Genomic DNA, 224,283 nt, shown 5'->3' with positions numbered 1-224,283 from the left:
CGATGGCGTTCTTGCCATCGGTACCCATCGCCAGCAGCCACTTGTGGGTGCCGTCGGCGGAGGGCTTGTCGAACACGATGTTCGGAACCAGCACCTCGGCATGCTGCTTGAGCTTGGCGCGCAGCGCCTTGCCGAGGTCGGTCATTTCATCGAAATCGGTGACGTAGTGATGGTGGATCCACTTCATCACCTGATGGGCACGGTAGCGCGCTTCGCCGAGTGTCTCGGCGAAGAAGCGCTCCAGACCCTCGCGATCGAGGTCGAGCAGGTTCTGCTTGGCCACAGCCGGGCCCGGAACGAGCACGGATGGGATGGCGGTTGGCTGTACGACCTCGTTCACGGCATCACTCTCAGCGCGAGACGACTTCAGTCGCGGCGAAGAAATAAGCGATTTCGATCGCGGCATTCTCAACCGAGTCCGAGCCGTGGGCGGCATTGGCATCGATGGATTCAGCGAAGTCGGCGCGGATGGTGCCTGCGGCGGCTTCCTTCGGGTTGGTGGCGCCCAGCAGGTCGCGGTGGGCCAGCACGGCGTTCTCGCCTTCCAGCGCCTGGATCATCACCGGGCCGGAGATCATGAACTCGACCAGCGCGTTGAAGAACGGACGCTCGCGGTGCACGGCGTAGAAGCCTTCGGCTTCACGGCGCGACAGCTGCTTGTACTTGGCGGCGACGACCTTCAGGCCGGCCTTTTCGAAGCGGGCGTAGATTTCACCGATGACGTTCTTGGCGACGGCGTCCGGCTTGATGATGGAAAGGGTGCGCTCCAGCGCCATGGGAATACTCCGTTGGGCGGGCCACTTGATCGGCCCGAGGTTAACATGAAAAAAACCCGCGTCAAAACGCGGGCTTAGCCTGATATACGTGCGCCAATTCTAACGTGTCCTCCCCATCTCCGGTAGTGCCACGCCATGCGTGGCAGGACTGCACCCACTGGGGTAGCTCACCCCCGTTCAGGCAATGACGACGTTGCCAGCCATGGACAGGCACGGCAACGCGCAGATGAACGAACCCCCCTTCCTGCTGCGCCGCACAATGCGGACGCGCAGCCACGGGTCTAATATCAAACAATCGTTTGATTGAACTGCCCTGCCCCATGGCCAAACCTGCCCACTTCTCCACCAAGGACCGCATTCTCGGCGCCGCCGAGGAACTGTTCGCCCTGCACGGGTTCGCGGGCACCTCGCTGCGCCAGGTCACCAGCCAGGCCGATGTGAACATCGCCGCGGTCAACTATCACTTCGGGTCCAAGGAGAACCTGGTCAACGAGGTGTTCCGCCGCCGCATGGATGAAATGACCTCGGCCCGGCTGAGCCAGCTGGACAGCGCCCGCCGCGAGCACCCCGGTGAACTGCGCCCGGTGCTGGCCGCCTTCGTGGAGCCGGCCCTGGCCATGGCCCAGGACCGCCAGACCGGCGGCGCCTTCGTGCGCGTCATCGCCCGCGCCTACGCGGAGAAGAACGACAACCTGCGCAAGTTCCTGTCCGACCATTACGGCCACGTCCTGCGCGACTTCGGCAAGGCGATCTCCGCCTGCGTGCCGGAGCTCAGCAAGGAAGAGCTGTACTGGCGCCTGGATTTCCTCGCCGGCTCGCTGACCTATGCCATGGCCGACTTCGGCCTGATCAAGCGACCCGCCGGTGTCACCGAAGCGGCGCATCGTGCCCATGCCGCCCAGGAACTGATTCATTTCGCCGAAGCCGGATTCCGCGCGAGCGCGGCCTCGAGCGCTTCGACGTCCTCCCTTTCCACCCCGTAGAGCCGGGCGCTGACCGGCTTCCAGACAACAAAGGCTTATCGACATGTCCAATTCCCTGCTAGTCCGCCGTGCCGCCGTGCTGGGTGCCGGTGTCATGGGCGCCCAGATCGCCGCCCACCTGACCAACGCCGGCGTCGACACGGTGCTGTTCGACCTGCCCGCCAAGGAAGGTCCGGCCGATGGCATCGTGCTCAAGGCGATTGCCAACCTGGGCAAGCTCAGCCCTGCCCCGCTTGCCAGCAAGTCCTACGCCGAGGCGATCACGCCGGCCAACTATGAGACCGGCCTGGAGCAATTGAAGGACTGCGACCTGATCATTGAAGCCATCGCCGAACGGATGGACTGGAAGCAGGACCTGTACAAGAAGATCGCCCCGTTCGTGGCCGATCACGCGGTGCTGGCCTCCAACACCTCGGGCCTTGGCATCAACAAGCTCGCCGACGTGCTGCCCGAGCAGCTGCGCCACCGCTTCTGCGGCGTGCACTTCTTCAACCCGCCGCGTTACATGCACCTGGCCGAGCTGATCCCGGCCACCACCACCGATGCCTCGGTGCTGGAAGGCCTGGAAGCCTTCCTGGTCACCACCCTGGGCAAGGGCGTGGTGTACGCCAAGGACACGCCGAACTTCATCGGCAACCGCATCGGCGTGTTCTCGATCCTGTCCACCATCCACCACACGCAGGAATTCGGCCTGGGCTTCGACGAAGTGGACGGCCTGACCGGCCCGCTGGTCGGCCGCCCGAAGTCGGCGACCTACCGCACCTCCGATGTGGTCGGCCTGGACACCATGGCGCACGTGATCAAGACCATGGGCGACACCCTGCCCAACGATCCGTGGCATGAATTCTTCAAATCGCCCAAGTGGCTGGACGCACTGATCGCCAAGGGCGCGCTGGGCCAGAAGACCGGTGCCGGCATCTTCCGCAAGGTCGGCAAGGACATCATGGTGCTGGACCTGGAGAAGCAGGACTACCGCCCTGCCGACCGAGCCGCCGCGCCGGAAGTGGTCGAGATCCTGAAGATCAAGAACCCGGCCGAGAAGTTCGCCAAGCTGCGCGAAAGCCAGCATCCGCAGGCGCAGTTCCTGTGGGCGACCTTCCGCGACCTGTTCCACTACAGCGCCTACCACCTGGCCGACATCGCCGAGACCGCGCGCGACGTGGACCTGGCCATCCGCTGGGGCTACGGCTGGTCGCTGGGCCCGTTCGAAACCTGGCAGGCCGCCGGCTGGAAGCAGGTCGCACAGTGGATCGCCGACGACATCGTCGCTGGCAAGAGCATGAGCAATGCGCCGCTGCCGGATTGGGTGTTCGATGGCCGCGATGGCGTGCACGCCGCCGAGGGCAGCTACAGCCCGTCGCGCAATGCCAAGCTGCCGCGCTCGGCGCTGCCGGTGTACCAGCGCCAGCGCTTCCCGGATCCGCTGCTGGGCGAGAACTTCAGCCCGGGCGAAACCGTGTTTGAAAACGACGGCGTGCGCATGTGGCACGACGGTGACGGCATCGCGGTGGTCAGCTTCAAAACCAAGATGAACACCGTGTCCGACCACGTGCTCAACGGCCTGCAGGAAGCGATCAAGCGCGCCGAGCAGGACTACAAGGGCCTGGTGATCTGGCAGCAGAAGGAACCCTTCTCCGCCGGTGCCGATCTGGCCGGCGCGCTCGGCCTGCTGCAGGCCGGCAAGGTCGATCAGTTCGAAGAGATGGTGCACAACTTCCAGCGCACCAGCCAGGCGATCAAGTATTCGCTGGTGCCGGTGGTGACCGCGGTGCGCGGCCTGGCCCTGGGCGGTGGCTGCGAGTTCCAGATGCACAGCGCCAAGAGCGTGGCCGCGCTGGAAAGCTACATCGGTCTGGTCGAGGCCGGCGTCGGCCTGCTGCCGGCCGGCGGTGGCCTGAAGGAACTGGCCGTGCGCGCCTCGCAGGCGGCCGGTCCGGGCGGTGATGTGTTCGCCGAGCTGAAGAAGACTTTTGAAACCGTCGCGATGGCCAAGGTTTCCAACTCCGCGGTCAACGCCAAGGAACTGGGCCTGATGCGCGCCACCGACAAGGTGGTGTTCAACAGCTTCGAGACGCTGCACATCGCCAAGGCCGAAGTGCTGGCGCTGGCCGAAGGTGGCTACCGTCCGCCGATGCCGGCCCGCCGCATCCAGGTCGCCGGCGACGTGGGCATCGCTACGTTCAAGATGATGCTGGTCAACATGCTGGAAGGCCGCTTCATCAGCCCGTACGACTACGAGATCGCCGTGCGCATCGCCACCGTGCTGTGCGGTGGCGAAGTGGATCGCGGCACGCTGGTGGACGAAGAGTGGCTGCTGACGCTGGAGCGCAAGCACTTCGTCGAACTGGCCCAGCAGGAAAAGACCCAGGCCCGCATCGCGCACATGCTCAAGACCGGCAAGCCGCTGCGGAACTGACGGAAGACATCGGTAGTGCCGGCCGCTGGCCGGCAACCTCTTCCAACCCCTATTCAAGAGATCACTGCAATGACCAAGCAAATCCAGGACGCCTACATCGTCGCCGCCACCCGCACCCCGGTGGGCAAGGCGCCCAAGGGCGTGTTCCGCAATACCCGCCCCGACGACATGCTCGCCCACGTGCTCCGCTCCGTGGTCGCGCAGGCGCCGGGCGTGGACGTCAACCGCATCGATGACGCGATCATCGGCTGCGCGATGCCCGAAGCCGAGCAGGGTATGAACGTGGCACGCATCGGCGTGCTGCTGGCCGGCCTGCCGGACACCATCGCCGCACAGACCGTCAACCGCTTCTGCTCCTCGGGCCTGCAGGCCGTGGCCATGGCTGCCGACCAGATCCGCCTCGGCAATTCGGACCTGATGCTGGCCGGTGGTACCGAGTCGATGTCGATGGTGCCGATGATGGGCAACAAGATCGCGATGGCCCCGAGCGTGTTCGACAATGACCACGTCGCCATCGCCTACGGCATGGGCATCACCGCCGAGAAGGTCGCCGAAGAATGGAAGGTCTCGCGTGAGGACCAGGACGCCTTTGCGCTGGCCTCGCACCAGAAGGCCATCGCCGCGATCCAGAACGGCGAGTTCAAGGACGAGATCAGCCCGTACGACGTGCGCACCCGCCAGCCGGACCTGGCCGACGGCCGCCGCATCATCACCCGCGACAAGATCGTGGATACCGACGAAGGCCCGCGCCTGGATTCGTCCGCCGAAGGCCTGGCCAAGCTGCGCCCGGTGTTCCGCAACGGCCAGTTCGGCGGCACGGTCACCGCCGGCAACTCCTCGCAGATGAGCGATGGCGCCGGTGCGGTGCTGCTGGCCTCCGAGCAGGCGATCAAGGACTACGGCCTGACCCCGCTGGCCCGCTTCGTCAGCTTCTCGGTGGCCGGCGTGCGCCCGGAAGTGATGGGCATCGGCCCGATCGCCGCGATCCCGAAGGCACTCAAGCAGGCTGGCCTGACCCAGGACCAGCTGGACTGGATCGAGCTCAACGAAGCCTTCGCCGCACAGTCGCTGGCCGTCATCCGCGATTGTGGCCTGGACCCGTCCAAGGTCAACCCGCTGGGCGGCGCGATCGCCCTGGGCCATCCGCTGGGCGCGACCGGCGCGATCCGTACCGCCACCCTGCTGCACGGCCTGCGCCGTCGCCAGCAGAAGTACGGCATGGTGACCATGTGCATCGGCACCGGCATGGGTGCGGCGGGCATCTTCGAATCGCTGTAAGGATTGATCGGTGCCGGCCTGCGGGTCGGCACCGAGGCAACGGGTATGACCGGCGTGACCGGCGGCAACATTGCAACGGGTCGCCGCCGACCGTTGGTCGGTGCAGGGCGGGAAACGAAAAGGGCAGCCTCGCGGCTGCCCTTTTCTGTTGTGACGGGAGCCGGCCAGCGGCCGGCACTACCGTTGCTGCTTGAGAGCCGGCCAGCGGCCGGCACTACCACCGCTGCATCGCGCGGGGGCAGCTCGTTCTCAGCCCTCTGCCAGCATCTTCTGCAGCACTTCGCGTGCAGGACCGGCCAGCTTCTCGTTGTCGAGGGCGAAGCGGATCGTGGCTTCGACCAGACCCAGGTGGGTACCGCAGTCGAAGCGGCGGCCCTCGAAGCGGTACGCGTCGACGCGCTCGCTCTTGAGCAGTTCGGCGATGGCGTCGGTCAGCTGGATCTCGCCACCTGCACCGGTCCCGGTCGCTTCGAGCAGCTCGAAGATCTTCGGGCTCAGCACGTAACGGCCGACCACGGCCAGGTCGCTCGGGGCGTCCTCGGGCTTGGGCTTTTCAACGATGGCGCTGATCTTGCCCTGGCGGCCGTCGAAGGCCTCGGTGGCCACGATGCCGTAGCTGCCGGTCTTGTCATGCGGCACGTCTTCAACGGCAATGATGCTGGCGCCGCTGGCTTCGTTGGCGTCGGCCATCTGCTTGAGCGCGCCGTTGCCACGGTTCCAGATCAGATCGTCGGGCAGCAGCACCGCGAACGGCTCGTCGCCCACGATCGCCTTGGCACACAGCACCGCATGGCCCAGGCCCAGCGCTTCGGCCTGGGTCACGAACACGGCGCGCACGCCATTGGGCAGCACATGGCGAACCAGTTCGAGCTGTTCCTGCTTGCCGGCGCGCTCGAGTTTCTGCTCCAGCTCGTAGGCCTTGTCGAAATAATCCGCGACCGCGTGCTTGTAACGGTTGGTGATGAAGATCAGCGTGTCACAGCCCGCCTCGATCGCCTCATCCACGGCATATTGGATCAACGGCCGATCAATGATCGGCAGCATTTCCTTCGGAACGGTTTTGGTGGCCGGCAGGAATCGCGTTCCCAACCCTGCGACAGGAAATACCGCCTTACGAATACGCTTGCTCATCAGAACCTAGTGGCCTCACGCGCCGGAAAGGCGAGCACTTTAGCAGAGCTGACGTGATCGTCCTGTTGCAAAGGAGAAAATTCGGGCATGGTCGCAAACAGAATGCTGTTGATCGCATCAGTATCGTAGCTGGCAATCGCCTCGCGCAGTTTCGGCACATTGGCCAATACCTGCTCACGCGCGAACGTGCGCACGCCTGCCTCGAGAATCTTCGGATGCGCGGTCGGACGATAATCTTCGTCGGAATAGAACAGCGTTTCGTGCAGTTTCTCGCCCGGCCGCAGGCCCGTATAGACGATGGCGATGTCCTTGTAGGGCTGCTTGCCGGCCAGGCGGATCATCTGCTCGGCCAGCACGCGGATCGGCACCGGCTCGCCCATGTCCAGCGTATAGATCGCCCCATGCGAGGCCGACGCGGCCGCCTGCAGGATCAGCTGGCAGGCCTCGGGAATGGTCATGAAGTAACGGGTGACTTCCGGGTCGGTCACGGTAACCGGACCGCCCTTGAGGATCTGCTCGCGGAACACCGGCACCACGCTGCCGGCCGAGGCCAGCACGTTGCCGAAGCGCACAGTCACGAAACGGGTGTGGCTGGTCTTCTGGTCCAGGCTCTGGCAGATCATCTCCGCGTAGCGCTTGCTGGCACCCAGCGCGTTGACCGGATCGACCGCCTTGTCGGTGGAGATGAAGACGAAATGCTCGATGCGCGCTTCGACGCAGGCGCGCGCCACCGTTTCGGTGGAGAGGATGTTGTTGCGCACCGCTTCGCGCAGCTGGCGCTCCAGCACCGGCACCTGCTTGTAGGCGGCGGCATGGAAGACCGAGTCCACCCGCGACAGCGACAGCGCATGGCGGATCACGGCGGGGTCACCGCAGTCGCCGAGCACCGCTTCCACCACCAGATCCGGGAAGCTGCGCTGCAGCTCGGCTTCGATGGTCAGCAGAAGCAGTTCACTCATCTCCACCAGGACGATGCGCCCTGCCCCGTGGCGCGCGCACTGGCGGCACAGCTCTGAACCGATCGAACCGCCCGCGCCGGTGACCAGCACGGTGCGCCCACCCAGCCAGCCGCGGATCAGCGCCCAGTCCGGCAGGATCGGCTTGCGGCCGAGCAGGTCCTCGATCGCCACTTCCTTGAGCTCACCCGGCAAGGAATGGCCCAGCAGGATGTCGTTGAGCTTGGGCACCATCCGGAACGGCACGCCGGTGCTTTCGCAGATGGCCACCACCCGCTGCATGCCCACGGCATCCAGCGACGGGATGGCGATCACCAGCAGCTTGGCGGCGGTCTCGCGGACCACGGCCGGGGCATCTTCCAGGGTGCCCAGGATCGGCAGGCCCTGCAGCTTGGCGCCCTGCAGATGCGGGGCGTCGTCGAGCAGGCCGACCGGCTCGAAATCACCGGAGCGGCGCAGGTCGCGGACCAGGGCCTCGGCCGCCTGGCCGGCACCCAGGATCAGCACACGGCGCGCGGTGACGTCGGACTGCAGCGCCTGATAGTCCTTCCATGCGCGGTACAGCAGGCGCGGCGCGCCCAGCAGCGCCGACAGCGCGAACGGGTAGATGACCAGCACGGACATCGGTACGCCTTCAAAGCGCTTGTACGCCAGGGCCACCACGATGGCGAGCAGGCCGATGAAGCTGGCTTTGAAAATGTTGAGCAGATCGGCAACGCTGGCAAAGCGCCACAGGCCGCGGTACAGACCCACCCGCCAGAACACCACTGCCTGGATGACCAGCACCAGCGAGGTGTCGATGTTCCAGAGCGGCAATGCCGGCGCGTCGGCCAGCATCGAGTAGCGTCCGGCATGCAGCAGCTGCCAGCACGCCCAGACCATGAACAGGTCGTGGGCCACGATGGCCGCGCGCGGCATCAAGCCGGTAAGTCGGTCCTGCCAAGGGGTCATAAACAACGTATTCCTTCTAGTTGCGCATTCCCTTGCGCAGGAGCAGCCAAAGGCCGTACGCGAAGATCAACCACGCGACGGCCACGGCAGCCTCCCACCTCGGCTGCAAATTCGTGCATGCATTAAACACTGCCGCACTGAATATTCCAAAAACAAGATACACCCCGGTGACGAAAGTGTGGCTTGCACCACTTTTCACCGCGCGCTGATAGAGATGCTGCGTGTGGGGTTCCATCCAGCGCTGTCCGGACAGGATGCGCGAAAGCAATGTGAAGCCTGCGTCCACAAGAAAGGCCGAAAGCGGCACCAGCAACAGCAACCAGTGGATATCGGTATGCACACTGGCCAGGCAGACCAGCGCCGCGATGGCATAGCCCAGCGCCCCGCTGCCGACATCGCCCATGAAGATGCGTGCCCGTGGGTAGTTGAACGGCAGGAACCCCAGGCAGGCCAGCCCCAGCACCACACCGGCCAGGCCGTAGGGCGGCGGCAGCACCAGCGCAAAGGCGAGACCGGCCAGGATCGCCTGGGTGGTGGCGATGCCGTTGATCCCATCCATGAAGTTCCAGATGTTGATCAGCGAGGTGGCGAACAACAGGGCCAGCAGCGCCTGCCAGGGGTTGCCGCTGGCATGCCAGACCAGCCCAGCCAGCAGCGCGGAGGCCAGCACATGGACCAGCAGGCGGCGGACCGCCGGCAGCGGCCGATGGTCGTCCCACCAGCCGATCCCGGCCACCAGTACCAGACCCAGCGCGAATACCGCCAGCGAGATTCCGGCCTTGGGCCAGATCACGGCGGCGACCGCGCAGGCCAGCAGCAGGGTCAGGACGATCGCGATACCACCGCCGCGAGGCGTCGCCACCCCATGGCTGCGGCGCTCGCCCGGCTGATCCAACAGATTGCGGCGGAGCGCGTACGCCCGTGCGGCCCAGGTCAGGCCCGCCGATACCGCCAGCACCGCCAGCAGCCCTGCCATCCAGCCCACCATCATGGTTCAGAGCACCGCGTAGTTGAGCAGCGGCTTGACGGTGCCCCATTCCTTGCAGCTCGGGCACTGCCAATGATGCGTGCGCGCGCCGAAGCCACAGCGGGTGCAGCGGTAGGCCGGGTTGCGGACCAGCAACTGGTCGGTGATGTGCTTGAGATCGTGCAGGGTGGCGGTGGAATCCGCGCCCTCGGCCAGGGTCAGGTCGATCAGCGCCGACTCGCCACGCACCGAGGGGCGGTCCTTGAGCTGGCGACCGAGATAGGCGCGCGCGGGGGCGACACCCTCCTGCTCTTCCATCAGCTGGGTCAGCGCCAGCACCGGGGCGATGCCGCGATAGTGCTCGGTCATCTCCGACAGGAACGCACGGGCACCACCGAGGTCACCGACCTTGCGGTAGTTCTGCATCAGCGCCTGCAGCACTTCGGGCAGATACTCCGGATCATTGCGGGCGGCACGCTCGAAGGCGCGCACGGCGGCTTCGGCATTGCCCGCATCGTTCTCCAGGCGCCCTTCGATGATGCCGGCACGGACCGACATCGCATCGGCCTGGTAGGCGCGTGCGATCGCAGCGCGGGCTTCGTCGATCTTGCCGGCACCACGGTAGCGCTCGGCCAGTTCGCATTCGAACTGCCCGATCAGCTTGCCCATCGGCTCGCCGGTGACTTCTTCGAAACGGCTGGCGTTGTCGATCGCCTTTTCCCAGTCGCGTTCGGCCTGGTAGATGCCGATCAGGTGCTTGAGTGCCTGCGGGGCGCGCTGGTCGATCTGGGCCAGTTCGGTGAACACCGTTTCAGCACGATCGAGCAGGCCGGACTTCATGTAGTCCTCGCCCAGGGCCAGCAAGGCCTGTACGCGCTGCTGATCGCTGAGATCGGCGCGGTTCACCAGGCCCTGGTGCAGGCGGATCGCACGATCGACCTCGCCACGGCGGCGGAACAGATGGCCCAGCGCGACCTGGGTCTCGAAGGTTTCCTTGTCCAGCTCGGCGATGTGCAGGAACAGCTCGATCGCCTTGTCCGGCTGCTCGTTGAGCAGATAGTTCAGGCCGCGGAAGTACGTGCTGGACAGATGGCTGACCTGGTTGTCGCCATGGCGCTGACCGCCACGACGCCCGATCACCCAGCCCGACAACGCGGCCAGGGGCAGGAACAGGAAAAACCAGAACCACTCGGAGACAAATTCCATCGGCGCTCAGCGTCCGTCGAATGTAGAAGAAGAAGGGGGTGCCACGACCACGGCAGGCGCGGCCTTCTGCGCACGGCGCAGTTTGGCGTACAGCGGGATCACCATGCTGGCGAGCACGAGGCCGCCGCCGATGAGGGCACCGGACAGCAGGGCGATGATGATCGCCACGCCGGTGGTGGAATTGATCTGGGTAAAGCCCAGGCTGATGATGATCGGCTGCGAGTTGAGCGCACCGATGATGAGACCCACCACCAGAACCGCCAGCAGGATCAGCAGACGTACGACGTTCATGCAGCAGCTCCAGTTCCGTAGGGCTCAAGAGTAGCGGACTAACACTCCGCTCTGCCAGCCGACTCCATGGAAATCATGCATCCGCCCCGTGGCGGATGACCCGTCAGGCAGGATCGCTTTCCAGCGGCACCACGGCGCTGACGCGCTCACGCAGTTCCTTGCCCGGCTTGAAGTGCGGGACATGCTTGCCCGGCAATGCGACCGATTCCCCGGTCTTGGGATTGCGCCCCAGCCGTGCCGGCCGGTAGTGCAACGAAAAACTGCCGAACCCGCGGATCTCGATGCGATCCCCGCCGGCCAGCGCCCCACCCATCATTTCCAGCAACGACTTCACCGCCAGATCGACATCGTCCGACTTCAAATGCGCCTGTCGGCGCGCCAGGATTTCGATCAGCTCGGATTTGGTCATTACGGGCTCTTGGGGAGGAACTCAGACCCTGAAACGGCCCGGACTGATGTCCGGGCCGTCCAGGAAACTACGACAGCGACAGACCGATTACTCGGACTTGTTGCCGTTCAGCTGTGCACGCAGCAGCGCGCCGAGCTGGGTGGTGCCGCTGGAAGCCGAAGAGGACTGGTATTCCTCCAGCACTTCGCGCATTTCCGCGTCGTCCTTGGCCTTGATCGACAGCTGCAGGGTACGACCCTTGCGATCCATGCCCACGAACTTGGCTTCCACCTTGTCGCCGACCTTCAGGAACTGGGTCGCGTCGTCCACGCGCTCGTTCGCAACATCGCGAGCGGCCACGTAGCCTTCGATGCCGTCAGCCAGTTCGATGGTAGCGCCCTTGGCGTCCACTTCCTTGACCACGCCTTCGACCTTGGAACCCTTCGGGTTGGCAGCCATGTACTGACCGAACGGATCCTGCTCCAGCTGCTTGACGCCCAGGCTGATGCGCTCGCGCTCCGGATCGACCGCCAGGACGACGGCGTCCAGGTTGTCGCCCTTCTTGAAGTTGCGGACCACGTCTTCGCCGGTGGTGTTCCAGCTGATGTCGGACAGGTGCACCAGGCCATCGATACCGCCGTCCAGGCCGATGAAGATGCCGAAGTCGGTGATCGACTTGATCTGGCCCGACACCTTGTCGCCCTTCTTGTGGATGGCAGCGAAGGTTTCCCACGGATTGGCGGCAACCTGCTTCATGCCCAGCGAGATGCGGCGACGCTCCTCGTCGACGTCCAGGACCATGACTTCAACTTCGTCACCGACCTGCACAACCTTGGACGGGTTGACGTTCTTGTTGGTCCAATCCATTTCGGACACGTGCACCAGACCTTCGACGCCCGGCTCGATCTCGACGAATGCGCCGTAATCGGTGACGTTGGAGACCTTGCCGAAGACGCGGCTGTTGGCCGGGTAACGACGGGCGATGTTGTCCCACGGATCCTCGCCCAGCTGCTTCAGACCCAGCGAAACGCGGTTGCGCTCGCGGTCGAACTTCAGCACGCGCACGTCCAGCTCGTCGCCGACGTTCACGACTTCGGACGGATGGCGCACGCGCTTCCAGGCCATGTCGGTGATGTGCAGCAGGCCGTCGATACCACCCAGGTCCACGAACGCGCCGTAATCGGTCAGGTTCTTGACGACACCCTTCAGGATCGCGCCTTCCTGCAGCTTGTCCATCAGCTGCTCGCGCTCTTCCGAGTGCTCGCTCTCGACGACTGCACGACGGGACACAACGACGTTGTTACGCTTGCGGTCCAGCTTGATGAGCTTGAATTCCAGCTCCTTGCCTTCCAGGTAGGCCGGGTCGCGCACGGGGCGCACATCCACCAGCGAACCGGGCAGGAACGCGCGGACATCCTTGATGTCCACGGTGAAACCACCCTTGACCTTGCCGCTGATGCGGCCGGTGATGGTTTCGTTCTTTTCCAACGCTTCTTCCAGCTCGTCCCACACCATCGCGCGCTTGGCTTTCTCACGCGACAGAACGGTTTCACCGAAGCCGTTCTCGATGGAATCGAGGGCAACCTTGACGACGTCGCCTTCAGCGACATCGATCTCGCCAGCGTCGTTACGGAACTGTTCGATCGGCACGATGCCTTCGGACTTCAGGCCGGCGTTGATCACCACGACATCGCCGCGGACTTCAACAACGACACCGCTGACGATCGAGCCCGGCTTCAGCTTGGCCAGATTGGCCTGACTGGCTTCGAACAGCTCTGCAAATGATTCGGTCATTAGATTTACTCTGTTGGACACATGGGCATTGGCCCCCGAAGGGAACCGCTTGATGCCCGCCTGTTGGTCGACCCCGGTAACGCAGGTCGTGTGTTAAGTAGGAAAACCGCCACGCATCATTGCGGGACGGAGCTTTTGTTGCCTTGCGATGGTGCGACACCGTCGATGGACTGACGGCCCTCCTTTACAACGGATCAGGCACCCGAAACCGGAAGCAGATCCAATACCTTGGCAACGACGGCGTCGATGCCAATACCACTGGTGTCGATGACGACGGCATCGTCTGCCGGCTTCAGGGGCGCCACTGTGCGCTGTGCATCACGGGCGTCGCGGGCCATGATCTCGCGCAGGAGGTCGTCAAAGTTAACCGAAACACCCTTGTCTTTCAACTGCTTATGCCGCCGCTCGGCCCGTTCTTCGGCGCTGGCGGTCAAAAACACCTTGAATGGGGCGTCCGGGAAGATCACCGTCCCCATGTCCCGACCGTCGGCCACCAGCCCCGGCTCCATCCTGAATGCGCGCTGGCGCTCTTTCAGCGCCGCCCGGACCTCCGGGATGGCCGCGATGGCCGAGGCCAGGGCGCCGGTGGTCTCCAGGCGCAGCTCGTCGGTGGCGTCGGTCTCGTTGACCAGCACCCGCAGCCCGCCATCGGCCGATTCCACGAAGCGCACGTGGGTGTCGAAGGTGCAGCGGACCAGCGCCGAGGCGTCGGAGGTATCGATATCAGCCCAGCTGGCGGCCACGCCCACCGCCCGGTACAGGGCGCCCGAATCCAGGTAATGCCAGCCCAACCGGCGTGCGACAATGCGGCTGACAGTCCCTTTGCCGGCCCCGGAGGGACCGTCGATGGTGAGCACGGAAGGAAGCTGATTCATGGGTTTCCCTGTAAAATTGACCGCCCATTCTAGCCCCTGCCCGGGGCCTCCCGAGACCTTTTTGGTGCAACCACTTGAAAGGATGGAAAAAAGCCCGGTAGAATGGCGGGCTTGAACGGGCGTCACCTGCCGATTGTCATCTGCATATCGCGGCCGCGCTCCAACCGAATCCAACGTTTACGCCGAGGTATGCAATGAAAGTCCTTTCTTCCCTGAAGTCGGCCAAGTCCCGTCACCGTGACTGCAAGGTCGTCCGTCGCCGCGGCAAGATCTTCGTGATCTGCAAGTCGAACCCGCGTTTCAAGGCTCGCCAGCGCTGAGCCGGCTGGCCTCACGGCCACCACCGGCCCCTCACCGGGCCGGGTGATGAACAAAAAGCCGCCTCCGGGCGGCTTTTTGCTGCCATTTTTGTTGTAATCGCCGGGTAGCCACGACCGCCGGTGTCAGACCTGTCGCCGCGGGACCTTCCACCTTCTTGACCACTGGGGAGTAGATCGAGATGAAGCGTTACCTGACCACCCTGCCGTTGCTGGCCGTACTGGCCATCTCCAGCGCCCACGCCGACACCCTGCTGATCGACCGCAGCCGCGAGAAGCCCGCCATCGCCCTGCCCGTCCGCGGCCAGAGCATGCAGCAGGTCCAGGCCCGGTTCGGCGACCCGGGCGAGCGCCTGGAACCGCGCGGCGGGCAGAAGCGCCAGTGGCCGACGATCAACCGTTGGGTCTACCCGCAGTTCACCGTCTACTTCGAGAAGCAGAAGGTGATCGACGTGGTCGCCAACCGCGCCGACGCCAACGAGATCGGGCCGAAACCGCCGATCCGCTGACCCCTTTCCCTTTGCCCGCCAGCCGGCGGGCCATCGCATCGAGATCATGAACGACACGCTCCGCTTTCCGGCCGAATGGGAATCCCAGTCCGCCATCCTGATCGCCTGGCCCCACGCCGACACCGACTGGGCCGACCGCCTGGGTGACGTCGAGGACACCTACATCGCGCTCGTCGCGGCCATCACCCGCTTCCAGCCGGTGGTGATCATCGTTGCCGATGACGACCTGGAGGCGTACGCCGATGCGCGCCTGCGCTCGAACCGGATCGATACGGACCGCGTGCGGTTCGTGACCGCCCAGTACGACGACACCTGGCTGCGCGATTCCGGCCCGATCACGCTCAAGCGCGCCGATGGTGGCTTCCGCCTGCTGGACTTCCGCTTCACCGGCTGGGGCGGCAAGTTCGACGCCAGCCTGGATGACCAGCTGGTCGGCGTGCTGCATGCCGCAGGCCTGTTCAACAATGCCGAGCTGCAGAGCATTCCGTTCGCCCTGGAAGGCGGCGGCATCGAGACCGACGGCGCCGGCACCCTGCTGACCACCTGGCAGTGCCTGCACGAGCGTCATCCGGACCGCAGCCGCGAATCGCTCAGCGCCGACCTGGCCACCTGGCTGGCCCAGGAGCGTGTGCTGTGGCTGGACCATGGCTATCTGGAAGGCGACGACACCGACGCCCACATCGATACCCTGGCGCGCTTCGCTTCGACCGACAGCATCGTCTACCAGGCCTGCGATGACGCCAGCGATTCGCATTACGCCGAACTGCAGGCGATGGGCGCCGAACTGGCGGCGCTGCGTACCGCCGACGGCCAGCCGTACCGCCTGTTCCCGCTGCCGTGGGCGCAGCCGGTGATCGACGAAGGTCGCCGCCTGGCGGCGTCCTACGCGAATTACCTGATCCTCAACGGTGCCGTGCTGATGCCGGCCTACGGGGATGTTGCCGACGAGGCCGCGCGTGCGGTACTGGCCCAGGCCTATCCGGACCGCGAGATCGTGCCGGTGCCGTGCCGCTCGCTGATCTGGCAGAACGGCAGCCTGCACTGCATCACGATGCAGCTGCCGGCGGGGTTGCTGGCTTAAGCGCCACGACCAACGGTCGTGGGCTACCGCTGTTTGCCAGACCACCGACGCACTGTCGAAGGGATGGCGGGTGTGGAGGTGCGGGACCGTCAGGGCGCCATGGATGGCGCCCACGAGCTCCCAGGGAAGGGTTTACGGCGCGTCCCGCACCTCCGCACCCGCCAGCCCAGCCGCCGCAGCCACGCGCTTGGGCTTGTCCCGATGCTGCTGCGGAGCCGGCCAGCGGCCGGCACTACCCGACGCGTGGGTGTCAGCCATTTAGCAGCCAGCACGCTGCGTGCACCCATCCGCGATAAACTGCGTTTTTCCCCTTGCAGGACCGTCTCCGGATGAGCTCACGCCACACCCTTTCCGTCGCCCTGATCCAGGAGCGCAACCACGGCGATGCCGGGGCCAATCTGGCCGTCATCGAAGCGCGCGTGGCTGAAGCGGCCGCGCAGGGTGCCAAGCTGATCCTGCTGCAGGAACTGCACAACGGTGCGTACTTCTGCCAGCACGAGTCGGTCGAGGAGTTCGATCTGGCCGAGCCGATCCCCGGCCCGAGCACCGAGCGCCTGGGCGCATTGGCCAGGAAGCACAGCGTGGTGATCGTCGGCTCGCTGTTCGAGCGGCGCGCGGCCGGGCTGTATCACAACACCGCAGTGGTCTTTGAAAAAGACGGCACGCTGCTGGGCAAGTACCGCAAGATGCACATCCCGGATGATCCGGGCTTCTACGAGAAGTTCTACTTCACCCCGGGCGATCTGGGCTTCACCCCGATCGACACGTCGGTGGGTCGCCTGGGCGTGCTCGTGTGCTGGGACCAGTGGTATCCGGAAGCGGCCCGCCTGATGGCGCTGGCCGGTGCCGAGCTGCTGCTCTACCCCACCGCGATCGGTTGGGACCCGGATGACCAGCGCGACGAACAGGGCCGCCAGCGCGATGCGTGGGTGCTCAGTCACCGCGGCCATGCCGTGGCCAATGGCGTGCCGGTGCTGAGCTGCAACCGCGTCGGCCATGAAGCGTCGCCGCTGGGCGCGTCGGGCATCCAGTTCTGGGGCAACAGCCATGTGCTCGGCCCGCAGGGTGAGTTCATCGCCGAAGCCGGTGGCGAGCCGACCGTCCTGGTCTGCGATGTGGACCTGCAGCGCAGCGAACACGTCCGCCGCATCTGGCCGTTCCTGCGTGATCGCCGCATCGATGCCTACGGCGATCTGCTCAAGCGCTACATCGACTGACCGACCAGGACACCCCACCGTGACCGTGCAGCTGCGCGACGCCACCGATGCCGATATCGCGGCCATCACCGCGATCTATGCGGTGGAAGTGACCGACTTCGTCAACACCTACGAGTACGAGATTCCGGAGGCGGCGGAAATGCGCCGCCGCATGCAGGACATCGTCGGCCGCGGTTTTCCGTACATCGTGGCCGAGGTCGATGGCCAGGTGGCCGGTTATGCCTACGCCAATACCTACCGCGGCCGGATCGCCTACCAGTGGACCGTGGAGAACTCGGTCTACGTGGATGCCGCCTTCCAGGGCCGCGGCGTCGGCACCGCGCTGATGCAGGGCCTGATCGATGCCTGCGTCGCACGCGGTTACCGGCAGATGGTGGCCGTCATCGGCGAGCCGACCAACACCGCCTCCATCAAACTGCACGAGCGTTTCGGTTTCCATACCGTCGGCGTTTTCCGCGGCCTCGGCCGCAAGCATGGCCGCTGGCTGGATACCGTCCAGATGCAGCGCGCGCTCGGCGATGGTGCCGACAGCGCCCCTTCGAATGAATGATGCAATGACAGATACCCTGATCGAGGCCGGCGACACCCTGTTCGCCGGTCAACCCGTGCGCGTGGTCGAGCGCGATGGCGTGCGCTACACCCTGCTGGGCACCGCGCACGTCTCGCAGGCCAGCGTGGAAGCGGTGGAACGTGCAATTGAAAGTGGCCGCTTCGATGCGGTCGCGGTCGAACTGGACGCGCAGCGCCTGCAGGCACTGACCAACCCGGACGCCCTGGCCAAGCTGGACCTGGTGGAGGTGATCCGCAAGGGGCGCGTCGCCCTGTTCGCGGCCAACCTCGCCCTGGCCGCCTACCAGCGCCGCCTGGCCGAGCAGCTGGAGATCGAGCCCGGCGCCGAACTCAAGCGCGCGGTGGTGATGGCCAACGAACGCAACCTGCCGGTGCACCTGATCGACCGTGAGGTCGGCCTGACCTTCAAGCGCGCCTCGCAGCGGCTGGGCTTCTTCGGCAAGATCAAGCTGGTGATGGGCCTGGGCGCCGGCCTGTTCGCCTCCGAGGAAGTCGGCGAAGACGAGATCGAGAAGCTCAAGCAGGGCGACATGCTCGAAGCCAGCTTCGGCGAGTTCGCCAGCGAGAGCCCGGCCCTGTACGAAACCATCATCGGCGAGCGCGACCGCTACATGGCTACGCGCCTGCGTGAAGTGCATGACCCGGCCCAGCGCGAAGTGCTGGCGGTGGTCGGCGCCGGTCATCTGGCCGGTCTGGCCAGATACCTGGAAACCGACACCGATGCGCCGGGCCCGCTGCGCGAGTCGCTGGAAGACGTGCCGAAGAAGCGCAACATTCCGTGGATCACGCTGGCAATCCTGGCCATCGTGCTGACCGGCATCGGCGTGGGCTTCTACCGTGGTGGCCTGGGGGTCGGCAGTGAACTGCTGGCGGTCTGGGCGATGTATACCGGCGGCCTGGCCGGACTGGGCTGCCTGTTGGCCGGCAGCCACCCGTTGAGCATCCTGACCGCGATCGTGGTGGCACCGTTCAAGCCGTTCCGCTTGAGCATCCCGACCGGCGCGTTCTCGGCCCTGGTGGAAGCGCGCCTGCGCAAGCCGGCCTACGAGGATTTCCTGAAGCTGCGCGACGACGCGCAGAGCGTCAAGGGCTGGTACCGCAACCGGGTGACCCGCGTGGTGCTGACCTTCATGCTGACCAACCTGGGCAGCATGCTCGGGTTGTGGCTGACCGGGTTCCAGGTGTGGGGCAAAGTCGCGGGGTGATTCCCGCGCCGGCTGTGAATCGAAAGGCCACGCAATGCGTGGCCTTTTTTGTGCACGAATGGGGAACCGCAGGTAGTGCCGGGCTACGTACCAGGGTGATGGCCGCCGTTTCCATTCGTATATGGACGCCATACGTGGGTGCGTTCCGAAAAAAAAGGAGGCCCGCCCAACGGGCCTCCATGCACCCTCAAACCGATTCTGCGCCGGGCTCGACCACCGGGGCCTCGACGCCGCGGCCACGCGCACGCCGGATGATCCGCGACACCGCCGTGCTCATGTCATCAAGCATCGCGTAGATGGTCGGCAGGAACAGCAGGCTGACCACCGTGGAGAACGCCAGGCCGCCGGCGATGGCGCGGGCCATCGGGTAGTACGGCGGGCCGTTGCCGAGCAGCTGGGTGTCGGTCATGGAGATCGGAATCATCGCCAGGATCGCGGTCCCCATCGTCATCATGATCGGGCGCAGGCGTTCGCGCGAGCCTTCCACCAGCGCCTGGGTCCGGCCCATGCCGCGGCGGCGCAGGTTGTTGATGTGCTCGATCATCACGATCCCGTTGTTCACCACCACGCCCATCAACACCAGGATGCCGATGAAGGACATGATCCCGAACGAGGTGCCGGTGATCCAGAACAGCCAGAACACCCCGAAGATCGAGAACAGCACGCCGCTCATGATCGCCGCCGGGAACAGCAACGACTCGAACACGGCTGCCATCACCACGTAGATCATCACCAGCGCGATCACCAGATTGAACATCATCTGCGCCATCGCTTCGTTGTCATCGCCGTAGTCGCCGCCGTCGAAGCTGAAGGTGTAGCCGGCCGGGAAGCTCATCGGCTTGAGCGTTTCCTCCATCGCCTTGCGCCCATCCGGCACTGTGACCTTCTCAGCCAGGTTGGCCTTGATGGTCAACGTGGTCTGCCGGTTGGTGCGGCCGATCTGCGTGGCCGACGGCTTGATCGCCACATCCACCAGGCTCAGCAGCGGCACGGAGCGACCGTCGCCGGTACGCACCGTATAGCTGGCCAGGTCTTCCGGGCTGCTCTGCTCGGCACCGGCAAAGCGCACCCAGACCGGCACTTCACTGTCACCGCGGCGGAACTCGCGCAGCGGCGCGCCCCGCAGGGCCAGGCCGACGAAGCTGGCCACCTGCTCGGCATTGAAGCCGAACGCGGCCGCGCGCTCGCGGTCAACGTGGATGGACAACTCGCTGCCCTTCTCGCCGTTGTCGATACGCACGTCACGCAGCTCCTTGCGCTGGGCCAGCAGCGGCACCACTTCCTCGCCGATCTCCGGCAGCATCTTGGTCGAGTCACCCACCAGCTGCACCTGCACCTGGTTGTTGCCGCCGCCACCGCCGTCGCCGGAGTTGCCGACCACGTAATCGGCACGCGCCGAACGCGGCAGGCCCTTGCGCAGGGCTTCCTGCACGGCGGGCATGTTCTTGGCGTGCTCGGTATCGAAGGTCACGATCGTGCTGCTGCCTTCCTGCTCGCTGTACCAGGAGTACACCTGGGTGATGTGCAGCTCCTCGCGGTGATCGTCCAGGTAGCGCTCCACGCGGGCGACTTCCTCGGACATCTGGCCGAAGGTATAGGCGCCCTTCCAGTTGTAGCCGATGAACACCTCGTGGCCACCCTCGCCACCGAACATGTCGATCTTGGTCAGCTTCATCGGCACCAGGCTGATCAGGATCACCATCACGATGCCGAACACACTCCAGCCACGGTGTTCCAGCGTCCACTGCAGCAAGGTGGCGTAGCGGCGCTGCAGGCGGGCGATCACGCCACTGTCCGAATGCACCAGTTTGGGGGTCTGCATGCGCGCGGACAGCATCGGGATCAGGCTCACCGCGACCAGCCAGGAGGCCAGCAGCGAGACCGAGATCGTGATCGCGATCTGCGACATGAAGATGCTGATGTTGTTGGTCTCGCCGAACAGGTTCGGCACGAACACGATGCAGTGGCACAGGGTGCCGGCGCTCAGCGCGATGGCCACGTTGCGGGTACCGATGATCGAGGCCAGACGCGGCTGGTCCGGCATCCGTTCGCGTTCCTGGTAGATGCTCTCCACCACCACCACGGCGTTGTCCACCAGCATTCCGACCGCCAGCAGCAGGCCCATCATGGTCAGGATGTTGAGGGTCACGCCGGCGAAGTACATGAAGCCCAGGGTGATCACGAAACAGATCGGGATCGCCAGGGTCACCATCAGCGTGGAGGGCCAGTGGCGCAGGAAGAAGAACAGCACCGTGATCGACAGCAGCAGCCCCACCGCGCCGGCCTCGGCCAGCTCCAGCAGCGAGGACGTCACCATCTTGCCCTGGTTGTCGATGACCTTGATCTGCACATCGCGCATGGAGGGCTGCTTGCGGATCGCCTCGACCTCGGCCAGGGCCGCGCGCGAAACCTCCACCAGGTTGGCGCTGCGCTCCTTGAAGATGTCCAGGCCCACGGCCGGGTTGCCATCCAGACGACGGCCATAGTTCATGCGGGTGGGCTTGAGCCGGATCTCGGCGATGTCACCCAGGCGCAGGCCCTTGTTGTCGATGACCAGATCGCGCAGTTCCTGAAGGTCGGTGATTTCACCCACCGGCTGGATGCGCACGCGCTGGCCGTTGTCGTCGATCTGTCCGGCCGAGATCGAGAAGTTCAGCGTGCGCAGGCGGTCACTGAGCTCGTTGATGCTCAGGTTATGCGCGGTCAGCCGGTCCGGGCTGATCGCGATCTCGACCTCATTCGGCGGGGCGCCGGAGATGTTGACCCGCGCCACACCGGGGATGCGTTCGATCCGCCGCTTGAACTCGCGGTCGAGCATGTCGTACGCGCCGGTCAGGTCGGTCGCACTGGCCAGGCGCACCTTCAGCACCGGGTCGTCACTGCTGGACCACTTGAACACGTTGTAGCGCTGCAGGTCGTCAGGCAGGTCGCTGCGGATCGCATCGATGCGCTCACGGGCATCAGAGGCCGCGATGGCGATGTCGCGGTCCCAGTCGGTGAACTCGATGAAGATGCTGGCGCCTTCGGAGGTGGCCGAGGAGCGCATGCGCTTGATCCCGGTCATCGTAGCCAGTGCTTCTTCGGTCGGCCGGATGATGTTGCGCTCGACCTCCTCTGGCGTGGAACCGGTGTACGGCACCTGCACGAACAGGAACGGTGCGGAGATGTCCGGCAGCGCTTCCAGCGGCAGCCGGAACGAGGCGATCAGGCCCACCACCGCCAACGACACGAAACACATGATCGTGGTGATGGGCCGGCGGATGGAGAACTCGGCAATGCTCATGCCGGCTCCTGTGCAGTGCCATGGCCGGTATCGGCAAGCGGCGGCTTGAGGTGGCGGCCGCGCTCGCGGTAGTAGGCATCGCCGCGACGGTCGAGCAGGTCGTACACCACCGGGATCACCACCAGCGTCAGCAGGGTGGAGACCAGCAACCCGCCGATCACGGTGATCGCCATCGGCGCGCGCACTTCGGCGCCCTCGCCCATCGCCACCGCCAGCGGCAGGAAGCCGAACAGCGTGCACAGCGTGGTCATGATGATCGGCCGCAGGCGCGAACGCGCCCCTTCCACCAGTGCCTCACGCTTGGGCACGCCCGCCTCGCGCAGCTGGTTGACCTTGTCGATCAGGATGATCGCGTTCTTGGTCACCAGGCCCACCAGCAGGATCAAGCCGATGAACACCACCACCGAGATCGGCTTGCCGGTCAGCATCAGGGCCAGGATCGCGCCGACCAGCGCCAGCGGAATGGTGAACAGGATGACGAACGGATGCAGCAGCGATTCGAACTGCGAGGCCATCACCAGGTACACCAGGAAGATGGCCAGGCCGAAGGCGAAGATCAGCGAGCGCGCCGAGTCGGCCAGCTCCTCACCCTGCCCGCCGATGTGCATGCCGACACCGGCCCCCAACGGCTGCTTGGCCACCATGTCCTGCACTTCGCGCACGGCGCCGCCCAGGTCGATGTCGCGCAGGTTGGCCGACACCACCGCCACGCGGGTCTGGTCGGCGCGATGGATCTCGCTCGGGCCGTTGGTGGCGACCACCTCGGCCACCGAATCCAGCGTCACCGGCCGGTTGCTGCCCGGATTGACGATCAGGCGGCGGATACTGTCCACGCTGGCCCGGTCACCTTCCTGGGCCCGCACCAGGACGTCGATCTTGCGGTCGCGGAAGCTGTAGCGCGTAGCCACGTCACCGCGCACCTTCTTGACCACCACATCGGCGATCTGCCGCGTGGTCAGGCCCAGGGCACCGGCGCGCTCCTGGTCGAAGCGGATCTGGATCTCCGGGAAGCCCTCTTCCACCGTGGATTTGACGTCGGCGTAATGCGGGTTGTTACGCAGCATCGCGGCCAGTGCCTTGCCGGCCGTTTCCAGCGTGGCCATGTCCTGACCACGCAGTTCCACTTCCAGCGGTGTGGAGAAGCTGAACAGCGCCGGGCGGGCGAAATCGACCTGCACGCCAGGGTGCTGCTGCATCGATTCGCGCAGCCGCTCGGTGATCGCCGCTTCGGTGCGCGCGTTGCCGCCCCCGGCCATCACCACGGTCAGCTTGCCGATGTTCTCGCCGCTTTCGGTCGGGCTGGCATCCAGACGGGTGCCGCTGCCACTGACGCCGTACAACGAGGCTATGCTGGCGTCCTTGGCGTGGGCCAGCTGCATCTCACGGACCAGCGCATCGGTCTGTTTCAGCGGCGTGCCGGCGGGCAGCTTGGCGGTCATTTCGAAGCGGTCCTGCGCCAGCTGCGGGATCAGGTCGGCCCCGAGCATCGGCACCAGCGCCATCGTGCCGACGAAGGCCAGCGCGGCCAGGCCCAGCACCTTGCCCGGGTGGTGCAGCGCGCCCGGCAGCAGCTTGAGGTAACCGCGCTCGGCACCGGCGTAGGGCTTCATCGCCACATCGCTGGCCTTGCGCATCACCGGCCCGACCACGGCCACCAGGCCGCGCCAGACGCGGATCACCGACCACGCGATACCGAAACAGATCCAGCGCACCAGCGTGCCCACGCCCCGGCGGCTGCCGGCGACCGGCTTCAGCCAGCGGCTGTCCGGCTGCCAGGGCTGGTGCGCCGGTTCTTCGGGGAAGGCCAGCGGCGGGCGGCCCTTGAGCGAGCTCAGCATCGGGATCAGGGTCATCGACACCAGCAGCGAGATCGCAATCGCGATCGCCACGGTCAGCGCCTGGTCGCGGAACAGCTGGCCGGCGATGCCATCGACGAACACCAGCGGCAGGAACACCGCGATGGTGGTCAGGGTCGAGGCGACCACGGCCATGCTCACTTCACGGGTGCCGGCGATGGCCGCCTGCAGGATGCTCAGGCCACGTTCGCGCGCCTTGGCGATGCTCTCCAGCACCACGATCGAGTCATCCACCACCAGGCCGGTGGCCAGGGCCAGACCGCCCAGCGACATCACGTTCAAGCTCAGGCCGAGCTGGCCCATGAAGAAGAACGTGGTGATGATCGAGACCGGCAGCGACAGGCTGATCACGAACGTGCTCCAGCCGTCGCGCAGGAACAGGAAGATGATCAGGATGGCGAGGATGCCGCCGATCACCGCGTCCTTCTTGACGTCGCTGATGGCGTGTTCGATGAAGCGTGACTGGTCTTCAATCGTGGTCAGTTCGGCATCGCCGGGCACCTGGCCCTTGATCTGCTCCAGGCGCGCGCGCAGCGCTTCGGCGGTCGAGACCGTGTTGGCATCGCCCTCTTTGTAGATCGCCAGCCCGACCGCTTCCTTGCCGCCCAGGCGGATGATCGCTTCGCGTTCCTTGTAGCCCTGGCGCACGGTGGCGACATCCTTCAGCCGCACCGGCACGCCGTTGGCGATGTTGGTGGAACTGCTGCTGGATGCGCTCTGCGCGGCAGAGGCAGCGGCAACGGCGGCATCCGAGCCGGTCGAGGCGGCGATCGCGAACATCTGCTGCATCGCTGCATCGGCAGCGCTGCCGTTGCTGCTCTGCGTGGTCACCAGCAGGTTGCGGATGTCCTCCAGATCGGCGAACTGGTTGACCGTGCGCACCAGGTAGCGCTGCGAGCCTTCCTCCAGGCGGCCGCCGGAGATGTTGATGTTCTCTTCCTTGAGCCGCTTGATGACGTTGTCGATCGGCAGATTGAGCTGGGCCAGCTTCTGCTGGTCGATGTCGACCTGGATTTCATCCTCCAGACCGCCGCCCACCTTCACCGCAGCCACGCCGGTCACCGGCTCCAGCTTCTTCTTCAGGTCTTCATCGGCATAGCGGCGCAGCTCGGTGAGCTGGCGCACGGCCTCGGCATCGCTGGAAGGATCGGTTTTGGCCGAGATGACCAGGCGTATGATCGGCTCGGTAGACGGATTGAAGCGCAGCAGCACCGGAGACTTCGCCTCCAGCGGCAGGTTCAGCGCTTCCATCTTGTCGCGCACCTCCAGGCTGGCCTGGTCCATGTTGGTGCCCCAGGCGAATTCGAGCACGACATCGCTCTGCCCGGTACGCGAAATCGATTTGAGCTTGCGCAGGTTCTTGACCACGCCCACGGCCTCTTCGACCGGCTCGGTGATCAGCGTTTCGATTTCCGCCGGGGCCGCACCGGTGTACTCGGTGCGCACGGTCAGGGTCGGATAGCTCAGGTCGGGCAGCAGGTTCACCTTGAGATTGCCCAGCGCGATGAAGCCGAACAGCATCAGGGTGACGGTGAACATCGCGATGGTGACGCGGCGGCGGGTGGCGAATTCCACCAGGCCGCCGCCGTGGGCACCGGGGCGATCGCCCTGGTGCGGATCATTGCCGTGGTCGTTGCCGGCCGCTGTCATTGACGGCTCTCCGCCTTGGCCGGTGCCGGCTTGGCAGCAGCGGTGGCGGCCGGCTTGGCGCCGATCACCTGCACCGCGGTGCCGTCGCGCAGGGCAACCTTGCCGGCAGTAACCACCTGATCGCCTGCGGCCAGACCCTCGCGGATCTCCACCCACGGGCCTTCGGCATAGCCGAGCTTGACCGGCACGCGCGCGGCCTTGCCATCGCGGACGCGGAACACCGCCGGCTCACCATCGTCGAGCAGCGCCAGGCGCGGCACCACCAAGGCATCGGCGCGCTGGTCATAGTCGATCCGGATGCGGCCGAACATGCCCGGCTGCAGGCCTTCAGCATCTTCGCCAAAGCCGCTGACCACGCGGAACGTGCCGCTGCCGGCATCGACCACCGGCGAGATGCGGTCCACCGTGCCCGGGAAGGTCTTGCCCGGCAGCGCATCGGCGAGCAGCGTCACCGGCTGGCCCGGACGCAGCGTGGCCAGCTCGCGCTCGGGCACGTTGAGCGTAGCTTCCAGGCGCGAGTTGTCGACGATGCGGAAGATCGGCGTGTTGATCTGCACGAAGTTGCCGGTCTTGATCGAGCGCGAGGCGATCACGCCCGAGATCGGCGCGATCACCGTGGTGTAGGACAGTTCCAGCGTGGCCAGCCGGTACTGCGCGCGGACGTTCTCCAGGTCGTACTTGATCTGGTCGACATCGGCGGCGCTGACCATCTGCTGGCCCACCAGTTTCTGGGCGCGCTGGTAGTTGTTCTCCAGCTTGCGCATCTGCGCTTCGCTCTGCGCCACGGCCAGGCGCGCACGGTCCGGATCCAGCCGCACCAGCGGCTGCCCGGCACGCACCTGCTGCCCCTCTTCGACCAGCACCGCCAGCGCGACGCCGGAGGTCTTGGCGACCACCTGCGACTCACCACGCGGCTCCAGTGCGGCCGTACCGGTGTAGCTGGCAGCGACGGCGCGACGGCTGGCCGCGACGGCTTCGACGGGGACCGCATCGACCTTCTTCTCGGCCTTGCCGTCCTTCTCGGCCGCGTTGGCTTCGGCCGGGCCGGCGCCACCGCAGCCGCTCAGCAGCAGGGTGGAGGTGATCAGCAGTGCAGCGGCACAGCGTCCGGTGCGGCCGAGCAGGAATGATTGTCGCGACATCGTCGTGTCCCTAAGGATGCGTGGGCAGGTGTGGTAGCAAAGTAATGCACCACGTCACGACCACACCATATCCCAAAGGTCATGGTGACCTGCGGCGATGGCCTCCCCCGGCCCGGTTTCAGCTAGATGAAATGGCAGGCTATACTCGGCCCAGTTCCGTACCCCACGCCGGAACGACCAGACCCGTTTATCGGAAAAGGACATCATGCGCCCGCAGCCGCTCGCCGCTTGTCTCGTTCTGGCCGTCCTCCTGCCCCTCGGGGCCGCCGCACAGGCCGCAACACCCGCTCCTGCAGTCCCTGCCACCCCCGCTCCGGCCGCCACCGCGCCGGCGCCTGCCGCCGTCACCGGCCGGTTCGACAATGGCCGGGTCCTGGCCTATACGTGCCAGGGGTGCCACGGCATCACCGGGTACAAGAACGCCTATCCCAGCTACAAAGTGCCCAAGATCGGCGGGCAGACCCGTGAGTACCTCAGCCAGGCGCTGACCGAGTACCGCCACGGCAAGCGCAAGCATCCGACGATGCAGGCGCAGTCGATGAGTTTCAGCGAACAGGAGATCGCCGATCTCGCTGTTTACCTGTCCACCGTCAAATAAGCGCGCTCATGTCGAAAGCCACGCCACTCCAGCGTTACGCCATCGCCCTGTCCGTTGCCCTGCTGATGACTGCGTGTTCGCAGTCTCAGGTGGAGAACAGCGCAGATTCCGCCGCCGATCCGGGCCACGCCAGTGGTGAACACGGGTCCGGCTCCTCCGCCGGCCTGCCGGCCGGCCGCATCGCCGCCGGTGAGGCGCGTGCCCAGGTCAAAGGCAAAGCCACCGGCCAGAGCTGCATCGACTGCCACGGCGCCGACGGCAACAAGCCGATCGACCCGACCTACCCGAAGCTGGGTGGGCAGTACGGGGATTACCTGGCGCACAGCCTGCAGGCCTACCGCGCGGGGGATCGCCAGCACGCGCTGATGACCCCGCAGGCGACCGACCTGAGCGACCAGGACATCGCCGACCTGGCCGCGTATTTCGGCTCACGCCCAACCCAGTTGCGGGATCTGCACGGCCTGAAATGACGACGGTAGCGCCGACCGTTGGTCGGCGGCCTTCCATCCGGCCCCACGAAGCCCTGACAGGCAGAGCCGACCGTTGGTCGGCTGCGCTTCGTTCGGGCGCCATGAACCACTGACGCCAGCCGACCAACGGTCGGCTCTACAGGTGAGGCGACCAACGGTCGGCGTTACGCGTGCGGCGGACCAGCGGTCGGTGCCATACGTCCCGTACCGTCAAGCCGACCAATGGTCGGCTCTACGTCGATCACCGGGTCAGGCGTCCAGTTCTTCCCAGCGCGCGTACGCGGCGTCCAGCTCAGCCTGGACCTTGGCAAGCTTCGCGTTGTGCGCGGCCATGTCCGCGGCGCTGCGCTGATAGAACGCCGGGTCGTTCATCGCGGCGGTGAGGCCTTCGACGTCCTTCTCCAGCGTTTCGATCTTCAGCGGCAGCTGTTCCAGCTCGCGCGCGTCCTTGTAGCTCAGCTTGCGCTTGGCCTCGGCCGGCGCGGCAGCGGCAGCCGCCGCAGCAACCGGCTTGGCCGCCACCACGGGCGCAGCGGCGGCCGCGGCGGCCACGCGTGCAGCGTGGCGCTGCCAATCGGTATAGCCGCCCACGTACTCGCCGACCACGCCGTCCCCTTCCATCACCATCGTGGAAGTGACCACGTTGTCCAGGAAGTCACGGTCATGGCTGACCAGCAGCAACGTGCCGGTGTAATCGCTCAGCAGCTCTTCCAGCAGCTCAAGCGTTTCCACGTCCAGGTCGTTGGTCGGTTCATCCATCACCAGCAGGTTGGACGGCTGCGCGAACAGCTTGGCCAGCAGCAGGCGGTTGCGCTCGCCACCGGACAAACGGGTGATCGGCGCGCGGGCGCGCTCGGGCGAGAACAGGAAGTCCTGCAGGTAGGCGTGCACATGCTTGCGCTTACCGTTGAACTCGATGAAATCGCGGCCTTCGGCCACGTTCTCGATCGCGGTCCAGTCTTCGCGCAGCACGGCACGGTACTGGTCGAAATACGCGATCTGCAGGTTGGTGCCGGCGCGCACTTCGCCGCTCTGCGGCTGCAGGTCCCCCAGCAGCAGCTTGAGCAGCGTGGTCTTGCCGCTGCCGTTCGGCCCGATCAGGCCGATGCGGTCGCCGCGCAGGATCACGGTGCTGAAGTCCTTGACCATCACACGCTCGCCGAAGGCGAACGAGATGTCCTTGACGTCGATGACCTTCTTGCCGGAGTTCTCCGCCTGCGCCGCTTCCATGCGCACGTTGCCGCCCAGTTCGCGGCGCTGCGAGCGATCGTTGCGCATCGCCTTGAGGCGGCGCACACGGCCTTCGTCGCGGGTGCGGCGGGCCTTGATGCCCTGGCGGATCCAGATTTCTTCCTGGGCCAGCAGTTTGTCGAAGCGCGCGTTTTCCTGCGCCTGCGCGTTCATGCGCTCTTCGCGGCGGCGCTCGTAGTTGGCCCAGTCGCCCGGCCAGCTGGTGACCTGGCCGCGGTCGATCTCGACGATGCGGGTGGCCAGTGCACGCAGGAAGCGACGGTCATGGGTGACGAACACCACGCTGCCGTTCCAGTTCTTGAGGAACATTTCGAGCCAGTCGATGGCTTCGATGTCCAGGTGGTTGGTCGGTTCGTCGAGCAGCAGCAGGTCCGGCGAGGACACCAGCGCGCGGCCCAGCAGCACGCGGCGCTTCATGCCGCCGGACAGGCGCGCGAATTCGGCATCGCCGTCCAGGTCGAGCTTGGTCAGGGTTTCGCTGACGCGCTGGTCCAGGCCCCAGCCGTTGGCGGCATCGATCTTGGCCTGCACGGCCGAGAGCGCATCGCCGTCGAAATCCTCGGCCATGCTCAGGTGATGGAACTCGGCCAGCCACTGGCCCAGCTCGCCCAGGCCATCGGCAACCACATCGAACACGCTGCCGGCGGCACCGTGCGGGACCTCCTGTTCCAGGCGGGTGATGCGCACCCCCTGCTGCACGCGGACTTCGCCGTCATCGGGCTTGTGATCGCCGGACAGCAGTTTGAGCAGGGTCGATTTGCCGGCGCCGTTGCGGCCGATCAGGGCGATACGCTCGCCCGGCTCGATCGACAGTTCGGCTTTTTCCAGCAACAGGGGGCCGCCGACGCTGAAGTCGACGTTTTGCAGAGTAATCAGAGGCATCCGACCATTGTACGGGCTGGCGGTGCGTAGCGTCGCTTACTCCTGACCGAACACGCCCGCAGGCAGCCCCAGCAGCGCCCACAGCGCCGGGGGCACCCGCTTGCCCGGATGGCGGACCACCCAGAGCTGGCGCGACATCGGCGGCAGCGGGGTATCGACGATGACCAGCGTACCCAGCGCGATCAGATCGGCTACAGCGTGCCGCGACAGGCATGCCAGGCCGAGCCCGGCGGCCGCCGCCTGTTTGATTGCTTCGGTGCTGCCCAGCTGCATGGCGCGGGCAAAGTGATGCAGGTGTGGCAGCAGCGCCTGCTCGACCGCCTCGCGGGTGCCCGAGCCCAGCTCGCGCAGGAGCCAGCGGGCCTGCGCCAACGCTGCGATTTCCATGCGCGCCGGGGTGGTCCCGCGCGCCGCCACGATGACCAGGTCGTCGCGTTGCCACGGCAGCACCTGCAGGCCACTTTCGTGGCAGGGCCCTTCAATCAGGCCCAGATCCACCTCCAGGCGCTGGACCGCCGCGACGACGTCGGCGCTGTTGCCGATCCGCAGGTCCACCTGGGCCTGGGGGTTGTCGGCCAGCAGCGTGGCGACGCGGGACGGCAGCAGGTAGTTGCCGATCGTGGTGCTTGCCCCGAGCCGCAGCAGCAGGCGCCGCGCACCGGACGCGACCTGCCCGACCCCGGCCAGCCGCTCCAGATCGGCCGCGGCCACCAGCAGCGCGCGGGCGGGATCCAGCAGCGCCCGACCCTGCGGGTTGAGGATCAGCCGGCGCCCGATGCGGTCGAACAGCGGGCTGGCCAGCTGGCTTTCCAGTTCATTGAGCGCTGCGCTCGTGGCCGATTGCGACAAGGCCAGCTGCGCCCCTGCCGCAGCCGTGGTGCCGGCGTCGGCGATCGCCACGAACACCTGCCATTGGCGGAGGGTGAGGTGCATGACGGCCATTAACGCACCAAACAGGTCGAAATAACAGAACCAATGCGTTTTACAGGTTTATGCGCGGGGCGCAGGCTATCGCTGTGATCTGACTGGAGCTACCCGTGAACACCCCTGCAGCCGCCCTGCCCTCACCCACTACCGCCCAGCGCTGGCGCGGCCGCCTTCCCGGGCTTCTGCTGACCGGCGCCGTGGCTGCAGCGGCCATGGGACTGGCGCCGCTGCCGTGGCTGCAGAGGCACGGCATCAGCGCGCTGACCCTGGCCATCGTGCTCGGCATCGCGCTGGGCAACACGCTTTACCCACGGCTGGCGGCTTCGGCCGGTGCCGGCGTTGGCTTCTCCAAGCACTGGCTGCTGCGTGCGGGCATCGTGCTGTACGGCCTGCGCCTGACCTTCCAGGATATCGGCCAGGTCGGTGTCGGCGGGGTGCTGACCGATGCGCTGGTGCTGACCAGTACCTTCGCGCTGGCGTGGTGGGCCGGCACGCGCTGGTTCCGCCTCGACAGGGAGAGCGCCCTGCTGATCGGTGCCGGCAGCTCGATCTGCGGTGCGGCCGCGGTGATGGCGGCCGAGCCGGTGGTGCGCGGGCGCGCGGACCAGGTGACCGAGGCGGTCTCCACCGTGGTGGTGTTCGGCACGCTGGCGATGTTCCTGTACCCGGCGCTGTACCAGCTCAACCTTGCCCACGGGTGGATCCCGATGGACACCCAGGCCTACGGCGTGTTCACCGGCTCGACCGTGCACGAAGTCGCCCAGGTGGTCGCCGCCGGCCGCGCGGTCAGCGAGGGGGCTGCCGACACCGCCGTGATCGCCAAGATGGTGCGGGTGATGATGCTGGCCCCGTTCCTGATCGGGCTGTCGATGCTGCTCGCACGCGGTGGCATGCCGGGTGCGTGCGGCCAGCGCACGAAGATCGTGGTGCCGTGGTTCGCGTTCGGCTTCGTCGCGGTGGCCGGGCTCAACTCGCTGCAGGTGCTGCCGGCCGCCATCGTCAGCGCGGCGATCGATCTGGACACCGTGATGCTGGCCATGGCCATGGCCGCGCTTGGCCTGACCACGCATGTGTCGGCCCTGCGCAAGGCCGGTATGAAGCCGCTGCTGCTGGCGCTGCTGCTGTTTGGTTGGCTGCTGGCGGGCGGGCTGGGGATCAACCTGGGCGTGCGCGCACTGCTGGGCTGAGGCACGCCGGGCGGACTTCTGCGACACTATCGCATGTCTGAATTCTCCTCCCTGCCGCTGAAACCAGCGCTGCTGCCCGGCATCGATGCCATGGGCTATACCTCGCTCACCCCCGTGCAGGCCCAGAGCCTGCCGGCCATCCTCGAGCGCCGCGATGTCATCGCACAGGCCCCGACCGGCAGCGGCAAGACCGCGGCCTTCGGGCTGGGCCTGCTGCAGGCGCTGGACCCGTCGGTGACCCGCGCCCAGGCGCTGGTGCTGTGCCCGACCCGCGAACTGGCCGATCAGGTCGGCAAGCAGATCCGCAAGCTGGCGACCGGCATTCCGAACCTCAAACTGCTGGTGCTGACCGGCGGCATGCCGCTGGGCCCGCAGCTGGCCTCGCTGGAAGCGCACGATCCGCAGGTCGTGGTCGGTACGCCCGGGCGCATCCAGGAACTGGGCCGCAAGCGCGTGCTGCACCTGGGCGGCGTGACCACCCTGGTGCTGGACGAAGCCGACCGCATGCTCGACATGGGCTTTGAGGAGCCGATCCGCGAGATCGCCGGGCGCACCAGCAAGGACCGCCAGACGCTGTTGTTCTCGGCCACCTTCCCCGATGAGATCCGCGAGATCGCCCGCGTGCTGCTGCACGACCCGGTGGAAGTGACCGTGGAAGGCGCCGACCATGCGCCGGCGATCCGCCATCTGTTCTGCGAGACCGAGCTTGCACTGAAGCAGAAGGCGCTGGCCGGCCTGCTGCTCAAGTACACGCCCGAATCGGCCGTGGTGTTCTGCAACACCCGCCGCGATGTCGACGATGTCGCCATTTCGCTGCAGCAGTTCGGCTTCTCCGCGCTGCCGCTCCACGGCGAGATGGAACAGCGCGACCGCGACGAAGTGCTGGTGCGCTTCGCCAACCGCAGCTGCAACGTGCTGGTCGCCAGCGACGTGGCCGCGCGCGGGCTGGATGTGCAGGACCTGGCGGCGGTGATCAATTACGAGCTGCCGACCGACATCGAAACCTATGAGCATCGCGTGGGCCGTACCGGTCGCGCCGGTGCGACCGGCTTGGCGATCAGCCTGGTGACGCATCGCGAGCGCAACCGCGCCGATGCGCTCGAAACCGCACAGGGCAAGCCGCTGGACTGGCAGAAGACGCCGCTGGCCACGGCCCGCCCGCCGGTGCTGCCGCAGGCGGCAATGACCACGCTGCGCATCGATGGTGGCAAGACCGACAAACTGCGCCCGGGCGACATCCTGGGGGCGCTGACCGGCGATGCCGGGCTGGCCGCCAAGTACATCGGCAAGATCGATATCTACGCCACGCGCTCGTATGTCGCCATTGCGCGCGAGCAGGCCGGCCGGGCGATCGCCCAGCTGGAGGCCGGCAAGATCAAGGGCCGCCGGTTCCGCGTACGCAAGATGGATGTCTGAGCGGTAGAGCCGACCGTTGGTCGGCTGCACTTGCGTTGGGGCGTTTGAGGTGCCGGCCAGCGGCCGGCACTACCAGTGCCGGCGCGCCCGCGCGGATTTCCGGCTCAATAGACCAGGTTGGCCAGCAGCGGGACGTCACTCGTCCAGCGCTCGCGGCCGCCAAGCCCGGCCAGTTCCACGAGCACGGCCGCACCGACCACCTCGACCTGCAGCTGGCGGGCCAGCGACAACGCCGCCAGCAGCGTGCCGCCCGTGGCCAGCACATCATCGACCACCAGCACGCGGGCGCCGGCCGGCAAGGCATCGGCGTGCACTTCAATGCTGTCGGTCCGGTATTCCAGGGTGTAATCCTGGCGCAGCACCTTGCCCGGCAGCTTGCCCGGCTTGCGCACCGGCACGAAGCCCACGCCCAGCACCCGCGCCATGGCCGCGCCGAGGATGAAGCCGCGCGACTCGATCCCCATCACCGCCTGCAGGTTGGCATCGCGCCAGGGCGCGACCATCGCATCGATGGCGGCCGCGAAATCCGGGCCGTCGGCGAGCAGCGGCATGATGTCCTTGAACAGGATGCCCGGCTTGGGGAAATCGGCGATGTCGCGCAGGCGGCCGGCCCAGGCGGGCGTGGCGGAAGACTCGGTCATGATCGGCACAGCACAAAGGGTGGCATAGGGTAACCGAGCGCCCTACGAGCTGCAGGACAGCATCGAGCAGCCGGCCTTCACACGCGCCCACTCGGGTCGCTTGGCCGCGAAGTGCTCGCGCCCGGGCTGTACCTCATACGGGCGTCGCAACACCTCCAGCAGCGTGTGCACACCGCTCGGATCGCCCTGCTCGGCCTGCTCGATCGCTTCCTGGGCCAGCCAGTTGCGCAGCACGTACACCGGGTTGGCGCGGCCCATCTGCTGCTCCCGCGCCTGCGTGCTCAGCCCATCGGCGCGCAGCCGCGCCGCGTACTGCTGCAGCCACGCCTGCAATGACGGCAGCACCGCTTCCCGGCGTGCCGGGCTGTAGAACGCGTCTTCCAGCACCGCCACCGACGGCGCGGCGGGATCGAGATCCATCAGGCCACGGAAGGCGATGGTCATGTCCATCTCCCCCTCGTGCAGGATCTCCAGCCACGCGCCCATCAGCGCCACATCGTCATCGCGGCAGGTGTCCAGGCCCAGCTTCGCGGCGATGTCGGCGCGCTCGCATTCGGCGTGCACCTGCTGGAAACGCGCCAGCCCGTCATGCAGCGGGGTGACATCCTCGAACAGCGGTGCCAATGCCTGCGCGAGCCGGGTGAGATTCCAGTACGCCACCTGCGGCTGCGTGCCGAAGCGATACCGCCGGCCCTGCGCATCGGTGGTGTTGGGGGTCCACTCCGGATCGTAGTCCTCTACCCAGCCATACGGGCCGTAATCGATGGTGAGACCCAGAATCGACAGGTTGTCGGTGTTCATCACGCCGTGCACGAACCCTACGCGCATCCAGTGCGCGACCAGGACGGCGGTGCGTTCGCAGATCTCGGCGAACCAGCGTGCATGGCGCGCCTGGCCGGCGTCGGCCAGCGCAGGGAAATCACGCGCGATGCAGACATCGGCCAGTTGCCGCAACAACGGGGTGTCGCCGCGCGAGGCCGGCAGTTCGAACGTGCCGAAACGGATGAAGGACGGCGCGACGCGGCAGACGATCGCGCCGGGTTCGGCCTGCGGATGACCGTCATAGAACATGTCACGCACGACCGCATCGCCGGTGCCGACCAGGCTTAACGCGCGCGTGGTCGGCACGCCGAGGTGATGCATCGCCTCGCTGCACAGGAACTCGCGGATCGACGAGCGCAGCACCGCACGCCCATCGGCACCGCGCGAGTAAGGCGTGCGCCCGGCGCCCTTCAACTGCAGTTCCCAGTGCGCCCCTTCCGGGGTGAGCAGTTCGCCCAGCGAGATCGCACGGCCATCGCCGAGCTGCCCCGCCCAGTGGCCGAACTGATGCCCACCGTAGTTGGCCGCCCACGGTGCCATCCCGGCATATAGCGCATTGCCGCCGAACACCCGTGCGAAGTCCTCGCTCTGGATCAGGTCCTCGCCCATGCCCAGCAGCGCGGCCACGTCCGGCGAGTACGCCAGCAGTTGTGGGGCGGCGATCGGGGTCGGCATCACCGAGGACCACGCGGCCTGGCGCACCTCGCGCACGCGCGGGCCGGTTTCCGGATCGCCGGGCAGGTCACGGATGAAGCGGTTATCGAAACGCAGGGGCTGGGTGCTCATCCGCATGAAATGGGGGCAGCCGGGCTGCCCCGCAAGCTCAGCGTGAACCGCCGCCGAGGTTCAACGGACCGCCCCGCTCCACTGCACGCTGGTAGGCCGGGCGCTGTTCGATCCGGGTCAGGTAGGACTGCAGCCGCGGATAGGCGGCCATATCGCCCCCTCTCGCGGCGGCGGCCTGGATCGGGAAACTCATCTGGATGTCCGCTGCGGTGAAGCGCTCACCGGCAAACCACGGCGACTGGCCCAGCTCGCGCTCCATCCAGTCCATGTGCAGCTTCACCTGCGGCCCCACGAACCCCTTCAGCGCCTTGTCGGCGATGGAGCGTGCGATCGGCTTGGCGAAGAACGGCATCGGCGCATTGCGCAGCCGCGAAAACACCAGCGTCATCACCAGCGGCGGCATCGCCGAGCCTTCGGCGTAGTGCAGCCAGTAGCGATAACGCACGCGTTCGGGCGCCTGGGCCGGCATCGGCTCGGGCGAGAGCTGGCGGCCGCTGTCATAGCGGTCGGCCAGGTATTCCAGGATCGCGCCGGATTCAGCCAATACCAGTGCATCGTCCTGCAGCACCGGGGACTTGCCCAGCGGATGCACGTCACGCAGCGCCTGCGGTGCCAGCCAGGTCTTGGGATCGCGCTGGTAGTTGACCACCTGATACGGCAGGCCCAGCTCTTCAAGCATCCACAGCACGCGCAGCGAGCGCGAGTGGTCCAGATGGTGCACCTTGATCATCGACGGTTCCGCAGGGGCAAAGCGGCATCGTAACCGGGTGGCTGACACGGTGACGTCTTCAACCTGCGCCGCGTCGACCAGGGCCAGGCATCGCCCAATAAAAAACGCCGGAAGCTTTCGCTTCCGGCGTTCAAGGCGACCTTACGGTTGCGGGGGGTCGATTAGACCGCCTGCACCTGGTCAGCCTGCATACCCTTCTGGCCCTGCACGGCGACGAAGGTCACCTTCTGGCCTTCCTGCAGCGACTTGAAGCCGGTGCCCTGGATCGCGCGGAAATGCACGAAGAGGTCCGGGCCGCTTTCCGGGGTGATGAAGCCGAAGCCCTTGGCGTCGTTGAACCACTTCACGGTGCCCTGCTGACGATCAGACATGTACTAACTCCTGAAACAATAGTTGAAATAATCGCGGCCGCCGCGTATCGGAGCCGAGACTGAGTTGCAGGCGTTGGTAAAGCGGATCGATGAGCAGATCGTGAGATCAACTGCACCAGGCCACGATTCACGGTGACCCTAGCAAACACAGTGTGGGTGACGATACTCGTGTTTTACCGAAAAAGCGATAGCTGGTTTATTCAGCCATCCTCCCCCTCCCGCCTGACAGGACAAGGGGTCGGGCGATCCTACACGAAACCGGAGCCCCTATTCAGATTTTTCCTACCTTAAGATCAGCCAAATGACCGATGCCCCGACCCCTAAAGTTCATATCTGGGTGGACGCCGATGCCTGCCCGGCCGTCATCAAGGAGATCCTGTTCCGCGCCGCCGAGCGGGCCGGGATCGAGATGACCCTGGTCGCGAACCACTGGCTGCGCACTCCCCCGTCCCGTTTCATCCGATCGGTACAGGTGCCGCCAGGCCTGGATGTGGCTGACAGCGTGATCGTCAAGCGGGTCCAGCCGGGCGACCTGGTCGTCACGCAGGACATCCCCTTGGCCGCCCTCGTCTTGGATAAAAAGGCCGTCGCGCTCAACCCGCGTGGCGAGCTGTACACGCCCGACAACATGGCCGAGCGCCTGTCCATGCGCAATTTCATGGAGGAACTGCGCGGCTCGGGCATCCAGACCGGCGGGCCGGCGCCCCTGCACGCGCGCGACAAACAGGCCTTCGCCGCACAGCTGGATCGTTGGCTGGCCAAGCGTTCAGTGTGATGAACCGCCAGCTGGATGAAGGTCCGGCGTGGCCCAGGACCGGTATCGGTAGTGCCGGCCGCTGGCCGGCTCCTCCTCAACACCTGCTGACGACAGGATCTACCCATGGCCCCCCGCAGCCGGCCAGCGGCCGGCCCTACAGGTGGAGCGACAGCCCGCTGGAGAACGTGCGCCGCTCTCCGGTGAACGGGTCATCGAACGCCAATTCCTTGGCCAGCAACTGCAGCGGCACCCCCGCCGGCGCATCCGCGAGCAGCTCCGGGTACAGATCGTCCCCGAGGATCGGCGCGCCCAGCCCCGCCATGTGCACGCGCAACTGGTGCTTGCGGCCACTCACCGGGTGCAGCCGGTAGCGCCAGACCGGCCCGGTGCGCTCGATCACCTCGATGCGGGTCCGGGCATTGGGCTCACCGGGCACCTCGGCCATGCGGAAGAACGGCTCGCCCGGGAGCAGACGGGTATGGCGCTCCAGCGGGAACGCCAGGCTGGGCAGTGCGGGCGCCAAGGCTTCGTAAGCCTTCTCGATACGGCGTTCGCGGAACAGGCGCTGGTAGGCGTCGCGGCTCGCTGGCCGGGTCGAGAACAGCACCAGCCCGGCGGTCAAGCGGTCCAGGCGGTGCAGCGGCACCAGGTCCGGGTTGCCGGTGCGCGCCACCAGCCGCGCCAGCAGGGTCTCGCGCACGTAGCCGCCCGCCGGGGTGACCGGCAGGAAGTGCGGCTTGTCGGCCACCAGCAGCTCCGCGTCCTGATGGACGATGGCCTCGGCGAAGGGAATCACCGGCTCATCGGCCACTTCACGGAAGTAGACGATCTCCAGCCCGACCTGCCAGGGATGATCCGGAGCGAGCGCCCTGCCCTGCGCATCCTGCACGCGCCCACGGGCGAAGCGGCCCACCCACTGCGCGCGGTCGATGCGCGGAAAGCGCGCACACAGCCCGTCCAGCAGGCTCGGCCAGTTGCCGGGCGGCAACTGCAGCCGACTGGGCGCGGGGGTGGCAAGGATCGGATCGGACGGACTCATGGCGAACCATTATCATGGCGCTCTTTGTTTCAGGTATCCCCATGGCCCTCACCGCCACCATCCGCAAGGCCGAACTGCAGATCAGCGACATGGACCGCGGCTACTACGCCAGCCATACGCTGACGCTGGCCCAGCATCCGTCCGAAACCGACGACCGCCTGATGGTGCGCCTGCTCACCTTCGCGCTGAACGCCGACGACCGGCTGGAATTCGGCCGCGGCCTGAGCGTGGATGACGAACCGGACCTGTGGCGCCGCGATTACACCGGCGACATCGAACTGTGGATCGAACTGGGCCAGCCGGACGAGTCGCGCCTGCGCAAGGCCGCCGGCCGCGCGCGTGCGGTGCAGCTGGTGACCTACGGCGGCCGCGCCGCCGACATCTGGTGGGACCGCAACGCTTCCGCGCTGAAGAAGCTCGCCACGCTGGAGGTGATGGACCTGCCGGGCGAGTTCGTCACCGAATGGGGCGCGCAGATCGAACGCACGATGCAGTGGGACGTGCAGATCCAGGACGGCGAAGTGCAGTTGACCTCCGACAAGGCCCAGCTCAGCGTCATCCCCACCTGGCGCAAGCAGAAGCCGCAGGCCTGAGCGCGCTGAGATGTCCGTGATCCGATGCGATGTACTGGTGATCGGCGCCGGCGCGGCCGGGCTGATGTGTGCGATGACCGCTGGCAGACGCGGGCGCATGGTGCAGGTGATCGACCATGCCAACAAGGTCGGCAAGAAGATCCTGATGTCCGGCGGCGGGCGCTGCAACTTCACCAACACCGGCACCACCGCCGCCAACTTCCTCTCGGCCAATCCGCACTTCTGCAAATCCGCGCTGGCCCGTTACACCCCCTGGCACTTCATCGAGATGGTGGAGCGGCACGGCATCGCGTATCACGAAAAAGAACTGGGCCAGCTGTTCTGCGACATCTCCTCCAAGCAGATCGTGAAGATGCTGGTGGACGAATGCCAGGCCGCCGGGGTGCAGATCCGCACCGACTGCGGGGTGCAGAAGGTCGAGCGCGGCGCGGACGGTTTCCACGTACACACCGCGCAGGGTCACTTCCACGCCGCCTCGCTGGTGGTCGCCACCGGTGGCTTGTCGATCCCGAGCATGGGCGCCACCGGCTTCGGCTATGAGCTGGCCCGCCAGTTTGGCCACGAGGTCCTGCCGACCCGGGCCGGGCTGGTGCCGCTGACCTTGAGCGGCAAGCACCAGGAGCGCTTCAACGAGCTCAGCGGCGTCGCCCTGCCGATCGAGGCACGCTGCAACGGGGTCGAGTTCCGCAATTCCATGCTGATCACCCACCGCGGCATCAGCGGCCCGGCGATCCTGCAGATCTCTTCGTACTGGCAGCCCGGCGATGAGCTGCGGCTGGACCTGCTGCCGGGCCAGGACGCGCTGGGCTGGCTGCGCCGGATGAAGGCCGAGCGCGGCGCTGCCGAGCTGCGCACGGTGCTGTCCGAGGTGCTGCCGCGGCGGCTCGCGCTGCGCCTGTGCGAGCACTGGCTGCCGGACCGGCTGGTGCGCCAGATCGACGAGCCGCAGCTGCGCGAGGCAGCCGATCTGCTCCAGAATTTCCCGCTGGTGGCCAGTGGCACCGAGGGCTACCGTACCGCCGAGGTGACGCTGGGCGGGGTCGACACCCGCAAGGTGTCCTCCAGTACCTTTGAATCGCAACTGGTTCCCGGCCTGCACTTCATCGGGGAGGTGCTGGACGTGACCGGCTGGCTGGGGGGCTACAACTTCCAGTGGGCCTGGGCCTGTGGCCATGCCGCGGGCAGCGTGGCCTGAGCCGGGACCCGCGTTCCGTGATCGGCTACGGTTTGCCGCATGGACGTAGTCACACGCATCGTGTATCAAGTTTGCAGTCCGGGGAGTACTGAATGCAGAACGCGAATGACATGACGGTCCGCCTGCTGATCGTGGACGACAGCGGCGAGAACGCCGAGACCATCGTCAGCACGCTGCGCAACAGCGGCATCGCGGTGCGCCCGACGCGCCCGCAGCACAGCGAGGAACTGGCCCACGTCCTGGGCACCCAGCCGATCGACCTGGTACTGGTCGCTGCCGCCCAGAGCATCCCGCTGCTGCAGGTCACCCAGCAGATCGCGGCCAGTGGCAAGGACATCCCCATGATCCTGCTGGCCGAGTCGATCAATGAAAACGAGTGGGTCGAGGCCGGTGCCAACGGCATCCGCGCCATCGCCCTGCGCCACCGCCCCGAGCACCTGCTGGCGGTGGTGCGCAATGAATGGACCGATCTGCACGCGCGCCGCGGGCTGCGCCGGATCGAGGCCCAGATGCGCGAGACCGAGCGCCGCTGCGACGCGCTGATCTCCTCCTCGCGCGACCCGATCGCCTATGTCCATGAAGGCATGCACATCCGCGCCAACGAGGCCTACCTGGAGATGTTCGGCTACGAGACCTTCGAGGATGTGGAGGGCATCTCGCTGCTGGACATGGTCGCCCCGCAGCACGTGGACGGCTTCAAGCAGCTGCTCAAGTCGATGAGCAAGGGCGATGCACCGCCGCCGCAGTACCAGGTGGACGCACGCAACCAGGACGGGGCGGTGTTCCCGGCCACGATGGAGTTCACCCAGGCCAGCTACGAAGGCGAATCCTGCCTGCAGGTGGTGTTCCGCCGCCGCATGGAGTTCGACCCGGAGCTGGCGCGCGAGGTCGAGGACCTGCGCCAGCGCGACCAGGTCACCGGCCTGCTCAACCGACCGACCTTCATGCTGCATGTCGAAAATGCCGTGGCCCAGGCCGGCCGCAGCGAGGGCCGGTTCGGCCTGCTGCTGGTCGAGCCCGACCACTATGCGCGCCTGCTGCCGGAGATCGGGCTGGACTCGGCCGACGCGCTGATCGGCGCCCTCGCCCGCGTGCTGGCCCAATCCGTTGGCGACGCTGCCCAGGTGGCCCGCTTCGGTGAACACAGCTTCGCCGTGCTGACCGAAGCACCCTACGCGCAGACCGTCGCCTTGGCCGACCAGATCCGGGCCGCCTTCGCCGCGCAGGTGTTCAGCATCGGCGAGCGCTCGGCCACGGTCACCGTCAGCGTCGGCGGCGTGCAGGTCGGCGAAAAGATCGCCAGCATCGGCCAGGTGCTGGCCCGCGCCACCGAGTGCACGCAGGCAGCCCTGGAACTGGGCAACACCACCCGGGTGTTCGACCCGGCGGCAGTGGACCGCGTGGAAGAAGAGCGCATCCAGCACTGGGTCGCACGCATCCGCCAGGCGCTGGACGGCGATGGCTTCCAGCTGCATTACCAGCCGGTGCTCAACCTGCAGGGCGAAGCGCTGGAGTTGTACGAGGCCTACCTGCGCCTGGAGCACAACGGCGAGCTGCTCAGCCCGACCGCGTTCCTGGGCATCGCCGAGGAACACGGCCTGCTGGCCGACATCAACCGCTGGGTGGTCACCCACGCGATCGGCATGCTCGCCGCACGCAGGCGCGAGGGCCACGTCACCCACCTGATGGTCAAGATCACCCCGGAGTCGTTCAACGACCCGCAGATGATCGTCACCCTGCGCCGCGAGCTGCAGGCCCAGGGCGTGCCGGGCGAACAGCTGTGGCTGCATGCCCCGGAGGCAAAGGTATTCACCCACCTGCGCAATGCGCAGCAGTTCCTGGCGGCGATCGCGCCGCTCGGCTGCCGGATCGGCCTGGAGCAGTTCGGCTCGGGGCTGGACTCGTTCCAGCTGCTGGCCCATTTCCAGCCGCAGTTCCTCAAGCTGGACCGCGACTTCACCTGCGACCTCGCCAGCACCCGCGAACACAGCGGGAAGATCAGCGAGATCACCGCGCGGGCGCAGGCCGCCAACATCCGCACCATCGCCGAGTTCGTCGCCGATGCCAACTCGATGAGCCTGCTTTTCAGTGCCGGGGTGGACTACGTGCAGGGCGACTTCGTCGGCCCGGCCGGCCCGGTGATGGATTTCGATTTCAGCTGATTGGGAGCGTCACGACCAACGGTCGTGACCTACCCTCTTCCGCGCATCAATGGGCGCAGCGCGCGTGCATCATTGGGCGCACCGCACGCGCATCGATGGGGTCACCGCGCGTGCATCGATGGCCGCACGGGTAGATGCCGACCGTTGGTCGGCATCCATCCTTCCGGTCAGGCCATCTCGACCAGGTTCGGGATCTTCACGTCGGTGGCGACATCGGCGTCGTAATCCACGCCTTCCACACCGAACCCGAACAGACGCAGGAAATCGGCCTTGTAGCCGGCCAGATCGCTGATCTCGTAGAGGTTCTCGTTGGTCACCTGCGGCCACAGCGCGACCACTTCGCCCTGCACCTCCGGCGCCATTTCCTTGTAGTCCGCGCGCAGACGGCCGGCGTCATCGATCAACTCGACCTTGCGGCCGCCATCGGTGACCAGGTCGTGGCGCAGGCGCTCGGTCGCGGTACCCGCGTCCTTGCCGCCGTAGAGGATGTCGTACAGGGTATCGAGCTGTTCGATGCAGCCCTCGTGGGTGCCCTTGGCCTTCATCACCTTGAACAGCAGCGACAGGTACAGCGGCATGGTCGGGATCGCCGAGCTGGCCTGGGTGACCACGGCCTTGAGCACCGATACGCGCGCATCGCCGCCGATCGGCGCCAGCTTCTGACGCAGGCCGACGACCTTCTCGTCCAGATCCTTCTTGGCCGCGCCGATGGAGCCGTTCCAGTAGATCGCCTGGGTAATTTCCTCACCGACGTAGGTGAAGGCCGTGGTGGTCGCGCCTTCGGCCAGCACACCGGCCTCGAGCAGCGCATCGATCCACATCTGCCAGTCTTCGCCGCCCATGACGGCGACGGTACCGGCGATCTCTTCCGGCGTGGCCGGCTCGATCGTGGTTTCGGTGATCACTTCCTTGTCGGTATCCAGGCCGCGCAGCGTGATCGGTGCGCCGATCGGCTTGAGCGTGGAGCTGATCACTTCACCGGTCCTGGGATGCTTGCGGCGCGGCGCGGCCAGGCTGTACACCACCTGGTCGACCTGGCCGAGATCCTGCTTGATCAGCTCGATGACCTTGGCCTTGACCTCGTCGGAGAAGGCATCGCCGTTGACGCTCTTGGCGTACAGACCGGCCTGCTCGGCGTACTTGTGGAACGCGGCGGTGTTGTACCAGCCGGCGGTGCCGGGCTTGGTCTCGGTACCCGGACGCTCGAAGAACACGCCCAGCGTGGCAGCATCACTGCCGAACGCTGCCGTGATGCGCGCAGCCAGGCCGTAGCCGGTGGAGGCACCGAGCACCAGCACCTTCTTCGGGCCGTTGGTGATCTTCGGCTTGGACTGGATGTACTCGATCTGCTGCTTGACGGCCGCATCGCAGCCGACGGGATGGGTGGTGACGCAGATGAAGCCGCGCACACGCGGTTTGATGACCATGTAAACCTCGAGGGGACTGGCGCAGGGCGGACCGGCGCGATGAAAAGGGAGGTCGCGCGCCACCTGGGCGGCTGCGCGGAACGCAAGGGATCGTAGTGCGCAGCGCCGCTGAGTACAACCGAAGGGGGTGTATGGGAGGTGACGGTCCCGCCCTGGCGCGCTCTCCGGGCAGTTCCAAAAGAAAGGCCGCGCAATGCGCGGCCTTCCGGATGTTGCCGGCCACCAGAAACCTTACGGACGACGCTCCAGCGCTTCCACGTCCTTGGCCTTCGGCAGCAGATCCTGCTTGGTCACCGCCAGTGCGCCCATCGTCAGCAGCGGGCAGGCGATGAAGATCGACGACAGCGTACCGATCACCGCACCGATCATCTGGCTCAGCGCCAGCCCTTCCAGCGAACCACCGCCGTACAGGTACAGCGCCAGCACCGACAGGAAGAACACCAGCGAGGTGATGATCGTGCGCGACAGCGTCTGGTTGATCGAACGGTTCATCACTTCCAGCGGCTCGACGCGCAGGCTGCGGAAGTTTTCACGCACGCGGTCGAACACCACGATGGTGTCGTTGATCGAGAAGCCCATCACCGACAGCAGGCCGGCCAGCACGGTCAGATCGAACTCGCGGCCACTCAGCGAGAAGTAGCCCGCCACCACCAGCACGTCGAACAGCGTGGTGATGATCGCCACCATCGCGAACTTCCACTCGAAGCGGAAACCGATGTAGATCAGGAAGCCGATCAACACGAACAGCGCCGCGTACAGGCCGTTCAGGGCCAGCTCTTTACCCACCTGCGGGCCGACGAACTCGGCGCCGACGATGGCGGCCTGGTTGCCCTCCATCGAGATCGCCTTCTGCACGGCTTCGGCGGTGCGGTTGTTGGCTTCACCGGCGTTCTCGCCTTCGGCCATTTCCTGCGGCTGCAGGCGGATCAGCAGGTTGCTGCCGCTGCCGAAGCTCTGCACCTGGGCACCGGCATAGCCGGCGCCTTCCAGATGCTCACGCACGGCATCGACGTCAGCCGGCTTGTCGAAGCGCACTTCGACCACGGTGCCGCCGGTGAAGTCCAGCGCGTAGTTGAAGCCCTTGAAGGCAATGCAGCCGATGGCGGCAATGAACACCAGGGCAGCCAGCGAGACAGCCACCCAACGGGTGCGCATGAAGTCGAACTTGGTGTCGTTCGGGATCAGATGCAACGGGAAAAGTTTCATGGTTTCTATTCGCTTCCCGTCAGATGGCCAGGGTCTTGAGCTTCTTGCGGCGGCTGTAAACCAGCACGGCAAGGGCACGCGAGACGGTGATTGCAGTGAACATGGAGGCCAGGATGCCGACGATCATGGTCACGGCGAAGCCCTTCAGCGGGCCGGTACCGAACGCATACAACGCCACACCCGCCAGGATGCCGGTGAGGTTGGCGTCCAGGATGGTCCCGGAAGCCTTCTCGTAACCGGCCACGATGGCCGCCTTGGGCGGCATGCCGGCCCGCAGCTCTTCACGGATACGTTCGTTGATCAGCACGTTGGCGTCGACCGACAGGCCGATCGACAGCGCCAGGCCGGCGAAGCCGGGCAGCGTCATCGTCGCACCGAACAGCGACATCACCGCCACCACGATCAGCAGGTTGAACAGCATCGCCACCGAGGTGATCACGCCGAACATCCGGTAGTACACGGTGAAGAAGACCAAGGTGAACAGGAACGCGAAGCCGACCGCGGTCACGCCGCGCTCGACGTTCTCCGCACCCAGGCTCGGGCCGACGATGCGTTCTTCAACAAAGTCCATCGGCGCGGCCAGCGAGCCGGATTTCAGCAGCTTGGCCAGGTTGTCCGCCTCGAGCTTGTCCAGGCCGGTGGTCTGGAAGTTCTTGCCGAACACGCCGTTGATGTTGGCGACCGAGATCACCTCTTCCTTGACGCGGAAGCTGCGCACTTCCTTGCCGTCGACCACGTTCACGGTCGGGATGCGCTCGGTGTAGACCACCGCCATCGGCTTGTTCACGTTGGCGCTGGTGAAGTCGAACATGCGCTGGCCGCCGACGTTGTTCAGCGTCACGCTCACTGCTGCCGAACCGTTCTGGTCGGTGGTGGCCTGCGCGGCGACCATCTGGTCACCGGTCACGATCACGCGCTTGTTGAGCAGGATCGGGCCGCGGTTGTCGCGCTGCTGGTAGACCTTGGCCTCCGGCGGGATGCGGCCGCTGGCGATCGCGTCCTGGGCGTTGCCTTCAACCACGGCGCGGTATTCCAGCGTCGCGGTGGCACCGATCATGCGCTTGGCTTCGGCGGTGTCCTGCACGCCGGGCAGCTGCACGACCACGCGGTCGGCACCCTGGCGCTGGATGATCGGCTCGGCCACGCCCAACTGGTTGACGCGGTTGCGCAGCGTGTTGACGTTCTGTTCGATGGCGCCATTGGCGATCGCGGTCAGCTCCGTCTCCGGCATGCTGACGGTGATGCGGTTGCCCGCCACCTCATAGCCCAGCGTCGGCTGCGCCTTGACCATGACCTCGCGGGCACGCGCGGCCGCATCGGCACCGGCAGACGGGCTGATGGTGGCCACGATGGTGTTGTCGCCACGACGTTCGACGGACTGGTAGGCGATGCGGGCATCGCGCAGGCTGGTGCGCACGTCTTCGGCGTAGGCGTCCAGACGCTTGTCCAGTGCCGCCTTCTGGTCGACCTGCAGCACGAAGTGGACGCCGCCCTGCAGATCCAGACCCAGCACCATCGGCTTGGCGCCCAGGTCGCTCAGCCAGTCCGGCACGGTGGAAGCCAGGTTCAGGGCAACCACGTAGTCCTCGCCCATCTCGTCGCGCAGGGCGTCGTTGGCGGCGGTCTGCGCCTGCAGCGTCGGCAGGCGCACGATCAGGCTGTCGCCTTCCTTGGCCACCGACAGCGGCTCCACGCCGGCCTGCTTGAGGTCACCCAGCACACGGTCGCGCAGGGCGTCGTCGATCTGCCCGCCACGGTTGGCGGTGATCTGCACGGCAGGGTCCTTCTGGTAGATGTTGGGCAGCGCGTACAACGCACTGACCGCCAGCACGATCAGGATGAGGAAATACTTCCAGCGTGGAAATTCGAGCATTGCTTGGGTCCCGCGCGGTGCCCGTCCCGGCACCGCGGTTGAACGGAAAGGAGGTGGATCAGTTGGCCGACTTCAGCGTGCCGGTCGGCAGCACATTGCCCACGGCGCCCTTCTGCACGCGGATGCGCACGTTCTCGGCCACTTCGATGGTGATGAAGTTGTCGCCGATGTCGGTGACCACGCCGGCAATGCCGCCGTTGGTCAGCACTTCGTCACCGCGCTTGACCTTCTCCAGCATGGCCTTGTGTTCCTTCTGGCGCTTCATCTGCGGGCGGATCATCAGGAAGTACATGATCGCGATCAGGATGATCGGGAACAGCAGGGTGGTCAGACCCATGCCCTGCGGCTGGCCACCGGCGGCCTGGGCGTTGGCGGTGGGGATCAGGAAGGCGAGCAGGTTCATAGTGTGTCCTTGGGTTGGGAGGCGCCCCGCCCCCTTGGAGGGTCAGGGTGTCGCCGCGAAACGGGGGTCAGCCTCGAAGTATGCCATGGCCCCGGGAGTTCGTCCTTGGGCCGTTTGGCAGGGTCCGCGCGCTGGATCGGCCGGCGGGGGTCACTTTACAGCGGGGGCGTCACCGCACCACGGGCCGCGTAGAAGGACTCGCGGAAGGCGGCAAAGGTTCCCGCCGCGATCGCCGCGCGCATGTCGGCCATCAACTTCTCGTAGTAGTAGAGGTTGTGGATGGTGCCCAGCATCGGCGCCAGCATCTCGTTGCAGCGGTCCAGGTGACGCAGGTAGGAGCGCGTATAGCCGCTGGTGCAGGCGTGGCAGCCGCAGCCCGGCTCGATGGTGTCCATGTCGCGCTCGTAGCGGGCGTTGCGGATGCGCACCGTGCCGAAGGAGGTGAAGTAGTGTCCGTTGCGGGCATTGCGGGTCGGCATCACGCAATCGAACATGTCCACTCCGCGGGCGACGCCTTCCACCAGATCTTCCGGGCGGCCGACGCCCATCAGGTAGCGCGGGCGGTCGGCCGGCAGGATCGGATGCATGTGGTCGAGCATGGCATTGCGCTCGTGCTCGGGCTCGCCCACGGCCAGGCCGCCGATGGCGTAGCCGTCGAAGCCGATCTGCTGCAGGCCCTCGGCCGAGCGGCTGCGCAGGTCGTGATGGACACCGCCCTGGACGATGCCGAACAGCGCCGCGTCATTGCCCAGTTCATCGTGGGCGTTGCGGCTGCGCTGCGCCCAGCGCAGGCTCAGCTCCATCGAGGTGCGCGCGACCGGCTCGGTGGCCGGGTATGGCGTGCACTCGTCGAAGATCATCACCACGTCCGAATCGAGCACCTTCTGGATGCGCATGCTCTCTTCCGGGCCCAGGAACACGCGGGCGCCGTCGGTCGGCGAGGAGAAGGTCACGCCCTGCTCGGTGATCTTGCGGCGGTGGGCCAGCGAGAACACCTGGAAGCCGCCGGAGTCGGTCAGGATCGGGCCGTTCCAGCGCGCGAAACCGTGCAGGCCGCCGTGGTCGGCGATCACGTCCAGGCCCGGGCGCAGGTACAGATGGAAGGTATTGCCGAGGATGATCTCCGCACCCAGCGCGCGGATCTGCTCCGGCAGGATGCCCTTCACCGAGCCATAGGTGCCCACCGGCATGAAGGCCGGGGTTTCCACGGTCCCGCGCGGGAAGGTCAGGCGGCCGCGGCGGGCGCGACCGTCGGTGGTCTGGAGCTGGAACTGGAGTCGGGACATGGAGCGGTCATTCGGGCAGATAGTCTGCCATTGTCGCCGAAAACGGCCGCGCCTGCCCCGCCCCAGTTATTCGCCCTGCGGGAACAGCAGCATCGCATCGCCATAGCTGAAGAAGCGGTACTTCTCCGCGATCGCCGCCTGATAGGCCTCGAATACGCGGTCCTTGCCGGCAAAGGCGGAAATCATCATCAGCAGCGTGCTTTCCGGCAGATGGAAGTTGGTCACCATCGCGTCCACGCTGCGGATCCGGTAGCCGGGGGTGATGAAGATCTGGGTTTCACCAGCGTACGGCAGCAGCTCGCCGTCGCGCATGGCGCTTTCCAGGGCCCGCACCACCGTGGTGCCGACGCCGATCACCCGGCCACCCGCGGCCCGGGTGCGGCGCACCTGCTGCACCAGTTCGGCGCCGACGTTCAGCCATTCGCGGTGCATCACGTGGTCGGTCAGATCGTCCACGCGGACCGGCTGGAAGGTGCCCGCGCCCACGTGCAGGGTCACATGGCCGAACTCCACGCCCTTTTCCTTCAACGTGGCCAGCAGGGCCTCATCGAAGTGCAGGCCGGCGGTCGGGGCCGCCACCGCGCCGATCTCGCGGGCAAAGACCGTCTGGTAACGCTCGCGGTCGTCCACGCCCGGCTCGCGCTGGATGTAAGGCGGCAACGGCAGCCGGCCGGCGTGCAGCAGCCACTGCTCCAGCGCCTCGGGCACGTGGAACTGCAGCACGTAGAACTCGCCGTCGCGCCCCAGCACTTCGGCCTCGCCACCGGCATCCAGGGCAATGCGGCTGCCCGGCTTGGGCGACTTGCTGGCGCCGACCTGGGCCCGCGCCTGCTGGCCACCGAGCAGGCGCTCGATCAGGATTTCGACACGGCCCCCGCTGGCCTTCTGGCCGAACAGGCGCGCCGGGATCACCCGGGTATCGTTGAACACCATCAGGTCGCCTTCCCGCAGCAGCTCGGGCAGGTCGCGCACCTGGCGGTGATCGAAGGCGGCCGGGGCCGGCGGCACCACCATCAGGCGGCTGGCCGAACGCTCGGCGAGCGGAGCCTGGGCAATCAGTTCAGGCGGCAGGTCGTAGTTGAAATCGGACTTCTTCAAGGGAGCGCACGGCAACGTGTAGGCAATGTCGGCCATTGTACGACTGGCTCCCGGTAGCAACCCAGCCTTGCGCGAACGTCGCGCAAAATGCTGCTCTGCAACAGTTTTTGGCGGGGTTATCGCGCGAAAAACCGCGTGCTAGCATCGAGCCGGAAGTCTGATGCACGAGCAGGAATGCCCGAAGCGCGCGCGAATAGACGCGCGTTTTGCTTTTCCGCCGTGCCGCCATCGTTTCAGGAGATCTGCAATGAGCTTCATCGAACGTCTTGCCCCACTCCGCGCCCAGCCGGGCACCCGCCTCACCACCGGCCTGGATGACGCCACCCTCGAACGCCTCGCCGCCGGCCACCCCGCGCTGGTCGCCGCCATCGACGCCGCCGCCACTGAGTTCGAGCGCGTGCGCGCCGATCTGGGCGACCTGCTGGCCCTGGACGAGCGCGCCCAGATCGATGCGATGCAGGACGGCTTCGTCAACTTCTATGCCGACGATGCGGTCACCCCGTACGTCGCCCTGGCCGCCCGTGGCGCATGGGTGGTCACGCTGAAGGGCGCGGTGCTGTACGACGCCGGCGGCTACGGCATGCTGGGCTTTGGCCACACCCCCGAAGCGGTGATGGACGCCATGGCGGCCCCGCAGGTGATGGCCAATGTGATGACCCCCAGCCTGTCCCAGCAGCGCTTCATCCAGGCCCTGCGCAAGGAGATCGGCCACCGCCGCGGTGGGTGCCCGTACAGCCACTTCATGTGCCTCAATTCCGGCTCCGAAGCGGTCGGCCTGGCCGCCCGCATCGCCGACGTCAACGCCAAGCTGCAGACCGATCCGGGGGCCCGCCACGCTGGCGCCAGGATCAAGCGCGTGGTGGTGAAGGGCAGCTTCCACGGCCGCACCGACCGCCCGGGCCTGTATTCCGATTCCAGCCGCAAGACCTACATGCAGCACCTGGCCAGCTACCGGGGCGAAGACAGCGTGATCGCGCTCGCGCCGTACGACGAAGACGCACTCAAGCGCGTGTTTGCCGAGGCCGAGCAGAACCATTGGTTCATCGAGGCGATCTTCCTGGAGCCGGTGATGGGCGAAGGCGACCCGGGCCGTTCGGTGCCGCCGTCGTTCTATGCGCTGGCCCGTGAGCTGACCCGCCAGCACGGCAGCCTGCTGCTGCTCGACTCGATCCAGGCCGGCCTGCGCGCGCACGGCGTGCTCTCGATCGTGGATTACCCGGGCTTCGAAGGCCTGGACGTGCCGGACATGGAGACCTATTCCAAGGCGCTCAATGCGGCCCAGTTCCCGCTCTCGGTACTGGCCGTGACCGAGCATGCGGCGCAGCTGTATCGCAAGGGCATCTACGGCAACACCATGACCTCCAACCCGCGGGCGCTGGACGTGGCCTGCGCCACGTTGTCGCTGTTGACCCCGCAGGTGCGCGAGAACATCCGCGTGCGTGGCGAGGAAGCGGTGCGCAAGCTGGAACAGCTCAAGACCGAGCTGGGCGGGCTGATCACCAAGGTCCAGGGCACCGGCCTGCTGTTCTCCTGCGAGCTGGCACCGCAGTTCAAGTGCTACGGCGCCGGCTCCACCGAGGAATGGCTGCGCAACCACGGCATCAACGTGATCCACGGCGGCGAGAACTCGCTGCGGTTCACCCCGCATTTCGGCATGGACGGCGAAGAGCTGGACCTGCTGGTCGGGCTGGTGGGCCGGGCGCTGAAGGAAGGCCCGCGCCGCGAGCAGTCGCAGGCGGCCTGAGGCCGGCGGTACGGACAACGGCAGCCGACCGTTGGTCGGCCGCCACGAACCCGGTAGAGCCGACCGTTGGTCGGCTCCCATCAACCCGGGTAGCGCCGACCGTTGGTCGGCTCCCACAAATCCGGCAGAGCGACCATTACCCAGCCACCATCCCCCGGCTCCGATTGGCCTCCCCGCCCATAACGCGCGATAATCACCGCCCGCATCCGCGGAACGACACCCCGTCACGAGACCGGAACACTGGTCATCGGCGGGGCTTTTTCGTTTCCGCCGCGTCAGTTTCTGAACACAGGAAGATCCAATGAAGTCGATTTGCGTTTACTGTGGTTCCAACCCCGGCAGCAAGCCGGTCTACACCGAGCGCGCCATCGCGCTGGGTGACCGGATCGCCCGGGATGGCCTGCGCCTGGTATACGGCGGCGGCAACGTCGGCCTGATGGGTACCGTGGCCAATGCCGTGCTTGCAGGTGGCGGCGAAGTCACCGGCGTGATCCCGCAGCAGCTGGCGGATTGGGAAGTGGCCCACCGCGGCCTGACCGAACTGGAAATCGTCGGTTCGATGCACGAGCGCAAGTCGCGCATGTTCGATCTGTCCGATGCGTTCGTGGCCCTGCCCGGTGGCTTCGGCACGATGGAAGAAATCTTCGAAATGCTGACCTGGCGTCAGCTGGGCATCGGCAACAAGCCCTGCGCGTTCCTGGATGTGGATGGCTTCTACGCCCCGCTGATCGGCATGATCAATCGCATGGTCGAAGAGCGCTTCCTGCACCCGGCCCAGCGCGCGGACCTGTGGTACGGCTCGGACATCGATGAAATGCTTGCCTGGATGCGCGCCTACGAGCCGGCGCAGGCCTCCAAGTGGATCGACGAGAAGCGGGCCAACGCGCTGCGTTGATCCCCGTGCTGCCGCGACGGTTCAGGCCGTCGCGGTGGTCGCCATCGGGGCCGGCCGGCCCAGCAGATAGCCCTGGCCGTAATCGCAGCCCAGCTGCAGCAACGTGTCGTGCTGGGCCTGGGTCTCGATCCCCTCGCCCACCGTTTCGATGCCCAGCGTGCGTGCCAGCGACAGCACGCCCTGCACCAGCGCGTGCGTGCTCTGCATGTCCTGCCCGTGCAGGCCGGCGATGAACGATTGATCGATCTTCAGCGTCGAGATCGGGAAGCGATGCAGGTAGGACAGCGCCGAGAAGCCGGTGCCGAAATCATCCAGCTGCACCAGCACGCCGCGCTCGCGCAGGGTCTGCAGGATGCGCAGCGTGCGCGGGCCGTCATCCAGCAGCGCCACCTCGGTGATCTCCAGCCGCAGCCGGTGCGGATCGGCGCCGGCCGCTTCGATCAGGCCGAACAGGCGCGTGCTGAAATCGGCCGAGCGGAAGTGCCGCGGGGACACATTGACGGACAGATACCCACGGCCGCCACGCGCAAGCTGGGTGATCACCTGCTCGTACAGCAGCCAGTCCACCTGTTCGATCAGGCCACTTTCTTCCCCCAGGTCCAGGAAGGCGCTGGGCAGCAGCAACCCGCGGCGCTCGTGCTGCCAGCGCAACAGCGCTTCGTGGCCGACCAGCTCACCATCGCTGAGCCGCACGATCGGCTGATAGAACGGCATGAAATCGCGGTTGATGATGGCCCGGCGCAGGTCCGCCTCCAGGTCCAAGCTGCGCAGGGCCTGCTCGCGCATCGCCTCATCGAACACCGCACAGCGATCATTGCCCTGCGCCTTGGCGCGGTACATCGCCGCATCCGCATCGCGCACCAGCTCTTCGCCGTTGCGGTAGCGGGGGTTCCACATGGCGATGCCGAGGCTGCCGGAGGGGAACAGTTCGCGCCCCTTCACCCACATCGATTCTTCCAGCGCCACCAGCATGCGCTGTGAGAACTCCAGCGCCGAGGCCAGGCCATCGCCGCACTGGAGCAGGATCGCGAACTCATCCCCGCCCAGCCGGGCGACCACATCCTGTGCGGAGATCATCGAGACGATGCGCTTGGCCACCTCGACCAGCATCTGATCACCCGCGGCATGGCCGATGCTGTCATTGACCAGCTTGAAGCGGTCCAGATCCAGGAACAGCACCGCAAAGCCCTGTCCCTCGCTGGCGCGCGCACGTGCGATCGCATCTTCCAGCCGGTCCAGCAGATGCAGGCGATTGGGCAGTCCGGTCAGCGCATCATGCATGGCCTGATGGGTGAGGCGCTGCTCAGCGCGCAGGCGCTCGCCGATCTGGCCCAGCAGCTTGTCGTTGACGTCGGCCAGCTCGCGGGTGCGCTCGTCCACGCGCCTTTCCAGATCAGCATGCGCATTGCGCAACCGCTCCTGGTCGCGCTGGCGCGCCAGCCCGTTGCCGATGTTCTGCGCCACGAAGGTCAGCAGCCGCTGATCGTGCACGGTGAACACCACCTCCGGCGAATAACTCTGCACCACGATCACGCCGACCACATCGTCATCGCTCAGCAACGGCACGCCCAGCCAGCAGTTCGAACGCGCGCCGAACTCGCGCACCACCCCACTCTCGCGCAGCGCATCGATGCGCTCGCGGGTGGCCAGCAGCGGCTGGCGGTTGCGCACGATGAATTCGGTCAAGCCATCACTGAAGGGCCGCGGTGCTCGCGACGGGTTGTACTCGTCCACCGAGTAGACGAACTCCAGCCCGTCACCTTTTTCGTTGACCAGGGCGATATAGAAATTGCGCGCATCCAGCAGCGTGCCGACGACGCCATGCACCTGGCCGTAGTACTGCGACAGCGACTCGGCGCTCATCGCCAGCTCGGCGATGTTGAACAGCGCCATCTGCAGTTTCTCAGCGCGGCGGCGTTCGACCACCTCCTCCTGCAGGTTGCGGTTGGCGCGCTGCAGCTCGACCGTGCGGCGCTCCACCTGCCGCTCCAGCTGTACCTGCGCCTGGCGCCGGTCCATCGCGGTCAGGATGTGCTGGGCGACATAGCCCAGCAGCGTGCGGTCGGCCTCGCCATAGCGCGCGCGATGCTCGTAGCTCTGCACCACGATCGCACCGCATACGCGCCCGTCGCGCAGCATCGGCACGCCCAGCCAGTCCAGGCTCTCGGGCCCACGCTCGGGGTCGTGTTCGTCATCGAGGATGGCCAGCAGCTCGCGCGAGGGCCCACTCAATGGCTCGCCATGCCGCAATAGCGCGAAGGTTAGGCTGCGCGGCATTTCGTGTTCTTCGTAGCTGCGGTCCGGGTCGGCGACGAAATCATCTTTCTGATCGGCGAAGTACAGGAAGCGGACCCGGTGGCGAACGTCGTCGTACTCAACGATGAAGCAGTTCTGCGCATACATCAGGGAATTGAGCACGCGGTGGAAGTGGCGCAGCATCTCGGCCATTTCCAGATCGGCACCGGCCAGATCGGCGATTTCATACAGTGCCTGCTGCAGGCGCTTGGAGTCTTCCAGCGAGGCGATCTCGCGCCGCTGCCGGGCCAGCAGCACGGTGCTCTGGAACAGGCAGCGCGCGGCCGTCCACCAGCTGTCCGGTGGCGGCGTATCGCCGGCCAGTGACACGTCCAGGGTCAGTTCCGAGCCGCCATGGTGCCAGCATTGCTGCAGGGCCAGCCGCGCCGATGCCGCCTGCTGCCGCGGAGCGGTGGGACCGGGCCCTGCGGCGCCGCCTTCCGGGTGGCCGTGGCGGCCCTCGCCCAGCACCGGGTCCGACCAGGCCAGGGCGACCGCTGCGCCCGCCGGCAACTGGGCGCACAACGCCGTGGCGACCGCGGCAGGAATCACCGCATCACCGTCGCGTTGCACTGAAGAGGTCACCATCTGGCTGGACACGTCGCTCATCTCTCGGGCGCCGGCTGCCCGGCACCTCCCCTGTCCTGCGAGCATAACGCGCGGACCGGGGGGCAATGGAAGCGTCTCAACCCCGTCCGGCGTTGCTGGACGTTCTTGATCCTGTGCCCCAGGTCATCGCCATGCCAACCCGTTCCGCCGCCCGGCGCCCCATCGACTATGCGAACACCCCCGCAGCGCTTACTCTGTCGGCCGTGGACGCCCTTGCCCTGCCGACTGATGAAGCGCTGATGCTGGCCTGGGCCGGCGGCGACCTGCGTGCGTTCGAGGCGCTGTATGGCCGTCATCGCAGCCGTCTGTACAGCTTCCTGCTGCGCCAGCTGCGCGATGGCGCGTTGGCCGATGAGATGTTCCAGGATGTCTGGCAGCGGGTGATCGCCGCGCGGGCCGGCTGGCAGCCCGAGGCCGCCTTTACCACCTGGCTATTCCGGATCGCCCACAACCGCCTCAATGACCACTGGCGTGCGGCCAGGCACCGGCCGTCGGCCCCGATCGACGCCGATGAGCGGGTCGCGGCGATCACCGATGCGCGCACCCCCGAATCCCAGCTGTCCGAATTCGAACAGCGCCGCCAACTGCAGCTGGCGATGGAGCAGTTGCCGCCCGAGCAGCGCGAGGTCCTGCAGTTGCGCCTGGAACAGGAACTGAGCCTGGAAGAGATTGCCGAGATCACCGGGGTCGGCCGCGAGACCGTCAAATCGCGGCTGCGCTATGCCATGGATAAACTCCGTGTGGGGTTGACCGTATGAACCGCCCGGATCCGCTGACCCCTGAAGAACGCGAACTGGCCCGGCTGCTGGGCCGGCCCAGTGCCACCGGGCCCGCGCCGGCGATCGACGAGGCCGTGCTGGCGGCCGCGCGCACCGCCGTGGAAGCACCGGCGGCCGATGCGGCCACCTGGAAGCTCCCGCCCGATGCGCCCCGCCGTTCGCGGCGCCCGCGCTCGCGGCTTCCGGCGGCGTTCGGGCTGGCCGCCTCGGTGATCTTCGCGGTGGGCATCGCGTGGCAGCTCAAGCCCGACGACCCGCCCGCGCCCCCTCTGGCCGAGCCGGTCGCTGCCCCGGCCTCGAGCGCCGCAGTCACCGACGCTGCACCGGCGATGGATGCCGCGCCGTCTCCGCCACCGCCTGACGCGGCACCGCCGGTGGTGCAGCAGCAGCGCGCGGCCAAGCCCCAGGCACAGGCCAAGGCACACCCCACACCTGCTCCAGCCGCCGCGCCGCCGGCACCCGAACGCGCACGGCGCGTCGCAGCGCCGCGCCCGGAAGCCATCGCCGCGCCTGTACCGCCCGCCCCGGCCCCGGTGCAGGCGCCGGCACCGATGATGTCGGCCCCGGCGCCCGAAGCGGCCACCTCCTATGCGATGGAGGCGGCAGAACCGGCGCTGGACCGTGTCGTGGTGACCGGCTCCACCCTCGAGCGCCAAGCGCCGCGCGCCGCCTCCACGAGCGCCGCACCGGCCAAGCCCGCGCCCAGCGCGCCCAGCGCGCCTGGCGTGATGCGTCGTGCGGCCGCGCCGATGGCGGTACCCGCCTCGGCAGACGACGCCGTGCGCGCCCTGCATCAGGCCGTCGCGGCCGACGCCGGCCTGCCGCGCAAACAGTGGCTCAAGCGCATCCGCGAGCGTCGCGATGCCGGTGACGTGGATACCGCGCGTGCCAGTCTGGAACGCTACCTCCAGCAATACCCGGAAGTGCGCATCCCGCGCGATCTGCGCCAGCTGCTCGAGAACTGACGCTGCGCGCACGGTGAACGGGCATCCCCACTAGAATGGTGGGAATGCCCGATACGCTCGCCACCACCGTCAGCCACAGCCTGGACATCAAGCACAGCCGCTTCATCGCCCATGCCGCGCCGATTCCACACGTGGCCGCCGCGCTGGAATTCCTGCAGCAGGTTGCCGTCGTGGATGCCACCCACAACTGCTGGGCCTATCGCTACGGCAACGACTACCGCTCCAGCGACGACGGCGAGCCCGCCGGCACGGCCGGCCGCCCGATCCTGGCGGCGATCGATGGCCAGGGCTTCGACCGGGTGATGGTCGTGGTCACACGCTGGTACGGCGGCATCAAGCTCGGCGCGGGCGGCCTGGTGCGCGCCTACGGCGGTACCGCCGCCGAGTGCCTGCGGGTCGCGCCACGGCTGCCTCTGATCGCCATGGCCGAACTGGATGTGCACGCCGGCTTCGAAGATCTGGGCCCGCTGCATGCCGCGCTGGGCGCGCATCTGGCCGAAAAAGTGGGCGAAGCCTTCACCGCCGACGGCGTGAACCTGCACCTGCGCTTGCCGGCCGATCAGGTCGAGCTGTTGAAAAACCGCCTCCGCGACGCCACTCGTGATCGTGTCCGTATTGAATCCCGCATCGAACCAGGCCCATCGAATGACTGACGCACCCGCTCCGCAAGACACGCCGATGCGCCGATTGGGCAGCTTGAACACGCTGTGGCCATTCGTGCGCCGGCATGTCGGGCTGTTCAGCGCCTGGCTGGTGGCCCTGGCCGTCTCGTCGGTGGCTACGCTGAGCCTGCCGGTCGCGGTCCGCCAGATGATCGACCACGGCTTCAACAGTGGGGGCCAGATCAACAAGGCCTTTGCCCTGCTGTTCCTGGTCGCGGTGGTGCTGGCGCTGGCCACGGCCGCTCGCTTTTTCTTCGTCTCCCTGCTGGGGGAAAAGGTGGTCGCCGATCTGCGCAGCCGCCTGTACGCGCACCTGATCACCCTGGGCGCCGGCTTCCATGACCGCAGCCGCAGCGGCGAGCTGGTCTCGCGCCTGACCGCCGACAGCGAACTGCTGCGCAGCGTGATCGGCTCGACCATGTCGGTGGCCCTGCGCAGCAGCGTCACCGTGATCGGCAGCCTGGTGATGCTGTTCGTGACCAGCCCGCACCTGGCGGCTTGGTCGCTGGTCGGCATTCCGCTGGCGGTGCTGCCGATCATCATCGGCGCCCGCCGCCTGCGCAGCATCGCGCGCGCCAGCCAGGACCGCATCGCCGATGCCAACAGCCTGGCCTCGGAGACCCTGGGTGCGGTACGCACCGTGCAGGCGCACGCGCGCGAGCCCTATGAACGTGGCCGCTTCAACGCCGCCCTCAGCGATGCCATCGGTGCCGCACGCCGGCGCATCCGCGCACAATCGATCGTCACCGCCAGCGCCATCGTGCTGGTGTTCGGCGCGATCGTCGGCGTGCTGTGGTTGGGCGCGCACGAGGTGATCGACGGCAACATGAGTGCCGGCACCCTGGGCCAGTTCGTGCTGTATGCGCTGATCGGCGGCGGCTCGGTCGGCGCACTGGCCGAAGTCTGGAACGAACTGCAGCGTGCCTCCGGTGGCATGGGCCGGATTGCCGAGCTGCTGCAGGAAGAGGTCGAGATCACCGCCCCCGCCAATCCAACCGGGTTGCCGCAGCCACTGCGCGGCGAGATCCGGTTCGAGGAGGTGGTGTTCCATTACCCGCAGCGCCCGGATACGGCCGCCCTGGATCATGTGGACCTGCACGTGCGACCGGGTGAAACGGTCGCGCTGGTCGGCCCCTCCGGCGCCGGCAAGAGCACCATCCTGTCGATGCTGCTGCGCTTCCACGATCCGGCTGCCGGCCGCATCCTCGTGGACGGCGTGGACCTGCGCCAGGTCGACCCCGCGCAGCTGCGCGAGCAGCTGGCACTGGTGCCGCAGCAGCCGACGCTGTTTGCCAGCAGCGCGTTCGAGAACATCCGCTACGGGCGCCTGGATGCGACCGATGAAGAGGTACAGCGCGCGGCCGAAGCGGCCGAGGCCGATGAGTTCCTGCGCGCACTGCCCGAGGGGTATGCCAGCGAGCTTGGCGAGCGCGGTGCGCGCCTGTCCGGCGGCCAGCAGCAGCGCATCGCGATCGCGCGCGCCCTGCTCAAGAACGCGCCGATCCTGTTGCTCGACGAAGCCACCAGCGCGCTGGATGCACAGAGCGAGCGCGCCGTGCAGCAGGCGCTGGAGCGCCTGATGGCCGGGCGCACCACGCTGGTGATCGCGCACCGCCTGGCCACCGTGCTCAAGGCCGACCGCATCGTGGTGATGGACCACGGTCGCATCGTGGCCCAGGGCACGCATGCCGAACTGCTGGCCGAAGGCGGTCTCTACGCCGAACTGGCGCGCCTGCAGTTCATCGATTGATGACGGGCCGGTAACACCGGACGTCGCATCCTGCAGCCCTCACTGGATGCGCTGCAGGAGGTGTTTCATGTCGTTCCGACAGTTTCCCGCCACCGATGCCAACGGCGACGACTACGTCATCATCGAGTTCAAGGACGAGCAGGTCGATGCGCCCGCCGGCAACAGCCAGGGGGCGCGCTATGAGTTGGCCGACGGCCGCCATCTGATCCGCGACGGTCGCCAGTTCCGGACCGCCGGTGGTGAGCTCACCCTCACCACCTGACGCCCGGCAAAAAAGTTGCACGGATGTTGGTCATTTTTTGACCAAGTATCTTGACAGCCTTTTGGCGCAAGGCGCGAACGCACTTATCCACACGCTTGTGCGCAGATCATCCACACCCCCTGTGGATGAATGTTGCACTGCACCGTGTCAGCGCACCAGCACGCGGCCGATCCCGGACGCATCGATCTCGATGGCGGCCGCCTGCAGTGCCAACGCGTCGCTGCCCGCCACGAACCCCACCCGGAAGTGCACCTCACCGGCGGGCGTGCGCGAGGAATGGATCGACGCCAGGCTGACCCGGTGCCGCTCGAACACGTGGAGCAGCTCGCGCAGGGAACCCGGCCGGTCTTCCGGCAGATGCACGCTGATCGCATTGCGCTCGGTCAGATCCGCGAGCAGGTACCCGACCCGCTCGAAGGTGTAGTTGCCATCGGCCAGCACCCCGGTTCCCAGGCTGTCACGATTATCCAGCAACAGCTGCTGTCGGAACGCTGCCCTTGCCGCGTCATCGCCCTGCTCCAGCTGCGCGCGAAGCTGCTGCAACTGGGCCAGCAAGCGGTCCAGCATCTGTGCGACGTGCGGATTGCCGAACTGGATGTCTTCGTAGATCGCCGGATTGAGCGACAGGATGCGCGCGATGATCGCGGTATCCAGTTCGAACGAGGCCGAACGGTACGGCATCAACGCCGGCAAGGCGCCCAGGATCGGCGCGTACTCGCGCAGTACGCCGGCCTGCGCCAGATGGGTGGCATGCACCATTGCCTGCACCAGCGCCATGACCTGGTCGTGGTGATCCGGCGTGGCGCGCACGCACTCGGCTTCCAGCGCGTCGCACAGCTGCTGCACGAACGGCTGCCACTGCGACAGGCGCGCCTCGCAGACCACCATCACCCGGCCCTTGAGCGTGGGTGCCTTGGGCGGTGCGGTCATCGGGTGCAGGCCCACCACCTCCGCCTGCGAGGCGAGCATCGCCTCCACCGGTGCGGATTTGACCGAGGTGACATCCAGCCACAACCGACCGGCTTCGCGACCGGCAGAGCGCGCCGCATAGTCGGCGATCAGCGCCGGCGTGTGCCGGATCGGTGCGGAGAAGATCAACACCTCCGCGCGGTCCAGCAGCGTCTCCGGGCTGTCCGATGCGGCATCGGCCGGGTCATGCCCGATGACCTCCAGCCCAAGACGTTGTTCCAGGAAGCGGCGCAGCCAGCGCCCGTAGGCACCGTCGCTGCCGACGATGCCCACCACCGGTGTCAGACTCACGCCAGACGCTCGGGAACGAAACGATCGGGCAGCGCCAGCGCCGCCGGCGCCGCGGCCAGCACATCGAACTCTTCGTGGCCGTTGGCCAGCGTGGTTTCCAGCGCGACATGCACGCCGGCGATGGCGCGCAAGATCGCCTGTTCGAAGGTTTCGCCACGCAGCAGGAAGGCGACCAGCAGCGACATCAGCACGTCGCCCGTCCCGGCCACGTCCACCGGCAGATGCGGCGAGGACCAGCGCCAGATGGCATCACGGCTGACCGCCAGCGTGACCAGCTGGCCCGGATCACCGCCGACGCTGTGCGCCAGCACCCATTCCGGACCGCGTGCGAGCAGGGCCTGCGAGGCGGCGATCGCATCGTCCTGGGCCAGGCTCGGCATCCCCGTGAGGCGGCCGAGTTCGAAGGCATTGGGCGTGACCAGCCAGGCGTGCGGAAGCAGACGCTCGGCGAACACTTTTTCCAGGCCCGGCTCTACGTAAGGGCCCGTATGGGTGTCGCCGATGACCGGGTCCAGGCAGTAGCGCAGCTGTGGCGAGGACGGCAACACCGCATCGAGCCAATCGGCGAAGGCCGCACCGTTGCCGACGCTGCCGAAGTAACCGGAAACCAGCATCCGCGCGCGTTGCGGCAGGCCGCGCTCGCCCGCACCCAGGAGCAGGTCGGCGAACCAGTCCGAGGGCAGCACGCGGCCACGCGTGGTCTCGTAGAACGGCGCGTTGCTGAGCAGCGTGGTGGGGATTTCGGCCACGCGCACGCCCAGCGCGCGCAGCGGCGGCACGGCAGCGCTGTTGCCGGCATAGCCGTAGACCAGCTGCGACTGGACCGAGATGACGTCGACCGGCGACGGACCGTCCGGGCGCTGGCGGCGGCCGTGGACCAGGTGGCTTTCGAGGGATTCGTTCATGCCGACATTTTACGCCCGGTGCCGCCCGGTAGAGCCACCCCATGGGTGGCTGTCGATCCACCCGGCACCGCGTGCAGCCACCCATGGGGTGGCTCTACCCCCGGTCTGCGCGCACAAAAAAGCCCCCTGCTTCCAGGGGGCCTTCGGTAGTTCACAGGAACCTGTGACGCTTACGACGTCATGCGATCCCAGAAGCCCTTCACGCCATCGATGAATGTCGCCGACTTGGGCGAATGCTTGCGCGCTTCCTCGCCGGTGAAGGTGGTCTCGAACTGCTCCAGCAGCTTGCGCTGCTCCGGGGTGAGGTTGACCGGGGTCTCCACCACCACGCGGCAGTACAGGTCGCCTTCGCTGCGGCTGCGCACCGAACGCACGCCCTTGCCACGCATGCGGAACAGCTTGCCGGTCTGGGTTTCGGCCGGAATGCGGATTTCCGCATAGCCGCCGAGGGTCGCCACGCGTACGGTATCGCCCAGCGCGGCCTGCGAGATGCGGATCGGCACTTCGCAGTGCAGGTCGTCGCCGTCGCGCTGGAAGATCGCGTGCTCGCGCACCCGCACTTCCACGTACAGATCGCCCGCCGGGGTGCCAGCCGGACCGGCCTCGCCTTCACCGGACAGACGGATGCGGTCGCCGGTATCGACGCCCGCAGGCACCTTGACCGACAACACCTTGTCTTCCTCGACACGGCCATTGCCGTGACAGGTCTTGCAGGGGTTCTGGATGATCTGGCCACGGCCGTTGCAGTGGTGGCAGGCCTGCTGCATCGCGAAGATGCCGCGCTGGATGCGCACCTGGCCCTGGCCACGGCAGACCGAGCAGGTCTCGACCTTGCCATCTTCCGAACCGCTGGCATTGCAGTCATCGCATTCGACCAGACTCGGAATCTCGATGCGGCGCTCCACGCCCATCACCGCCTCTTCCAGGTCCAGCTCCATCACGTAACCGATGTCGGCACCGCGGCGGGCCTGGCGCGGACCACCACCGCCGGCGCCACCGCCGAAGATGTTGCCGAAGATGTCCCCGAAGATATCGCCCATGTCCGGGCCACCCGGGCCGCCACCGCCGCCCATGCCGTGCTCGAACGCGGCGTGGCCGTGGGCGTCGTACATGCGGCGCTTGTTGCTGTCGGACAGGGTTTCGTAGGCTTCCTTGCATTCCTTGAAGGATGCTTCGGCCTCGCTGTCACCCGGATTGCGGTCCGGATGGTATTTCATCGCGCAACGGCGATAGGCCTTCTTCAGTTCTTCGTCGCTGGCGGTGCGGGACACGCTCAGCACTTCGTAGTAATCGCGCTTGCTCATAACTTGAATCGGGTTCCGGAAGTCGGGATTCGTCAAAGCGGAAGAGCGGCACCAGGTCCGCTCTTTCGCCGGGCGCCCCGACAGGCCGGGAAACGGCTGTCAGGACCAGAAGGGGGATATGACAACGGGACGCTGCCTGCGCAACGTCCCGTGTCGAGTCCGGATCAGGACTTCTTGTCGTCCTTGACTTCAGTGAACTCGGCGTCGACCACATCGTCGTGCGCGCCGTTGTTGGCACCGGCATCCGGGCCCGGCGCCGCGCCGCCCTGCTCTGCCGCTGCGGAGGCAGCAAACAGCGCCTGGCCGGCTTCTTCCAGCACCTTCGACTTGGCTTCGATCTGGGCCTTGTCGTCGCTCTTCATCGCGGTTTCCAGATCGGCCAGGGCCGACTCCACCTTGCCGATCACATCGCCGCCGACCTTGCTGCCGTGCTCGGTGATCGCGGTACGGGTACCGTGGATCAGCGCGTCAGCCTGGTTGCGAGCCTGGACCAGCTCGTGGAACTTCTTGTCTTCTTCGCGGTTGGCTTCCGCGTCGGCGACCATGCGTGCGATCTCGTCCTCGGACAGGCCCGAACCGGCCTTGATCTCGACCTTCTGTTCCTTGTTGGTCTTCTTGTCCTTGGCCGACACGTGCAGGATGCCGTTGGCGTCGATGTCGAAGGACACTTCCACCTGCGGCAGGCCGCGCGGCGACGGCTCGATGCCGGAGAGGTCGAACTTGGCCAGCGACTTGTTGAAGCGGGCCTGCTCGCGCTCACCCTGCAGCACGTGCACGGTCACGGCCGACTGGTTGTCCTCGGCGGTGGAGAACACCTGCGAGGCCTTGGTCGGGATGGTGGTGTTCTTCTCGATGATCTTGGTGAACACGCCACCCAGGGTTTCGATGCCCAGCGACAGCGGGGTCACGTCCAGCAGCAGCACGTCCTTGACGTCGCCGCCCAGCACGCCGCCCTGGATCGCAGCACCCAGTGCCACGGCCTCATCCGGGTTGACGTCCTTGCGCGGTTCCTTGCCGAAGAACTCGGTCACGGCCTGCTGCACCTTCGGCATGCGGGTCTGACCGCCGACCAGGATCACTTCACCGATGTCGCTCGAACGCAGGCCGGCATCGTTCAGCGCGATGCGGCACGGCTCGATCGACTTCTTGATCAGGTCTTCCACCAGCGCTTCCAGCTTGGCGCGGGTCAGCTTGATGTTCAGGTGCTTCGGGCCCGACGCGTCAGCGGTGACGTACGGCAGGTTCACTTCGGTCTGCTGGCTGGTGGACAGCTCGATCTTGGCGCGCTCGGCGGCGTCCTTCAGCCGCTGCAGGGCAAGCGGATCCTTGCGCAGGTCGATGCCCTGGTCCTTGTTGAACTCGTCGACGAGGTACTCGATGACGCGGTTGTCGAAATCTTCGCCGCCCAGGAAAGTGTCACCGTTGGTGGCCAGCACTTCGAACTGCTTCTCACCGTCCACGTTGGCGATCTCGATGATCGACACGTCGAAGGTGCCGCCGCCCAGATCGTACACAACGATCTTGCGGTCACGGCCGTCACCCTTGTCCAGGCCATAGGCCAAGGCAGCAGCGGTCGGCTCGTTGATGATGCGCTTGACTTCCAGACCGGCGATGCGGCCTGCGTCCTTGGTGGCCTGGCGCTGGCTGTCGTTGAAGTAGGCCGGCACGGTGATCACGGCCTCGGTGACGGTCTCACCCAGGAACGCTTCGGCGGTCTTCTTCATCTTCTCCAGCACGCGGGCGGAGATTTCCTGCGGGGCCATCTTCTTGCCGTCGCTGGTCTGCACCCAGGCGTCGCCGTTGTCATGGGCCAGGATGCCGTAGGGCACGTGCGCGATGTCCTTCTGGACTTCAGCGTCGGTGAACTTGCGGCCGATCAGGCGCTTGACAGCGTAGAAGGTGTTCTTGGGGTTGGTCACGGCCTGGCGCTTGGCCGAGGCGCCGACCAGGACTTCGCCGTCCTTGGTGTAGGCGACGATGGACGGCGTGGTGCGATCGCCTTCCGCGTTTTCGATGACGCGGGCCTTGCCGCCGTCCATGATCGCCACACACGAGTTGGTGGTGCCGAGGTCGATACCAATGATCTTGCCCATGAGGGAGACTCCTGAAAGTTCTGGGTACATCCGGCAGTTGCCGGGTTATGAATGGGATGTGTGGGACGCTGGGGACACTTTCAAGCCGTCCATCAAACACAGTGTTCGATGGCGACCCAACGCGTTCAGCGTCCGGTCGAGCAGCCGGGCAACGCCCGGCTCACCGGCCTGCGGATCAGTCGCGGGCCACCACGACCAGCGCCGGACGCAGCAGGCGGTCGTTGAGCAGGTAGCCCTTCTGGAACACCTGGACCACGCTGCCCGGCGCCGCGCCGGGCGCGTCGACCTGGCTGATGGCCTGGTGGTGGTCCGGGTTGAAGGTCTGCCCGGTCGGGTCGAGCAGGGTCAGGCCGTTGTCGGCGGCGACCTTGAGCAGCTGCTTGTAGGTCAGTTCGAGACCTTCGCGCAGCGGGCTCGGGTCACTGCCGGCGGCATTGAGGCCGGCATCGAGGCTGTCGAAGACCGGCAGCAGCTCGCCGAGCAGCTTTTCGTTGGCGAAGCGGCGCGCCTGCTCGACGTCGCGGGCCACGCGCTTGCGCTGGTTGTCCAGGTCGGCGCGCTCGCGCAGCGACTCCGAGCGCAGCAGCGCCAACTCGTTGTGCAGGCTGTCCAGCTGCTGCTGCAGGGACGGCTCCGCGGCCGGCTCGCCGGCGGGATTCTGGGATGCGATATCTGACTGATCTTGGTTCATTTCCGGATCCTTGGCGGTGACTCTCCGCCTCCACCCACCCCTATGTGGGCGCGGCTACGGGATTCAAGAGTCCAAGGCCGCTTTATGCGCGATCGCGGGACAATCCGCCGCCACCGGGCGAGCCCAGCGCAGCGCCCAGCACCTGGGCGGTGGCTTCCACCAGCGGAATCATCCGGTCGTAGGCCATCCGCTTGGGGCCGATCACCCCCAGCACGCCCAGCACCTGGCCATCGGCCGAATACGGGGCGGTGACCAGCGAGACGCTTTCCAGCGGCATCACCCCGGTCTCCTCGCCAATGAAGATGCGCACTCCCGGGGCCTGGATGGTGCGTTCGAGCAGCTGGAGGATCTCGCGCTTGCTGGCGAACACGTCGAACAGCTCGCGCAGGCGCTCCAGGTCGGACAGGTCCTGCACACCCATCAGCCGGGTCTGCCCGGCCAGCACCATGTCATCGGCCGGCGGCACCATGGCCTGCTCGGCCAGCTCGATGCTGTGCGCCAGCAGCTGCTCCATCTCCGACTGCGCATCGCGCAGCTCCAGCAGCAGCCGGGCCCGGATCTCGGCCAGCGGCCGCCCGGCGCAGTTGGCGTTGAGGTAGTTGGCGACCTGCTCCAGCTCGCCCGGATCGAAGCTGCGGCGCGGCTCGATCACCCGGTTCTGCACTTCGTTGTCGGCAAACACCAGGATCGCCAGCACCCGACGCGCGTCCAGCGCCACGAAGTCGATGTGCCGGAACGCGAACTGTTCCCGGCGCGGGGCGCTGACCACCCCGACGAAATGGCTCATCGCCGAGAGCAGCTCCGAGGCACTGCCGAGCAGGGCCTGGGTGCCGGTGCCGGTGGCCAGCTCGGTGCGCAGGCGGCTGAGCTCACCCTCCCCCGGCGGCTGCATCTTGACCAGGCTGTCCACGAACACCCGGTAACCGTGCGCGGTCGGCACGCGGCCGGCCGAGGTATGCGGCGAGCTGAGCAGGCCGAGGTCTTCCAGGTCGCCCAGGATGTTGCGGATGGTGGCCGGGCTGACATCCAGGCCGGCATGCCGGGCAAGCGTCTGCGAGCCGACCGGCTCGCCATCCTGGATGTGGCGCGCGATCAGCGTCCGCAGCAGATGGCGGGCACGCGGGGCGAGATGGGACGCGGAAGGGTGCATGGAATCAGCCTGTGAGACGCCCACTTAGATAATGGCTGCACGGGGCGTTGGCAAGTCATTGGAGACGCCCCCCGCCCATGCTAGCTTGCGCGGCTTGGAGACGCCCCTCGTGTACAACGTAGACCATGCTTAGACATCTATCGATCAAGGATTTCGCGGTCGTCCGCGCCACCGAGCTGGAATTCGGCGCCGGCATGACCGTGGTCTCGGGTGAAACCGGCGCGGGCAAGTCGCTGATGGTGGACGCGCTGGGCTTCCTGTCCGGGCTGCGCGCCGACAGCGGCGTGGTCCGCCACGGCGCCGCCCGCGCCGAGCTCTCGGCCGAATTCGCGCCGCCGGCCGATGCGCCGGCCCGCCAGTGGCTGCGCGACAACGAGCTGGACGACGAAGAACAGTGCCAACTGCGACGGGTGATCCGCGCCGATGGCGGTTCGCGCGCCTTCATCAACGGCCGCCCGGTGACGCTGACCCAGCTGACCGAGCTGGCCGGCATGCTGGTGGAGATCCACGGCCAGCACGAACAGCAGGCCCTGCTCTCGCGCCCCTCGCAACTCTCGCTGCTGGACGCCTTCGCCCGCAACGACGCCGAGCGCGCCCAGGTCCGCCAGACCGCGGCACGCTGGCAGGCGCTGGTGGACGAAGCCGAGGCGCTGTCGCGCCAGGGCGATGTCAGCGATCGGATCGGTTACCTGGAGCACCAGCTGAGCGAACTCAAGCGTGAGGATCTGGACCCGGCCTCGATCGCCACCCTGGGCAGCAGCCACCGCCGCCAGGCCCATGCCAGCGCGCTGATCGGCGCCTGCGACGTGGCCGTCAGCCGCCTCAACGGCGATGACGAGGTCTCGGTGCTGCAGCTGCTGCAGCAGACCCGGCATGATCTGGCCCGCGTGGCCGAGCACGACAGCCGGCTCGGCGAGGTCGATACCCTGCTCGACAGCGCCGCCATCCAGCTGGACGAAGCGCTGTCCCTGCTTGATCGCGTCCACGACGACCTGGATGCCGACCCCGAGCAGTTCGAGGACATCGAGCGACGCCTGGGCCGCCTGCACGACCTCGCCCGCAAGCACCGCGTGCCGATGGAAGCGCTGGGCGAGCACCGCGATGCCATGGAGGCCGAAGTCGAGCAGCTGCGGGGTGCCGACGAGCGCCTGCAGGCCCTGGCCGGCGAGATCGACCGTGCCGCCGGCCAGTGGAAGACCGTGGCCGAGGTGCTCAGCGCCAGCCGCCGGAAGGCTGCCAAGGCCCTGTCGGACACCACCACCACCCTGATCGGCGAGCTGGGCATGGGCGGCGGTCAGTTCCTGATCGATATCGAGCCGCAGAGCGTGGTCAAGCCGGACCCGAACGGGGCCGAGCGGGTCGAGTTTCTCGTTGCCGCCAACGCCGGCCAGCCGCCGCGCGCCCTGCGCAAGGTGGCCTCGGGCGGTGAACTGTCCCGCATCTCGCTGGCGATCGAAGTCGCCGCCTTGGGCCTGGATGCCGTGCCGACCATGGTCTTCGACGAAGTCGATTCAGGCATCGGCGGCGCCGTGGCCGACATCGTCGGGCAGAAGCTGCGCGCCTTGGGCGAGAAGCGTCAGGTGCTGTGCGTCACCCACCTGCCCCAGGTCGCCTCCAAGGGCCACGCCCACTACCGGGTCAGCAAGGCCCCGGTGGACGGCATGACCCAGAGTGCGGTCGAGAAGCTGGATACCAAGGCCCGCGAGGAAGAGCTGGCCAGGATGCTGGGCGGCGTGGAAGTCAGCAAGGAAGCCCGGGCTGCGGCGCGCAAGCTGCTGCAGGTCTGAGGGCCACGTGATGGGTAGTGCCGGCCGCTGGCCGGCTCCCCGCCGGATCCGGCGCCTGGCGCTGAAAGCAAAAACCCCGGGCATGCCCGGGGTTTTTTGATCGCATCCGGGCCGCCAGCGGCCCGTTACCGGCGCTTCTTGCGCACGTAGAGCACCAGCGAGTGCTCTTCCAGCTCGTAGCCATGGTCGGCCGCGATCTTGCGCTGCAGCTCTTCGATCTCGTGGCTTTCAAATTCGATGATCTTGCCGCTGTCCACATCGACCATGTGGTCGTGGTGACCACCGCGATCCAGCTCGTAGACGGCTTGGCCGCCTTCGAAATTGTGCTTCAGCACCAGGCCGGCGGCCTCGAACTGGGTCAGCACCCGGTACACCGTGGCCAGGCCGATCTCATCACCGTGCTCCAGCAGCTGGCGGTAGATGTCTTCGGCGGTCATGTGGTGGCTGGCATTGCGCTGCTCGAGCAGCGCCAGGATCCGCATACGCGGGTGGGTCACCTTGAGGCCGACTTTGCGCAGGTCGTGGGTTTCCATAGTTCTCCGTTCATTGGCGATTTAGCGCCAGCTGCCTCGGATTGGGTCGCGGCGACACGTCGGGAGTGTATCATCGACTCGATTTCCCCAAACGCCATTCCCCGATGCGCAATCTCCTGCTGGTCGCCGCCGTTGCCCTGTCCACCACGGGCTGCGGCATCATTTACAAGCAACCCATCTATCAGGGCAACCTGATCCGGGAGCAGGCCGTCGGTCAGCTGCAGGTGGGCCAGAGCAAGCAGCAGGTCAACGCCCTGCTTGGCACGCCCTCCATCCCGGACCCGTTCCATGCCCAGCGCTGGGATTACACCGCCAGCCAGCGCGTGAACCGGGTCGGCAAGACCGAAGTGAAGAACTTCACCGTCTACTTCGAAAACGACGCGGTCACCCGCTGGGACGGCGAGTACTTCGCCAGCGACGACGCCCAGCTGGCCCGCAGCACGCTGCGCCAGTTCGGCCGCAACCTGCCCAAGGACAAGAAGAAGCGCGGCCGCTGAGGCCCGCGTTCTTCACTCAGCTGCCGGCGCGGGCGCGTCGGCGGCGGTTGTCTTTCGGGTCGGCCAGCAGCGGACGCAGCAGCTCGACCCGGTCGCCCTCGCGCAGCACCTGATCCGGCTTGGCCAGCAGGCCATGCACGGCCATGGCCGGGCACTGGTCGCTGCCCTCGATGCTGGCCAGCGCGATGGCCTCGGCGACGGTGGTGCCCCCGGCGAGGGTCAGCACCTTCGAGGCGGCCCGATCGGGCCAGGCCAGCACCACCTCGACCGTGATCACGGCTCAGTCCTGGGCGTCGGCGACGCGGACGAAATCATTGACCATCCGGTCGGCCAGGCCCTGGAAGCCCAGCGCGAGAGCCGGACCGAGCAGACGTGAGGTCGGCTCGAACTCCAGCGTCAGCGTGACCTTGCAGGCATCTTCGGCCAGCGCGTGGAATTCCCAGCGACCGTGCAGGCGCTTGAACGGCCCGTCCTTGAGCTGCATATCGATGCTGTGCGGGCGTTGCAGCGTGTTCTCGGTCATGAACCAGGTGGAGAACGAACCGAAGCCCAGATCCAGGCGCGCGACCAGGCGGTCCGGGCCGGACTCCAGGATCTGCGAGGCCGAGCACCAGCGGAAGCGGCGCGGATAGGCGTCAATATCATTGACCAGGTCGAACATGCGGGCAGCCGAATGTTCGACCAGGGCACTACGGCGGATAGTTGGCATGCGATACAGATGTCTGATGAATCGACCGGGCGTGCCCGAATCGGAGACAATAGGGAAATGAGCAAGAACAGCGGCAAGGATAAAGCAAAGGGCGCGACGGCCAACAAAACCATCGCACTCAACAAGCGTGCCCGGCACGAGTACCACATCGAAGATCGCTTCGAAGCCGGCCTGGCCCTGCAGGGCTGGGAGGTCAAGTCGATCCGCGCCGGGCGCGGCAACATCATCGATGCTTACGCCTACGTGCGTGATGGCGAGATCTATCTGATCGGTGCGCAGATCACCCCGTTGATCCAAGCCTCCACCCACGTGGTGGCCAACGACCGCCGGGACCGCAAGCTGCTCCTGCATCGCAACGAGATCGACAAGCTGATCGGCAAGGTGCAGCGCGACGGCTACACGATCGTGCCCACCGCGATGTACTGGAGCAAGAACAAGATCAAGCTCGAGATCGCGCTGGCCAAGGGCAAGCAGACGCACGACAAGCGCGATGCCGAGAAGGACCGCGACTGGGCGCGCGAGAAGTCGCGCACCATGCGTCGGCACAACCGCGACGCGTGATGACGCGCACGGTGGCCGCACCGGGGATCCAGCCGGCCAGCACCGAGGACACCCGCGCGGTGTTCGCCGGCCTGTTGGCTTTCAACCAGGCCGCCAGTGGCGATGCGTTGGACGATCAGCCGGTCAACCGGGTGATCCACGATGCTACCGGCCGGGTGGTGGCCGGGATCGCCGCCGACGTCTGCGGTGGCTGGCTGATGGTGCATGCGCTGTGGGTGGACGCCAGCCAGCGTGGCCAAGGGTTGGGCCAGGCGCTGCTGGCCGATGCCGAGCAGCAGGCCCGCACGCTCGGCGCACACGCGGTGACGCTGGACACCTTCTCCTGGCAGGCCGAGGGCTTCTACCTCAAGCACGGCTATGAGGTGTTCGGCCGGCTGCAGGACTTCCCGCCCGGGCACCATCGCCTGTACCTGCGCAAGCGGCTCTAACGCCCTGCCCGGGCGCTGCCAGCGCCGCGTATCGCCAAGGCCGGCCTGACCCTGCGGCCCCGGCAGGACAGTGATCTTTCCCCGCCAGGCCCGCGCAGCTGTCAGAATCCCCGCATTGATACGGAAAGGATCCGCGCGTGACACTTGAAACTACCCCGGCACCCGCACTGGCGGCGGACGAACTGACCACCCTGCGCGCCGACGTGGCCGCGCTGGAGTTCATCTTTGACGAACTCGCCCGCGCGATGGACCCGGCCGCGCTGCTCAAGGTGCTGACCTACCTGATCCGCAACGCCAAGCGCGTTGCCTCGGAAACGCAGAGCTACGACACCCTGGAGCACCGCCGGCTGGTCGCCCAGGTGGAATCGCTGATGGCCCGGGTCGAGCCGCAGGCCAAGAAGCAGGCGATGGCCGTGCGCAACGAGCACAACCGCCTGAAGAAGGAAAAGGCCCGCCACAAGGCCGACAGCCGCCGCCAGCTGCAGAAGTAAGCGGCAGACAGGCAAGGTGACTGTTCAGCCGGATTGGAGTAGCATCCATTCCGTCAAGTAGACGTCCGGCGCTGTTTTCCGGATGAAGTGCGGTTCTTGAAGAAACCGGGGGTGCATTGGTTTCGACGGGGGTTGTGAAGTTACTTGGTGCATGCCGAGGGGGCAGCTTTCCTCGTTAATCCAGCAGCAAACTTTTAGTTGCCAACGACGACAACTACGGTTCGAACGACTTCGCAATCGCTGCCTAAAAACAGCTTTAGCGTTTAGTTCTACAGCCGCCTTAGGCGAACCCCCGAACCTACTTGTGCCCGTGCTCGTAGATGTAGGGTCATTATCACGGAACCGGTTGTGATGGCTGCCTGTCAGTCACGACTTAACTAAAGCAGGCTGGTCCTGGGGTGCGCTTTGCACACCGTGCTGCCACAGGATGAGATCCAACGGTGAGCTAAGCATGTAGTACCGGGGATGGAGTGCCTTCGGACGGCGGTTCAATTCCGCCCACCTCCACCAATGAGGGGTTCGAAAGAATCCCAAGAAGCCCGGGAACCCTTATACAACGGGGGTTCCCGGGCTTTTTTATTTCCGGCATCGTCAGGCCCCGTGCGTTGCAGCTCGTGAGACCGTGGGGGCGATGCCCCCGCTCACCCATCTTGCCTTGCGGCGCGCCAACCCGGCCGAGAAGACCCCGAACCTGTTCGACCGCGGCGGTCTCTACTTGGAGATCTCATCCTGTTGATGGTCGGTGGTGGCACCTGACCCTTCTGGACCTCGGCCTGCGCATGAGCCTCTACGGGCTGCTGCTGGCCTCGTGGCGCTGCGGCAGTTGCCGCGCTGTTCCAGACGGATCGCGGCGTACCGCCGCCTCCTCTTCGCCCTCGGAGGGCGGGATGTACCATTTCTGGACCGTGCCCGCGGGCAGGTTATAGACCCAATATGTCCCGCCAGCCTTCGTTACCGCTTCTTCGAGGATTGCGCGCTGGCGGAAGTCCTCATCGGTCACGCAGGTGGGGCAGTGCACCGGCTGAGCCGCAAAAGCAGGCGTTGCAACCGCCGCAGCCGTTAATGCAAGCATCGCACTGAAGAGCTTCACAATAGATCCTTTATTGAGAAATTGCCGATTTTTGCTCGGCGATTTGATCCTAGCACCGTGAAGCATGTGGCTGGGTTGCTGATCCTGCCGTGACCTCGCCAACGTGACCGCGTACGCGTCCGCAGTTGGGTTTGTCATGACCTTTGAAGCGGCGCGGGACTTCTCTGATTCAGGGCGTGGCTGGCTGCCGAGCGGGATGACGCGACGGCAATGCTGCTGGCCAGCGAGTGCAGACATCGAAGGTCCCCACCTTTTTGTGCCTCACGGCAAGGTAAATTTCCGCGCCATCCGCAGTGGCCAGACCGACGTGAACTGCGCGCCACCCACCAGCCGGTATGCTGCCGAAACACTGTGCAGCACGCCCATCGCCTCCAGCACATCCTTGGTCTTCCGGAACGTCGGCCGCGGATCCGCAGTGAACATGAAAAGGTTGATCTCTTTCGCGCTGACGTCATAGCCGTCCAGCGTCGCGGCCTTGCCGAGCGCGGCGGTCAGCTCGGCCTCCAGCGTCGCCAGGAATGCCTCATCGTCCAGCGACTTGCGCCAGAACTTGATCACAAGCTGGTAATCCATCAGGCGGCCCCGTCATTCAAGAAGTGAACCGCCAAGGTTACCCGCATGACGGAAATCACGCTGTGTTTGAAGCGGCGGCAATCATCTGCGCCAGCCGGTCGGCGATGGCCTGCCCCACCTCCGGCGGCAGGCGCGAGCGCGACAGCGCTTCGAACACCCACATGCCGTCGGCGGCGAGCTTGGCGATGAACAGGTCCAGCGCGGCCGGGTCGCTCAGGTCCTGCGGGGTCGGCGGCGACCAGCGCTCGGCCACGGTCGCCCAGGGCTGCACGTTCTCGTCCGTCGCCGCCGCGTCGAACATCAGCTGGAGTTCGGCGCGCGTAGCGGTCTGCGCACAGGTCAGTGCGTAGGCCTGGTAGCGCTCGGTGGCATCGGCGGCCTCGGCCGGCTTGCCGGCCACCTCGATCAAGCTCGCCTCCCACACGCCGGCCAGGTGCTGATGGATGCCCTGGAGCAGCGCGTCGCGCGAGGGGAAGTGGTACAGCAGCCCTCCCCTGGCGATGCCGGATTCGGTGGCGACCGCCTCGAAGGTGAGCGCGGTGATGCCGTCGCGTTCGATCACGCGGACGGCGGCATCAAGGATGTTGGTTCGGTTGCTCGGGCGCATGGAGTCAGTGGGCGTGGGAGACAGTGGTGGCGCTGCCGGAGCCGTGACGGCGCAGCAGAATGCCGGTGACGACGGTGCCGACCAGGAGCACGGCGGCGATCACATACAGTACCCAAACATAGCTGGCGTCGTAGGCGCTGGCGGCAGCACCGAGCCACCCTGCATCGGCACCGGGCTGCGCGGCCAGAGCGAACGCCTGCTGGATGCTCTCACCCGCAGCGGCGTCCACGCCGTCCGGAAGCGACACGGTTGCCGAGTACAGCGCGGCAATCAGGCTGCCCAGCAGCGAGACCGCGAACAGGCTGCCGAACTCGTAGGACACCTCCTCCACCGAGGACGCCATGCCGGCGCGGTGCGGCGGCACGTTGCCGATGATGGCCGTGGAAGCGACCGAAATGGTCGCGCCCATGCCGAGCCCGGTGAGCAGCAACCCGGTAATGGTCCAGCCCAGGTCGCTACCGAAGGTCACCGCGACCAGCAGCACGCCGGCGGTACCCACGCCGAGCCCACCGGTGATCAGCGGCAACAGCCCGACGCGGTGCAGGAACGCGCCGCCGAAGATCGCGCTGGGCAGGCAGCCGAGCGCGACCACCGACACCAGCAGACCGGCCTGCAGCGGTGTGTAATCGGCGACCAGCTGGAAGCGCTGGGTGGTCAGCAGCTGCAGGCCGGCGATGGCGAACATCGCGAAGGCCGCCGAGAGCACACCGGCCAGGAACGGCGCATTGCGGAAGATCGCCACGTCAAGCATGGGATACGGCAGGCGACGCTGGCGACGCAGGAACAGCACCAGACCCACGACGAAGACCAGCGCCGCGCCCGCGGCCAGTGGCCCGTTCGGCGGCGCATGCGCGATTTCCTTGATCGCCACCACCAGGCCGGACAACGCGACCAGACTCAACAGCGAGGAAATCAGGTCCCACGGCTTGCTCGCATCGGGCGTGCCGTGCGGCGCGAACAGCACGGCGCCAACCATCGCCAGCAGCACGATCGGCACGTTGATCAGGAACACCGAACCCCACCAGGAATGGGCCAGCAGCACGCCGCCGACGATCGGGCCGATCGCGCTGCCAATGATGGAAATGCAGCCCCAGACCGCGATCGCCAGATTGCGCTCGCGCTCATCCGCGAAGGTCAGGCTGATCAGCGCCAGGGTGGCCGGCATCATCGCCGCGGCACCCACCGCGAGCAGCGCGCGGGCGCCGATGAGCAGGTTGGCGTCCGGCGCGAACGCAGCCAGCAGCGAGGCGATGCCGAAGATCACCAGGCCGATCAGGAACATACGGCGGTGCCCCAGCCGGTCGCCGAGGGTGCCTGCGCCGAGCAGCAGGCCGGCCATGACCAGCGGATAGGCGTTGATGATCCACAGCCCCTGCAGCGACGTGGCGCCGAGTTCGGCGGTCAGGGTGGGCAAGGCGGTGTACAGCACCGAGTTGTCGAGCGTGATCAGCAGCAGGCCGGCGGCCACGGTGAGCAACAGGCTCCAGCGCTGGGTCTTGGTGGGGGTCATGGGGAGCGAACGTTTCGGGCGGGCAGTAACTATACAGGACGTCCTGTTTGGTTATGACGACGCACCCCCGGTGGGTTCAGCCTGCGGCAGGCACTGCCGTGCGCAACCGCGGGCGTGGCCGGTCTGCGTGGCGACTGGCGTTGGTCACATGGCAGGGGGGCTCACCCGCGCAGGTACGCCTGCCCGGTATGCACGGTGTCGGGGATCACTATGGACGGACAGAAAGAGGCATTTCGGCAGGCACACGCCGAGTTGGAGCAGTGCTGGACGCGCGGCCGGTCGGCGGCCGAGCGATGGGCGGTGTACGACGGTATCCACGACCGGCTGGTAGCGCAGTGGCCGGGCGATGCCACCCGCATCGTCGGCATGATGGTGATGTGGGTTACCGAAATACGCGGCAGCTGCCCGTCGCCCCATGGCGTTGCCGAGCCGGGACGAAGCGAGGTCCTCCGGCTGCGTGCCTCCCGGATCGATTCCTGAGCGCCGTGCCGGCTGGGTTACGGTGCGGTCGGCTGGAAAGGCGCGTTGCGCCCGGCCACTTCCATGTTGATCGCATTGATCAGGGCCGACACGGCCGTCGCCAGGCGGCGGCTGTCGGCGATGGAGCCGAAGAACAGGATCGAGGTGCCGTCCAGTTCGACCCCGGCCAGGCCGAGCTCGCCCTTGAGCGCGGCGACGCGTTCGTCGAACAGCTTCAACCAGTGGGCATCGGGGGCGACATCCAACATCGCCACGATCGCCTCGTCCGCACCATGGTCGACGATGGTCTGCAGGGTCGGGACGTCGAATCCCAGCAGGCGTGGCACGCTGCTGTCGGGAAGAGGAATGCTCATGCGGGCATGGTAGCCGGTAAGCCGCTGCGGTGCCCGACGGCGACTGGCGATGGCTGAAGCGTTGTGATTGCCCATGACGCACAAAGGCCCGGCCAGATCGGCCGGGCCCTCGGTGCGTCATGCCTGGCCTTATTCTTCCTGGTCGCTCTGCTGGCCCGACCGCTGGCCCTGCTGATCCTGCTGTTGCTGCTGCTTCTGGGCGTCACGGTCGCGCTGATCCTGCTGATCCTGCTGGCCCTGCTGCGGGGTGTTGCGCTGCGGATCGTTCTGACCCTGCTGCGGGTTCGGGGTGTTGGCCATTGCCGTATCTCCGGTGTTCGGCATCGAAGTGGTGCCGGTGAAACCACGCTAGGCCTGCCCGCGTTACCCATGTGTGCGTGGCGGGCGGCGCGCCCTGCACGCGCCGGGCACCTGCGTAAACAATTCAGAACGCACTGGAAAACGACACCGAGAGAGCACAGTGCGTTCACTGCCCGGTAGCGGTGATCTGCAGCGCATCGACAGTCCCTTGATGGGCGCGCGCTCATGCTCGCGACGAAAGGCCCTTGCCGGGCCCCCACCGAGGATGTGCCATGACGCCGCTCCGCTCGCTGCTGTTGACCGCCCTGCTCGCCCTGACGCCGATGCTGGCCACCGCGGCGGACAAGGTCACCACCACCCCCGTGCACTTCACCAAGGGCGCCAGCAGCGCCACTCTGCGTGGGACGTTGTCCGGTTATGACACCGTCCGCTACACGATCGCCGCGCGTGCCGGCCAGACCATGGCGGTCACGATCGACGGCAGCCCCAATGCCAATTTCAATGTATTCGCGCCCGGCGTAACGCCCGGCCACGGCGAGGCCCTGGGCAGCAACGACGAGACCCGGCGCTGGAGCGGCACCCTGCCGTCCACGGGCACCTATGTGGTGCAGGTCTACCAGATGCGTGCGCAGGCGCGCCGGGGTGAGAAGGCACCGCACAGCCTGACCGTCGCCATCCGCTGAGGCCAGCCCCGGGTATCCTCGGGGGTGTCGGTTTCGTCCACGCAAGGGGCCCGGGATGGACTTCCTCAAACTGCTGCGGTCGCTGGAAGAGTTTCTCTACGAGCTGTGCACCTGGTTTCTGTTCTTCCCGCGCACGCTGTACCGCGTGGTGGTGCATCCGCGGCGGATGGCCCAGTACGTGGATACCGAGCTGAAGGAAAAGCTGGACCGCCAGTTCGACGATGCGATCAGCCCGCCGATGTTCCTGATGCTGTCGGTGCTGGTCGCACACGGGGTGGAGCTGATGCTGCACCAGCAGGTGGTCGGCACCGGTGCGCTGTCGCGTTCGATTTTCGGCAACGAAGAAAGCCTGCTGCTGTACCGCTCGATCACCTTCGCCATCTGGCCGCTGGTGACCACGACGCACCTGCTGCGGCGCAAGCATGTGCCGATGACCCGGGAGTCGCTGCGCCGACCGTTTTTCATGCAGTGCTACCTGACCGCCCCGTTCGCGGTGACGTTGTCCACCAGCATGGTGTTCGTACGGCTGCCCGGCGAGCTGTCGACCGTGCTCGGCACTGCGGTGGGGGTGATCGCCGCGCTGTGGTATGCGGTGGTCCAGGCCGGATGGCTGAAGGTCGCGCTTCAACGCTCATGGTTGAATACGATCCTCTCCACGGTATGGGTGCTGGTGCTGGGATCGCTCATCAACATCACGATCGGGGTGATCCTGCTGTCGAATTGATCCGACCGGCGCTCCGCCCAACCGCCATGTCGCGCATATCCTTTCCCCGCCCTTCCATGCGACCCTTTGGGAACGTTTTCATGGAATGGAGGGATTCCACATGCTGTTTCGTTTCCACCGGCCCGCGCTGCTGGCCCTGATGATGTTTGCCGCCCCGCTGGGCAGCGCCTGGGCGCAGGCACCGGACGCGTTGAAAGTCATGTCGTTCAACGTGCGCACGCCGGCCGATACCGACCCCGGCAAGCGCTGGGAAGACCGCCGCGATGCGATGGTCACGCTGATCCGCGAACAGAAACCCGAGGTGATCGGCACCCAGGAGCTGGTGCGGAAACAGGGCGAGTACCTGGTCGCGCACCTGCCGGGCTACACCCTGTTCGGCAGGGACCGCCGCGGCGGCAACGCCGACGAACACATGGGCGTGCTGTACGACAGCGCGCGCTTGAAGGTGCTCGAATCGGGCGACTTCTGGCTCTCCGATACGCCGGATGTGCCGGGCAGCATCACCTGGGGCAACCTGTTCCCGCGCATGGTGACCTGGGCGCTGTTCCAGCGTCAGGCCGACGGCCAACGCTTCTACCTGTTCAACACCCACCTGCCCTACCGCGAGGAAGATGAGCCGCGCCGCGAGCTCGGTGCGAAGCTGATCGTCTCGCGGCTGGCGACGCTGCCCAAGGACATCCCGGTCGTGGTCACCGGCGATTTCAACAGTGAACCCGGCAGCGACACCTACAAGGCCTTCACTGCCGCGTTGGGCGATGCCCGCGAACTCGCCGGCAAGGTCGAAGGCCCGCGCCTGACCTTCCACGATTTCACCGGCAAACCGACGGTGGAACTGGACTGGATCCTGGTACGCGGTTTCAGCGTGGACCGTTTCAGCACGCTGGACCAGAAACCCGGTGGCGTGCTGCCTTCGGACCACTACCCGGTCCAGGCCGAGCTGCGGTTCCCCGCATCGACGCCGACGGTCCGGTAAGCAGATGCGCGATGGGCGGTCATAGCACCGTCCATCGGCTTGCGCATGGCCGCCCTGCGGCCCTGCGCTTTCCCGCCGCCGATCACGGCTGCCGCTCATCGATCTGCTGCAGCAGCTGGTAAAGCGCCTGATGCTGCTCGCGTGCCTGGCAGATCCGCGCGCCGATGGCGATGAACACACCGGTGGCGATCAGGCCGATCTCGAACAGGCCTTCGGTCAAGCGGGCGAATCCGATGGCGACCACGATGATCGCGGCGACCAGCAGCGCGATGACACCGCGCGAAAGCCCCGCGCCGGATCCCATGCCCGGCTCCTGCACACGCGGACGGACAGGACGCCACTGATTGGGTTGCATGCGGGCCACTCCAGAGAACAACCCACGCTTGTAGCATCGTGCATTGGCACCGTGCAGAGGCAAAGCCGTCAACCGCGACGCCCTGCGCAGCGGATGTGACGGCTGTTGCCATTCTTGCAGGGACGGCGCCTTCGCCGCCCCTGCGACCTGCGGCCGGTCAGCGCTGCGTCACCGCCACCGGGGTGTTGGCTGCATCCTGCTGCTGGCCCCAGCCACCCAAGGCCTTGTACACCCCCACCACACTGACGTTGACCGTGGATTCGGCCTCGGCCAGTGCATCGTCCGCGGCCAGCTGGGTGCGTTGTGCATCGAGCAGGGTCAGGAAGTCTTCCGACCCCTCGCGGAAGCGGATCTGCGCCAGTTCCTCCGCGCGACCCGCCGCCTGGGCCTGCTCGGCGACGATCGCCAGGCGGGCCTGCTGCTTGGCGTACCGCGTCAGCGCGTTCTCGGTGTCTTCCAGCGCCAGCAGCACCGCCTTCTCATACTCGGCGGCGGCACCGTCGGCCTGCGCCTTGCTGGCGCGCAGACGGGCTTTGACCGTGCCGAAATCGAAGGCAGCCCAGCTGATCGACGGGGTCACCGACCACGCCTTGTTGTTGCCGTTGACCAACCCGCTGGCATCACCGGACAGGAAGCCGACGAACCCACTCAGGCTGATCCGCGGGAACAGGTCCGCGGTGGCAACGCCAACGCGCGCGGTGGCCGCCGCCAGCCGACGCTCGGCCACGCGCACATCGGCGCGCTGACGCAGCAGATCGGTGGTGTCACCCAACGGCAACGCCTTGGCGTACGGCCGCATCTCGCGCGGCTGCAGCAGGCTGTCCAGTGCATCCGGACGCTGCCCCAGCAGGACGGCCAGGCGATGACGCGACTGCACTTCGGCGACTTCCAGCAGCGGGATGTCGGCCTCGATCGCCTTCAGGCGCGCACGGCTGCTCTGCACGTCCAGCTCGCTGCCGGCGCCCAGTTCCCAGCGGGTCTCGGTGAGCTTCTGGGTGTCGCGCAGATTGACCAGGGTGCGCTTGGCCACCGCGATGCGCTTCTGGGTACCGCGCAGCTCGAAGTAGTTACGGGCTACTTCGGCGGCGACGGTGACCTGCGCGTCGGCGAGGTTGTCCTGCTCGGCGCCCAGGTCCGCGCGCGCCGCTTCGGCGGCACGGCGTTGGCGACCGAACAGATCCAGCTCCCAGCCGGCATCGAAGCCGAGCTGGTAGGTCTCGCTGAAGACGCGCTCATCACCCACCGTGGCATCGGGCTGCTTGCGGCGGTCATAGCTGCCGCCGCTGGTGACGTGCGGCAACTGGTCCAGGCGCTGCTCGACGAACACCGCGCGGGCCTCGCGCACCCGCGACATCGCGATGCGCAGGTCCAGGTTGGTGCCCAGTGCTTCATGCACCAGCTGCTCCAGCACCGGATCGTCGAACTGGGCCCACCAGCTCGCCACCGGCGAGGTGGTGGTGAACACCGGCGCGGCGGCGCCCTGCAGGGTCACCGGCTCGGCCGGTGGCGCCTGGTAGTTGGGGCCGACGCTGACGCAGCCGGCCAGCAGCGCGCTGGTCACGGCCACGGTCAACAGGCGGATTACCATGGCAGCACCTCGCCGAGGTAGGTGAAGCTGCCGTTGGGGCCATCGGCATCGATCAGCGCCATGCCGACGCTGGAGCGTGCGCCTTCGCTGATTTCGATCTCGCCCTCACCGCCGTTCATGTCGGTCTTGACGTAACCGGGGTGCACGGTATTGACCTTGGTGGTGCTGTCGCGCAGCTCGTAGGCGAGCTGTACGGTCCACGCATTCACCGCACTCTTGGAGGCGTTGTAGGCGGGCACCGCGAAGCCGTAGATCGGCGAGCCCGGCTGGCTGTGCAGGGTCAGCGAGCCCAGGATGCTGGAGACGTTGACGATGCGGCCAGCCGGCGAGGCGTTGAGCAGGGGCAGGAAGGCTTGGGTAACGGCGATCACGGCGAATACGTTGGTGTCGAAGGTATCGCGCCAGGTCTGCAGGGTCTGCGCCGACGGCGCCAGCTTTGGGTCGTCGAGCAGGATGCCGGCGTTGTTGACCAGGATGTCCAGGCGGCCGTGACGCTCGGTCACGGTCTGCACGGCGGCGGCGATGCCGGCGGCATCGCCTACGTCGAGCTGGATCGCTTCGACCGGCAGGCCCTCGGCCTGCAGCTTCAGCGCCTCGGCCACGGCGACGTCGCGCTTGCGCCCAGCCAGCAGCGTGTGCACGCCGGCCTGGGCCAGCTGACGGACGGTTTCCAGGCCGATGCCGCGGGTGGCACCGGTGACCAGGGCGATCTTTTGGGTAGCGGTATTCATGTGAAAAACCTCGCGGGGGAAGGAATCAGTGGTGGATGGTCGGTTCGCCGTGGGTCACCAGCTGCCCGCCGCCGTTACGGCTGACGAACTTGCGCAGGGCCACGTAGAACACCGGGGTCAGGAACAGGCCGAACAGGGTGACGCCCAGCATGCCGGCGAACACCGTGATACCGGTGACCGAGCGGACTTCCGCACCGGCGCCATGCGAGATCACCAGCGGGATGGTGCCGGCGATGAACGCGATGGAGGTCATCACGATCGGGCGCAGACGCAGGCGGCACGCTTCCAGTGCAGCCTCCACGATGCCCTTGCCGCCCATCTCCAGTTCGCGGGCGAACTCGACGATCAGGATGGCGTTCTTGCAGGCCAGGCCCATCAGCACCACCAGGCCGACCTGCACGAACACGTTGTTGTCGCCACCGGTCATCCATACGCCGAACAACGCCGACAGCAGGGTCATGGGGACAATCAGGATCACCGCCAGCGGCAACGACCAGCTTTCATACAGCGCGGCCAGCACCAGGAAGGCCAGCAGGATCGCCACCGGGAACACGATGAAGGCGGCCTTGCCCTGGGTGGCCTGCTGGTAGCTCAGGTCGGTCCATTCGGTCTGCATGCCGACCGGGAGTACCTTGCCGGCGATTTCGGTCAGCTTGGTCATGGCCTCGGCCGAGGACAGCATGCGCGGGTCGGCTTCGCCGGCCAGATCGGCCGCCGGGTAACCGTTGAAGCGCAGCACCGGGTCCGGGCCGTAGGTCTGCTTCACGGTGACCATCGAGCCGATCGGCACCATCTCGCCACGGTTGTTGCGGGTACGCAGGCGACCGATGTCTTCCACGCTGTCACGGAACTGGCCGTCGGCTTGGGCGATCACCTGCCAGGTACGACCGAACTGGTTGAAGTCGTTGACGTACGCCGAGCCCAGGTAGGTCTGCAGCGTGTCGAACAATTCGGTCAGCTCGACGCCCTGGGCCTTGGCCTTGACGCGGTCTACTTCGGCATCCAGCTGCGGCACGTTGGCCTGGTAGCTGGTGATCGGGAACGCCATGCCCGGCGTCTGCGCGACGGCACCCTGCATCGTGCTCACCGCCGTCTGCAGTGCGCCATAGCCGAGATTGCCGCGGTCCTGGATGAACATCTGGTAGCCGTTGCCGTTGCCCAGGCCGAGGATCGGCGGCGGCATCATGGAGAACGCAAAGCCCTCCTGCAGCCCGGCGATCTTGGCGTTGATCTCGGCATTGATCTGCGCGGCGGTGCGGCCCTTGCGCTCACTGAACGGCTTGAGCGGAACGAACGCGACACCGGTGTTGGGCGTGTTGGTGAACTGCAGCGCGTTCAGACCCGGGAACTGGATCGTGTGCGCCACGCCATCGGTATTGCGCGCGATCTCGGCGACCTTGGCCAGCATGGCGTCGGTACGTGCGATCGAGGAGCCTTCCGGCAGCTTCACGCCGGCAATCAGGTACAGCTTGTCCTGGGTCGGAATGAAGCCGGCCGGCACCGCCTTGAACATCAGGCCGGTGGCCAGCAGCAGGCCGGCGTAGACCACGAACACCAGGCCACGACGGCCCAGCAGGCGGCCAACCGAACCGTGGTACTTCTCCGAACTGGTCTTGAAGAAGCGGTTGAACGGACGGAAGATCCATCCGAACAGACGGTCGATCAGGCGGGTGAGGCCATCCTTCGGCGCGCCGTGCGGCTTGAGCAGGCGTGCGGCCAGGGCCGGCGACAAGGTCAACGAGTTGATCGCCGAGATCACGGTCGAAATCGCGATGGTGACGGCGAACTGCTTGTAGAACGCACCGGTCACACCGGACAGGAACGCCATCGGCACGAACACGGCACACAGCACCAGCGCGATCGCCACGATCGGGCCGGACACTTCACGCATTGCCTGGTGGGCGGCGGCCAGCGGAGTCAGGCCTTCTTCGATGTTGCGTTCGACGTTCTCCACCACCACGATCGCGTCATCGACCACGATGCCGATCGCCAGCACCAGCCCGAACAGGGTCAGGGTGTTGATCGAGAAGCCGAGTACGTACAGCGCCGCGAAGGTACCCACGATCGACACCGGCACGGCGATCAGCGGAATGATCGAGGCACGCCAGGTCTGCAGGAACAGGATCACCACCAGCACCACCAGGGCGATCGCCTCGAGCAGCGTGGAGACCACGGCCTTGACCGAATCGCGCACGAAGATGGTGGTGTCATACACCGCTTCGTACTTCACGCCCGGCGGGAACTGCTTGGTCAGCTCATCCATGGTGTGGATGACCGAGTCGCGGATTTCCAGCGCGTTCGCGCCGGGGGCCTGGAAGATACCGATACCGACCGCGTTCTTGCCGTCCAGCTGCGAGCGCAGCGTGTAGTCACCGGCGCCCAGCTCCAGGCGGGCGACATCGGACAGGCGCACCACTTCACCGTCGTCACCGGCCTTGAGCACGATATCGCGGAATTCCTGTTCGCTGCGCAGGCGACCCTGGGCGTTGATCAGGGTCAGGAAGTCGCTGCTCGGCATCGGCTCGGCGCCGAGCTGGCCGGCCGAGACCTGCACGTTCTGCTCGCGCATCGCACGCACCACGTCGCTGGCGGTCAGGCCGCGCGCGGCGATCTTGTCCGGGTCCAGCCACGCACGCATGGCGTAGTCACCGCCGCCGAACATCTGCGCATCACCGACGCCCTGCAGGCGTGCCAGGGCATCCTTGACGTGCAGGCGGGCGTAGTTGCGCAGGTACAGCGAGTCGTACTTGCCGTCCGGCGAGGTCAGATGGACCACCATCAGGAAGGTCGGCGACTGCTTCTGGGTGGAGACACCCTGGCGGCGCACGTCCTCGGGCAGGCGCGCCTGCGCCTGGGCGACGCGGTTCTGCACCTTGACCGCGGCTTCGTCCGGATCGGTACCCGGGCGGAAGGTCACCGTCATCTGCAGCACGCCGTCCGAGCCGGCGACGGACTTGATGTACATCATGTCCTCGACGCCGTTGATCGCTTCTTCCAGTGGCGTGGCCACCGTTTCAGCGATCACTTTGGGGTTGGCGCCCGGGTACACCGTGCGCACCACCACCGAGGGCGGCACCACTTCGGGGTACTCGCTGATCGGCAGCATCGGGATCGCGATCAGGCCAGCGGCGAAGATCACGATCGACAGCACCGCCGCGAAGATCGGCCTGTCAATGAAAAAACGGGAAAAGTCCATGGGTGGATTCCTGGGGTTTCACCAGCGCCGGCGTGCACGACCCCGGCCGCTGTCGCAGGCGACAGCGGTGGCGGGTTCCCCTGCACGGGGCGATGGCAGTCACGGTAGAGCCGACCGTTGGTCGGCTGCTATGTAGAACCGACGGTCAGTCGGCTGCCCTTCAATTCTTTGCAACAGCCGGCGCGGCTACCGGCGCGGCAACCGGCTGCATCGCAACGGCCTTGGCCTGGACCGGCATGCCGGGCATGAAGACTTTCTGCACGCCATCGACGATCACGCGGTCACCGGCCTTCAGGCCCTGCTCGACGATGCGCAGGCCGTCGGCATTGCGGCCAAGTTCGATATCGCGGCGCTGTGCCTTGTTGTCCTTGTCGACCACGTAGACGAACTTGCGGTCCTGGTCGGTCAGCACGGCCTTTTCATCGATCAGCATGGCCTGGAACTGGCCACTGCCCAGCAGCTGCACGCGGGCGAACAGGCCCGGAGTGAACGCGCGGTCGGCGTTGTCCAGCAGCGCGCGGACGCGGATGGTGCCGGTGCTGCGGGTCACCTGGTTGTCCAGGAAGTCGACCTTGCCTTCATGCGGGAAACCATTCTCACCGGACAGGCCCACCTTCACCGGCAGTTCGCTGTCGCGCTCGCTCGGGCGTTCGCCCTTGCGCGCCATCTGGGCGTAACGCAGGAAGGTGCCTTCATCGGCATCGAAGTAGACGTGGACCTTGTCCAGCGAGACCAGCGTGGTCAGCACGCTGGCGCTGTCACCGGCGGTGACGAGGTTGCCAGCGGTCACCATCGCGCGGCCGGCACGGCCGTTGATCGGTGCGCGGACCTGGGTGAACTCCATGTTCAAGCGGGCTGCATCGACGGCGGCCTGCGCGGCCTGTACCTGCGCGAGCGCCTGCTCGGACACCGCACGGCGCTGTTCCCAGGTCTCGGTGGAGATTGCCTGCTGGTCGGACAGACGACGGGCACGGTCGGCTTCGCTGCGGCTCACCTGGGCCTGGGTGCGCGCGCGGTTGAGCTCGGCGGTGGCGCGGTCCAGCTCGGCGCGGTAGCTGCGTGCGTCGATGGTGAACAGCACATCGCCCTTCTTGACCTCCTGGCCTTCGACATAGTTGACCTTGTCGATGTAGCCGGAGACGCGCGGACGCAGCTCAACACTTTCGACCGCTTCGACGCGGCCACTGAAGTCGTCCCACTGGCTGACCTGCTTGACCAGAACCGGCGCGGCACTGACCGACGGCGGCGGCGGCATGCCGGCTTCTTCAGCATGGCTGCCACTGCAGGCGGTCAGCACCGCGGCGGCAAGGATCGAAACGCCGGCCATGGCCAGCCGTCGGGTGAAACGTTGCGGGGAGGAGTTGGAAGTCATGACATGCATCCGTACGTAGGGGTGGTGATACAGAATCGAAAACGTGGGGCGACGTGGGGGCGTAGCCTGGGACCTGAACCTTGGTAGAGGTCAAGCCGTGCCGGCCGTGTTGCGCGACATCGGTGGAGGGCGGTCGAGGTGCAGCAGTCCGCGCGGCAGTTCGGCATCGCGCGCATCGCATCGGACGATGGCGCGGTTGTCGGTGCAGTTGTCGAGCAGCGAGACAACACGGCGGCCGACCAGCAGCGCGCTCGGCCATTCGATGCAGGCCTTGGCCGCATTGGCCGGGGTACACACCGGATCGCACACTTCCAGCATCTGCGCACGCACGCCCAGGGCCTGGGCTTCCTGGTGCAGCACCTGCGCGTACATGCGCGTGGCCGACATGGTGATGGAGGACTCGCCATGCCCGGCCCACGGCTTGAAGCCGGCCGGGCCGCCCACCAGCACGTAGCGCCGCGCCTGCGCGCCGCCACGCAGCAGCGGCAGCAGATGCCGGCCGGCGTGCACGTGCGGCATCACGTCGGCCTGCAGCGCCTGCAGCAACGCGTCGCCGCTGCGGTCGGTCACCCGCCCGCGGTTGTACGGGCCGCCCATCGCATCCACCACCGCAGCCAGCGCGCGCGGGCGCCCGCCGATGCGCTCGGCCACCGTGCGCGCCGAGCCATCATCGCCAAGCGAACCGAGCAGGACTTCCAGGCCCGGCTCGTCGGCGAACTGCTCCTGCAGCGCCGCCAGCCGGCCGGGATCGCGGCCGACCACCAGCACGGGGCTGCCGGCCTCCAGCAAGGCCGCCACGATGCCCTGGCCCACGCTGCCGGTGCCACCGAGCACCAGCACCTCGGGGGCCAATGTCCCATTCATGGGACTTTCACTCCCGTCGCCGGGATAATCCCAATTCGGCCCAGTCGATCGCCACCGCGGGCGCCCAGGCGGATGCTGCCGCCACGCTGCATGTTGGCAGGCGGAGTGAATTCGCGGAAAGCCTTGCGGGAGAGGGATCCCGGGCGAGCTTCAACAGTCATCGCGAGGTCCAGCGGGGCGCTGGGGCCGCTACGCAGGCGGCCAAGAATGTTCCGCAACCACATGGTTGACGTCCTTCATATCTGGAATGGCGCCAGATTAGTCTTCAAACTCCCCCTTGATTAGTCCGGATTTAGGGGAATAATCATCCCGTGCCCGGCACAATCATTTGCGGCACTCTTCCCCTCCCCCGACTTTGGATCCCGTCATGGCCCACGATCTCAACGACACGCTGATCTTCGTCAAAGTGGTCGAGCAAGGCAGTTTCATCGCCGCCGCCACGGCACTGGGGCTACCCAAGACCACGGTCAGCCGCAAAGTGCAGGAACTTGAAACGCGCCTGGGCGCACGGCTGCTGCACCGGACCACCCGCCGCCTCGGCCTCACCGAAGCCGGCTCGGTCTATCACGAGCATTGCCAGCGCATCGCACGCGAGCTGGAGGAAGCCGAAGGCGCGGTCAACCAGCTGCAGTCCGGGCCGCGCGGCTGGCTGCGCTTCACCGTGCCCTATTCGATCGGCATCACCTGGATCGCGCCGCTGCTGGGTCAGTTCCATGCGCAGTACCCGGAAATCCAGCTGGACATGCACCTGGGCAATGAAAAGCTGGATCTGATCGCCGGTGAGGCGGATCTGGCGCTGCGCGTGGGCACTCTGCCTGACTCCAACCTGGTGGCGCGCAAGCTTGGCAGTCTGCGTACGCAGGTGTTTGCCAGCCCGGCATACATCGAACGCTACGGCGAGCCGCTGCATCCGGATGAGCTGCAGTTCCACCGCATCCTGGCGATGCGCAAGGCGCGCAACCTCAACAACAACCGGTTCTTCTGGCAGCTGGGCGAGAACGGCGGCGAACTGCTGGATTTCCCGGTCAACCCGCTGCTGGTGGCCAACGACCCGTCCGCCTTGAACGGTGCCTTGGTATGCGGCGAAGGCCTGCTGCTGACCGGTGACGTGATGGCCAAGCCGTTCGTCGAATCGGGCATGGTGCGCCGCGTACTGGCCGGCTGGACCGGGCCGGAAGTGGACTTCAACGCGGTGTTCGCCGGCGGCCGGCTGGTGTCGCCGAAGGTCCGCGCGTTCGTCGATTTCCTGGTGGAGAAGATGAACTTCGACGCCAACTACATGCTGGCCCAGTGCCCGGCGGCGAAGCTGGCCAAGCAGCAGCAGACCCAGGTGGAAACCGAACTTCAGGCGACCGGGAAGCGCATTCTGGAGACGGTGACCGCGGGGTGATTCTGACGGTACGCCGGGCCGGCTACCGACGCCACGCCGTCGCTTAGCGCTCTTGTCGAGTAAAAAGGGATGATTGCAATCTCGTTCCATCGTCAGATGGAAACGGACGTTGGACAAGATACCTGCTCGCAAGCTCGCGGAAACGCGACACCTCCGGCTCCGGAACGAAGCCTGTCGCGTTGTCGTCAACGAACTGAAGGCTCTTTATCCGCATCTACAACTGTCCGACATCGACAATGATGCGGTCGCCCAGGCCCGACGCTGGGCTGAGGCCCCCTGCGCGACCAGGCGCCGGCGCCTTTATGTCCCTTGGGACTGGCAGGAACTCTGGAGACGCTTCAGAAATCACGCATGCAGAGTGGATCTTGCGATACGCGATGCAGAAGTGCTGTGCGCTCTGGCCGTCGGTCGAGTCAGCAAGGGGCGGATGGTGGCGAGCATCCACTATCTTCAGTCCAATCCCGCATCACACGATCTGCAAGGCGAAGCCGGTCGTATTGCGACCGCCTATCTGCTTGCACTTGCCACCCAGCTGCGGTGTGGCGAAATCGCACTGAATCGTCCGGTACCGGAGTTGGTGGCGTACTACGAAAGGCTGGGCTTCACCCGGCATGTCCATCGCAAAGGCATGCTCTGGCGACTTGTCCAGGACATCACGGTGGGTGGCCAGGATTTGACAGTCGCCGTAGATGGCAGTAGTAGACTTTCGGCAGAACCGACCCGCTCAGGGGGCCAACAATGAAACGCTCCACTCAATTGAAGCCGGGCAAGCGAGCCGCATCCCCTGTGGACGTCGCCAAGGTCAGGCGCCACCTGTCGGGAGGCATTGGCGCGAAATCTGGCAAGACGTTGACCAAGGTCGAGCTTGAGGCCGTGTTCGATTCGGATAAGGCGATCCTGGCCCAGGCCTGCCGAAAGGCGGGGGAGGATGTACTGTTGAAGTACAACGGAGTGATGGCCGGCGCGATCAGCCCGCGAAAACGTTCCAAGCCCGTTTAGGGCGATGCCGCACTCAGCTGGCCGGTGACCGGCACCGGGTGGCGCGGTTGCGATGATCAGCCAGGCAACGGCCGGTACTGTTTTGGCGGCGTTGTCGTGGGTGTTGCGGACGTGCGCGGACGGAACTGTTCAGGGCGTACCGGCCACCGGCCGGTACCTACAAAAAATGCCGCCAGCAAGGGCGGCATTTCTGTGTTGCGAGCCTGTGGCTCGCACCACGCAATAACAGCGCGCTGGCGCGCTGTTATTGCTGCAACGGAATCACACGGATCTCGACACGGCGGTTCTGCGCGCGGCCGGCATCGGTGTTGTTGTCGGCAATCGGGTAGGCCTTGCCGGCACCCAGGGTTTCGATGCGGGCGCGCTGCACGCCCTGGCCGGCCAGGTAGGCGGCGACCGAATCGGCACGTTCCTTGGACAGGCGGTTGTTGACCGCGTCGCTGCCGATGCTGTCGGTATGGCCGACCACTTCGATCATCGTCTGGTTGTACTCGGCAAGCGTGCTGGCCACGCCATTGAGCGAGCTGTAGAACTGCGGCTTCAGGGTGGACTTGCCGAAATCGAAGGTGATGCCGTCCGGCAGGTTCAGGGTCAGGTTGTCACCATCACGGGAGACGTCGATACCGGTATTGGCGGTACGTTCGCGCAGCGCGCGTTCCTGGCGGTCCTGGTACTGGCCGACGGCCGCGCCGCTGAGTGCACCGATACCGGCGCCGATCATGGCGTGCTGGCGGCGCTCGGTGGCGCTGTTGCCGCTGAGCAGGCCGGCGGCGACGCCGACGGCAGTGCCGATCAGGGCGTTGCGGCCGGTGCGGTTCTGCTGTTCGACAGGGTTGCCGTACTGGTCACTCTGCACGTAGGAGCCACCGGTGGCGCAGGCCGTCAGGGCGGCAGCAGTCATCAGGGCCAGGGCCACGTTGCGGGTTGCGGGTCGAATCATGAGGGTTCTCCTTGGTTACCGGACGGCGCCGGCTTGCGGGCCGTGAAGAGCATAAACAGCCCAACGCGATGCCGGCATGATGAATGGCACGCTCGGCAGCTCCCTGTTCAGGTAAACGCTTACCCCAGAACCGGATGATCCGAGATGGCCATCACGCCCCGCCTGAGTGCCGATACGCGGCCAAGGCGGCGTCGCGGCCTTCGCCCAGATCCACCAGCGGCAAGGCGGGATAGGCTGGGGCGTGCTCGGCCAGCAGCTGCGGCGATTGCCAGGGCGCGAAGCGTGCCTTCAGCGGCAGCGCGGCCAGTTCCGGCACCCAGCGCGTGATGTAATGCGCCTGCGGATCGAACTTCTGCGACTGCGTCACCGGGTTGAAGATCCGGAAGTACGGCGCAGCGTCGGCCCCCGTGCCGGCCACCCACTGCCAGCCCATGGTGTTGTTGGCCAGGTCTGCATCGACCAGCGTGTCCCAGAACCAGCGCGCACCTTCGCGCCAATGCTGGCGCATGTGCTTGCACAGGTAGCTGGCGACGATCATGCGCACGCGGTTGTGCATGTAGCCGGTGGCCCACAGCTCACGCAGGCCCGCATCCACGATCGGAATGCCGGTGCGGCCCTGCTGCCATGCACGCAGCGCGTCCGCATCGGGCTTGGCCCATTGGAACTGATCGAAGCGCGGGTTGAGGTTGTGGTCCGGCGTCTGCGGGAAGTGATGCAGCAGGTGATACGAAAACTCGCGCCAGCCCAGCTCGCGGATGTAGCCGTCGATGTCGGCATCGCGGCTGGCACTGCGCTCGCCCTGCAGCCGGCGGACGATCTGCCACGGGGCGATTTCGCCGAAATGCAGGTGCGGCGACAGCAGCGAGGTGCCCACCCGGTCCGGCAGATCACGCTGCTCGCGATAGCCATTGAGGGCACCATCGATGAACACCGTCAGCGCTTCGTGCGCACCGGCCTCGCCTGGTTGCCAATGCTCCCAGAACTGCCGGTCCCACGGTATCGAGGGTGCCAGGCCAAAGGCATCGAGCGTTTCGCCGCCCGCCGTGTGCGCGGGCAGCCGGTCAGGCACGCGGGTGGGCGCCGGCAGCTGCAGGCGCGTCAACGCATTGCGCCAGAATGGCGTGAACACTTTGTACGGCCCACGCTGCTGGGTCGCCACGTCCCACGGCTCGAACATCAGGCTGCCGTTGTGGCTCTCGGCCTCGATGCCCTGCTCGCGCAGTTCGCGCTTGATCTTCGCATCGCGCGGCTGCGTGGCCGGCTCGTATTTGCGGTTCCAGTAGACCGCCACCGCCCCGGTCTGCTCGATCAGGCGCTCCAGCTCGGCTTGGCTGTCGCCCTGGCGCAGCACCAGCGAAGAACCGCGCGCACGGAGGTCAGCGTCTAGCGCCGCCAGCGAACGGTGCAGCCAGGCATTGGATGCGCCGCCGGGGGCCCAGTCGCCTTCTTCGTGCGGCGCATGGATGTAGACCGGTACCGGCACATGGCCGGCATCCAGCGCGGCCTGCAGGGCCGGGTTGTCCTGCAACCGCAGGTCACGGCGAAACCACACCAACGCTACCGACACGAGACTACCCCGGAAGATTCGAGAGGCAATGATAGCCAGTGCAGGTGAAGGACAGGCAGCGATCACGCGCGGATGGCCCGCACTGTTCCACATCGCCGTGCTTGACCTCAATCACGCTTGAGGTTCTATCGTGGCGTCCACCGAACAAACGCGGGCCTGCCCAAGCCCCTGTGCTTCGTACCTGTGCCGACCCGCCCTTTCGTTTTGCTGGAGATACCCATGGCTTACACCCTCCCCGCCCTGCCCTACGCCTACGACGCACTCGAACCGCACTTTGATGCACGCACGATGGAAATCCATCATGCCAGGCACCACCAGGCCTACGTCACCAATCTCAATGCCGCCCTCACCGATGCCGGGATCGAGAGCACGGATATCGACACGCTGATCGCCGAGATCGGCTCCCTGCCCGAAGGTGTGCGCAACGCCGTCCGCAACAACGGTGGCGGGCATGCCAACCACAGCCTGTTCTGGACGGTGCTGACCGCCAGCGGCGGCACGCCGGAAGGCGCTGTGGCGCAGGCGATCGATCGCGACCTCGGCGGCTACGCCGCGTTCAAGGAGGCCTTCACCAAGGCCGCGCAGACCCGCTTCGGCAGTGGCTGGGCGTGGTTGACGTTGAGCCGCGATGGCACGCTTCTGGTGGAGAGCAGCCCGAACCAGGACAACCCGTTGATGGGCGAGATTGCGGGCCTCTCCGGTGGCACGCCGATCCTGGGGCTGGATGTGTGGGAACACGCTTACTACCTGAACTACCAGAACCGCCGCCCGGATTACATCGCTGCGTTCTTCGAGCTGATCGACTGGGCCGAAGTCGCGCGCCGTTACCAGGCCGCCGGCGGCCGTTGATGGACACGGGCCCCGCACTCGGCCTCGGCACGCAACCCTCCGCCACGCCGTCCGAGGCTGCAGTGCTGGACCCGCCGCTTGCCCGCCTCACCGCTACCTGAGTCTGCATCGAATGGATATCTCCGCACTGCAACGTCTGCTCGAACAGGGGCGCGACAGCGCCCTGCTCCGCTTCGGCCTGGGCAAGGCCCTGCTCGACGCGGGTCACACCGCGGAGGCGGTCATCCATCTGCAGCGCTGTGTCGCAGAGGATCCACGGTACTCGGCGGGCTGGAAATGGCTGGGCAACGCCCATCTGGCGGCCGGGGATTCGGAGGCGGCGGCACAGGCATGGCAGCAAGGCAGTGCTGTCGCCGGGACCAACGGTGACAAGCAGGCGGTCAAGGAAATGGCCGTTTTCCTGCGGCGGCTGCAGAAGGCGAGCGCCGGCTCAGCGTGATCGGCCGGGAGGGCTACCAGAGCAGACCGTTGTTGTAGAGCGCGACCAGGATCCACACCAAGGCGATCACGCCGAAGCCAATGAAATAGCTCCAGTTCTGATGCGCGGCCGACCAATCGTCCTTCCCGAAGTGGCCGCCGCTGAAGGCAAACAACGTGACGCGGCCGATACCGAAGACCAGGGTCTGGACGATGAAAACGACCACGATCCAGTGGATCACGGTCAGTACGCCGCGCTTGATCTCCTCTTCCATGTGCCGTCGCCCCGTCCCTTGAATGGCCTGCCATCGGCAGTGCCCCGCCGCAGGGCATCGAGCATAGCGGACGAGCTCGGCGTCACGGAAGGTGGTGCGTGAGCGGCGGATCAGCAGCCGCTGCCGTGACCTGGGCCCTCAATCGCCTTTCGCGTGCCGCTGCTGCGCATCGAAACGCTGCATCGAGGCACGGATCAACGTCTTTGCCTCGGCGGCATTGCCCCAGCCGTTGAGCTGGACCGGGTTGCGGCCGGCCGGCAGGTCCTTGTAGACGCGGAAGAAGGCTTCGATGCGCTGCCGTTCGATCAGCGGCAGATCGTCCAGATCGCGGATGGCGGCGTATGTGGGATCGATCTTGTCGGTCGGCACGCCAATCACTTTCTCATCCTGCTCGCCATCATCGACCATCTTCAGGAAGCCGATCGGACGGAACCGCACGATCACGCCGGGGTGCAGCGGCTCGCGGGTCAGCACCAGCGCATCGAGCGGGTCGTTGTCGCCCGCCAACGTGCGCGGCATCGAGCCGTAGTTGGCCGGGTACGCCACCGGCATCGACTGGAAGCGGTCCACGTGGACCAGGCCGTCCTCCTTGATCTCGTATTTGGTGACGCTGCCAGCCGGAATTTCCACGGCCAGATTCACCTCCTCCGGGGCATTGTTCGGCTGCGCGGCAAGGAACGGGTGCAGCACCGCGTTGCCGGCCACGCCGGCGCCGGTGAGCAGCAGCAGGGACGCGGCCAACACAGCCCGCCCGATGGAACGGCGATGCGTCATCTCGGTCTCCACGAAGGGCCGGGCACGCCGCAGCGGCCCGGCCGGTCGGTCATTCCCAGCAACGGTCGGCGCGGCCCTTGAGGGTCTGTGCGCGCGTGCAGTCACGGGGGGCGATGCGTCCCTGCGTCAATTCGGTCTTCTGTTTGCGACCATTGGTGCCACGTGTCAACTCGAAACCGTCGTACAGGCGTCCGGTGACCGTGCGCGCCTCATACCGCAGATGGCCGGGGTCGATCTTCAGCACCTGGAACAACTGCGTGTCCTCGCCGACCGGCGCCATGGTGGCGCGGGCCTCATCGGACAGCCGGTACTGCTTCGGCCCGGCCACGGTGACCACGAACTGCGGCGTCGCGCCCTGGCCTTCACCGCGGCGGCCATAGGTATGGTCATGGCCCTGCAGCACCAGATCGACCTGGTGACGGCGCACCACCGGCAGCAGCACATCGCGCAGCTCGGTGTTCTCGCGGCCTTCGCGCGGGGAATAGAACGGCTGGTGCAGCAGCACGATGCTCCACGGGTGCGGGTTGTCGGCCAGTACCGTATCCAGCCACGCCGCCTGCGCCTTGGCCGTGCCCAGATCGAGCGCAGAGGTGCCGTCGAGCACCGCGATGCGCACGCCCTGGTAGTCGAACCAGTAGGTACTGGTGTCCGCGGCGTCCACACCATTGCGCGGCAGCGCGAACGTCACCGGCCAGTGGCGACCGAGCACGCGACGCTCCTGCGGGGTGTCTTCGAACTCCTCGAAGTACTCATGGTTGCCGATCGCCGGGGCGACCGCGGTTTCCTGCGGCAGCCAGCCGGCGGCGGCGAACCACTCGCCCCACTCGCTGTCGTCCTGCCCATCGCCCCCACTGACCAGGTCACCGGCGAACAGGCTCAGGCGCGCGTCCGGGGCGGCCTTGATGCCGGCCCGCATCACCCGGGAGACGTGGCTGAGGTTCTTGTTCTGGGTATCACCGAAATACAACAGGGTCAGCGGCTGCTCGGCACGGCCCGCGGTGCGCAGCTGGTTCCAGGCACTCCAGGTGTTCTGCCCCTGCACGCGCCACAGATACAGCGTGTCCGGCTGCAGGCCAGTCACGTCCGCACGGTGATGGTGGGACGTCCCGAGTTCGGTGCTCAGCGCCTGGGTGGTGGCGGTGATGCGGGTCGGCATGCCGACATCCGGAGAGTCGCCGGCCAGCACCCATTCCAGCACCGGTGCCTTGACCGAGGTATCGGTGCGCCAGGCGACCGAGAAGCCGCGGGCAGCGTCCTGCGCCGGGGAGGCGACCAGCCGGTCCGGGAATCCGCTCGCGGCGTAATGGCGGTTGCCGGCCGGGACCTGGGTGTTGGGTTCGGCACCGGTCTCGGTCTCCTTCTTTGCCAGGGCGCTGCCACTGCACAGCAGCAGCCCCAGTGCGAGCGCGGTCAGGGCGGCAGGAACGTGGCTCACGCGCCACACTCCAGCGGCAGCGACAACTGCTTGGCGATGCTGGCCCAATCGAAGGCCACTACGCCCTGGTCATCGTGCACGGCGTACAGCGCGCCGTTCGGGAAACGCGCGGACGGCGCCTGCATCGACCAGATGCCGTCGGTGTTGGCCACCGTGTTGCCCTGGAAGGCGCCGACGTGCTTCAAGGTGTGGCGGTCGAACAGGTGGAACACGCTGCGCTGCTTGCCCTGCTCGGTGGTGATCCACCAGCCATCCTTGCCGCAGGTCCGCAGCATCACGCCTTCGGCCTGGGCCTGGAAGGCATCGCGGCCAAACGTGGTGCCGCTGAAGCGACCTTCCAGCGTGTAGACCTTGAACTCGCTGGCGTAGGTCTCGTCCTCTTCGGCGATCAGCAGCCGGTCGTTGGCGGGGTCGCCCCAGATCGATTCGACCACGCGCAGCGCGCCCGCTTCGGTGGTGTCACCGATGCTCGCGGTGAGCGAGGCCTGCGCCTTGCCGCCCTGCACAGTGAGCGCATACCGGCGCACGCGCTTGTCCAGCTCGGCCAGCGGCGGCAGCACATCGTTGCCCTGCGCGTCTTCGCCAGCGTCGTAGGAATCGGTGACGTACACGTCGTAGCCGCTGCCGAGCTTGTTCACCCACACCCCGTACGGCTTGCGCAGCTCACCGGCGCCGAACACGCCCAGCGGGGTGAAGTCCGGCAGCTGCAGCACCTGTACGCGGTGGTTGTCACGCTCCACGATCAGCACCAGGTCATCGACCACGGCGATGCCGTTGGGGCGGTCGAACTGGCCCGGCGCCGTGCCGAGGCTGCCGACATCGCGCAGCTTCGCGCCGGTCTGCCCGTCATAGACCACCAGCTTGTCGGTGGCCTTGGCGGTGGCGATCAGCCAGACCTGGCCGTCGGGCGTGGTCCAGCTGGCCGGCGAGTCGATGTTGTCGTCCGGGGTCATCGGGGTCAGGAACGCCTCGGCGACCGTGGCGACCTGGCGCGCGGCGGAGGCGTCGGCAGCAGCTGTCGGCGCCCCGGCTGCGGCAGGGTCCGGCGTCGCCGCTCCGGGGGCGGCGGCAGGCCTGCAGGCGGTCAACAGCGCCAGCGCGAGCAGGCTCAGGCAATGGCAGGCGCGCATCACAGGGCCACCTTCAGGCCGAGGGCGTAGGTACGGCCATACTCCTCGTTCTGCAGGGTGCGCGAGCGCACGCCCTGGTACAACTCCAGCGGCTTGTCGAGCAGGTTCTGCGCTTCGAAGTAGACGCTCACGTTCGAGGTGATCTTGTAGTCCATGCTGAAGTCGAGCTGGGTGTTGGGTGCGACGTAGATGTCATACGCGCGGCTGTCGCCCAGCGAGTCCAGATACTCGCTGCGGTAGACCGCTGCCACGCGGGTGCTGAAGCCGGCCTTTTCATAGCCGATGTGCGCGCTGTACACATGCTTGGAGGCACGCGGCAACATGAAGTCGTCGCGCTCGCGACCGGGCATGCCCGGGTCGAAATCGGTGTCCAGCCAGGTGCCGCTGGCGCCGACCAGCAGGCCATCCCAGCCGGCCGGCAGGAAGGCGAGCTGCTGCTGCCAGTTGAACTCGGCACCCCTGACCGTGGCCTTGTTGCCGTTGATCACCCGGGTAACTTCGAAGCCGGGATACGCCGGATCCGTGTTGCTCACCGTGTTGACGATGTAGCCATCGATCGACTTGTGGAACACCCCCAGCGAGACGATGCCGGTGCTGCCGAGGTACTTCTCGAGCGACAGGTCGATGTTCTTCGATTCGTACGGGTCCAGCTGCGGGTTGCCGATCCGCACTTCCTCATCGCCCCGGCTCAGGCCGACACGCGGCGCCACATCGCCGAACGACGGGCGCGAGACGGTCTTGTTGGCGGCCGCGCGCAGCACCCAGTCATCGCCTGCGTCGTAGCGCAGGTGCAGGCCAGGCAGCACATTGATGTAACTGCGGCTTACGCTCAGCGGGGTGACCGTGAAGCTGCGGCCGTTGGGCGCCACCTCCACGCTGTTGCCGGTGGCACTGAACTGGGTGTTCTCCACGCGTACGCCGCCGATGATGCGTAGCGCGCCAACATCCCAGGTGCCCATCGCGTAGCTGGCGAAGATGTCCTCGCTGGCGGTGTAGTCCTCTTCCAGCGAGGCCAGGGCGTTGCCGCCGGCATCCTGCGGGCGGGCGCTGTACTGGCCGCCCTGCTGGGCCCAGTAGCGCCGCATGGCGTCCGAGCTCATCCCCTGGCCGAGGCTGCCGCCCCGGTGATCGGGTGTGGAGGTGGTCCAGTCCGACAACGCCACGTCCGGGCCGACCCGCAGTTCGCGCTCATCCACGTTGACGTCGCGGTCGCGCCAGCGGCCCAGCAGGCCGATCTTGTAGCTGGACGAATCCCCATCGAAGCGCACGTTGATCTGCGCGCTGCGCTCGCTGTCGTTGACCTGCTTGGGCGACACCACGAAACGATCGAAATCGTAGTTGCCGTTGTCCATCCACTGCGCGCTGGTCAGGGTGTAGCGCGGGATGCCGCTGTTCTGATCGACGCTGGCACCCAGGTCATCGCCGTTGTACTCGAAGCGCGCCTCCATCTCGTCGTTGACGCGCTCTTCGGTACGCGTGTAGCCGACCTTGTAATCGACCACCGCATTGGTCAACCGGTTCTCGCCGCCGGCGCTGGTGGTGAACGTGTTTTCCTTCTTGGTGCGGTAGCGCATGCGCTTCTGGATCGCATCGGCCGGCAGGTCATCGACGCGGTACTGGTTGTTGCCCAGCGCGGTGACCTCACCATCGCCGAAGTTGAAGAGGGTGCGCTGGCGGGTTTCGGCATCGTCGAACTGGCTGTACAGCGTGCGCAGGTAATACCGGTTGTCCTCGTCCGGGTGCCAGTCCAGGTTGAGGTTGGCGCCGATGCGCTTGCGCTCGATCTCGTACTTGCGCTGCTGCAGGCTGTTGGCGAACAGGTCGTCCTCGGCACCGCCGTCGAACTCGCCGTACTCCACTTCGGTGTTGTCCGACTCGAACTTGCGGTTCTGGTAGTTCACACCCAGCGCCACGCCGAAGGTATCGGCGAACACTTCGCTGTAGTTGATCGCGGCCTTGGGGCTGGTGTTGCCGGAGAGCTGCTGATGGCTGGCTTCGATCTTGCCGCGCAGGTTGCGGCCTTCGCGGTCGAACGCCGAGGCGGACTCGACCAGGATCGTACCGCCGATCGCGTCGCCGGGCATGTCCGGGGTGGGCGATTTGACCACGCGCAGGCGCTCGGTCGAGTCGGAGGGAATCACGTCCAGCGGTGCAGCGCGGCTGGAATCCTCCGGCGTACCAATCGCGATGCCATCGACGCTGACGCTGTTGAGGTTGGCATCCAGGCCACGGATGACCACGAAGCGCCCCTCGCCCTGGTCACGGGTGACACTGACGCCGGGCAGGCGCTGCAGCGATTCGGCCACGTTCTGGTCCGGATAGACGCCCATGGCATCGGAGGACACTGCATCTTCGATCGCATCGCTGCTGCGCTTGAGGTCGACCGCGCGCGTCTGCGACTCCAGCTGCGGGCGGACTTCGACCCGGTCCAGATCGATGGCGGCGGCACCGGCGGCGGCGCTGCCGGCCACGGTGCTGCCATCGGGCGTATCGGCGGCATGGGCCGACGGGGTGATCACCGCCAGCAACGAAAGACTGATCGCCAGGCCCAACGGACGCTTCTTCTGCACTGCATTCCCCAATCTGTGTAAAGAATGGGTCAGCACGGTATGTCCGGGAGGTTGCATGAGGATGACACCGGGGACATCGAGGGCGGAGATCGGGGTCTGGGTAGAGCCGAGCCATGCTCGGCTGCCTCGGGTTGACGGGTGCGCCGGTGATCGGCTTCTTCATTGGCGGGCCTGCCGAGCATGGCTCGGCACTACCGGGCAGGGCGGCTTCGGCTTTTGGCTTCGGTTGGGTGTTGCGGCACACTAGTGACATCTCCTCTCCCCTGATTCCCCCATGAAAATCGTCGAAGTGCGCCATCCGCTGGTGCAGCACAAGATCGGCCTGATGCGCGATGCGTCCCTGAGCACCAAGGACTTCCGCGAGCTGGCCAATGAACTCGGGGGGCTGCTGGCCTATGAGGCCACCGCCGACCTGGAGACCGAAGCCCACACCATGGCCGGCTGGGCGGGCCCGGTGACGGTGCAGCGCATTGCCGGGGCCAAGATCACCGTGGTGCCGATCCTGCGCGCCGGCCTGGGCATGCTCAGTGGCGTGCTCTCGCTGATCCCCGCCGCGCGGGTGAGCGTGGTCGGCCTGCAGCGCGATGAGGAGACCCTGCAGCCGGTGCCCTACTTCGAGCGCCTGACCGGCCGCCTGGAAGAGCGCGATGCGCTGATCCTGGACCCGATGCTGGCCACCGGCGGCACCCTCATCGCCACCATCGACATGCTCAAACGCGCTGGCGCCCGCCGCATCAAGGGCATCTTCCTGGTCGCCGCGCCGGAAGGCATCGCCGCCGTGCAGGCCGTGCACCCGGACGTGGAGATCTTCACCGCCGCCATCGATGCCCAGCTCAACGAGAAGGGCTACATCCTGCCGGGCCTGGGCGATGCGGGCGACCGCATCTTCGGGACCCGCGTGGTCGGTTGATCCGCTCGTTCTGACCGGCGGCCAGCACCGGCCGCCGGTGCTTCACACGGCCTGGCCATGGCCGGGCAGAAGCTGCGCGCACCATCAACCCGTGCGTGGAGCTGCGTCATGAAGACCCTGTCCCTGCTGGCCTGTCTGCTGTTTCTGGGTGGCCCTGTGATCGCCAGCGCGGCGACCCCGCAGCAACAGCGGATGGCCGATTGCTCGGCCAAGAACAAAGGCAAGACCGGCGAGGACTACAAAACTGCACAGAAGGCCTGCCTGAGCGCTCCGGCGCCGACGGCGAGCACGCCGCAGGAGCGCATGAAGACCTGCAACGCCGATGCGGCCGCGAAGAAGCTGGCCGGCGATGCGCGCAAGACGTTCATGAGCGGGTGTTTGAAGGCGCATTGACGCGTTGAGCGGGTAATGCCCGCGGCCGTGGGTGCCGTGCCGACCAACGGTCGGCACCTACCGCAGGCGTTACGCGAGCGCGCGGGCCTTCAGTTCGCCCTGTTCGTGCACGGTGCCGAAGCGGCCCTTCTCATCGCGTGACACCTGCGCCAGCGCGCACTGCGGGTCGTGGGTGAAAAACAGATGGACGTTGCGGGCCAGTTTGTCTTCCAGGAAGCTGCGTTTCTCGTCGATCAGCAGTTCGGCGTTACGGTCGTAGCCCATGGTGATCGGTACGTGCACCCACGAGCGGCCGGGAATCAGGTCCGCACAGAACACCACCCCACCCCGCGCATGGCCATCCACGCTTTCGGGGCCGATGATCTCGGCCAGCATCAGGCCCGGCGTGTGCCCGTCACTGAAACTGAAACGCACGCTGTCGCCCAGCGTCCTGGAGTGCGGGCCGTCGACGATTTCAAGCCGACCGCTTGCCTGCAGCAGGCCAGGCAGTTCGGGGATGAAGCTGGCACGGTCGCGCGGGTGCGGGTGCAGCGCGCGCGCCCAGTGCTCGGCGCCGACCAGGAAGGTCGCATTCGGGAACAGCAGTTCGGGCGTGCGCCCTTCGCTCCACGGCGCCAGCAGTCCACCGGCATGATCGAAATGCAGATGGCTCAGCACCACCACGTCGATGTCCTCGTGCTCGAAACCGGCCTCGCGCAGGGATTCGATCAGCACATGGCCGGGTTCCTGCACGCCGTAGCGGTCACGCAGCTTCGGTTCGAAGAAGGCCCCGATACCGGTTTCGAACAGCACGGTCTTGCCCGCCAGCGGGCTGGCAAGCAGTGCACGGCAGGCCAGTTCGATCCGGTTGAGATCGTCCGGTGCCGCCCACTTTTCCCATACCGCGCGCGGGGCGTTGCCGAACATCGCACCGCCGTCGAGTTTCTGGGTGTTACCGCGGATGGACCATAGTTTCATTCGCAAATTATCGTCGCGTGCCCGTTAAATATTCGCTAGCCATCGCCCATGAAAAAAACCCCGCCACTGGGACGGGGTTTCTCGTTTCTGCGGTCAGTCAGTGCGCCTGGCTGACCGCGGCGCTGCCGACCGGATTGCGCGGGTCGCTGCCGCCGCTGAGCACGTTGCTGCGACGGTCCCATTCCACGGTCTGCAGGTTGCCCCAGACGTGGCTGGAACCGCGGCCGCCAGCTGCGGTATCGCCGGGCAGGTCGATCTTGTGGCCCATCGCCTGCAGCTGCTTGATGGTGCCCACATCGAAGGTACCGTCCTCGGCCTCGATCAGGTCCGGCAGCCACTGGTGGTGGTAGCGCGGCAGCGCGGCGACCTGCTGGGCGGTCAGGCCGTCGTCGTACCCCAGGATGCCCAGCAGCACCATGGTGATGATGCGGCTGCCACCGGGCGTGCCGAGCACCACGACCTTGTCGGCGGACTCCATGAAGGTCGGGGTCATCGAGCTGAGCATGCGCTTGCCCGGCTTGGGCGCATTGGCCGCATAGCCCATCACGCCGAAGGCGTTCGGCGTGCCCGGCTTCAGCGCGAAATCGTCCATTTCGTTGTTGAGCAGCACGCCGGTGCCGGACGGAATCAGGCCCGAGCCGTATAGCAGGTTCACGGTCTGGGTCGCGCCGACGCGGTTGCCTTCGCGGTCGATGATCGAGAAATGGGTGGTCTCGTCATCTTCCAGCGGGGTCGGGTTGCCCGACAGCAGATCACTGGGGGTGGCCTTGTCCGGGTGGATGGTGGCACGCAGGCCCTGCGCGTAATCCTTGCTGGTCAGCACCTTCTGCGGGATGTCCACGAAATCCGGATCGCCCAGGAAGAAGGTACGGTCGCGGTAGGCGCGGCGCATGGCTTCCACCACCAGATGGGTGCGGTGCGCCGGATCCATCGATTTCAGGTCCCAGCCTTCCAGGATCTGCAGCATGGCGGCCAACGCGATGCCACCGGACGACGGCGGCGAGGCGGTGGTGATGGTCCAGTCGCGGTACTTGAAGGCGATCGGGTCGCGCAGCTTGACCCGGTAGCCGGCCAGTTCCTCGGCGGTCCAGTGTCCGCCGGCCTGCTTCACGCCCTTGAGCAGCAGCTTGCCGGTCTCGCCCCGATAGAAGCCATCGAAGCCCTGGTCGGCCAGGCGCTCCATGGTTTTGGCCAGTTCCGGCTGGCGGAACAGGTCGCCCTCGGCGATCGGCTTGCCGTTGCGCTCGTAGACCTCGCGCGTGCCGGGGTAGCGCTGCATCACCTCACGCCGGGACTGATAGCCCTTGGACATGCGCGCGTACACCGGGAAGCCATCGCGCGCGATGCGCATCGCCGGCTCCAGCGAGGTCTTCAGCGGCAGCTTGCCGTGCTTGGAGGACAGTTCCACCAGCGCGGCCGGCAGGCCCGGGATACCGGCCGACCAGGCACCGTTGACCGAACGGTCGCGGTCCAGGTCACCCTTCTTGTCGAGAAACGCCTCGGGCGTGGCGGACTGCGGCGCGGTTTCGCGCGCGTCCAGCATCACGTCCTTGCCGGTGGCCGCATCGTGCAGCAGGAAGAACCCGCCGCCGCCGAGGCCCGAGCTGATCGGCTCGACCACCGCCAGCGTGGCAGACACGGCCACGGCGGCGTCGAACGCGTTGCCGCCCTTGGCCAGGATCTCCATGCCCGCTTCCGTGGCCAGGTGATGGCCACTGGCGACGGCGGCGCCGTCAGGGTGTTTGGCCAGAACCGCCGGTGCGGATTCCGCGGCCCAGGCACTCGGGGCCACCAGCAGGACGAGCAGCAACCAACGACGCGACAGCGTTCTCATTTCGGCAGAAACTCCGTGACATACAATTCGGGATGATCGCGCTGCAGCCCGTGCAGCTTGGCCAGCAGGGCGTCCTGGGTTTCCGGAATGTCCGGATCGGGATCGATGCATTCGACCGGGCAGACGACCACGCACTGGGGTTCGTCGAAATGCCCCACGCACTCGGTGCAGCGGGCCGGATCGATCACGTAGATGGTTTCACCCATCGAAATGGCCTGATTGGGACAGGCCGGCTCACAGACGTCGCAATTGACGCAGAGCTCATTGATTTTCAGCGACATGGCGTTACTCCACGCCCGCGCCGGCGGATGAGAACCGGCCCACGCGGGCGCGCGGGCCGGTCATCGGTGACGCCCCTGCGGGCGCCACCCGGGCCGCGCACAAGGCACGGCCGCCACTGCACGGGTTACTTGGCTTCGACGAAGATGTACTCGGCGCCGGTCGGCTGGATGATCGACTGGACGCGGGCGTTGTCGGCGGCCTTGCCGATGAACACCACGCGCACACCCTTCATCGAGTCCGGCGAGACGTCCTTGAACACGGCCTGGATCATGTCGGCCATCTTGGCCGAGGCCGAGGAACCGAAGGCCAGCATGTTGCCCGGCTGCACGCCACGGCCCACAGCCTGGGTGGCGCTTTCGACCTGGCGCTCATACTTGGCCGCGAATTCCGGGTCCGATTCCGGGGCGAGGTAGTACAGGTACGGGCTGTTGCTGATGTTGCCCATGTTCTGCACGGCCACGGCCTGCAGGTACTTCTTCCAGCCGGCATCGTCATCGGCAGCCGGGGCGACAAGCGCCTGCTGGGCTTCGACGACCGGCGCGGCCTCTTCCTTCTTGCAGGCGGTGAAGGCCAGCGCGAACGACGCGATCAACATGGCACGCATGGTGTTGTTCATGGAATTCCTCCCTTGGTGATTCTTGGTATGTATGGGTCTGACAGGTACTACGCTTGGCCCGACTTCGCTTCACGGACCTTGCGCAGTGCCTCAAGCACGGCGGACGGCACGAAGCCGGACACGTCGCCGCCCAGGCGGGCGATCTCGCGGACCAGCGAAGACGAAATGAAGCTGTGTTGCTCGGCCGGGGTCAGGAACAGGGTCTCGACCTCCGGGATCAGATGGCGGTTCATGCTCGCCATCTGGAATTCGTACTCGAAATCGGAGACCGCGCGCAGCCCGCGCAGCAGCACCCCGCCCTGCACCGAGCGCACGAAATGCGCCAGCAGGGTATCGAAACCACGCACTTCCACGTTGCGGTTGTGGCCCAGCGCATCACGGGCGAGCTGGACGCGCAGCTCCAGCGGCAGCGTCGGCCCCTTGGACGGGCTCTGCGCCACGCCCACCACCACCTTCTCGAACAGGGGTGCAGCGCGGTTCACCAGATCGATGTGACCGTTGGTGATCGGATCGAAGGTGCCCGGGTAGACAGCAATGCGGCGGTTGGCCACGGTCATACGTCAGCTACGCGTGTTGGTCTGGTGAAAGTGTAGCAGTGGCGCGGCGATACAGGGCAAAACGGACCTCCCGGGTGCCCCCCTCGCGGTGCAGCAGCCACGGCGCGGGCATCTTCGGCGCCTGATCGGCCGGGGACTCCACGTACACCCAGGCATCAGGCGCCAGATGCGGGGGCAGCCCCGCCATCACGGCCTCCCACAGCCCATCGGCAAACGGCGGATCGACGAACGCGATATCCGCCAGCGGTCCGGCCGGCTGCCGCAGCCACTGCAGCGCATCGGCCTGCACCAGGGCGATCTGGTCCTGCGCCCCCAGCTTGGCGACCGACTCGCGCAGCTGCCGGGACAATGCGGGATCGCGCTCCACCAGCGTAGCCTGCGCCGCCCCGCGCGAGACCGCTTCCAGCCCCAGCGCCCCGCTGCCGGCGAACAGATCCAGCACCCGCGCCCCACCCAGGCGCGGCATCAGCCAGTTGAACAGGGTCTCGCGCACCCGGTCACTGCTGGGCCGCAGCCCCGGCGACAGCGGCACCGGCAGCTTCGTATTGCGCCATTTGCCCCCGATGATCCGCACCTGGCCCACGGCAGCGGCCGGCTGACGCGGTTTCATGCGGGGCTCCGGAGATGGATGGCGATCGGATGGGCGAGCGGGCGGGAAAGCGTCATGGGCAGGCAGGCAGGTAGTTCAGGACGACATTCTAGGCGGTCCAGTCGCTGTCTTTGCCAGGCACCCCGATGCTGGAATGAAATGCAGCCACGCGTGGCGTGGCTCTACCTGTCGCACGTCCGACCCACCTTGTAGAGGCAGGCGCCGCACTCCTGCTTGCGATTCGGCCCCGAAGGCTGCCGACACTCTTGAATTCGGGACAATCCACCCCTACCCCTTGAACCAGCCGCCGCGCCGGGCGCGGCAATGTCCCAAGGAGCAACACGACCCATGACCGTGCAGACCCAAAAAGAAACCCTGGGCTTCCAGACCGAAGTCAAACAGCTGCTGCAGTTGATGATCCACTCGCTGTACTCCAACAAGGAAATCTTCCTTCGCGAGCTCATCTCCAACGCGGCCGATGCCTCGGACAAACTGCGCTTCGAAGCGCTGACCCAGCCGGCCCTGCTTGAGAACGACGGCGACCTGCGCATCCGCGTCAGCTTCGATGCCACCGCCAACACCCTGACCATCGACGACAACGGCATCGGCATGAGCCGTGACGAAGCGATCGCCCACCTGGGCACCATCGCCAAGTCCGGCACCGGCGACTTCCTGCGCCAGCTCTCCGGCGACCAGAAGAAGGACTCCCAGCTGATCGGCCAGTTCGGCGTCGGCTTCTACAGCGCCTTCATCGTCGCCGACCAGGTGGACGTGTACTCCCGCCGCGCCGGCCTGCCCGCCAGCGAGGGCGTGCACTGGTCCTCGCGCGGCGAAGGCGAGTTCGACGTGGAAAGCATCGACAAGCCCGAGCGCGGCACCCGCATCGTGCTGCACCTCAAGGATGACCAGCGCGACTTCGCCGATGGCTGGCGCCTGCGCGGCATCATCAAGAAGTACTCCGACCACATCGGCCTGCCGATCCAGATGGCCAAGGAACACCACGGCGAAGATGCCCCGGCCGAGGTCGAATGGGAAACCGTCAACCGTGCCAGCGCGCTGTGGACCCGCCCGCGCACCGAGATCACCGACGCCGAGTACCAGGAGTTCTACAAGCACGCCGCGCATGACCACCAGGATCCGCTGGCGTGGAGCCACAACAAGGTTGAAGGCAAGCTGGAGTACACCTCTCTGCTGTACGTGCCCGGCCATGCGCCGTTCGATCTGTACCACCGTGACGCGCCCAAGGGCCTGAAGCTGTACGTGCAGCGCGTGTTCGTGATGGACCAGGCCGAGCAGTTCCTGCCGCTGTACCTGCGCTTCATCAAGGGCGTGGTGGATTCCAACGATCTCTCGCTGAACGTTTCGCGTGAAATCCTGCAGTCCGGCCCGGTCATCGATTCGATGAAGTCGGCGCTGACCAAGCGTTCGCTGGACATGCTGGAGAAACTGGCCAAGGACAAGCCGGAGGTCTATGCCGGCTTCTGGAAGCAGTTCGGCCAGGTGCTCAAGGAAGGCCCGGCCGAGGACTACGGCAACCGCGAGAAGATCGCCGGCCTGCTGCGCTTCGCCTCCACCCATGACGACAGCGGCGAGCCCAGCGTCTCGCTGGCCGATTACGTGGGCCGCATGATCGAAGGCCAGGACAAGATCTACTTCCTGACCGGCGACAGCTACACCCAGGTCAAGGACAGCCCGCACCTGGAAGTGTTCCGCAAGAAGGGCGTGGAAGTGTTGCTGCTCACCGACCGCATCGACGAATGGTTGATGGGGTACCTGACCGAGTTCGACGGCAAGTCGTTCGTCGATGTCGCGCGTGGCGATCTGGACCTGGGCGCGCTGGAAACCGCCGAAGACAAGCAGGCCCAGGAAGCCGTGGCCAAGGACAAGCAGGCGCTGGTGGACCGTATCAAGGCCGCACTGGGCGATGACGTGGCCGACGTGCGCGTCTCGCACCGCCTGACCGACTCCCCGGCAATCCTGGCGATCGGCGAACAGGACCTGGGCCTGCAGATGCGCCAGATCCTGGAAGCCAGCGGCCAGAAGGTGCCCGACAGCAAGCCGGTGTTCGAGTTCAACCCCGGCCATCCGCTGATCGGCAAGCTGGACCAGGAAGGCGATGCCGCGCGCTTCGATGACCTCAGCCGCGTCCTGTTCGACCAGGCCGCGCTGGCCGCGGGCGACACGCTGAAGGACCCGGCGGCGTATGTGCGCCGGCTCAACAAGCTGTTGCTCGAGCTGTCGGCGTAAGTCGCTCTGCGGGTGGGTGCCGGCCAAGGGTCGGCACCTGCCGGCGTTGATGATGCGTGGCGCCGGACTGTGGCCGGCGTGCGCGATCGAGTCAGGCCCAGCGGTCGAGCAAGGTGCCCAGCATCTGGTCCTGGCGGCGGAGCACGGTCGCGTTGGCGGCGAACGCCAGCGCGGCTTCTCTGGCCGTGAGCAGGTCCGCGATCGGCGCATTGGCATCGTCGGGCGCGGTGATCACGGTGGCGGTGACGCCGCCGCCTGCCGCTGCAGTCTGCGCGACGCCCAGGTGGGTCGCATCCGGGACCGGCAACCGTGCCACGTTGGACGCGGCGCTCTGTACCCCGAGCGAGGCGGCACGCATGCCGGTACTGGCAATGGACATCACGCTCATCGGTCACCGTTTTCTGCTGTTCCGGCCGCGCCGGCATGGCGCAGCCCTTCACAACCGGTAACGGCCGCATCGGCCATTACTTGAGTCCCGCCCCACCGCACCTGCACGCCCATGGGCCTTCGGGGCGCAGTGGTAGCATACCCCTCTGATTTCAGCGTCTTTTGCCAATGCTCAGCTTCTTCCGCCGCAAAAAGCCCCAGGACGCCCCGCAAGAGGCGGCCAAAACCCAGCATTACTCCACCGAGGAGCTGGCAGCCGCGTTCCCGCAGGCCAATCCCCAGCCTGCAGAACCGCCGGCGCCTGCGCCGCTGCCGCCGGCAGCGGAAGCCCCGGTGCCTGCCGTCGCGCCGACTGCCCCCGCAGAGCGCGTGATCGCGCCGACCCCGGAGGTTCCCGCCCCGGCAGTTCCGAAGCCTGTAGTTTCGACCCCGGTCGTGCCGGCCCCCGTTGTACCTGCGCCCGTGGTCGCACCGCCTGCCGCCCCGCCGCCGGTCGCGCCGGCACCTGTAGTGACCGCACCGGTTGTCCCGGCTCCGGCTGCTCCTGCACCTGTCGTCGCGGCGCCGGCTCCAGCAGCTCCCGTGGAGGACCGCGCGGCACCGGCCGCACCGAGCCCGGCACCGGCCGCACCGGTGAGCGCACCTGCGCCGCCCGTCGTCGCGCCGCCGGTGGCTGCTCCGGCCGTGCCCGCCGCGCTCGCTCCGGCCGTCCCGGCAGCTCCGGCACCCCCGGCTGCTCCGGCTCCTCCGGCTGCCCCGATCATCGTGACCGAGCGCCCGTCCTCCCAGGACATCGCCCCCGCCGCGGCCGGCAAGAGCGGCTGGCGCGAGCGCTTGCGCAACAGCGTGATCGCCCGCAGCTTCGGCGGCCTGTTCTCGCGCAATCCCAAGCTCGATGATGACCTGCTCGATGAGCTGGAAACTGCGCTGATCACCGCCGATGTCGGCGTCGGTGCGACCACCGCGCTGGTGGAAGGCCTGCGCAAGCGCATGAAGGCGCGCGAGTTCGCCGATGCCAATGCGCTGCTCACCGCGCTGCGCGCCGAGCTGATCGCCATCCTGCAGCCGGTCGCCAAGCCGCTGGTGATCGACCGCACCGCCAAGCCGTTCGTGGTGCTCACCGTCGGCGTCAACGGCGTCGGCAAGACCACCACCATCGGCAAGCTGGCCAAGCGCTTCAAGGACGACGGGCACAGCCTGATGCTGGCCGCCGGCGATACCTTCCGTGCCGCCGCTGTCGCGCAGCTGCAGGCCTGGGGCGAGCGCAACGGTGTGGCCGTGGTCGCCCAGGGCCAGAATGCCGACGCGGCCTCGGTCGCCTTCGATGCGCTGCAGGCCGGCAAGGCGCGCGGCACCGAAGTGCTGATCGCCGATACCGCCGGCCGCCTGCATACCCAGGCTGGCCTGATGAACGAGCTGGGCAAGATCCGCCGCGTGCTCGGCAAGATCGAAGCCAATGCACCGCACGAAGTGCTGATGGTCATCGATGGCACCACCGGGCAGAACGCGCTCTCGCAGCTGCGTCAGTTCCATGCCGCGGTCAACGTGACCGGGCTGGTGGTGACCAAGCTGGACGGCACCGCCAAGGGCGGCGTGGTGTTCGCGCTGGCCCGCGAGTTCGGCATTCCGATCCGCTTCTGCGGCATCGGCGAGCGCCCGGAAGACCTGCGCGTGTTCGATCCGGAAGCCTTCGTCGACGCACTGCTGCCGGAAGCACTCGGCGCCTGATCACCGCCGGGCCAGGCAGCGGCTTCACTTGTAGAGCCACCCCATGGGTGGCTGCTTCACCTCCGGGACCGGTCTCCCCGGCTGCCGATGCAGCCACGCATGGCGTGGCTCCCGTCCTTCTCCGGAATCTGCATGACCCGCCAGCCTCCCGCCAGCGCCGTATTGCCTGCCGACGATGTGTTCGTTTCCCGGCTGCTGCACTGGTTCGATGACCATGGCCGGCACGACCTGCCCTGGCAGCACCCGCGCTCGCCGTACCGGGTGTGGCTGTCGGAGATCATGCTGCAGCAGACCCAGGTCAGCACGGTCATCCCGTACTTCCTGAAGTTCCTGGACGTATTCCCGACCCTGCCCGACCTGGCCGCCGCCAGCAATGACGCGGTGATGGCGCAGTGGGCGGGATTGGGGTACTACGCCCGTGCACGCAACCTGCATGCCGCCGCGCAGCGCTGCGTGGACCTGCATGGCGGCGAGCTGCCGCGTGATTTCGATGCACTGCATGCGCTGCCGGGCATAGGCCGCAGCACTGCGGGCGCGATCCTCAGCCAGGCCTGGAGTGACCGGTTCGCGATTCTCGATGGCAACGTCAAGCGCGTACTGACCCGCTATCACGGCATCGAGGGCTTTCCCGGCCTGCCGGCGATCGAAAAGCAGCTGTGGGCGGTCGCCGAGGCGCACGCAGCGCAGGTGCCTGGCACGCGCATGGTCGATTACACCCAGGCGCAGATGGACCTGGGCGCCAGCGTCTGCAGCCGCAGCAGGCCTGCCTGCGTGATCTGTCCGCTGCAGGCGACCTGCGTTGCACGGCGCGAAGGCCGTACCGATCAGCTGCCGACACCGAAGCCGGGCAAGACCCTGCCCGAACGCGAGGCGGTGGCGCTGCTGCTGCGCGATGCGCGCGGCCGTGTGCTGCTGCAGAAGCGGCCGGACACCGGCATCTGGGCGCAGCTGTGGACCCTGCCCCAGGCTGACAGCGGCATCGCCCTGCAGGACTGGTTCGATGCGCATATCGAGGGCTCGCTGGACGATGCCGAGCCGCTGCCGGTGCTGGAGCACACCTTCAGCCACTACCGGCTGCATCTGCAGGTACTGGTGGCGACGGTTCAGGGCTCGCGCGGCGAGGATGCCGGCGTACGCTGGGTCGCTGCCGAAGAGCTGGAAAAGCTGGGCCTGCCCGCACCGATCCGCAAGCTGCTCCAGACCGGTGCACCGCCCGCTCAGCCCAAGCGCCGTACAATGCGGCGCGCAGCAACATCCCAAGACAACGAGTAACGCTATGCCCCGCACCGTTTTCTGCCAGTACGAACAACGCGACGCCGAAGGCCTGGACTTCGTGCCCTACCCCGGCGAGCTGGGCCAGCGCATCTTCAACCACATCGGCAAGCCGGCCTGGGCCGCGTGGCTGGCGCACCAGACCATGCTGATCAACGAAAACCGGCTGTCGCCGCGCGATCCCAAGCACCGTGCGTTCCTGGAAGAGGAACTGGTGAAGTATCTCTTCAGCGGTGGCGCGGAGAAGCCGGCCGGGTTTGTTCCGGAGGCGTGACCGGGTCTGATACCGACCAACGGTCGGTATCTACCGCGAGGATGGGGGACCGTGAAGTTGTTGGCGATAGCGAGGTTGTTGGCGATCGCCAGGTTGTGGCGACCGCGAGGTTATGCCGACGGCGAGATCGCGGTGCATCCTCGATAGGCCTTGGCCGGCCAGCGGCCGGCACTACCGGGTCGGCGCCTGCTGGCCTTCTTCGCGCTCCTGCAGCTGCGCCTGCCGCAGCTCCTGCTCGGAGGCGCGCAGCGCCTTGGTATCGAGCTTGCGGATGCTGCTGATGAAGCACGGCATGTTCATCGGTCCCGGCGTGGGGTCGTGCACCAGCACCTTGTCGAAGCGGGCCGACACACGGCCGACCCGGCTGGTCAGGCCGATCGCCGGGGCGTAGTCCAGCCCCTGGCACGGCCCGGCCAGTTCCAGCAGATAGCCTTCGCTTGGGCGCGTCCACACCGCCAGCGCGCTCTCGCCCAGTTCGGTCCAGCCGGACAACGACCCGTACAACGGCATGTCCTGCTGCGGCGGACCGGCGTGCGCGCGGTAGAGATCAAGCTTCTGCGCGGTGGACAGGCGGCCGGTACTGGCGCACGCGGCCAGCCCAAGGCACAGGGCCGCGATGGCAAGGGTCTGCTTCATGACGCCTCCTGCTGGGGAATGTGCGCCGATCATGCGCCGCCCGGCGTGGTCCCGGCGAGAGGAACCCGCCGGGTGTTCAGCGCTCAGGCAGGCAGCGCTGCCCGCTCAGACCTCGCTGTGGGCCAGGCTGTGCAGCCGCCCTTCGCGCAGTTCCAGCACGCGGTCCAGCTTGCGTGCCAGCGAGCGGTCGTGGGTCACCAGCACCAGGCTGGTGTGGTGCGCGCGGTTGAGCTCGAGCATCAGCTCGAACACGGTCGCGGCGGTCTTGTCGTCCAGGTTGCCGGTGGGTTCGTCGCCGAGCACGCAGGCCGGGCGGTTGACCAGGGCGCGGGCCACGGCGGCACGCTGGCGCTCACCGCCGGAGAGCTCGCCCGGCTTGTGGTCCACCCGGTGCCCCAGGCCGACCGATTCCAGCAACGCCTGCGCGCGGTTGCGCGCGTCGGCCACTTCTTCGCCCCCCAGCAGCACCGGCATCATCACGTTTTCCAGCGCGGTGAATTCGGGCAGCAGGTGATGGAACTGGTAGACGAAGCCGAGGGCGCGGTTGCGCAGGCGGCCACGCTGGCTGTCGGACAGGCCGGACATGCGCTGGCCGGCCACATAGACCTCGCCCGCCGTCGGCGTATCCAGGCCACCCAGCAGGTGCAGCAGGGTGCTCTTGCCGGCGCCGGAGGCACCGATGATGGCCACGGTCTCGCCGGCGGCCACGCGCAGGTCCAGCCCGTTGAACACCGGGGTCTGCATGCGGCCTTCGGCATAGGTCTTGGCCAGCGCTTCGGCGCGGATGACTTCCTGGCCCAGGGTGAGTGCTTCATTCATAACGCAGGGCCTCCGCCGGCTGGGTACGTGCCGCGCGCCAGGCGGGATACAGGGTGGCAAGGAAGCTCATGACCAGCGCCACGGCGGTGATCATGATGATGTCCGGGGTCTGCATGTCGGTCGGCAGGCCGGTGATGTAGTACACGTCCTCCGGCAGCAGCTTGACGTTGAACAGCGTCTCGATCGCGCCGAGGATGCGCTCCAGGTTCAAGGTCAGGGTGATGCCACCGATCACGCCCAGCACGGTGCCGAAGATGCCGATCAGCGAGCCCTGCACCATGAACACCTGCATCACCCCGCCCGGGGTCAGGCCCAGGGTGCGCAGGATCGCGATGTCGGCCTGCTTGTCGGTGACCAGCATCACCTGCGAGGAAACGAGGTTGAACGCGCCCATGGCGATGATCAGCGAGAGCAGGATGCCCATCACCACCTTCTCCATGCGCAGCGAGTGATACAGGTTGGCGTTCTGCTGGGTCCAGTCGCTGACCCGGTAGGCACCGGTCAGGTTGTGGGCCAGATCGACACCGACGTCCAGCGCCTTGTCCATGTCGTGCAGCTTCAGGCGCACGCCGGTCACGCCATCGATGCGCAGCACCTTTTCCAGATCGGCCATGTTGGCGTAGGCCACGCCACGGTCGACCTCGTTGTAGCCGGCTTCGAAAATGCCGCTGACGGTGAAGCGTTTCATGCGCGGGATCGCGCCGATCGGCGTGCCCTGCACTTCGGCCAGGGTCACCAGCACCGTATCGCCCACGCCGACGCCGAGGTAGATCGCCAGTTCCTGGCCCACCAGCAGGTTGTAGCTGCCTGCGGTCAGGCTGTCGAAGCTGCCCTTCTTGACCTTCTGGTTGATGACCGAGACGTTCGGCTCCAGCGCCGGGTCGATGCCCTGCACGATGGCGCCCTGCACGCGGGGGCCGCTGAGCATGGCCTGGATTTCGATGTACGGCGCCGCGCCGGCGACACGCGGGTCCTTTTTCGCCACATCCACCGCATGCGCCCAATCGGCCATCGGGGCGCCGTCGGTGGTGATGGTGGTATGCGCGGTCATCTGCAGCAGCCGGTCGCGGATTTCCTTCTGGAAACCGCTCATGACCGCCAGCGTGGTGATCAGCACGGTCACGCCCAGGGCAATGCCGAGGATCGAGGCCATGGAGATGAAGGAGATGAAGCCGTTGCGGCGTTTGGCGCGCAGGTAACGCAGGCCAATCGAGACAGGAATGGGTTTGAACATGCAGGTACGCCGGACAATTCAGGCTATGGTGCCACTGCAGGGGGTGAACGGGAAATGCAGTGTGCCCGGACGGCTAGTCGCAGTTCACGTGCCTGCGCCTGCGGAAGGGTATCTGGCCAGAACAAGCGCCAGTGACGGCGCCCTTCGTGCCGCCAGCGCAGCTGCAGCAGCGGGCCGCGGCGACGCATCTGCAGGTCCTCGACCGCCTCGCCATCCACCTGGGCCGGCTCATCATCCAGGGGGATCAGGAAGGCGCAGCCCGGGCCGCGCGCATACCGCCACGCCTCCAGCCACGTGCCCACCATCGCCACCAAGCCCAAGGCCAGGCCCCACGGCGCCGGAAGCTCGGTGGCCCACAGGGCCCAGGGCATCAGCGCGCCCATGGCGATCAGCGCGCGGCACTGCCAGCGCGAGGGGTGCCACTCAAGCTGGCAGGGCGCGGATCCTGGCGATGAGGGCAGCGGGCGCGGCATGCGGGCATTCCTCGTAACCCATGAACCAGCGCCACAACTTATCGTCTTCGCTTTCCAGCAGGAACAGGAAAACCTCGCGCTCGTCTGTCGGTGCCCGCAGCCAGCACCGGTCCAGGTAACGGCCGAACAGCTGATCCAGCTCGCGCATGCCGCGGCGGCAGCGCCAGCGCAGCTTTTTCAGTTCGGTTGCTTCATCCATTTTCTGCGTTTCCAGATAAGGCAAAGCCACGCATGGCGTGGCTCTACCGTTTCGATCATTTTCTGAGAAGCCACGCATGGCATGACTCTACCATTTCGATCATTTTCTGAGACGCCACGCATGGCGTGGCGCTACCGTTTCGATCCTCTGTTGCAGGACCACGCATGGCGTGGCGCTACCGGGCACGTCTGGATCAGGCGCGACGCGCCATCATCAACTTCTTGATCTCGGCAATGGCCAGCGCCGGGTTCAGGCCCTTCGGACAGGTCCGCGAGCAGTTCATGATGGTGTGGCAGCGGTACAGCTTGAACGGGTCTTCCAGCTCGTCCAGGCGCGCACCGGTGTCTTCATCGCGCGAGTCGACGATCCAGCGGTAGGCCTGCAGCAGGATGGCCGGGCCCAGGTAACGCTCGCCGTTCCACCAGTAGCTCGGGCAGCTGGTCGAGCAGCACGCGCACAGGATGCACTCGTACAGGCCGTCCAGCTTCTTGCGGTCTTCCGGCGACTGCAGGCGCTCGCGATCCGGCGGCGGCGGGGTCTGGGTGCGGATCCACGGCTTGATCGAGGCGTACTGCGCGTAGAAGTGGGTCAGGTCCGGCACCAGATCCTTGACCACGCTCATGTGCGGCAGCGGGTAGATCGGCACTTCGGCCTTGCCGCAGTCGGCGATGGCGCGGGTGCAGGCCAGCGTGTTGGTGCCGTCGATGTTCATCGCGCACGAACCGCAGATGCCCTCACGGCACGAACGACGGAAGGTCAGGGTCGGATCGATCTCGTTCTTGATCTTGATCAGCGCGTCCAGAACCATCGGGCCGCAGGCGTCCAGATCGATCTCGTACGTATCGGTGCGCGGGTTGCTGTCGTCGTCGGGACTCCAGCGGTAGATCTTGAAGGTGCGGGTGTTCTTCGCACCGCTCTTGGCGGGGAAGTGCTTGCCCTTTCCGATCTTGGAATTCTTGGGGAGGGAAAACTCGGCCATGGCTGTTCTCGTTGGCTCAGGCGGCTCGCGCTGCGGGGCAGGCGCGGGTAGCACGGAAGATGAGGAAGTCGACACCACCGGCCAGCGGCGCACGCGCCACCCCACCCTTGCGGGGGACGGCGGTCGCGGGCGCTGCGTGGACGGAGGTCATGCCGCAGGTCTCTTAGTAAACGCGCGGCTTGGGCGGGACGACGTCCACGTCCTTGCTCAGCGTGTACATGTGGACCGGGCGGTAGTCGAACTCGCACTTGCCGTTCTCGTCGACGTTGACCAGCGTGTGCTTCTGCCAGTTGACGTCGTCGCGGTCCGGGAAGTCCTCATGCGCATGCGCGCCGCGGCTTTCCTTGCGCTGTTCGGCCGAGTTGATCGTCGCCACCGCGTTGAGCAGCAGGTTGTTCAGCTCGTAGGTTTCGATCAGGTCCGAGTTCCACACCAGCGAACGGTCGGAGACCTTGACGTCCTGGAAGGAGTCGAAGATCTCGGCCATCTTGGCGCAGCCCTCTTCCAGGGTCTTGCTGGTCCGGAACACCGCCGCGTCGTTCTGCATGGTGCGCTGCATGCGATCGCGGATGACCGAGGTCGGGGTGTCGCCGTTGGCGTAGCGCAGCTTGTCCAGCAGGCCCAGCGCCTTGTCGCACGCATCCGACGGCAGGGTCTTGTGCGGCGCGCCGGACTTGATGGTCTCGGCACAGCGGTTGGCCACCGCACGGCCGAACACGACCAGATCCAGCAGCGAGTTGGAGCCCAGGCGGTTGGCACCGTGCACGGACACGCAGGCCGCTTCGCCGATGGCGTACAGGCCCGGCACGACCGCATCGGGGTTGTCGCCGACCTTGCGCACGACTTCGCCGTGGTAGTTGGTCGGGATGCCACCCATGTTGTAGTGCACGGTCGGGATGACCGGGATCGGCTGCTTGTGCACGTCCACGCCGGCGAAGATGCGGGCGCTTTCAGCGATGCCCGGCAGCTTGTCGTCGATGACGCCCGGGCCGAGGTGGGTCAGGTCGAGCAGGATGTGATCCTTGTGCTCGCCAACGCCGCGGCCTTCGCGGATCTCGATGGTCATCGAACGCGACACCACGTCGCGCGAAGCTAGATCCTTGTAGTGCGGGGCATAGCGCTCCATGAAGCGCTCGCCGTTGCTGTTGCGCAGGATGCCGCCTTCGCCACGCACGCCTTCGGTGATCAGGCAGCCCGCGCCGTAGATACCGGTCGGGTGGAACTGCACGAACTCCATGTCCTGCATCGGCAGGCCGGCACGCATGACCAGACCGCCGCCGTCGCCGGTGCAGGTGTGGGCCGAGGTGGCGCTGAAGTAGGCGCGGCCGTAGCCGCCGGTGGCCAGCACCACGCCGTGGGCGCGGAACAGGTGCAGCGAGCCGTCGGCCATGTCCAGCGCGAGCACGCCGCGGCAGACGCCTTCGTCATCGAAGATCAGGTCGAGCGCGAAGTACTCGATCATGAAGCGCGCGTTGTGCGCCAGCGACTGCTGGTACAGCGTGTGCAGCATGGCGTGGCCGGTACGGTCGGCGGCGGCGCAGGTGCGCTGCGCGGACGGGCCTTCGCCGTACTTGGTGGTCATGCCACCGAACGGGCGCTGGTAGATCTTGCCCTCTTCGGTACGGCTGAAGGGCACACCGTAGTGTTCCAGTTCGATGATGGCCGGGATCGCTTCGCGGCACATGTACTCGATGGCGTCCTGGTCACCCAGCCAATCCGAGCCCTTGATGGTGTCGAAGAAGTGGTAGCGCCAGTCGTCTTCGCCCATGTTGCCCAGCGCGGCCGAAATACCGCCCTGCGCGGCCACGGTGTGCGAACGGGTCGGGAAGACCTTGGTCAGACAGACCGTCTGCAGGCCCTTGGCGGCAAGGCCGAACGTGGCGCGCAGGCCAGCACCGCCGGCGCCGACCACGACCATATCGTACTTGTGTTCCGTAATCTTGTAAGCGGACATCTAATCTGGATTCCTGTCTTGGTGCCTGGACTCAGGCGACGCCGAGCGCGATGCGGGCGACCGCAAAAACACTGACGATCCCGCCGAGCACGGCGATGAACTTCACCGTGGTCTGCAGCGCCAGGGCCAGCAGCGAATTGTGGATGTAGTCTTCCAGCACGACCTGCAGGCCGAGCTGGGCATGCCAGAACATCGCGACCAGGAAGCCGACCAGCAGCACCGCGTTCCACGGCTTGGACACCGCGTCGGTCGCGGTCACGTAATCGGCGCCGATCAGGCTCAGTACGAACACCAGGAACCAGATGGTCAGGCCGACCAGCGCGGTGGCGGTCAGGCGCTGCATCACGAAGTGCTCGGTACCGGTCTTGGCAGCGCCAAGGCCACGCACGTTCTTCAGCGGGGTACGGTACTTGTTCATGCGGCCGCTCCCATGAAGACGTAGGCCCAGACCAGGGCGGTGATCACCAGGCTGGCGAAGACCGAGACCCAGCTGCTGCGCACGAAGGCGGGAATGGAGAAGCCGATCGCGAAGTCCTGCACGATATGGCGGATGCCATTGCACAGGTGGTAGGCGAAGGACCAGGTCCATGCGAACAGGAACAGCTTGCCGTACCAGCTGCCGGCATGGCCGGTGAAGCAGTTCCAGGATTCAGGACCCATCATCAGGGCGAGCAGGCCGCCGGCAATGATCAGGGCTCCAACAGACAGAAAGATGCCGGTGGCTCGATGCAGGATCGAGGTGGCCATCTGAATCTGCCAGCGATACACCTGAAGGTGCGGGGAAAGGGGACGTTCTCTGGCGGCCATTCGCTGGGCTCGTTGTCTCGGCTGGGCGGCGCAATGCCGCGTTGGCTCAATGCTGATCAGAAATCGATGCAGCGTCCGTTTTTCTCCCAATCTCCGTACCGCACCGGATCAAGTCCGCCGCGGCCGCCGATTTCCAAAGGCAATGCCGGAGTCTCGGGAAGCGGTTGCTCCTCGGGTACCAGCGTGCCTTCAGCTTCAGAATCTGGAGAGGGGGTTGTTTGGCCTATCATGGGTGGTCTCGCAACGCACAAATTTTAGACCCCGTTCACGTGCCTGACAACCTGCCCTCCGATTTCGCCGGCTTTTCGCGCCTCCCCGGTCACCAGCTGCTCAGTCTCAGCGGTGCCGATGCGGCCGCGTTCGCCCATGCCCAATTCTCCAGCGATGTCACCGCCCTGCCCCTGCGGCATTGGCAGTGGAGTGCCTGGCTGACGGCCAAGGGCCGCACCATTGCTGTGTTCCAGCTGTTGCGGCTGGACCAGGAGCGCATCGTGGTGGTGCTCGCCGATGGCGACGCCGATGCGATTGCGTCGCAGTTGCAGCGTTTTGTCTTCCGCCGCAAGGTGCGGATCGAGGTCCGCAATGATCTTGCCGTGGCGGCAAGCTTCACCGCGCCGGAATCGGCCTCCGGCGGCGCGATTGCGCAACTTGGCGGCGAAAACATCGAATTGGACCTGGGCAGCGACGCACTTCCGCGCAGCCTGCGCATCGGTGCCGCCGACGCCGTGGCGACCCACGCCGACAGCGCGGATATTGCGCTGGCCTGGCGCCAGGCCGATCTGCGTTACGGCCTGCCGCGCCTGGATGCCGATCAGCGCGAGCAGTGGACGCCGCAGCAGCTGGGCCTGGACCGCCTGAACGGGTACAGCGTCAAGAAAGGCTGCTACCCGGGCCAGGAAATCGTGGCCCGCACCCACTTCCTGGGCAAGGCCAAGCGCGCCCTGCAGCTGCTGCGGGTCGTGGAGGGCACGACCAGCGGCACGCAGGTACATCAGAAGGACGCAGCGATCGGCACGGTGGCCTCGGTGGCCGGTGATCTGGCCCTGGCGGTGCTGCCGCTGGAGATCGCGCCGGAGCCGTTGAGCGTCGGCGGGGTCCAGGCCGCCCACCTGCCGTTGCTGGATGGTCTGGCGCGGTAGACCCGGTAGGCATCGACCGTTGATCGATGCGGTACGCCATGAACGTTGATGGGTGTGCGTGGAGCCGGCCAGCGGCCGGCACTACCGGATCTGGTGGAACTGCCCGATCTGGTGGCACTACCGGATCTGGTGGCACTGCCGGATTCGCGCACGGGTAGTGCCGGCCGCTGGCCGGCAACCCCGTACCCGTCCGCGCCTTACGCGTCGTTCAAGCGCTCGCCGGTCTGCGCATCGAAGAAATGCAGGCCCTGCGGATGGATCGCCACGCGGATCGGCTCGCCGACCGACGGCAACCCCTGCGGTGCCACGCGCATCACCAACGGCTGGCCGCCACTGGTCATGTTGACGAAAATCTCGTTGCCGACCGGCTCGATGCCATCGATCATCGCCTCGAACGCCGTCGCATCCCCGGCCGCGGCCGGCTGCAGATGCTCCGGGCGCACGCCCACGGCGATCGCCTTGCCGACCCACGCCTGATCGATCCGGGCCTGGCCCAGCGGCGCGGTCAGCCCGGTGTCCTGTACGGCATAGCCGCTGTCGGTGCGCTGCAGGGTGCCGCGCAGCACGTTCATCGCCGGGCTGCCGAGGAAGCCGGCCACGAACAGGTTGGCCGGGCGGTCGTACAGCGCCATCGGGGTATCGATCTGCTGGATCACGCCATCCTTGAGCACCACGATGCGCTGGCCCAGGGTCATCGCTTCCACCTGATCGTGGGTCACGTAGATCATGGTGGTGCCCAGCTTGCGGTGCAGCTGCGCGATTTCGGTCCGCACGCTGTGGCGCAGTTTGGCGTCCAGGTTGGACAGCGGCTCATCGAGCAGGAACACCGCCGGCTCGCGCACCAGCGCGCGGCCCAGCGCAACGCGCTGGCGCTGGCCGCCGGACATCGCCTTGGGCAGCTTGTCGAGCATCTCGGTCAGGCCCAGCGTTTGGGCCGCCTCACTGACCCGCTTGCTGATCGTGGCCTTGTCGTGGCCGCGCAGCTTCAGACCGAAGGCCAGGTTCTCGGCCACGGTCATGTGCGGATACAGCGCATAGCTCTGGAACACCATGGCGATGTCACGATCCTTGGGCGCCACGTCGTTGACCACGCGGTCGCCGATCGTCAGCGTGCCGCCACTGATTTCTTCCAGGCCGGCGACCATGCGCAGCAGTGTGGACTTGCCACACCCGGACGGCCCCACCAGCACCATCAATTCACCATCGGCCACTTCGAAGGTCGCGCCCTGCACGGCCACCTGACCGTTGTCGTAGACCTTGCGAACGCCCTGCAACTGCACTTTTGCCATATCACCATTCCAGTCCGCCCGGTCTCCGGGCTGTTATGCGGAACTGCCTTCGGCCCTCCCGATGGCAGGTCGATGGCGTGGTGCCGCATGACGGCGACCACTGCAATCGAATACAGTCTGCGCATTCTGCCATGTAAACGTTTTCACGTGGCACTATCCGATAGTCGGCCGTGACCTGGATGCCGGGGAGGATGCGATATCCCCCACGACACCGGGTTGGCAGGCCATCATGCCGGGCGGAATCCATGGGGCGTGCTGCACCTGCAACAAGCAGACAAAGGACCCCGCCCGACCCCCGAGAACATAGACGAGAAGCGATTGACAACGATGTCACCCGGATCTGAAACTCGAGCGATGCACGACACCCTTTTCCTGTTTGGCGCCACAGGTGACCTGGCCCAGCGCTACCTGTTCCCCTCGCTGCTGCGATTGCTGGGCGACGGCCTGCTCCCCGAAGACTTCAAGGTTCGTGCGCTGGCGTTGTCGCCGCACGACACCGACGCCTTCCGCGAGATCCTGCGCCCGCGCCTGCAGCAGGCCATGCCGATGGCCAGCCAGGACGATATCCACTCGCTGCTGCAGCGCATCGACTACCGCTCGGTGGACCTGCGCAATCCCGAGTCCGTGGCCGAATCGGTCCACGACCTGGTCGACCGCAACTGCGTGAGCTACCTGGCGATCCCGCCGGGCCTGTACATCTCCACCTGCGAAGGCTTGGCCAAGGGCGGCGCGCTGGCCGCCCCGCACCGCCTGATGCTGGAAAAGCCGATCGGCAGCGACAGTGCCAGCGCCGAGGAGATCATCTCCACGATCGGCCAGTGGATCGACGAAGACCGCGTGTTCCGCCTGGACCACTACCTGGGCAAGGCCGCGGTGCAGAACCTGATCGCGCTGCGCTTCGGCAATACGCTGCTCGAGGCGGTCTGGAACCGCAACTACATCGAATCGGTGCACATCCTGGTGGCCGAGAGCGAAGGCGTGGATGGCCGCGATGCGTACTACGCCCGCTCCGGCGCGCTGCGCGACATGGTCCAGAGCCACATCCTGCAGCTGCTGTGCCTGGTCGCGATGGAACCGCCGGCGTCGCTGGAAGCCGACCGCATCCGCGACGAGAAGGTCAAAGTGCTGCGCGCCCTGCGCCCGCTCGATGCCAAGCATGCCGCGCGTGACAGCGTGCGGGGCCGCTACACCGCCGGCACCATCAACGGCCAGCCTGCGCAGGCCTACCAGCCGCCGGAAGGCAGCGATGTGGAAACCTTCGCCGGCGTCACCGCGCATATCGACAACTGGCGCTGGTCCGGCGTGCCGTTCCACCTGGTCACCGGCAAGCGCCTGGCCGAGCGCACCACCCGCGTGGTGGTCACGCTCAAGCCGGTCACGCATTGGCTGTTCGAGCGCCCGCACCGCGGCAATGCCACCCCCAACCGCATCACCTTCCAGCTGCAGCCGCAGGAAAACATCGAGCTGGGCCTGATGAGCTCGCTGGCCGGCCCGGAATGGGGCGCGCTGGAACTGCATCCGCTGGAACTGGAACTGTCCGTGCCGACCGGCCTGCACCGCCGCATCGCTTATGAACGCCTGTTCCTGGATGCCTTCAACGGCAACCATGCGCTGTTCGTGCGCGATGACGAAGTGCGCGCGGCCTGGGCGTGGATCGACAGCGTCAGCGATGCGTGGAAGGAAGCCAAGCTGCCGTTGCAGCCCTACCCGGCCGGTCAGTGGGGTCCAGAAGAAGCCGCAGGCTTCCTGCCTGCCGACGCCGATGCCGACGCAACCCGCGGTGGCCAGGCATGACGGTGTTGTCCCAGCCGGTCCTCGTCGCGGATATCGGCGGTACCAATGCACGCTTCGCCCTGGCCGATACCTCGCTGGCCGCGCCGCTGCAGCAGGACAGCATCCGCGAATTCGCGGTCGCTGACTTCCCCTCGCTCGGTGAAGCCGCACGGCACTACCTCGAGCAGATCGGCGCCGAAGCCAAGCGCGGTGTGTTCGCCGTGGCCGGCCGTGTCGACGGTGACGAGGCACGCATCACCAATCACCCGTGGGTGATCTCGCGCATCCGCACCGCGCACATGCTCGGCTTCGACGACCTGCACCTGATCAATGACTTCGCCGCCCAGGCGATGGCGATTTCGCTGCTGCAGCCGCAGGACGTGATCCAGGTCGGCGGCGCGGCGTGGGTGCCGGGCAAGCCGGGCCAGCCGCGCAACTACGCGGTGATCGGCCCGGGCACCGGGCTGGGCGTAGGCGGGCTGATCCTGCGCCATGGCCGCTGCTATCCGCTGGAAACCGAAGGCGGCCACGTCAGCTTCCCGCCGGGTACGCCGGAAGAAATCCGCATCCTGGAGATCCTGTCCGAACAGTTCGGCCGTGTCTCCAACGAACGCCTGATCTGCGGCCCCGGCCTGGTCAACATCCATCGCGCCGTGTGCGAGATGGCCGATATCGACCCGGGCCAGCTGCAGCCGGTGGACGTCACCGCGCGGGCGCTGCATGGCGACCCGCAGGCCATGCGCACCGTGGATGTGTTCTGCGCGGTGTTCGGCGCGATCGCTGGCGATCTGGTGCTGATGCAGGGCGCTTGGGATGGCGTGTTCCTGACCGGCGGGCTGGTGCCGAAGATGCTCGATTCGCTGCAGCACTCCGGCTTCCGCCAGCGCTTTGAACACAAGGGCCGCTTCTCTTCGATCATGTCCAAGGTGCCGTCACTGGCCGTGATGCACCCCAGCCCCGGCCTGCTCGGCGCGGCCGCGTATGCGGCGGATGTGGAACGCGATCTGCCGGGAGGCACTGCATGAATACCCTGGATACGTCCGAACGTTTCACCTTGATCCGCCACGGCGATGCCGATGGCTGGATCGAGGCCGTCGCCGCGGAAATGGCGGCCGAGCTGAACCGCGACATCGCCGAATTCGGCCGCGCGCGCATGCTGCTCTCCGGCGGCACCACGCCGGCACCGGTCTACCAGGCGCTGGCCGAGCTGGACGTGCAATGGGACCGGGTGGAAGTGAGCCTGGTCGATGAGCGCTGGCTGTCGCCGCAGGATCGCGACAGCAATGCCTGGCTGGTGAAGGAGAGCTTCCTGACCCGTGCCGAAGGCGCGCATTTCGATCCGCTGGTGCGGGTCGGCAAACCGCTGCCCGAGTGCGTCTACAGCGCCAACCTGCAGGCCCAGCACAGCCAGCGGCCGTGCCTGAGCGTGCTGGGCATGGGCAACGACGGCCACACTGCGTCGCTGTTCCCGGGGTCGAAGGACCTGACCCGGGCACTGGAAAGCACCCTGCCCTACGCGGCGCTGGATGCCACCGGCTGCCCCGGTGCCAACCAGTGGCCGCTGCGCATCACCCTCACCCCGCACGGCTTGAAGCAGAGCCGCCAGCGCCTGCTGCTGCTGCGCGGCAAGCAGAAGCTGGAAGTGCTCAAGCACGCGCTGGAAAGCAACAATCCGCAGCTGTATCCCATCCTCAACGCGATCGATCTCGACGGCGCGAAACTGCGCGTCCACTGGTGTGACTGAGTTGCCCCGGTGTTGTTCCGTTCGCCTTCTCATAGCCGGTAGCCAATGAGCCTGCATCCCAAACTCCATGCCATCACCGAGCGCATCGTCCAGCGCAGCGTCGCCTCGCGCGCCGCCTACCTGGCCGGTGTCGACGCGGCGCTGCGCGACGGTCCGTTCCGTTCGCGCCTGAGCTGCGGCAACCTCGCCCACGGGTTCGCCGCGTGCGGCCCGACCGACAAGTCGCGCCTGCGCGGCGGCGTGACGCCCAACCTGGGCATCATCACCGCGTACAACGACATGCTCTCGGCGCACCAGCCGTTCGAGCACTACCCGGAGATCCTGCGCGAAACCGCGCGCGAACTCGGCGCGACCGCACAGGTGGCCGGTGGCGTGCCGGCGATGTGCGACGGTGTCACCCAGGGCCGTGGCGGCATGGAGCTGTCGCTGTTCTCGCGCGATGTGATCGCCCAGTCCACCGCGATCGGCCTGAGCCATGACATGTTCGACGCCAGCGTCTACCTCGGCGTCTGCGACAAGATCGTGCCCGGCCTGCTGATCGGTGCGCTGGCCTTCGGCCACCTGCCGGCGATCTTCCTGCCGGCCGGCCCGATGACCCCGGGCATCCCGAACAAGCAGAAGGCCGAAGTGCGTGAGCGCTATGCGGCCGGCCAGGCGACCCGCGAGGAACTGCTGGAGGCCGAGGCCGCCTCGTACCACGGCGCCGGTACCTGCACCTTCTACGGCACCGCCAACTCCAACCAGACCCTGCTCGAAGCGATGGGCGTGCAGTTGCCGGGCGCCTCGTTCGTCAACCCCGATACGCCGCTGCGCGATGCGCTGACCCGCCAGGCAGCGGTGCGTGCGCTGGAAATCAGCGCACTGGGCGATGACTTCCGTCCGCTCGGCCGGCTGATCGACGAGCGCGCGATCGTCAATGCGGTGGTCACGCTGATGGCCACCGGCGGCTCGACCAACCACACCATCCACTGGATCGCGGTGGCGCGTGCGGCCGGCATCGTGCTGACCTGGGACGACATGGACCAGCTCTCGCAGCTGATCCCGCTGCTGGCCCGCGTCTATCCGAACGGCGAAGCCGACGTGAACCGCTTCGCCGCCGCCGGTGGCACCGCGTTCGTGTTCCGCGAGTTGATGGAGGCCGGGCTGATGCACGCCGACCTGCAGACCGTGGCCGAAGGCGGCATGCACCAGTACGGCCAGGAACCGGCGCTGCGCGACGGCAAGCTGACCTACATCGATGGCGTGCGCGAGAGCGCCGATCCGGACGTGGTGCGTGGCGTGGCCGATCCGTTCGAAGCCCAGGGCGGCCTGCGCCTGCTGCGCGGCAACCTTGGCCGTTCGCTGATCAAGCTGTCAGCGGTGAAGCCGCAGTTCCGCACGATCGAAGCGCCGGCCGTGGTGGTCGATGCACCGCAGGTGCTGAACAAGCTGCACGCCGCCGGTGTGCTGCCGCACGATTTCGTGGCGGTGGTGCGTTACCAGGGCCCGCGCGCCAACGGCATGCCGGAGCTGCATTCGCTGGCGCCGCTGCTGGGCCTGCTGCAGAACCAGGGCCGCCGCGTGGCGCTGGTCACCGATGGTCGCCTGTCCGGTGCCTCGGGCAAGTTCCCGGCCGCGATCCACATGACGCCGGAAGCCTCGCGCGGCGGTCCGCTGGCGCGGGTGCGCGAGGGCGACATCATCCGTCTGGATGGTGAGGCCGGCACGCTGGAGCTGCTGGTGGATGCGGCGGAGTTCGCCGCACGCGAGCCGGCGCCGAATACTGCGCCGGCCGGGCACGATCTGGGCCGCAATCTGTTCGCGATGAGCCGCCGTCTGGTAGGCCCGGCCGACCAGGGCGCGATGTCGATTTCGTGTGGGCCGGCCGCCGATGACGGCAGCATCTGGAACTACGATGCGGAATACGAGCTTGGGCATGATGCGGCGGCGGCGGATGCGCCGCATGAGGCGAAGGACGCCTGAGCTGACGCAGCGGTAAGGTGTCCTGGTTGAGGCAGCGGACGGCCCCAACCAGGACGCGCCGTGAACCCATCCATGGGGGCTCGTAAAGCGGCGTCCATGCCGCTTAACGGTCCTGGTTGGGGCCATCCGCTGCCTCCGGACACATTTCGGCGCGTTGTGGCGTCGCACTTATTGGAAGAAGGATTGGAAACGCATGAGCATCGCCGAACATCAGAAACGCGCTGAAACCCTGTTGAAGGCTGCCGGCATTCTGCCGGTGGTGACCGTGCATACGCTGGACCAGGCCCGTGCGGTCAGTGCGGCGTTGCTGGAGGGCGGGCTGCCGGCGATCGAGCTGACGCTGCGTACGCCGGTGGCGATGGAAGCGCTCGCCATGCTCAAGCGCGAGCTGCCGGATGTGGTGGTGGGTGCGGGCACGGTGTTGACCGTGGAGCAGATGCAGCAGTCCATCGATGCGGGCGCCGATTTCCTGGTCACGCCGGGTACGCCGGCGCACATGGCCGATGCGCTGGCGCAGGCGCCGCTGCCGGTGGTGCCGGGTGCGGCGTCGCCGACGGAGATGCTGGCGCTGTATGCGCGCGGCTTCCGGGTGTGCAAACTGTTCCCGGCCTCGGCCGTGGGCGGGCTCGCAATGATCAAGGGCCTGGCCGGTCCGATTCCGGATCTGAAGCTGTGCCCGACCGGCGGCATCACCGAAGACACCGCCGCCGAATACCTGGAGCAGAAAAACGTGGTCTGCATCGGTGGTTCGTGGATGGTGCCGGGGGGTTGGATCGAGCGTGGCGAGTGGGACAAGGTGCGCGAAAGCGCGGCCCAGGCCGCGAAGATCGTGGCGCGGGTCCGCGCGCACTGAACGAAAACGCCCGGGCATGCCCGGGCGTTTTTTTACGTGCATCCCACGCGTGGATTACATCGGGCGCGCCGGATCCACCAGGCCGTACTGGCTGGCCATGCGCGCGAGCGCGATGTTGTCGTTGATGCCCATTTTCTCGAACAGGCGCGCCTTGTGCGTGTTGACGGTCTTCGCGCTCAGGCTCAGGCGTTTGGCGATGTCTTCCTGGCGCAGGCCCTGGGTCAACAGCAGCGCCACTTCCAGCTCGCGCGGGGACAGGGTGTCGAACGGCGAGTGGTTGCCTTCCACGTTCGACAACGCGAGGTTCTGCGCGATGCTGTTGCCGAGATAACGACGGCCGAGCGCTGCATCGCGCACGGCACGCAGCAGTTCCTGGGCATCGCAGGCCTTGCCGATGTAGCCGGAGGCACCGGCTTCGAGCAGGCGCTTGGGCATCGGCCCATCTTCAAGGACGGAGACGATCACCACGCGGGTACCGTGGTCGCCACGGACCACGCGCTCGGTCACTTCCATGCCGCTGACGCCAGGCAGGTGCAGATCGCACAGCACGACGTCGGGCCGCAGTCGGCGGATATCCGGCAATGCATCTTCGCCACTCTCCGCCTCACCGACCACCTCGATGTCGGTCTCGTTGGAGAGGATCATCTTCATGCCCGTGCGCACCAGAGCATGATCGTCCACCAGATACACTCGAATCGTCATCCGCCAACCTCGTCAAACACTGTGAACGGGGGCAAGCCTAGCCGCGGGATGTGTCGATCACAAGGAACCAGGCTCCCCATCATCGCGTTCTGCTCCACGCATCACAGACGTGCTGTCTGCCCCTCCCCCCTGTGCCTCTCATCCTCTTCCGTTCCAGTGGAACAGCCTATGGATGCCGCCCGTTTTCATGCCGCTTTCGGCTAGTTTACCGCCGTATTCGTCTCAGCGGCATGCCGCCACGGATGGCGACGGCGGAACATGACCAGGAAGCACCCTACCACCCAGACCAGGGCGGCACACCAGCCGGCCAGGATGTCGGAGGGGTAATGGACCCCGAGGTAGACCCGGGACAGGCTGACCAGCACCGCAAAGGTCACCGCGGAGAAGGCGACCGGCCAGCGCCAGCGGGTGTTCCAGGCCAACAGCACCAGGGTGACGGCCAGGGTCATCGAGCCCATGGCATGGCCGCTGGGGAAGCTGAAGGTGCTTTCCGGGGCGATGGATTCCCACAGGCTGGGCCGGTCGCGCTGGAAGAAGCGCTTGCTGCCCAGGTTGAGCAGCGCCGAGCCGGCAAAGCAGATCGCCACGAAACTGGCCTCGCGCCAGCGTTTGCGCCAGGCCAGCAGGACCACGATCAGCACATCGGCCGGGATCAGGAACCACTCGTAGCCCAGTTTGGAGAGCAGCACGAAGAACTGGTCCAGCCCCGGCGAATGCAGGCCATGCATCTTCCACAGCAGCGGCGCATCGAAATAGATCGATTCCAGCTCATGGACTTCATCGGCCAGGGCGACGAACCCGGCCAGGGGCAGCAGCACGCCCACGAACAGCAGCACGAAGCGCCAGGCGTTGCGGCCCATCCAGTGGCGGAAACCGGCCGCCGCCTCCGGGGCAGCCAGCACCGCCGGCTTATCCGAGCGTTCGGACATAGGTGCGTTCGACGTAATCGTCGATCAGCGCCACGAAGTCCTGGGCGATGTTCTCGCCGCGCAAGGTGACCGTCTTTTCACCGTCCACGAAGACCGGCGCCGCCGGCGTCTCGCCGGTCCCCGGCAGGGAGATGCCGATGTTGGCGTGGCGCGACTCGCCCGGTCCGTTGACGATGCAGCCCATGACCGCCAGGGTCATGCTTTCGGCGCCGGGGTGGTTCACCTTCCAGAGCGGCATTTTCTCGCGCACATGGTTCTGCACGACCTTGGCCAGCTCCTGGAAGAACTCCGAGGTGGTCCGGCCGCAGCCGGGGCAGGCCGTGACCAGCGGCGTGAAGGCCCGCTGCCCGGTGGTCTGCAGCAGTTCCTGGGCGACGATCACCTCGGCGGTGCGCGACTGGCCCGGTTCGGGGGTCAGCGAAATGCGGATGGTGTCGCCGATGCCTTCCTGCAGCAGCACCGCCAGCGCCGCCGACGAGGCGACGATGCCCTTGCTGCCGATGCCGGCTTCGGTCAGGCCCAGGTGCAGCGCGAAATCCGAGCGCTGGGCCAGGTCGCGGTACACCGCGATCAGCTCCTGCACCCCACTGACCTTGGCCGACAGCACAATGCGGTCGCGCGGCAGGCCCAGTTCCACGGCGGTCTCGGCCGAATCCAGCGCCGAGCGGATCAGCGCCTCACGCAGCACGCGCCCGGCATCCCAGGGCTGCGCGCGCTGGCTGTTCTCGTCCATCAGGCGCGCCGCCAGCGACTGGTCCAGCGAGCCCCAGTTGGCGCCGATGCGGACCGGCTTGTTGTAGCGGATCGCAAATTCGATCAGCTGCGCGAACTGGGTGTCTTTCTTCTTGCCGAAGCCGACGTTGCCCGGATTGATCCGGTACTTGGCCAGGGCTTCGGCGCAGGCCGGCTCCTGGGTCAGCAACTGGTGGCCGTTGTAATGGAAGTCGCCGATCAGGGGGACATCGATCCCCATCATCTGCAGCTTTTCCACGATCCGCGGGATGGCCGCAGCCGACTCGGGATTGTTGACGGTCAGCCGCACCATCTCCGAGCCTGCGCGCCACAGTTCGGCCACCTGCTTCACGCTGGCGGCGACATCGGCGGTGTCGGTGTTGGTCATCGACTGCACCACCACGGGATGGCCGCCACCCACGACCACGCCGCCGATACGGACGGGCTGGGTCTGGCGGCGGGCCCACACGGCGGAGTCGGCGGGTTGGGTCGGTCGGGTCACGGCGTCATGCATCGGCGTATTTTAGCGCGCCCAGCGCGCACGTAGGTGTCTGTCGTTGCTCGGCGCTCATGTTCAGCGCCCGCCGCACGGCGCCCCGCCCCGATGCGGCCGATTGTCGCAGGCAGGCGCTGTCGGGAGCGCATAGGATGTGCGGTGATGACCGGTACCGACGCCCCCTTTCTCCGCACCCTGTGCAGCCTGCGCTGGCTGGCCGTGGCCGGCCAGGCCGCCACGATCCTGGTCGCCACCTGGGTGCTGGGCCTGGAACTGCCGCAGCTGCCGCTGTGGGCCGGCGTCGCCGCGCTGACCCTGTTCAACCTGTACGCGCAGCTGCGTGTGCAAGGCCCCGATACCGCGCCGGTCACCGCCTTCGGCCACATCCTGGTGGATGTCACCGTGCTGACCTGGATGGTCGGCTGGAGTGGCGGCATCGCCAACCCCTTCGGCTCGCTGTTCCTGATCCTGATCGCCCTGGCTGCGCTCGCCCTGCCCCTGCGCTGGACCCTGGCCGTGGCGGCGGCCTGCCTGATCGGCTACGCGGTCAGCGGCGTGTTCGGCCTGCCACTGCCCAGCGGCTACTTCACCGGTGCGCAGATGCAGCAGTGGGGCGTGGTCTGCAACTTCCTGCTGTCGGCAACGGTGGTGCTGGTGTTCGCCACCCGGCTGGCGATCGCCCTGCGCCAGCGCGAGCACGAACTGGCCCTGCTGCGCGAGCGCTTCGTCCGCAACGAAGGCATCGTCGCCCTGGCCACCCACGCCGCCTCGGTGGCGCATGAACTCAATACCCCGCTGGCGACCATGACCCTGCTGGCCGACGACATCGCCGACCAGACCGAAAGCAGCGAGGTCCGTGATGACGTGGAAACCCTGCGCGAGCTGCTGGTGCAGTGCCGCGAGCGCGTGCTGGCACTGGCCCGCCCCGCCGCAGGCGATGCCCCCGACCGCGATGCGGTGACCTTGCCGCAGGTGCTGGAACAGTGGCGGCTGGTGCGGCCGACCATCGCACTGCATCGCAATGAAGATGCCCCGCTGACCCTGCCGCTGGACCCGGGTATCGGGCACCTGCTGATGGTGCTGCTCAACAATGCCGCCGACGCCGGCGAGAAAGCCGACCGCCCGCAGGTGGACCTGTCGCTGCGCATCGAAGGCGATGACCTGATCGGCGAAGTGCGCGACTACGGCCACGGGTTCGATGCCCGCCAGGCCGTGTTGCCCGGCACCTTGTTCAACAGCGGCAAGACCGACGGCATGGGTGTCGGCCTGGCGCTGTCCCACGCCACCATCGAACGCCTGGACGGCGAGCTGTGGATGCGCCCGGCCAGTGGTGCCGGCACCCGCGTCGGCTTCCGCCTGCCCTTGTCCCCACGGGAGACTTCCGCATGACCGCCTTCACCCCCGCGCCCGGTCAGGCCAGCCACGGCCTGCTGGTCGACGACGACGAACTGTATCTGCGCACGCTGCAGCGCAGCCTGGCCCGCAAGGGGCTGGAAACCGTCACCGCCAGCGACACCGCCTCGGCGCTGCTGCTGGCCCGCCAGCAGCCGCCCGCCTACGCGTTGATCGATCTCAAGCTCGGCACCGAGTCCGGCCTGGCCTTGATCCAGCCGCTGCGCGCCCTGCGCGAAGACATGCGGATCCTGCTGGTGACCGGCTATGCCAGCATCGCGACCGCGGTGGAAGCGATCAAACTCGGCGCCGACGATTACCTGCCCAAACCGGCCACGGTGCCGATGATCCTGCGCGCACTCGGCGAGGAAGACGACGGCCCGGCCGATGATGGCGACATGGAACCGCCCGATGCGATGACGCCGATCAGCCGGCTGCAGTGGGAGCACATCCAGCAGGCGATGCATGAGACCGGCGGCAACGTCTCCGCCGCCGCGCGCCTGCTCGGCATGCACCGGCGCTCGCTGCAGCGCAAGCTGGCCAAGCGGCCCAGCCCGGAGCGCGATCCGAGCCGGTGACCGGCCCGTTGCAGCACCGCGCATGAAGACGAAAACGGCGACCGCGAGGCCGCCGTTTTCGTTGGCCGCATGCGGGCAGCGCGGTTACCAGAACACCGTGTACAGCGCGATCAGGATCGCGATCACCGCCGCGCCACCGATGTTGAAACTCATCGGCGTGCCATAGCGCACGTCATCGGTACGGATCAGGTCCTGCCCGGTGCGCGCCGGCTTCCACAGCGACGTCACCACGGCCAGCACCAGCGCCAGCAGGAACACCAGGCCGACGCGGTCGATGAACGGCAGCGCCGGCCACACCAGTTTCAGCACGATCGACAAGGCGAACGAGCCGATGGCCGCGGCCAGTGCGCCGGCTTCGCTGGCCTTCTTCCAGAACAGGCCGAGCAGGAAGATCACGGTGATGCCCGGGGTGAAGAAGCCGGTGAATTCCTGGATGTACTGGAAGCCCTGGTCGAAGCTGCCCAGCAGCGGCCGTGCCGTGGCGATCGCCACCAGCACCGACACCGTTGCTGCGATGCGACCCACGCGCACCAGCGTGGCCTGGCTGCTCTGCGGGCGTGCCTTCGCGTAGAAATCCAGGGTGAAGATGGTTGCGACCGAGTTGATCTTGGACGCCAGCGACGCCACGATCGCCGCCACCAGCGCCGCGAAGACCAGGCCGAGGATGCCACTGGGCAGCAGGCTCATCATCGCCGGGTAGGCCCGGTCCGGCTTGCCCAGATCCGGTGCCAGCACCACCGCCGCGATCCCCGGCACCACGACCACCAACGGCACCAGCAGCTTCAGGAAGGCCGCGAACAGCACGCCCTTCTGCGCCTCGCCGATGTCCTTGGCCGCCAGCGCGCGCTGGATGATGTACTGGTTGAAGCCCCAGTAACTCAGGTTCATGATCCACAGCCCGCCGATCAACACGCTCAACCCCGGCAGGTCTTTGTAGAACGGGTTGTCCGGGTGCAGGATCATCTGGAAGTGTTCCGGGTGCTGGTCCCACAGCTTCTGGAAACCACCGGGGATGCCGGCGTCGCCGCCCACCGCGTTGAGCGTCAGCGCGGTCACCAGCAGGCCACCGAGGATCAGCAGCGAAACCTGCACGATATCGGTCAGCGCCACCGCCTTGAGGCCGCCATACAACTGGTAGAGCAGCGCGAACACGCCGATCAGCACCAGCGCCAGCATCTGGTCCATGCCGGTGACCTCGGTCACCGCGATCGAGCCCAGCCACAGGATCGAGGTCAGGTTGACGAAAACGTACAGGCCCAGCCAGAACACCGCCATCAGCGTACGGATCCTGTTGCCGTACCGCTGCTGCAGGAACTGCGGCATCGTGTAGATGCCGTTGCGCAGGAAGATCGGCAGGAAGTACTTGCCCACGATCAGCAGGGTAAGCGCAGCCATCCATTCGTAGGAGGCGATGGCCAGGCCGATCGCGTAGCCGGAGCCGGACATGCCGATGATCTGTTCGGCCGAAATGTTGGCGGCAATCAGCGACGCGCCGATCGCCCACCACGGCAGCGAGCGCCCGGCCAGGAAATAGTCTTCGGCACTCTTGCTGTGCCCGGCCTTCTCACGCGAGACCCATTGCGCCAGCACGAAGATGCCGGCCAGGTAGACCAGTACGATTGCCACATCGAGTGTTGCCAATCCCACGTCATGCTCCTTGTGCAGCGTTGCACCGGCCCGCGTGCCGGCAAGTGCGGCGCGCAGCGGCGATCAGCCCCTGCCGAGCGGCAGGGGCCCTGTGGCTCACCGGGTCGGACAGGCGACCACGGTCTGGGCATCATTGCCGGTGCCCAGCGCGATGCGCGATACCGACAGGTCCAGCGCGTTTGAAGACTCCAGCACCGGCAGGCGCTCGATCTTCGACAGGTCAGCGCCGGCCGCGGCGAAACACTTCAACGGCACGCCGATCGTCTGCCATTCGTCTTCGCCGATCGCGCCCAACGTCGCCGCCAGATCCAGCCGACCCTCGCACCCCTGGCCGCAACCGATCGCCAGCCCCACCGGCCCGCTGACCGCGCCGCTGCGGCGTACGGTCAGCAGCAACTGCACATCGCCATTGCTCTCGCGGGTGAGATCCAGCGGTCGCGTCGACAGCAGCGCCATGTCCGCCTTGCCACTCCCCGACCACTGCAGGCGGCGCGCGTCTTCCTGCGCCTTGTGATCGACGGCCGTCACTTTCAGGCTGGCATCGCTGAGCACGGCCGGGAAGGTCAGGGCCGGCAGCTCGGACTGTTTGACCCCGCTCAAGCGCATCGCCAGGCCCGCGGCCGGCTTGCCCTTGTTGAAATACACGCCGGCATCGCCCTGCTCACCGGTGATGCCCGAGGCTTCCGGCAGTGCGGCGAGGTTGCCGTTGTCGGCATAGCGCAGGCCGAAGCCGAACGCGAACTGCGGGTCGTAGTCCTTCTGGCCGACATTGTTCTGGTACTGCACGGCGGTACGCGGCCAGGAGAAGCTGAGCGTGCCCTTGAAGTCGTGCTGCACGCTGCCGTCGGGCTTGCGCAGCAGCACGTCGGCGATGCCGGCCCCTTCCGAGCCCGGCAGCCAGGCGGCAACGAAGGCGTCGGATGCGTTGATTTCGCGGTTCACCCACAGCGGACGGCCACTGAGGAACACCGTGACCACCTTGATGCCCTCGCTCCTGAGCCGCTTGATCAGCTGCAGGTCGCTGTCATCGCCCGGCTTGTAGGCCAGTGTGGCGATATCGCCCTGGAACTCGGCATACGGGTTCTCGCCCACCACCACCACCGCGACATCCGGTTTGGTGCGGTACCTGCCGTCGATCGCCAGCTCGGCGCTGCCACCGGCGGCGGTGACCTGCTGCTTCAGCCCATCCCAGATGCTGTCCGCGTTCGGGTAGTCCGCACGCTTGGTCCCGGTGCCCTGCCAATTGAGTGTCCAGCCACCGGACTGCTTGCCCAGGTCGTCTGCGCCATCCCCGGCGACCAGCACGCGCTGTTTCGGCGCCAGCGGCAGGACGCCGTCCTGGTTCTTCAGCAGCACCAGTGATTCGCGTACCGCCTGGCGCGCGATCGCGCGGTGTTCCGGCGCGCCGAGCAGCTCGAACTTGCCGCCGAGTGGACGCGTGGAGGGCTTGCCGGCCTCGAACAGGCCCAGCCGCAGCTTGACCCGCAGGATGCGACGCACGGCCTCGTCCAGCCGTTCCATGCTGATCACGCCGGCTTTCACCGCCGCGACATTGCTCTCATAGATCCCCTTCCAGCTGTCGGGCGCCATGAGCATGTCCACGCCGGCATTGAACGAGGCCGGGCAGTTGTCATTGGTGCACCCGGCGACCTTGCCATGGCCGTTCCAGTCACCGACCACGAAGCCGCCAAAGTGCATGCGGCCCTTCAGCACGTCCGTCAGCATCGGCTTGTGGCCGTGCATGGCGACGCCGTTGAAGCTGTTGAACGAGGCCATCACCGTCTGCGCGCCGGCCTGGATGGCGGGTGGGTAACCGGCCGCATGCACGTCGCGCATCACCGCTTCGCTGACCTGGGTATCGCCCTGGTCCTTGCCGTTCGTGGTGCCACCATCGCCGGCGTAGTGCTTGACCGAGGCGATCACGTGGTGCCCGTCCAGGAAGCCCGGCTGGCCGGGGACGCCCTGCAGACCTTCGACCACCTTGCCAGAGAAGCTGGCCACCAGCGCCGGCGACTCGGAATAGCCTTCGTAGGTGCGGCCCCAGCGGTCGTCCTGCGGCACCGCCACGGTGGGGGCGAAGGTCCACTCCATGCCGGTGGTGCGTGTTTCCACGGCGGTGACCTGGCCGATCTGGCGCATCAGGTCCGGGTTGCGGGTCGCGCCCAGGCCGATGTTGTGCGGAAACAGCGTGGCGCCGACGATATTGCTCTGCCCGTGTACCGCATCGATGCCGAAGATGATCGGGATGCCGGGACCGCCGCTGGCCGGATCCAGCGAGGCCTCGTAGTAGGCATCGGCAAGCGCCAGCCATGCCGACGGCGGCGCGTCGTACTTGCCGCCGGGATCGGAGTTGCCGCCGGCCAGCACCGAGCCGATGTGGTACCGGCGTACGTCGTCGGGGGTCATGCTGGCGATATCGCCCTGCACGGTCTGCCCGACCTTCTGCTCCACACTCATGCCGGCCATCAATGCATCGATGCGCTTCTCCAGCGCCGGGTCCTCGGCCAGCGGCCACGCCAGCTCGGGCCAGTTCTGCGGGTGGATGGCGTCGGCCGCGGTGGCGGCCGCGGGCGACGGCGTGGTCGCGGCAGGCCGGTCACCGCCGCAAGCGGCCAGCAGCAACATCGTGGCCGACGTGGCCAGCGCGAGAGCGTGGCGGATCGACCGCCGGTTGGAGCGAAGCGAAAGCAACGGCATGTACCCTCCCAGGTATCGCACAAGCAGCAGACGGATGGCGCGACTCCCCGCGCCATGACGACGTACCTTTGGTGTTGCGCGCGATGCTGTCAATCCGGCGCGTGGCTATGCCATCGACCGGCGCTGATATGGGATTGTGCTATAGCCAAACCGACGCCCCACCCTGCAATTCCGGCGGCTCACGGCATACCTCTCCGCCCTGTCAGGGTTTTCCGTGTTGCGCTGCAGTATCCCGGTCGGTGCGCACTGCGCAGATCCGGACGCGCAGCAGCAGGCCCCAGAACGCAGAACCGCCGGGCAGGCCGGCGGTTCGTGGTCATGCGGTGGGGCCGATGCTCAGCCCTTGAGCCGGCCCAGCAGTTCCAGCGTCACCGGATCGGTGATCGCATGCGCTTCCCCCTGCAACGCCGGCAGCAACTGGCTGGCCAGCTGCTTGCCCAGCTCCACGCCGAACTGGTCGAACGCGTTGATGTTCCAGATCAGCGACTGCACGTACACGGCATGTTCGTACATGGCGATCAGCGCACCGAGCGACTGCGGGGTCAGTGCATCGAGCAGGATCAGGGTGTTCGGGCGGCCGCCGGGATACTCGCGGTGCGGATCTTCGCTGCCCTGGCCATTGGCCAGCGCCTCGGTCTGCGCCAGCAGGTTGGCCATCAGCGCCTGGTGGTTGACCACGTAGGGATCATCGTTGCGCACGCAGCCGATGAAATCGGCCGGGATCACGCTCGTGCCCTGGTGCAGCGCCTGGAAGAAGCTGTGCTGCACATCGGTACCCGCCCCACCCCACCACACCGGCACGGTGTCGCTGGCGACCGGGCTGCCATCGAGCTGCACGCGCTTGCCCAGGCTCTCCATCACCAGCTGCTGCAGGTAGGCCGGCAGCAGCGCCAGGCGCTGGTCGTAGGTCATCACCGCATGCGTGGCGTGGCCAAGCAGGTTGCGGTTCCAGATATCGGTCAGCGCATGCAGCACCGGCAGGTTCTGCGGCAGCGGCGCGGTCAGCGCGTGTTCGTCCATCTGCGCAGCGCCCTCGAGCAACTGCTCGAAGCGGCTGAAGCCGATCGCCAGCGCGATCGGGAAGCCAACCGCCGACCACAGCGAATAGCGCCCGCCGACCCAGTCCCACATCGGCAGGACGCGGCCGGCGGCGATTGAGAAGGCCTTGGCCGCCCGTTCGGGGTTGGCGCTGACCGCATACAGGCGCTCGCTGCCACCCAGCCAGTCGAGCAGGATCTGCCCGTTGAGCAGGGTTTCCTGGGTGCCGAAGGTCTTGGAGATCAGGATGCCGGCCGTGGTGGCCGGGTCCAGCGTGGCGAGCGTGCGCTGCATCGCGGCGCCATCGACGTTGGAAACGAAATGCACACGGAAACGCGCGCCGGTGACCGGGCGCAGTGCATCGGCCACCAGCCGCGGGCCGAGGTCCGACCCGCCGATGCCGACGCTGACGATATCGGTGATGTCGGTCGCTTCCAGTGCGGCGATCAGCTCGCCCATCTGCTGGCGCACCCGGGCGGCGGTGGCAAACGCCTCACCGGCCACGGGCGCACCGCTGGCATCGCCGCGCAACGCGGTGTGCAGCGCGGCACGGCCCTCGGTCACGTTGACCGTTTCACCGCGGAACAGGCGCTGGAACCCGCCGGCGACATCGCGCTCTGCAGCCAGCTGCAGCAGTGCGTCCAAGGCCGCGCGGTCGTACTTCTGCCGCGCGAAATTGACATACAACGGACCGACCCGCACGCCCAGCGATTGTGCGCGGCCCGGTTCGGCGGCGATCAACGAAGGGATGCTCGCGCCGCGCAGGCGCTGGGCATGGGAATGAAGCGGGTCGAATCCGTTGTGTTGTGTCATGCGGCCTGTGTCGGGATCGTGTCGTTGGTGTGGGAGATCTGGTTCTTGCCGTCCACATATACCAACTTCGGCTTGAAGCTGTCAGCTTCTTCTTCGCTCATGCTGGCGAAGGCGGCGATGATGATGATGTCGCCCACCTGCACGTGGCGCGCGGCGCCGCCGTTGAGCGACACCACGCCGCTGCCGGCTTCGGCGCGGATGGCATAGGTGGAGAAACGCGCACCGTTGGTCACGTCCCAGATGTGCACCTGCTCGAACTCACGGATGCCGGTCGCGGCCAGCAGGTTGTCATCGATGGCGATGGACCCTTCGTAGTTCAGCTCGGAGTGAGTGACGGTGGCGCGGTGGATCTTGGTCTTCAGCAGGGACAGGTGCATGGCAACGGGACAACGGTAAAGGAAAGGGAAATTCTAGCACCCGGGGGGCGGGCGGCAGGGCGCGCGGCGCCGGTCGCGGGAGGGGGCTGCCCACCGTTCAGCATCTTCAGGCCGCCCCGCCGCCCCGGTAGAGCCACCCCATGGGTGGCTGCACGTCCGGCATCGCCCAGCAGCCACCCATGGGGTGGCCCTACCCGGCGGGGCGCAGCCCTCAGAACTCCAGGTTGTCGATCAACCGGGTGTTGCCGATCCGGGCGGCGATCAAGGCCACGCGGGTGCCGTCGTTGGCATCGGCCGGCTCGGACAGGTCCGGCAGGCGGACCACCGCGTAGTCGACCTGGAAACCGGCCGCCTGCAGGGCAGCCGCCGCCTCGGCTTCGATCAGGCTGCGGCTCTTGCCGGCGATGAAGCCCTCGCGCATCCCCAGCAGCACCTGGTGGATGGTGGTGGAGACCGGGCGCTGCTCGGCGTTGAGGTACTGATTGCGCGAGCTCATCGCCAGGCCGTCGTCTTCGCGCACGATGTCGCCGCCGACGATCTGGATCGGGAAGGCCAGGTCTTCCACCATCTGGCGGATCACCGCCAGCTGCTGGTAGTCCTTCTTGCCGAAGGCGGCGACGTCCGGCTGGACCTGGTTGAACAGGCGCGAGACCACGGTGCAGACGCCATCGAAATGGCCCGGGCGGTGCGCCCCTTCGAGCAGGCCGCTGATGCCCGGCACGTTGACGCTGGCCGCCAGCTCGACGCCGAACGGGTACATCGATTCAACGGTGGGCAACCACAGCACATCGCAGCCGGCCTGCTCCAGGCCGGTGGTATCGGCTTCGGGCGTACGCGGGTAGCGGGTGAAGTCCTCGTTCGGGCCGAACTGGGTCGGGTTGACGAAGACGCTGGAGACCACGCGGTCGGCGTACTGCCGCGCCAGCGTGACCAGCGAATAATGCCCTGCATGCAGGTTGCCCATGGTCGGGACCAGCGCGACGCGCAGGCCCTCGCGCTTCCAGCCGTTGACGACGGCGCGCAGACGGGACAGTTCGGTGACGGTTTCGATCATGAGGCGTAGGCGTGTTCTGCGTCGGGGAAGGAGCCGTCGCGCACGGCGTCGGCGTAGGCACGGACCGCACCGGCAACCGACCCGCCTTCGGCAAGGAAATCCTTGACGAACTTGGGACGGCGATGGCCGCTGTCCAGACCGAGGAAATCATGCAATACCAGTACCTGGCCATCGCACTGCGGGCCGGCGCCGATGCCGATGGTGGGCACGCTGACCTCGGCGGTGACCAGGCCGGCGACCGGCGTGGGCACGCATTCCAGGACGATCAGGCTGGCACCGGCGGCGACCACGGCCTTGGCATCATCGCGCAGCTGCTGGGCGGCGTCGCCACGGCCCTGCACGCGATAACCGCCCAGGCGCAGCACCGACTGCGGGGTCAGGCCCAGGTGCGAGCACACCGGAATCTCCCGCTCGACCAGGTAACGGATGATGTCCAGCTTGAAGCCGGCACCTTCGATCTTGACCATTTCCGCACCGGCCTGCAGCAGGCGCAGCGAGGCGTCCAGCGCGCGCTCGGGGGTGGCATCGGCGCCGAACGGCAGATCGGCCACCAGCAGCGCGCGCTCCAGCACGCGGGCCACGGCGCGGGTGTGGTAGACCATGTCGTCGGTGGTCACCGGCAAGGTCGAGTCGTGCCCCTGCACCACCATGCCCAGGGAGTCGCCGATCAGGATCAGGTCCACGCCATTGGCGTCGAAGCTGCGCGCGAAGCCGGCATCGTATGCGGTCAACATCACCAGCTTCTGCCCCGTGCGCTTGGCCTCCGCCAATGCGGGGACGGTCCAGGGCTTGCTGTCTGCGTGGGTACTCATGAGCTGATAACCGGTGGCGATAAGCCCCGCATTATCCTCCTATTGAAGCGATCCCGCAGGCCTCGACCCGCACCACAGCATCCCGCACGCGGCCGTGACCGGGAATGACGGCCTCCGGCGCGATCTCTGCCAGCGGCAGCAGTGCGAACGCGCGCGCGTGCAGATACGGGTGCGGCACCTGCAGCTGCGGCAGATCGATGACGTCTTCGCCATACAGCAGCACGTCCAGGTCCAACGCGCGAGGGCCCCAGTGCACCGCCGGGTCACGGACACGCCCGAAGCGGCGCTCGATCTCCAGCAAGGCCTCCAGCAGCGCCGGCGCAGGCAGGGTGGTGTCCAGCACGGCGGCGGCGTTGACGAACGCCGGCTGGTCTTCGTTACCCCAGGCCGGCGTGCTGTACAGCTGCGAGCGCGCCTGCAGCGTCGTCTGCGGCAGCGCCGCCAGCGCCTGGAACGCCTCGCGCAGGGTCTGCGCAGCGTCGCCGAGGTTGGCGCCCAGTCCGATACAGGCCAGGGTCACGGCTTACTCGCCTGCCGCTCCACCGGGACGACGACGACGGCGGCGGCGCTTGCGCGGCGCACCGTCTTCGCCCTCGCCGTCGGCCTGGGCGGCATCCAGCGCCGAATCCAGCTCCGTGCCGGACTGCAGCTGCGCTTCGCGCCAGAACGCAACATCGGCTTCGTGCTCGCTGGAGGCGACCTGGCGCAGGACCAGGAAGTCGTAGGCGGCACGGAAGCGCGGATGGGTCAGCGTGCGGATCACCCGCTTGCGCTGGCGCGAACTGAAGCGCCCCTGCAGCAGCCAGATCTCCTGCATCGGCAGCGAGAAGCGGCGCGGCAGCGCGATCGTGGTCAGCTGGTGAAGGGTCACGCGATCAGCGGCGCGGCGCTGGGCTTCTTCCAGCGCGATACCCTGCTTCTGCAGGCTGGCCAGGGCGCGGCAGAAGGCCGGCCACAGCAGCAGCGCGAACAGGAACGACGGCGACACTGGCTCGTCATTGGCCACGCGCAGGTCGGTGTTGTGCAGGCCTTCGATGACCATCCGGCGCAACGCGCCACTGCGGTTGCTGCGCAGCGCTGCGGCGCTTTCCGGGAACATGACGTCGAGCAGGCCATAGCGCTCCAGGCCTTCGAAGCTGGCCACGCCGTGCCCGGACAGGAACAGCTTGAGCACTTCTTCGAACAGGCGCGCCGGGGCGGCCTCGGCCAGGAGGTTGGCCAGGCGCGGCAGCGGCTCGGCGGTCGCCTCTTCGATCTGGAAGCCCAGTTTGGCCGCCAAACGTACCGCGCGCAGCATGCGCACCGGGTCTTCGCGGTAGCGCTGCTCGGGGTCGCCGATCAGCTTCATCAGGCGGGCCTGCACGTCTTCAAAGCCGCCGGTGTAATCGCGCACCGAGAAATCCTCGATCGCGTAGTACAAGGCGTTGCAGGTGAAGTCGCGGCGGATCGCGTCGTCTTCGATGCTGCCGTACACGTTGTCGCGCACGAGCATGCCGTTTTCCATTTCACGGTCGCCGCTGCCATCGTCGATGTTGGCGCGGAAGGTGGCGACCTCGATGATCTCGCGGCCGAACACCACGTGCGCCAGGCGGAAGCGGCGGCCGATCAGCCGGCAGTTGCGGAACAACTGCTTGACCTGCTCGGGCGTCGCGTCGGTGGCAACGTCGAAATCCTTGGGGTGGCCGTTCACCAGCAGATCGCGGACGGCGCCGCCGACCAGGTAACCGGCAAACCCGGAATCACGCAGCCGGTACAGAACGCGCAGGGCGTTGGGGCTGATGTCCTTGCGGGAGATGTTGTGCTGATCGCGCGGGATCACGCGCAGGCTGAACGGTGATGTAGCAGAGGAATTGATGTTGGCGCTTCCGGTTGAGTTTTCGGGATTGCCCAATGGCATCTAGGTCCATATACTAGCGCGCTGCGCAGTTCGCGACAAAGCCTGCTCCCTTCGTCTAGAGGTTAGGACGTGGCCCTCTCAAGGCTAAAACAGGGGTTCGAGTCCCCTAGGGAGCACCAGTCGCGGTGCAGATAGCCAAAAACCCCGCCACGGCGGGGTTTTTTGCGTTCAGGGTCCCGGCTGGCGGCGTGCACCGTGGCAGACATCGGCCGGGGAGCACCCTCCCCGGCCAGGCTTCCTGACGCTTCCGGCCACCTCCGAAGGGGTTCAGCCTTCCATCTGCTCCAGTTCCTTGCCCTTGGTCTCCTTCACAAAGCGCAGCACGAAGAACACCGAGATCACCGCCGCGACCGTATAGATGCCGTAGGCCCCGGCCAGGCCGATGCTGCCCAGCAGGATCGGGAAGGACACGGTGATCGCGAAATTGGAGGTCCACTGCGCGGCACCGGCCACCGCCAGCCCCGAACCACGGATCTGGTTGGGGAACATCTCGCCCAGCATCACCCACATGACCGGGCCCCAGGACATGTTGAAGAAGATCACGTATACATTGGCCGCCACCAGCGCCAGCACGCCCATGTTGTCGGTCAGCTGCAGCTTGCCGGCGGTATCCAGCGAGCCGCTGGCAAAGGCGATGGTAACCAGCGCCAGGGAGATCGCCATGCCGACCGAGCCCACCCACAACAAAGGCTTGCGGCCGATGCGATCGATCAGGACCACGGTGATCAGGCAGGCGCCGATGCTGAGCGCGCCGGACAGCACATTGATCAGCAGCGCGTCATTCTCCGAGAAGCCCACCGCCTGCCACAGCACCGCGCCGTAGTAGAAGACGACATTGATGCCGACCAGCTGCTGGAACACGGCCAGGCCGATACCGATCCAGACGATCGGGCGCAGCTTGCCGGTGCTCCTGCTGATCAGGTCAGAGAAGGTTGGCCGGTGCTGGTCCTGGGACAGCGAGCCTTCGATCTCGGTGATCTTGGCCTGCGCCTCGGCCGGTCCGTACAGGCGGGTCAGCACCGCCAGCGCCTGGTCACGGCGCCCTTTGACCACCAGAAAGCGCGGGCTCTCCGGGATCACCAGCAGCAGGCCCAGGAACAGCAGCGAGGGAATGGCCTGCATCCAGAACATCCAGCGCCATGCCGCCTGGCCCAGCCAGAGTTCCTGGGTGGAGGCCCCGGCCGCCTTGGCCAGCAGGTAGTTGCTCAGGAAGGCACAGAACAGGCCGCTGATGATCGCGATCTGCTGCACCGTGGCCAGCCGCCCGCGGTAACGGGCCGATGCCACCTCGGCGATGTAGGCCGGCGACATCACGCTGGCCGCGCCGACCGCGAAGCCGCCGATCACCCGGGCGATGATGAACACCGTGGAGCTGTGCGCCGCGCCCGCGCCAAGCGCGGAGAACAGGAACATCACCGCGGCGATGATCAGTACCCCCCGGCGGCCGAGCCGGTCGCCGAGGCGCCCGGCGAAAAACGCACCGATGGCGCAACCGAGCAGCATCGAGGCGACCTCGAAACCGATCCCGGCCGAACTGGACTGGAAGGTGTCCTTGAGGCCATCGACGGTGCCATTGATTACGCCGCTGTCGAACCCGAACAGGAAGCCACCGATGGTGGCCACGCAGCTGATCAGGACGATGAAGCCGGTGTTCTCGCCGCTGCCGGCGCGGGTACTGGTGAGCGAAGCACTGGACATGGTGATACCTGGGTCGGAAGGGGACGGCGGGTCAGCGCAGCAGGTACTGGTTGATCAGGTTCTCATACCTTTCCTGGCGGCCGCTGCGCTGCTGCGGTTCCCCCTGGGCCAGCGCCAGGCTGCGCAGCGCATCCAGACTGCTGCGACCGGCAGCGAACTCGGCACCGGCGCCGCTGCTGAAGCTGGCGTAGCGATCCTGGCGCCAGCCTTCCAGCGGCGAGGTCTCGATCAGGGCATGCGCCACCTCCAGGCCGCGTGCGAACGCATCCATGCCGCCGATGTGGGCCTCGAACAGATCTTCCGGCGCGGACGACTCGCGCCGCACCTTGGCATCGAAGTTGAACCCGCCCGGGGCCAGGCCACCCTGGCGCAGCACGACCAGCATCGCCCCGACGGTGTCGTACAGGTCGGTCGGGAACTGATCGGTGTCCCAGCCGTTCTGTGGGTTGCCGCGGTTGGCGTCGATGCTGCCGAGCAGGCCGGCATCGGAGGCGACCTGCAGGTCATGGGCGAAGGTATGCCCGGACAACGTGGCATGGTTGGCCTCGATGTTGAGCTTGAAATCCTTGTCCAGGCCGTGCTCGCGCAGGAAGCCGACCACCGTGGCACTATCGAAATCGTACTGGTGGTTCATCGGCTCCATCGGCTTGGGCTCGATCAGGAAATTGCCGGTGAAGCCGATGCTGCGCCCATGGTCACGGGCCAGCGTAAGGAAGCGCGCCATGTTGTCCTTCTCGCGCTTCATGTCCGTGTTGTACAGGCAGGCATAGCCTTCGCGGCCGCCCCAGAACACGTAATTCTCACCGCCCAGGGCCACGGTGGCCTCGAGTGCGGCCTTGACCTGCACCGCGGCGCGGGCAACCACGGCGAAGTCCGGATTGGTCGAGGCACCATTCATGTAGCGCGGGTGCGAGAACAGGTTGGCGGTGCCCCACAGCAGCTTGACCCCGGTCGCCTTCTGGCGCTCGCCGGCAATGCCGACCATGTGCTGCAGGTTGGCCTCGTACTCGGCGATATCGTCGGCGTCCGGCGCCAGATCGATGTCATGGAAGCAGTAGTACGGCACGCCCAGCTTGGTGATGAATTCGAACGCGGCATCGGCCTTGGCTTCCGCGCGCGCCAGCGGGGTATTGCCTGCGTCCCACGGATACACCCGGGTGCCCGGGCCGAACGGGTCATGCCCGCTCGCGCAGAAGCTGTGCCAGTACGCCACCGCGAAGCGCAGGTGCTCGGCCATGGTCTTGCCGCCCACGCGCTTGTCCGCGTCGTACACCTTGTAGGCCAGCGGATTGTCCGAGTCGCGTCCCTCGAACGGGATGCGGCCGATGCCGGGGAAGTATTCCTTTGCGCCGATGTAAACGGAGGTGCTCATTGCTCGGATCCTTGCGGTGGTGACGGGTCGGTGCGCAGCAGCGGACCAACCTCGGAAAGATGGTGGAGGAAACGCCGGTAGTGTTCTGCGTAACGCGGCACAGTGTGCGGATCCGGGGTGGCCGACAGCGCCGCATCGAAACGCACATGCGCATCGACGGTTGCGGCCAGGCTGTCGCTTCCGCCCTGCCCGTGCTGCGAGGCCCACAGCGCCTGCAGCGCCGCGCCGAAGGCCGCGCCTTCAGCCTGGGTGGGCACCTTCACCGGCAGATCGAACACATCGGCGATCAATTGCCGCCATGCCGCACTGTTGCTGCCGCCGCCGGTGAGCAGCACGGTGTCGAAGGACAGGCCCGCGCTGGTGAAGGCGTCATAGCCGTTGCGCAGGCTGTAGGTGGCGCCTTCCATCGCGGCCCGATAGAAGTGCGCCGGCGTGGTGTTGTGCAGGTCCATGCCGTGCAGGCAGGCGCGCGCGTTGGGCAGGTCGGGGGTGCGCTCGCCGTTGAAGTACGGCAGCATCACCAGCCCGCCGGCGCCGGGTTCGGTCTGCGCCATCAGCGCCTCGCCACCGCCGCGCGGGAGGTCGAACAGCGTCGCCATGCGCTCGGTGGCGACGGTGCAGTTCATGGTGCAGATCAGCGGCAACCAACCGCCACTGGAGGAGCAGAACGCAGCCCAGCGTCCGGCGTCGTCGACCACCGGGTGGTCGGCATACGCGAACAGCGTGCCGGACGTGCCCAGGCTCATGGTCAGCCGCCCTGCTGCAACATTGCCGGTGCCCAGCGCCGCCATCATGTTGTCGCCGCCCCCGGTGGAGACCTGCACGTCGGCCGGCAGACCCAGCAGTGCGGCGATCCGCGGCGCCAGGGGGAAGGTCGTTTCCAGAGGAACCAGCGGCGACAGCAGCGCGGCCAGGTCGCGCTGCGGGTCGATCGCCTGCAGCAGTTCGGGTGACCAGCGCCGCTGGCGCACGTCCAGCCAGCCGGTGCCGGATGCATCACCGTACTCGGCGTAACGCTGCCCGGTCAGCCAGAAGTTGATGTAGTCGTGCGGCAGCAGGATGCCGTCCAGTTCCGCATAGGCCTGCGCGCGATGGCGGCGCGTCCAGGGCAGCTTGGAGGCGGTGTAACCGGCGAGGATGGGATTGCCGGCCAGCGCGATGCAGGCGGCGGTGCCGCCCACGGCCGCCATGATCGGCTCGCAGTCCGCCGCGGTACTGGTATCGCACCACAGCTTCACCGGGGCGATCACCTCGCCACGTGCGTTGATCGGGACGAAGCCGTGCTGCTGGCCGGAAACGCCGATCGCCCGGATGCGGCCACGCTGCGCGGCCGTGAGCTCGGCGAAGCAGGCGATGATGCCATCGATCCACCACTGCGCCTGCTGCTCGCGGGTGCCATCGTCGTGGCTGACCAGCTGCATCGGCCGGGCGACCGTGGCCACCACCTCGCCCAGCGCCGGGTCATAGGCCAGCAGCTTGACGCTCTGGGTGCCGACATCCAGCCCTGCATACAGACTCATTGCTTCACCAGTTGGTTGCCGCGCAGGCCGATGCGCTGCTGGCCGCCGGCGCGCAGCGCCACGGTCAGCGTGCTGTCGCCATGCACGAGTTGATAGGTGCCCCCGCGCTCACTGCGCAGCAGGGCCGATTGCAGCCGGCCATCGCGCCAGTGCAGGTCCACACCGGCCGCGTTGCGCACGCGCAGGCCACGCACCTGGCCGTCGGGCCAGGCCTGCGGCAAGGCAGGTAGCAGGAAGATCGACCCGCCCCAGCTCTGCAGCAGCATTTCGGTGATGCCCGCCGTGCCGCCGAAATTGCCGTCGATCTGGAACGGCGGATGCGCGTCGAACAGGTTCGGGTAGGTGCGCTCGGGCGAGAGCAGCATCTTCAGGATCTGCAGCGCGTGCTCGCCGTCGCCCAGCCGCGCCCACAGGTTGAGCCGCCAGCCGATGCCCCAGCCCGTCGCCTCGTCGCCGCGGATCTGCAGCGAACGCTTGGCCGCAGCCGCCAGTGCGGGGGTGTCGCGGATGTTGATCTGGCTGGAAGGGTGCAGCGCATACAGATGCGAGACATGCCGGTGGTGCATTTCCGGCGCCTCCATGTCCCAGTCCTGCTGCCACTCCTGCAGCTGCCCGGCCTTGCCGATCCGATCGGCAGGCAACTGCGCGCGCAGCGTCTTCAACTGCGCAGCGAAGGCCGTATCGACACCGAGGGCTGCACTGATCTGGATGCACTGCGCGAACAGATCGCGCAGCAACTGCGCGTCCATCGCCGGGCCGGCGCATATCGCCGCCCCGAACGGATGCTGGTTCTCAGGCGAGATCGAGGGATTGGTGACCATCGCGCCGGTGTTCGGGTCGCGCTGCAGGGTGGCCACGAAAAACTCGGCGGCCCCCTTGAACAGCGGATGGATCCGGCGCAGATAGGCTGGATCGCGGCCGTAATCCCAACGGTCCCACAGCTGCTGCAGCAGCCAGACACCGCCCATCGGCCACAAACTCCACTGCGCGCCGTCGATCGGGCCCGCCTGGCGCCACAGGTCGGTGTTGTTGTGCACCACCCAGCCCGGGGCATCGTAGATGCGCCGCGCCGTGACCGCGCCGGTGCGGGCCAGGTCGAACAGCATCTCCTCCAGCGGCTGCACGCATTCGTGCAGCGCATTGGCCTCGCTGGGCCAGTAGTTCATTTCGGTATTGATGTTGATCGTGTACTTGCTCTCCCACGGCGGTGCCATGAGGTCGTTCCACACGCCCTGCAGGTTGGCCGGCTGCGAGCCGGGCCGCGAACTGCAGATCAACAGGTAGCGCCCATACTGGTGATACAGGGCGGCCAGCGCCGGATCGTTGCCGCTGGCGAAGGCCTGCACGCGCTGATCGGTCGGCAGCTGCGCGGCCGGCGTGCTGCCCAGATCGATCGACACGCGCCGGAACAGCGCCTGGTGCGCGGCCCGATGGCGCGCCAGCAGCGCCGGATAATCATGGGCATCAGCCTGCGACTGGTGCGCCGCGGTGAGCGCCTGCGGATCCCCACTGACGTCGTCGAAACGGCGGAAGCTGGTGGCGGCCGTCAGCACCAGCACCAGTTCGTCGGCACCTTCCACCTGCAGGCGATCGCGTGCGACCCGCAGCGTGCCACCGCGCAGTCGCGGCTGCACCCGCAGCGCAAAGCGCAGCTTGCCTTCAACACCGGCGAAGCCCGCATTGTGCCCGTGGAACAGCGGACCGCCCTCGTCGGCGGCTACCTCGCCCGCCTGCGGGCTGTCCACGCCCAGCCGCAGCGAGACCCGGCCCGGCAGGTCGGCGCTGAGCCGCACCACGATGCACTGGTCCGGTTCGGACACGAACACCTCGCGCCGGTGCCAGGCGCCGCCGCTGCGGAATTCGGTGGTCGCCACGGCCGTGTCCAGATCCAGCGACCGGCGATACCCGTCGATATGGTCGGCACGGTCGAAATCCAGCAGCAGATCGGCCAGCGGCTGATACGGCATCTGCTTGGCAGGCCGCGACAGCAGCTTGGCGTCGGCCAATGCTTCGGCCTCGGCGTAACGCCCGGCGAAGACCAGCGCGCGCACCTCCGGCAGGGCTGCCAGGGCCTCCGGACTGGTCGCATCGTAGGGCCCCCCGGCATACAGGGTGTCCTCGTTGAGGCCGATCCGTTCGTGCGCGACTCCGCCCCAGACCATCGCGCCCAATCGACCGTTCCCGGTCGGCAGCGCCTGCACCCACTCGGTGGCGGGCGCGCGGTACCAGAGCTGCAGGGCGTCGCCTGTCGCCCCAGCGGCGTCGCCCCGCGCTGCAGCCCCTGGCACCGCACCGGCCTGCGCCGACCACCCGGTCGCGGACAGGGTCAGCCCGGCCCCGAGCGCTTTGAACAGACCGCGACGGCTCAGTTCCACAGCATCACCCTGCTCTGCATTGGCTTGCCCGCGCTGCCTGCTGCCACTTCAACGCCCTCCAAGGCGAAATGTCCACCGGTAGTCATCCGCATCGTAGGCGATCAGCGCGCGGCTGCCATCTTGCGCTGCGGCACGACCACCGCCTTGCCGTCGTAGCGCACGGTCTGGTCGATGGCCGGGGCCAGCGCACCGGCATCGGCACGTAGTCCATCCACGAAGCGGACCTGGATCGTGCGCTGCGCCTGCATGCCCTTCCACTGGCCTTCGCGCTTGCCGATGCGCAGTTCGCGCGTGGCCTGGTTCCACTGCAGCGGGATACGACTGAACTGCCCCTTCTCATAGCCATAGCTGCGGCCGTCGTCCTCGTACAGCGAGAAGGCACCGTCCGCACCGGTGTAGACCACCACCGTCAGCGGCGCATCCGGCTGCTCATCCACGTACTGCTGCACCGGGCCGGTTGGAATGATCGCGCCCGCGCGCACGTACAGCGGGATGCGTTCCAGTGGCGCGGCGGCATCGATGGTCTGGCCACCCTGCAGGCGCTGGCCGGTGTAGTAATCCAGCCAGGTGGTGCCGGCCGGCAGGTACACCTTGCGCGAGGTCGCGCCGAACGTGGTGACCGGGGCGACCAGAAGCGATGGCCCGAACAGGTACTGGTCGTTGATGTCCCGGACCGCCGGATCCGACGGGAAGTCCATCGGCAGGCCGCGCATGATGCTGCCGTCGCGGTGCCACGTGTCCGCGGCCAGGGTGTAGATGTAGGGCAGCAGCGTGTAACGCAGGCGGCTGTAGTACACCATGCTGTCGTAGTACGGCGTGCCTTCCGGCGCGATGTTCCAGATTTCACGGAACGGGTACTGCCCATGCGAGCGGAACAGCGGCACGAACGCACCGAACTGGAACCAGCGGGTATTCAGTTCGCGCCACTCGGGCAGGTGCGCCGGATCCTCTTCGGAATACCGCTTCTCGGTGGAGAAGCCGCCGATGTCGAAGGTCCAGTTGGGCAGGCCGGACATGGCGGTATTCACGCCGGCCGAGACCTGTTCGAGCATGTCATCCCAGCGCGACACGATATCCCCGCTCCACACCGCCACGGCGTTGCGCTGGGTGCCGGCATAGCCCTTGCGCGAGAGGATGAAGACACGCTGGCCATCGGCGGCGCGATCCCCTTCATACACGCCCTGGGTGTGGGGCAGCGGATACGAGTTGAAGAACTCGGTGGACGGGCCAAGCGCGGTCGGCGTGGTACGTGCCTTGCGCTCACCGATATCCAGATTGGAGTGCACGTCCGGTTCGTCGGCGTCCATCCACCAGGCATCGAAGCCCTTGCTGTTCAGCTTCTCGTTGATCTGGCGCCAGTAGATCTGCTGCGCCTTGGCCGCATACGGATCATAGAACGAGTTCTTGTAGCCCTTGCCGATCCAGTCCAGCTCGCCCACCTCGACGTTGCGCTGGTACATGAAGCCGGCCGCGTCCAGTTCCTTGTAGTTGGCCGTGGTCGGGTAGAACTTCGGCCACACCGAAATCATGACCTGCGCGTGCTGGTCATGGATGTGCTTGACCATGCCATCCGGATCGGGGAAGTGGGTGGCGTCGAAGTCGTGCGAGCCCCAGGCATCCTCCGGCCAGTACGACCAGTCCAGTACGATGTTGTCGATCGGCAGCTTGCGGCGGCGGTACTCGTCCAGCACGCCGAGGAGTTCATCCTGGCTCTTGTAACGCTCGCGGCTCTGCCAGAAGCCGTACGCCCACTTGGGCAGCATCACGGCCTTGCCGGTGAGTTCGCGATAGCCGGCGATCACCTGATCGGCGTTGCCGCCGGCGACCACGTAGTAGTCGACCATCTGCCCGGCTTCGGACCACAGCGAGAGATCGGCCGCTTCGGCCTGCGGCAGCGGATCACGGTGCAGCAGCGCGATGTAGCTGGGGTCGATCAGGTCCCACTCGACCTTGATCTGGTGGCGGGTGCCGGGCGTGAGTTCGAGCGCGAACTCGTGATGCCACGGGTTCCAGTTCTGGCGCCAGCGATCGATCACCAGCTTGCCGTCCACATACAGCTTGATGTATTCGCTGCCGTACAGGGAGAAGGTATGGCGACCGGCGGTCTTCGCCTCGATCGCGCCGTCCCAGACCACCTGCGAGCGCCCACCCGCAGCCGCGTTCCTGCCCTTGGCCGGGAACGCGGTGAGGTCCTTGATGTACTGGTAGTTCACCTCCGGCTCGCGACGCTCGACGCGGGTCTTGCCATCGACGATGTAGCGGGCGGTCAAGGCGCCGGCCTTGCCCTTGGCATCGAACACCTGAAGGGAAGACTGCAGCGGCTGCAGCCCACGCGGGTCACCCAGCCGGGTGATCGCATTGTTGTCCCAGAGCAGACCGTAATTGCGGCTGGAGACGATGAACGGCACCGCCATGTCGATGTTGCCCTGGAGCAGCTCGACGTCGCGCCCCTTCTGGTTCATCCAGCCCTGCTGGTGCTGGCCGAACCCGTAGATCGCCTCATCGCTGGGCGACTCGAAGCGCTGGCGCACGCTGTAGTACGCCTTGCCTTCCACGCTGAGCGGGCTGAAGCTGCGGCCACCGGCGCGCTCGGCCAGCAGCGGCTTGCCTTCGGCATCGCGGAAGCTGACATGGCCATCGGCTTCGGAGATCTCCGCGCTGATGCCGGCGGCAACCAGGCGCACGTTGCCGCCGCCCTGCTCCACCGTGAAGCGCGGCTTCCCCTGCACGGGGACACGCATCAGGCTGGGGGTGCGCTTGAAGTCGCCGTCCGGATCGGCGCTGACCCGCACGATGTTGTCGTCCACCAGTTCCAGCCGGACCTGGGCCGCGCCGGCCTGGGCCGGCACCACCACCACACCGTTGTCCAGCACGCGATGGCTCTGGGCCATCGCCGGTGACGCCAGCAGTGCCAGCAGCGGCACGCTCAGTACGCTCATGTAACGCATTCAGTGCTCCCTTCTCATTCGGTGCGCGGGTGCGGGCACCCCCGGTTCAATACGTCGCCAGCGTGACCTTGAGCAGCTGCGGCGCAGTGGTGAAGTTCAAGCCGTAATCGGTCTGGTCGCCGTTCCAGTTGCGCTGGAACTGCCACTGGCCATCCTTGTAGAACCCCTCCTCGACACGATCGAGCACCATGTTCGCGGTGGCCTCTCCGGCCGGGTGCAGGGTGACCCGCGCGTGCTGGGCGGTGATCAGGAATTCGTCCGGGCCAAGTTCGGCGATCAGCGCACTGCCGATCGGCTCGGGATTGCCCGGCGGCTGGCCCTGGAACCAGAACTGCGGCACGCCATAGGTGACGGTGGCGCGCCAGCGCGCATTGAGCGGCACGTCCTGCACGGCCTGGCCGGCTTCTTCGGCCACGCCATGCAGCTTGCCTTCGGCCGAGGCCTTGGCGAACTGGCGCATGCCCAGGCTGACCAGCTGGAAGCCCGTAGCGAACGGCGCCAGCGTTGCCTCGTCCACCTTCTTCGCGCCCAGCGGATAGTTGCTGTAGTGGCTGAAATCGATGCCGAACGTGGACCAGCCGATGCCGTCATGGCCCAGCGTCGGGAACAGGTAGCGTGCATACGGTGGCGCGTTGCCGGTCTCGGCGACGAACAGCGCATTGTCCGGCCGCGCATAGCGCGCCAGCACCGTGGTGTACATGCGGTACTCGGGCATGTAGATGTCCGGGGCCAGGAAATCGATATGGGGCCCGGCGGCCTTCCACACATCCAGCACGTTGTCGGTCGGGCCACCACTGGCGTACTGGCCCGGCTGCCCGGGATTGAACGGCCCGCGCAGCGCGCCGTTGACGTACATCGGCAACGGATACACCGCCTTGCCTGCTTCAGTGACCTGATCGATGAAGCGCCCGATCGACCAGGCATGGAAGAACTCATCGGCATCGGCACCGAACACCTGTGCCCAGGTGCCGGGTGACTTCCCGAGCTTCTGCAGCAGTTCGGCCGGCACCGGGCCGTCGTACAGTTGCTGCGCCATCGGCGAGAAATCGCGGACGCTGCCATAGGTGCCCGGCTCGTTCTCCGGCTGCACCATGATCACCGTGCGCTGTGGATCGGCCGCCTTGAGATGCTGCATGAAGGCAACGAAGGCCCTGCGATCCGCCTCCAGGGTGGCCGGGGCGTGCGGCGACAGCGAACCGATGCTGCGCCCGTCGCGGGTGATCACGCGGGGGAAGCGGGTGTTATCGGTCTTCACCCAGCGCGGCGCGTAGGCCGGGCCGTTGTTCTTCCAGGTGGCAAACCACAGCAGTACCAAGCGCACGTCATGTTCACGCGCCTGCTCCAGCAGCGTATCGACGAAGGTGAAATCGAACTTGCCTTCCTCCGGCTCGATCTGTTCCCAGGCGATCGGCACCTGCACCGTATTGGCACCGATGATCTTCACCGCCGGCCACACTGCCTCCAGCGCTGCGGCGTAGTTGCTGGAGTTGTTGACCTGCGCGCCCAGCACCAGGAAGGGCTCACCATCGACCAGCAGCGCATGCCTGCCATCCTTGCTGGTGAACTGCGGGATCGGCGCCTGCCTGGCGTCATCGGTCGTCGCCGGTTTGCCTGTCGCGGAAGGCTGTGCAGCCGTGGCGCCATCGGCCGGTGTCGGCGTCGGTTCCTGCTCACAGGCGGCCAGCAGACAGAACAAGGCGGCCGGCAGCAGCAGGCGGCGCGGGAACAGCGGAAGCGGGTATGTGGTCGGAGACATGCACGGGGTCCTTGTGGTCACCAGGTATCGCTGCGGAACGGCGACGCCGGCAGCTGTTGCGAATTGATCAGGTTGGCGTCGGCGGGGTTCTCCCGCCAGGCATAGCGCACTGCCACCGGCGTGGCGACCGCCTCGCTGTGGACAATCACGCGGTCACCATCGATTCGCGCCTGTGCAGCGTGGAACCGGCGGTCGGCACCGGCCACGGTGAAGCCCTGTACCTGCATCCCACCGCCGCGCACCGTCAGCGCACTGCCCATCGGATCGAAGGTGATGAAGGCCTGGCCGCGATCGAAGCGGACGGCGCGCTGCACCGGACCGCTGTACGTCAGCGTTTCGCCATACGCCGCGTGCCGGGCGGCCAGCGCCAGGCGTGCGCCGACGTCGCGCTTGTTGCGCGGATGGATATCCGTCGCATTGCCCAGGTCGATGCTCACCGCCTGCGCGGTATGCGGCAGCGACAGTGCCGCCGTCTGCGATTCACGCAGCACTGCCCAGGGGCTCTGCTCACCATGGTCGGCCCCGGCACCGAAGCTGGCCAGCTGCACCCAGACAAACGGCAGCGCCGGTGCGTTCCAGTCCTGCCGCCACTGCTGGATCAAGGCCTTGAACTGATCCCGATAGGCCAGCGCTCCGGCATCGGTGGCATTGCTCTCGCCCTGGTACCAGATCACCCCCTTGATCGGGAATGGCGGCAACGGGTGGATCATGCGGTTGTACAGCAGCGTCGGGATCTGGTTCTTGTCATCGTCCAGGGCGACCGTCACCTTGCCGGGACGGAAACGCCACCCTTGCAGCGGCACCTGGCTGCCATCGGCCAGGCGCACGAACAGTTCGGACGGCTCACCGTGGATGCCACCACCACCGCCCAGGTCCTCCACTCGCACCGCGACCACGTTGCGGCCGGCCTGCAGTTGGCCGGCGGGCAGCGGATACACACGCGGTGTGTTCCAGGCCATCGTCGTCGCGCCGACCTGCACGCCATTGACGAAGGTGCGGTCCGCGTCATCGATCCGTCCGACTCCAAGGGTGCCGGCCTGCGCAGCCTGTGCCGCGCTCAAGGTGAACTCGGCACGGTACCAGCCGATCCCGTCCATGCCGGCATAGCCGCCGGTTTCCCATAGCCCCGGGAGCGTGGCAGCTTCCCAATCGCGGTCGTCGAACCGGGCTGCGGCCCACTGCGGCTGCTCGTCAAAGGTGTGCCACTTCGCAAGGCGTTGGCGCACCTTGGCCAGGGTGCGTGCATCCGTCTCGCGTTGCGCCTGCATGCGCGTGGCCAGCGCGCCTGCATCAATGTCCTGCAGCGCGGCGGCCATCCAGGCTTCGATGGTGCTGCCGCCCCAGGTGCTGTCGATGATGCCGATCGGCACCCCGGCGTGCTGCCGCAGCTCGCGCGCGAAGTAGTACGCGACCGCGGAGAAGCTCCCCGCGTTGGCGGGGGACGCCGGCAGCCAGCGGCCACCGGCCAGTGTGGTTTCCGGCTGCCCGGACCAGGATTTGGGAATCTTGAAATGACGCAGCTGCGCGTCGCTCGCAGCGGCGACGGCCGCCGCCGCGTCCTGCGTATCGTGCAGCGGCCATTCCATGTTGGACTGACCGCTGGCCAGCCAGACATCGCCGAACAGGACATCGCGCACCTGCAGCGCGCGCCCGTCGCCCGTGATCTCCAGCTGGAATGGGCCACCGACCGCGTGCGGCGGCAGCACGACCTTCCAGCTACCGTCCGTACCGACCGTGGTACTGGCACGTTCGCCGTCGATGCCGACCTGCAGGCGTGCGCCGGGCGTGGCCGTACCCCACACCGGCAGCGGCTGGTCACGCTGCAGCACCATGCCGTCGGCAAACAGCCGGGGCAGGACCGGCTCGGCCTGCACGGCGGCGGTGACCATCCACAGCGATACCACCAGCGCACACGCTCGTTTCATTGTGGATCTCCATAGACGATGCCGCGCCCACCGGTGGCGAAGTAGACGCGCCCATGCAGGCGCGGATCCCCGGTGACGCGTTGAATCTGACCGAACTGGTGCGCGGCGTCATCGATGCGCAGCCACCGGGCACCGCCGTCATCGGAACGGAAGAGCCCATGGACGCACTCGACGGTGCCCGCAACGAACACGCTGGCAACGTCACGACCCGGGGCACCCTTGCCGACGCCGAGGCTGTGAACCGCATCCACCCCCGCCACGCGCTGCAGATCACCAGCGCGCCAGCGCAGCAGCCCCTGCGGACCGGCACCGACATACACCAGCCCACCCTGCTGTGGATCGGCGCGCAGCTCGGCCGTCAGCACCGGGGCCGGCGCCAGGCGTACGCGGTCGGCGACGAACGAGGCGCCACCATCGTCGCTGCGCAGCAACGCGCCGCTGGCGGCGTCGTACCCATACCAGTGCGCAGGCGAGCGGGTGTCCGCGACCACCACGGCAGTGTTGGGCAGGCCGCGCACGGCCTGCCAATGCCGGCCGTGGTCATCGGTGTACCAATGGCTGCCGCGCAACGTGTGCCACAGCACCCGGCCGCCATCGCTGCCGAGGCGGATGCGGCCCGCGCCCTCGCCGTCCGGCGGTTCGCTGACGAACGCCTGCCACGTACGCCCACCATCGTTCGACCAGGCCGCACGGACCTCGTCATGCAGGCGATGGCGCACGGTGCCGCTGCGCACCACGTGGGAAGGTGATTGCGCGGCAGCGTCGATGCTCTCGCTGTTGGTCAGGCGCGGACCGGCGTACTGCAATGGCGACACGGTCAGGTCATCGTGGCGGAAGCCATCGATGTCGCCCAGCGCGCTCAGCAGGTGCGCGCCCTGCCCCGGGCTGACCAGGTCCAGCGGGACCGTTTCTTCCAACCCATCATTCTGGAACCACCACTGCACGGGCTGGCCGTGATCGGCCGCGCGGACATCGCGGCTCGCCCACAGGCCGTAGCCGGTGACGAACAGCACCCGGCGCGGATCGAACGGATCGATCTGCACGTCGGCCATCCAGTGCGGCGAGGCGTGTGCGGTCCATGGCGCGTTGCCGTGGTCGAACCTCGCGCCCGCGATGACCGGTGTCCAGCTGCGACCGCCATCGGTACTGCGGAAGATGTCGTCGTGCGGTCCGAAACGGTTGAAGGTGCTGGCCATCACCACGTCCGGGTTGCCGGCCTCCACCGCGACCGCGCCCCAGCCGAAGCCATCGCCCTGGGTGTCGCTGGACTGCGGCACCGGGCTGATGTCCTGCCACCGAGCCTGCTTGATGTCGAAACGCCACAGCGCCCCGTTGCCCATGCGGTCCGGGCCGGGCAGATCCGCATAGGCGATGTAGAGGCGACCGTCGCTGCCCTGCGCCATGCGGGTGGGACGCAGACCGGTCGGTTGCCCGGGCAGCGGCTGCCAGGCGCGCCCACCATCCGTGGAGCGGAGAATCGCCGGGCCCGTCGTCGTCGATACGCCCGCGTAGATCACCGGTGTAGGGCTGCCAGCGCGGCCACTGCGCGCATCGAACTGCACGAACACGATGCCGATCTGCTGCGTGCCGTTCCAGGCCGGCGCGCTGGCCTGCGCGCTGCGCGCGATCGCCGGGAAGGTCGTCACTTCCTGCCAGTGCGCACATGGTCGTCACTGCGCCACAGGCCATTGCTGCGTGAGCCGAGCAGGAGAATGCCGCCTTGATGGGGGTCCACGGCCAGTCGCTCGCCATTGCCGCGCGAAAGCTCGTTGCCACCGAGTTTGAAGGGAAGATCGGTGCGCGCGAACGTGGCCCCCCGATCGGACGAACGCAGGATCGCGCCATTGCCCACGCGGGGGTTGGTATAGGTGCCTGCGGCCAGATAGACACGCTGCGGGTCGCGCGGGTCCACGGCCAGGCTTTCGATACCGGTGAGATTGGCATCGTCACGACCGAGCCAGTCGGTCAACGCGCTCCAGCGGCCGCTGGCCTGATCCCAACGGTAGGCACCGCCGACATCGGTGCGCGCGTACAGCAGGTCCGGTTCGGCCGGATGGAAGACCAGCCCGGTCACGAAGCCACCGCCACCGATGGCCACGTTGCGCCACTGGTAGGGCGCCGCGGTGGCGAGAACCGGAAACACGGCCAGCAGCAGCACCAGCCACCCTGCCCGGCAGTGACGCGGGCGGACCGATGCGCGCACGGTCCAGATCAGCCAATCGGCGGGGGTCATGCACGGGCCTCCCGGTGGAGCGGCATGCGGCCCAATGTCCACACGCCTGGAACAGAAGCTGCGGTCCTCCCTGCTTCGTGCTGGGGAGGTGCCACGAAGCAGGAAGGCCCGCAGACGGTCACGCGTTACAGGCTGGCGCGCAGGGTGATGCCGTAGCGACGATCGTTGATCACGAAGTCGCGGTAGCGCGTGGTGTAGCCCAGGTAGCTTTCGTTGCGGGTATCGAGCAGGTTCATGCCGTCCAGCGACACCGACCACACCTCGTTGATGTTGAACCGCAGCGAGGCGTCCAGCTGGCCAAAGCCCTTGTTGTAGACAGGCAGGTTGCCGGTGCCGTTGCCGGCCGTGGTGATCAGCCAGTCGCTGCGCCAGTTGTAGGCCACGCGCGCCTGGAAGCGCGGGACTTCATAGCTGAGGATGACGTTGTAGCTGTTCTTGGAGAGCCCCTCCAGCGGCACCACCAACTGGCTGCCATTGGTATCGGTGGCATTCGGGCTGGGCGCCTTGGAGTCGACATAGGTGTAGTTGGTCTGCAGGCCGAAATGGCTCATCCAGCCCGGCAGGAAGTCGAAGAACTGGGTGTAGCCCACCTCCACGCCCTTGATCTTGCCGTCATCGCCATTCACCGGGCGGGTGATCTCCCAGTTCTCGCCGGCGTAGACCTCGTTGAACACGGCGTTGGCGATGAACCCATCGACCTTCTTGTAGAAGGCGGTGCCGTACATCATCGAGCCTTGGCCGAAGTACCACTCCAGCGACGTATCGAACTGGGTGGCCTCCATCGGCTTGAGGTTGGGATTGCCGGCCGAACCGGTGCGCCGGGTCACGCCACCCCCGGCATCGGCCGCGCTCAGGCTCAGGTTCGGGTTGAGCTTGTCGAAGCCCGGGCGCGAAATGCCCTTGGAGGCGGCAAAGCGCAGCTGCAGCTGGTCGGTGAACATCCAGCGCAGGTTGAGGCTGGGCAGCACATCGGTGTAGGACTGCTCGACATTGACCGGCAGCAGGCCACCGCCTTCGATGTCGGTCCCGGTACGCACGCCGTCGGAGGTCACCTCGGTCCGCACCACGCGCACGCCGATGTTGCCATCGAACGGGACGCCCCAGTCATCCGCACCGAAGCGAAGGACGCCGTACGCGGCGTAGGTCTTTTCGCGCTGGTTGTTGATGTTGTTCGGCGAGAATTCCAGCGGATCGGCACCGAACGCGGCCAGGGTCTGCTCGTAATTCTCCACCGCGGCATCGGAGGCACTCAGGGTCGGCCCGAAGGTGTAGCTTTTGCCGCGGAAGAAGTCGGTGATCGGGTTCGGCACCAGGCCCACGTTCGGGAAATCGGCGAACGGCGCGCCCAGCCACATGAAGCGCCAGACATTGCCCTGGTTCTCGGCCTTGCGGTCGGTGTAGCGCACGCCGGCCTTGAAGCTGCGGGCGAAGCCATCCTCGAACGCCAGGTCCATGTCCGAGCGCCACGCGAACTCGGTGCCCTTGTTGTCGTCCTTGTTGTCCAGGTGGAACTTCCAGCCGACGTAGTTGGCCGGATCGGTGAGGTATCCCTGGTTGCCGACTGCATCGGTCACCGCCAGGTACGGCAGGTCGCCACTGAGGTCGATCGTGTAGAACGGCGTGGCGTTCATGCCGGTGCCCACGATGTAGCGCGTCCCCTTGGTGGTGGCATCGACGTACTGGACATCGGTGCTCAGGGTCAGGCTCGGGCTCACCGTCCACTTCGCGCCCAACGAGTAGTCGGTGGTGATCGACTTGCGCTGGGTGAGGCTGGTGTTGGAATCGGCCGGGGTGTTCTGGAACACGCCGCTGACCAGTTCGTTGCGGTCGTTGACCACGATGTCGCGCGCGCCCTGCATGGCGTCGCCGCCGCTGTAGGCGAAGAACGAGTAATCCTGCCAGCGGAAATCGTAGTCCGAACGCAGCACCTGCGCCTGCACTTCGATGTCGTCGCGCGGGCGCCACTGCAGCGCCACCGCACCGGTGCGACGCTTGCGCTCACCCACGGTGGTGTTGATGCCGGCGCCGTGCGGCACGAACACCTCAGTGCCCTCAAAACCAGGCAGATCGGTCTGCGAATACCACGGTTCCAGCGAAATCGTGTCCTGGCGGAACGGGCTGGTCTGCTGCGAGTAGTTCACCAGCAGGCCCACCTCGCCGATACCGGTCTGCCAGCGGTCGCTGAACATGCCCGAGAACGCCGGCTTGCTGTCATCGGCCAGATCGTAATGGTTGTACTGCAGGCTGCCAGCGATCTTGCGGCCTTCATAATCGAACGGCAGGCGCGTGCGCAGGTCGACCGTGCCGCCCAGGCCACCTTCGATCATTTCCGCCGACGGATTCTTGTAGACATTGACGCCACCGAGCAGCTCGGCCGACACATCCTCGAAGCTCAGGCCGCGACCGTCATTGGCGGTGAAGATGTCACGCCCGTTGAGCTCGGTGCGCACCTGGGTCAGGCCACGGATGGCGATCGTGCTGCCCTCGCCGTAGTTGCGGGTGATCTGGATGCCGGAGATGCGCTGCAGTGCCTCGGCGACGTTGTTGTCTGGCAGCTTGCCGATGTCCTCGGCCACGATCGAATCCACGATCTGCTCGGCATTCTGTTTGATCTGCTGGGCACGGGTCACGCTGCTGCGGGTGCCGGTCACCTGGACGGTGTCCAGCTGGGTCGCCGCGGTGGCGTCCTGGATATCACTCTGTTGCGCCATGGCCTGGCCGGCAACCAGCATCGAAACGCAGACCGCCAGCGCGCGGCGGCGCACAGCGGTGGGGGTGCGTGCAGGCACGGATGCGCCTGTCGCCCCACGGCAACAACGTACTGACATGATGTTTCCCTCCCAGGACACATGTGCTGACGGTGGACAGCGCTGCGAAGGCGGCGCTGCCTGTAACAATCAGGTTTTAAGGTGACCCCGACACCGGTGGAACCGACCCGGGGATCATCGCGGCCACCCTCGTGAGGGGTGGTAGCTGGCGGGCAGCTTAGGCAGCGGGAGCCATTCCATGCCAATAAAATATTGGGCCGGATGTATTCCTTCGGAGAATACCATTCACGGTGCCTATACCAGCAGGGGTCCGGCCCGTGTCAGCCGCTCCCGCGGAGCCCCGGATACAGCCAGCGCGCGGTGGTACGCAGGGCCAACAGCATGCGTTCGGCGGCGGGCGGCAGCACGTGGCCGCGCCGGTAGATGATCCCGAACGATTCCATGCGGACGCCCACATCGATCGGCAGCACGGTCAGCAGCTTGGCCTGGATGTAGGGCGCCACCGATTCCACCGGCAGCGCGGCGAGCAGATCGCTGCCGCGCAGCAGGCTGGTCATCACCGGCAATGAACTGGTCTCGATGATGTTCTGCGGGATCGGCAGGCCCTGTTCCAGGAACAGCGCGTCCAGCCGCGCGCGCAGCACGCTGTCGGCCGGGGGCAGGATCCAGCCATGCCGGGCCAGATCGGCATGGTGCAGATCATCGCGGTTGGCCAGCGGATGGCCGGCACGGGCGATCACCGAATGCGGTTCATCGGCCAGCGCTTCGAAGGCCAGGTCCGCCGCACCCTCCGGCCCGAGGATCCGGCCGATCACCAGGTCCAGCTGGCCGTCCAGCAGACGGACCACCAGGGGCCGGCTGTAGTCCATCTCGACCCGGATCAGGATGTCCGGGAACTCGCGCTTCACCTCGGCGATCGCCTGTGGCACCAGGTTGGTGCCCGGGTTGACCACGGTGCCGATCGACACCTGGCCCCGATGCCCGCTGCGCAGCGCGGCGATCTCCTCCGTGGCCCGCCCGATCTCGGACATTGCCGAGCGTGCGCGCCGGATCAGCACGTGGCCGTACCAGGTCGGCTCCACGCCGCGGGCATGGCGCTCGAACAGTTTCACCCCGAGCATGTCTTCCATCTCCGCCAGCAGCTTGGACGCGGCCGGCTGGGTCATGGCGGCGGCCTCGGCCGCGCGCAGGACCGAACCATGTTCATGCAGGTGCAGCAACAACATCAAATGCCGGGTCTTGAGCCGGGAGGCATTTGTCCAGGGGCCAGGCGCGGTGGTCATCACACATCCGTTCTGCGTTGATCGCCGCATTGAATCACGGTATTCGACGGGGGAATAGATATTCCGAAAAATTTCATTTGATAAGAATACCTTCGCACGCAACCCTGATCGTATGGTTGCGCCGCCCCCGGCTGCCAGCCCGCCAGCGCCCCCCGCGCCCGCCGATTCCTGGAGCCTGCTTTGTCCGTCCCCGCTTTGTCGTACCGTCTGCCGTTGGCTCCCCTGGACACACTGTTCGATGAGTAAACGACTGCAGGACAAGATCGCGCTGGTGACCGGCGCGGCCAGCGGCATCGGTGCGGCCACCGCCGCGCTGTTCGCCGTGCACGGCGCCCGGGTGATCGGACTGGATCTCAATCCACCGCTCGCCCCGGATGCACGGATCGACCATCGCCTGGCCGACATCACCGATGCCGCCGCCGTGCGTGCCCTGGTGGAGGCCATCCGCGCCGAGCATGGGCGCGTGGACGTGCTGGTTAACAATGCCGGGGCCGATGTCTTCGCCGACCCACTGCAGCTGGAAGACGCACAGTGGGAACGCTGCCTGGACCTCAACCTCAAAGGCGCCTGGAACGTGTGCCGTGCAGTGCTGCCGGCGATGGTGGCGCAGCAGGCCGGTTCCATCGTCAACATCGCCTCGGTGCATGGCCACCGCATCATCCCGCACGCCTTCCCCTACCCGGTCGCCAAGCATGGGCTGATCGGGCTGAGCAAAGCGCTGGGCATCGAGTATGCGGCGCAGGGCATCCGGGTGAACTCGATTTCGCCGGGGCTGATCCTGGTGCCGCGGATCGAAGCCTGGTTCGCCAACAGCGCCGACCCGGCCGCCACGCGCCACGCGCAGGAGCAGCTGCTGCCCTGCAAGCGTATCGGCGAGCCCGGCGAGGTGGCGCATACCGCGCTGTTCCTGGCCAGTGACGAAGCCCGCTTCATCAATGCCACCGACATCCTGATCGACGGTGGCCGTTCCCAGCTTTACCACGAGTAATCATGACCGCACCGACCTTCCATCTGCCGCTTGTCGCGATCCTGCGCGGCATCACCCCCGAAGACACCCTCGCTCACGTCGGCGCACTGGTGGGTGCCGGCTTCGATGCGATCGAAGTCCCGCTGAACTCGCCACGCTGGGAAGACAGCATCGCCGGCGCGCAGCGCGCGTTCGGTGCACAGGCCTGGATCGGGGGCGGCACCGTGCTGCGCGAACAGCAGGTGGACGCATTGGTGGAGATCGGCGCACGCTTCATCGTCACCCCCAACACGCGGCCGGCGCTGATCCGCCACGCGGTGGATCAGGGCCTGCAGGTGATGGCCGGGTTCGCCACCGCCAGCGAGGCATTCGATGCGATCGATGCCGGTGCGCAGATGCTCAAGCTGTTCCCTGCGGCCACCTATGGCCCCGGCCACGTGCGCGCCCTGCGCTCGGTATTGCCGCGCGAGCTGCCGTTGTACGTGGTCGGCGGCGTGACCCCGGACTCCCTCGCCAGCTACCTCGCCGCCGGTGCGGTCGGTGCCGGGATCGGGGGCGATCTCTATCAACCCGCCCAGCCGCTGCAGCGTACCCGCGAGCAGGCCCAGGCGTTCCTCCAGGCCTACCGGACTACGCACGGATGAAGATCACCCGACTGGTTACCTATCACGCCGCACCGCGTTGGCTGTTCCTGAAGATCGAGACCGACGAGGGCATCGTCGGCTGGGGCGAACCGGTGATCGAAGGCCGCGCACGCACGGTGGACGCCGCCGTGCATGAGCTGTCGGCGTATCTGATCGGCAAGGACCCGGCCCGGATCAACGACCTGTGGCAGACGATGTACCGCGGCGGCTTCTACCGCGGCGGCGCGATTTTGATGAGCGCCATCGCCGGCATCGACCAGGCGCTGTGGGACATCAAGGGCAAGGCGCTCGGCGTGCCGGTCTACCAGTTGCTGGGGGGCCTGGTGCGCGATCGCATGAAGACCTACCGCTGGGTGGGCGGCGACCGGCCGGCCGATCTGGTCGAGCAGGTACATCGGTACCGCGCGCTCGGCTTTGATACGTTCAAGTTCAACGGCACTGAAGAGATGCAGCTGCTGGACAGCCCCCGCCGCGTGGATGCCGCCATCGCCAAGGTCGCCGCGCTGCGCGATGCATTCGGCGACAGCATCGATTTCGGCGTGGATTTCCATGGCCGGGTGGGCGCACCGATGGCCCGGGTCCTGCTCAAGGAACTGGAGCCATACCGGCCACTGTTCGTTGAAGAGCCGGTCCTTCCGGAGCAGGCCGAGTATTACCCGCGCCTGGCCGCGGCCACCTCGATTCCACTGGCGGCCGGTGAGCGCATGTACTCGCGCTTCGAATTCAAGCAGGTCCTCGCCAACGGCGGTCTGTCGTTGCTGCAACCGGATCTCTCGCATGCCGGTGGCCTCACCGAGTGCCTGAAGATCGCGGCGATGGCCGAAGCCTACGATGTCGCGCTCGCGCCGCACTGCCCGCTGGGCCCGGTCGCGCTCGCGGCCTGCCTGCAGTTGGATTTCGTCTCGCACAACGCGGTGCTGCAGGAACAGAGCATCGGCATCCACTACAACCAAGGCGCCGATCTGCTCGATTACGTGTTGAACAAGGACGACTTCCACTGCGACCATGGCAGCATCGCCGCCCTGCCCAAACCCGGGCTGGGCGTGGAAATCGATGAGGAGCGCCTGCGCCATGCCCATGAAAACCCGCCTGACTGGCGCAACCCGATCTGGCGCCACAGCGACGGCTCCGTTGCCGAATGGTGAGTGGCGATGAGCGTTGAGCTGGCCCCGGCCACGTTGGTGGTGGACAGCCGCTGCACCCATGGCGAAGGCGTGCTCTGGTGCGAACAGCGGCAGAGCGTGCTTTGGATCGACATCGCCGAGCGCCGGCTGTGGGAGCACCACCCCGCGCGCGGCACCCGCCGCTACTGGGTGCTGCCTGACCGCCCCGGCTGCATCGGCCTGTTCGACGACGGCACCTTGCTGGTGGCGTTGGTCAGCTCGCTGCACCGCGCAGATCTTGCCAGCGCCACCGACGACACCCTGCCCCTGCAGTGGCTTGCCGATGTGGAGCCCTACAAGCCCTATACCCGCAGCAATGATGGCCGCGCCGATCGTCACGGCAATTTCGTGTTCGGCACCATGAACGAGCACCCCGAGCGCGCTGCCGATGGCCGCTTCTACCAGTACTCCACCCGCCACGGCCTGCGCGAGCTGCCGCTGCCGGGCATCGTGATTTCCAATGCGATCAGCTTCAGCCTGGATGGCCGCACGATGTACTGGTGCGACTCGGTATCGCCGCGGATCATGGCCTGCGATTACGACCCCGAGCAGGCCAGCACCCGTAACGTGCGCGAATTCACCGCCCTGGCCGATACGGCGGCCGAACCGGATGGCTCGGCCGTCGATGCGGCCGGACGGGTATGGAACGCGCAATGGCGCGCGCGCCAGGTCAGCTGCTATGCACCCGATGGCACCCTGCTGCAGGTCCAGCCGGTGCCGGTCAAACACCCCACCTGCGTGGCTTTCGGCGGCAATGACCTGCGTACCTTGTACGTGATCAGCTCGCGGCTGGACCACACGCCGGAGGAATTGGCCGCAAGCACGCACGCCGGCAGCCTGTTCAGCGCGCGCCAGGCGCAGCCTGGCCTGCCCGAGAGCCGGATCCGCGGATGATCGCCGTTGACTGGGGCAGCAGCAGCCTGCGCGGCTACCGGCTGGACCAGCACGGTGCCACCCTTGAGCAGCGCTCCAGTGCGCGCGGAATACTGCACTGCGATGGCAACTACGCCGACGTGCTGGCCGGGCTGGTCGATGGCTGGCCGGACAGCACGATCCTGCTCAGCGGGATGATCGGCAGCCGCAATGGCTGGATCGAGCAGGCCTACCTGCCCTGCCCGGCCGGGCTGGCCGATCTCGCCGCAGCGCTGCAGTTGCATCACGATGCACGGCTGCCTGGCCGTGATCTCTGGTTCGTGCCTGGCGTGGCCGTCCAGGGCGCGGGCGGGACGCCGGATGTGATGCGCGGCGAAGAAACGCAATTATTCGGCCTGGACACCCGCGCAGGCCACGCCCATGTCTGCCTGCCTGGTACGCACAGCAAGTGGGCAACGCTGCACGATGGGGCGATCACCGGTTTTGCGACCGCCATGACCGGCGAGGTGTTCGCGCTGCTGCGCCAGCACAGCCTGCTCGGCCGCCTGATGGACGACGGCGATGGTTTCGATGCCATCGCCTTCGCCCAAGGCGTGCAGCGCAGCGGCGATGCCGGTGGCCTGCTGCACCACCTGTTCGGCGTGCGTGCGTTGGGCCTGTTCGAGCGTCTCGCGCCTTCGGCCGCCCCCTCCTATCTCTCCGGCCTGTTGCTCGGCCATGAAATCCGCGACCTGGCCGCGCCCGGGGCCGAGGTGCACCTGGTGGGCAATACCAAGCTGACCACGCGCTATGCCCACGCGCTGAAGGTGCTCGACAGGACCCCCGTCGATGCGCCTGAAAGCCTTGCGGCGCGGGGCCTGTACCGTCTTGCGCGGCAGCGCGGCCTGCTCGGCTGAGCGCACGGCCCCAGCATTCAGGCACAACCTGTTCTAGAATTGGTCGGCTTAACGCCGGATTTCCCCATGCCTTTCGTCGTCACTGAAAACTGCATCAAGTGCAAACACACCGATTGCGTGGAAGTGTGCCCCGTGGATTGCTTCCACGAAGGCCCCAACTTCCTGGTGATCGACCCGGATGAGTGCATCGACTGCACCCTGTGCGAACCGGAGTGCCCGGTCAACGCGATCTTCCCTGAAGACGACGTGCCCGCCGGGCAGGAAGTGTTCGTCGCCCTGAACGCCGAACTGGCCCAGGCCTGGCCGGTGCTTACCGTGCGCAAGGACCCGCCTGCCGATGCCGGCGAATGGGACGGCAAGCCGGACAAGCTGAAGCTGCTGGAACGCTGAGCCTTCCGGCGCTGGCAGCAACAAAAAGGGCGCCGAGGGCGCCCTTTTTGCTTCTCTGACCCGCAGCTTCGGTAGTGCCGGCCGCTGGCGCTTTTACGGAGCCAGCTTCGCCTTCAGCTCACCCAGCAGCTTGGTCGGGGCGGCGGCGGTCGCCGGCAGGCCACGCGGATCCACGGCCGACACATAGGCGCCGGCATCGACGGCCACCACGCGGACCAGGAAGTCGCTGCCTTCGAAGGCCACGTCATAGGAACCCAGCAGCTGTGCCTTGCTGGCGATCTTCACGCCTTCAACGGACTCCAGCGCGGTGCCGACCTTGGCGAACACCTCTTCCTTGGTGCCCGGCACGGTGAACCCGGCATTGTTGGCCGGTGCCTGGGTCGAGGACGGCGCCGGACGCGCAGACTGCGAGGCCAGCGTGGAGCTGGTGGCGGCGGTGGCGGCGGCCTGGCCGGCCGGGACGTTCAGATCCGGCGGCACTTCCAGCGGACGCACTTCCGGGGCCAGGGCGTAGTCGCCCTTGGCACCGCGCTTGAAGCAACCGGTGGTGCCGACGAGGGTGGCGGTAGCCAGGATCGCGAAGGACAGCACGCGGATGGCGGAAACGGATTGACGCATGGGAATCTCCTGGGTGACCACTGTGATCAGTGGTTGGATAGTGCTTCCAGCGCACCGATATCGGTGGCCAGGTGTTCGGCAGCGGCGTGGTGGGCCGCGGACAGGGGCAGCAGCGGCAGGCGCAGGCCGTCACCAATGCCGATCCGGCGCAGCAGGTCCTTCACCGGGATCGGATTGGACTCCACGCCGCAGAATTCATGGAAGGGCTCCAGACGGGCATCCCACGACTCGGTCGCCTCGCGCTCACCGGCCGCTGCCAGGTCGCACATCCGCCGGTAGGCACCCGGCAAGGCGTTGGAACCGACCGAGATCAGGCCGTCCACGCCGGACAGGATCGAGCGCGCGGCCGTGCCGTCGTCACCACTGAGGATGGCGAAATCCGGCGAACGCAGGGCCAGCAGGGCATGCACGCGGCCGATATCGCCCACCGCTTCTTTGATGCCGACGATGTTCGGGTGGCTGGCCAGCTCGGCCACGGTCGCGGGCAGCATGTCGCAGCCGGTGCGGCCGGGCACGTTGTACAGGATAACCGGCAGGCCGCCCTGGTCGGCCACCGCGCGGTAATGCGCGATCAGGCCTTCCTGGGTGGGGCGCACGTACGGCGGGGTCACCACCAGCGCGTGCGTGGCGCCATTGGCGGCCGCCCGGCGGGTCTGCTCGATCGTTTTGGCCGTCCCGGACAGGCCGGTGCCGGCCAATACCGGGATGCGCCCGGCGACGGTTTTGACCGCACTGCGCAGCAGCTGGTCGTATTCGTCATCGGACAGGGCCGCGGCTTCACCGGTCGAACCGGCCACCACCACCCCGTGAACACCACCCTCCAGTTGCAGATGCAGCAAGCGCTGCCAACCGTCGGGATCCAATGCGCCGTTCGCCTGGAAGGGCGTCGCCAGCGCGGTGATGAGACCGGAAAGGGACAAGGACATCGTGCTCGGAAGAAAGGGGGCACCGTGCCTGCGTAAACGCCGGCCAGATGTACGTTGCATGTTACTTGCGGGTCGAAAGCGCGGGCAAGTATGCTGGACTCCGGCGAACGTGCCGTCGTCCGGCCGTTCAGACTCACCTTGCATCACCCGGAACCATCTTGACCGACACCACGCCGCGGCCTGCGCCGACCGAAAACCACCTCCTGATCAACGCCTATACGACGCATCCGGAGTCCCCCCTGCTGCCTGTGACCCGGCGTATCGCCGACAGTGGCTGCAATCTGGTCGACGCCCGCCTGGCCACGGTCGGGCGCGACGTGTCCGTCACCGCCCTGGCCACCGGCTCGTGGGACTCGGTGGCCAAGCTGGAGGCGATGCTGACCCGGCTGGAGCGTGAGGAAGGCCTGAAGCTGGTCTGGTACCGCACCGGGGCCAAGCAGGCGCAGTCCAACCTGCTGCCCTACATCGTGGAAGTGATCGCCGCCGACAAGCCGGGAATCCTGTTCCAGCTGGCCGATTTCTTCGACCGCCAGGGCATCACCATCGAAAACCTGCAGAGCACGCGTTACCGCGCGATGCAGACCGGTGCGGAAATGTTCTCCGCGCAGGTCACGATCGGTGTGCCGGCCAACATGCACATCGCCGCGCTGCGCGATGATTTCCTCGAGTTCTGCGATCACCTCAACCTCGATGCGATCATGGACCCGATGAAGTTCTGATGTTTCGCGCGCTCGTCACGGGCGCGCGGGGTTTCATGCAGTTGTAGTAGATCTACCCCAGGATCCGGAAAGGAACCCATGAACGACGGCGACACCCTGGACAGCACCACCCTCGCACTGCCGCTGGCCTTGTCCGGCGGCGAGACCACCACCCTCGGCGATCTGGCCGGCCAGTGGCTGGTGCTGTACTTCTACCCCAAGGACAGCACCCCGGGCTGCACCACCGAGGGCATCGATTTCAACGCACTGCTCCCGCAGTTCACCAACGCCGGCGCCCGCGTTTTCGGCGTTTCCCGCGATTCGGTCAAATCCCACGACAACTTCTGCGCCAAGCAGGGCTTCGCCTTCCCGCTGATCAGCGATGGCGATGAAGCGCTGTGCACCGCGTTCGACGTGATCAAGCTGAAGAACATGTACGGCAAGCAGGTGCGCGGCATCGAGCGCAGCACCTTCCTCATTTCGCCGGACAGTCGTATCGTGCAGGCGTGGCGCAAGGTCAAAGTGGCCGGCCACGCAGACACCGTCCTTGAAGCCCTGAAGGCCGCGAAAACCCAGTGATCACCCCGGCACCCCCAATGGCCATCACCCTGCCCCGCAGGTCGTGATGGCTTGTCCCTGTTCTGCCACCAGGAATTGACGATGACCCGAGGCAAGCGCATCTACGTACTGGATACCAACGTGCTCATGCACGATCCGACCGCGCTGTTCAAGTTCGAGGAGCATGATGTCTACCTGCCGATGCAGGTGATCGAAGAGCTGGACAACGGCAAGAAGGGCACCACCGAGGCCAGCCGCAACGCGCGCCAGGTCAGCCGTTTCCTCAATGAGCTGGTGCAGGCCTCGGGCCTGGACAACCTGGCCGATGGCATTCCGCTGCAGCGGCCGAACGGGCTGCAGCTGCGCGGCAAGCAGAGCGTGGGCCTGCTGCGTTTCCAGACCAGCCACTTCGAGGCCGGCAAGAGCTTCGGCGCGGTGATTCCGGACAATGCCATCCTCGGGGCGATCCTGGCCCTGAAGGAGCAGGTGCCCGAGATCCCTGTGGTGTTCGTCTCCAAGGACATCAACCTGCGGATCAAGGCGGCGATCGCCGGCATCGTGTCCGAGGATTACGAAAACGACCGCGCGCTCGACGATTTCAGCCTGCTCTACACCGGCGCCACCGAGCTGCCGGAAGACTTCTGGAAGAAGCACACCGACAACCTGCGCAGCTGGAGCGACAAGGGACGCACCAGTTACGAAATCATCGCCAGCGAAGACGAGAACTGGCATCCCAACCAGTACGCCTACCTGCCGGGCGACGATGAAGTCGAACTGCGCGTGGCCAAGGTGGACGGTGAGAAGATCACGCTGTCGCTGGTCAACGATTTCCGCCATGGCAGCCACGCGGTGTGGGGCATCAGCGCGCGCAACCGCGAGCAGAACTTCGCCCTCAACGCGCTGATGGACCCGGAGATCGATTTCGTCACCCTGCTCGGCACTGCCGGTACCGGCAAGACGCTGCTGGCGCTGGCCGCCGGCCTGGCCCAGACCATGGACCAGCAACGCTACCGCGAGATCATCATGACCCGCGCCACGGTCAGCGTCGGCGAGGACATCGGCTTCCTGCCCGGTACCGAGGAAGAAAAGATGACGCCGTGGATGGGCGCGCTGACCGACAACCTGGAAGTGCTCACGCATACCCAGGAAGGCGGCGCGTGGGGCCGTGCGGCGACCAACGACCTGATCGCCAGCCGGATCAAGATCCGCTCGCTGAACTTCATGCGTGGCCGCACGTTCCTGTCGCGCTACCTGATCCTGGATGAAGCGCAGAACCTCACTCCCAAGCAGATGAAGACCCTGATCACCCGTGCCGGCCCCGGCACCAAGATCGTGTGCCTGGGCAACGTGGAACAGATCGATACCCCGTACCTGACCGAGACCACCTCGGGCCTGACCTACGCGGTGGACCGCTTCAAGAACTGGCCGCACAGCGCGCACATCACGCTGCGCCGTGGCGAGCGTTCGCGCCTGGCCGATTACGCTTCGGAGGTGTTGTGAGCCGTTTCCTGTCCCGTGCGGTCCTGCCGCTGGCGCTTGCTGCGCTGGCGGCCGCCTGCACGCCTGCCAATACACGGCCGGGCGCCAGCGTCCCGACCGCGGTCAAGACCGGCCAGTCCTGGGTGGTGACGCGACCGGTCGTCGCCGCCCAGGTCCTGGATACCTGCTCACGCTCCAGCCCCGGCCGCGAGCCGGGGCGCGTCACCGGCTACTGGGCCCCCAGCCGCCAACAGGTCGAACAGCTGGAAGCCCAGTTGCCGTCGCTGGAGGCGCAGGTGCCCAAGGCGGCCGATTTCGATCGCCAATACGTGGGCATCGAAATGGACGGCCGCCAGCTGATCTATCTCAACGCCTTCCATCTGCCCGACGATGCCGATATCGACCCGGCGCGCGATGCGATCCGGGTCTGCGATGGCGGCGCGCAGTTCTGGGGCGCGGTATTCGATCCGGCCAGCGGCAGTTTCTCCGATGTGCAGTTCAACGGCCCGCCTGCGGGCCGTTGATCGTGCCGTGACCCCCACCACACGCGCCGGATGAGCATCCGGCTGCCCACCTGGGTCTGGATCGGCGCGATCGCGCTGTCCTGCGTGGCCGGAATGGTCAACGTGGTCGGCTTCCTCGGCTTCGAGCACCAGGCGGTCAGCCACATGACCGGCACCACCAGCCAGCTCGGCATGGCGCTGGCCCAGCGCGACTGGCGCGTGGTCGGGCATCTGTGGGGACTGCTGATCGCCTTCTGCGTGGGTGCCACACTCAGCGGCGTGATCATCCAGGACAGCGGCCTGCAGTTGGGCCGCCGCTATGGCGTGGTGCTGGCGCTCGAATCGCTGTTGCTGCTGATCGCGATCCCCTTGTTCAAACAGCAGCAGATCTGGGGCGCGCTCGCGGCGGCGATGGCCTGCGGCCTGCAGAACGCGATGGCGACCACGTTCAGCGGGGCGGTGGTGCGCACCACCCATCTCAGCGGCATGTTCACCGACCTGGGCATCGGCCTGGGTCACCTGTTGCGCGGCCTGCCACTGCCGATCCGGCGGCTGACCCTGAGCGGCCTGATCGTCAGCGGTTTCCTGGCTGGCGGCGTGATCGGCGCCGGGTTGTTCCTGCGCTTCGGTTACGACGCGCTGCTGGCGCCTGCCCTGCTGACCGGCGGCACCGGTCTGGGCTACGTGCTGTACCGGCAGTGGGCGCTGCTGCGGGCGCGCTGACGGCGCGGCAGCAATACGGCGGCAAACATTGCACAATCGAGGCATGACGCCTTCCAGCCCCGTTTCCGCCCTGACCATCGCCGGCTCCGATTCCGGCGGTGGCGCAGGCATCCAGGCCGACCTGAAGGCCTTCGCCGCCCATCGCGTACATGGCCTTTCGGCGATTGCCGCGCTGACCGCACAGAACACCCGCGGCGTCACCGCCGTGCACGTGCCGCCACTGGAGTTCCTGCAGGCGCAGATCGACGCCTGCTTCGCCGATTTCGATATCCATGCGGTGAAGCTGGGCATGCTCGCCAATGCCGAGGTGATCGGCCTGGTGGCCGACGCGCTGGTAAAGCACCGCCCGCCGCATGTCGTGCTGGATCCGGTGATGGTCGCCACCAGCGGTGCCAAACTGCTTGAAGACGCCGCCCTGAAGGCCATGCGCACGCGCCTGGTTCCACTGGCCACGCTGCTCACGCCCAACACGCCGGAAGCCGAGCTGCTGCTCGGCCGCCGCATCGTCACCGCCGAAGACGCTGAAGATGCCGCCGACGCGCTGCTCGAGCTGGGTGCCGGCGCGGTACTGCTCAAGGGCGGCCATCTGGATGAAGGCAGCCGCGTGATCGATCGCTACTTCGACGGCGTCACCCGCGACGAGTTCATCCACGCCCGGTTGCCGGTGGATGCGCACGGCACCGGCTGCACGTTGGCCTCGGCGATCGCCGCGCAGCTGTGCCAGGGGTTGTCGTTGCCGAACGCCTGCGAAGCGGCCATCGACTACGTCGCGCGGGGCCTGCAGAGCGGTTACTACCCGGGCCGCAGCGAGGTGCTGGTGATCGACCACTTCGGCGCGGCACGCCCGGCATGATCGACGCCTCTCCCCTTCCCGTGCAGACCGGCGATGGCCATCGCTTCGAACTGCTGGCACGCGTGCCGACGCAGCCACGCGCACGCCTGCTGTGGTTGCCGGCGCTGGGCGTCGCCGCGCGCCACTACCTGCCCTTCGCCGATGCGCTCGCGGCGCGTGGCATCGCGGTGTACCTGCATGAGTGGCGCGGCAACGGCAGCAGCAGCCTGCGGCCGTCGCGCACGCAGGATTGGGGGTATCGCGAGATCCTCGAACACGACCTGCCGGCCAGCCTGGCCCAGATGCCCGAAGACGCGGTAACGCCCCTGATCATCGGCGGCCACAGCCTCGGCGGTCAGCTGGCCTGCTGCTTCGGCGGGTTGCACCCGCAGCGCTTCGCACGGGTGTGGCTGGTCGCCAGCGGCACGCCGTACTGGCGCACCTTCCCCGCCCCGCGCGGCTGGGCGCTGCCGCTGGTGTACCGCTTCCTGCCCTGGCTGGCACAGCGCCAAGGGGTCCTGCACGGCAAGAAGCTCGGCTTCGGCGGCACGGAAGCGCGCGGCCTGATCCGCGACTGGTCACGCGTAGGCCTCAACAACCACTATGCGGCGGCGGGCATGGCGACCGATCTGGAGGCCGGCATGCGCACCCTGCAGGGCCAGGCCACTGCCATGGTGATGGATCACGACTGGCTGGCACCGCCTTCCTCGATGCAGGCCCTGCTGGCCAAGATGCCCGGCATGCGTGCGCAGCTCCGCGTGTTGAGTGCGCAGGCGCTGGGCACGCGTGCCGATCACTTCGCCTGGATGAAAACGCCGGAAGCCGTGGTGGAGCGCCTTTTTCATTCATTTGAATGAAGACCTTCACAAAAACCGTTGACGAATGCGACGCCGATCCGCATAATTCCGCTCCTGTTGACGCGCCCGTAGCTCAGTTGGATAGAGTACCTGGCTACGAACCAGGCGGTCGGGAGTTCGAATCTCTCCGGGCGCACCATCAACAGGGTATCGATTTCGCCGTCGGTATCAGTAATGAAAATTCGATGTAAATGCGCCCGTAGCTCAGTTGGATAGAGTACCTGGCTACGAACCAGGCGGTCGGGAGTTCGAATCTCTCCGGGCGCACCATTACATCGAATGGCAGGCTTGCTTGCCTTCCCGTCGAACGTGGCAACACGCGCGGCAGGACACACAACCAGACAATGCAAATGCGCCCGTAGCTCAGTTGGATAGAGTACCTGGCTACGAACCAGGCGGTCGGGAGTTCGAATCTCTCCGGGCGCACCATTGCATCGACGAAGACAGCAGCCATCGGTTGCTGTTTTTTTTTGCGTTGTCCCCAACTGTCACCCCTGCGGCGGGGCGTGCGCCTGTGCCGCCTGCATCGCCATCAGGTCGGCTTCACCCGGCAGTTCCGGCGCGGGGCACGCACCACCGGCGTGGTCGTCATGCGCCAGCCAGTCATCCACCACACTGCCCAGCAGATCCACGCGCAGTGGCAGCGTGATGTGGTCTTCGCCACGCAGCTCGATGTAGTGCACGCGCGGGCTGGCGGCCGCCAGGCGGCGCCCCTGCCCGACCGGTACATGCTGATCGTCCTGGCCATGCAACAGCAGCACGCAGGCGCGGCTGTCGGCCAGCGCGCGGGTGACATCGACGCGGTCCAGATCCAGGTCCAGCCGCTGGCTGGCGGCGGCGATCACCTGGTCGATATCCTGACCGCCATAGCGCCAACGTCCGTAGGCGGCCATCGCCTGCGCTTTCCATGCCGTCGGTTGCAGTGACATCAGGTGCGGGATCATGCTGCGGATGGCATCGCCGGCATTGGCGAAAGACTCCATCGCCACCACGCCGGTGACCTGGTCGCCGAGCTTGTCGGCGGTGAACAGCGCAGTGGCAGCGCCATAGGACACCCCGAACAGGTACAACGGCCCGACCACTTCACCACGCGCCTTCAGCGCCGCGATGACATCGACCACGTCGTCCGATTCGAAGGTGCCGTAGCCCGACGGTCCCGCACCCGAATGGCCGTGGTTGCGCAGGTCGATGGTGACCACGCGGTAGCCGGACTGCGCCAGCTGCAGCGACCACGGCAGCATCGCATCACCGTTCATCATCCAGCCGTGCAGCAGCACCACCGTGCCGCGCGGTGCCTGCGCCCGGAACGGGTGCGGCAGGTCCAGCGCCATGCCGGTGCGCAGCGGCTCGCCGTTGTCGTGCTGCTGGGCCAGGTACTGGTAATGCAGCCCGTACTGACCGGGGTCGAACGCACGCCAGAAGATCGGCACGCCCGCGCGCCCGGTCACCCGGCCATGCCGGTTGGGCACGCTCTCCACCGCTTCGGCGATGCGCGGCATGTCCAGCAGCGTGGATACGCCGCCGGGCGCGATCAGGCGATCACTCAACGACGTCGAGGCAGCGGTGGAGGTCAAGGAAGAGCAGGCAGCCAGCCACAGGCCAGCCCCGGCCAGCAGCAACAGCAGCAAGCGCTTCATGGGCAGAATCGGAAAAACCAGACGAGTCGCGCAGGGTACCGATCACGCAAGCGCCGCTCTATCGCATCCAGATGACCATCCGATGACAGCCAAGCCAACATTCAGCTTGAACGGACGGGCAGCGGCATCGCCGCAGGCCCCTGCCCGGCCTGCGATCAGCCCAGCCAGCCTTCCATGGTGGGCCACCAGCCCGCCAGCACCTCCGGGCGCTGCAGCCGCTCCCGCCACCAGCGCAATGCGGCCCCCTCCTCGCCGGTGCGCCAGGCCAGCCAGAACGTCTCGTCCGGTTTGGGTTCCTCGACCTGTTTGATCACCAGCCGGCCGTCCCGCACCGCCTGCTGCACATACGGCTCGGGCAGGAAACCGAAACCGAGCCCGGCGCACTGCAGGCGGAACTTGCTGACCATGTCCGGCACGGTGACCGTTTCCTGTCCCATCAGCAGGCCCACCGTACGCGGCAGCAGCCGCCGTGCCGAATCGGCCACGGCGATCGCGCAGTGGGTGGCCAGCTGCTCACGGCCCAACGGTTCGGGCGCGGCCGCCAATGGATGTGAGGGCGACACGGCGAACACGAAGCGCACCACGCCCATCGGCTCGACTACGTAGCCGCCGCCACTGGGCCCCTCACCCGCCGCGCCGACCAGCAGGTCCGCGCGCCGGTCCAGCAATGCCTCCCACGTGCCCGAGAGCGATTCAGTGATCAGCCGCATCCGGGTCTGTTCGGCCACCGCATTGAAGGCTCGTACGTCCTCGGCCAGCAGCGCCGGTACGAACATCGAATCGACCGCCACGGTCAGCTCGGCTTCCCAGCCGGAGGCCACGCGCCGCACCCGCATCTCCAGCTCGCGGGCGGCCCGCAGCAGATGGCGCCCCTCTTCCAGCAGCGCCTCCCCGGCCGGGGTCAGGTGCGCGCGCGGCCCGACCCGGTCGAACAGCTGCACGCCCAGGTCTTCTTCCAGCTTGGCGACTGTGTAGGAGATGGTCGAGGGCACCTTGTGCAGGGCCTTGCCGGCCGAGGCGAACGAGCCACGGCGGTCGATGGCGTCCAGGATCTGCAGGGCGTCGAGGCTGAGCTTGAGCATTCGAAATTTTCGATGATGGCTTGCGAAACTATCCGTTTTTCAAGCGGTCGGAGCAAGCGGATACTGGCCGCAACAGGAAAGGGAACGGCAGCGACCACCCCGGACCGCCATCGAAACCATCGAACACCCAGGAGATTCCCATGCTGCAGATCCGCAAGAGCAACACCCGTGGCAAGGCCGACCATGGCTGGCTGAACTCCATGCACACCTTCTCCTTCGCCAATTACTACGACCCGCGCTACGTCAGCTTCGGGCCGCTGCGGGTGATCAACGAAGACCGCGTGCAGGGCGGCCAGGGTTTCGGCACCCACAGCCACAGCAACATGGAGATCGTCTCCTACGTGCTCGGCGGCGCGCTGGAGCACAAGGACTCGATGGGCACCGGTTCGGTGCTGCGCTACGGCGATGTGCAGCGCATGAGCGCCGGCAGCGGCGTCAGCCACAGCGAGTTCAACCACTCGGCCGACGAGGCGGTGCACTTCCTGCAGATCTGGCTGTTCCCCGATCAGGAAAACATCACCCCGAGCTACCAGGAGACCCACTTCGCGCCGGAGACCAAGCGCGGCCAGCTGCGCCTGATCGCTTCGCGCGATGGCCGTGAAGGTTCGCTGCTGATCCACCAGGATGCCAACCTCTACGCCACGATCCTGGACGGTGACGAGCGCGTCCACCTGCCGCTGGCCCCGGGCCGCGGCGCCTATGTACAGGTGGCCCGCGGGCAGCTGCAGGTCAACGGCATCACCCTGGAAACCGGCGATGCGCTGCAGGTCAGCGACGAGGCGCAGCTGACGCTGGAGAACGCCAATGATGCGGAAGTCATCGTGTTCGACGTCGCGCTGTAATCACCAGGCGCGGAAACGCAGACACCCCGGTTGCCCGGGGTGTCGTTCGTTGCGTGGATCAGAATCTGTAGTTCAGCGTCAGCCGGACGTTGCGAGGCTCACCCCAGGTGTAGGTGCTGTACCAGCTGAAGATCGTGTAGTAGTGCTTGTCCAGCAGGTTGTTGACGTTGAGCGTCGCCGAGAGCTGGTCATTGAACTGGTAACGCGCCATCGCATCGAGCAGCCAATAGGGCTCGGTGCGATGGACCTGGCTTCCGCCGGTGGCCGGGTTGGTGATGGTGCCGAAGGTGCTGCCCTGCCAGCGCGCGCCACCGCCGAGGCTCCAGCCATCAGCCACACCGGTGAGCCGGTAGCTGGTGTGCACGCTGAACTGGTCTTCCGGCTCCAGCGTGGAGACCTTGGCGGACTGCTGGCGCGCGATCTTGTGCGCGTAGCCGCCCTGCACCTGCCAGCCCGGCGCCAGCTGACCGGACACCTCCAGCTCATATCCCTTGGTGCGCACGCCCATCAGGCCTTCATAGGCGATGCCGCCACTCGGCGTCCTGCCGCCGGTCGGCTGCGCGTAGTTGTCCTGTTCCAGCTGGAACACCGCCGCACTGGCATTGAGGCGGCCATCGTAGAACTCCGCTTTCAGGCCGGCTTCGTAGCTGCGCCCTTCCAGCGGATCGAGCACCCGGCCCTGCTCGTCCTGGTTGCCCTGCGGCTTGAAGATGGTGCTGTAGCTGGCGAACACCGAGACGTTGCGATTGAGGTCGTACACCAGGCCGGCATACGGCACGACCACGCCGCTCTCGTCGGTATCCGGAGACTTGTAGTTGGCGATGCGGCTGCCGAGGATCAGCTTGAGCGGATCGGCCAGGTCGAAACGGCCCACCACGTAGGCACCGCTTTCGCGGGTGACCTGGTTGTCACCGTAGCCCCACTGCCAATCCGGCTCGGGCACATCGCCGGTCCAGGCGTAGTAGTCGGCAACGCTGCTGACATAGCCCGGCTGCGGCGAGTAGCCGTTGTTGACCCAGCGCTTGCGCGACACGCTGCCACCGACCACCAGCTCATGCTGCCGGCCGAACCACTCGAACTTGCCGCTGACGTACAGATCGGCCGCATTGCTGGTCGTCTTGCCGATGTACTGGCCCAGCCACATGCTCACGCCCTCACCGGTGACCGGATCGGGATTGCCACCGGCCGCCGCGCCCAGCGAGGCGTCATACCCGTTGACCTGGTGATTGAGCTGCAACTTGGCGACCCAGTCATTGGCGAAGGTGTGCTCCAGCGTGGCGAAGCCGGTACGGGCGTACTGGCCCCAGCGGCTCCAGCGTGCGCCGTTGTTGAACGAGCGCGGCATCCTGTTGAAGTTGCCCTCGCTGTCCAGCAGCGGAATGCCACCCCAGCTGGACCCTTCCGGATCGCTGTCCTGGTAATCGGCACCGACAGTCAGCAGGGTGCTCTCGCCGACGTCGGCCTCGAGAATGCCGTAGAAGACTTCATTGCTGCGCTGGTAGTGGTCGGCATTGGAATGCTTGTCCTGGTAGGCGCCCACGACGCGGCCGCGCACGCGGCCACTTTCAGTGAGCGGCCCGCCGACATCGACCTCGGCGCGATAGCTGTCCCACGAGCCCACGCCCAGCGTGGCGCTGCCAGCCAGTTCGCGGGTCGGCTTCTTGCGCACCAGGTTGATGGTCGCGCCCGGATCGCCCATGCCGGTCAGCAGGCCGGTGGCGCCCTTGAGCACTTCGATGCGGTCATAGATGGCCATGTCGCTGAGCGTGTTGCCGGCCGAGTAGGCCGAATCGCGCGCCATCGGGATGCCGTCGTACTGGAAGTTCTGCACCGCAAAGCCACGCGCGTAGTACTCGGTGCGCTCGCTGTCATAGGTGACGATGCTCACGCCGGGCGTGACCTTCATGACGTCATCGATGCCGTTGAGCCCGAAGTCGTTCATTTCCTGCCGGGTGATCACGCTGATCGACTGCGGCGTCTGGCGCGGACTGAGCACCAGGCGGGTGGCGGTGGCGATCGTGCCGGGCGTGTACGAATCACTGCCCTCGGTGACGGTGCCGAGCTGGTTGGCGGTGACCTGCACGGTCTGCAGGGTCTGTGCGCCGTCCTTGGCAGGTGCCTCGCCCGCCGGCGCCTCTTCGGCCTGCACGGCAGACGCGGACAGGGCCAGGCCCAGCACGCAGCCCATCGCCTGCATCAGCGGGGAGATCGAGGGAACAGCACGACGACGACCCGAATGGATCGGGGCAACACGGAACGGAACGACGGACACGGCAATGCCTCCAGGCAGGAAGGGATTCCTCTGGCGGCGGCTGGAGGGAACGATTGGGCGGCATGATGCCGCATCCGGCGGGCCAGCGGAAGGCCAGCCCGCCCAGGGACGCGGACGGCGCCCGGCCACGCCCCACTGGGCGCGGGGCGTGATGGGTCGGGTTGGCGCGCCGCTCAGCTCAAGCGATCTGCCGGCGCTTCGGCCTGGTCAGCCGCGCGGCACCGGCGCATCGGAGGCAATCAGCTTTTCCTGCTTGAGCTCTGCCCAGAAGGCGCCCGGCACCGCCACGGACATGGAAGCGACGTTGGCCAGCACCTGTTCGGGCGTGCGCGCGCCCGGAATGACCGCCGAGACCACCTCCGGCGCATCGGCGAACTGCAGCGCCGCGGTGCGCAGGTCCACGCCATGGCGATCACAGATGGCCTGCACCCTGGCACGCTTTTCCGGCGCCCACGACGGCACCTTGCCGTCATACAGATAGCGATCGCGCCCAGCCAGGTAGCCAGCCAGCAGCGGCGAGCCGACCACTACCGATGCTCCGTGTGCGGCGATCTTGGGGAAGGTGTCGTGCAGGGCCTGCTCGTGGTCGAGCAGCGAGTACTGGCAGGCGAGCAGGAAGATGTCCGGATCCGCCTCGGCCACCGCACGCAGGGCGGGCTCGGGACGGTTCACACCGAAGCCCCACGCCTTGATCAAGCCCTCCTCGCGCATGCGGGTCAGTGCTGGCATGGCGCCCTTCGCCGCTTCCGCGAAGCGCTGCTCCCACGGCATGCCCAGGTCTTTCTCGTTGTCCGGCGAGAGGTCATGGATGAAGACCACATCCAGCTGCGACACACCAAGCCGGTTGAGGCTGTCCTCCACCGAACGCCGCGTGCCGTCGGCGGAGTAGTCGTAGCGGTAATGGAACGGCGAGGGATCCTTCCACATCACCTCCTGCAGTTCACCGGCGGTCGCGGTCAGCAGCCGGCCGACCTTGGTCGACAGCGTGTACTCGCGCGCCGGGTGGTTGTGCAGGTGATGGCCGTAGCGGCGCTCGCTCAGGCCGAGCCCGTACCAGGGTGACGTGTCGTAATAGCGCACGCCTGCCGCATAGGCCGCTGCCAGCGTGGCTTCACTCTGTGCGTCGCTGGCGGCCGCGAAGCCATTGCCGATCGCGACACCGCCCAGGCCCAGGCGGGTCTGCGGACGATAGCGCCTGCCCTGCTGCGCCGGATTGCCGGGCAAGGGTTTCGTCGAGGCCTGGCCGCGGGTGGGCAGGACGCTGCCCGGGCCGGACGACTGCGCCATCAACGGTGAAGCGGCGAAGGCTGCGGTGCCGGCGGCTGCAACGGAGAGGAAGTGGCGACGTGCGTTCACGGCGACTCCTGATTCTGCGGGGGAAGCGCACAGCGTCGCAGAACGGTGGTGCAGAGCATGCCGTTGCCGCGTCAAGGCAGCGGCAACATTGCTCCCCCCGCCGCCGTGCGGATGCTCAGCCCTGGGCAGCGCCGGCGGCGAGAAGCAGCGTCTCGATCGCGCGGTACCCGCGCTGGCGTGCATGCTGCAGCGGGCTAACGCCGTCACCATCGGGCAGGTTCACATCCGCGCCCGCCGCGATGAGCTGACGGACGATCTCGACATGCCGCGGGCCGCCATCGGCGAGGATGATCGCCTCCAGCAGCGCGGTCCACTGCAGGTTGTTGACATGATCCACCTCGACGCCGGCAGCGATCAGCGTCGCCACGGTCTCCACGTGCCCGCGTTCGGCCGCCGGAATGAGTGCAGTGCCACCGTAGCGATTGGTGCTCTTCAAGTCCGCACCGGCCGCCAGGGTCGCGCGCAGGATCTCGAGATGCCCGCGGGCACCGGCGTAGAGATAGGGGCTGTCCTGGATCGCATCCTTGGCATTGACGTCGGCACCCGCCTGGATCAGCGCAAGCGCGGCCTCCACGTGATTGTGGTGGGTCGCAACCAGCAACGGTGTCGCCTTCGCCACGCCGCGCGCATCCACCCTGGCGCCCTGCCCCAGCAGCGTACGCACTGCAGTGGCATCGCCCTTCTCCGCTGCCCGATGCAGCCGCTCATCCAACGAAGCGGCACCGGCCGGCATGACCATGCCCATCAGCAGGCTCATGACCACCCAGCCGCGTAGCGACCTCCTTCCCATCGACATGTTCCTGCTCCTTCCACGGGGGCGCCCGGTGGGCGCCGCTGGAGAACGACCGTAGCCGAGCCGCCGCGCCGGCACCAATGAAGATTGGGGATCGACTGCATTCGCCATCCGAATGCGTCGGCCGACGCGCGTTCCGCCGGTTTCATGCGTATGGCGATCACTATTACGCCGCCTTCCTTATCGATCCGGTTGGGTATCGGATCGAGGCGGCCTGCACATCGGTCGCCTGAGCCGGATCGCATAAAGAAAAAGGCCTCCGTACTTGCGTACGAAGGCCTTTTCTACAACTGGCGGAGCGGGAGGGATTCGAACCCTCGATAGAGTTTTAAGCCCTATACTCCCTTAGCAGGGGAGCCCCTTCAGCCACTCGGGCACCGCTCCAGTGTTCTTGGTCCGCCACTGCGATGAATCATCTCAGCGGGGGCGCGAATAATAACGTTTTCCGCGCCCTCAGGTAAAGCCTTAATCCGAAGAATTTTCACTTCCGGATGCATTCGGCTCATCACCGCGCTGGATGCGCTGGTAAATCTCTTCGCGGTGCACGGCCACGTCCTTCGGAGCGGTGATACCGATACGCACCTGGTTGCCCTTGACGCCGAGCACGGTCACGCTGACCGAGTCACCGATCATCAGGGTTTCGCCTACGCGGCGAGTCAGGATCAACATTTGTTCAAGTCTCCAGGGAACCGGTGGTGGCATTTCCCCACCGGCTTGGCGCCCCGGCAAGAGCGCCCCACGACAACGGGAAAAGATTCGCCATAGTACCGTCAGGCCTCCCGCCCCTTCAAGGAGCAGGAACCGTCAGGTTGTTCAGATACGGGGGGTGACCCAGTCGACGACGGCGGCCAGTGCAGAAGCAAGGGCGGGCCCGTCCTCACCACCACCCTGGGCGAGGTCCGGGCGGCCGCCGCCCTTGCCCCCGATCTGACTGGCGATATGGGCCAACAGTTCCCCGGCCTTGACCTTGCCCATTGCGCTGCCGTTCACGCCCGCGACCAAGGCGGCCTTGCCGTCCTGGGTGCCGGCCAGCACGATCACCGCATCACCGAGCTGCTGCTTGAGGCGGTCGATGGCATCGCGCAGGGCCTTGGCGTCGAAGCCTTCCAGGCGCGCGGCCAGGATCTTGACGCCCTTGACCTCCACTGCGCCGGCGCCAAGATCGGCGGTCGCGCCCGCAGCCTGTTTGGCCTTGAGTGCGTCGAGTTCGCGCTCGAGCTTCTTCTGGCGCTCGCCGAGCTGGCGGATCTTGTCGACCACGTCACCGGCGTTACCGCCGAGCAGTGCGGCCGCTTCACTCAGCTGGGCTTCTTCATGGGCCACGTAATCCAGGGCGCCCTGCCCGGTCACCGCTTCGATACGGCGCACGCCGGAGGACACGCCACCTTCGGCGGTGATCTTGAACAGACCGATGTCGCCGGTGCGCGAGACATGCGTACCGCCACACAGTTCGGTGGAGTAGTCGCCCATCTTCAGCACGCGCACGTGTTCGCCGTACTTCTCGCCGAACAGTGCCATCGCGCCGAAGTCGAGCGCTTCCTGCATGCCCATGTTGTGGACTTCGGCCGCGTTGTTGGCACGCACCTGCTCGTTGACCTTGCGCTCGATGATCGCCAGGTCCTCGGCGCTGATCGGCGCGAAGTGCGAGAAGTCGAAGCGCAGGCGATCAGGCGCAACCAGCGAGCCCTTCTGCTGCACGTGGGTGCCCAGCACTTCGCGCAGGGCGGCATGCAGCAGGTGGGTGGCCGAGTGGTTGAGGATGGTGGCGCCGCGGCGCTTGCCATCGACCTGGCCGGACAGCACGTCGCCGACCTTCAGGCTGCCCTGGGTGAGCGTGCCCACATGGCCATGGAACTGGCCGGCAAACTTCTGCGTGTCGCGGATGTCCACCTGCACGCCCGCGCCGGTCAGGGTGCCGTTGTCGCCGACCTGGCCGCCGGATTCGGCGTAGAACGGGGTCTGGTTGGTCAGCACGATGACGTCGTCACCGGCCTGGGCGGTCTCCGCCGGGCGGCCGTCCTTGAGGATGGCGACCACGGTGAGGTCGTCGGCCTGCAGGCGGTCGTACCCAAGGAACACGGTCGGCTTGAGCGTGGCGACCAGATCGGCCGACAGGGTCACGCCGCCGCCGAACTTGCCGGCCGCGCGCGCGGTCTCGCGCTGGGTCTCCATCGCGGCGTTGAAGCCGTCGATGTCCACGGTCAGGTCACGCTCGCGCGCGATGTCCTGGGTGAGATCGAGCGGGAAACCGTAGGTGTCGTACAGGCGGAACGCATCCACGCCGGGGATCACGCCGTTGCTGACCTTGGCCGCGACGTCGTCGAAGATCTTCATGCCCGAATCCAGCGTTTCAGCAAAACGCTCTTCCTCGGCCTGCAGGGCGCGCACGACGGTGTCGACCTGGGCCGGCAGTTCCGGATAGGCCACGCCCATCTGCTCGACCAGGGTCGGCACCAGCTTGCTGAAGAACGGCTGGCGCACGCCGAGCATCCAGCCATGGCGCAGCGCGCGGCGGATGATACGGCGCAGCACGTAGCCGCGGCCTTCGTTGGACGGCAGCACGCCATCGACGATCAGGAACGAACACGCGCGGATGTGATCGGCGATCACGCGCAGCGACTTGTTCTCCAGATCGGCCATGCCGGTCAGCTCGCTGGCCTTGCGGATCAGCGCCTGGAACAGGTCGATTTCATAATTGGTATGGACGTGCTGCAGGATCGCGGCCAGGCGCTCCAGGCCCATGCCGGTATCCACGCACGGCGCCGGCAGCGGCACCAGGGTGCCGTCGGGCTGGCGGTCGAACTGCATGAAGACCAGGTTCCAGATCTCGATGAAGCGATCGCCGTCTTCGTCGGGCGAGCCCGGGGGGCCGCCGGCGATGTGGTCGCCGTGGTCATAGAAGATCTCGGTGCACGGACCGCACGGGCCGGTCTCGGCCATCTGCCAGAAGTTGTCCGAGGCGAACGGCGCACCCTTGTTGTCGCCGATGCGCACGATGCGCGATTCCGGAATGCCGACCATGTCGCGCCACAGCGCGTAGGCCTCGTCATCGGTCTGGTAGACGGTGACCAGCAGGCGCTCGGCCGGCAGCTTCCAGACCTGGGTCAGCAGCTCCCATGCCCAGGCGATGGCATCCTTCTTGAAGTAATCGCCGAAGGACCAGTTGCCCAGCATTTCAAAGAAGGTGTGATGGCGCGCGGTGTAACCGACCTGGTCCAGGTCGTTGTGCTTGCCACCGGCGCGCAGGCAGCGCTGGACGTCGGCCGCGCGCACGTAGCTGCGCTTCTCGGCGCCAAGGAACACGTCCTTGAACTGCACCATGCCGGAATTGGTGAACAGCAGGGTCGGATCATTGCCCGGCACCAACGGCGCCGACGGCACGATCGTATGACCCTTGCCCTTGAAGAACTCAAGGAAATCGCTGCGGATCTGGGAGGTAGTGAATTTGACGGATGCGTTCATGGGGGGCTGGCTTTGTGCGGGCCGGTCAGTCCCTGGCACGCAGCCCCAATGGCCGGGTGTCAACTGCAGGACCGCCGAAACCACAAAGGGTATCAGGCCCGGGCCGCTCAGTCCTCAGGGTCGTAACGGGTGGCCTGGCGGATACTGTCGCCGGGGAAGCCGCGGCGGGCCAGCAGATCGGCCGCTTTGCGCCGCTGTGGCAGTTCCTGCGGGCCGGCCTCGCCGAAACGGCGGCAGACCAGGTCGCGGGCGTTCTCGGTCCAGTCGCCTTCGAAAGTATCCATGGCGGCAGCGATCTGATCACTATCCAGGCCATGCGTGCCCAGTTCGGCGCGGATGTGGATCGGCCCATAGCCGGTATTGGCCCGGATCCGGACCAGATTCTCGGCAAAGCGGGTGTCGTCCTGCCAGCCGGCCTCGGCCAGCTTGCTGACGGCCGCTTCGGCGGCCTCGTTCTCGATGCCCCGGGCCTGCAGCTTGCGGGTCAGCTCTTTGCGCGAATGCTCGCGGCGCACCAGCAACCCCAACGCCCGCTGGACCGGCGTCTGTTCCTGGACACGGCGCTTGCGCCGGGGTGCGGGGGGATCGGAATCGTGCATGGCCGCCTATCATTACAGTGCGCCATCCTTGGCGCCATCCCGTCGGGGATTGGTGGAACTGCGGGCCAGGGCAGGCGTCACTGACGGCGCCGCCCTGCCCCGCAGGAAACTCACTCGGCGTCGTCTTCGGCGTCGTCGCCGCCTTCACGCACGGCTTCTTCCGGCTGGAACTTCTCGCGCAGCTCGGCTTCCAGACGCTGGGCAACCTGCGGGTTGTCGCGCAGATAGCCGCGGGCGTTGTCCTTGCCCTGGCCGATGCGCTCTTCGCCGTAGCTGTACCAGGCGCCTGCCTTTTCGACGAGCTTGGCTTCCACGCCCATGTCGATCAGCTCGCCTTCGCGGCTGATGCCTTCGCCGTACAGAATTTCGGTGATCACCTGCTTGAACGGCGGCGCCAGCTTGTTCTTGACCACCTTGATCTTGGTCTGGTTGCCGATGATCTCGTCGCCCTTCTTGATCGCGCCGATACGGCGGATGTCCAGGCGGACCGAGGCGTAGAACTTCAGCGCGTTGCCGCCGGTGGTCACTTCCGGGCTCTGGCCCGGCATCATCACGCCGATCTTCATGCGCAGCTGGTTGATGAAGACCACCAGGGTGTTGGAGCGCTTGATGTTGCCGGTCAGCTTGCGCAGCGCCTGGCTCATCAGGCGGGCCTGCAGGCCCGGCAGCTGGTCGCCCATTTCGCCTTCGATTTCAGCCTTCGGGGTCAGCGCGGCGACCGAGTCGACCACCACGATGTCCACCGAGCTGGAGCGCACCAGCATGTCGGCGATTTCCAGCGCCTGCTCACCGGTATCCGGCTGCGACAGCAGCAGGTCGTCCACGTTGACGCCCAGCTTGGCGGCGTAGATCGGGTCCAGCGCGTGCTCGGCATCGATGAAGGCGGCGGTACCGCCCTTCTTCTGGCATTCGGCGATCGCCTGCAGGGTCAGGGTGGTCTTGCCCGACGATTCCGGACCGTAGATCTCCACCACACGGCCCTTTGGCAGGCCGCCGATGCCGAGTGCGATATCCAGCATCAGCGAACCGGTAGGGATGACCTCGACCGCCTCGACGACACGGTCGCCCATGCGCATCACGGCGCCCTTGCCGAACTGCTTTTCGATCTGGCTCAGCGCGGCGGTGAGGGCGCGCTTTTTGTTTTCGTCCATCGGAGTGGTCCTTGCAGAGGTCGTATCGGTGGAGGTGCTGTCTTTGGAAGTCTTCTTGGCCATGGGTTCACTTTAAGGCTGGCGTATCGCACGGGCTGAGATTCTGCCCGGCGTTCGGAAAAAAATTATCGGACATCCGTACCAACCTCAGCAAAACCAGAGATGTGCCACAAAAGACCGCGCGTGATTCAGGGGGAACAGGGTCAGCGGTTGGGCCGCAGCAACCCGCAATAGAGGCCTTCGATCGCGAAGTCCTGGTCCGGCAGCACTTCGATCGGTTTGTAATCGGGATTGCGTGGCAGCAGGCGGATCCGGTCCTTGCCCATCTTCAGCAGCTTGACCGTGATCTCGTCATCGATGCGGGCCACCACGATCTGGCCGGAGCGCGCGTCACGGGTGCGGTGCACGCCGATCAGGTCGCCGTCGAAGATGCCCTCGTCGATCATCGAATCGCCCTGCACTTTCAGCAGGTAGTCCGGCGCGGGCGAGAAGAACACCCGGTCCAGGACCACGAAGTCATCCGAGCCGATGTCCGCACCGATCGGCAGACCGGCCGCGACCCGGCCCAGCACCGGCAGGCGCAGGACGTGGTCCGGCAGCGCCGAGGCGGGCAGCGATTCGGGCAGGCCGCTCTGCAGCGCCGGTGCCTGGACCAGGCGGATGCCGCGGGCCTGGCCCGGAATGCGGCGGATCGCCCCGGCCTGCTCCAGCGCTTCCAGATGGTACTGGGCCGCGCGGACGCCCTTGAAGCCGAACGCGCGGGCGATTTCGGTCTGCGACGGCGGTGCGCCATCGGTCTCTATACGCTCGGCGATCAACTGCAGGATCGCCTGCTGGGTATCGGTCAGGTCCATGGTTAGTAGTATTACTACTAACGATGCGGGCACGCAAGTGCCCGCAGAGCAAGAGCCATTACAAGGACGGTGGTCCGGGCCCCGGCCGAAGACGCCAGCAACGCCTGTAGCCACCGACCGTTGGTCGGTGACCGCGCGCAGCACGGCAATGCCTGGCGCTGCGGGCGCGTGCCGCATGCGGCCATCCCTCCGGCGTTGAGCCTCTGCCATTTCCTGGGTCAGGCATTCCTGGCGCGGGATGGGGAGCAGCCACGCAGGGCGTGGCGCTACCTGGGGAATACGATGACCGGCCCGGTCAGCCAAGAGCAGCCGACCAACGGTCGGCTCTACGCGCGACGTGCGGCGTCGGCGGCACGTTGCTGGGATCCTTCGGATCCCAGCGGCAGGAACCCTATGGGTTCTTGCCGCTGCGCCAGATCGAAAACAGGATCCACACGCCACAGAACCCGGCGCCGATGAAGCCGGCCACGCCCAGCGCCAGCAGCCAGCGGCTGGAGACGCCGCCGACGCTGTGCATGACGATGGAGGAGCCGATGATCAGCGCAGCGGTCACGATGCCCATCACCAGCCGATTGGCGGCGCGGTTGACCTGGTCGCCGAAGCCCTGCAGTGCGGTGGTCTCGACCTTGAGCTGGAGCCGCCCGCGGCGCGCCATCTGCAGCAGTCGGCGGACATCGCGCGGCAGGTCGCTGACCAGGTCCATCACTCCCACCAGGCTGCGCTTGCCGCGCTTGAGCATGGCGCCGGGCGAGTAACGCTGCCACATCACCCGTTCCAGGTACGGACGCGCGGCACTGGCCATGTCGAACTGCGGGTCAAGCTGGCGGCCCATCCCTTCCAGGGTCAGGAAGGTCTTGATCATCAGGGCCAGATCGGCCGGCAGGGTCAGCGCGTACTGGCGCAGCAGCTGGGTGATGTTGCCCAGCATCAGGCCCATGTGCAGGTCCTTGAGCGGCACCCCGCGGTACTGGTCGACGAAGGTGCTGATGTCCTGCTGCAGCCGCGATTCGTCCACCTCCACGCCACCGGCCCAGTCCAGCAGGACGTCGGCCACCTGCTCGGGCTCCTGCGTGACCAGGCCGTGCAGGAGCTGGGCGACCTGGAAGCGGCGCTGTTCGGAAATCGCGCCGACCATGCCGAAATCGATCACGCCGATCCGGCCGTCGCGCAGGTAGATGATGTTGCCCGGGTGCGGGTCGGCGTGGAAACAGCCATCCTCGAGCACCATCTTGAGCACGATGCGCGCCCCGGTCCGGGCCAGCTGCACGCGGTCCAGGCCGGCTGCATCGACACCGGCCAGGTCGCGGCCCGGAATACCATCAACGAAGTCCTGCACGTTGAGGCTTTCGCAGGTCCACTGCCAGTGCACATTGGGAATCAGGATGTCATTGCGGCCCTGGAAGTTGCGCGCGATGCGTTCGGCATTGCGGCATTCGGCGGCAAAATCCAGCTCGCGGCGCAGTGACACCTGGAACTGCTGCACCACCTCGGCCGGGCGGTAGCGCTGCAGATCGGGCAGCCGCGCCTCGACGATCTCGGCAAGGCGCGCCAGCAGGCGCAGGTCGGCTTCAATCACGTCGCGGATACCGGGACGGCGGATCTTCAGCACCACGGCAGTGCCGTCATGCAGGGTCGCGCGATGGGCCTGTGCCAGCGAGGCGGCGGCCATCGGGGTTTCATCCAGCCACGCGAACACCTCCGTCGCCGGCGCGCCCAGGTCGCGCTCCAGCTGGTCCCGCACCTGCGCGTACGGCAGCGCCGGTACCGCGTTCTGGAGTTCGGAAAATTCAGCGATCCAGTCCGGCGGGAACAGGTCCACGCGGGTGGCCAGCACCTGGCCGAGTTTGACGAAGGTCGGACCCAGATCCTCCATCGCGCGGCGCACGCGCACCGGCGCGGTCATCCGCAGCATCTGCTGGGTGTCGTTCCAGTGCAGCAGGCGGCCGGCACGCTCAAGCACATCGGCCAAGCCGATCCGGCGCACCAGATCGCCGAAGCCATAGCGGATCAGGACCGACGCGATTTCCTGCAATCGCCCCAGGTCACGCACGGTACCCAGCGTTTCCCACATCGGCCCACTCTCCTGTCAGCACACGCGGTCAGGATGTCACAACAGGGGGAAGATTCCCGTCAGCGCCTGCTGTACGGTCTGCCGCCGTATGGCTTCGCGGTCGCCGTCGAACTGGAACAACTGCGCACGGGCGTAGCCGCCCCGGCCCTTCCAGCCGATCCAGACGCTGCCGACCGGCTTGTCCTCGCTTCCGCCGCCCGGCCCGGCGATCCCGGTCACCGCCACGGCGATGCCCGCTCCGGAATTGATCAACGCGCCGGAGACCATCTCCAGCACGGTCTCGCGGCTGACCGCGCCGAACTGCTCCAGCGTCTGCGCACGCACGCCAAGCAGACGCTGCTTGGCTTCGTAGCTGTACACCACCATGCCGCAGTCGAAGAACGCCGAGGAACCGGCGATATCCGTCATCGCCTTGGCGATCCAGCCGCCACTACAGCTCTCGGCGGTCACCAGTTGCAGCGAGGCCTGCTGCAGCCGCTGGCCCACGTCACTGGCGAGGGCGCCGAGCTCGGCGTCGGAAGGAACGGTCATGGGGAATCCTGGATCAACGGGGGAACGAACGCCCCCAGTTTTAGCCGAAATCGTGGGTGATGTCGTGTGTCGCCGGGTGCGACGGAGGGTCGCGTACCCTCAGGATCATGGGATGCCGGCCAGCGGCCGGCACACCCCTCACCACTCCGGAAGTTTTTCCGGGAGCATGGCGCGGATCGGTGCGCCGTCCTCGCCGGCCGCCAGCTTCTCGGCCTCGGCGATCGGAATCTCAACCTGGAGCAGCCAACCGTCTTCATCGGTTGCTTCGCTGCGCACGACCTCCAGCTGGTGCAGACGCGACCGCAGGCGACCGGCACTTGGCGGCAGCCGCAGCTCGCCACTGACGTGCTGCAGGCCCAGACGCTTGCCCAGCACGGACTGCAGCAGCGGCAGGCCCACGTTGTCGCGGGCGGAAATCCAGACCCGTTCGCGACGGGCGCTGTCGGGGATGCCGTCCTGGCCATCGTGGCGCACCTCGGCCCCGTCGATGCGGTCGATCTTGTTGAACACCAGCAGCTGCGGCAGATCGCCCGCGCCGATGGCAGTCAGCACCTCATCGACCTGCGCGATGCGCTCCTCACGGTGCGGATCGGCGGCGTCGACCAGGTGCAGCAGGAAGTCCGCTTCGCGGGCTTCAGACAAGGTCGAGCGGAACGCAGCCACCAGGTCATGCGGCAGGTCGCGGACGAAACCGACGGTATCGGCAAGCACGACGCTGCCACCGGGCAGTGCGATGCGGCGCACCGTCGGGTCCAGCGTCGCGAACAGCTGGTCCGCCGCGTAGGCCTCGGCGCCAGTCAACGCGTTGAACAGGGTCGACTTGCCGGCGTTGGTGTAACCCACCAAGGCGACGCGCGGCAGTTCGCTGCGCAGGCGGGCACGGCGCATCTGGGTGCGCTGCACTTCCACCTTTTCCAGTTTCTTCTGCAGCTGCTCCACCCGCTTCTGCAGCAGGCGGCGATCGGTTTCCAGCTGGGTCTCACCCGGGCCACGCAGGCCGATGGAACCACCGCGCTGGCGCTCCAGATGGGTCCAGCCGCGGACCAGCCGCGTGGACATGTGGCGCAACTGCGCCAGTTCCACCTGCAGCTTGCCTTCATGGCTGCGCGCACGCTGGGCGAAGATATCCAGGATCAGCCCGGTGCGGTCGATCACGCGCCGCTCCAGGAACCGCTCCAGGTTGCGCTCCTGCCCCGGCGACAGGGCGTGGTTGACCAGAATCAGGTCAGCGCCGGTGGCCTCGGCCGCGGCCTTGACCTCGTCCAGCTTGCCGCTGCCGATCAGGATCGACGGATTGGGCCGATCGATGCGCGCGGTCAACGTGGCCGCGATGCTGGCCCCGGCGGAGCGGGCCAGATCGGTGAACTCTTCAAGCACGTCATCTTCGAGCCGGCCGGCGTGCGGCTGGATCAGGAGTGCGTGTTCGCCTCGCTTGGAACGGTCAAACACGCAGTTCTCCAGAATTTTTCACACTGTCACTCAACGTCGTCATCACCTTGGACGCCTTCGGCGCCATCGTTGGACTGCACATAGCCACCACCGGGCCCGACCTTCACATTGCGCGCCGGTACCACGGTCGAAATGGCGTGCTTGTACACCATCTGGCTCACCGTGTTACGCAGCAGCACCACGAACTGGTCGAACGATTCAATCGTCCCCTGCAGCTTGATGCCATTGACCAGATACACCGACACCGGCACACGTTCGCGCCGAAGTGCATTCAGAAACGGATCCTGCAGCGATTGCCCCTTGGACATTGCACACTCCTGATTATTGTTTTTATGGTCTTCCGGCAGTTGCCACGGCCCCCGCCGCCCGCCGGAACCCTTGATGGTACACGGGGCGGGTGGGTGGCGGCGTGGACTCAGCGTGCGACGAAGGTCGACACCGCATCCGCCAGGGAAGCCTTCTCTAAATGGGGATCGAACCAGCGCGCATCAAGCTCCCCGCGCAACCAGGTCAGCTGCCGCTTGGCCAGCTGCCGGGTGGCCTGGATACCCCGCTCACGGAACTCGGCGGCCGTCCCCTGCCCGCCCAGGTATTCCCATGCCTGCCGGTAGCCGACCGCGCGTACGGCCGGCAGATCCAGCGGCGCGGCCACCCCGGCCATGGCCGGCAGGGCGCGTAGCGCGCGGACTTCATCCAGGAAACCGTGATCCAGCATCGCGTCGAACCGGGTTTCGATGCGCTGGTGCAGCACCTTGCGCTCGCGGGGGGCCAATACCAGCTTGAGCGCCCGCACCGGCAGCCGGTCCACACCAGGCAGCTTCTGCCATTCGCTGATCGGGGTGCCGGTCAGGCGATGGACTTCCAGCGCCCGCTGGATGCGCTGTGGATCGGTCGCATGAATGCGCTTTGCCGCTGCCGGATCGATATCGGCCAGTTGGGCGTGCATCGCCGCCCAGCCCTGCCCGGCCGCCTCGGCCGCGATCTGCGCGCGCACCGCCGGATCGGCTTCAGGCATCGGCGACAGGCCCTGCAGCAGGGCACGAAAGTACAGCCCGGTACCACCGGCCAGAATCGGCATGCGGCCGCGCGCAATGATGTCGCGCACGGCCCGGGCAGCGTCGCCGGCGAACTCTGCCGCCGAATAGGTCTGCCACGGGTCGCGCACATCGAGGAGATGATGCGGGGCCTGGGCGCGCTCGGCGGCGTCGGGTTTGGCCGAACCGATATCCAGACCGCGGTAGACCAGGGCCGAATCGACGCTGACGATCTCACCGTCCAACTGCTGGGCCAGCGCAATCGCGGTGGCGGTCTTGCCCGACGCGGTCGGCCCCATCACCGCGATCGCAAGCGGGCGTTGGTCGACGGCCATCAGTCCTCGTCCGGCCAGCGCGGCATCGCCGGTGCGGCCGAGACCCGCGGCATCGGCACGGCATCCACCGCCGCCCACACCTTCAGGGCATCGACCGTGGCCGCGACATCGTGCACGCGCAGCAGCATTGCGCCGCGCTGGGCAGCGATCAGGTGCGCGGCGACCGAACCGGCCACGCGGTCACGCGGCTGTTCACGACCGGTCAGCTCACCGATGCTGCGCTTGCGCGACAGGCCAGCCAGCATCGGGACACCGAGCTCAAGGAAACGGTCCGAGCGCGCCAGCAGGATCATGTTGTGTTCGGTGGTCTTGCCGAAGCCGAAGCCCAGATCGATGATCAGGTGCTTCTTGACGACGCCGGCCATCTCGGCCTGGAACATGCGCTCGGTCAGGAAACGATGCACCTCGGCGACGACATCGTCGTAGTGCGGGGTGTCCTGCATGCTGCCCGGCTCGCCCTGCATGTGCATCAACACCACCGGCACGCCGAGCTCGGCGGCAGCCTCCAGCGCACCGGGCTGGCGCAGCGCATGAATGTCATTGATCAGGCCGGCACCGGCGGCAACGGCGGCACGCATCACCTCGGGCTTGAAAGTGTCGATGCTGATCGGCACGGAAGTTTCGCGCGCCAGGCGCTCGATCACCGGGATGACCCGGCGCAGTTCTTCGTCCAGCGGCACCGGCGCACTGCCAGGCCGGGTCGACTCGCCGCCGATGTCGAGCAGGTCGGCACCTTCGGCGACCAGCTGCAGGCCGTGTGCGACCGCGGCCTCGACGCTGCCGTGCTCACCGCCGTCGGAGAACGAATCCGGGGTGACATTGACGATGCCCATGACCCGCGGGCGATCCAGCCGCAGCAAGCGGCCGCCGCAATCGAGCTGGGGAGAAATGTCGAACATGGGCAGATCCACGAAGTACGCCAGCGCGTAGTTTACGCCGGACCACGCGACCGCCTGCCGGTCGCGCTGACGAAGCCTGCCCTCAGCGCTGGCGGCGCTTGCGCTCCACGTAGACCGTCTTGGCGATGCTCATCAGCACGCCGACGGCGATGCCGATGCCGGCGCCGAGCAGGAAGTTGTCGCGGGTCAGGCCGATGGCCACGCCAATGATCGTGGCGATCACCATTTCAGTGGTGTGCGAGATCGGCTGCGGTGGGGGTGCGGACATGGGACTCCAGAACGGGAACGAAAACAGAGCCACATTATGACCCGCCGGAAACGACGAAGGCCGGGTTTCCCCGGCCTTCGTCACTTACGTGGGCAACACTCAGATCTGTTCGGCAGGGCCGGCGATCGGGGCGACCGGACGGGCATCGCCGCCCTTGTCGTTGTTGCCGCCATCCTTGTTGCTGGCCGACTTGCCCCAGCCCGCCGGCGGCGGCGGATCGCGCCCTTCCATCACGGCGTTGATCTGCGGCGCATCGATGGTCTCGTACTGCAGCAGCAGCTGGGACATCGTGTGCAGCTTGTCGAGGTTGGCGGTCAGCAGCTCGGTGGTACGGGCGTAAGCCTTGTCCAGGATGCTGCGGACCACTTCATCGATGCGGCGCGCGGTGTCGTCGGACACGCTCTTGTGCTGCGTGACCGAACGGCCGAGGAACACTTCATCGTCCTCTTCACCATAGGCGATCGGGCCGAGCTCGTCGGACAGGCCCCACTTGGTGACCATGTTGCGGGCCATCTTGGTGGCGCGCTCGATGTCGTTGGAGGCACCGGTGGTGACCTTGTCGGTGCCGAAGATCAGCTCTTCGGCGACGCGGCCGCCATACAGCGAGCACAGCTGCGATTCAATCGCCACGCGGTTCATCGAGTACTTGTCGCCTTCCGGCAGGTACATCGTCACACCCAGCGCGCGGCCGCGCGGAATGATGGTGACCTTGTAGACCGGATCGTGCTCGGGCACCAGGCGGCCGACGATGGCATGGCCGGCTTCGTGATACGCGGTGAGCGTCTTTTCTTCTTCGCTCATCGCCATCGAACGGCGCTCGGCACCCATCAGGATCTTGTCGCGGGCACGGTCGAAGTGGTCCATGCGGACTTCCTTCTCACCGCCACGCGCCGCGAACAGCGCCGCTTCGTTGGCCAGGTTGGCCAGGTCCGCACCGGAGAAGCCCGGGGTACCGCGCGCGATCACCATCGGCTCGACATCGTCGGCCAGCGGCAGCTTGCGCATGTGCACCTTGAGGATCTGCTCGCGGCCCTTGACGTCCGGCAGGCCGACCACGACCTGGCGATCGAAACGGCCCGGGCGCAGCAGCGCCGGATCCAGCACGTCCGGACGGTTGGTGGCGGCGATGACGATCACGCCCTCGCCTCCCTCGAAACCGTCCATTTCGACCAGCAGCTGGTTCAGCGTCTGCTCGCGCTCGTCATGACCGCCGCCAAGGCCGGCGCCACGATGGCGACCGACGGCGTCGATTTCATCGATGAAGATGATGCACGGGGCCTGCTTCTTGGCCTGCTCGAACATGTCGCGCACGCGGCTGGCGCCGACGCCGACGAACATTTCCACGAAGTCCGAACCGGAGATCGAGAAGAACGGGACCTTGGCCTCACCCGCAATGGCGCGGGCCAGCAAGGTCTTGCCGGTACCCGGCGGGCCGACCATCAGCACGCCGCGCGGAATCTTGCCGCCCAGCTTGGTGAACTTGGTCGGGTCACGCAGGAAGTCGACCAGTTCGCCGACCTCTTCCTTGGCCTCGTCGCAGCCGGCGACATCGGCGAAGGTGACCTTGATCTGGTCTTCGCCCTGCAGCTTGGCGCGCGACTTGCCGAAGGACATCGCGCCCTTGGCCCCGCCGCCACCGCCCTGCATCTGGCGCATGATGAAGATCCAGAAGCCGATGATCAGGATCACCGGAAGGAAGTTCATCAGGATCGCGCCCAGCGAGATGCCGCTGGACGGCGGCGCCTGCTCGAATTCCACCTTCTTGCCGCGCAGCACGTTGATCAGGTCGCGATCGTAGGGCGCGGTGATGGTGCTGGTCTGGCCGCTGCGGGTGGTGTAGGTCACATCATTGGCACCGCCGCGCATTTCGCCCAGCACTACTTTCTGGATGTTGCCGCTGTCCACCTGGTCGAGGAACTGCGAATACGTCGCACCCTGCGCGCCGGCTCCGCTGCTCTTCGGCGAGAAGCTCTGGAAGACCACCATCAGCACGACGGCGACGACCACCCATAGCAGGAGGTTCTTGGTCAAGTCGTTCATCCTCATTGGCTCCGGTGTTCCTCTAATTCCTGACGCGATTCGTATGGTTGAGCTTACTTGATCTGCGCGCGTTTTCCCTGCCCCAAGGCGTACACCTCGGGCGAGCGCTTACGGGACGCTTCAGGCTTGCGGATCACCACTTTGTCGTACCGGCGGCGCATTTCGCGCACGTAGTCGTCAAAGCCCACGCCCTGGAACAGCTTGATCAGGAACGCGCCACCGGGCTTGAGATGGTTGTCGGCAAACTCCAACGCCAACTCTGCCAGGTGCATCATCCGCGGTTGGTCCACCGCGTCCATTCCACTCTTATTGGGGGCCATATCCGAGAGCACAAGGTCTACCGGCTGATCCCCCAGCATGGCTTCGAACTCCGATAGGACGGCCTGTTCCCTGAAGTCACCGTGAAGGAACTCCACGCCTGCCAGCGGCGGCATCTCCAGGATGTCCAGCGCCAGGACCCGGCCGGTGTCGCCGATCTGACGGCGGACCTGCTGGGACCAGCCGCCCGGGGCGGCACCCAGGTCGACCACGACCATGTGCGGCTTCAGCAGCCGATCCCGCTCCAGCAGCTCCTCCAGTTTGTAGGCCGCGCGCGAGCGCATGCCCTCGGCCTGGGCCTTCTTCACGAAGGGGTCGGCGAAGTGCTCTTTCAACCAACGTTGACTGCTTTTGCTGCGGGTTGCCATTGAGATGCGGGTCCGATGGGGAGGTCATGATACCCTGATCGCCCCAGTTAACCGCTTGTTCCTGAATGGCTATCGCCCTGACGTCTTCCCAAACCCGTTTCCTCCGCGGTCACGCGCATGATCTGAAAGCCCTGCTCCAGATCGGCGGCAAGGGGGTGACACCGGCCTTCCTGGCTGAACTGGAAGAGGTGCTGGAACGCCACGAGCTGATCAAGGTGAAGGTCGCCGCCGAAGACCGCGAGGCCCGCGACGCCCTCATCGCCGAGCTGGTCAGTGCCAGTGAAAGCGCGCTGGTGCAGCGCATCGGCCACGTGGCCGTGCTGTACCGCCCGAGCAAGGAACAGCGCCAGATCGTCCTGCCGCGCGGCTGATCCCGGAACGCCCATGCAGCTGAGCCACGAAATCCCCGATTACGCCTACGCCCTGCGTGCCGCCGATGGCCGCAGCGCGAAGGTGAATGACCGGACCCTGGCCGCCAGTTTCATCCTGGCCCCGGACACGCTGATCGAAGCCTGGCCGGTGGCCGATATCGCCCGCCTGACCCCGGAAGACCTGGCGCCGGTGCTGGCGCTGAACCCCGCACTGGTGGTGCTGGGCACCGGCGATACCCAGGTGTTCCCGCCCGCTGCGGTCATGGCCGCATGCCTGACCCGGGGGATCGGCCTGGAAGTGATGAACAACCCGGCGGCCGCACGGACCTTCAACATCCTCGCCAGCGAGGGTCGCAAGGTGGCGGCGGCGTTCATCCTGAAGGGGTGAGACCGGGCGTTCCGTTCAGAAAAGGCCGCCGCGAGCGGCCTTTTTTGTGCCTGCGTCCCGGCCTCGACAGCGACGCTTGGCGTCGCTCTACCACCCGGTTACGGGCTGTGCGGGGTAGAGCCGACGGTTGGTCGGCTGCATTGATTACCGCGGCGGCAGATACAGCAGCGGATCGACCGGCTTGCCGTTGTAGCGGATCTCGAAGTGCAGCATGTCGCGCGCAGCGCCGGTGCGGCCCATTTCGGCGATCTGCTCGCCGGCCTTCACGCTCTGCCCTTCGCTGACCAGGCGCTTGCGGTTGTGGCCATACGCCGACAGCCACTGGTCGCTGTGCTTGATGATGATCAGCTCACCGAAACCGACCAGGCCCGCACCGGAATACACCACCACGCCGGCGGCGGTCGCGCGGACCGGCTGGCCGCTGGTGCCGGCGATGTCCACGCCCTGCTTGGTCGCCTCGCCGGCGACGAAGCGGCCAACGATCGCGCCATCGGCCGGCCAGCGCCAGCTGATGTTGCTCTTGATGGCGGTGGTCGGGGCCGGGGTGGCCGCCGGCGCCGTACTGCCCGGACGCGGCGCGGTGACCACGGTGGTCGGGGCGCGGCCGGGGCTGCCACTGCCGCCCGGGTACAGGCGCAGCGACTGGCCGGGATAGATCGTGTACGGCTCGGCCAGCCCGTTCCAGGCAGCCAGATCACGCGGGGTGATGTTGTGGATGCGGGCCAGTGCATACAGCGTGTCGCCACGACGGACGACCGCAGTCTGGCCGGGCTTGGCCACCGAGGTCTGCGGCGTGCTGTGGGCCACGCCGCCGCCCGAGCCCGAGGGCCGCACCACGGTGGCAGTGCCGCAGGCGCTCAGCGCCGACACCACCAACAGCAGCGCGCCGCTGCGCACTCCCTTGCTCAAACGATCAGCACTCATGCGAACTTCGACCTCCATACAAGCCAGGCGACCAGCACGACCACCAGCGCGGTCGCGATCCAGCCCAGCGGTTCAATCCAACGGCGCAGCGCAGCTTCCGCGCGCGGCCCGCCAATACGAATGACCGCCGCCAGCACGTACACGCGCTTGCCACGGCCGATCAACATGCTCAGGAAATACTGCGGCAACGGCACGCCGACGATACCCGATGCCCATGTGAAGACCTTCATCGGGATCGGCATGAAGCCGCCCAGCACCAGGAAGGTGAACACTGCCCACGGCGACTCGGCCATCTTGGCCTGCACGATGGCGATACCGCCCTCGATGCTGCCCAGCATGCCCAGCGCGGCGAACACCGGCTTGAGCGCTTCAAAGGCGAAGTGGCCCAGCGCATAGCCGACCAGCGCACCGGCCATCGAGCCGGCCAGACTGAGCGTGGCGAACCACCAGCCGCGCTTGGGCTGGGCCACGCACATCGGCGCCAGCATCACCTCGGGCATCACCGGGAAGATGATCGCTTCGATGAAGCTCAACACCGTCAGATAGGTCGGGGCGCGCTCGTGCGCGGCCCACTTCATTGCCCGCTCGTACAGCGGACCAAAAATCTTCATGACGCAACGCTCCTTGGAATCAGTCCAGCATGCCAGACAGCAGCGGTACGAACGTGACCGGTGCCAGTACCTGCTGTTCGACACTGCCGTCATCGCGACGGGTCAACTGGATCAGCGACTGCGCGCCCGGGCCGCCGACCGGCGCCACCAGGCGCCCACCCACGGCCAGCTGCTCGACCAGCGCATCGACCAGCGCCGGTGCCGCCGCCGTCACCACGATTGCATCGTAAGGGCCGTGCTCGGCCCAGCCGACGCGCCCGTCGTCATGCTTGCTGCGGATGTTCATGCCCAGCGCGCGGAAGCGCTTGCGCGCCTGGCGCAGCAGATCTCCGATGCGCTCGACCGTGTAGACCTCCAGCCCGATCGCCCCCAGCACGGCGGCCTGGTAACCCGAGCCGGTGCCGACTTCCAGCACCTTCGTCGGCGCCGACTGCAGCACCGCTTCGGTCATGCGCGCAACCACCCAGGGTTGCGAAATGGTCTGGCCGTGGCCGATCGGCAGGGCGGTGTCTTCGTAGGCACGCGAGGCCAGTGCTTCATCGATGAACAGATGGCGCGGCACCACGCGGATGGCATTGAGGGTGGCTTCGTCGGCGATGCCGGCATCGCGCAGGCGGTCGACCAGGCGGTCGCGGACGCGCTGGGAGGTCATGCCGATGCCGACCGCTTCGGGCTGCAGGCGCAGGCGTGGGCTCATGCCGGCCGATCCAGCGCGGCGGTCAGCCCGCCGACCCAGCTGGCCACCTTCTCCAGCGCCTGGTAGCGGGTGAGGTCGACCTGGATCGGGGTGATCGAGATATAGCCGTTGCGCACCGCGTGGAAATCCGTGCCCGGGCCGGAGTCCTGTTCGCGCCCGGCCGGGCCGATCCAGTACACCTGGTTGCCGCGCGGGTCGCGCTGGGCAATGCAGCCTTCGGCGCGGTGACGGTTGCCCAGGCGGGTCACTTCGAAGCCGCGTACTTCGCTCCACGGCAGGTCCGGCACGTTGACGTTGAGGATGGTGTCGGCGGGCAGTGGATCGGCCTTGAGCCGGGTGACGATCTCCACCGCAGCGCGGGCGGCCGTTTCGAAGTTGCGTGGCTCGTGGTTGTGCGTGACCAGCGACATCGCCACGGCGGGCAGACCCAGGAAGCGCCCTTCCATCGCCGCCGAGACGGTGCCGGAATAGATCACGTCGTCGCCGAGGTTGGCCGCGTTGTTGATGCCCGAGACGACGATATCCGGCTCGTACTCGAGCATGCCGGTGAGGGCCAGATGCACGCAGTCGGTCGGCGTGCCGGCCACCGAGCAGGTGTAGTGGTCGATGCGCTTCATGCGGATCGGCAGGTCCAGGGTCAGCGAATTGCTGGCGCCTGAGCGATCGCGATCGGGGGCGACCACGGTCACTTCATGACCTGCGTCACGCAATACCGTGGCGAGCATCTTGATGCCCGGCGCATCGACACCGTCGTCGTTGCTGACCAGAATCCGCATCTGCGATTTAACCGCTTGATTTTTCAAGACTTCGATTCCATCACTTCCCACTGTTGGCGGCGGTGGCCCTGCCCCTTCCGGAGCGCGACGACCGCGCAAGTGCGTCAGCTATTGTGCCGCAAGCGGACAGATCGTCCTACCCCGATAACGGTAGGCATCGCCCCTCCCGCCCATTAGGCTGTACGCATGTCACATTCTGAAGACGAAGATCCCGCGGCCCTGTTCCGGGCCGCCATCGGCGAGGTCAAGCCGCTGCGCAAGGTGGTCACCCCGCCGCCGGCCACGCCGCGGCCCAAGCCGCGTGCGCGCATGGCCGAACAGGATGAACAGGAGGCCCGCGGGGAATTCGCCCGGCTGCTGCGCGACAGCAGCCCACTGGAGGCCGGCGATACCGCCAGCTACCGGCGCGAGAATCTGCCGCCGCGGATGTTCCAGCGGCTAAAGCGCGGGCAGTACTCCGTGCAGGACGAACTGGACCTGCATGGCGCGACGGTGGCCCAGGCCGAGACACTGGTGCGCCAGTTCCTGGTGGAAGCGCATGCCCATGAGTACGGCTGCGTGCGCATCATCCACGGCAAGGGACTGCAATCCGATGGCGGCGCACCGGTGCTGAAGAATCTGGTCGATCGTCTGCTGCGCCTGCGCAACGACGTGCTCGCGTTTCATTCCGCGCCCGCCGGCCAGGGCGGCACCGGTGCAGTGCTGGTGCTGCTGAGCAACCGGTAACGCCGGCCCTGGCCCCCACGCGCGGGGTAGAGCCGACCGTTGGTCGGCTGAGGAAGGCAGTCGACCAACGGTCGGCTCTACGCAATTTGTGGTGCCGGGACGGACGGCAGCCGACCAACGGTCGGCTCTACGCGGACTGGCTGGCGTCTTCTACCGGCCCCAGCTCATGCAGCACCGCGGTGGCGTAGCAGCCGGGCGGCAACGCGAAGCTCAGTTCCAGCACGTCGGGAGCCAGCCACCGGTGCTGCAGCATCGCCGGGCGCAGGCGCAGCGCGCGGCGCTCCTGCTTCAGGCGGGCGCTCTCCAGGCCGGCGCGCAGTGCAAGCGATTGCGCATCGGCAACCGCGCCCAGCTCCAGCTCGGCAGCGGCACCGGTGCTGCGCAGTTCCCCCTCTCCCCACAACGGGCCGCTGGGATGAATGTCGAAGCGGCCGAGACGATCAGCCAGCAGATCCGTCCACGGCTCCGGGCCGAACACGCTGCGGCTGCCATCGAGCATCCAGACCTCGCCGTCCAGCGGCGCGTCCCAGTTGCCCTGCTCCACGCGCGCCGCCAACACCTGGTTGAACAGCGCCGAACGGGCGGCCGAGAGCAGCAGCGAGCGCTGGTCCGGACGCATGCGGCGGCCACCGAACATCGCCAGCGCCGCCGGCACATTGCCGCCATCGCGACCGAAACGCTGCTCACCGAACCAGTTCGGCAGGCCGCGCGAGGCGATATGGGAAAGTCGCTCTTCGATGGCCGCAGCATCCCCCTGCACATCGCGCAGGACCAGCTTGAAGCGGTTGCCGGCCAAAGCACCGCGCTGCAGCTTGCGGTTGTGCCAGGTCGACTCGACCACCTCGATCTCATCGGAAGCCAGCAGCGCCGGATCCGGCGCCACGCGCTTGGGCAGGTGCACGCTGAAGCGCTGCGTGGTGACCGCATGGCGGTCTTTCATGCCGGCGTAGCTGACCGCCATGTCCGGCAGCCCGGCCCATTTGGCCAGCACCTTGGCGACGTGCACGGTGTTCGCGCCACGCTTGCGGATCGTCAGCAGCAGGTGCTCGCCCTCGCCGCTCGGCTCGAATGCCGGCAGTTCGTCGACCTGGAAATCCTCGGGCGTGGTGCGGATCTTCGCGGTGAGCAACGGCGCGCCGAACGCCAGCGGCAACGGGATCACAGCGCCACCAGCAGTACGCTGGCCTGGGCGGCGATGCCCTCGCTGCGGCCGGTGAAGCCCAGCTTTTCCGACGTGGTCGCCTTGACGCTCACGCAGTCCAGCGCGATGCCCAGCACGGTGGCGATGCGCTCACGCATGGCCAAGGCGTGCGGGCCGACCTTCGGCCGCTCGCAGATCACGGTGATGTCGGTGTTGCCGACCTGCCAGCCGCGCTCGCGCAGCAGGCCGTTGCAATGCGCAAGCAGGTGCGCGCTGTCCGCGCCCTTCCAGCGCATGTCGGTCGGCGGGAAATGCACGCCGATGTCACCCAGCGCCAGCGCGCCGAGCATCGCATCACACAGGGCGTGCAGGATCACATCGCCATCGCTGTGCGCGAGCACGCCACAGCTGTGTTCGACACGGATGCCACCGAGCATGATGTGGTCGCCCTCGCCGAAGGCATGGACGTCGTAGCCCTGTCCGATGCGGAAGGGAGGGAACTGTGGCGTGGTCATTGCAAGAACCTGCGGTTGGGTGTGGCGCGTGCGGACGTCAGGGTTCGCGACGCGACAACACGAATTCAAAACGGGACAGATCAGCCGGGGTGGTGACCTTGAAGTTGTCTTCGCTGCCTTCCACCAGCAGCGGGCGCAGCCCCTGGCGCTCCATGGCCATGGCCTCGTCGGTGACCTCCACGCCGGCATCGGCCGCCTCCTGCAGCGCGCGCGCCAGCTGGTGGCGGCGGAACAGCTGCGGGGTCAGCGCGCGCCACAGGCGCTCACGCGGCTCGGTGGCATCGATGCCGCCGTCGTCGCCGGCACGCTTGAGGGTGTCGCGGACGGGGGCGGCGAGGATCGCGCCGACCGGGTCGGCACGCCCCACTTCCAGCAGGCGGCCCAGATCGGCAGCGGCCAGGTTGGGGCGGGCGGCATCGTGGACCAGCACGAAATCATCGGCCCGCACGTCATCGGGCAAGGCATGCAGGCCGGCCAGTACCGAGCCGGCACGGGTCGCCCCGCCGATGCAGGTCAGGATGGGTTTGTCCGCCAGCGACTGCCAGCCCGGCCAATCGGCGTCATCCTCGGCGACCACCACCATCACCCCGGCCACGACCGGGTGCGAGAGCAGCGCCTGGAGGGTATGGGCCAGCAACACGCGGTCGCCGGCCAGCAGATACTGCTTGGGCGTGGGCCCGCCGAAGCGGGTGCCACGTCCAGCGGCGGGCACCACCGCCCAGATGCCGGCCATCAGGGCACGTCCTGGTGCGGCGCGTCCGGATCGGGAACGGCCGTCGGTGCACGCGGCGGCGGCACCGGCGCGTCTTCGACCACGCGGTAGAACTTCTCGCCGGGCTTGATCATGCCCAGCTCGCTGCGCGCGCGTTCTTCGATGGCCGCCTCGCCTTCCTTGAGGTCCTTGACCTCGGCAGCCAGCGCGTCATTGCGCTGCTGCAGGCCGGCGTTGTCCCGCTTCTGGTTCTCGACCTGGGCTTCGAGCATCATCACCTCGCCCGAGTTGCCCGGTCCAAACCAGAAGCGGTACTGCAGCCACGCGAGCAGCAGCGCGAGCACCAGCAGCAGCCAGCGCCAGTTGCGCATGCGATCAGCGCTTCAGCGACACGAACGCGTCACGACCAGCGTAACGCGCGCCGGCACCGAGGGCTTCCTCGATCCGCAGCAGCTGGTTGTACTTGGCCACGCGATCGCTGCGGCACAGCGAGCCGGTCTTGATCTGGGTGGCGGTGGTGGCCACGGCGATGTCGGCGATGGTGGTGTCTTCGGTTTCGCCCGAACGGTGCGAGACGATCGAGGCGTAGTTGGCCGCGTGCGCCATGGCGATCGCTTCCAGGGTCTCGGTCAGGGTGCCGATCTGGTTGACCTTGATCAGGATCGCGTTGGCGGTGCCGGACTCGATGCCTTCCTTGAAGATCTTCGGGTTGGTGACGAACAGATCGTCACCGACCAGCTGCACCTTGTTGCCGATGCGATCGGTCAGCAGCTTCCAGCCGGCCCAGTCGTTCTCGCCCAGGCCGTCTTCGATGGTGATGATCGGGTACTGCGCGGCCCAGTCGGCCAGGAAGTCGACGAACTGCTCGGAGGTCAGGCGCTTGTTCTCGCCGACCAGGTTGTACTTGCCGTTCTCGTAGAACTCGCTGGAGGCCACGTCCAGGCCCAGCAGCACGTCTTCACCGGCGGTGTAGCCGGCCTTGCCGATCGCTTCAAGGATGGTGTCCAGCGCTTCGACGTTGCTGCGGAAGTCCGGCGCGAAGCCGCCTTCATCGCCCACCGCCGTGCTCAGGCCATGGCCCTTGAGCACCGACTTGAGCGAATGGAAGATCTCGGTGCCGGCACGCAGCGACTCGGAGAACGAGGTGAAGCCGACCGGCAGCACCATGAACTCCTGGAAGTCGACGTTGTTGTCGGCATGTGCGCCGCCGTTGATGATGTTCATCATCGGGACCGGCAGGGTCACGTCGCGGCCATTGGCCAGGTGCTGCCACAGCGCCTGCTTCTTCGAGGCGGCCACGGCATGCGCGTTGGCCAGCGAAACCCCCAGCAGCGCGTTCGCGCCCAGGCGGCCCTTGTTCTCGGTGCCGTCCAGATCGATCAGGCGGCGGTCCAGGCCTTCCTGGTCGGCGGCGTCGAAGCCCTTCAGTGCCGTGGCGATCGTGGTGTTGACGTTGGACACGGCGTTGCGCACGCCCTTGCCCAGGTAACGGGTCTTGTCGCCGTCACGCAGTTCCACGGCTTCCTTGGTGCCGGTCGAGGCGCCCGACGGCACCGCGGCACGACCGAACGAGCCGTCCTCAAGGATGACTTCGGCTTCCAGCGTGGGGTTGCCACGGCTGTCGAGGATTTCACGGGCGTGGATGCTGCGGATCGTGGTCATAGCGGGCCGGTTACCAGTCAGAGAGGGGAGGCGCCGCCAATGCAGCGCCGAAAAAAACATGCCGCGTGATTATCCCTGCACACCCGTCACTTGCCAAATCGGCGTGGCCGACGGCAGCACCCCGGCCACGGTGGCCTGGCGCGAGACCAGCGATGGGATCAACAACACCAGCATCAACAGCGCCAGCAGGAGCAGTGCGCCACCGCCGCCAGCCGCCTGCCGGCGCAGCCGGAATGCGAGCACGCTGGCAGTGACACAGACCAGCGCGACGGTCCCGGTCAGCGACAGCGTCACCAGCAGCAGCGGGCGCACCGAGCGCAGCGCGTTGTCGCCATCGCCCGGCGAGCCGACGCTGGCGAATACCAGCAGCACCAGCACGAACACACCGCCCCAGGCGGTCATCGCCGCACCCAGCGCGATCCAGCCCCAGGCCCAACCGCGCCAGCCGCGGCGCACCGCGGGTGACGCCGGCACGTCGGCCATCATGCGAAGCGCGAGAACCCGTGCTTCTTGGTGACCGCGTCGAGTTCCATCAGGGTTTCAAGCAGTTCTTCCATGCGATCCAGCGGCCACGCATTGGGGCCATCGGACAGCGCCTTGGACGGATCCGGATGGGTCTCGGCGAACAGGCCCGAGACACCGACCGCCACTGCCGCGCGCGCCAGCACCGGCACGAACTCGCGCTGGCCGCCGGAGCTGTTGCCCTGCCCGCCCGGCAGCTGCACCGAATGGGTGGCATCGAACACGACCGGGCAACCGGTATCGCGCATCACCGACAGCGAACGCATGTCGCTGACCAGGTTGTTGTAGCCGAAGCTGGCACCGCGCTCGCAGACCATGATGTCCTGGTTGCCGGTGGCCTTGGCCTTCTCGACGACCGGCTTCATGTCCCACGGCGACAGGAACTGACCCTTCTTGATGTTGACCGGCTTGCCGGCCGCACACACCTTGGTGATGAAATCGGTCTGACGCACGAGGAACGCCGGCGTCTGCAGCACGTCCACCACCGAGGCCACTTCGTCCATCGGGGTGTATTCGTGCACGTCGGTCAGCACCGGCACGCCGATCTGCTTCTTCACCTCAGCCAGGACCTTCAGGCCCTCTTCCATGCCCGGGCCGCGGAAGGCGGTACCCGAGGTGCGGTTGGCCTTGTCGAAGCTCGACTTGAAGATGAAGTTGATGCCGAGGCGATCGGTGATTTCCTTCAACTTGCCAGCCACGTCCAGCTGCAGCTGCATCGACTCGATCACACACGGGCCGGCGATCAGGAACAGGGGCTGGTCCAGCCCGACGTCGAATCCACACAGTTTCATGGCGTTTCCTTGTTGTCCGGCGAACACTGGCCAGGCCAGCCGCCGTGGGTGATTAGCGCTCTGCAATGGGGGCACGTGGCCCCCACCGCAAGTGCGGCGTGCCGATCAGGCGGCCGCGTCCTGGGCCAGCTTGCCACCGGCCTTGCGCTCGCGGGCGGCACGGATGAAGCCGATGAACAGCGGGTGGCCGTCGCGCGGGGTCGACAGGAACTCCGGATGCGCCTGGCAGGCCAGGAACCACGGGTGCTGGTCGCGCGGCAGTTCGATGACTTCCACCAGGGTGTCATCCATCGATTTGCCCGCGATCACCAGGCCGGCATCTTCCAGCTGGGTGCGATAGCGGTTGTTGAACTCGTAACGGTGGCGGTGACGCTCGGCGACCACGTCCTTGCCGTACAGCTCGCGGGCCAGCGTGCCCGGCTTCAGGCGCTGCTCCTGCAGGCCCAGGCGCATGGTGCCGCCCAGGTCGCTCTTGTCGTCACGCTTCTCGACATCGCCGGTGGCGGTGCGCCATTCGGTGATCAGGCCGATCACCGGGTTCGGCGACTGGCGATCGTTCTCGGTGCTGTTGGCACCTTCCAGGCCGGCCACGTGGCGGGCGAAATCGACCACTGCGGCCTGCATGCCGTAGCAGATGCCGAAGTACGGCACCTGCTGCTCACGGGCGAACTGCGAGCTCAGCACCTTGCCTTCGAAACCACGGTCGCCGAAGCCGCCCGGCACCAGGATGCCGTCGACATCCTTCAGCGCGGCCAGGTCGCTGTCTTCCAGCTCCTGCGCTTCGAGCCACTTCAGGTTGACCTTGGTGCGCTGGCGCAGGCCGCCGTGCTTGAGCGCTTCGCCGACCGACTTGTAGGCGTCCTGGTGGTCGACGTACTTGCCGACCACCGCGATGGTGACCTCGTCCAGCGGGTGCAGGGTGGCGTCCACCGCCGCTTCCCACTCGTGCAGGTCGGCCGGGCCGGCCTTGTCGCCGAGCTTGAGCTGGTTGATGACGATGTCATCCAGGCCCTGCGCGTGCAGGCCCATCGGAATGCGGTACAGCACGTCCACGTCCGGCACGCTGATCACGGCGCGCTCGGAGACGTTGGTGAACTGGGCGATCTTGCGGCGCTCCGAATCCGGCACGACCTGCTCGGAACGGCACAGCAGCACGTCCGGCTGGATGCCGATCGAACGCAGCTCCTTGACCGAGTGCTGGGTCGGCTTGGTCTTCAACTCGCCGGCGGCAGCGATGTACGGCACCAGAGTCAGGTGCATGAACAGCGCCTTCTCCGGGCCGCGCTCGGTGCGCACCTGGCGGATCGCCTCCAGGAACGGCAGCGACTCGATGTCGCCCACCGTACCGCCGATCTCCACCAGCGCCACGTCGAAGCCTTCGGTGGCCTCGTCCATGCAGCGGCGGATCTCATCGGTGATGTGCGGAATGACCTGCACGGTGGCGCCCAGGTAGTCGCCGCGGCGCTCCTTGCGGATCACGTTCTCGTAGATGCGGCCGGTGGTGACCGAGTTCTTGCGGCTCAGGCGGGTGCGCACGAAGCGCTCGTAATGGCCCAGGTCCAGGTCGGTCTCGGCGCCGTCATCGGTGACGTAGACCTCACCGTGCTGGAACGGGCTCATGGTGCCCGGGTCGACGTTGATGTACGGATCGAGCTTCATCATCGTCACCCGCAGGCCGCGGGCCTCGAGGATGGCGGCAAGCGACGCGGCGGCAATACCTTTGCCGAGCGAGGACACTACGCCGCCGGTTACGAAGATCAAGGGAGTCATGGCTGGGGGTGTCCTGTCAGGAAGGGGGAAACGGCGCCGACGCGCAGGGCGACGGACGACGTGAAGGGGGAAATCAGAGCGATCCGGGCGGCTGCGGGGCGTTCACGCGCCAGGGCCGGGATCAGGGGGGATGCGGTGCGGGAGTGGGTCAGCGACGTCGGGTCAGCCGTGCCGGCCACTGTCTGGACCGTCACCTCCTGCCTACCCTGCTGGCGATCGCGCACGATCAGGCCAGTCCATTCGCTGATGGATGACACGCACTACTCCCGGAAAGCCATAGTTTACAGATTGACGGCCCCCAGCCCAAGGGGCGGATGACGGTCTTCACATAAGAAGAAGAGCCCCGGCGCGATACCGGGGCTCATGTTGACTACTTTTTCAGATCCCCAGGTCTCTCTGGTGGAGAGCCCCCTTGGAGTTCAAGGGGGCGCGCCGACAGGCGCGGGGATGTGGAAGAGAGGGTGAGCGGGGCCCACGGTTTGCCGCGCAAACCGTGGGGAAGCGTCAGCGCGAAGCGCTTATCGCTTCTTCCGCGCTTCTTCCTCTTCCTCCTTCTGCGGGGCCTGCTCGCCCCTGGCCTTCATTTCGGCCGTGGCGGCCGCGCGGCGCTTGGCCTTGGCGTCCGCCTCGGCCTGCGCCCTGTCGGCCTGTTCGCCCTGCTGCGGCGTGGGCTGGCCCTGTCCGGCGTTCTGGGCCAGTGCCATGGGCACGGCCACCACGGCGGCGGCGATGGCAACGATGGTCAGCAACTTCTTCATGGGGTGCTCCTCGCGGTATGGCATGGAATGGGGCGCCGGAGGCTCCGGTTTCCCATCCATCACAGTCTATCGCGCCCCGGTCGGCCCCCCCCTGAACGTGTGGCGTGCAAAAAACCCGTCCAGACCGCAAACTTCGCCGTCGCATTGCGCTTTATGAAGACAGATGAACGCCCGCTATAACGCCGCCGATATTGAAGTCCTGTCCGGCCTGGACCCGGTCAAGCGCCGCCCCGGCATGTACACCGACACCGCGCGCCCGAACCATCTGGCGCAGGAAGTCATCGACAATGCCGTCGACGAAGCCCTGGCCGGGCATGCCCACACGGTCGAAGTCACGCTGTTCAAGGACGGCAGCTGCGAGGTCAGCGATGACGGCCGCGGCATGCCCGTGGACATCCACCCCGAGGAGAAGATCCCCGGCGTCGAACTGATCCTGACCCGCCTGCACGCGGGCGGCAAGTTCAACAACAAGAACTACACCTTCTCCGGCGGCCTGCATGGCGTTGGCGTGAGCGTGGTCAACGCGTTGTCCACCCTGGTCGAAGTGCATATCAAGCGCGACGGCAGCGAACACCGCATCACCTTCCGCAACGGCGACCGCGCCACCCCGCTGGAAGTGGTCGGCAGCGTCGGCAAGAAGAACACCGGTACCCGCGTGCGCTTCTGGGCCGACCCGAAGTACTTCGACACGCCCAAGTACAACCTGCGCGCGCTGCGCCACCTGCTGCGTGCCAAGGCCGTGCTGTGTCCGGGCCTGACCGTGAAGCTCCACGACGAAGCCACCGGCGAGCAGGACACCTGGTACTACGAAGACGGCCTGAGCGATTACCTCAAGGCCGAGCTCGGCGAGCGCGAGATGCTGCCGGCCGACCTGTTCGTGGGCCACCTGAAGAAAGAAAACGAGGTGGTGGACTGGGCCCTGGCCTGGATCCCCGAAGGCGAGCTGGTCCAGGAAAGCTACGTCAACCTGATCCCGACCGCCCAGCACGGCACCCACGCCAACGGCCTGCGCACCGGCCTGACCGAGGCGCTGCGCGAGTTCTGCGACTTCCGCAATCTGCTGCCGCGTGGCGTCAAGCTGGCCCCGGAAGACGTATGGGACCGCGTGTCGTTCGTGCTGTCGCTGAAGATGACCGATCCGCAGTTCAGCGGCCAGACCAAGGAACGCCTGTCCTCGCGCCAGGCCGCCGGCTTCGTCGAGGGCGCTGCGCATGATGCCTTCAGCCTGCTGCTGAACCAGAACGTCGCATTGGGCGAGCAGATCGCCCAGCTGGCGATCGAGCGCGCCAGTGCGCGCCTGAAGACCGAAAAGCTGGTGACCCGCAAGAAGGTCACCCAGGGGCCTGCCCTGCCCGGCAAGCTGGCCGACTGCATCAGCCAGGACCTGTCGCGCACCGAGCTGTTCCTGGTCGAAGGCGACTCCGCCGGCGGCAGTGCCAAGCAGGCCCGCGACAAGGACTTCCAGGCGATCCTGCCGCTGCGCGGCAAGATCCTCAACACCTGGGAAGTGTCCTCGGGCAGCGTGCTGGCCTCCGAGGAAGTGCACAACCTGGCCATCGCGATCGGCTGCGACCCGGGCAAGGAAGACATCGCCGGGCTGCGCTACGGCAAGGTCGTCATCCTGGCCGACGCCGACTCGGACGGCCTGCACATCGCGACCCTGCTGACCGCGCTGTTCCTCAAGCACTTCCCGGCACTGGTCGATGCCGGCCACGTGTTCGTGGCGATGCCGCCGCTGTTCCGTGTCGACGTGGGCAAGCAGGTGTTCTACGCCCTGGACGAGGAAGAGAAGCGCACGATGCTGGACAAGATCGAACGCGAGAAGATCAAGGGCCAGGTCAGCGTGACCCGCTTCAAGGGCCTGGGTGAAATGAACCCGCAGCAGCTGCGCGAGTCCACCATCCATCCCGATACGCGTCGCCTGGTGCAGCTGACCATCGATGATGGCGAGCAGACCCATTCGCTGATGGACATGCTGCTGGCCAAGAAGCGCGCCAGCGACCGCAAGGGCTGGCTGGAAAAGAAGGGCGACCTGGCTTCGCTGGAGGTCTGATCCGCCTCGAGTGGCACTGAAAAAACCCGCCTTCCGGCGGGTTTTTTCTTGCCTGTGCCACCAGGCATGGATGCATGCAGCGGGAAGGATTACCGTGGCGTCACCGCATTCGCAGGAACCCGCGTGCCGTTCGACCCGACCCTGATGCTGGAAACCACGCGCCTGGTGCTGACACCGATCCGCGCCACGGACGCGCAGGCGTTGTTCGCGATCCAGTCCGACCGTCCGGGCATGCGCTACTGGAACCATCCGGCGTGGACCGACCTCAAGCAGGCCTACGTACAGATCCTCGACGATCTCTCCGCGCTGGAGGCAGGCACGCAACTGAAACTGGCGATCCGTGAGCACGTGGACGGACCGCTGCTGGGCATCGTGGTCGTGTTCGCGATCGACGAGACGTCCAGGCGCGCGGAGATCGGGTATCACCTGGCGCCGGCGGCACAGGGCAAGGGCTACATGCACGAGGCGCTGTCACGGTTCGCGGCCTACCTGTTCGATGAACTGCGCATGCGTCGGCTGGAAGCGGAGATCGATCCGCGCAACGTCTCGTCGGCCAAGGTGCTGGAGCGGATCGGGTTCCAGCGCGAAGGACTGCTGCGGGAGCGCTGGCGGGTTGCCGGCGAGGTCTCCGATTCAGCCGTCTACGGCCTGCTGGCACGCGAGTGGCAGGATCGGGCCGACCCGGCGCCGCGTTAGAACGGGCGCGGCGCCATCCTGCGTATACCGGCCTCGCCCCGCCCCGTCCGGCACGCTCCCTCCACGAAAAAGCCCGCCTTGCGGCGGGCTTTTCGATGTTCAACCGTGCGGACCGGTCAGGCCCAGCCGAACAGTTCGAACAGGCGCAGGATCAGGTACGCACAGCCGCCGGCGGCCGGGATCGTCAGGATCCACGCCCACACGATGCGCTCGATCACGCCGAAGCGCAGCGAACGCGGGTTCTTGGCAAAGCCCACGCCCATGATCGCGGTGGAGATGCTGTGGGTGGTCGAGACCGGCATACCGAAGTGCGCGGCCAGGGTCAGGATGGTGGCCGAGCTGGTTTCCGCGGCGAAGCCGTGGATCGGGTGCAGCTTGACCATCTTGTGGCCCAGGGTCTTGATGATCTTCCAGCCGCCCGAGGCGGTACCGGCGGCCATCACCACGGCGCAGGTCAGCACGATCCACATGGCGATGCCGTCGCCGGCGCTCGCGTCCGGGTGCATGAAGGCCAGCCAGGACGGCAGGTCGTTCAGGGCACCGGTCGCTTCGGCACCGATCAGCGTCATGGCGATGATGCCCATGGTCTTCTGTGCATCGTTGTGGCCGTGCGCGAAGCCCATGTAGGCCGCCGAGGCGATCTGGGCCTTGCCGAAGAACGCATTGACGATGCGCGGGCGCGCCAGCCGGCCGATGAACCCGCCCACCTTGGCCATGCCCGCGATGATCGCCCACAGCAGCAGCATCACCGCGATGCCGAGCAGGAAGCCGGCGATCGGCGAGGTGATCATCGGCAGGAACACCTTCCACAGCAGGCCCTTGTTCTGGGCCCAGGTGCCGATGCGCTCGGACCAGATCAGCGCGTCCCAGTTGTTATGGGCAGCGGCCAGGCCGGCGCCGCACAGGCCGCCGATCAGGGCATGCGAGGACGAGGACGGCAGCCCCTTCCACCATGTGATCAGGTTCCAGATGATGCCGCCCAGCAGCGCGCACAGGATCACCTGCGGGGTCACATCGACCACGTTGGTGTTGAGCAGGCCCGAGGCGATGGTCAGCGCCACGGCGGTGCCGGTCAGGGCACCGATGAGGTTCATGAAGGCCGCCAGCATCACCGCCCAGCCGGGCGAGAGCACTTTGGTCGCCACCACGGTGGCGATGGAGTTGGCGGTGTCGTGGAAGCCGTTGATGAACTCGAAGACGAGCGCGGCCAGGATCACCACCAGGACAAGGGTCAGCATGCTGTGGCGTCCGTCAGCTGTTCTTCAAGACGATCTGGTAGGCGACCACGCCGGCCTCGCGGCAACGATCGATGGCCTTTTCCAGGATCTCGAAGAACTCCTTCAGCAGGAACATCTGCAGGCTGTCCAGGCGGCCGGAATAGATGTCGCGGTACAGCTCGAGCATCAGGCGGTCGGCTTCGTTCTCCAGCGAGCGCAGCTTCTCGTTGAGCGCGGTCATCCGGTCCAGGTTCATGTGGCGCAGGTCGCCCACCATCTCCACCACCACGCTGGCGGCCTGCTCCAGCATCGCCGCGCGGGGCGCGAAATCGATGTGTTCCAAGTGCTGGGTGGCCAGCGAATAGCGATCGGCGAACTTCTCGATCTGCTTGGGAATCTTGTACAGCGCCGAGCCCAGCGCTTCGATGTCTTCGCGCTCGATCGGGGTCATGAAGCTGTCGACCAGCGCCTGGCTGATCTTGTCCGAGGCGGCGCGCTCGCGCAGGCGGGCCAGCTTGAAGGCGTCCAGCGCCGGCTGGCGGTCCGCTTCGCGCAGCATCGCGTGCAGCGCCTTGGCGCTGTCCTGGGCGGCCTGGGCAGCCTCGTCCAGCAGGGTGTAGAACTGTTTGCCGGAGCCAAAAATGGTCTGCAGAGAGAACATTGAGAAACCTATTCGCCGTCGAGGAAGGACGGCACCGGGCGGAATTATGACGGTTTGATGTCCAATCCGGGTACTCCCTGTCATCTTCACGCTCCCACGGCCCTGCCTGAACGACCCTGATTGCATCCCTGCCCCGGCCTTTTGTTAAGATGCGCGGGCACCTTCGGGTGCACTCTATGGACGACGACCCTTACCCCCCGCCGCACCGCCGCGCTTACGCGCCCTCCGGTAGCCGACATCGCTTGAACACGCCCTCCCTGCCACCAACCGGGGATGAAGCCCGTGTTTGAACTGCTTATCGTCCTTGCCCTGATCCTGCTCAACGGCTTCTTCGCCATGTCCGAAATGTCGGTCATGACCTCGCGCAAGAGCCGCCTCAAGCAGATGGCCGCCTCCAGCAAACGCGCCGAGCGCGCGCTTGAACTGTCTGAAAAGCCCGAGAGCTTCCTGTCCACGGTCCAGATCGGCATCACCCTGATCGGCATCCTGACCGGCGTGTTCGGCGGTGAGGCGATCGGCCTGGCCATCGCCGAGTGGCTGCACGGCATCGTCCCGGCCTTCGCCTACTCCAGTGAAGTTGGCAAGGCGCTGGCGGTTGCCCTGATTACCTTCCTGACGCTGATCTTCGGTGAACTGGTCCCCAAACGACTGGCCATCACCCGTTCGGAAGACATCGCCGGGCTGGTCGCCTGGCCGATGGGCTGGCTGTCCCGGATCGCTTTCCCGTTCGTGTGGCTGCTCTCCCACAGCACCCGGCTGGTGCTGCGCGTGCTCGGCCTGGGCAAGGATGAGGCCGCGTCGGTCACCGAAGAAGAGATCCGCATGCTGGTGGCCGAGAGCCACGAAGCCGGCGTGATCGACGCCCACGAGCGCGACATGATGAACCGCGTCATGCGCCTGGGCGACCGCACCGCCGACAGCCTGATGACCCCGCGCAACCGGATCGCCTGGCTGGATACGCAGGCCGCGCCGGAGAAGAACATCGCCACCATGCGCGAGAACGAGTTCTCCCGTTACCCGGTGTTCCGCGACAACGACCAGGACATCGTCGGGGTGCTGGAAGTCAAAAGCCTGGTGACGCGCCTGGTGCGCGATGACCATTCGCTGTTCCAGAACCTGCGCGAGCCGCTGTACGTCTCCGAGTCCACCCACGCGATGAAGCTGCTGGAGATCTTCCGCGAGGAGCAGCAGTCGATGGCGCTGGTGGTGGACGAGTACGGCGAGATCCAGGGCCTGGTCACCATCAGCGACCTGATGGGCGCGGTGGTCGGCCGCCTGCAGTCGGTGGAGAACGTGGACGAGGACGCACTGGTCGTGACCCGTGAGGACGGCTCGTTCCTGGTCGATGGCTCGCTGTCGATCGAGGACCTGCGCGAACTGATGGGCAACGCTGAGCTGCCCGATGCCGACGATGGCGATTACTACACGCTGGCCGGCATGTGCATCCATTATTTCGGCCGCATCCCGCATGCGGGCGAGTACTTCGATTGGGCCGGCTGGCGCATCGAGATCGTCGATCTTGACGGTGCCCGCGTCGACAAGCTGCTGCTGCGCACCCTGAGCGAAGACGAAACCGATGACATCACCGGCTGAGCCGACGCCGCCGGATCCGACGCGGCCGCAGTACCGCAACGAGGGGATCCGTACCCTCCTGGCGATGTTCGACCACGGTGACCCGGAGGAACGGCTGCTGCTGGGCCAGATCCTGCAGGATCTGCAGCAGAGCGCGTTCGGCGTGTTCCTGTTCGTGGCGATCCTGCCGGCCTTCATTCCGATTCCCGGGATCGGCGGCGCGGTCAGTGGGCCGCTGGTGGTCCTGATCGGTGCGCAGATGCTGTGCGGCATGCGCCGGCCGTGGCTGCCGGGCTTCATCCGCAACCGTGGGCCCAAGCGCGGCACCATGCATCGCTTCCTGGAGCGCATCGACGGCCCACTGCGGCGCTTGGACCGCCTGCTAAAACCGCGGATGGCCGGACTGCTGGTGCCGCTGCCCGCCCATGCATTCAGCGGCCTGCTGCTGATCCTGATCGGCGTGCTGTTGTCGCTGCCGATCCCGCTCACCAACTATCTGTTCGGCTTCCAGTTGCTGCTGTTCGCGCTGGCGCTGCTGGAACGCGACGGCGTGCTGATGCTGGTCAACTGGGTCGGGGCGGTGGCTGCCGTGCTGTTCTTCGGCTTCAGTTCGGGCCACCTGGTGGGCTACACGGTGGACCTGTTCCAACGCTGGTTCTGAAGTACCGACCAACGGTCGGTACCTACCGAATTACCCACCAACGGTGGGTACCTGCCGAATTATCGACGCACGGTCGGTACCTGCCATTGAAGTACCGACCCACGGTCCGTACCCACCGAATTACCGGGTCGGCACCTACGCGCCGGGCTTGAGATCCACCGTGCCAGTGTCGGACATCGCGCCCGGGTCATCGGTGACGGCCGACAGCACGAAATACAGGGCCTTGCCGAGCAGGCCACCCGGGCCATCCCAGTATTCGGCCGATTCGGCGCTGACGTGGATCAGGCGCAGGTTCGGGTCGTCCTTGCCGCCCGGGAAGAAGATCTTCATCGCCGGCGACCAGAGTTCGTCGATCTTGGCGCGGTCATGGACCACCCGCGCGGTACCCGAGACCGAGACATAGGTATTGCCCGAGGGCGAGGCGTAGGCCACGTTGACGCGCGGGTTGGCGGTGATTTCCGCGATCTTCGGGCTGTCGGCGCCGGTGGCGAACCACAGGTCGCCATCGAACTCGACTTCCTGCGTGCCCAGCGGACGACTGAACAAGCGTCCGTCCACACCGACCGTGGTGAACATCGCGATGTCCACGCCGCGGATCAGTTCGGCCAGTTGTTTGATGTGCTGCTGACGATCGTGCTCGGCCATGGGGTGGCTCCTGCAAGGGGAGCCACCATCACAGCCGATCGGCGGCTACGGCGACGTGAACCGCGCGGTCACACCTTCTTCGCATGCGCCGTGGGCATTACGCCTGCAGTGCGCGCCATGCCTGCATCGCCAGCCCGAACGAACGCTTGCGCGCGGCATGGTCGTAGATGTTGGCGGTGACCAGCACTTCGTCAGGCTTGTGCCGCGCCACGAACGCGGCCAGCCCTTCCTGCACCTGCTTCACGTCACCGACCACTGCGCAGGCCAGCGCGTTCTGCACGCCGGCCTTTTCGTGCGGCTGCCAGAACGCTTCGATGTCGTCGATCGGCGGCGGAATCAGGCCCGGCAGGCCACGGCGCAGATTGACGAAACTCTGCTGCTGGGTGGTGAACAGCCGCTTGGCGTCAGCTTCCGAATCGCTGGCCACCACGTTCAGGCCCAGCACCGCATACGGCGCCTGCAGATACTGCGAGGCACGGAATTCGCGGCGGTAGACCGCCAGCGCTTCATCCATCGCGTCGGGGGCGAAGTGCGAGGCGAAGGCGAACGGCAGGCCCATCGCCGCCGACAGGCGCGCACTGAACAGGCTCGAGCCCAGCAGCCACACCGGCACCGGAATGCCGGCGCCGGGCACGGCGCGCACGGCCTGGCCCTTCTGGGCCGGTTCGAAGTAGTGCAGCAGCTCGCGCACGTCCTGCGGGAACTGGTCGGCGCTGTCGAAGTAGCGGCGCAGTGCGCGGGCGGTCGGCTGGTCCGTGCCGGGCGCGCGGCCCAGGCCCAGATCGATGCGGTCCGGGTACAGCGAAGCCAGCGTGCCGAACTGCTCGGCCACCTGCAGCGGCGAGTGATTGGGCAGCATGATGCCGCCGGCACCGACACGGATGCGCTTGGTGCCCCCGGCCACATGGCCGATCAGCACGGCAGTGGCGGCGCTGGCGATGCCGGGCATGTTGTGGTGCTCGGCCAGCCAATAGCGATGGAAACCCCAGCCTTCGGCGTGCTGGGCCAGGTCCAGCATGTTGGCGAAGGCCTGCGTGGTGTCGCTGCCTTCGCAGACCGGCGCCAGATCAAGAATCGACAGCTGCATCATGAATGCTCGTTCCAACCAGGAGATATCTCACTGAGATGGGGCTGTCCGCGCGGTTTGCCACCGCCCACAAGGCACGGGTGGCAAGACGCTGATTTCCGTCTCGCGACGATTCAGGACAATCAACGCCGTGAAGACGGCTCAGGCGGCGTCAGCGTCCTGGTCCACCAGCGGCTGCAGGGCCGCGTCCAGCGCCACGCGCTCGTCGAACACGAAGCAGCGGCCGTCATAGCCCTCGCCGCCCACGGCCTCGAAATAGCCCAGGATGCCGCCGTCCAGCTGCAGCACGTTGTCCATGCCGTCATTGCGCATCCACAGGGCCGCCTTCTCGCAGCGGATGCCGCCGGTGCAGAAGCTGACCACGGTGCTGTCCTTGAGCGCCTCACGGTGCGGGGCCAGCGCGTCGGGCAGATCGGTGAACTTGGTGATCGGCAGCACCAGCGCGTCCTGGAAGGTACCGTACTCGATCTCCTGGGTGTTGCGGGTGTCCAGCATCACCACCGGCTTGCCGGCGTCGTCATGCCCCTGGCGCAGCCAGCGCTGCACCGTGGCCGGGTCGATCGACGGGGCGCGCGGGTAGGCCAGCGGCTGGCCGTCGTCGATGCGGAAGCTGATGATCTCCGGCTTGACCTTGGCCTTGAGCCGGGCAAAGGGCTGCATGTGGCTGTAGCTGGTCTTCACCCGCAGCCCGGCAAACCGGGCATCGGCCCGCAGGGCGGTGTAGAAGCCATCGATTGCCTGCTCCGCCCCGGCCAGGAACAGGTTGATGCCCTCGCCCGCTACCAGGATCGTGCCGCGCAGCTGCGCGGCGGTGGCCCGCTCCAGCAGGGTCGCGCACAGCGCGTCCGGGTCGGCGACGGGGGTGAAGTGGTAGGCGGCGGTATTGGCGATCATCCCGCCATTTTAGCCGCTGGGCGGCCGCGACGCCTGAGCCGCGCCGGAATCAGCCGCGCAGCAGCACGAACGGCAGCAGCACCAGCGCGGCCGCGACGGCCATCCCGACCAGCACCGTGACCACGAACACCGGGCGGCGCCGGATCAGGCTGCCGAAGGTCTCGGCCGTGCCCTCGCGCAGCGCGGCCTCACGCTCGCCGCGCACGCGCTCGCCGCGCGTCTGCTGGTAGTCGGCCATCAAGGCCTTGGCCCGCGGGTGATCCTCGTTGTCGCGCACCCAGATGCCGCCGAAGGAGATGCCCCACGGGCTGGGCTCGGTGCGGTAATGGGCAATGCCCGCCTTGTCCAGCAGGGCGGTGACATCCTGGATTTCATCGTCCGCGACATTGCGCAGGTTGAGCAGCAGTTTCGACATGCGCCCATGATAGCGCCCGGCGATGCGCTACCCTTGCGTCCCCGTTTTTTGGATCCGGAGCCCGCCCATGCGCCGTCTGCCGCGTTACCTGCTCGCCCCCCTGATGCTGTCGCTGCTGGCCGCCTGCACCCCGCCCGGCCCGCCGCCCGGTGGCAGCATCGCGCAGTTCGAGAAGATCGACACCCAGCCGGGCACCGGCGCCGAGGCCACGCCGGGCAGCAAGGTCACGGTGCACTACACCGGGTGGATCTACGACGAGCGCACCGCCGACAAGCACGGTGACAAGTTCGACAGCTCGGTGGACCGTGGCGAGCCCTTCAGCTTCGACCTGGGCCAGGGCCAGGTCATCAAGGGCTGGGACGAAGGCTTCGCGGGCATGAAGGTGGGCGGCAAGCGCACGCTGATGATTCCGGCCGAGTACGGCTATGGCGCCCGTCGCGCCGGCCCGATCGCGCCGAACTCCTCGCTGGTGTTCGATGTCGAGCTGCTCGACGTCAAGCCGCGTTGATCCTGCCTGCATGAGCATTGCCCTGACCACCCCACGCCGGGTCGCGATCATCGGCGGCGGCCCCGCCGGCCTGATGGCGGCTGAAACCGTGCGCGCTGCCGGCCACGCCGTCGATCTGTACGAGGCCAAGGGCTCGCCCGGTCGCAAGTTCCTGATCGCCGGCAAGGGCGGCCTCAACCTGACCCACTCCGACGCGCCTGACGTGTTCGTTTCGCGCTACCGCGAGCGCGCGGAGGCGGTGGGCGGGTGGCTGGCCGATTTCAATGCCGAGGCGCTGCGCGCCTGGGCGTTGGACTTCGGCGTGGAAACCTACGTGGGCAGTTCCGGCCGTGTGTTCCCGGTGGACCGCAAGGCCGCGCCGCTGCTGCGCGGCTGGGTGCGCCGGCTGAAGGAACAGGGCGTGCGCTTCCACGTGCAGCATCGCTGGACCGGCTGGGATGACGCGGGCGCGCTGCGCTTCCAGACGCCCGATGGCGAAACGACGGTGACGGCCGACGCGGTAGTGTTCGCGCTCGGCGGCGGCAGCTGGCCGGAACTGGGCTCGGATGGCGCGTGGATGGCGCCGATGGCCGCCACCGGCATCGACATCGCCCCGCTGCAGCCAGCCAACTGTGGCTTTGACATCGGTTGGACGCCCTACTTCAGCGAACGCCAGGCCGGCGCCCCGCTCAAGCCGGTGGTGGCGCACTGGACCGACCTGAAGGGCGAACCGCGCTCACTGCAGGGCGAGTGCGTGATCACGGCGACCGGCATCGAAGGCAGCCTCATCTACGCGCTGTCGGCCGATCTGCGCGACAGCCTGGCCCGCGACGGCCAGGTGGAACTGCAGCTGGACCTGCTGCCGGGCCAGACCGAAGCGCAGGTGCTGGAGAAGCTTGGCAAGCCGCGCCAGGGCCGCAGTTTCGGCGAGGTCCTGCGTCGCCAGCTCGGGCTGGGCGGGGTGAAGTCCGCCCTGCTGTTCGAGGTGCTGGGCCGCGAGGCCGGGCAGCTGCCGCTGGCGCAGATCGCGCACGCGCTCAAGCGGCTGCCACTGGCCCTGGAACGACCGCGTCCGATCGATGAAGTCATCAGCACCGCCGGTGGCGTGCGCCTGGAGGCACTGGATACGCAGTTGATGCTGCGCGCACGGCCGGGCACGTTCTGTGCGGGCGAGATGCTGGACTGGGAAGCACCGACCGGCGGCTACCTGCTCACCGCGTGCTACGCCAGCGGGCTGCGCGCCGGGCGTGGCGTGGTGGCCTGGCTGGCGCAGGGATAGATCGCGAGGTGCCGGCCAGCGGCCGGCACTACCAGTGACGTGCCCTGACAGGCGCTCGGCGCGGCTCAGCGCGGCGTCCGGGTGGTGCCGGCCACTGGCCGGCATCAACGCGTGCGCTGCATCCGCACCGACGCGAGTGCGACGCCGCTGGGGTGTGGGTAGCTCTCCTCGCGCAGCGCCTCAAAACCACAGCGCTGATAGAACGGCACCGCGTTGAGCGAGGCCGAGAGCACCAGCGGCCGCGCAGGGTCGGCCAACGCCTCCATCGCCTGCATCAGGGTCAGGCCGATGCCACGGCCGCCGCAGTCGGGATCGACGAACAACGCATCAACCTCGTTGCCGGCCAGATCGATCACGCCGTAGCCCAGCAGCGCACCCTCGGCGTCTTCGGCAATCACACCGCCACCGCCGGCGAGCAGCGCGCGGTAGTGTTGCGGCGGCGGCGAGGCCGACCATGGGGCAATTACCTCCGGCGGATACGCCGTACTGCACAGTTCGCGGACGCAGCGGGTGCGCAGTACCCACAGCCGGTCCGCCTCGTCGGCGCGGCCGACCCGCAAGCGCACTGCACGATCGCCCGTCATCGCGATTTGCTCGCGCGCAGCGCCTGGATGCGCGCTGGTGGCTGGAACGAGTCGCTGCGCGCATCGGCCCAGTAATCGTGGAAGACCGCGTGGTCCGGCACCTTGCGCAGCAGTTCACCGGGCGCAAGATAGCGATACAACGAGGCCAGCGAACGGATTTCCACCGGCGAGACCCGGCGCAGGATGTGCTCCGGCCCCAGCTCGGAGGGATCGTTGAGGCCGGCCGCGCACAGCAGGTCGCGCAACGCGCGCAGCGTGTTCTCGTGGTAGCTGTGCACGCGCGTGGCCTTGTCGGCCGCATCCAGGTGCCGCCAGCGATTGGGGTTCTGGGTGGCGATGCCGGTCGGGCACTTGTCGCTGTGGCAGCTCAACGACTGGATGCAGCCCAGCGCGAACATGAAACCACGGCCGGCGTTGCACCAGTCCGCGCCCAGCGCGATGGTGCGCGCGATCTCGAACGCGCTGGTCACCTTGCCGGCCGCACCCACGCGGATGCGGTCGCGCAGGTCCAGCCCGACCAGGGTGTTGTGCACCAGCAGCAGGGCTTCGTGCATCGGCACGCCAACATGATCGATGAACTCGGCCGGTGCGGCGCCGGTCCCGCCCTCGGCGCCGTCAACGACGATGAAGTCCGGCAGCAGCCCGGTTTCCTGCATCGCCTTGGCAATGCCGAACCACTCCCACGGGTGGCCGATGGCCAGCTTGAAGCCGACCGGCTTGCCGCCGGACAACTCGCGCAGCCGCGCGACGAACTGCAGCAGCTCGACCGGGGTATTGAACGCGCTGTGCCTGGAGGGCGACACGCAATCCACGCCCATCGGCACGCCACGGGTGATCGAGATCTCTTCGCTGACCTTGGCCGCCGGCAAGACGCCGCCGTGGCCAGGCTTGGCGCCCTGCGAGAGCTTGATCTCGATCATCTTGACCTGATCATGGTTCGCGTTGGCGACGAACTTCTCTTCACTGAAGCCGCCGGCCTCGTCACGACAACCGAAGTAGCCCGAGCCGATTTCCCAGACCAGGTCACCGCCCATTTCGCGGTGATAGGGAGAAATCGACCCTTCGCCGGTGTCGTGGTAGAAGCTGCCGCGGCGCGCGCCTTCGTTCAGTGCGCGGATCGCGTTGGCCGACAACGAGCCGAAGCTCATCGCAGA

Annotated in this window: 213 protein-coding genes, 5 tRNA genes and 1 other RNA gene (2 of these 219 cut by a window edge); 80 read left to right on the top strand and 139 right to left on the bottom strand. The window is 66.8% G+C overall.

The genetic code is table 11. The features are described from left to right. Both rlmN and ndk read right to left on the bottom strand, forming a co-directional pair. Window positions 1–283, bottom strand: the start of a protein-coding gene (gene rlmN / locus NJD74_RS07720) for a 23S rRNA (adenine(2503)-C(2))-methyltransferase RlmN (RefSeq protein WP_172838060.1). The gene continues 866 nt to the left of window position 1, outside the view; the window shows 283 of its 1,149 coding nt (coding positions 1–283); the start codon lies at window positions 281–283; the stop codon falls past the left edge of the window. Window positions 284–350: 67 nt separating this feature from the next. Continuing rightward, on the bottom strand, window positions 351–776 hold the full coding sequence (ndk, locus tag NJD74_RS07715) for a nucleoside-diphosphate kinase (protein WP_008265389.1): 426 nt from the start codon (window positions 774–776) through the stop codon (window positions 351–353). A 320-nt stretch (window positions 777–1,096) separates the two neighbouring features. Between ndk and NJD74_RS07710 the strand changes: the two genes are divergently transcribed. The 3 genes from NJD74_RS07710 (at window position 1,097) to NJD74_RS07700 (ending at window position 5,453) form a co-directional block, all read left to right on the top strand. Further along, the gene (locus NJD74_RS07710) at window positions 1,097–1,759 is read left to right on the top strand and encodes a TetR family transcriptional regulator (protein WP_019183090.1); all 663 of its coding nucleotides are present in this window, start codon (window positions 1,097–1,099) and stop codon (window positions 1,757–1,759) included. A gap of 43 nt (window positions 1,760–1,802) precedes the next feature. Beyond that, entirely contained in the window at window positions 1,803–4,175 is a 2,373-nt protein-coding gene (locus tag NJD74_RS07705) for a 3-hydroxyacyl-CoA dehydrogenase/enoyl-CoA hydratase family protein (RefSeq protein WP_319623903.1), read from the top strand. A gap of 69 nt (window positions 4,176–4,244) precedes the next feature. After that, window positions 4,245–5,453, top strand: coding sequence for an acetyl-CoA C-acyltransferase (locus NJD74_RS07700; protein WP_019183092.1), 1,209 nt, complete (start codon window positions 4,245–4,247; stop codon window positions 5,451–5,453). Window positions 5,454–5,702: 249 nt separating this feature from the next. On the opposite strand, the gene galU is transcribed toward NJD74_RS07700, so the two are convergent. From galU to cmk, 8 genes are all read right to left on the bottom strand, one after another. Beyond that, the gene (gene galU / locus NJD74_RS07695; protein WP_019183093.1) at window positions 5,703–6,584 is read right to left on the bottom strand and encodes a UTP--glucose-1-phosphate uridylyltransferase GalU; all 882 of its coding nucleotides are present in this window, start codon (window positions 6,582–6,584) and stop codon (window positions 5,703–5,705) included. Beyond that, window positions 6,584–8,491 carry a nucleoside-diphosphate sugar epimerase/dehydratase gene (locus tag NJD74_RS07690; RefSeq protein ID WP_046273767.1) on the bottom strand — a complete coding sequence of 636 codons (1,908 nt, stop codon included), beginning with the start codon at window positions 8,489–8,491 and terminating at the stop codon, window positions 6,584–6,586. The genes galU and NJD74_RS07690 overlap by 1 nt, the downstream gene beginning before the upstream one ends. A 16-nt stretch (window positions 8,492–8,507) precedes the next feature. Further along, window positions 8,508–9,467 (bottom strand): glycosyltransferase family 4 protein, encoded by a 960-nt coding sequence (locus NJD74_RS07685; RefSeq protein ID WP_070473225.1) that lies wholly within the window; start codon window positions 9,465–9,467, stop codon window positions 8,508–8,510. 18 nt (window positions 9,468–9,485) lie between these two features. Continuing rightward, window positions 9,486–10,664: a lipopolysaccharide assembly protein LapB gene (gene lapB, locus NJD74_RS07680; protein WP_019183096.1), complete on the bottom strand. Its 1,179-nt coding sequence runs from the start codon at window positions 10,662–10,664 to the stop codon at window positions 9,486–9,488. 6 nt (window positions 10,665–10,670) lie between these two features. After that, window positions 10,671–10,955: a LapA family protein gene (locus tag NJD74_RS07675; protein WP_019183097.1), complete on the bottom strand. Its 285-nt coding sequence runs from the start codon at window positions 10,953–10,955 to the stop codon at window positions 10,671–10,673. Window positions 10,956–11,058: 103 nt separating this feature from the next. Continuing rightward, complete coding sequence (locus tag NJD74_RS07670; protein ID WP_019183098.1) at window positions 11,059–11,364, bottom strand: integration host factor subunit beta; 306 nt, start codon at window positions 11,362–11,364, stop codon at window positions 11,059–11,061. An 87-nt stretch (window positions 11,365–11,451) separates the two neighbouring features. Further along, a complete protein-coding gene (gene rpsA, locus NJD74_RS07665; RefSeq protein ID WP_019183099.1) occupies window positions 11,452–13,137 on the bottom strand; it encodes a 30S ribosomal protein S1 in 1,686 nt (561 codons plus the stop codon). A gap of 194 nt (window positions 13,138–13,331) precedes the next feature. After that, window positions 13,332–14,012: a (d)CMP kinase gene (gene cmk, locus NJD74_RS07660; protein ID WP_046273768.1), complete on the bottom strand. Its 681-nt coding sequence runs from the start codon at window positions 14,010–14,012 to the stop codon at window positions 13,332–13,334. 194 nt (window positions 14,013–14,206) lie between these two features. On the opposite strand from cmk, the gene ykgO reads away from it, so the two are divergent. The 6 genes from ykgO (at window position 14,207) to NJD74_RS07630 (ending at window position 18,911) form a co-directional block, all read left to right on the top strand. Continuing rightward, a complete protein-coding gene (gene ykgO / locus NJD74_RS07655; RefSeq protein ID WP_017355593.1) occupies window positions 14,207–14,332 on the top strand; it encodes a type B 50S ribosomal protein L36 in 126 nt (41 codons plus the stop codon). Between the two features lie 179 nt (window positions 14,333–14,511). Then, on the top strand, window positions 14,512–14,838 hold the full coding sequence (locus NJD74_RS07650) for a hypothetical protein (protein ID WP_019183101.1): 327 nt from the start codon (window positions 14,512–14,514) through the stop codon (window positions 14,836–14,838). Window positions 14,839–14,884: 46 nt separating this feature from the next. After that, window positions 14,885–15,919, top strand: coding sequence for an agmatine deiminase family protein (locus NJD74_RS07645; RefSeq protein WP_088433119.1), 1,035 nt, complete (start codon window positions 14,885–14,887; stop codon window positions 15,917–15,919). A 329-nt stretch (window positions 15,920–16,248) separates the two neighbouring features. Further along, on the top strand, window positions 16,249–17,136 hold the full coding sequence (locus NJD74_RS07640) for a carbon-nitrogen hydrolase (RefSeq protein WP_319623902.1): 888 nt from the start codon (window positions 16,249–16,251) through the stop codon (window positions 17,134–17,136). 19 nt (window positions 17,137–17,155) lie between these two features. Further along, on the top strand, window positions 17,156–17,686 hold the full coding sequence (locus tag NJD74_RS07635; protein WP_019183104.1) for a GNAT family N-acetyltransferase: 531 nt from the start codon (window positions 17,156–17,158) through the stop codon (window positions 17,684–17,686). A gap of 4 nt (window positions 17,687–17,690) precedes the next feature. Further along, window positions 17,691–18,911 (top strand): TraB/GumN family protein, encoded by a 1,221-nt coding sequence (locus NJD74_RS07630; RefSeq protein ID WP_102788351.1) that lies wholly within the window; start codon window positions 17,691–17,693, stop codon window positions 18,909–18,911. Between the two features lie 187 nt (window positions 18,912–19,098). Here the strand turns inward: NJD74_RS07630 and NJD74_RS07625 are convergent, their stop codons facing one another. From NJD74_RS07625 to NJD74_RS07615, 3 genes are read right to left on the bottom strand one after another with little or no spacing between them, the layout of a single operon-like run. Next, window positions 19,099–22,194, bottom strand: a complete 3,096-nt coding sequence (locus NJD74_RS07625; protein WP_319623901.1) for an efflux RND transporter permease subunit — start codon at window positions 22,192–22,194, stop codon at window positions 19,099–19,101. Further along, window positions 22,191–25,700, bottom strand: coding sequence for an efflux RND transporter permease subunit (locus NJD74_RS07620; protein ID WP_319623900.1), 3,510 nt, complete (start codon window positions 25,698–25,700; stop codon window positions 22,191–22,193). The genes NJD74_RS07625 and NJD74_RS07620 overlap by 4 nt, the downstream gene beginning before the upstream one ends. Beyond that, entirely contained in the window at window positions 25,697–26,842 is a 1,146-nt protein-coding gene (locus tag NJD74_RS07615; RefSeq protein ID WP_046273773.1) for a MexH family multidrug efflux RND transporter periplasmic adaptor subunit, read from the bottom strand. Before NJD74_RS07615 ends, NJD74_RS07620 begins: the two co-directional genes overlap by 4 nt. A 205-nt stretch (window positions 26,843–27,047) precedes the next feature. Between NJD74_RS07615 and NJD74_RS07610 the strand changes: the two genes are divergently transcribed. Further along, a complete protein-coding gene (locus NJD74_RS07610) occupies window positions 27,048–27,440 on the top strand; it encodes a c-type cytochrome (protein WP_019183109.1) in 393 nt (130 codons plus the stop codon). A gap of 8 nt (window positions 27,441–27,448) precedes the next feature. Then, window positions 27,449–27,910, top strand: a complete 462-nt coding sequence (locus tag NJD74_RS07605) for a cytochrome c (protein WP_019183110.1) — start codon at window positions 27,449–27,451, stop codon at window positions 27,908–27,910. Between the two features lie 249 nt (window positions 27,911–28,159). Here the strand turns inward: NJD74_RS07605 and NJD74_RS07600 are convergent, their stop codons facing one another. Both NJD74_RS07600 and NJD74_RS07595 read right to left on the bottom strand, forming a co-directional pair. Then, a complete protein-coding gene (locus NJD74_RS07600; RefSeq protein ID WP_070473161.1) occupies window positions 28,160–30,043 on the bottom strand; it encodes an ATP-binding cassette domain-containing protein in 1,884 nt (627 codons plus the stop codon). Between the two features lie 36 nt (window positions 30,044–30,079). Continuing rightward, window positions 30,080–30,976 (bottom strand): LysR family transcriptional regulator, encoded by an 897-nt coding sequence (locus NJD74_RS07595; RefSeq protein WP_102788505.1) that lies wholly within the window; start codon window positions 30,974–30,976, stop codon window positions 30,080–30,082. Window positions 30,977–31,080: 104 nt separating this feature from the next. Between NJD74_RS07595 and NJD74_RS07590 the strand changes: the two genes are divergently transcribed. Together NJD74_RS07590 and dbpA are read left to right on the top strand one after the other, a co-directional pair. Continuing rightward, the gene (locus tag NJD74_RS07590) at window positions 31,081–32,157 is read left to right on the top strand and encodes a YeiH family protein (protein WP_319623899.1); all 1,077 of its coding nucleotides are present in this window, start codon (window positions 31,081–31,083) and stop codon (window positions 32,155–32,157) included. Between the two features lie 33 nt (window positions 32,158–32,190). After that, on the top strand, window positions 32,191–33,573 hold the full coding sequence (dbpA, locus tag NJD74_RS07585) for an ATP-dependent RNA helicase DbpA (protein WP_319623898.1): 1,383 nt from the start codon (window positions 32,191–32,193) through the stop codon (window positions 33,571–33,573). A 104-nt stretch (window positions 33,574–33,677) separates the two neighbouring features. Here the strand turns inward: dbpA and NJD74_RS07580 are convergent, their stop codons facing one another. From NJD74_RS07580 to NJD74_RS07565, 4 genes are all read right to left on the bottom strand, one after another. After that, window positions 33,678–34,214, bottom strand: coding sequence for an adenine phosphoribosyltransferase (locus NJD74_RS07580; protein ID WP_026069768.1), 537 nt, complete (start codon window positions 34,212–34,214; stop codon window positions 33,678–33,680). Between the two features lie 42 nt (window positions 34,215–34,256). Further along, entirely contained in the window at window positions 34,257–35,822 is a 1,566-nt protein-coding gene (locus NJD74_RS07575) for a protein adenylyltransferase SelO (RefSeq protein ID WP_102788346.1), read from the bottom strand. A 37-nt stretch (window positions 35,823–35,859) separates the two neighbouring features. After that, complete coding sequence (locus NJD74_RS07570; RefSeq protein ID WP_019183132.1) at window positions 35,860–36,552, bottom strand: glutathione S-transferase; 693 nt, start codon at window positions 36,550–36,552, stop codon at window positions 35,860–35,862. A 161-nt stretch (window positions 36,553–36,713) separates the two neighbouring features. Further along, window positions 36,714–36,923: a cold-shock protein gene (locus NJD74_RS07565; RefSeq protein WP_017356920.1), complete on the bottom strand. Its 210-nt coding sequence runs from the start codon at window positions 36,921–36,923 to the stop codon at window positions 36,714–36,716. Between the two features lie 301 nt (window positions 36,924–37,224). Here NJD74_RS07565 and NJD74_RS07560 point away from each other — a divergent pair, with 301 nt between their 5' ends. Then, the gene (locus NJD74_RS07560) at window positions 37,225–37,698 is read left to right on the top strand and encodes a YaiI/YqxD family protein (protein WP_319623897.1); all 474 of its coding nucleotides are present in this window, start codon (window positions 37,225–37,227) and stop codon (window positions 37,696–37,698) included. Window positions 37,699–37,834: 136 nt separating this feature from the next. Here NJD74_RS07560 and NJD74_RS07555 read toward each other — a convergent pair whose 3' ends face one another. Next, window positions 37,835–38,719, bottom strand: a complete 885-nt coding sequence (locus NJD74_RS07555) for a pseudouridine synthase (RefSeq protein WP_319623896.1) — start codon at window positions 38,717–38,719, stop codon at window positions 37,835–37,837. Between the two features lie 41 nt (window positions 38,720–38,760). Between NJD74_RS07555 and NJD74_RS07550 the strand changes: the two genes are divergently transcribed. From NJD74_RS07550 to NJD74_RS07540, 3 genes are all read left to right on the top strand, one after another. After that, window positions 38,761–39,312, top strand: coding sequence for a YaeQ family protein (locus NJD74_RS07550; protein WP_019183135.1), 552 nt, complete (start codon window positions 38,761–38,763; stop codon window positions 39,310–39,312). Between the two features lie 10 nt (window positions 39,313–39,322). Beyond that, the gene (locus tag NJD74_RS07545) at window positions 39,323–40,507 is read left to right on the top strand and encodes an NAD(P)/FAD-dependent oxidoreductase (RefSeq protein ID WP_070427179.1); all 1,185 of its coding nucleotides are present in this window, start codon (window positions 39,323–39,325) and stop codon (window positions 40,505–40,507) included. 92 nt (window positions 40,508–40,599) lie between these two features. Beyond that, complete coding sequence (locus NJD74_RS07540) at window positions 40,600–42,669, top strand: EAL domain-containing protein (RefSeq protein ID WP_019183137.1); 2,070 nt, start codon at window positions 40,600–40,602, stop codon at window positions 42,667–42,669. 167 nt (window positions 42,670–42,836) lie between these two features. On the opposite strand, the gene fabV is transcribed toward NJD74_RS07540, so the two are convergent. From fabV to queA, 6 genes are all read right to left on the bottom strand, one after another. Next, on the bottom strand, window positions 42,837–44,096 hold the full coding sequence (gene fabV / locus NJD74_RS07535) for an enoyl-ACP reductase FabV (RefSeq protein WP_070473193.1): 1,260 nt from the start codon (window positions 44,094–44,096) through the stop codon (window positions 42,837–42,839). Window positions 44,097–44,327: 231 nt separating this feature from the next. Next, the gene (secF, locus tag NJD74_RS07530; RefSeq protein ID WP_019183139.1) at window positions 44,328–45,302 is read right to left on the bottom strand and encodes a protein translocase subunit SecF; all 975 of its coding nucleotides are present in this window, start codon (window positions 45,300–45,302) and stop codon (window positions 44,328–44,330) included. Window positions 45,303–45,321: 19 nt separating this feature from the next. Further along, window positions 45,322–47,175 carry a protein translocase subunit SecD gene (gene secD, locus NJD74_RS07525; protein ID WP_070427176.1) on the bottom strand — a complete coding sequence of 618 codons (1,854 nt, stop codon included), beginning with the start codon at window positions 47,173–47,175 and terminating at the stop codon, window positions 45,322–45,324. 58 nt (window positions 47,176–47,233) lie between these two features. Then, the gene (yajC, locus tag NJD74_RS07520) at window positions 47,234–47,578 is read right to left on the bottom strand and encodes a preprotein translocase subunit YajC (protein WP_019183141.1); all 345 of its coding nucleotides are present in this window, start codon (window positions 47,576–47,578) and stop codon (window positions 47,234–47,236) included. A 155-nt stretch (window positions 47,579–47,733) separates the two neighbouring features. Continuing rightward, window positions 47,734–48,864 (bottom strand): tRNA guanosine(34) transglycosylase Tgt, encoded by a 1,131-nt coding sequence (tgt, locus tag NJD74_RS07515; RefSeq protein WP_102788341.1) that lies wholly within the window; start codon window positions 48,862–48,864, stop codon window positions 47,734–47,736. Between the two features lie 66 nt (window positions 48,865–48,930). Then, a complete protein-coding gene (gene queA / locus NJD74_RS07510) occupies window positions 48,931–49,962 on the bottom strand; it encodes a tRNA preQ1(34) S-adenosylmethionine ribosyltransferase-isomerase QueA (protein ID WP_070427175.1) in 1,032 nt (343 codons plus the stop codon). Between the two features lie 247 nt (window positions 49,963–50,209). On the opposite strand from queA, the gene NJD74_RS07505 reads away from it, so the two are divergent. Beyond that, the gene (locus NJD74_RS07505; RefSeq protein WP_319623895.1) at window positions 50,210–51,706 is read left to right on the top strand and encodes an aminotransferase class III-fold pyridoxal phosphate-dependent enzyme; all 1,497 of its coding nucleotides are present in this window, start codon (window positions 50,210–50,212) and stop codon (window positions 51,704–51,706) included. Window positions 51,707–52,007: 301 nt separating this feature from the next. Continuing rightward, window positions 52,008–52,601: a TIGR00730 family Rossman fold protein gene (locus NJD74_RS07500; protein WP_319623894.1), complete on the top strand. Its 594-nt coding sequence runs from the start codon at window positions 52,008–52,010 to the stop codon at window positions 52,599–52,601. A 21-nt stretch (window positions 52,602–52,622) separates the two neighbouring features. Here NJD74_RS07500 and NJD74_RS07495 read toward each other — a convergent pair whose 3' ends face one another. Beyond that, complete coding sequence (locus NJD74_RS07495) at window positions 52,623–55,505, bottom strand: EAL domain-containing protein (RefSeq protein ID WP_070471774.1); 2,883 nt, start codon at window positions 55,503–55,505, stop codon at window positions 52,623–52,625. A gap of 203 nt (window positions 55,506–55,708) precedes the next feature. Between NJD74_RS07495 and NJD74_RS07490 the strand changes: the two genes are divergently transcribed. The 5 genes from NJD74_RS07490 to NJD74_RS07470 all read left to right on the top strand — a co-directional run bounded on the left by NJD74_RS07490 (window position 55,709) and on the right by NJD74_RS07470 (window position 59,923). Then, on the top strand, window positions 55,709–56,263 hold the full coding sequence (locus NJD74_RS07490; protein WP_102788503.1) for an RNA polymerase sigma factor: 555 nt from the start codon (window positions 55,709–55,711) through the stop codon (window positions 56,261–56,263). Continuing rightward, window positions 56,260–57,249, top strand: a complete 990-nt coding sequence (locus tag NJD74_RS07485; RefSeq protein ID WP_102788339.1) for a hypothetical protein — start codon at window positions 56,260–56,262, stop codon at window positions 57,247–57,249. The genes NJD74_RS07490 and NJD74_RS07485 overlap by 4 nt, the downstream gene beginning before the upstream one ends. 44 nt (window positions 57,250–57,293) lie before the next feature. Then, complete coding sequence (locus NJD74_RS07480) at window positions 57,294–57,902, top strand: YigZ family protein (protein WP_019183149.1); 609 nt, start codon at window positions 57,294–57,296, stop codon at window positions 57,900–57,902. Next, window positions 57,895–59,661, top strand: coding sequence for an ABC transporter transmembrane domain-containing protein (locus NJD74_RS07475; protein WP_102788338.1), 1,767 nt, complete (start codon window positions 57,895–57,897; stop codon window positions 59,659–59,661). Before NJD74_RS07480 ends, NJD74_RS07475 begins: the two co-directional genes overlap by 8 nt. Window positions 59,662–59,728: 67 nt before the next feature. After that, on the top strand, window positions 59,729–59,923 hold the full coding sequence (locus NJD74_RS07470) for a hypothetical protein (RefSeq protein WP_070427170.1): 195 nt from the start codon (window positions 59,729–59,731) through the stop codon (window positions 59,921–59,923). A gap of 147 nt (window positions 59,924–60,070) precedes the next feature. Here NJD74_RS07470 and NJD74_RS07465 read toward each other — a convergent pair whose 3' ends face one another. The 6 genes from NJD74_RS07465 to hrcA all read right to left on the bottom strand — a co-directional run bounded on the left by NJD74_RS07465 (window position 60,071) and on the right by hrcA (window position 67,326). Beyond that, window positions 60,071–61,183: a prephenate dehydrogenase gene (locus NJD74_RS07465; protein ID WP_319623893.1), complete on the bottom strand. Its 1,113-nt coding sequence runs from the start codon at window positions 61,181–61,183 to the stop codon at window positions 60,071–60,073. Then, window positions 61,180–62,088, bottom strand: a complete 909-nt coding sequence (gene pdxY, locus NJD74_RS07460; protein ID WP_319623892.1) for a pyridoxal kinase — start codon at window positions 62,086–62,088, stop codon at window positions 61,180–61,182. The genes NJD74_RS07465 and pdxY overlap by 4 nt, the downstream gene beginning before the upstream one ends. A 170-nt stretch (window positions 62,089–62,258) precedes the next feature. Continuing rightward, complete coding sequence (dnaJ, locus tag NJD74_RS07455) at window positions 62,259–63,392, bottom strand: molecular chaperone DnaJ (protein WP_019183155.1); 1,134 nt, start codon at window positions 63,390–63,392, stop codon at window positions 62,259–62,261. A 164-nt stretch (window positions 63,393–63,556) separates the two neighbouring features. Next, window positions 63,557–65,485: a molecular chaperone DnaK gene (gene dnaK / locus NJD74_RS07450; RefSeq protein WP_019183156.1), complete on the bottom strand. Its 1,929-nt coding sequence runs from the start codon at window positions 65,483–65,485 to the stop codon at window positions 63,557–63,559. A gap of 175 nt (window positions 65,486–65,660) precedes the next feature. Next, on the bottom strand, window positions 65,661–66,176 hold the full coding sequence (gene grpE / locus NJD74_RS07445) for a nucleotide exchange factor GrpE (RefSeq protein ID WP_019183157.1): 516 nt from the start codon (window positions 66,174–66,176) through the stop codon (window positions 65,661–65,663). A gap of 82 nt (window positions 66,177–66,258) precedes the next feature. After that, entirely contained in the window at window positions 66,259–67,326 is a 1,068-nt protein-coding gene (hrcA, locus tag NJD74_RS07440) for a heat-inducible transcriptional repressor HrcA (protein ID WP_019183158.1), read from the bottom strand. Between the two features lie 125 nt (window positions 67,327–67,451). Here hrcA and recN point away from each other — a divergent pair, with 125 nt between their 5' ends. Then, window positions 67,452–69,113: a DNA repair protein RecN gene (recN, locus tag NJD74_RS07435; RefSeq protein ID WP_319623891.1), complete on the top strand. Its 1,662-nt coding sequence runs from the start codon at window positions 67,452–67,454 to the stop codon at window positions 69,111–69,113. Between the two features lie 125 nt (window positions 69,114–69,238). Here the strand turns inward: recN and fur are convergent, their stop codons facing one another. Next, window positions 69,239–69,646: a ferric iron uptake transcriptional regulator gene (fur, locus tag NJD74_RS07430; RefSeq protein ID WP_070470227.1), complete on the bottom strand. Its 408-nt coding sequence runs from the start codon at window positions 69,644–69,646 to the stop codon at window positions 69,239–69,241. 104 nt (window positions 69,647–69,750) lie between these two features. Between fur and bamE the strand changes: the two genes are divergently transcribed. Continuing rightward, complete coding sequence (bamE, locus tag NJD74_RS07425) at window positions 69,751–70,143, top strand: outer membrane protein assembly factor BamE (protein WP_019183163.1); 393 nt, start codon at window positions 69,751–69,753, stop codon at window positions 70,141–70,143. 16 nt (window positions 70,144–70,159) lie between these two features. Here bamE and NJD74_RS07420 read toward each other — a convergent pair whose 3' ends face one another. Then, window positions 70,160–70,420, bottom strand: a complete 261-nt coding sequence (locus tag NJD74_RS07420; protein WP_319623890.1) for an RnfH family protein — start codon at window positions 70,418–70,420, stop codon at window positions 70,160–70,162. Window positions 70,421–70,423: 3 nt separating this feature from the next. After that, complete coding sequence (locus NJD74_RS07415) at window positions 70,424–70,852, bottom strand: type II toxin-antitoxin system RatA family toxin (protein ID WP_026069778.1); 429 nt, start codon at window positions 70,850–70,852, stop codon at window positions 70,424–70,426. 57 nt (window positions 70,853–70,909) lie between these two features. Between NJD74_RS07415 and smpB the strand changes: the two genes are divergently transcribed. From smpB to ssrA, 4 genes are all read left to right on the top strand, one after another. Then, a complete protein-coding gene (gene smpB, locus NJD74_RS07410) occupies window positions 70,910–71,413 on the top strand; it encodes an SsrA-binding protein SmpB (protein WP_019183166.1) in 504 nt (167 codons plus the stop codon). Next, window positions 71,413–71,841: a GNAT family N-acetyltransferase gene (locus NJD74_RS07405; protein ID WP_319623889.1), complete on the top strand. Its 429-nt coding sequence runs from the start codon at window positions 71,413–71,415 to the stop codon at window positions 71,839–71,841. Before smpB ends, NJD74_RS07405 begins: the two co-directional genes overlap by 1 nt. 137 nt (window positions 71,842–71,978) lie before the next feature. Next, window positions 71,979–72,332: a hypothetical protein gene (locus NJD74_RS07400; protein WP_019183168.1), complete on the top strand. Its 354-nt coding sequence runs from the start codon at window positions 71,979–71,981 to the stop codon at window positions 72,330–72,332. 107 nt (window positions 72,333–72,439) lie between these two features. Next, window positions 72,440–72,842: a transfer-messenger RNA gene (ssrA, locus tag NJD74_RS07395) on the top strand. Between the two features lie 277 nt (window positions 72,843–73,119). On the opposite strand, the gene NJD74_RS07390 is transcribed toward ssrA, so the two are convergent. The 4 genes from NJD74_RS07390 to NJD74_RS07375 form a co-directional block, all read right to left on the bottom strand. Next, complete coding sequence (locus tag NJD74_RS07390) at window positions 73,120–73,659, bottom strand: hypothetical protein (protein WP_139146271.1); 540 nt, start codon at window positions 73,657–73,659, stop codon at window positions 73,120–73,122. Window positions 73,660–73,683: 24 nt separating this feature from the next. Beyond that, complete coding sequence (locus tag NJD74_RS07385) at window positions 73,684–73,980, bottom strand: hypothetical protein (RefSeq protein ID WP_284129555.1); 297 nt, start codon at window positions 73,978–73,980, stop codon at window positions 73,684–73,686. Window positions 73,981–74,050: 70 nt separating this feature from the next. Next, complete coding sequence (locus NJD74_RS07380; RefSeq protein WP_019183212.1) at window positions 74,051–74,602, bottom strand: TetR/AcrR family transcriptional regulator; 552 nt, start codon at window positions 74,600–74,602, stop codon at window positions 74,051–74,053. 4 nt (window positions 74,603–74,606) lie between these two features. Beyond that, the gene (locus NJD74_RS07375; protein ID WP_319623888.1) at window positions 74,607–76,112 is read right to left on the bottom strand and encodes an MFS transporter; all 1,506 of its coding nucleotides are present in this window, start codon (window positions 76,110–76,112) and stop codon (window positions 74,607–74,609) included. 210 nt (window positions 76,113–76,322) lie between these two features. On the opposite strand from NJD74_RS07375, the gene NJD74_RS07370 reads away from it, so the two are divergent. After that, window positions 76,323–76,592, top strand: a complete 270-nt coding sequence (locus NJD74_RS07370) for a hypothetical protein (protein WP_070470240.1) — start codon at window positions 76,323–76,325, stop codon at window positions 76,590–76,592. Window positions 76,593–76,609: 17 nt separating this feature from the next. Here NJD74_RS07370 and NJD74_RS07365 read toward each other — a convergent pair whose 3' ends face one another. Further along, window positions 76,610–76,945 (bottom strand): hypothetical protein, encoded by a 336-nt coding sequence (locus NJD74_RS07365; protein ID WP_037553151.1) that lies wholly within the window; start codon window positions 76,943–76,945, stop codon window positions 76,610–76,612. 129 nt (window positions 76,946–77,074) lie between these two features. Next, window positions 77,075–77,245: a hypothetical protein gene (locus tag NJD74_RS07360; protein WP_019183216.1), complete on the bottom strand. Its 171-nt coding sequence runs from the start codon at window positions 77,243–77,245 to the stop codon at window positions 77,075–77,077. A gap of 272 nt (window positions 77,246–77,517) precedes the next feature. Between NJD74_RS07360 and NJD74_RS07355 the strand changes: the two genes are divergently transcribed. The 3 genes from NJD74_RS07355 to NJD74_RS07345 all read left to right on the top strand — a co-directional run bounded on the left by NJD74_RS07355 (window position 77,518) and on the right by NJD74_RS07345 (window position 79,625). Then, entirely contained in the window at window positions 77,518–77,928 is a 411-nt protein-coding gene (locus NJD74_RS07355; protein WP_319623887.1) for a g-type lysozyme inhibitor, read from the top strand. 55 nt (window positions 77,929–77,983) lie between these two features. After that, window positions 77,984–78,652, top strand: coding sequence for a hypothetical protein (locus NJD74_RS07350; RefSeq protein ID WP_319623886.1), 669 nt, complete (start codon window positions 77,984–77,986; stop codon window positions 78,650–78,652). A 100-nt stretch (window positions 78,653–78,752) separates the two neighbouring features. Beyond that, a complete protein-coding gene (locus tag NJD74_RS07345; RefSeq protein ID WP_070470248.1) occupies window positions 78,753–79,625 on the top strand; it encodes an endonuclease/exonuclease/phosphatase family protein in 873 nt (290 codons plus the stop codon). Between the two features lie 82 nt (window positions 79,626–79,707). Here the strand turns inward: NJD74_RS07345 and NJD74_RS07340 are convergent, their stop codons facing one another. The 6 genes from NJD74_RS07340 to NJD74_RS07315 form a co-directional block, all read right to left on the bottom strand. Continuing rightward, window positions 79,708–79,929, bottom strand: coding sequence for a membrane protein (locus NJD74_RS07340; protein WP_019183220.1), 222 nt, complete (start codon window positions 79,927–79,929; stop codon window positions 79,708–79,710). Between the two features lie 208 nt (window positions 79,930–80,137). After that, on the bottom strand, window positions 80,138–81,568 hold the full coding sequence (locus tag NJD74_RS07335) for an efflux transporter outer membrane subunit (RefSeq protein ID WP_070470253.1): 1,431 nt from the start codon (window positions 81,566–81,568) through the stop codon (window positions 80,138–80,140). After that, window positions 81,562–82,299: an SDR family oxidoreductase gene (locus NJD74_RS07330; RefSeq protein ID WP_319623885.1), complete on the bottom strand. Its 738-nt coding sequence runs from the start codon at window positions 82,297–82,299 to the stop codon at window positions 81,562–81,564. Before NJD74_RS07330 ends, NJD74_RS07335 begins: the two co-directional genes overlap by 7 nt. A gap of 25 nt (window positions 82,300–82,324) precedes the next feature. Further along, window positions 82,325–85,495 carry a multidrug efflux RND transporter permease subunit gene (locus NJD74_RS07325; RefSeq protein WP_070470259.1) on the bottom strand — a complete coding sequence of 1,057 codons (3,171 nt, stop codon included), beginning with the start codon at window positions 85,493–85,495 and terminating at the stop codon, window positions 82,325–82,327. Window positions 85,496–85,655: 160 nt separating this feature from the next. Next, the gene (locus NJD74_RS07320) at window positions 85,656–86,867 is read right to left on the bottom strand and encodes an efflux RND transporter periplasmic adaptor subunit (protein ID WP_070427146.1); all 1,212 of its coding nucleotides are present in this window, start codon (window positions 86,865–86,867) and stop codon (window positions 85,656–85,658) included. 90 nt (window positions 86,868–86,957) lie between these two features. After that, window positions 86,958–87,731, bottom strand: a complete 774-nt coding sequence (locus NJD74_RS07315; RefSeq protein ID WP_019183225.1) for an SDR family oxidoreductase — start codon at window positions 87,729–87,731, stop codon at window positions 86,958–86,960. A gap of 367 nt (window positions 87,732–88,098) precedes the next feature. On the opposite strand from NJD74_RS07315, the gene NJD74_RS07310 reads away from it, so the two are divergent. From NJD74_RS07310 to NJD74_RS07300, 3 genes are all read left to right on the top strand, one after another. Beyond that, entirely contained in the window at window positions 88,099–89,121 is a 1,023-nt protein-coding gene (locus NJD74_RS07310; RefSeq protein WP_019183226.1) for a LysR family transcriptional regulator, read from the top strand. 109 nt (window positions 89,122–89,230) lie between these two features. Further along, window positions 89,231–89,863 carry a hypothetical protein gene (locus tag NJD74_RS07305; protein WP_139146272.1) on the top strand — a complete coding sequence of 211 codons (633 nt, stop codon included), beginning with the start codon at window positions 89,231–89,233 and terminating at the stop codon, window positions 89,861–89,863. Beyond that, complete coding sequence (locus NJD74_RS07300) at window positions 89,860–90,120, top strand: hypothetical protein (protein ID WP_139146273.1); 261 nt, start codon at window positions 89,860–89,862, stop codon at window positions 90,118–90,120. Before NJD74_RS07305 ends, NJD74_RS07300 begins: the two co-directional genes overlap by 4 nt. A gap of 244 nt (window positions 90,121–90,364) precedes the next feature. Here NJD74_RS07300 and NJD74_RS07295 read toward each other — a convergent pair whose 3' ends face one another. Together NJD74_RS07295 and NJD74_RS07290 are read right to left on the bottom strand one after the other, a co-directional pair. Continuing rightward, a complete protein-coding gene (locus NJD74_RS07295; RefSeq protein WP_019183227.1) occupies window positions 90,365–91,060 on the bottom strand; it encodes an OmpA family protein in 696 nt (231 codons plus the stop codon). A 151-nt stretch (window positions 91,061–91,211) separates the two neighbouring features. Continuing rightward, window positions 91,212–92,627, bottom strand: a complete 1,416-nt coding sequence (locus NJD74_RS07290) for a deoxyribodipyrimidine photo-lyase (protein ID WP_319623884.1) — start codon at window positions 92,625–92,627, stop codon at window positions 91,212–91,214. A 219-nt stretch (window positions 92,628–92,846) separates the two neighbouring features. On the opposite strand from NJD74_RS07290, the gene NJD74_RS07285 reads away from it, so the two are divergent. Beyond that, the gene (locus NJD74_RS07285) at window positions 92,847–93,476 is read left to right on the top strand and encodes a superoxide dismutase (RefSeq protein WP_070470273.1); all 630 of its coding nucleotides are present in this window, start codon (window positions 92,847–92,849) and stop codon (window positions 93,474–93,476) included. 112 nt (window positions 93,477–93,588) lie between these two features. Next, a complete protein-coding gene (locus NJD74_RS07280; protein WP_070470274.1) occupies window positions 93,589–93,915 on the top strand; it encodes a tetratricopeptide repeat protein in 327 nt (108 codons plus the stop codon). A 13-nt stretch (window positions 93,916–93,928) separates the two neighbouring features. Here the strand turns inward: NJD74_RS07280 and NJD74_RS07275 are convergent, their stop codons facing one another. The 5 genes from NJD74_RS07275 to NJD74_RS07255 form a co-directional block, all read right to left on the bottom strand. Next, complete coding sequence (locus NJD74_RS07275) at window positions 93,929–94,168, bottom strand: hypothetical protein (RefSeq protein ID WP_070470277.1); 240 nt, start codon at window positions 94,166–94,168, stop codon at window positions 93,929–93,931. A 138-nt stretch (window positions 94,169–94,306) separates the two neighbouring features. Continuing rightward, complete coding sequence (locus NJD74_RS07270) at window positions 94,307–94,942, bottom strand: inorganic diphosphatase (RefSeq protein ID WP_319623883.1); 636 nt, start codon at window positions 94,940–94,942, stop codon at window positions 94,307–94,309. A 49-nt stretch (window positions 94,943–94,991) separates the two neighbouring features. Further along, window positions 94,992–96,341 (bottom strand): metallophosphoesterase family protein, encoded by a 1,350-nt coding sequence (locus NJD74_RS07265; protein ID WP_070470300.1) that lies wholly within the window; start codon window positions 96,339–96,341, stop codon window positions 94,992–94,994. A 32-nt stretch (window positions 96,342–96,373) separates the two neighbouring features. Beyond that, the gene (locus NJD74_RS07260) at window positions 96,374–97,507 is read right to left on the bottom strand and encodes a phytase (RefSeq protein ID WP_319623882.1); all 1,134 of its coding nucleotides are present in this window, start codon (window positions 97,505–97,507) and stop codon (window positions 96,374–96,376) included. Beyond that, window positions 97,507–100,077 carry a TonB-dependent receptor gene (locus NJD74_RS07255; RefSeq protein ID WP_319623881.1) on the bottom strand — a complete coding sequence of 857 codons (2,571 nt, stop codon included), beginning with the start codon at window positions 100,075–100,077 and terminating at the stop codon, window positions 97,507–97,509. Before NJD74_RS07255 ends, NJD74_RS07260 begins: the two co-directional genes overlap by 1 nt. A 274-nt stretch (window positions 100,078–100,351) precedes the next feature. Here NJD74_RS07255 and upp point away from each other — a divergent pair, with 274 nt between their 5' ends. Both upp and NJD74_RS07245 read left to right on the top strand, forming a co-directional pair. Further along, window positions 100,352–100,987 (top strand): uracil phosphoribosyltransferase, encoded by a 636-nt coding sequence (gene upp / locus NJD74_RS07250; protein ID WP_070470290.1) that lies wholly within the window; start codon window positions 100,352–100,354, stop codon window positions 100,985–100,987. A 108-nt stretch (window positions 100,988–101,095) separates the two neighbouring features. Then, window positions 101,096–101,380 carry a PsiF family protein gene (locus NJD74_RS07245; protein WP_319623880.1) on the top strand — a complete coding sequence of 95 codons (285 nt, stop codon included), beginning with the start codon at window positions 101,096–101,098 and terminating at the stop codon, window positions 101,378–101,380. 69 nt (window positions 101,381–101,449) lie between these two features. Here NJD74_RS07245 and NJD74_RS07240 read toward each other — a convergent pair whose 3' ends face one another. The 6 genes from NJD74_RS07240 to rsmD all read right to left on the bottom strand — a co-directional run bounded on the left by NJD74_RS07240 (window position 101,450) and on the right by rsmD (window position 106,236). Then, entirely contained in the window at window positions 101,450–102,337 is an 888-nt protein-coding gene (locus NJD74_RS07240; protein WP_319623879.1) for an MBL fold metallo-hydrolase, read from the bottom strand. Window positions 102,338–102,434: 97 nt separating this feature from the next. After that, window positions 102,435–104,171: a gamma-glutamyltransferase gene (gene ggt, locus NJD74_RS07235; RefSeq protein ID WP_102788324.1), complete on the bottom strand. Its 1,737-nt coding sequence runs from the start codon at window positions 104,169–104,171 to the stop codon at window positions 102,435–102,437. Beyond that, window positions 104,168–104,452: a YfhL family 4Fe-4S dicluster ferredoxin gene (locus tag NJD74_RS07230; protein ID WP_070427136.1), complete on the bottom strand. Its 285-nt coding sequence runs from the start codon at window positions 104,450–104,452 to the stop codon at window positions 104,168–104,170. The genes ggt and NJD74_RS07230 overlap by 4 nt, the downstream gene beginning before the upstream one ends. A gap of 125 nt (window positions 104,453–104,577) precedes the next feature. Beyond that, window positions 104,578–105,069: a hypothetical protein gene (locus NJD74_RS07225; RefSeq protein ID WP_019183240.1), complete on the bottom strand. Its 492-nt coding sequence runs from the start codon at window positions 105,067–105,069 to the stop codon at window positions 104,578–104,580. A gap of 47 nt (window positions 105,070–105,116) precedes the next feature. Next, window positions 105,117–105,626, bottom strand: coding sequence for a pantetheine-phosphate adenylyltransferase (gene coaD / locus NJD74_RS07220; protein ID WP_019183241.1), 510 nt, complete (start codon window positions 105,624–105,626; stop codon window positions 105,117–105,119). 7 nt (window positions 105,627–105,633) lie between these two features. Beyond that, window positions 105,634–106,236 (bottom strand): 16S rRNA (guanine(966)-N(2))-methyltransferase RsmD, encoded by a 603-nt coding sequence (gene rsmD / locus NJD74_RS07215; protein ID WP_070470295.1) that lies wholly within the window; start codon window positions 106,234–106,236, stop codon window positions 105,634–105,636. A gap of 327 nt (window positions 106,237–106,563) precedes the next feature. Here rsmD and htpG point away from each other — a divergent pair, with 327 nt between their 5' ends. Next, the gene (gene htpG / locus NJD74_RS07210; RefSeq protein ID WP_019183243.1) at window positions 106,564–108,462 is read left to right on the top strand and encodes a molecular chaperone HtpG; all 1,899 of its coding nucleotides are present in this window, start codon (window positions 106,564–106,566) and stop codon (window positions 108,460–108,462) included. A gap of 91 nt (window positions 108,463–108,553) precedes the next feature. Here the strand turns inward: htpG and NJD74_RS07205 are convergent, their stop codons facing one another. Beyond that, window positions 108,554–108,850: a hypothetical protein gene (locus NJD74_RS07205; RefSeq protein WP_319623878.1), complete on the bottom strand. Its 297-nt coding sequence runs from the start codon at window positions 108,848–108,850 to the stop codon at window positions 108,554–108,556. Between the two features lie 167 nt (window positions 108,851–109,017). Between NJD74_RS07205 and ftsY the strand changes: the two genes are divergently transcribed. The 3 genes from ftsY (at window position 109,018) to NJD74_RS07190 (ending at window position 112,123) form a co-directional block, all read left to right on the top strand. Then, window positions 109,018–110,577: a signal recognition particle-docking protein FtsY gene (gene ftsY / locus NJD74_RS07200; RefSeq protein ID WP_319623877.1), complete on the top strand. Its 1,560-nt coding sequence runs from the start codon at window positions 109,018–109,020 to the stop codon at window positions 110,575–110,577. 132 nt (window positions 110,578–110,709) lie between these two features. Further along, window positions 110,710–111,849 carry an A/G-specific adenine glycosylase gene (gene mutY, locus NJD74_RS07195; protein WP_070470568.1) on the top strand — a complete coding sequence of 380 codons (1,140 nt, stop codon included), beginning with the start codon at window positions 110,710–110,712 and terminating at the stop codon, window positions 111,847–111,849. A 4-nt stretch (window positions 111,850–111,853) separates the two neighbouring features. Next, window positions 111,854–112,123 (top strand): oxidative damage protection protein, encoded by a 270-nt coding sequence (locus NJD74_RS07190; RefSeq protein WP_019183247.1) that lies wholly within the window; start codon window positions 111,854–111,856, stop codon window positions 112,121–112,123. A gap of 171 nt (window positions 112,124–112,294) precedes the next feature. On the opposite strand, the gene NJD74_RS07185 is transcribed toward NJD74_RS07190, so the two are convergent. The 10 genes from NJD74_RS07185 to NJD74_RS07140 form a co-directional block, all read right to left on the bottom strand. Further along, entirely contained in the window at window positions 112,295–112,759 is a 465-nt protein-coding gene (locus NJD74_RS07185; protein WP_019183248.1) for a DUF6491 family protein, read from the bottom strand. A 105-nt stretch (window positions 112,760–112,864) separates the two neighbouring features. Beyond that, window positions 112,865–113,578 (bottom strand): lipoprotein-releasing ABC transporter ATP-binding protein LolD, encoded by a 714-nt coding sequence (lolD, locus tag NJD74_RS07180; protein ID WP_019183249.1) that lies wholly within the window; start codon window positions 113,576–113,578, stop codon window positions 112,865–112,867. After that, a complete protein-coding gene (locus tag NJD74_RS07175; protein WP_019183250.1) occupies window positions 113,571–114,812 on the bottom strand; it encodes a lipoprotein-releasing ABC transporter permease subunit in 1,242 nt (413 codons plus the stop codon). Before NJD74_RS07175 ends, lolD begins: the two co-directional genes overlap by 8 nt. Window positions 114,813–114,835: 23 nt before the next feature. Then, complete coding sequence (locus NJD74_RS07170; protein ID WP_319623876.1) at window positions 114,836–115,285, bottom strand: hypothetical protein; 450 nt, start codon at window positions 115,283–115,285, stop codon at window positions 114,836–114,838. Continuing rightward, the gene (locus NJD74_RS07165; RefSeq protein ID WP_070470574.1) at window positions 115,236–115,484 is read right to left on the bottom strand and encodes a succinate dehydrogenase assembly factor 2; all 249 of its coding nucleotides are present in this window, start codon (window positions 115,482–115,484) and stop codon (window positions 115,236–115,238) included. The genes NJD74_RS07170 and NJD74_RS07165 overlap by 50 nt, the downstream gene beginning before the upstream one ends. 193 nt (window positions 115,485–115,677) lie before the next feature. Beyond that, window positions 115,678–116,463, bottom strand: coding sequence for a succinate dehydrogenase iron-sulfur subunit (locus tag NJD74_RS07160; RefSeq protein WP_019183253.1), 786 nt, complete (start codon window positions 116,461–116,463; stop codon window positions 115,678–115,680). A gap of 163 nt (window positions 116,464–116,626) precedes the next feature. Continuing rightward, window positions 116,627–118,417: a succinate dehydrogenase flavoprotein subunit gene (sdhA, locus tag NJD74_RS07155; protein WP_019183254.1), complete on the bottom strand. Its 1,791-nt coding sequence runs from the start codon at window positions 118,415–118,417 to the stop codon at window positions 116,627–116,629. A gap of 31 nt (window positions 118,418–118,448) precedes the next feature. After that, complete coding sequence (sdhD, locus tag NJD74_RS07150) at window positions 118,449–118,835, bottom strand: succinate dehydrogenase, hydrophobic membrane anchor protein (protein WP_019183255.1); 387 nt, start codon at window positions 118,833–118,835, stop codon at window positions 118,449–118,451. Then, window positions 118,832–119,224 (bottom strand): succinate dehydrogenase, cytochrome b556 subunit, encoded by a 393-nt coding sequence (gene sdhC, locus NJD74_RS07145; RefSeq protein ID WP_019183256.1) that lies wholly within the window; start codon window positions 119,222–119,224, stop codon window positions 118,832–118,834. Before sdhC ends, sdhD begins: the two co-directional genes overlap by 4 nt. 56 nt (window positions 119,225–119,280) lie before the next feature. After that, the gene (locus tag NJD74_RS07140; protein ID WP_080114829.1) at window positions 119,281–119,454 is read right to left on the bottom strand and encodes a DUF1674 domain-containing protein; all 174 of its coding nucleotides are present in this window, start codon (window positions 119,452–119,454) and stop codon (window positions 119,281–119,283) included. Between the two features lie 39 nt (window positions 119,455–119,493). Here NJD74_RS07140 and NJD74_RS07135 point away from each other — a divergent pair, with 39 nt between their 5' ends. Continuing rightward, on the top strand, window positions 119,494–120,363 hold the full coding sequence (locus NJD74_RS07135) for a folate-binding protein YgfZ (protein ID WP_070470576.1): 870 nt from the start codon (window positions 119,494–119,496) through the stop codon (window positions 120,361–120,363). Window positions 120,364–120,560: 197 nt separating this feature from the next. On the opposite strand, the gene ugpC is transcribed toward NJD74_RS07135, so the two are convergent. Continuing rightward, window positions 120,561–121,652, bottom strand: coding sequence for a sn-glycerol-3-phosphate ABC transporter ATP-binding protein UgpC (gene ugpC, locus NJD74_RS07130; protein WP_070427124.1), 1,092 nt, complete (start codon window positions 121,650–121,652; stop codon window positions 120,561–120,563). A 354-nt stretch (window positions 121,653–122,006) separates the two neighbouring features. Between ugpC and zwf the strand changes: the two genes are divergently transcribed. The 5 genes from zwf to NJD74_RS07105 all read left to right on the top strand — a co-directional run bounded on the left by zwf (window position 122,007) and on the right by NJD74_RS07105 (window position 127,984). After that, window positions 122,007–123,446: a glucose-6-phosphate dehydrogenase gene (gene zwf / locus NJD74_RS07125; RefSeq protein WP_019183260.1), complete on the top strand. Its 1,440-nt coding sequence runs from the start codon at window positions 122,007–122,009 to the stop codon at window positions 123,444–123,446. Next, the gene (gene glk / locus NJD74_RS07120) at window positions 123,443–124,450 is read left to right on the top strand and encodes a glucokinase (RefSeq protein ID WP_019183261.1); all 1,008 of its coding nucleotides are present in this window, start codon (window positions 123,443–123,445) and stop codon (window positions 124,448–124,450) included. The genes zwf and glk overlap by 4 nt, the downstream gene beginning before the upstream one ends. Then, a complete protein-coding gene (pgl, locus tag NJD74_RS07115; protein WP_019183262.1) occupies window positions 124,447–125,169 on the top strand; it encodes a 6-phosphogluconolactonase in 723 nt (240 codons plus the stop codon). Before glk ends, pgl begins: the two co-directional genes overlap by 4 nt. Before the next feature lie 45 nt (window positions 125,170–125,214). Further along, window positions 125,215–127,131, top strand: a complete 1,917-nt coding sequence (edd, locus tag NJD74_RS07110) for a phosphogluconate dehydratase (RefSeq protein ID WP_019183263.1) — start codon at window positions 125,215–125,217, stop codon at window positions 127,129–127,131. Window positions 127,132–127,324: 193 nt separating this feature from the next. Then, window positions 127,325–127,984: a bifunctional 4-hydroxy-2-oxoglutarate aldolase/2-dehydro-3-deoxy-phosphogluconate aldolase gene (locus NJD74_RS07105; protein ID WP_019183264.1), complete on the top strand. Its 660-nt coding sequence runs from the start codon at window positions 127,325–127,327 to the stop codon at window positions 127,982–127,984. 54 nt (window positions 127,985–128,038) lie between these two features. On the opposite strand, the gene NJD74_RS07100 is transcribed toward NJD74_RS07105, so the two are convergent. From NJD74_RS07100 to ispG, 3 genes are all read right to left on the bottom strand, one after another. Beyond that, entirely contained in the window at window positions 128,039–128,686 is a 648-nt protein-coding gene (locus tag NJD74_RS07100; protein ID WP_019183265.1) for a response regulator, read from the bottom strand. A gap of 200 nt (window positions 128,687–128,886) precedes the next feature. Next, entirely contained in the window at window positions 128,887–129,615 is a 729-nt protein-coding gene (locus NJD74_RS07095; protein WP_070470587.1) for a phosphatase PAP2 family protein, read from the bottom strand. Then, window positions 129,596–130,861: a flavodoxin-dependent (E)-4-hydroxy-3-methylbut-2-enyl-diphosphate synthase gene (gene ispG / locus NJD74_RS07090; RefSeq protein WP_019183267.1), complete on the bottom strand. Its 1,266-nt coding sequence runs from the start codon at window positions 130,859–130,861 to the stop codon at window positions 129,596–129,598. The genes NJD74_RS07095 and ispG overlap by 20 nt, the downstream gene beginning before the upstream one ends. Before the next feature lie 144 nt (window positions 130,862–131,005). Here ispG and NJD74_RS07085 point away from each other — a divergent pair, with 144 nt between their 5' ends. Both NJD74_RS07085 and NJD74_RS07080 read left to right on the top strand, forming a co-directional pair. Then, window positions 131,006–132,232 (top strand): ATP-binding protein, encoded by a 1,227-nt coding sequence (locus NJD74_RS07085; RefSeq protein WP_102788318.1) that lies wholly within the window; start codon window positions 131,006–131,008, stop codon window positions 132,230–132,232. Beyond that, window positions 132,229–132,813 carry a response regulator transcription factor gene (locus NJD74_RS07080; RefSeq protein ID WP_019183269.1) on the top strand — a complete coding sequence of 195 codons (585 nt, stop codon included), beginning with the start codon at window positions 132,229–132,231 and terminating at the stop codon, window positions 132,811–132,813. The genes NJD74_RS07085 and NJD74_RS07080 overlap by 4 nt, the downstream gene beginning before the upstream one ends. A gap of 84 nt (window positions 132,814–132,897) precedes the next feature. Here NJD74_RS07080 and NJD74_RS07075 read toward each other — a convergent pair whose 3' ends face one another. From NJD74_RS07075 to pcnB, 8 genes are all read right to left on the bottom strand, one after another. After that, window positions 132,898–134,460, bottom strand: coding sequence for a sodium/sugar symporter (locus NJD74_RS07075; protein WP_102788317.1), 1,563 nt, complete (start codon window positions 134,458–134,460; stop codon window positions 132,898–132,900). A 96-nt stretch (window positions 134,461–134,556) separates the two neighbouring features. Beyond that, window positions 134,557–137,157: an exo 1,3/1,4-beta-D-glucan glucohydrolase gene (locus NJD74_RS07070; RefSeq protein WP_319623875.1), complete on the bottom strand. Its 2,601-nt coding sequence runs from the start codon at window positions 137,155–137,157 to the stop codon at window positions 134,557–134,559. Window positions 137,158–137,493: 336 nt separating this feature from the next. Continuing rightward, window positions 137,494–139,008, bottom strand: coding sequence for a glucose-6-phosphate isomerase (pgi, locus tag NJD74_RS07065; RefSeq protein WP_319623874.1), 1,515 nt, complete (start codon window positions 139,006–139,008; stop codon window positions 137,494–137,496). Continuing rightward, window positions 139,005–139,385, bottom strand: coding sequence for an aspartate 1-decarboxylase (gene panD, locus NJD74_RS07060; protein WP_019183273.1), 381 nt, complete (start codon window positions 139,383–139,385; stop codon window positions 139,005–139,007). The genes pgi and panD overlap by 4 nt, the downstream gene beginning before the upstream one ends. A gap of 211 nt (window positions 139,386–139,596) precedes the next feature. Then, window positions 139,597–140,439: a pantoate--beta-alanine ligase gene (gene panC, locus NJD74_RS07055; protein ID WP_019183274.1), complete on the bottom strand. Its 843-nt coding sequence runs from the start codon at window positions 140,437–140,439 to the stop codon at window positions 139,597–139,599. Beyond that, the gene (panB, locus tag NJD74_RS07050) at window positions 140,436–141,251 is read right to left on the bottom strand and encodes a 3-methyl-2-oxobutanoate hydroxymethyltransferase (RefSeq protein WP_019183275.1); all 816 of its coding nucleotides are present in this window, start codon (window positions 141,249–141,251) and stop codon (window positions 140,436–140,438) included. The genes panC and panB overlap by 4 nt, the downstream gene beginning before the upstream one ends. A 31-nt stretch (window positions 141,252–141,282) precedes the next feature. After that, window positions 141,283–141,771, bottom strand: a complete 489-nt coding sequence (gene folK / locus NJD74_RS07045; RefSeq protein WP_070470601.1) for a 2-amino-4-hydroxy-6-hydroxymethyldihydropteridine diphosphokinase — start codon at window positions 141,769–141,771, stop codon at window positions 141,283–141,285. A gap of 3 nt (window positions 141,772–141,774) precedes the next feature. Further along, a complete protein-coding gene (gene pcnB / locus NJD74_RS07040; protein ID WP_070470603.1) occupies window positions 141,775–143,142 on the bottom strand; it encodes a polynucleotide adenylyltransferase PcnB in 1,368 nt (455 codons plus the stop codon). Window positions 143,143–143,192: 50 nt separating this feature from the next. Here pcnB and NJD74_RS07035 point away from each other — a divergent pair. Then, window positions 143,193–143,267 (top strand) — tRNA-Glu (locus NJD74_RS07035). A 148-nt stretch (window positions 143,268–143,415) separates the two neighbouring features. Here the strand turns inward: NJD74_RS07035 and NJD74_RS07030 are convergent. The 11 genes from NJD74_RS07030 to NJD74_RS06985 all read right to left on the bottom strand — a co-directional run bounded on the left by NJD74_RS07030 (window position 143,416) and on the right by NJD74_RS06985 (window position 163,026). Beyond that, complete coding sequence (locus NJD74_RS07030) at window positions 143,416–144,846, bottom strand: sugar porter family MFS transporter (RefSeq protein WP_319623873.1); 1,431 nt, start codon at window positions 144,844–144,846, stop codon at window positions 143,416–143,418. Window positions 144,847–144,877: 31 nt separating this feature from the next. After that, window positions 144,878–146,218 (bottom strand): xylose isomerase, encoded by a 1,341-nt coding sequence (xylA, locus tag NJD74_RS07025; RefSeq protein ID WP_070470608.1) that lies wholly within the window; start codon window positions 146,216–146,218, stop codon window positions 144,878–144,880. Then, complete coding sequence (gene xylB, locus NJD74_RS07020) at window positions 146,215–147,738, bottom strand: xylulokinase (protein WP_319623872.1); 1,524 nt, start codon at window positions 147,736–147,738, stop codon at window positions 146,215–146,217. The genes xylA and xylB overlap by 4 nt, the downstream gene beginning before the upstream one ends. Next, window positions 147,735–150,113: a glycoside hydrolase family 95 protein gene (locus NJD74_RS07015; RefSeq protein ID WP_319623871.1), complete on the bottom strand. Its 2,379-nt coding sequence runs from the start codon at window positions 150,111–150,113 to the stop codon at window positions 147,735–147,737. The genes xylB and NJD74_RS07015 overlap by 4 nt, the downstream gene beginning before the upstream one ends. Before the next feature lie 101 nt (window positions 150,114–150,214). After that, complete coding sequence (locus NJD74_RS07010) at window positions 150,215–153,061, bottom strand: TIM-barrel domain-containing protein (RefSeq protein WP_319623870.1); 2,847 nt, start codon at window positions 153,059–153,061, stop codon at window positions 150,215–150,217. 46 nt (window positions 153,062–153,107) lie between these two features. Then, window positions 153,108–154,817: a DUF5597 domain-containing protein gene (locus NJD74_RS07005; protein ID WP_319623869.1), complete on the bottom strand. Its 1,710-nt coding sequence runs from the start codon at window positions 154,815–154,817 to the stop codon at window positions 153,108–153,110. A gap of 17 nt (window positions 154,818–154,834) precedes the next feature. Continuing rightward, entirely contained in the window at window positions 154,835–156,742 is a 1,908-nt protein-coding gene (locus tag NJD74_RS07000; RefSeq protein WP_319623868.1) for a sialate O-acetylesterase, read from the bottom strand. After that, window positions 156,739–158,388 (bottom strand): cellulase, encoded by a 1,650-nt coding sequence (locus NJD74_RS06995; RefSeq protein WP_345785055.1) that lies wholly within the window; start codon window positions 158,386–158,388, stop codon window positions 156,739–156,741. The genes NJD74_RS07000 and NJD74_RS06995 overlap by 4 nt, the downstream gene beginning before the upstream one ends. Continuing rightward, window positions 158,385–158,975 carry a hypothetical protein gene (locus NJD74_RS19680; protein ID WP_345785053.1) on the bottom strand — a complete coding sequence of 197 codons (591 nt, stop codon included), beginning with the start codon at window positions 158,973–158,975 and terminating at the stop codon, window positions 158,385–158,387. Before NJD74_RS19680 ends, NJD74_RS06995 begins: the two co-directional genes overlap by 4 nt. A gap of 125 nt (window positions 158,976–159,100) precedes the next feature. Continuing rightward, entirely contained in the window at window positions 159,101–161,707 is a 2,607-nt protein-coding gene (locus NJD74_RS06990; RefSeq protein ID WP_319623956.1) for a TonB-dependent receptor, read from the bottom strand. Window positions 161,708–162,063: 356 nt separating this feature from the next. After that, window positions 162,064–163,026 (bottom strand): LysR substrate-binding domain-containing protein, encoded by a 963-nt coding sequence (locus tag NJD74_RS06985; RefSeq protein WP_319623867.1) that lies wholly within the window; start codon window positions 163,024–163,026, stop codon window positions 162,064–162,066. A gap of 238 nt (window positions 163,027–163,264) precedes the next feature. On the opposite strand from NJD74_RS06985, the gene NJD74_RS06980 reads away from it, so the two are divergent. The 6 genes from NJD74_RS06980 to fdxA all read left to right on the top strand — a co-directional run bounded on the left by NJD74_RS06980 (window position 163,265) and on the right by fdxA (window position 167,959). Beyond that, complete coding sequence (locus tag NJD74_RS06980) at window positions 163,265–164,014, top strand: SDR family oxidoreductase (protein ID WP_319623866.1); 750 nt, start codon at window positions 163,265–163,267, stop codon at window positions 164,012–164,014. 2 nt (window positions 164,015–164,016) lie between these two features. Continuing rightward, window positions 164,017–164,637 carry a 2-dehydro-3-deoxy-6-phosphogalactonate aldolase gene (locus tag NJD74_RS06975; protein WP_319623865.1) on the top strand — a complete coding sequence of 207 codons (621 nt, stop codon included), beginning with the start codon at window positions 164,017–164,019 and terminating at the stop codon, window positions 164,635–164,637. Next, window positions 164,634–165,782 carry a galactonate dehydratase gene (gene dgoD / locus NJD74_RS06970; protein ID WP_019183290.1) on the top strand — a complete coding sequence of 383 codons (1,149 nt, stop codon included), beginning with the start codon at window positions 164,634–164,636 and terminating at the stop codon, window positions 165,780–165,782. The genes NJD74_RS06975 and dgoD overlap by 4 nt, the downstream gene beginning before the upstream one ends. 6 nt (window positions 165,783–165,788) lie before the next feature. Next, the gene (locus NJD74_RS06965; protein ID WP_019183291.1) at window positions 165,789–166,694 is read left to right on the top strand and encodes an SMP-30/gluconolactonase/LRE family protein; all 906 of its coding nucleotides are present in this window, start codon (window positions 165,789–165,791) and stop codon (window positions 166,692–166,694) included. Continuing rightward, entirely contained in the window at window positions 166,691–167,569 is an 879-nt protein-coding gene (locus NJD74_RS06960) for a 2-dehydro-3-deoxygalactonokinase (protein WP_319623864.1), read from the top strand. Before NJD74_RS06965 ends, NJD74_RS06960 begins: the two co-directional genes overlap by 4 nt. Before the next feature lie 66 nt (window positions 167,570–167,635). After that, window positions 167,636–167,959, top strand: coding sequence for a ferredoxin FdxA (gene fdxA, locus NJD74_RS06955; protein WP_019183294.1), 324 nt, complete (start codon window positions 167,636–167,638; stop codon window positions 167,957–167,959). 93 nt (window positions 167,960–168,052) lie between these two features. Here the strand turns inward: fdxA and NJD74_RS06950 are convergent, their stop codons facing one another. Together NJD74_RS06950 and dapA are read right to left on the bottom strand one after the other, a co-directional pair. After that, the gene (locus NJD74_RS06950; protein ID WP_019183295.1) at window positions 168,053–168,577 is read right to left on the bottom strand and encodes a hypothetical protein; all 525 of its coding nucleotides are present in this window, start codon (window positions 168,575–168,577) and stop codon (window positions 168,053–168,055) included. A gap of 26 nt (window positions 168,578–168,603) precedes the next feature. Further along, window positions 168,604–169,497: a 4-hydroxy-tetrahydrodipicolinate synthase gene (gene dapA, locus NJD74_RS06945; RefSeq protein ID WP_026069793.1), complete on the bottom strand. Its 894-nt coding sequence runs from the start codon at window positions 169,495–169,497 to the stop codon at window positions 168,604–168,606. Window positions 169,498–169,661: 164 nt separating this feature from the next. Here dapA and NJD74_RS06940 point away from each other — a divergent pair, with 164 nt between their 5' ends. From NJD74_RS06940 to NJD74_RS06895, 10 genes are all read left to right on the top strand, one after another. Then, complete coding sequence (locus NJD74_RS06940) at window positions 169,662–170,222, top strand: glycine cleavage system protein R (protein WP_019183297.1); 561 nt, start codon at window positions 169,662–169,664, stop codon at window positions 170,220–170,222. A gap of 78 nt (window positions 170,223–170,300) precedes the next feature. Next, entirely contained in the window at window positions 170,301–170,780 is a 480-nt protein-coding gene (locus tag NJD74_RS06935; protein ID WP_088432235.1) for a peroxiredoxin, read from the top strand. An 81-nt stretch (window positions 170,781–170,861) separates the two neighbouring features. Beyond that, window positions 170,862–172,259: a PhoH family protein gene (locus tag NJD74_RS06930; RefSeq protein WP_070470631.1), complete on the top strand. Its 1,398-nt coding sequence runs from the start codon at window positions 170,862–170,864 to the stop codon at window positions 172,257–172,259. 23 nt (window positions 172,260–172,282) lie between these two features. Next, window positions 172,283–172,762 carry a hypothetical protein gene (locus NJD74_RS06925; protein WP_046273637.1) on the top strand — a complete coding sequence of 160 codons (480 nt, stop codon included), beginning with the start codon at window positions 172,283–172,285 and terminating at the stop codon, window positions 172,760–172,762. A 30-nt stretch (window positions 172,763–172,792) separates the two neighbouring features. After that, entirely contained in the window at window positions 172,793–173,464 is a 672-nt protein-coding gene (locus tag NJD74_RS06920) for a YoaK family protein (protein WP_019183301.1), read from the top strand. A gap of 43 nt (window positions 173,465–173,507) precedes the next feature. Beyond that, the gene (thiD, locus tag NJD74_RS06915; RefSeq protein WP_319623863.1) at window positions 173,508–174,317 is read left to right on the top strand and encodes a bifunctional hydroxymethylpyrimidine kinase/phosphomethylpyrimidine kinase; all 810 of its coding nucleotides are present in this window, start codon (window positions 173,508–173,510) and stop codon (window positions 174,315–174,317) included. Continuing rightward, complete coding sequence (locus NJD74_RS06910; RefSeq protein ID WP_319623862.1) at window positions 174,314–175,153, top strand: alpha/beta fold hydrolase; 840 nt, start codon at window positions 174,314–174,316, stop codon at window positions 175,151–175,153. The genes thiD and NJD74_RS06910 overlap by 4 nt, the downstream gene beginning before the upstream one ends. 62 nt (window positions 175,154–175,215) lie before the next feature. Continuing rightward, window positions 175,216–175,292, top strand: a tRNA-Arg gene (locus tag NJD74_RS06905). Window positions 175,293–175,346: 54 nt separating this feature from the next. Beyond that, window positions 175,347–175,423, top strand: a tRNA-Arg gene (locus NJD74_RS06900). Between the two features lie 82 nt (window positions 175,424–175,505). Beyond that, a tRNA-Arg gene (locus NJD74_RS06895) sits at window positions 175,506–175,582 on the top strand. A 59-nt stretch (window positions 175,583–175,641) separates the two neighbouring features. Here the strand turns inward: NJD74_RS06895 and NJD74_RS06890 are convergent. Both NJD74_RS06890 and NJD74_RS06885 read right to left on the bottom strand, forming a co-directional pair. Next, a complete protein-coding gene (locus NJD74_RS06890) occupies window positions 175,642–176,790 on the bottom strand; it encodes an alpha/beta fold hydrolase (RefSeq protein WP_070427101.1) in 1,149 nt (382 codons plus the stop codon). A gap of 155 nt (window positions 176,791–176,945) precedes the next feature. After that, a complete protein-coding gene (locus tag NJD74_RS06885; protein ID WP_319623861.1) occupies window positions 176,946–177,872 on the bottom strand; it encodes a LysR family transcriptional regulator in 927 nt (308 codons plus the stop codon). A 140-nt stretch (window positions 177,873–178,012) separates the two neighbouring features. On the opposite strand from NJD74_RS06885, the gene NJD74_RS06880 reads away from it, so the two are divergent. After that, window positions 178,013–178,714 (top strand): pirin family protein, encoded by a 702-nt coding sequence (locus NJD74_RS06880; RefSeq protein ID WP_070470639.1) that lies wholly within the window; start codon window positions 178,013–178,015, stop codon window positions 178,712–178,714. Window positions 178,715–178,772: 58 nt separating this feature from the next. Here the strand turns inward: NJD74_RS06880 and NJD74_RS06875 are convergent, their stop codons facing one another. The 18 genes from NJD74_RS06875 to rlmE all read right to left on the bottom strand — a co-directional run bounded on the left by NJD74_RS06875 (window position 178,773) and on the right by rlmE (window position 198,514). Then, complete coding sequence (locus NJD74_RS06875) at window positions 178,773–180,911, bottom strand: TonB-dependent siderophore receptor (RefSeq protein ID WP_102788303.1); 2,139 nt, start codon at window positions 180,909–180,911, stop codon at window positions 178,773–178,775. 282 nt (window positions 180,912–181,193) lie between these two features. Next, entirely contained in the window at window positions 181,194–182,342 is a 1,149-nt protein-coding gene (locus NJD74_RS06870) for an aldo/keto reductase (RefSeq protein WP_046273628.1), read from the bottom strand. Window positions 182,343–182,457: 115 nt separating this feature from the next. After that, complete coding sequence (locus tag NJD74_RS06865) at window positions 182,458–183,099, bottom strand: ankyrin repeat domain-containing protein (protein WP_080341551.1); 642 nt, start codon at window positions 183,097–183,099, stop codon at window positions 182,458–182,460. A 327-nt stretch (window positions 183,100–183,426) separates the two neighbouring features. Further along, window positions 183,427–183,519: transfer RNA gene (locus NJD74_RS06860), tRNA-Ser, on the bottom strand. 81 nt (window positions 183,520–183,600) lie between these two features. Next, entirely contained in the window at window positions 183,601–183,804 is a 204-nt protein-coding gene (gene csrA / locus NJD74_RS06855) for a carbon storage regulator CsrA (protein ID WP_019183311.1), read from the bottom strand. A gap of 144 nt (window positions 183,805–183,948) precedes the next feature. Beyond that, on the bottom strand, window positions 183,949–186,597 hold the full coding sequence (alaS, locus tag NJD74_RS06850) for an alanine--tRNA ligase (RefSeq protein WP_319623860.1): 2,649 nt from the start codon (window positions 186,595–186,597) through the stop codon (window positions 183,949–183,951). A 107-nt stretch (window positions 186,598–186,704) separates the two neighbouring features. After that, window positions 186,705–187,196 (bottom strand): recombination regulator RecX, encoded by a 492-nt coding sequence (gene recX / locus NJD74_RS06845; RefSeq protein WP_019183313.1) that lies wholly within the window; start codon window positions 187,194–187,196, stop codon window positions 186,705–186,707. Window positions 187,197–187,306: 110 nt separating this feature from the next. Then, window positions 187,307–188,347 carry a recombinase RecA gene (recA, locus tag NJD74_RS06840; protein ID WP_026069798.1) on the bottom strand — a complete coding sequence of 347 codons (1,041 nt, stop codon included), beginning with the start codon at window positions 188,345–188,347 and terminating at the stop codon, window positions 187,307–187,309. A gap of 203 nt (window positions 188,348–188,550) precedes the next feature. Then, the gene (lexA, locus tag NJD74_RS06835) at window positions 188,551–189,201 is read right to left on the bottom strand and encodes a transcriptional repressor LexA (protein WP_019183315.1); all 651 of its coding nucleotides are present in this window, start codon (window positions 189,199–189,201) and stop codon (window positions 188,551–188,553) included. 391 nt (window positions 189,202–189,592) lie between these two features. Continuing rightward, window positions 189,593–191,272, bottom strand: coding sequence for a 2-polyprenylphenol 6-hydroxylase (gene ubiB, locus NJD74_RS06830; protein ID WP_102788300.1), 1,680 nt, complete (start codon window positions 191,270–191,272; stop codon window positions 189,593–189,595). 36 nt (window positions 191,273–191,308) lie between these two features. Further along, on the bottom strand, window positions 191,309–191,803 hold the full coding sequence (locus NJD74_RS06825) for a CinA family protein (RefSeq protein WP_019183317.1): 495 nt from the start codon (window positions 191,801–191,803) through the stop codon (window positions 191,309–191,311). Window positions 191,804–191,941: 138 nt separating this feature from the next. Continuing rightward, window positions 191,942–193,252, bottom strand: a complete 1,311-nt coding sequence (gene hflX, locus NJD74_RS06820; RefSeq protein ID WP_070427094.1) for a ribosome rescue GTPase HflX — start codon at window positions 193,250–193,252, stop codon at window positions 191,942–191,944. Between the two features lie 26 nt (window positions 193,253–193,278). Further along, the gene (hfq, locus tag NJD74_RS06815; protein WP_019183319.1) at window positions 193,279–193,560 is read right to left on the bottom strand and encodes an RNA chaperone Hfq; all 282 of its coding nucleotides are present in this window, start codon (window positions 193,558–193,560) and stop codon (window positions 193,279–193,281) included. A 107-nt stretch (window positions 193,561–193,667) separates the two neighbouring features. Then, a complete protein-coding gene (miaA, locus tag NJD74_RS06810) occupies window positions 193,668–194,621 on the bottom strand; it encodes a tRNA (adenosine(37)-N6)-dimethylallyltransferase MiaA (RefSeq protein WP_102788499.1) in 954 nt (317 codons plus the stop codon). Continuing rightward, a complete protein-coding gene (gene folP / locus NJD74_RS06805; protein ID WP_102788299.1) occupies window positions 194,621–195,520 on the bottom strand; it encodes a dihydropteroate synthase in 900 nt (299 codons plus the stop codon). The genes miaA and folP overlap by 1 nt, the downstream gene beginning before the upstream one ends. 82 nt (window positions 195,521–195,602) lie before the next feature. Then, window positions 195,603–195,788 carry a hypothetical protein gene (locus NJD74_RS06800; RefSeq protein ID WP_019183322.1) on the bottom strand — a complete coding sequence of 62 codons (186 nt, stop codon included), beginning with the start codon at window positions 195,786–195,788 and terminating at the stop codon, window positions 195,603–195,605. A 99-nt stretch (window positions 195,789–195,887) separates the two neighbouring features. Beyond that, entirely contained in the window at window positions 195,888–197,828 is a 1,941-nt protein-coding gene (gene ftsH / locus NJD74_RS06795) for an ATP-dependent zinc metalloprotease FtsH (RefSeq protein ID WP_019183323.1), read from the bottom strand. Between the two features lie 53 nt (window positions 197,829–197,881). Then, window positions 197,882–198,514, bottom strand: a complete 633-nt coding sequence (rlmE, locus tag NJD74_RS06790; RefSeq protein WP_019183324.1) for a 23S rRNA (uridine(2552)-2'-O)-methyltransferase RlmE — start codon at window positions 198,512–198,514, stop codon at window positions 197,882–197,884. Between the two features lie 65 nt (window positions 198,515–198,579). On the opposite strand from rlmE, the gene yhbY reads away from it, so the two are divergent. Together yhbY and NJD74_RS06780 are read left to right on the top strand one after the other, a co-directional pair. Further along, window positions 198,580–198,885, top strand: a complete 306-nt coding sequence (gene yhbY / locus NJD74_RS06785) for a ribosome assembly RNA-binding protein YhbY (RefSeq protein ID WP_019183325.1) — start codon at window positions 198,580–198,582, stop codon at window positions 198,883–198,885. A gap of 13 nt (window positions 198,886–198,898) precedes the next feature. Beyond that, window positions 198,899–199,273 carry an MTH938/NDUFAF3 family protein gene (locus NJD74_RS06780; RefSeq protein ID WP_019183326.1) on the top strand — a complete coding sequence of 125 codons (375 nt, stop codon included), beginning with the start codon at window positions 198,899–198,901 and terminating at the stop codon, window positions 199,271–199,273. A gap of 144 nt (window positions 199,274–199,417) precedes the next feature. On the opposite strand, the gene NJD74_RS06775 is transcribed toward NJD74_RS06780, so the two are convergent. From NJD74_RS06775 to surE, 4 genes are read right to left on the bottom strand one after another with little or no spacing between them, the layout of a single operon-like run. Continuing rightward, complete coding sequence (locus NJD74_RS06775) at window positions 199,418–200,197, bottom strand: peptidoglycan DD-metalloendopeptidase family protein (RefSeq protein ID WP_070427090.1); 780 nt, start codon at window positions 200,195–200,197, stop codon at window positions 199,418–199,420. Beyond that, window positions 200,194–200,808, bottom strand: a complete 615-nt coding sequence (locus tag NJD74_RS06770; protein ID WP_019183328.1) for a YqaA family protein — start codon at window positions 200,806–200,808, stop codon at window positions 200,194–200,196. The genes NJD74_RS06775 and NJD74_RS06770 overlap by 4 nt, the downstream gene beginning before the upstream one ends. 19 nt (window positions 200,809–200,827) lie before the next feature. Beyond that, window positions 200,828–201,505 (bottom strand): protein-L-isoaspartate(D-aspartate) O-methyltransferase, encoded by a 678-nt coding sequence (locus NJD74_RS06765; RefSeq protein WP_070427088.1) that lies wholly within the window; start codon window positions 201,503–201,505, stop codon window positions 200,828–200,830. Next, the gene (surE, locus tag NJD74_RS06760; protein ID WP_019183330.1) at window positions 201,502–202,281 is read right to left on the bottom strand and encodes a 5'/3'-nucleotidase SurE; all 780 of its coding nucleotides are present in this window, start codon (window positions 202,279–202,281) and stop codon (window positions 201,502–201,504) included. The genes NJD74_RS06765 and surE overlap by 4 nt, the downstream gene beginning before the upstream one ends. A 186-nt stretch (window positions 202,282–202,467) precedes the next feature. Here surE and NJD74_RS06755 point away from each other — a divergent pair, with 186 nt between their 5' ends. Then, window positions 202,468–203,007: a Smr/MutS family protein gene (locus NJD74_RS06755; RefSeq protein WP_070427087.1), complete on the top strand. Its 540-nt coding sequence runs from the start codon at window positions 202,468–202,470 to the stop codon at window positions 203,005–203,007. A gap of 127 nt (window positions 203,008–203,134) precedes the next feature. On the opposite strand, the gene truD is transcribed toward NJD74_RS06755, so the two are convergent. The 10 genes from truD to NJD74_RS06705 form a co-directional block, all read right to left on the bottom strand. After that, window positions 203,135–204,169, bottom strand: coding sequence for a tRNA pseudouridine(13) synthase TruD (truD, locus tag NJD74_RS06750; RefSeq protein WP_070470648.1), 1,035 nt, complete (start codon window positions 204,167–204,169; stop codon window positions 203,135–203,137). Beyond that, entirely contained in the window at window positions 204,166–204,663 is a 498-nt protein-coding gene (ispF, locus tag NJD74_RS06745; RefSeq protein ID WP_019183333.1) for a 2-C-methyl-D-erythritol 2,4-cyclodiphosphate synthase, read from the bottom strand. Before ispF ends, truD begins: the two co-directional genes overlap by 4 nt. A gap of 37 nt (window positions 204,664–204,700) precedes the next feature. Beyond that, a complete protein-coding gene (gene ispD / locus NJD74_RS06740; RefSeq protein WP_026069800.1) occupies window positions 204,701–205,399 on the bottom strand; it encodes a 2-C-methyl-D-erythritol 4-phosphate cytidylyltransferase in 699 nt (232 codons plus the stop codon). Next, window positions 205,396–205,746, bottom strand: coding sequence for a cell division protein FtsB (gene ftsB, locus NJD74_RS06735; protein WP_019183335.1), 351 nt, complete (start codon window positions 205,744–205,746; stop codon window positions 205,396–205,398). Before ftsB ends, ispD begins: the two co-directional genes overlap by 4 nt. 4 nt (window positions 205,747–205,750) lie before the next feature. Then, window positions 205,751–207,037, bottom strand: a complete 1,287-nt coding sequence (gene eno, locus NJD74_RS06730; RefSeq protein WP_319623859.1) for a phosphopyruvate hydratase — start codon at window positions 207,035–207,037, stop codon at window positions 205,751–205,753. A 69-nt stretch (window positions 207,038–207,106) separates the two neighbouring features. Beyond that, window positions 207,107–207,523: a hypothetical protein gene (locus NJD74_RS06725; RefSeq protein ID WP_026069801.1), complete on the bottom strand. Its 417-nt coding sequence runs from the start codon at window positions 207,521–207,523 to the stop codon at window positions 207,107–207,109. Then, complete coding sequence (gene kdsA / locus NJD74_RS06720; protein ID WP_019183338.1) at window positions 207,520–208,350, bottom strand: 3-deoxy-8-phosphooctulonate synthase; 831 nt, start codon at window positions 208,348–208,350, stop codon at window positions 207,520–207,522. Before kdsA ends, NJD74_RS06725 begins: the two co-directional genes overlap by 4 nt. A 105-nt stretch (window positions 208,351–208,455) precedes the next feature. Next, window positions 208,456–210,120 carry a CTP synthase gene (locus tag NJD74_RS06715; RefSeq protein ID WP_070427084.1) on the bottom strand — a complete coding sequence of 555 codons (1,665 nt, stop codon included), beginning with the start codon at window positions 210,118–210,120 and terminating at the stop codon, window positions 208,456–208,458. After that, window positions 210,117–210,377 (bottom strand): hypothetical protein, encoded by a 261-nt coding sequence (locus tag NJD74_RS06710; protein WP_070470650.1) that lies wholly within the window; start codon window positions 210,375–210,377, stop codon window positions 210,117–210,119. Before NJD74_RS06710 ends, NJD74_RS06715 begins: the two co-directional genes overlap by 4 nt. A 261-nt stretch (window positions 210,378–210,638) precedes the next feature. After that, entirely contained in the window at window positions 210,639–210,878 is a 240-nt protein-coding gene (locus NJD74_RS06705; protein ID WP_070427082.1) for a hypothetical protein, read from the bottom strand. Window positions 210,879–211,041: 163 nt separating this feature from the next. On the opposite strand from NJD74_RS06705, the gene parE reads away from it, so the two are divergent. Both parE and NJD74_RS06695 read left to right on the top strand, forming a co-directional pair. Next, window positions 211,042–212,931 (top strand): DNA topoisomerase IV subunit B, encoded by a 1,890-nt coding sequence (gene parE, locus NJD74_RS06700; protein WP_046273688.1) that lies wholly within the window; start codon window positions 211,042–211,044, stop codon window positions 212,929–212,931. 144 nt (window positions 212,932–213,075) lie between these two features. Then, a complete protein-coding gene (locus NJD74_RS06695; RefSeq protein ID WP_319623955.1) occupies window positions 213,076–213,627 on the top strand; it encodes a GNAT family protein in 552 nt (183 codons plus the stop codon). A 116-nt stretch (window positions 213,628–213,743) separates the two neighbouring features. Here the strand turns inward: NJD74_RS06695 and NJD74_RS06690 are convergent, their stop codons facing one another. After that, window positions 213,744–214,865: an inorganic phosphate transporter gene (locus NJD74_RS06690; protein WP_019183344.1), complete on the bottom strand. Its 1,122-nt coding sequence runs from the start codon at window positions 214,863–214,865 to the stop codon at window positions 213,744–213,746. 13 nt (window positions 214,866–214,878) lie between these two features. Next, entirely contained in the window at window positions 214,879–215,505 is a 627-nt protein-coding gene (locus NJD74_RS06685) for a DUF47 family protein (protein WP_019183345.1), read from the bottom strand. 282 nt (window positions 215,506–215,787) lie between these two features. Here NJD74_RS06685 and NJD74_RS06680 point away from each other — a divergent pair, with 282 nt between their 5' ends. Beyond that, the gene (locus NJD74_RS06680; RefSeq protein ID WP_284129607.1) at window positions 215,788–217,098 is read left to right on the top strand and encodes a hemolysin family protein; all 1,311 of its coding nucleotides are present in this window, start codon (window positions 215,788–215,790) and stop codon (window positions 217,096–217,098) included. Then, entirely contained in the window at window positions 217,082–217,738 is a 657-nt protein-coding gene (locus NJD74_RS06675) for an exopolysaccharide biosynthesis protein (protein ID WP_319623858.1), read from the top strand. Before NJD74_RS06680 ends, NJD74_RS06675 begins: the two co-directional genes overlap by 17 nt. A 135-nt stretch (window positions 217,739–217,873) precedes the next feature. On the opposite strand, the gene NJD74_RS06670 is transcribed toward NJD74_RS06675, so the two are convergent. From NJD74_RS06670 to NJD74_RS06655, 4 genes are all read right to left on the bottom strand, one after another. After that, window positions 217,874–218,383, bottom strand: a complete 510-nt coding sequence (locus NJD74_RS06670) for a pyridoxamine 5'-phosphate oxidase family protein (protein ID WP_284128093.1) — start codon at window positions 218,381–218,383, stop codon at window positions 217,874–217,876. Window positions 218,384–218,480: 97 nt separating this feature from the next. Continuing rightward, entirely contained in the window at window positions 218,481–219,473 is a 993-nt protein-coding gene (locus NJD74_RS06665; RefSeq protein WP_266084648.1) for an LLM class flavin-dependent oxidoreductase, read from the bottom strand. Between the two features lie 138 nt (window positions 219,474–219,611). Then, window positions 219,612–220,364: a sulfurtransferase gene (locus tag NJD74_RS06660; protein WP_046273691.1), complete on the bottom strand. Its 753-nt coding sequence runs from the start codon at window positions 220,362–220,364 to the stop codon at window positions 219,612–219,614. A 49-nt stretch (window positions 220,365–220,413) separates the two neighbouring features. Next, window positions 220,414–220,779: a DUF6164 family protein gene (locus NJD74_RS06655; protein ID WP_070470656.1), complete on the bottom strand. Its 366-nt coding sequence runs from the start codon at window positions 220,777–220,779 to the stop codon at window positions 220,414–220,416. 67 nt (window positions 220,780–220,846) lie between these two features. On the opposite strand from NJD74_RS06655, the gene NJD74_RS06650 reads away from it, so the two are divergent. After that, window positions 220,847–221,287: an FKBP-type peptidyl-prolyl cis-trans isomerase gene (locus NJD74_RS06650; RefSeq protein WP_019183352.1), complete on the top strand. Its 441-nt coding sequence runs from the start codon at window positions 220,847–220,849 to the stop codon at window positions 221,285–221,287. A gap of 10 nt (window positions 221,288–221,297) precedes the next feature. After that, window positions 221,298–222,545, top strand: coding sequence for a TIGR03862 family flavoprotein (locus NJD74_RS06645; protein ID WP_070470658.1), 1,248 nt, complete (start codon window positions 221,298–221,300; stop codon window positions 222,543–222,545). Between the two features lie 104 nt (window positions 222,546–222,649). On the opposite strand, the gene NJD74_RS06640 is transcribed toward NJD74_RS06645, so the two are convergent. Beyond that, window positions 222,650–223,129: a GNAT family N-acetyltransferase gene (locus NJD74_RS06640; RefSeq protein WP_102788293.1), complete on the bottom strand. Its 480-nt coding sequence runs from the start codon at window positions 223,127–223,129 to the stop codon at window positions 222,650–222,652. Continuing rightward, on the bottom strand, window positions 223,126–224,283 hold the 3' portion of the coding sequence (locus NJD74_RS06635) for an FMN-binding glutamate synthase family protein (RefSeq protein ID WP_319623857.1). Its footprint extends 465 nt past the window's final position; 1,158 of the gene's 1,623 nt are visible here — the last part of the coding sequence; its start codon lies off the right edge, out of view; it ends in the stop codon at window positions 223,126–223,128. Before NJD74_RS06635 ends, NJD74_RS06640 begins: the two co-directional genes overlap by 4 nt.

The organism is Stenotrophomonas sp. RG-453 (assembly GCF_033843685.1).
Lineage (GTDB): Bacteria > Pseudomonadota > Gammaproteobacteria > Xanthomonadales > Xanthomonadaceae > Stenotrophomonas > Stenotrophomonas bentonitica_A.
This window is presented reverse-complemented; position numbering and strand designations above follow the sequence as displayed.

What these genes read in the sequence shown, in the direction of transcription:
- ndk (WP_008265389.1), bottom strand. Translation starts at nt 776, where the DNA reads ATGGCGCTGGAGCGCACCCTTTCCATCATCAAGCCGGACGCCGTCGCC.
- NJD74_RS07710 (WP_019183090.1), top strand. Translation starts at nt 1,097, where the DNA reads ATGGCCAAACCTGCCCACTTCTCCACCAAGGACCGCATTCTCGGCGCC.
- NJD74_RS07705 (WP_319623903.1), top strand. Translation starts at nt 1,803, where the DNA reads ATGTCCAATTCCCTGCTAGTCCGCCGTGCCGCCGTGCTGGGTGCCGGT.
- NJD74_RS07700 (WP_019183092.1), top strand. Translation starts at nt 4,245, where the DNA reads ATGACCAAGCAAATCCAGGACGCCTACATCGTCGCCGCCACCCGCACC.
- galU (WP_019183093.1), bottom strand. Translation starts at nt 6,584, where the DNA reads ATGAGCAAGCGTATTCGTAAGGCGGTATTTCCTGTCGCAGGGTTGGGA.
- NJD74_RS07690 (WP_046273767.1), bottom strand. Translation starts at nt 8,491, where the DNA reads ATGACCCCTTGGCAGGACCGACTTACCGGCTTGATGCCGCGCGCGGCC.
- NJD74_RS07685 (WP_070473225.1), bottom strand. Translation starts at nt 9,467, where the DNA reads ATGGCAGGGCTGCTGGCGGTGCTGGCGGTATCGGCGGGCCTGACCTGG.
- lapB (WP_019183096.1), bottom strand. Translation starts at nt 10,664, where the DNA reads ATGGAATTTGTCTCCGAGTGGTTCTGGTTTTTCCTGTTCCTGCCCCTG.
- NJD74_RS07675 (WP_019183097.1), bottom strand. Translation starts at nt 10,955, where the DNA reads ATGAACGTCGTACGTCTGCTGATCCTGCTGGCGGTTCTGGTGGTGGGT.
- NJD74_RS07670 (WP_019183098.1), bottom strand. Translation starts at nt 11,364, where the DNA reads ATGACCAAATCCGAGCTGATCGAAATCCTGGCGCGCCGACAGGCGCAT.
- rpsA (WP_019183099.1), bottom strand. Translation starts at nt 13,137, where the DNA reads ATGACCGAATCATTTGCAGAGCTGTTCGAAGCCAGTCAGGCCAATCTG.
- cmk (WP_046273768.1), bottom strand. Translation starts at nt 14,012, where the DNA reads ATGAATCAGCTTCCTTCCGTGCTCACCATCGACGGTCCCTCCGGGGCC.
- ykgO (WP_017355593.1), top strand. Translation starts at nt 14,207, where the DNA reads ATGAAAGTCCTTTCTTCCCTGAAGTCGGCCAAGTCCCGTCACCGTGAC.
- NJD74_RS07650 (WP_019183101.1), top strand. Translation starts at nt 14,512, where the DNA reads ATGAAGCGTTACCTGACCACCCTGCCGTTGCTGGCCGTACTGGCCATC.
- NJD74_RS07645 (WP_088433119.1), top strand. Translation starts at nt 14,885, where the DNA reads ATGAACGACACGCTCCGCTTTCCGGCCGAATGGGAATCCCAGTCCGCC.
- NJD74_RS07640 (WP_319623902.1), top strand. Translation starts at nt 16,249, where the DNA reads ATGAGCTCACGCCACACCCTTTCCGTCGCCCTGATCCAGGAGCGCAAC.
- NJD74_RS07630 (WP_102788351.1), top strand. Translation starts at nt 17,691, where the DNA reads ATGACAGATACCCTGATCGAGGCCGGCGACACCCTGTTCGCCGGTCAA.
- NJD74_RS07625 (WP_319623901.1), bottom strand. Translation starts at nt 22,194, where the DNA reads ATGAGCATTGCCGAGTTCTCCATCCGCCGGCCCATCACCACGATCATG.
- NJD74_RS07620 (WP_319623900.1), bottom strand. Translation starts at nt 25,700, where the DNA reads ATGACAGCGGCCGGCAACGACCACGGCAATGATCCGCACCAGGGCGAT.
- NJD74_RS07615 (WP_046273773.1), bottom strand. Translation starts at nt 26,842, where the DNA reads ATGTCGCGACAATCATTCCTGCTCGGCCGCACCGGACGCTGTGCCGCT.
- NJD74_RS07610 (WP_019183109.1), top strand. Translation starts at nt 27,048, where the DNA reads ATGCGCCCGCAGCCGCTCGCCGCTTGTCTCGTTCTGGCCGTCCTCCTG.
- NJD74_RS07605 (WP_019183110.1), top strand. Translation starts at nt 27,449, where the DNA reads ATGTCGAAAGCCACGCCACTCCAGCGTTACGCCATCGCCCTGTCCGTT.
- NJD74_RS07600 (WP_070473161.1), bottom strand. Translation starts at nt 30,043, where the DNA reads ATGCCTCTGATTACTCTGCAAAACGTCGACTTCAGCGTCGGCGGCCCC.
- NJD74_RS07595 (WP_102788505.1), bottom strand. Translation starts at nt 30,976, where the DNA reads ATGCACCTCACCCTCCGCCAATGGCAGGTGTTCGTGGCGATCGCCGAC.
- dbpA (WP_319623898.1), top strand. Translation starts at nt 32,191, where the DNA reads ATGTCTGAATTCTCCTCCCTGCCGCTGAAACCAGCGCTGCTGCCCGGC.
- NJD74_RS07580 (WP_026069768.1), bottom strand. Translation starts at nt 34,214, where the DNA reads ATGACCGAGTCTTCCGCCACGCCCGCCTGGGCCGGCCGCCTGCGCGAC.
- NJD74_RS07575 (WP_102788346.1), bottom strand. Translation starts at nt 35,822, where the DNA reads ATGAGCACCCAGCCCCTGCGTTTCGATAACCGCTTCATCCGTGACCTG.
- NJD74_RS07570 (WP_019183132.1), bottom strand. Translation starts at nt 36,552, where the DNA reads ATGATCAAGGTGCACCATCTGGACCACTCGCGCTCGCTGCGCGTGCTG.
- NJD74_RS07565 (WP_017356920.1), bottom strand. Translation starts at nt 36,923, where the DNA reads ATGTCTGATCGTCAGCAGGGCACCGTGAAGTGGTTCAACGACGCCAAG.
- NJD74_RS07560 (WP_319623897.1), top strand. Translation starts at nt 37,225, where the DNA reads ATGACCGATGCCCCGACCCCTAAAGTTCATATCTGGGTGGACGCCGAT.
- NJD74_RS07555 (WP_319623896.1), bottom strand. Translation starts at nt 38,719, where the DNA reads ATGAGTCCGTCCGATCCGATCCTTGCCACCCCCGCGCCCAGTCGGCTG.
- NJD74_RS07550 (WP_019183135.1), top strand. Translation starts at nt 38,761, where the DNA reads ATGGCCCTCACCGCCACCATCCGCAAGGCCGAACTGCAGATCAGCGAC.
- NJD74_RS07545 (WP_070427179.1), top strand. Translation starts at nt 39,323, where the DNA reads ATGTCCGTGATCCGATGCGATGTACTGGTGATCGGCGCCGGCGCGGCC.
- NJD74_RS07540 (WP_019183137.1), top strand. Translation starts at nt 40,600, where the DNA reads ATGCAGAACGCGAATGACATGACGGTCCGCCTGCTGATCGTGGACGAC.
- fabV (WP_070473193.1), bottom strand. Translation starts at nt 44,096, where the DNA reads ATGGTCATCAAACCGCGTGTGCGCGGCTTCATCTGCGTCACCACCCAT.
- secF (WP_019183139.1), bottom strand. Translation starts at nt 45,302, where the DNA reads ATGAAACTTTTCCCGTTGCATCTGATCCCGAACGACACCAAGTTCGAC.
- secD (WP_070427176.1), bottom strand. Translation starts at nt 47,175, where the DNA reads ATGCTCGAATTTCCACGCTGGAAGTATTTCCTCATCCTGATCGTGCTG.
- yajC (WP_019183141.1), bottom strand. Translation starts at nt 47,578, where the DNA reads ATGAACCTGCTCGCCTTCCTGATCCCCACCGCCAACGCCCAGGCCGCC.
- tgt (WP_102788341.1), bottom strand. Translation starts at nt 48,864, where the DNA reads ATGTCCCGACTCCAGTTCCAGCTCCAGACCACCGACGGTCGCGCCCGC.
- NJD74_RS07505 (WP_319623895.1), top strand. Translation starts at nt 50,210, where the DNA reads ATGAGCTTCATCGAACGTCTTGCCCCACTCCGCGCCCAGCCGGGCACC.
- NJD74_RS07500 (WP_319623894.1), top strand. Translation starts at nt 52,008, where the DNA reads ATGAAGTCGATTTGCGTTTACTGTGGTTCCAACCCCGGCAGCAAGCCG.
- NJD74_RS07495 (WP_070471774.1), bottom strand. Translation starts at nt 55,505, where the DNA reads ATGAGCGACGTGTCCAGCCAGATGGTGACCTCTTCAGTGCAACGCGAC.
- NJD74_RS07485 (WP_102788339.1), top strand. Translation starts at nt 56,260, where the DNA reads ATGAACCGCCCGGATCCGCTGACCCCTGAAGAACGCGAACTGGCCCGG.
- NJD74_RS07480 (WP_019183149.1), top strand. Translation starts at nt 57,294, where the DNA reads ATGCCCGATACGCTCGCCACCACCGTCAGCCACAGCCTGGACATCAAG.
- NJD74_RS07475 (WP_102788338.1), top strand. Translation starts at nt 57,895, where the DNA reads ATGACTGACGCACCCGCTCCGCAAGACACGCCGATGCGCCGATTGGGC.
- NJD74_RS07470 (WP_070427170.1), top strand. Translation starts at nt 59,729, where the DNA reads ATGTCGTTCCGACAGTTTCCCGCCACCGATGCCAACGGCGACGACTAC.
- pdxY (WP_319623892.1), bottom strand. Translation starts at nt 62,088, where the DNA reads ATGAACGAATCCCTCGAAAGCCACCTGGTCCACGGCCGCCGCCAGCGC.
- dnaJ (WP_019183155.1), bottom strand. Translation starts at nt 63,392, where the DNA reads ATGAGCAAGCGCGATTACTACGAAGTGCTGAGCGTGTCCCGCACCGCC.
- dnaK (WP_019183156.1), bottom strand. Translation starts at nt 65,485, where the DNA reads ATGGGCAAGATCATTGGTATCGACCTCGGCACCACCAACTCGTGTGTG.
- grpE (WP_019183157.1), bottom strand. Translation starts at nt 66,176, where the DNA reads ATGAACCAAGATCAGTCAGATATCGCATCCCAGAATCCCGCCGGCGAG.
- hrcA (WP_019183158.1), bottom strand. Translation starts at nt 67,326, where the DNA reads ATGCACCCTTCCGCGTCCCATCTCGCCCCGCGTGCCCGCCATCTGCTG.
- recN (WP_319623891.1), top strand. Translation starts at nt 67,452, where the DNA reads ATGCTTAGACATCTATCGATCAAGGATTTCGCGGTCGTCCGCGCCACC.
- fur (WP_070470227.1), bottom strand. Translation starts at nt 69,646, where the DNA reads ATGGAAACCCACGACCTGCGCAAAGTCGGCCTCAAGGTGACCCACCCG.
- bamE (WP_019183163.1), top strand. Translation starts at nt 69,751, where the DNA reads ATGCGCAATCTCCTGCTGGTCGCCGCCGTTGCCCTGTCCACCACGGGC.
- NJD74_RS07415 (WP_026069778.1), bottom strand. Translation starts at nt 70,852, where the DNA reads ATGCCAACTATCCGCCGTAGTGCCCTGGTCGAACATTCGGCTGCCCGC.
- smpB (WP_019183166.1), top strand. Translation starts at nt 70,910, where the DNA reads ATGAGCAAGAACAGCGGCAAGGATAAAGCAAAGGGCGCGACGGCCAAC.
- NJD74_RS07405 (WP_319623889.1), top strand. Translation starts at nt 71,413, where the DNA reads ATGACGCGCACGGTGGCCGCACCGGGGATCCAGCCGGCCAGCACCGAG.
- NJD74_RS07390 (WP_139146271.1), bottom strand. Translation starts at nt 73,659, where the DNA reads ATGTCTGCACTCGCTGGCCAGCAGCATTGCCGTCGCGTCATCCCGCTC.
- NJD74_RS07380 (WP_019183212.1), bottom strand. Translation starts at nt 74,602, where the DNA reads ATGCGCCCGAGCAACCGAACCAACATCCTTGATGCCGCCGTCCGCGTG.
- NJD74_RS07375 (WP_319623888.1), bottom strand. Translation starts at nt 76,112, where the DNA reads ATGACCCCCACCAAGACCCAGCGCTGGAGCCTGTTGCTCACCGTGGCC.
- NJD74_RS07370 (WP_070470240.1), top strand. Translation starts at nt 76,323, where the DNA reads ATGGACGGACAGAAAGAGGCATTTCGGCAGGCACACGCCGAGTTGGAG.
- NJD74_RS07365 (WP_037553151.1), bottom strand. Translation starts at nt 76,945, where the DNA reads ATGAGCATTCCTCTTCCCGACAGCAGCGTGCCACGCCTGCTGGGATTC.
- NJD74_RS07360 (WP_019183216.1), bottom strand. Translation starts at nt 77,245, where the DNA reads ATGGCCAACACCCCGAACCCGCAGCAGGGTCAGAACGATCCGCAGCGC.
- NJD74_RS07355 (WP_319623887.1), top strand. Translation starts at nt 77,518, where the DNA reads ATGACGCCGCTCCGCTCGCTGCTGTTGACCGCCCTGCTCGCCCTGACG.
- NJD74_RS07350 (WP_319623886.1), top strand. Translation starts at nt 77,984, where the DNA reads ATGGACTTCCTCAAACTGCTGCGGTCGCTGGAAGAGTTTCTCTACGAG.
- NJD74_RS07345 (WP_070470248.1), top strand. Translation starts at nt 78,753, where the DNA reads ATGCTGTTTCGTTTCCACCGGCCCGCGCTGCTGGCCCTGATGATGTTT.
- NJD74_RS07340 (WP_019183220.1), bottom strand. Translation starts at nt 79,929, where the DNA reads ATGGGATCCGGCGCGGGGCTTTCGCGCGGTGTCATCGCGCTGCTGGTC.
- NJD74_RS07335 (WP_070470253.1), bottom strand. Translation starts at nt 81,568, where the DNA reads ATGGTAATCCGCCTGTTGACCGTGGCCGTGACCAGCGCGCTGCTGGCC.
- NJD74_RS07330 (WP_319623885.1), bottom strand. Translation starts at nt 82,299, where the DNA reads ATGAATACCGCTACCCAAAAGATCGCCCTGGTCACCGGTGCCACCCGC.
- NJD74_RS07325 (WP_070470259.1), bottom strand. Translation starts at nt 85,495, where the DNA reads ATGGACTTTTCCCGTTTTTTCATTGACAGGCCGATCTTCGCGGCGGTG.
- NJD74_RS07320 (WP_070427146.1), bottom strand. Translation starts at nt 86,867, where the DNA reads ATGACTTCCAACTCCTCCCCGCAACGTTTCACCCGACGGCTGGCCATG.
- NJD74_RS07315 (WP_019183225.1), bottom strand. Translation starts at nt 87,731, where the DNA reads ATGAATGGGACATTGGCCCCCGAGGTGCTGGTGCTCGGTGGCACCGGC.
- NJD74_RS07310 (WP_019183226.1), top strand. Translation starts at nt 88,099, where the DNA reads ATGGCCCACGATCTCAACGACACGCTGATCTTCGTCAAAGTGGTCGAG.
- NJD74_RS07300 (WP_139146273.1), top strand. Translation starts at nt 89,860, where the DNA reads ATGAAACGCTCCACTCAATTGAAGCCGGGCAAGCGAGCCGCATCCCCT.
- NJD74_RS07295 (WP_019183227.1), bottom strand. Translation starts at nt 91,060, where the DNA reads ATGATTCGACCCGCAACCCGCAACGTGGCCCTGGCCCTGATGACTGCT.
- NJD74_RS07285 (WP_070470273.1), top strand. Translation starts at nt 92,847, where the DNA reads ATGGCTTACACCCTCCCCGCCCTGCCCTACGCCTACGACGCACTCGAA.
- NJD74_RS07280 (WP_070470274.1), top strand. Translation starts at nt 93,589, where the DNA reads ATGGATATCTCCGCACTGCAACGTCTGCTCGAACAGGGGCGCGACAGC.
- NJD74_RS07275 (WP_070470277.1), bottom strand. Translation starts at nt 94,168, where the DNA reads ATGGAAGAGGAGATCAAGCGCGGCGTACTGACCGTGATCCACTGGATC.
- NJD74_RS07270 (WP_319623883.1), bottom strand. Translation starts at nt 94,942, where the DNA reads ATGACGCATCGCCGTTCCATCGGGCGGGCTGTGTTGGCCGCGTCCCTG.
- NJD74_RS07260 (WP_319623882.1), bottom strand. Translation starts at nt 97,507, where the DNA reads ATGCGCGCCTGCCATTGCCTGAGCCTGCTCGCGCTGGCGCTGTTGACC.
- upp (WP_070470290.1), top strand. Translation starts at nt 100,352, where the DNA reads ATGAAAATCGTCGAAGTGCGCCATCCGCTGGTGCAGCACAAGATCGGC.
- NJD74_RS07245 (WP_319623880.1), top strand. Translation starts at nt 101,096, where the DNA reads ATGAAGACCCTGTCCCTGCTGGCCTGTCTGCTGTTTCTGGGTGGCCCT.
- NJD74_RS07240 (WP_319623879.1), bottom strand. Translation starts at nt 102,337, where the DNA reads ATGAAACTATGGTCCATCCGCGGTAACACCCAGAAACTCGACGGCGGT.
- ggt (WP_102788324.1), bottom strand. Translation starts at nt 104,171, where the DNA reads ATGAGAACGCTGTCGCGTCGTTGGTTGCTGCTCGTCCTGCTGGTGGCC.
- NJD74_RS07230 (WP_070427136.1), bottom strand. Translation starts at nt 104,452, where the DNA reads ATGTCGCTGAAAATCAATGAGCTCTGCGTCAATTGCGACGTCTGTGAG.
- NJD74_RS07225 (WP_019183240.1), bottom strand. Translation starts at nt 105,069, where the DNA reads ATGAACAACACCATGCGTGCCATGTTGATCGCGTCGTTCGCGCTGGCC.
- coaD (WP_019183241.1), bottom strand. Translation starts at nt 105,626, where the DNA reads ATGACCGTGGCCAACCGCCGCATTGCTGTCTACCCGGGCACCTTCGAT.
- rsmD (WP_070470295.1), bottom strand. Translation starts at nt 106,236, where the DNA reads ATGAAACCGCGTCAGCCGGCCGCTGCCGTGGGCCAGGTGCGGATCATC.
- htpG (WP_019183243.1), top strand. Translation starts at nt 106,564, where the DNA reads ATGACCGTGCAGACCCAAAAAGAAACCCTGGGCTTCCAGACCGAAGTC.
- NJD74_RS07205 (WP_319623878.1), bottom strand. Translation starts at nt 108,850, where the DNA reads ATGAGCGTGATGTCCATTGCCAGTACCGGCATGCGTGCCGCCTCGCTC.
- ftsY (WP_319623877.1), top strand. Translation starts at nt 109,018, where the DNA reads ATGCTCAGCTTCTTCCGCCGCAAAAAGCCCCAGGACGCCCCGCAAGAG.
- mutY (WP_070470568.1), top strand. Translation starts at nt 110,710, where the DNA reads ATGACCCGCCAGCCTCCCGCCAGCGCCGTATTGCCTGCCGACGATGTG.
- NJD74_RS07190 (WP_019183247.1), top strand. Translation starts at nt 111,854, where the DNA reads ATGCCCCGCACCGTTTTCTGCCAGTACGAACAACGCGACGCCGAAGGC.
- NJD74_RS07185 (WP_019183248.1), bottom strand. Translation starts at nt 112,759, where the DNA reads ATGAAGCAGACCCTTGCCATCGCGGCCCTGTGCCTTGGGCTGGCCGCG.
- lolD (WP_019183249.1), bottom strand. Translation starts at nt 113,578, where the DNA reads ATGAATGAAGCACTCACCCTGGGCCAGGAAGTCATCCGCGCCGAAGCG.
- NJD74_RS07175 (WP_019183250.1), bottom strand. Translation starts at nt 114,812, where the DNA reads ATGTTCAAACCCATTCCTGTCTCGATTGGCCTGCGTTACCTGCGCGCC.
- NJD74_RS07170 (WP_319623876.1), bottom strand. Translation starts at nt 115,285, where the DNA reads ATGCCGCGCCCGCTGCCCTCATCGCCAGGATCCGCGCCCTGCCAGCTT.
- NJD74_RS07165 (WP_070470574.1), bottom strand. Translation starts at nt 115,484, where the DNA reads ATGGATGAAGCAACCGAACTGAAAAAGCTGCGCTGGCGCTGCCGCCGC.
- NJD74_RS07160 (WP_019183253.1), bottom strand. Translation starts at nt 116,463, where the DNA reads ATGGCCGAGTTTTCCCTCCCCAAGAATTCCAAGATCGGAAAGGGCAAG.
- sdhA (WP_019183254.1), bottom strand. Translation starts at nt 118,417, where the DNA reads ATGTCCGCTTACAAGATTACGGAACACAAGTACGATATGGTCGTGGTC.
- sdhD (WP_019183255.1), bottom strand. Translation starts at nt 118,835, where the DNA reads ATGAACAAGTACCGTACCCCGCTGAAGAACGTGCGTGGCCTTGGCGCT.
- sdhC (WP_019183256.1), bottom strand. Translation starts at nt 119,224, where the DNA reads ATGGCCGCCAGAGAACGTCCCCTTTCCCCGCACCTTCAGGTGTATCGC.
- NJD74_RS07140 (WP_080114829.1), bottom strand. Translation starts at nt 119,454, where the DNA reads ATGATAGGCCAAACAACCCCCTCTCCAGATTCTGAAGCTGAAGGCACG.
- ugpC (WP_070427124.1), bottom strand. Translation starts at nt 121,652, where the DNA reads ATGGCAAAAGTGCAGTTGCAGGGCGTTCGCAAGGTCTACGACAACGGT.
- zwf (WP_019183260.1), top strand. Translation starts at nt 122,007, where the DNA reads ATGCACGACACCCTTTTCCTGTTTGGCGCCACAGGTGACCTGGCCCAG.
- glk (WP_019183261.1), top strand. Translation starts at nt 123,443, where the DNA reads ATGACGGTGTTGTCCCAGCCGGTCCTCGTCGCGGATATCGGCGGTACC.
- pgl (WP_019183262.1), top strand. Translation starts at nt 124,447, where the DNA reads ATGAATACCCTGGATACGTCCGAACGTTTCACCTTGATCCGCCACGGC.
- edd (WP_019183263.1), top strand. Translation starts at nt 125,215, where the DNA reads ATGAGCCTGCATCCCAAACTCCATGCCATCACCGAGCGCATCGTCCAG.
- NJD74_RS07105 (WP_019183264.1), top strand. Translation starts at nt 127,325, where the DNA reads ATGAGCATCGCCGAACATCAGAAACGCGCTGAAACCCTGTTGAAGGCT.
- NJD74_RS07100 (WP_019183265.1), bottom strand. Translation starts at nt 128,686, where the DNA reads ATGACGATTCGAGTGTATCTGGTGGACGATCATGCTCTGGTGCGCACG.
- NJD74_RS07095 (WP_070470587.1), bottom strand. Translation starts at nt 129,615, where the DNA reads ATGTCCGAACGCTCGGATAAGCCGGCGGTGCTGGCTGCCCCGGAGGCG.
- ispG (WP_019183267.1), bottom strand. Translation starts at nt 130,861, where the DNA reads ATGCATGACGCCGTGACCCGACCGACCCAACCCGCCGACTCCGCCGTG.
- NJD74_RS07085 (WP_102788318.1), top strand. Translation starts at nt 131,006, where the DNA reads ATGACCGGTACCGACGCCCCCTTTCTCCGCACCCTGTGCAGCCTGCGC.
- NJD74_RS07080 (WP_019183269.1), top strand. Translation starts at nt 132,229, where the DNA reads ATGACCGCCTTCACCCCCGCGCCCGGTCAGGCCAGCCACGGCCTGCTG.
- NJD74_RS07070 (WP_319623875.1), bottom strand. Translation starts at nt 137,157, where the DNA reads ATGCCGTTGCTTTCGCTTCGCTCCAACCGGCGGTCGATCCGCCACGCT.
- pgi (WP_319623874.1), bottom strand. Translation starts at nt 139,008, where the DNA reads ATGACACAACACAACGGATTCGACCCGCTTCATTCCCATGCCCAGCGC.
- panD (WP_019183273.1), bottom strand. Translation starts at nt 139,385, where the DNA reads ATGCACCTGTCCCTGCTGAAGACCAAGATCCACCGCGCCACCGTCACT.
- panC (WP_019183274.1), bottom strand. Translation starts at nt 140,439, where the DNA reads ATGATCGAAACCGTCACCGAACTGTCCCGTCTGCGCGCCGTCGTCAAC.
- panB (WP_019183275.1), bottom strand. Translation starts at nt 141,251, where the DNA reads ATGAGTACCCACGCAGACAGCAAGCCCTGGACCGTCCCCGCATTGGCG.
- NJD74_RS07030 (WP_319623873.1), bottom strand. Translation starts at nt 144,846, where the DNA reads ATGTCCAGTGCTTCGCTCACCAGTACCCGCGCCGGCAGCGGCGAGAAC.
- xylA (WP_070470608.1), bottom strand. Translation starts at nt 146,218, where the DNA reads ATGAGCACCTCCGTTTACATCGGCGCAAAGGAATACTTCCCCGGCATC.
- xylB (WP_319623872.1), bottom strand. Translation starts at nt 147,738, where the DNA reads ATGAGTCTGTATGCAGGGCTGGATGTCGGCACCCAGAGCGTCAAGCTG.
- NJD74_RS07010 (WP_319623870.1), bottom strand. Translation starts at nt 153,061, where the DNA reads ATGCGTTACATGAGCGTACTGAGCGTGCCGCTGCTGGCACTGCTGGCG.
- NJD74_RS07005 (WP_319623869.1), bottom strand. Translation starts at nt 154,817, where the DNA reads ATGTCTCCGACCACATACCCGCTTCCGCTGTTCCCGCGCCGCCTGCTG.
- NJD74_RS07000 (WP_319623868.1), bottom strand. Translation starts at nt 156,742, where the DNA reads ATGAAACGAGCGTGTGCGCTGGTGGTATCGCTGTGGATGGTCACCGCC.
- NJD74_RS19680 (WP_345785053.1), bottom strand. Translation starts at nt 158,975, where the DNA reads ATGACCCCCGCCGATTGGCTGATCTGGACCGTGCGCGCATCGGTCCGC.
- NJD74_RS06990 (WP_319623956.1), bottom strand. Translation starts at nt 161,707, where the DNA reads ATGCTGGTTGCCGGCCAGGCCATGGCGCAACAGAGTGATATCCAGGAC.
- NJD74_RS06985 (WP_319623867.1), bottom strand. Translation starts at nt 163,026, where the DNA reads ATGACCACCGCGCCTGGCCCCTGGACAAATGCCTCCCGGCTCAAGACC.
- NJD74_RS06980 (WP_319623866.1), top strand. Translation starts at nt 163,265, where the DNA reads ATGAGTAAACGACTGCAGGACAAGATCGCGCTGGTGACCGGCGCGGCC.
- NJD74_RS06975 (WP_319623865.1), top strand. Translation starts at nt 164,017, where the DNA reads ATGACCGCACCGACCTTCCATCTGCCGCTTGTCGCGATCCTGCGCGGC.
- dgoD (WP_019183290.1), top strand. Translation starts at nt 164,634, where the DNA reads ATGAAGATCACCCGACTGGTTACCTATCACGCCGCACCGCGTTGGCTG.
- NJD74_RS06965 (WP_019183291.1), top strand. Translation starts at nt 165,789, where the DNA reads ATGAGCGTTGAGCTGGCCCCGGCCACGTTGGTGGTGGACAGCCGCTGC.
- NJD74_RS06960 (WP_319623864.1), top strand. Translation starts at nt 166,691, where the DNA reads ATGATCGCCGTTGACTGGGGCAGCAGCAGCCTGCGCGGCTACCGGCTG.
- fdxA (WP_019183294.1), top strand. Translation starts at nt 167,636, where the DNA reads ATGCCTTTCGTCGTCACTGAAAACTGCATCAAGTGCAAACACACCGAT.
- NJD74_RS06950 (WP_019183295.1), bottom strand. Translation starts at nt 168,577, where the DNA reads ATGCGTCAATCCGTTTCCGCCATCCGCGTGCTGTCCTTCGCGATCCTG.
- NJD74_RS06935 (WP_088432235.1), top strand. Translation starts at nt 170,301, where the DNA reads ATGAACGACGGCGACACCCTGGACAGCACCACCCTCGCACTGCCGCTG.
- NJD74_RS06930 (WP_070470631.1), top strand. Translation starts at nt 170,862, where the DNA reads ATGACCCGAGGCAAGCGCATCTACGTACTGGATACCAACGTGCTCATG.
- NJD74_RS06920 (WP_019183301.1), top strand. Translation starts at nt 172,793, where the DNA reads ATGAGCATCCGGCTGCCCACCTGGGTCTGGATCGGCGCGATCGCGCTG.
- thiD (WP_319623863.1), top strand. Translation starts at nt 173,508, where the DNA reads ATGACGCCTTCCAGCCCCGTTTCCGCCCTGACCATCGCCGGCTCCGAT.
- NJD74_RS06910 (WP_319623862.1), top strand. Translation starts at nt 174,314, where the DNA reads ATGATCGACGCCTCTCCCCTTCCCGTGCAGACCGGCGATGGCCATCGC.
- NJD74_RS06890 (WP_070427101.1), bottom strand. Translation starts at nt 176,790, where the DNA reads ATGAAGCGCTTGCTGCTGTTGCTGCTGGCCGGGGCTGGCCTGTGGCTG.
- NJD74_RS06885 (WP_319623861.1), bottom strand. Translation starts at nt 177,872, where the DNA reads ATGCTCAAGCTCAGCCTCGACGCCCTGCAGATCCTGGACGCCATCGAC.
- NJD74_RS06880 (WP_070470639.1), top strand. Translation starts at nt 178,013, where the DNA reads ATGCTGCAGATCCGCAAGAGCAACACCCGTGGCAAGGCCGACCATGGC.
- NJD74_RS06875 (WP_102788303.1), bottom strand. Translation starts at nt 180,911, where the DNA reads ATGCAGGCGATGGGCTGCGTGCTGGGCCTGGCCCTGTCCGCGTCTGCC.
- NJD74_RS06865 (WP_080341551.1), bottom strand. Translation starts at nt 183,099, where the DNA reads ATGAGCCTGCTGATGGGCATGGTCATGCCGGCCGGTGCCGCTTCGTTG.
- csrA (WP_019183311.1), bottom strand. Translation starts at nt 183,804, where the DNA reads ATGTTGATCCTGACTCGCCGCGTAGGCGAAACCCTGATGATCGGTGAC.
- alaS (WP_319623860.1), bottom strand. Translation starts at nt 186,597, where the DNA reads ATGAACGCATCCGTCAAATTCACTACCTCCCAGATCCGCAGCGATTTC.
- recX (WP_019183313.1), bottom strand. Translation starts at nt 187,196, where the DNA reads ATGCACGATTCCGATCCCCCCGCACCCCGGCGCAAGCGCCGTGTCCAG.
- recA (WP_026069798.1), bottom strand. Translation starts at nt 188,347, where the DNA reads ATGGACGAAAACAAAAAGCGCGCCCTCACCGCCGCGCTGAGCCAGATC.
- lexA (WP_019183315.1), bottom strand. Translation starts at nt 189,201, where the DNA reads ATGGACCTGACCGATACCCAGCAGGCGATCCTGCAGTTGATCGCCGAG.
- ubiB (WP_102788300.1), bottom strand. Translation starts at nt 191,272, where the DNA reads ATGTGGGAAACGCTGGGTACCGTGCGTGACCTGGGGCGATTGCAGGAA.
- NJD74_RS06825 (WP_019183317.1), bottom strand. Translation starts at nt 191,803, where the DNA reads ATGACCGTTCCTTCCGACGCCGAGCTCGGCGCCCTCGCCAGTGACGTG.
- hfq (WP_019183319.1), bottom strand. Translation starts at nt 193,560, where the DNA reads ATGTCCAAGGGGCAATCGCTGCAGGATCCGTTTCTGAATGCACTTCGG.
- miaA (WP_102788499.1), bottom strand. Translation starts at nt 194,621, where the DNA reads ATGGCCGTCGACCAACGCCCGCTTGCGATCGCGGTGATGGGGCCGACC.
- folP (WP_102788299.1), bottom strand. Translation starts at nt 195,520, where the DNA reads ATGTTCGACATTTCTCCCCAGCTCGATTGCGGCGGCCGCTTGCTGCGG.
- NJD74_RS06800 (WP_019183322.1), bottom strand. Translation starts at nt 195,788, where the DNA reads ATGTCCGCACCCCCACCGCAGCCGATCTCGCACACCACTGAAATGGTG.
- ftsH (WP_019183323.1), bottom strand. Translation starts at nt 197,828, where the DNA reads ATGAACGACTTGACCAAGAACCTCCTGCTATGGGTGGTCGTCGCCGTC.
- rlmE (WP_019183324.1), bottom strand. Translation starts at nt 198,514, where the DNA reads ATGGCAACCCGCAGCAAAAGCAGTCAACGTTGGTTGAAAGAGCACTTC.
- yhbY (WP_019183325.1), top strand. Translation starts at nt 198,580, where the DNA reads ATGGCTATCGCCCTGACGTCTTCCCAAACCCGTTTCCTCCGCGGTCAC.
- NJD74_RS06780 (WP_019183326.1), top strand. Translation starts at nt 198,899, where the DNA reads ATGCAGCTGAGCCACGAAATCCCCGATTACGCCTACGCCCTGCGTGCC.
- NJD74_RS06775 (WP_070427090.1), bottom strand. Translation starts at nt 200,197, where the DNA reads ATGAGTGCTGATCGTTTGAGCAAGGGAGTGCGCAGCGGCGCGCTGCTG.
- NJD74_RS06770 (WP_019183328.1), bottom strand. Translation starts at nt 200,808, where the DNA reads ATGAAGATTTTTGGTCCGCTGTACGAGCGGGCAATGAAGTGGGCCGCG.
- NJD74_RS06765 (WP_070427088.1), bottom strand. Translation starts at nt 201,505, where the DNA reads ATGAGCCCACGCCTGCGCCTGCAGCCCGAAGCGGTCGGCATCGGCATG.
- surE (WP_019183330.1), bottom strand. Translation starts at nt 202,281, where the DNA reads ATGCGGATTCTGGTCAGCAACGACGACGGTGTCGATGCGCCGGGCATC.
- NJD74_RS06755 (WP_070427087.1), top strand. Translation starts at nt 202,468, where the DNA reads ATGTCACATTCTGAAGACGAAGATCCCGCGGCCCTGTTCCGGGCCGCC.
- ispF (WP_019183333.1), bottom strand. Translation starts at nt 204,663, where the DNA reads ATGACCACGCCACAGTTCCCTCCCTTCCGCATCGGACAGGGCTACGAC.
- ftsB (WP_019183335.1), bottom strand. Translation starts at nt 205,746, where the DNA reads ATGCGCAACTGGCGCTGGCTGCTGCTGGTGCTCGCGCTGCTGCTCGCG.
- eno (WP_319623859.1), bottom strand. Translation starts at nt 207,037, where the DNA reads ATGACCACGATCCGCAGCATCCACGCCCGTGAAATCCTCGACAGCCGT.
- NJD74_RS06725 (WP_026069801.1), bottom strand. Translation starts at nt 207,523, where the DNA reads ATGATGGCCGACGTGCCGGCGTCACCCGCGGTGCGCCGCGGCTGGCGC.
- kdsA (WP_019183338.1), bottom strand. Translation starts at nt 208,350, where the DNA reads ATGAAACTGTGTGGATTCGACGTCGGGCTGGACCAGCCCCTGTTCCTG.
- NJD74_RS06715 (WP_070427084.1), bottom strand. Translation starts at nt 210,120, where the DNA reads ATGACTCCCTTGATCTTCGTAACCGGCGGCGTAGTGTCCTCGCTCGGC.
- NJD74_RS06705 (WP_070427082.1), bottom strand. Translation starts at nt 210,878, where the DNA reads ATGAAGAAGTTGCTGACCATCGTTGCCATCGCCGCCGCCGTGGTGGCC.
- parE (WP_046273688.1), top strand. Translation starts at nt 211,042, where the DNA reads ATGAACGCCCGCTATAACGCCGCCGATATTGAAGTCCTGTCCGGCCTG.
- NJD74_RS06695 (WP_319623955.1), top strand. Translation starts at nt 213,076, where the DNA reads ATGCTGGAAACCACGCGCCTGGTGCTGACACCGATCCGCGCCACGGAC.
- NJD74_RS06690 (WP_019183344.1), bottom strand. Translation starts at nt 214,865, where the DNA reads ATGCTGACCCTTGTCCTGGTGGTGATCCTGGCCGCGCTCGTCTTCGAG.
- NJD74_RS06685 (WP_019183345.1), bottom strand. Translation starts at nt 215,505, where the DNA reads ATGTTCTCTCTGCAGACCATTTTTGGCTCCGGCAAACAGTTCTACACC.
- NJD74_RS06675 (WP_319623858.1), top strand. Translation starts at nt 217,082, where the DNA reads ATGACATCACCGGCTGAGCCGACGCCGCCGGATCCGACGCGGCCGCAG.
- NJD74_RS06670 (WP_284128093.1), bottom strand. Translation starts at nt 218,383, where the DNA reads ATGGCCGAGCACGATCGTCAGCAGCACATCAAACAACTGGCCGAACTG.
- NJD74_RS06665 (WP_266084648.1), bottom strand. Translation starts at nt 219,473, where the DNA reads ATGATGCAGCTGTCGATTCTTGATCTGGCGCCGGTCTGCGAAGGCAGC.
- NJD74_RS06660 (WP_046273691.1), bottom strand. Translation starts at nt 220,364, where the DNA reads ATGATCGCCAATACCGCCGCCTACCACTTCACCCCCGTCGCCGACCCG.
- NJD74_RS06655 (WP_070470656.1), bottom strand. Translation starts at nt 220,779, where the DNA reads ATGTCGAAACTGCTGCTCAACCTGCGCAATGTCGCGGACGATGAAATC.
- NJD74_RS06650 (WP_019183352.1), top strand. Translation starts at nt 220,847, where the DNA reads ATGCGCCGTCTGCCGCGTTACCTGCTCGCCCCCCTGATGCTGTCGCTG.
- NJD74_RS06645 (WP_070470658.1), top strand. Translation starts at nt 221,298, where the DNA reads ATGAGCATTGCCCTGACCACCCCACGCCGGGTCGCGATCATCGGCGGC.
- NJD74_RS06640 (WP_102788293.1), bottom strand. Translation starts at nt 223,129, where the DNA reads ATGACGGGCGATCGTGCAGTGCGCTTGCGGGTCGGCCGCGCCGACGAG.